This is a genomic window from Janthinobacterium sp. TPC_1 (assembly GCF_056037845.1).
Map to the genome: position 1 here is coordinate 2,168,912 of NZ_CP195157.1, position 228,045 is coordinate 2,396,956.

General features: G+C 62.3%; 181 protein-coding genes, 6 tRNA genes, 7 rRNA genes and 30 pseudogenes (2 of these 224 only partly in view). 123 read left to right on the top strand and 101 right to left on the bottom strand.

Features of this window, described 5'->3' with window-relative positions:
• The 8 genes from ACQVLG_RS10625 to ACQVLG_RS10660 all read left to right on the top strand — a co-directional run.
• A protein-coding gene (locus ACQVLG_RS10625; RefSeq protein WP_474294409.1) for a DUF3108 domain-containing protein crosses the window boundary here: on the top strand, positions 1-719 show its 3' portion. It extends 403 nt beyond the left edge of the window; 719 of the gene's 1,122 nt are visible here — the last part of the coding sequence; its start codon lies off the left edge, out of view; it ends in the stop codon at positions 717-719.
• Positions 720-1,484: a DUF3108 domain-containing protein gene (locus ACQVLG_RS10630; RefSeq protein ID WP_474294411.1), complete on the top strand. Its 765-nt coding sequence runs from the start codon at positions 720-722 to the stop codon at positions 1,482-1,484.
• Between the two features lie 223 nt (positions 1,485-1,707).
• Positions 1,708-3,078, top strand: coding sequence for a hypothetical protein (locus tag ACQVLG_RS10635; RefSeq protein ID WP_152284932.1), 1,371 nt, complete (start codon positions 1,708-1,710; stop codon positions 3,076-3,078).
• On the top strand, positions 3,071-3,805 hold the full coding sequence (locus tag ACQVLG_RS10640; protein ID WP_230541351.1) for a hypothetical protein: 735 nt from the start codon (positions 3,071-3,073) through the stop codon (positions 3,803-3,805). Before ACQVLG_RS10635 ends, ACQVLG_RS10640 begins: the two co-directional genes overlap by 8 nt.
• A gap of 8 nt (positions 3,806-3,813) precedes the next feature.
• Entirely contained in the window at positions 3,814-6,645 is a 2,832-nt protein-coding gene (locus ACQVLG_RS10645) for an ATP-binding protein (protein WP_474294413.1), read from the top strand.
• Complete coding sequence (locus ACQVLG_RS10650) at positions 6,642-7,649, top strand: DUF4424 family protein (protein ID WP_474294415.1); 1,008 nt, start codon at positions 6,642-6,644, stop codon at positions 7,647-7,649. The genes ACQVLG_RS10645 and ACQVLG_RS10650 overlap by 4 nt, the downstream gene beginning before the upstream one ends.
• 2 nt (positions 7,650-7,651) lie before the next feature.
• Positions 7,652-8,248 (top strand): nucleotidyltransferase family protein, encoded by a 597-nt coding sequence (locus ACQVLG_RS10655; protein ID WP_474294417.1) that lies wholly within the window; start codon positions 7,652-7,654, stop codon positions 8,246-8,248.
• A 72-nt stretch (positions 8,249-8,320) separates the two neighbouring features.
• Positions 8,321-9,130 (top strand): hypothetical protein, encoded by an 810-nt coding sequence (locus ACQVLG_RS10660; RefSeq protein ID WP_474294419.1) that lies wholly within the window; start codon positions 8,321-8,323, stop codon positions 9,128-9,130.
• Here the strand turns inward: ACQVLG_RS10660 and ACQVLG_RS10665 are convergent.
• On the bottom strand, positions 9,124-9,660 hold the full coding sequence (locus tag ACQVLG_RS10665) for a CcdC protein domain-containing protein (RefSeq protein ID WP_474294421.1): 537 nt from the start codon (positions 9,658-9,660) through the stop codon (positions 9,124-9,126). The genes ACQVLG_RS10660 and ACQVLG_RS10665 overlap by 7 nt on opposite strands.
• 214 nt (positions 9,661-9,874) lie before the next feature.
• On the opposite strand from ACQVLG_RS10665, the gene ACQVLG_RS10670 reads away from it, so the two are divergent.
• Positions 9,875-10,027, top strand: a complete 153-nt coding sequence (locus ACQVLG_RS10670; RefSeq protein ID WP_168208500.1) for a hypothetical protein — start codon at positions 9,875-9,877, stop codon at positions 10,025-10,027.
• A 24-nt stretch (positions 10,028-10,051) separates the two neighbouring features.
• A complete protein-coding gene (locus tag ACQVLG_RS10675; RefSeq protein WP_034753464.1) occupies positions 10,052-10,291 on the top strand; it encodes a hypothetical protein in 240 nt (79 codons plus the stop codon).
• Positions 10,292-10,541: 250 nt separating this feature from the next.
• Here ACQVLG_RS10675 and ACQVLG_RS10680 read toward each other — a convergent pair whose 3' ends face one another.
• Positions 10,542-10,826, bottom strand: coding sequence for a DUF6289 family protein (locus ACQVLG_RS10680; RefSeq protein WP_474294423.1), 285 nt, complete (start codon positions 10,824-10,826; stop codon positions 10,542-10,544).
• 241 nt (positions 10,827-11,067) lie between these two features.
• Positions 11,068-12,603: a translocation/assembly module TamB domain-containing protein gene (locus ACQVLG_RS10685; RefSeq protein WP_474294425.1), complete on the bottom strand. Its 1,536-nt coding sequence runs from the start codon at positions 12,601-12,603 to the stop codon at positions 11,068-11,070.
• A gap of 146 nt (positions 12,604-12,749) precedes the next feature.
• Here ACQVLG_RS10685 and ACQVLG_RS10690 point away from each other — a divergent pair, with 146 nt between their 5' ends.
• Positions 12,750-12,887 (top strand): hypothetical protein, encoded by a 138-nt coding sequence (locus ACQVLG_RS10690; protein WP_474294427.1) that lies wholly within the window; start codon positions 12,750-12,752, stop codon positions 12,885-12,887.
• Positions 12,888-12,974: 87 nt separating this feature from the next.
• On the opposite strand, the gene ACQVLG_RS10695 is transcribed toward ACQVLG_RS10690, so the two are convergent.
• Both ACQVLG_RS10695 and ACQVLG_RS10700 read right to left on the bottom strand, forming a co-directional pair.
• On the bottom strand, positions 12,975-15,416 hold the full coding sequence (locus ACQVLG_RS10695; RefSeq protein ID WP_474294429.1) for an AsmA family protein: 2,442 nt from the start codon (positions 15,414-15,416) through the stop codon (positions 12,975-12,977).
• 81 nt (positions 15,417-15,497) lie between these two features.
• Positions 15,498-17,414, bottom strand: a complete 1,917-nt coding sequence (locus tag ACQVLG_RS10700; RefSeq protein WP_474294431.1) for an autotransporter assembly complex protein TamA — start codon at positions 17,412-17,414, stop codon at positions 15,498-15,500.
• Between the two features lie 223 nt (positions 17,415-17,637).
• Here ACQVLG_RS10700 and queC point away from each other — a divergent pair, with 223 nt between their 5' ends.
• Together queC and ACQVLG_RS10710 are read left to right on the top strand one after the other, a co-directional pair.
• On the top strand, positions 17,638-18,351 hold the full coding sequence (gene queC, locus ACQVLG_RS10705) for a 7-cyano-7-deazaguanine synthase QueC (protein ID WP_230506544.1): 714 nt from the start codon (positions 17,638-17,640) through the stop codon (positions 18,349-18,351).
• Positions 18,352-18,430: 79 nt separating this feature from the next.
• A complete protein-coding gene (locus ACQVLG_RS10710; RefSeq protein WP_474294433.1) occupies positions 18,431-19,327 on the top strand; it encodes a sterol desaturase family protein in 897 nt (298 codons plus the stop codon).
• A 4-nt stretch (positions 19,328-19,331) separates the two neighbouring features.
• On the opposite strand, the gene ACQVLG_RS10715 is transcribed toward ACQVLG_RS10710, so the two are convergent.
• The gene (locus ACQVLG_RS10715) at positions 19,332-20,015 is read right to left on the bottom strand and encodes a helix-turn-helix domain-containing protein (protein WP_474294435.1); all 684 of its coding nucleotides are present in this window, start codon (positions 20,013-20,015) and stop codon (positions 19,332-19,334) included.
• Between the two features lie 226 nt (positions 20,016-20,241).
• Between ACQVLG_RS10715 and ACQVLG_RS10720 the strand changes: the two genes are divergently transcribed.
• The gene (locus tag ACQVLG_RS10720; RefSeq protein ID WP_474294437.1) at positions 20,242-23,286 is read left to right on the top strand and encodes a sensor domain-containing diguanylate cyclase; all 3,045 of its coding nucleotides are present in this window, start codon (positions 20,242-20,244) and stop codon (positions 23,284-23,286) included.
• Here ACQVLG_RS10720 and ACQVLG_RS10725 read toward each other — a convergent pair whose 3' ends face one another.
• Positions 23,287-23,628, bottom strand: a complete 342-nt coding sequence (locus ACQVLG_RS10725) for a hypothetical protein (protein ID WP_474294439.1) — start codon at positions 23,626-23,628, stop codon at positions 23,287-23,289.
• A gap of 245 nt (positions 23,629-23,873) precedes the next feature.
• On the opposite strand from ACQVLG_RS10725, the gene ACQVLG_RS10730 reads away from it, so the two are divergent.
• On the top strand, positions 23,874-24,110 hold the full coding sequence (locus tag ACQVLG_RS10730; protein WP_230541365.1) for a hypothetical protein: 237 nt from the start codon (positions 23,874-23,876) through the stop codon (positions 24,108-24,110).
• A 90-nt stretch (positions 24,111-24,200) separates the two neighbouring features.
• Here the strand turns inward: ACQVLG_RS10730 and ACQVLG_RS10735 are convergent, their stop codons facing one another.
• Positions 24,201-24,836, bottom strand: coding sequence for an Npun_F0296 family exosortase-dependent surface protein (locus tag ACQVLG_RS10735; RefSeq protein WP_230541366.1), 636 nt, complete (start codon positions 24,834-24,836; stop codon positions 24,201-24,203).
• Positions 24,837-25,201: 365 nt separating this feature from the next.
• Between ACQVLG_RS10735 and ACQVLG_RS10740 the strand changes: the two genes are divergently transcribed.
• Entirely contained in the window at positions 25,202-25,711 is a 510-nt protein-coding gene (locus tag ACQVLG_RS10740; RefSeq protein WP_474294441.1) for a hypothetical protein, read from the top strand.
• Positions 25,712-25,729: 18 nt separating this feature from the next.
• Here the strand turns inward: ACQVLG_RS10740 and ACQVLG_RS10745 are convergent.
• The 7 genes and pseudogenes from ACQVLG_RS10745 to ACQVLG_RS10775 all read right to left on the bottom strand — a co-directional run bounded on the left by ACQVLG_RS10745 (position 25,730) and on the right by ACQVLG_RS10775 (position 33,436).
• Positions 25,730-28,914: pseudogene (locus ACQVLG_RS10745) on the bottom strand (efflux RND transporter permease subunit).
• A gap of 25 nt (positions 28,915-28,939) precedes the next feature.
• On the bottom strand, positions 28,940-30,145 hold the full coding sequence (locus tag ACQVLG_RS10750) for an efflux RND transporter periplasmic adaptor subunit (protein ID WP_474295609.1): 1,206 nt from the start codon (positions 30,143-30,145) through the stop codon (positions 28,940-28,942).
• 13 nt (positions 30,146-30,158) lie between these two features.
• A complete protein-coding gene (locus ACQVLG_RS10755; RefSeq protein WP_474294443.1) occupies positions 30,159-30,632 on the bottom strand; it encodes a TolC family protein in 474 nt (157 codons plus the stop codon).
• Positions 30,575-31,393 carry a TolC family protein gene (locus ACQVLG_RS10760; RefSeq protein WP_474294445.1) on the bottom strand — a complete coding sequence of 273 codons (819 nt, stop codon included), beginning with the start codon at positions 31,391-31,393 and terminating at the stop codon, positions 30,575-30,577. The genes ACQVLG_RS10755 and ACQVLG_RS10760 overlap by 58 nt, the downstream gene beginning before the upstream one ends.
• Positions 31,394-31,498: 105 nt before the next feature.
• Positions 31,499-31,861: a cation efflux protein, CzcI family gene (czcI, locus tag ACQVLG_RS10765; RefSeq protein ID WP_230541370.1), complete on the bottom strand. Its 363-nt coding sequence runs from the start codon at positions 31,859-31,861 to the stop codon at positions 31,499-31,501.
• 29 nt (positions 31,862-31,890) lie between these two features.
• Entirely contained in the window at positions 31,891-33,129 is a 1,239-nt protein-coding gene (locus ACQVLG_RS10770) for a C13 family peptidase (RefSeq protein WP_474295611.1), read from the bottom strand.
• Entirely contained in the window at positions 33,011-33,436 is a 426-nt protein-coding gene (locus tag ACQVLG_RS10775; RefSeq protein ID WP_474294448.1) for a hypothetical protein, read from the bottom strand. Before ACQVLG_RS10775 ends, ACQVLG_RS10770 begins: the two co-directional genes overlap by 119 nt.
• A gap of 185 nt (positions 33,437-33,621) precedes the next feature.
• On the opposite strand from ACQVLG_RS10775, the gene ACQVLG_RS10780 reads away from it, so the two are divergent.
• Together ACQVLG_RS10780 and ACQVLG_RS10785 are read left to right on the top strand one after the other, a co-directional pair.
• Positions 33,622-34,776, top strand: coding sequence for a GAF domain-containing protein (locus ACQVLG_RS10780; protein WP_474294450.1), 1,155 nt, complete (start codon positions 33,622-33,624; stop codon positions 34,774-34,776).
• Entirely contained in the window at positions 34,668-35,567 is a 900-nt protein-coding gene (locus ACQVLG_RS10785) for a sensor histidine kinase (protein WP_474294452.1), read from the top strand. Before ACQVLG_RS10780 ends, ACQVLG_RS10785 begins: the two co-directional genes overlap by 109 nt.
• A 255-nt stretch (positions 35,568-35,822) precedes the next feature.
• On the opposite strand, the gene ACQVLG_RS10790 is transcribed toward ACQVLG_RS10785, so the two are convergent.
• The 3 genes and pseudogenes from ACQVLG_RS10790 to ACQVLG_RS10800 all read right to left on the bottom strand — a co-directional run bounded on the left by ACQVLG_RS10790 (position 35,823) and on the right by ACQVLG_RS10800 (position 37,338).
• Positions 35,823-36,332 (bottom strand): HD-GYP domain-containing protein, encoded by a 510-nt coding sequence (locus ACQVLG_RS10790; RefSeq protein ID WP_474295613.1) that lies wholly within the window; start codon positions 36,330-36,332, stop codon positions 35,823-35,825.
• A 144-nt stretch (positions 36,333-36,476) separates the two neighbouring features.
• Positions 36,477-37,117: pseudogene (locus ACQVLG_RS10795) on the bottom strand (DUF3369 domain-containing protein); the annotation flags it as partial.
• Positions 37,117-37,338, bottom strand: a complete 222-nt coding sequence (locus tag ACQVLG_RS10800) for a response regulator (RefSeq protein ID WP_474294454.1) — start codon at positions 37,336-37,338, stop codon at positions 37,117-37,119. The gene ACQVLG_RS10800 and the pseudogene ACQVLG_RS10795, both read right to left, overlap by 1 nt.
• Positions 37,339-37,774: 436 nt before the next feature.
• On the opposite strand from ACQVLG_RS10800, the gene ACQVLG_RS10805 reads away from it, so the two are divergent.
• Positions 37,775-38,278 (top strand): DUF3016 domain-containing protein, encoded by a 504-nt coding sequence (locus ACQVLG_RS10805; protein ID WP_474294456.1) that lies wholly within the window; start codon positions 37,775-37,777, stop codon positions 38,276-38,278.
• A gap of 104 nt (positions 38,279-38,382) precedes the next feature.
• On the opposite strand, the gene ACQVLG_RS10810 is transcribed toward ACQVLG_RS10805, so the two are convergent.
• The 3 genes from ACQVLG_RS10810 to ACQVLG_RS10820 all read right to left on the bottom strand — a co-directional run bounded on the left by ACQVLG_RS10810 (position 38,383) and on the right by ACQVLG_RS10820 (position 41,246).
• Complete coding sequence (locus ACQVLG_RS10810; RefSeq protein ID WP_474294458.1) at positions 38,383-39,168, bottom strand: substrate-binding periplasmic protein; 786 nt, start codon at positions 39,166-39,168, stop codon at positions 38,383-38,385.
• A gap of 70 nt (positions 39,169-39,238) precedes the next feature.
• Positions 39,239-39,682, bottom strand: coding sequence for a thioesterase family protein (locus ACQVLG_RS10815; protein ID WP_034784316.1), 444 nt, complete (start codon positions 39,680-39,682; stop codon positions 39,239-39,241).
• A 115-nt stretch (positions 39,683-39,797) separates the two neighbouring features.
• On the bottom strand, positions 39,798-41,246 hold the full coding sequence (locus tag ACQVLG_RS10820) for a PQQ-dependent sugar dehydrogenase (RefSeq protein WP_474294461.1): 1,449 nt from the start codon (positions 41,244-41,246) through the stop codon (positions 39,798-39,800).
• 216 nt (positions 41,247-41,462) lie between these two features.
• Between ACQVLG_RS10820 and ACQVLG_RS10825 the strand changes: the two genes are divergently transcribed.
• Together ACQVLG_RS10825 and ACQVLG_RS10830 are read left to right on the top strand one after the other, a co-directional pair.
• Positions 41,463-42,569 carry an S-(hydroxymethyl)glutathione dehydrogenase/class III alcohol dehydrogenase gene (locus ACQVLG_RS10825; RefSeq protein WP_230541377.1) on the top strand — a complete coding sequence of 369 codons (1,107 nt, stop codon included), beginning with the start codon at positions 41,463-41,465 and terminating at the stop codon, positions 42,567-42,569.
• 116 nt (positions 42,570-42,685) lie between these two features.
• The gene (locus ACQVLG_RS10830) at positions 42,686-42,919 is read left to right on the top strand and encodes a hypothetical protein (RefSeq protein ID WP_230541378.1); all 234 of its coding nucleotides are present in this window, start codon (positions 42,686-42,688) and stop codon (positions 42,917-42,919) included.
• A gap of 22 nt (positions 42,920-42,941) precedes the next feature.
• Here the strand turns inward: ACQVLG_RS10830 and ACQVLG_RS10835 are convergent, their stop codons facing one another.
• On the bottom strand, positions 42,942-43,946 hold the full coding sequence (locus ACQVLG_RS10835; protein WP_230541379.1) for a GlxA family transcriptional regulator: 1,005 nt from the start codon (positions 43,944-43,946) through the stop codon (positions 42,942-42,944).
• A 147-nt stretch (positions 43,947-44,093) separates the two neighbouring features.
• Between ACQVLG_RS10835 and ACQVLG_RS10840 the strand changes: the two genes are divergently transcribed.
• From ACQVLG_RS10840 to ACQVLG_RS10850, 3 genes are all read left to right on the top strand, one after another.
• Positions 44,094-47,015, top strand: coding sequence for a DUF6701 domain-containing protein (locus ACQVLG_RS10840; RefSeq protein WP_474294464.1), 2,922 nt, complete (start codon positions 44,094-44,096; stop codon positions 47,013-47,015).
• Between the two features lie 88 nt (positions 47,016-47,103).
• Positions 47,104-47,805: a dienelactone hydrolase family protein gene (locus ACQVLG_RS10845; RefSeq protein WP_474294466.1), complete on the top strand. Its 702-nt coding sequence runs from the start codon at positions 47,104-47,106 to the stop codon at positions 47,803-47,805.
• A 140-nt stretch (positions 47,806-47,945) separates the two neighbouring features.
• Positions 47,946-48,362: an SRPBCC family protein gene (locus ACQVLG_RS10850; RefSeq protein WP_474294468.1), complete on the top strand. Its 417-nt coding sequence runs from the start codon at positions 47,946-47,948 to the stop codon at positions 48,360-48,362.
• A 90-nt stretch (positions 48,363-48,452) separates the two neighbouring features.
• Here ACQVLG_RS10850 and ACQVLG_RS10855 read toward each other — a convergent pair whose 3' ends face one another.
• A complete protein-coding gene (locus ACQVLG_RS10855; RefSeq protein ID WP_474294470.1) occupies positions 48,453-50,069 on the bottom strand; it encodes a M28 family peptidase in 1,617 nt (538 codons plus the stop codon).
• 134 nt (positions 50,070-50,203) lie between these two features.
• Between ACQVLG_RS10855 and ACQVLG_RS10860 the strand changes: the two genes are divergently transcribed.
• The 3 genes from ACQVLG_RS10860 (at position 50,204) to ACQVLG_RS10870 (ending at position 55,523) form a co-directional block, all read left to right on the top strand.
• Positions 50,204-51,085: an alpha/beta fold hydrolase gene (locus ACQVLG_RS10860; protein WP_474294472.1), complete on the top strand. Its 882-nt coding sequence runs from the start codon at positions 50,204-50,206 to the stop codon at positions 51,083-51,085.
• A 203-nt stretch (positions 51,086-51,288) separates the two neighbouring features.
• A complete protein-coding gene (locus ACQVLG_RS10865; protein ID WP_474294474.1) occupies positions 51,289-53,424 on the top strand; it encodes a DEAD/DEAH box helicase in 2,136 nt (711 codons plus the stop codon).
• A gap of 443 nt (positions 53,425-53,867) precedes the next feature.
• Positions 53,868-55,523 (top strand): methyl-accepting chemotaxis protein, encoded by a 1,656-nt coding sequence (locus tag ACQVLG_RS10870; RefSeq protein WP_474294476.1) that lies wholly within the window; start codon positions 53,868-53,870, stop codon positions 55,521-55,523.
• Between the two features lie 34 nt (positions 55,524-55,557).
• On the opposite strand, the gene ACQVLG_RS10875 is transcribed toward ACQVLG_RS10870, so the two are convergent.
• Genes ACQVLG_RS10875 through ACQVLG_RS10895 form a run of 5 tightly spaced genes read right to left on the bottom strand, consistent with a single transcriptional unit; the run spans position 55,558 to position 58,991 of the window.
• Positions 55,558-55,866, bottom strand: coding sequence for a hypothetical protein (locus ACQVLG_RS10875; RefSeq protein ID WP_474294478.1), 309 nt, complete (start codon positions 55,864-55,866; stop codon positions 55,558-55,560).
• A complete protein-coding gene (locus ACQVLG_RS10880) occupies positions 55,863-56,651 on the bottom strand; it encodes a hypothetical protein (RefSeq protein ID WP_474294480.1) in 789 nt (262 codons plus the stop codon). The genes ACQVLG_RS10875 and ACQVLG_RS10880 overlap by 4 nt, the downstream gene beginning before the upstream one ends.
• Positions 56,652-56,700: 49 nt before the next feature.
• On the bottom strand, positions 56,701-57,060 hold the full coding sequence (locus tag ACQVLG_RS10885; protein WP_474294482.1) for a nucleotide pyrophosphohydrolase: 360 nt from the start codon (positions 57,058-57,060) through the stop codon (positions 56,701-56,703).
• Positions 57,057-57,518, bottom strand: coding sequence for a GNAT family N-acetyltransferase (locus tag ACQVLG_RS10890; RefSeq protein ID WP_474294484.1), 462 nt, complete (start codon positions 57,516-57,518; stop codon positions 57,057-57,059). The genes ACQVLG_RS10885 and ACQVLG_RS10890 overlap by 4 nt, the downstream gene beginning before the upstream one ends.
• 36 nt (positions 57,519-57,554) lie before the next feature.
• The gene (locus ACQVLG_RS10895; protein ID WP_474294486.1) at positions 57,555-58,991 is read right to left on the bottom strand and encodes a cytochrome P450; all 1,437 of its coding nucleotides are present in this window, start codon (positions 58,989-58,991) and stop codon (positions 57,555-57,557) included.
• 113 nt (positions 58,992-59,104) lie between these two features.
• Between ACQVLG_RS10895 and ACQVLG_RS10900 the strand changes: the two genes are divergently transcribed.
• A complete protein-coding gene (locus ACQVLG_RS10900) occupies positions 59,105-59,965 on the top strand; it encodes a helix-turn-helix domain-containing protein (RefSeq protein ID WP_474294488.1) in 861 nt (286 codons plus the stop codon).
• 141 nt (positions 59,966-60,106) lie between these two features.
• Here the strand turns inward: ACQVLG_RS10900 and ilvB are convergent.
• A pseudogene (gene ilvB / locus ACQVLG_RS10905) lies at positions 60,107-61,859 on the bottom strand (biosynthetic-type acetolactate synthase large subunit).
• A 99-nt stretch (positions 61,860-61,958) separates the two neighbouring features.
• On the opposite strand from ilvB, the gene ACQVLG_RS10910 reads away from it, so the two are divergent.
• Positions 61,959-62,420 carry an Lrp/AsnC family transcriptional regulator gene (locus ACQVLG_RS10910; protein WP_102299220.1) on the top strand — a complete coding sequence of 154 codons (462 nt, stop codon included), beginning with the start codon at positions 61,959-61,961 and terminating at the stop codon, positions 62,418-62,420.
• A 74-nt stretch (positions 62,421-62,494) separates the two neighbouring features.
• Here the strand turns inward: ACQVLG_RS10910 and ACQVLG_RS10915 are convergent, their stop codons facing one another.
• On the bottom strand, positions 62,495-62,638 hold the full coding sequence (locus ACQVLG_RS10915) for a hypothetical protein (protein ID WP_474294491.1): 144 nt from the start codon (positions 62,636-62,638) through the stop codon (positions 62,495-62,497).
• Between the two features lie 12 nt (positions 62,639-62,650).
• On the opposite strand from ACQVLG_RS10915, the gene ACQVLG_RS10920 reads away from it, so the two are divergent.
• Both ACQVLG_RS10920 and ACQVLG_RS10925 read left to right on the top strand, forming a co-directional pair.
• Positions 62,651-64,657, top strand: a complete 2,007-nt coding sequence (locus tag ACQVLG_RS10920) for a TonB-dependent receptor (protein WP_474294493.1) — start codon at positions 62,651-62,653, stop codon at positions 64,655-64,657.
• The gene (locus tag ACQVLG_RS10925) at positions 64,654-65,001 is read left to right on the top strand and encodes a hypothetical protein (protein ID WP_474294495.1); all 348 of its coding nucleotides are present in this window, start codon (positions 64,654-64,656) and stop codon (positions 64,999-65,001) included. The genes ACQVLG_RS10920 and ACQVLG_RS10925 overlap by 4 nt, the downstream gene beginning before the upstream one ends.
• On the opposite strand, the gene ACQVLG_RS10930 is transcribed toward ACQVLG_RS10925, so the two are convergent.
• From ACQVLG_RS10930 to ACQVLG_RS10940, 3 genes are read right to left on the bottom strand one after another with little or no spacing between them, the layout of a single operon-like run.
• Complete coding sequence (locus ACQVLG_RS10930) at positions 64,998-65,657, bottom strand: response regulator (protein WP_474294497.1); 660 nt, start codon at positions 65,655-65,657, stop codon at positions 64,998-65,000. The genes ACQVLG_RS10925 and ACQVLG_RS10930 overlap by 4 nt on opposite strands.
• Positions 65,654-66,064 carry a sensor histidine kinase gene (locus ACQVLG_RS10935; protein ID WP_474295614.1) on the bottom strand — a complete coding sequence of 137 codons (411 nt, stop codon included), beginning with the start codon at positions 66,062-66,064 and terminating at the stop codon, positions 65,654-65,656. The genes ACQVLG_RS10930 and ACQVLG_RS10935 overlap by 4 nt, the downstream gene beginning before the upstream one ends.
• The gene (locus tag ACQVLG_RS10940; RefSeq protein WP_474294499.1) at positions 65,952-66,575 is read right to left on the bottom strand and encodes a histidine kinase; all 624 of its coding nucleotides are present in this window, start codon (positions 66,573-66,575) and stop codon (positions 65,952-65,954) included. The genes ACQVLG_RS10935 and ACQVLG_RS10940 overlap by 113 nt, the downstream gene beginning before the upstream one ends.
• A gap of 440 nt (positions 66,576-67,015) precedes the next feature.
• On the opposite strand from ACQVLG_RS10940, the gene ACQVLG_RS10945 reads away from it, so the two are divergent.
• From ACQVLG_RS10945 to ACQVLG_RS10970, 6 genes and pseudogenes are all read left to right on the top strand, one after another.
• Entirely contained in the window at positions 67,016-67,831 is an 816-nt protein-coding gene (locus ACQVLG_RS10945; RefSeq protein ID WP_474294501.1) for an NF038120 family PEP-CTERM protein, read from the top strand.
• A gap of 1 nt (position 67,832) precedes the next feature.
• Positions 67,833-71,000 (top strand): S8 family serine peptidase, encoded by a 3,168-nt coding sequence (locus ACQVLG_RS10950; protein WP_474294503.1) that lies wholly within the window; start codon positions 67,833-67,835, stop codon positions 70,998-71,000.
• A gap of 156 nt (positions 71,001-71,156) precedes the next feature.
• Positions 71,157-71,774 carry an AIM24 family protein gene (locus ACQVLG_RS10955; protein WP_230541398.1) on the top strand — a complete coding sequence of 206 codons (618 nt, stop codon included), beginning with the start codon at positions 71,157-71,159 and terminating at the stop codon, positions 71,772-71,774.
• A 17-nt stretch (positions 71,775-71,791) separates the two neighbouring features.
• Entirely contained in the window at positions 71,792-72,433 is a 642-nt protein-coding gene (locus tag ACQVLG_RS10960; protein WP_230541399.1) for an AIM24 family protein, read from the top strand.
• 3 nt (positions 72,434-72,436) lie between these two features.
• A complete protein-coding gene (locus ACQVLG_RS10965) occupies positions 72,437-72,685 on the top strand; it encodes a hypothetical protein (RefSeq protein ID WP_474294505.1) in 249 nt (82 codons plus the stop codon).
• Positions 72,618-72,989, top strand: a pseudogene (locus ACQVLG_RS10970) (AIM24 family protein); the annotation flags it as partial. The gene ACQVLG_RS10965 and the pseudogene ACQVLG_RS10970, both read left to right, overlap by 68 nt.
• 191 nt (positions 72,990-73,180) lie before the next feature.
• Here the strand turns inward: ACQVLG_RS10970 and ACQVLG_RS10975 are convergent.
• The 3 genes from ACQVLG_RS10975 to ACQVLG_RS10985 are packed head-to-tail and all read right to left on the bottom strand — an operon-like array spanning position 73,181 to position 74,654.
• Positions 73,181-73,981 (bottom strand): enoyl-CoA hydratase, encoded by an 801-nt coding sequence (locus ACQVLG_RS10975; protein ID WP_474294507.1) that lies wholly within the window; start codon positions 73,979-73,981, stop codon positions 73,181-73,183.
• Positions 73,982-74,022: 41 nt separating this feature from the next.
• Positions 74,023-74,145 (bottom strand): hypothetical protein, encoded by a 123-nt coding sequence (locus ACQVLG_RS10980; RefSeq protein ID WP_474294509.1) that lies wholly within the window; start codon positions 74,143-74,145, stop codon positions 74,023-74,025.
• The gene (locus ACQVLG_RS10985; RefSeq protein ID WP_474294511.1) at positions 74,124-74,654 is read right to left on the bottom strand and encodes a GIN domain-containing protein; all 531 of its coding nucleotides are present in this window, start codon (positions 74,652-74,654) and stop codon (positions 74,124-74,126) included. Before ACQVLG_RS10985 ends, ACQVLG_RS10980 begins: the two co-directional genes overlap by 22 nt.
• A 175-nt stretch (positions 74,655-74,829) precedes the next feature.
• On the opposite strand from ACQVLG_RS10985, the gene ACQVLG_RS10990 reads away from it, so the two are divergent.
• Positions 74,830-75,387, top strand: coding sequence for a flavin reductase family protein (locus ACQVLG_RS10990; RefSeq protein ID WP_474294513.1), 558 nt, complete (start codon positions 74,830-74,832; stop codon positions 75,385-75,387).
• A 42-nt stretch (positions 75,388-75,429) separates the two neighbouring features.
• Here ACQVLG_RS10990 and gdhA read toward each other — a convergent pair whose 3' ends face one another.
• Positions 75,430-76,773 (bottom strand): NADP-specific glutamate dehydrogenase, encoded by a 1,344-nt coding sequence (gene gdhA / locus ACQVLG_RS10995; protein ID WP_474294515.1) that lies wholly within the window; start codon positions 76,771-76,773, stop codon positions 75,430-75,432.
• Between the two features lie 9 nt (positions 76,774-76,782).
• Here gdhA and ACQVLG_RS11000 point away from each other — a divergent pair, with 9 nt between their 5' ends.
• Together ACQVLG_RS11000 and ACQVLG_RS11005 are read left to right on the top strand one after the other, a co-directional pair.
• Positions 76,783-77,103, top strand: coding sequence for a hypothetical protein (locus tag ACQVLG_RS11000; RefSeq protein ID WP_474294517.1), 321 nt, complete (start codon positions 76,783-76,785; stop codon positions 77,101-77,103).
• A gap of 74 nt (positions 77,104-77,177) precedes the next feature.
• Positions 77,178-77,774, top strand: a complete 597-nt coding sequence (locus ACQVLG_RS11005; protein WP_474294519.1) for a hypothetical protein — start codon at positions 77,178-77,180, stop codon at positions 77,772-77,774.
• A gap of 85 nt (positions 77,775-77,859) precedes the next feature.
• Here ACQVLG_RS11005 and ACQVLG_RS11010 read toward each other — a convergent pair whose 3' ends face one another.
• From ACQVLG_RS11010 to ACQVLG_RS11030, 5 genes and pseudogenes are all read right to left on the bottom strand, one after another.
• Positions 77,860-79,107 carry a DUF819 family protein gene (locus tag ACQVLG_RS11010; RefSeq protein ID WP_474294521.1) on the bottom strand — a complete coding sequence of 416 codons (1,248 nt, stop codon included), beginning with the start codon at positions 79,105-79,107 and terminating at the stop codon, positions 77,860-77,862.
• A gap of 183 nt (positions 79,108-79,290) precedes the next feature.
• A complete protein-coding gene (gene trhP, locus ACQVLG_RS11015; protein ID WP_474295616.1) occupies positions 79,291-80,652 on the bottom strand; it encodes a prephenate-dependent tRNA uridine(34) hydroxylase TrhP in 1,362 nt (453 codons plus the stop codon).
• 309 nt (positions 80,653-80,961) lie between these two features.
• Positions 80,962-81,212, bottom strand: a pseudogene (locus ACQVLG_RS11020) (DUF1059 domain-containing protein).
• A gap of 66 nt (positions 81,213-81,278) precedes the next feature.
• A pseudogene (locus ACQVLG_RS11025) lies at positions 81,279-83,573 on the bottom strand (acyl-CoA dehydrogenase); the annotation flags it as partial.
• A gap of 188 nt (positions 83,574-83,761) precedes the next feature.
• On the bottom strand, positions 83,762-84,094 hold the full coding sequence (locus ACQVLG_RS11030; RefSeq protein ID WP_099411717.1) for a hypothetical protein: 333 nt from the start codon (positions 84,092-84,094) through the stop codon (positions 83,762-83,764).
• A gap of 291 nt (positions 84,095-84,385) precedes the next feature.
• Between ACQVLG_RS11030 and ACQVLG_RS11035 the strand changes: the two genes are divergently transcribed.
• On the top strand, positions 84,386-85,822 hold the full coding sequence (locus tag ACQVLG_RS11035) for an SEL1-like repeat protein (RefSeq protein WP_474294523.1): 1,437 nt from the start codon (positions 84,386-84,388) through the stop codon (positions 85,820-85,822).
• A 188-nt stretch (positions 85,823-86,010) separates the two neighbouring features.
• Here ACQVLG_RS11035 and ACQVLG_RS11040 read toward each other — a convergent pair.
• Positions 86,011-86,086: transfer RNA gene (locus ACQVLG_RS11040), tRNA-Phe, on the bottom strand.
• A 119-nt stretch (positions 86,087-86,205) separates the two neighbouring features.
• Here ACQVLG_RS11040 and ACQVLG_RS11045 point away from each other — a divergent pair.
• The gene (locus ACQVLG_RS11045) at positions 86,206-86,976 is read left to right on the top strand and encodes a hypothetical protein (protein ID WP_474294525.1); all 771 of its coding nucleotides are present in this window, start codon (positions 86,206-86,208) and stop codon (positions 86,974-86,976) included.
• On the opposite strand, the gene ACQVLG_RS11050 is transcribed toward ACQVLG_RS11045, so the two are convergent.
• Positions 86,951-87,457 carry a hypothetical protein gene (locus ACQVLG_RS11050; RefSeq protein ID WP_474294527.1) on the bottom strand — a complete coding sequence of 169 codons (507 nt, stop codon included), beginning with the start codon at positions 87,455-87,457 and terminating at the stop codon, positions 86,951-86,953. The genes ACQVLG_RS11045 and ACQVLG_RS11050 overlap by 26 nt on opposite strands.
• 207 nt (positions 87,458-87,664) lie before the next feature.
• On the opposite strand from ACQVLG_RS11050, the gene ACQVLG_RS11055 reads away from it, so the two are divergent.
• The gene (locus ACQVLG_RS11055) at positions 87,665-88,666 is read left to right on the top strand and encodes a cytochrome-c peroxidase (protein ID WP_474294529.1); all 1,002 of its coding nucleotides are present in this window, start codon (positions 87,665-87,667) and stop codon (positions 88,664-88,666) included.
• Positions 88,667-88,704: 38 nt separating this feature from the next.
• Here ACQVLG_RS11055 and ACQVLG_RS11060 read toward each other — a convergent pair whose 3' ends face one another.
• The 6 genes and pseudogenes from ACQVLG_RS11060 to ACQVLG_RS11085 all read right to left on the bottom strand — a co-directional run bounded on the left by ACQVLG_RS11060 (position 88,705) and on the right by ACQVLG_RS11085 (position 93,970).
• Entirely contained in the window at positions 88,705-89,124 is a 420-nt protein-coding gene (locus ACQVLG_RS11060; protein WP_474294531.1) for an alpha/beta hydrolase family protein, read from the bottom strand.
• A gap of 79 nt (positions 89,125-89,203) precedes the next feature.
• Positions 89,204-89,578, bottom strand: a pseudogene (locus ACQVLG_RS11065) (alpha/beta hydrolase family protein); the annotation flags it as partial.
• Positions 89,524-91,110: a DPP IV N-terminal domain-containing protein gene (locus ACQVLG_RS11070; RefSeq protein ID WP_474295618.1), complete on the bottom strand. Its 1,587-nt coding sequence runs from the start codon at positions 91,108-91,110 to the stop codon at positions 89,524-89,526. The gene ACQVLG_RS11070 and the pseudogene ACQVLG_RS11065, both read right to left, overlap by 55 nt.
• Before the next feature lie 92 nt (positions 91,111-91,202).
• Positions 91,203-91,646 carry an EAL domain-containing protein gene (locus ACQVLG_RS11075; RefSeq protein WP_474295620.1) on the bottom strand — a complete coding sequence of 148 codons (444 nt, stop codon included), beginning with the start codon at positions 91,644-91,646 and terminating at the stop codon, positions 91,203-91,205.
• Between the two features lie 64 nt (positions 91,647-91,710).
• Positions 91,711-93,471, bottom strand: a pseudogene (locus ACQVLG_RS11080) (putative bifunctional diguanylate cyclase/phosphodiesterase); the annotation flags it as partial.
• Positions 93,472-93,664: 193 nt separating this feature from the next.
• The gene (locus ACQVLG_RS11085; protein ID WP_071079602.1) at positions 93,665-93,970 is read right to left on the bottom strand and encodes a PsiF family protein; all 306 of its coding nucleotides are present in this window, start codon (positions 93,968-93,970) and stop codon (positions 93,665-93,667) included.
• Between the two features lie 265 nt (positions 93,971-94,235).
• Here ACQVLG_RS11085 and ACQVLG_RS11090 point away from each other — a divergent pair, with 265 nt between their 5' ends.
• Positions 94,236-94,775: a DUF2058 domain-containing protein gene (locus ACQVLG_RS11090; protein WP_474294533.1), complete on the top strand. Its 540-nt coding sequence runs from the start codon at positions 94,236-94,238 to the stop codon at positions 94,773-94,775.
• 85 nt (positions 94,776-94,860) lie between these two features.
• On the opposite strand, the gene ACQVLG_RS11095 is transcribed toward ACQVLG_RS11090, so the two are convergent.
• The 3 genes from ACQVLG_RS11095 to ACQVLG_RS11105 form a co-directional block, all read right to left on the bottom strand.
• A complete protein-coding gene (locus ACQVLG_RS11095; protein WP_474294535.1) occupies positions 94,861-95,109 on the bottom strand; it encodes a hypothetical protein in 249 nt (82 codons plus the stop codon).
• 2 nt (positions 95,110-95,111) lie between these two features.
• On the bottom strand, positions 95,112-95,831 hold the full coding sequence (locus ACQVLG_RS11100; protein ID WP_474294537.1) for a hypothetical protein: 720 nt from the start codon (positions 95,829-95,831) through the stop codon (positions 95,112-95,114).
• A 188-nt stretch (positions 95,832-96,019) separates the two neighbouring features.
• Positions 96,020-96,095: transfer RNA gene (locus tag ACQVLG_RS11105), tRNA-Phe, on the bottom strand.
• Between the two features lie 186 nt (positions 96,096-96,281).
• Between ACQVLG_RS11105 and dkgB the strand changes: the two genes are divergently transcribed.
• The 9 genes and pseudogenes from dkgB to ACQVLG_RS11150 all read left to right on the top strand — a co-directional run bounded on the left by dkgB (position 96,282) and on the right by ACQVLG_RS11150 (position 106,942).
• Positions 96,282-97,106 (top strand): 2,5-didehydrogluconate reductase DkgB, encoded by an 825-nt coding sequence (gene dkgB, locus ACQVLG_RS11110; protein ID WP_474294539.1) that lies wholly within the window; start codon positions 96,282-96,284, stop codon positions 97,104-97,106.
• Position 97,107: 1 nt separating this feature from the next.
• Complete coding sequence (locus ACQVLG_RS11115; protein WP_474294541.1) at positions 97,108-98,037, top strand: TIGR03571 family LLM class oxidoreductase; 930 nt, start codon at positions 97,108-97,110, stop codon at positions 98,035-98,037.
• A gap of 66 nt (positions 98,038-98,103) precedes the next feature.
• Positions 98,104-99,336, top strand: coding sequence for an FAD-dependent monooxygenase (locus ACQVLG_RS11120; protein WP_474294543.1), 1,233 nt, complete (start codon positions 98,104-98,106; stop codon positions 99,334-99,336).
• 161 nt (positions 99,337-99,497) lie between these two features.
• A complete protein-coding gene (locus tag ACQVLG_RS11125; protein WP_230541417.1) occupies positions 99,498-100,214 on the top strand; it encodes a DsbC family protein in 717 nt (238 codons plus the stop codon).
• A gap of 132 nt (positions 100,215-100,346) precedes the next feature.
• Complete coding sequence (locus ACQVLG_RS11130; RefSeq protein ID WP_070292451.1) at positions 100,347-100,805, top strand: (2Fe-2S)-binding protein; 459 nt, start codon at positions 100,347-100,349, stop codon at positions 100,803-100,805.
• A 10-nt stretch (positions 100,806-100,815) separates the two neighbouring features.
• Positions 100,816-103,080 carry a xanthine dehydrogenase family protein molybdopterin-binding subunit gene (locus ACQVLG_RS11135; RefSeq protein ID WP_474294545.1) on the top strand — a complete coding sequence of 755 codons (2,265 nt, stop codon included), beginning with the start codon at positions 100,816-100,818 and terminating at the stop codon, positions 103,078-103,080.
• 13 nt (positions 103,081-103,093) lie between these two features.
• Positions 103,094-103,672, top strand: a complete 579-nt coding sequence (locus ACQVLG_RS11140; RefSeq protein ID WP_474294547.1) for a nucleotidyltransferase family protein — start codon at positions 103,094-103,096, stop codon at positions 103,670-103,672.
• 48 nt (positions 103,673-103,720) lie between these two features.
• Positions 103,721-105,552, top strand: a pseudogene (locus tag ACQVLG_RS11145) (M61 family metallopeptidase).
• A 178-nt stretch (positions 105,553-105,730) separates the two neighbouring features.
• The gene (locus ACQVLG_RS11150) at positions 105,731-106,942 is read left to right on the top strand and encodes a GGDEF domain-containing protein (protein WP_474294548.1); all 1,212 of its coding nucleotides are present in this window, start codon (positions 105,731-105,733) and stop codon (positions 106,940-106,942) included.
• Here ACQVLG_RS11150 and ACQVLG_RS11155 read toward each other — a convergent pair.
• From ACQVLG_RS11155 to rpe, 7 genes and pseudogenes are all read right to left on the bottom strand, one after another.
• On the bottom strand, positions 106,893-107,357 hold the full coding sequence (locus ACQVLG_RS11155; protein ID WP_474294550.1) for a hypothetical protein: 465 nt from the start codon (positions 107,355-107,357) through the stop codon (positions 106,893-106,895). The genes ACQVLG_RS11150 and ACQVLG_RS11155 overlap by 50 nt on opposite strands.
• Before the next feature lie 20 nt (positions 107,358-107,377).
• Positions 107,378-108,178: an indole-3-glycerol phosphate synthase TrpC gene (trpC, locus tag ACQVLG_RS11160; RefSeq protein WP_474294552.1), complete on the bottom strand. Its 801-nt coding sequence runs from the start codon at positions 108,176-108,178 to the stop codon at positions 107,378-107,380.
• Between the two features lie 34 nt (positions 108,179-108,212).
• Positions 108,213-109,255, bottom strand: a pseudogene (gene trpD, locus ACQVLG_RS11165) (anthranilate phosphoribosyltransferase).
• 65 nt (positions 109,256-109,320) lie between these two features.
• On the bottom strand, positions 109,321-109,884 hold the full coding sequence (locus tag ACQVLG_RS11170; RefSeq protein WP_086145601.1) for an aminodeoxychorismate/anthranilate synthase component II: 564 nt from the start codon (positions 109,882-109,884) through the stop codon (positions 109,321-109,323).
• A 1-nt stretch (position 109,885) separates the two neighbouring features.
• Positions 109,886-111,382, bottom strand: a complete 1,497-nt coding sequence (trpE, locus tag ACQVLG_RS11175; protein ID WP_077399327.1) for an anthranilate synthase component I — start codon at positions 111,380-111,382, stop codon at positions 109,886-109,888.
• 269 nt (positions 111,383-111,651) lie between these two features.
• Entirely contained in the window at positions 111,652-112,356 is a 705-nt protein-coding gene (locus tag ACQVLG_RS11180; RefSeq protein WP_474294555.1) for a phosphoglycolate phosphatase, read from the bottom strand.
• Entirely contained in the window at positions 112,356-113,030 is a 675-nt protein-coding gene (rpe, locus tag ACQVLG_RS11185) for a ribulose-phosphate 3-epimerase (RefSeq protein WP_034753544.1), read from the bottom strand. The genes ACQVLG_RS11180 and rpe overlap by 1 nt, the downstream gene beginning before the upstream one ends.
• 145 nt (positions 113,031-113,175) lie before the next feature.
• Between rpe and apaG the strand changes: the two genes are divergently transcribed.
• Positions 113,176-113,550, top strand: coding sequence for a Co2+/Mg2+ efflux protein ApaG (gene apaG / locus ACQVLG_RS11190; protein ID WP_474294557.1), 375 nt, complete (start codon positions 113,176-113,178; stop codon positions 113,548-113,550).
• Between the two features lie 25 nt (positions 113,551-113,575).
• Here apaG and ACQVLG_RS11195 read toward each other — a convergent pair whose 3' ends face one another.
• The gene (locus ACQVLG_RS11195) at positions 113,576-113,896 is read right to left on the bottom strand and encodes a hypothetical protein (RefSeq protein WP_474295933.1); all 321 of its coding nucleotides are present in this window, start codon (positions 113,894-113,896) and stop codon (positions 113,576-113,578) included.
• On the opposite strand from ACQVLG_RS11195, the pseudogene mltA reads away from it, so the two are divergent.
• Positions 113,799-114,997, top strand: a pseudogene (gene mltA, locus ACQVLG_RS11200) (murein transglycosylase A). The gene ACQVLG_RS11195 and the pseudogene mltA sit on opposite strands and share 98 nt — an antisense overlap.
• 37 nt (positions 114,998-115,034) lie before the next feature.
• Here the strand turns inward: mltA and ACQVLG_RS11205 are convergent.
• The 3 genes from ACQVLG_RS11205 to ACQVLG_RS11215 form a co-directional block, all read right to left on the bottom strand.
• Positions 115,035-115,136, bottom strand: coding sequence for a universal stress protein (locus tag ACQVLG_RS11205; protein WP_474294559.1), 102 nt, complete (start codon positions 115,134-115,136; stop codon positions 115,035-115,037).
• The gene (locus ACQVLG_RS11210; protein WP_474294561.1) at positions 115,136-115,471 is read right to left on the bottom strand and encodes a universal stress protein; all 336 of its coding nucleotides are present in this window, start codon (positions 115,469-115,471) and stop codon (positions 115,136-115,138) included. The genes ACQVLG_RS11205 and ACQVLG_RS11210 overlap by 1 nt, the downstream gene beginning before the upstream one ends.
• A 150-nt stretch (positions 115,472-115,621) precedes the next feature.
• A complete protein-coding gene (locus tag ACQVLG_RS11215; protein WP_474294563.1) occupies positions 115,622-116,911 on the bottom strand; it encodes an MFS transporter in 1,290 nt (429 codons plus the stop codon).
• A gap of 76 nt (positions 116,912-116,987) precedes the next feature.
• On the opposite strand from ACQVLG_RS11215, the gene ACQVLG_RS11220 reads away from it, so the two are divergent.
• From ACQVLG_RS11220 to rrf (ACQVLG_RS11245), 6 genes are all read left to right on the top strand, one after another.
• Positions 116,988-117,764: an enoyl-CoA hydratase gene (locus tag ACQVLG_RS11220; protein ID WP_474294565.1), complete on the top strand. Its 777-nt coding sequence runs from the start codon at positions 116,988-116,990 to the stop codon at positions 117,762-117,764.
• A 392-nt stretch (positions 117,765-118,156) separates the two neighbouring features.
• Positions 118,157-119,687: ribosomal RNA gene (locus tag ACQVLG_RS11225) — 16S ribosomal RNA — on the top strand.
• 100 nt (positions 119,688-119,787) lie between these two features.
• A tRNA-Ile gene (locus ACQVLG_RS11230) sits at positions 119,788-119,864 on the top strand.
• Positions 119,865-119,883: 19 nt separating this feature from the next.
• Positions 119,884-119,959: transfer RNA gene (locus ACQVLG_RS11235), tRNA-Ala, on the top strand.
• Between the two features lie 247 nt (positions 119,960-120,206).
• Positions 120,207-123,082: ribosomal RNA gene (locus ACQVLG_RS11240) — 23S ribosomal RNA — on the top strand.
• A gap of 165 nt (positions 123,083-123,247) precedes the next feature.
• Positions 123,248-123,360, top strand: a 5S ribosomal RNA gene (rrf, locus tag ACQVLG_RS11245).
• Together the 16S, 23S and 5S rRNA genes with 2 tRNA genes alongside form the textbook arrangement of a ribosomal RNA operon.
• Before the next feature lie 170 nt (positions 123,361-123,530).
• On the opposite strand, the gene ACQVLG_RS11250 is transcribed toward rrf (ACQVLG_RS11245), so the two are convergent.
• A complete protein-coding gene (locus ACQVLG_RS11250; RefSeq protein ID WP_474294567.1) occupies positions 123,531-124,283 on the bottom strand; it encodes a nucleotidyltransferase domain-containing protein in 753 nt (250 codons plus the stop codon).
• Positions 124,284-124,289: 6 nt separating this feature from the next.
• Positions 124,290-125,903, bottom strand: a complete 1,614-nt coding sequence (gene rtcR / locus ACQVLG_RS11255; protein WP_474294569.1) for an RNA repair transcriptional activator RtcR — start codon at positions 125,901-125,903, stop codon at positions 124,290-124,292.
• A gap of 1,220 nt (positions 125,904-127,123) precedes the next feature.
• Between rtcR and ACQVLG_RS11260 the strand changes: the two genes are divergently transcribed.
• The 5 genes from ACQVLG_RS11260 (at position 127,124) to ACQVLG_RS11280 (ending at position 131,636) form a co-directional block, all read left to right on the top strand.
• Positions 127,124-127,684 carry a hypothetical protein gene (locus ACQVLG_RS11260; RefSeq protein ID WP_474294572.1) on the top strand — a complete coding sequence of 187 codons (561 nt, stop codon included), beginning with the start codon at positions 127,124-127,126 and terminating at the stop codon, positions 127,682-127,684.
• 202 nt (positions 127,685-127,886) lie between these two features.
• Positions 127,887-129,122, top strand: a complete 1,236-nt coding sequence (locus tag ACQVLG_RS11265) for an RtcB family protein (RefSeq protein ID WP_474294574.1) — start codon at positions 127,887-127,889, stop codon at positions 129,120-129,122.
• A gap of 16 nt (positions 129,123-129,138) precedes the next feature.
• On the top strand, positions 129,139-130,203 hold the full coding sequence (rtcA, locus tag ACQVLG_RS11270; RefSeq protein WP_474294576.1) for an RNA 3'-terminal phosphate cyclase: 1,065 nt from the start codon (positions 129,139-129,141) through the stop codon (positions 130,201-130,203).
• Positions 130,204-130,291: 88 nt separating this feature from the next.
• On the top strand, positions 130,292-130,777 hold the full coding sequence (gene pedF, locus ACQVLG_RS11275) for a cytochrome c-550 PedF (RefSeq protein WP_076573049.1): 486 nt from the start codon (positions 130,292-130,294) through the stop codon (positions 130,775-130,777).
• 25 nt (positions 130,778-130,802) lie between these two features.
• The gene (locus ACQVLG_RS11280) at positions 130,803-131,636 is read left to right on the top strand and encodes a substrate-binding periplasmic protein (RefSeq protein ID WP_474294578.1); all 834 of its coding nucleotides are present in this window, start codon (positions 130,803-130,805) and stop codon (positions 131,634-131,636) included.
• A gap of 161 nt (positions 131,637-131,797) precedes the next feature.
• Here the strand turns inward: ACQVLG_RS11280 and ACQVLG_RS11285 are convergent, their stop codons facing one another.
• Positions 131,798-133,570 (bottom strand): TonB-dependent receptor family protein, encoded by a 1,773-nt coding sequence (locus tag ACQVLG_RS11285; RefSeq protein ID WP_474294580.1) that lies wholly within the window; start codon positions 133,568-133,570, stop codon positions 131,798-131,800.
• 23 nt (positions 133,571-133,593) lie between these two features.
• Complete coding sequence (locus ACQVLG_RS11290) at positions 133,594-133,959, bottom strand: TonB-dependent receptor plug domain-containing protein (protein WP_474294582.1); 366 nt, start codon at positions 133,957-133,959, stop codon at positions 133,594-133,596.
• Between the two features lie 204 nt (positions 133,960-134,163).
• On the opposite strand from ACQVLG_RS11290, the gene ACQVLG_RS11295 reads away from it, so the two are divergent.
• The 9 genes and pseudogenes from ACQVLG_RS11295 to ACQVLG_RS11335 all read left to right on the top strand — a co-directional run bounded on the left by ACQVLG_RS11295 (position 134,164) and on the right by ACQVLG_RS11335 (position 143,733).
• Positions 134,164-135,120 carry a beta-propeller fold lactonase family protein gene (locus ACQVLG_RS11295; protein ID WP_474294584.1) on the top strand — a complete coding sequence of 319 codons (957 nt, stop codon included), beginning with the start codon at positions 134,164-134,166 and terminating at the stop codon, positions 135,118-135,120.
• A gap of 252 nt (positions 135,121-135,372) precedes the next feature.
• A complete protein-coding gene (adh, locus tag ACQVLG_RS11300) occupies positions 135,373-136,893 on the top strand; it encodes an aldehyde dehydrogenase (protein ID WP_474294586.1) in 1,521 nt (506 codons plus the stop codon).
• Between the two features lie 55 nt (positions 136,894-136,948).
• Positions 136,949-137,338 carry a DUF779 domain-containing protein gene (locus tag ACQVLG_RS11305; protein ID WP_474294588.1) on the top strand — a complete coding sequence of 130 codons (390 nt, stop codon included), beginning with the start codon at positions 136,949-136,951 and terminating at the stop codon, positions 137,336-137,338.
• Positions 137,339-137,387: 49 nt separating this feature from the next.
• Entirely contained in the window at positions 137,388-139,124 is a 1,737-nt protein-coding gene (locus ACQVLG_RS11310) for a PQQ-dependent methanol/ethanol family dehydrogenase (protein WP_474295622.1), read from the top strand.
• Between the two features lie 287 nt (positions 139,125-139,411).
• Entirely contained in the window at positions 139,412-139,693 is a 282-nt protein-coding gene (locus ACQVLG_RS11315; protein ID WP_474294590.1) for a hypothetical protein, read from the top strand.
• On the top strand, positions 139,641-140,570 hold the full coding sequence (locus ACQVLG_RS11320) for a porin (RefSeq protein WP_474294593.1): 930 nt from the start codon (positions 139,641-139,643) through the stop codon (positions 140,568-140,570). The genes ACQVLG_RS11315 and ACQVLG_RS11320 overlap by 53 nt, the downstream gene beginning before the upstream one ends.
• A gap of 44 nt (positions 140,571-140,614) precedes the next feature.
• Positions 140,615-141,058 (top strand): annotated as a pseudogene (locus ACQVLG_RS11325) (hypothetical protein); the annotation flags it as partial.
• Between the two features lie 1,084 nt (positions 141,059-142,142).
• A complete protein-coding gene (locus tag ACQVLG_RS11330; protein ID WP_474295623.1) occupies positions 142,143-142,730 on the top strand; it encodes a 4Fe-4S binding protein in 588 nt (195 codons plus the stop codon).
• Positions 142,720-143,733, top strand: coding sequence for an FAD:protein FMN transferase (locus ACQVLG_RS11335; RefSeq protein WP_474294595.1), 1,014 nt, complete (start codon positions 142,720-142,722; stop codon positions 143,731-143,733). Before ACQVLG_RS11330 ends, ACQVLG_RS11335 begins: the two co-directional genes overlap by 11 nt.
• 1 nt (position 143,734) lies before the next feature.
• Here ACQVLG_RS11335 and ACQVLG_RS11340 read toward each other — a convergent pair.
• Positions 143,735-145,728: pseudogene (locus ACQVLG_RS11340) on the bottom strand (sigma-54-dependent Fis family transcriptional regulator).
• 622 nt (positions 145,729-146,350) lie between these two features.
• Here ACQVLG_RS11340 and ACQVLG_RS11345 point away from each other — a divergent pair.
• The 6 genes from ACQVLG_RS11345 to rrf (ACQVLG_RS11370) all read left to right on the top strand — a co-directional run bounded on the left by ACQVLG_RS11345 (position 146,351) and on the right by rrf (ACQVLG_RS11370) (position 151,865).
• Positions 146,351-147,880: ribosomal RNA gene (locus ACQVLG_RS11345) — 16S ribosomal RNA — on the top strand.
• A 100-nt stretch (positions 147,881-147,980) separates the two neighbouring features.
• Positions 147,981-148,057 (top strand) — tRNA-Ile (locus ACQVLG_RS11350).
• A 19-nt stretch (positions 148,058-148,076) separates the two neighbouring features.
• Positions 148,077-148,156, top strand: a tRNA-Ala gene (locus ACQVLG_RS11355).
• Positions 148,157-148,401: 245 nt separating this feature from the next.
• A 23S ribosomal RNA gene (locus ACQVLG_RS11360) occupies positions 148,402-151,297 on the top strand.
• 140 nt (positions 151,298-151,437) lie between these two features.
• Positions 151,438-151,550, top strand: a 5S ribosomal RNA gene (gene rrf, locus ACQVLG_RS11365).
• Between the two features lie 202 nt (positions 151,551-151,752).
• Positions 151,753-151,865: ribosomal RNA gene (rrf, locus tag ACQVLG_RS11370) — 5S ribosomal RNA — on the top strand.
• Between the two features lie 60 nt (positions 151,866-151,925).
• On the opposite strand, the gene ACQVLG_RS11375 is transcribed toward rrf (ACQVLG_RS11370), so the two are convergent.
• The 4 genes and pseudogenes from ACQVLG_RS11375 to ACQVLG_RS11390 all read right to left on the bottom strand — a co-directional run bounded on the left by ACQVLG_RS11375 (position 151,926) and on the right by ACQVLG_RS11390 (position 154,944).
• Entirely contained in the window at positions 151,926-152,270 is a 345-nt protein-coding gene (locus ACQVLG_RS11375) for a DUF1840 domain-containing protein (RefSeq protein WP_071325465.1), read from the bottom strand.
• Between the two features lie 180 nt (positions 152,271-152,450).
• Entirely contained in the window at positions 152,451-152,996 is a 546-nt protein-coding gene (locus tag ACQVLG_RS11380; RefSeq protein ID WP_474294598.1) for a hypothetical protein, read from the bottom strand.
• A 64-nt stretch (positions 152,997-153,060) separates the two neighbouring features.
• Positions 153,061-154,585: pseudogene (locus ACQVLG_RS11385) on the bottom strand (YifB family Mg chelatase-like AAA ATPase).
• 110 nt (positions 154,586-154,695) lie between these two features.
• Positions 154,696-154,944 carry an accessory factor UbiK family protein gene (locus tag ACQVLG_RS11390; protein ID WP_035824443.1) on the bottom strand — a complete coding sequence of 83 codons (249 nt, stop codon included), beginning with the start codon at positions 154,942-154,944 and terminating at the stop codon, positions 154,696-154,698.
• Between the two features lie 270 nt (positions 154,945-155,214).
• On the opposite strand from ACQVLG_RS11390, the gene ACQVLG_RS11395 reads away from it, so the two are divergent.
• The 13 genes and pseudogenes from ACQVLG_RS11395 to ACQVLG_RS11455 all read left to right on the top strand — a co-directional run bounded on the left by ACQVLG_RS11395 (position 155,215) and on the right by ACQVLG_RS11455 (position 168,007).
• Positions 155,215-155,982 carry a TorF family putative porin gene (locus tag ACQVLG_RS11395; protein WP_474294600.1) on the top strand — a complete coding sequence of 256 codons (768 nt, stop codon included), beginning with the start codon at positions 155,215-155,217 and terminating at the stop codon, positions 155,980-155,982.
• A gap of 11 nt (positions 155,983-155,993) precedes the next feature.
• Positions 155,994-156,332 carry a P-II family nitrogen regulator gene (locus ACQVLG_RS11400; protein WP_010393464.1) on the top strand — a complete coding sequence of 113 codons (339 nt, stop codon included), beginning with the start codon at positions 155,994-155,996 and terminating at the stop codon, positions 156,330-156,332.
• A gap of 11 nt (positions 156,333-156,343) precedes the next feature.
• A pseudogene (locus ACQVLG_RS11405) lies at positions 156,344-157,887 on the top strand (ammonium transporter).
• A gap of 204 nt (positions 157,888-158,091) precedes the next feature.
• Positions 158,092-159,390 (top strand): glutamate--cysteine ligase, encoded by a 1,299-nt coding sequence (gene gshA, locus ACQVLG_RS11410; protein ID WP_230541636.1) that lies wholly within the window; start codon positions 158,092-158,094, stop codon positions 159,388-159,390.
• Between the two features lie 97 nt (positions 159,391-159,487).
• A complete protein-coding gene (gshB, locus tag ACQVLG_RS11415; protein WP_474294602.1) occupies positions 159,488-160,453 on the top strand; it encodes a glutathione synthase in 966 nt (321 codons plus the stop codon).
• Between the two features lie 14 nt (positions 160,454-160,467).
• Positions 160,468-160,872 carry a PTS sugar transporter subunit IIA gene (locus ACQVLG_RS11420; RefSeq protein ID WP_029496035.1) on the top strand — a complete coding sequence of 135 codons (405 nt, stop codon included), beginning with the start codon at positions 160,468-160,470 and terminating at the stop codon, positions 160,870-160,872.
• A gap of 92 nt (positions 160,873-160,964) precedes the next feature.
• Entirely contained in the window at positions 160,965-161,234 is a 270-nt protein-coding gene (locus tag ACQVLG_RS11425; RefSeq protein ID WP_010393142.1) for an HPr family phosphocarrier protein, read from the top strand.
• A gap of 44 nt (positions 161,235-161,278) precedes the next feature.
• Positions 161,279-163,022, top strand: a pseudogene (gene ptsP / locus ACQVLG_RS11430) (phosphoenolpyruvate--protein phosphotransferase).
• Positions 163,023-163,155: 133 nt separating this feature from the next.
• Entirely contained in the window at positions 163,156-164,355 is a 1,200-nt protein-coding gene (gene metX, locus ACQVLG_RS11435; RefSeq protein WP_474294604.1) for a homoserine O-succinyltransferase MetX, read from the top strand.
• A pseudogene (metW, locus tag ACQVLG_RS11440) lies at positions 164,352-164,964 on the top strand (methionine biosynthesis protein MetW). Before metX ends, metW begins: the two are co-directional and overlap by 4 nt.
• Positions 164,964-166,223, top strand: a complete 1,260-nt coding sequence (locus ACQVLG_RS11445; RefSeq protein ID WP_230541632.1) for an AmpG family muropeptide MFS transporter — start codon at positions 164,964-164,966, stop codon at positions 166,221-166,223. The pseudogene metW and the gene ACQVLG_RS11445 overlap by 1 nt, the downstream one beginning before the upstream one ends.
• Positions 166,204-167,106, top strand: coding sequence for a M48 family metallopeptidase (locus ACQVLG_RS11450; protein ID WP_230541631.1), 903 nt, complete (start codon positions 166,204-166,206; stop codon positions 167,104-167,106). The genes ACQVLG_RS11445 and ACQVLG_RS11450 overlap by 20 nt, the downstream gene beginning before the upstream one ends.
• Position 167,107: 1 nt before the next feature.
• Positions 167,108-168,007, top strand: a complete 900-nt coding sequence (locus ACQVLG_RS11455; protein ID WP_474294607.1) for an RluA family pseudouridine synthase — start codon at positions 167,108-167,110, stop codon at positions 168,005-168,007.
• A gap of 6 nt (positions 168,008-168,013) precedes the next feature.
• Here ACQVLG_RS11455 and ACQVLG_RS11460 read toward each other — a convergent pair whose 3' ends face one another.
• Entirely contained in the window at positions 168,014-168,790 is a 777-nt protein-coding gene (locus ACQVLG_RS11460) for an exodeoxyribonuclease III (RefSeq protein ID WP_474294609.1), read from the bottom strand.
• Between the two features lie 120 nt (positions 168,791-168,910).
• On the opposite strand from ACQVLG_RS11460, the gene pyrE reads away from it, so the two are divergent.
• Positions 168,911-169,573 (top strand): orotate phosphoribosyltransferase, encoded by a 663-nt coding sequence (gene pyrE / locus ACQVLG_RS11465; protein WP_077399379.1) that lies wholly within the window; start codon positions 168,911-168,913, stop codon positions 169,571-169,573.
• Here the strand turns inward: pyrE and ACQVLG_RS11470 are convergent.
• Together ACQVLG_RS11470 and ACQVLG_RS11475 are read right to left on the bottom strand one after the other, a co-directional pair.
• Positions 169,455-169,916 carry a GNAT family N-acetyltransferase gene (locus ACQVLG_RS11470; RefSeq protein WP_474294611.1) on the bottom strand — a complete coding sequence of 154 codons (462 nt, stop codon included), beginning with the start codon at positions 169,914-169,916 and terminating at the stop codon, positions 169,455-169,457. The two genes, pyrE and ACQVLG_RS11470, sit on opposite strands and share 119 nt — an antisense overlap.
• Positions 169,814-170,557: a sulfite exporter TauE/SafE family protein gene (locus ACQVLG_RS11475; RefSeq protein ID WP_474294613.1), complete on the bottom strand. Its 744-nt coding sequence runs from the start codon at positions 170,555-170,557 to the stop codon at positions 169,814-169,816. Before ACQVLG_RS11475 ends, ACQVLG_RS11470 begins: the two co-directional genes overlap by 103 nt.
• Positions 170,558-170,683: 126 nt before the next feature.
• Between ACQVLG_RS11475 and ACQVLG_RS11480 the strand changes: the two genes are divergently transcribed.
• The 5 genes from ACQVLG_RS11480 (at position 170,684) to ACQVLG_RS11500 (ending at position 173,287) form a co-directional block, all read left to right on the top strand.
• Entirely contained in the window at positions 170,684-171,577 is an 894-nt protein-coding gene (locus tag ACQVLG_RS11480) for a LysR substrate-binding domain-containing protein (RefSeq protein WP_077399388.1), read from the top strand.
• A gap of 21 nt (positions 171,578-171,598) precedes the next feature.
• Entirely contained in the window at positions 171,599-172,222 is a 624-nt protein-coding gene (locus ACQVLG_RS11485; RefSeq protein ID WP_474294615.1) for an alpha/beta fold hydrolase, read from the top strand.
• Positions 172,180-172,476 (top strand): serine aminopeptidase domain-containing protein, encoded by a 297-nt coding sequence (locus tag ACQVLG_RS11490; protein WP_474295625.1) that lies wholly within the window; start codon positions 172,180-172,182, stop codon positions 172,474-172,476. The genes ACQVLG_RS11485 and ACQVLG_RS11490 overlap by 43 nt, the downstream gene beginning before the upstream one ends.
• A 95-nt stretch (positions 172,477-172,571) precedes the next feature.
• Positions 172,572-172,763, top strand: a complete 192-nt coding sequence (locus ACQVLG_RS11495) for a YqaE/Pmp3 family membrane protein (RefSeq protein ID WP_230541626.1) — start codon at positions 172,572-172,574, stop codon at positions 172,761-172,763.
• Positions 172,764-172,822: 59 nt separating this feature from the next.
• On the top strand, positions 172,823-173,287 hold the full coding sequence (locus ACQVLG_RS11500; RefSeq protein WP_474294617.1) for a carboxypeptidase regulatory-like domain-containing protein: 465 nt from the start codon (positions 172,823-172,825) through the stop codon (positions 173,285-173,287).
• A 19-nt stretch (positions 173,288-173,306) separates the two neighbouring features.
• Here ACQVLG_RS11500 and ACQVLG_RS11505 read toward each other — a convergent pair whose 3' ends face one another.
• The 6 genes and pseudogenes from ACQVLG_RS11505 to gatC form a co-directional block, all read right to left on the bottom strand.
• Entirely contained in the window at positions 173,307-174,344 is a 1,038-nt protein-coding gene (locus ACQVLG_RS11505; RefSeq protein WP_474294619.1) for an oxidoreductase, read from the bottom strand.
• 84 nt (positions 174,345-174,428) lie between these two features.
• On the bottom strand, positions 174,429-175,580 hold the full coding sequence (locus ACQVLG_RS11510; protein ID WP_474294621.1) for a M56 family metallopeptidase: 1,152 nt from the start codon (positions 175,578-175,580) through the stop codon (positions 174,429-174,431).
• Between the two features lie 94 nt (positions 175,581-175,674).
• Positions 175,675-176,058 carry a BlaI/MecI/CopY family transcriptional regulator gene (locus tag ACQVLG_RS11515; RefSeq protein WP_474294623.1) on the bottom strand — a complete coding sequence of 128 codons (384 nt, stop codon included), beginning with the start codon at positions 176,056-176,058 and terminating at the stop codon, positions 175,675-175,677.
• Positions 176,059-176,248: 190 nt separating this feature from the next.
• Positions 176,249-177,713 (bottom strand): annotated as a pseudogene (gene gatB / locus ACQVLG_RS11520) (Asp-tRNA(Asn)/Glu-tRNA(Gln) amidotransferase subunit GatB).
• Positions 177,714-177,762: 49 nt separating this feature from the next.
• Positions 177,763-179,259, bottom strand: a complete 1,497-nt coding sequence (gatA, locus tag ACQVLG_RS11525; protein ID WP_474294625.1) for an Asp-tRNA(Asn)/Glu-tRNA(Gln) amidotransferase subunit GatA — start codon at positions 179,257-179,259, stop codon at positions 177,763-177,765.
• A 53-nt stretch (positions 179,260-179,312) separates the two neighbouring features.
• Positions 179,313-179,615 (bottom strand): Asp-tRNA(Asn)/Glu-tRNA(Gln) amidotransferase subunit GatC, encoded by a 303-nt coding sequence (gene gatC / locus ACQVLG_RS11530; RefSeq protein ID WP_076568266.1) that lies wholly within the window; start codon positions 179,613-179,615, stop codon positions 179,313-179,315.
• A 351-nt stretch (positions 179,616-179,966) separates the two neighbouring features.
• On the opposite strand from gatC, the gene ACQVLG_RS11535 reads away from it, so the two are divergent.
• The 6 genes and pseudogenes from ACQVLG_RS11535 to ACQVLG_RS11560 all read left to right on the top strand — a co-directional run bounded on the left by ACQVLG_RS11535 (position 179,967) and on the right by ACQVLG_RS11560 (position 186,825).
• Positions 179,967-181,010 carry a rod shape-determining protein gene (locus ACQVLG_RS11535; protein WP_010393186.1) on the top strand — a complete coding sequence of 348 codons (1,044 nt, stop codon included), beginning with the start codon at positions 179,967-179,969 and terminating at the stop codon, positions 181,008-181,010.
• Positions 181,011-181,118: 108 nt separating this feature from the next.
• Positions 181,119-182,165 (top strand): rod shape-determining protein MreC, encoded by a 1,047-nt coding sequence (gene mreC, locus ACQVLG_RS11540; protein WP_474294628.1) that lies wholly within the window; start codon positions 181,119-181,121, stop codon positions 182,163-182,165.
• Positions 182,162-182,674, top strand: coding sequence for a rod shape-determining protein MreD (mreD, locus tag ACQVLG_RS11545; RefSeq protein WP_035824494.1), 513 nt, complete (start codon positions 182,162-182,164; stop codon positions 182,672-182,674). The genes mreC and mreD overlap by 4 nt, the downstream gene beginning before the upstream one ends.
• 12 nt (positions 182,675-182,686) lie before the next feature.
• Positions 182,687-184,658 (top strand): annotated as a pseudogene (mrdA, locus tag ACQVLG_RS11550) (penicillin-binding protein 2).
• A gap of 8 nt (positions 184,659-184,666) precedes the next feature.
• On the top strand, positions 184,667-185,782 hold the full coding sequence (rodA, locus tag ACQVLG_RS11555) for a rod shape-determining protein RodA (protein WP_046683484.1): 1,116 nt from the start codon (positions 184,667-184,669) through the stop codon (positions 185,780-185,782).
• Positions 185,782-186,825, top strand: a complete 1,044-nt coding sequence (locus ACQVLG_RS11560) for a septal ring lytic transglycosylase RlpA family protein (RefSeq protein WP_474294631.1) — start codon at positions 185,782-185,784, stop codon at positions 186,823-186,825. The genes rodA and ACQVLG_RS11560 overlap by 1 nt, the downstream gene beginning before the upstream one ends.
• Here ACQVLG_RS11560 and ACQVLG_RS11565 read toward each other — a convergent pair whose 3' ends face one another.
• From ACQVLG_RS11565 to argS, 7 genes and pseudogenes are all read right to left on the bottom strand, one after another.
• Positions 186,826-187,524, bottom strand: coding sequence for an SPOR domain-containing protein (locus ACQVLG_RS11565; protein WP_474294633.1), 699 nt, complete (start codon positions 187,522-187,524; stop codon positions 186,826-186,828). It abuts the gene before it with no gap.
• Positions 187,518-188,278, bottom strand: a pseudogene (locus tag ACQVLG_RS11570) (type III pantothenate kinase). The gene ACQVLG_RS11565 and the pseudogene ACQVLG_RS11570 overlap by 7 nt, the downstream one beginning before the upstream one ends.
• 4 nt (positions 188,279-188,282) lie before the next feature.
• Positions 188,283-189,086: a biotin--[acetyl-CoA-carboxylase] ligase gene (locus ACQVLG_RS11575; RefSeq protein WP_474294635.1), complete on the bottom strand. Its 804-nt coding sequence runs from the start codon at positions 189,084-189,086 to the stop codon at positions 188,283-188,285.
• A 10-nt stretch (positions 189,087-189,096) separates the two neighbouring features.
• Entirely contained in the window at positions 189,097-189,858 is a 762-nt protein-coding gene (locus tag ACQVLG_RS11580) for an SDR family oxidoreductase (RefSeq protein WP_474294637.1), read from the bottom strand.
• A 37-nt stretch (positions 189,859-189,895) separates the two neighbouring features.
• Positions 189,896-190,567: a thiol:disulfide interchange protein DsbA/DsbL gene (locus ACQVLG_RS11585; protein ID WP_230541611.1), complete on the bottom strand. Its 672-nt coding sequence runs from the start codon at positions 190,565-190,567 to the stop codon at positions 189,896-189,898.
• Positions 190,568-190,576: 9 nt separating this feature from the next.
• Positions 190,577-191,294, bottom strand: a pseudogene (locus ACQVLG_RS11590) (SPOR domain-containing protein).
• Between the two features lie 20 nt (positions 191,295-191,314).
• Positions 191,315-193,026: pseudogene (gene argS, locus ACQVLG_RS11595) on the bottom strand (arginine--tRNA ligase).
• A 376-nt stretch (positions 193,027-193,402) separates the two neighbouring features.
• Here argS and rsmB point away from each other — a divergent pair.
• The 8 genes and pseudogenes from rsmB to ACQVLG_RS11635 all read left to right on the top strand — a co-directional run bounded on the left by rsmB (position 193,403) and on the right by ACQVLG_RS11635 (position 201,645).
• Positions 193,403-194,829 (top strand): annotated as a pseudogene (rsmB, locus tag ACQVLG_RS11600) (16S rRNA (cytosine(967)-C(5))-methyltransferase RsmB).
• Between the two features lie 97 nt (positions 194,830-194,926).
• Complete coding sequence (locus ACQVLG_RS11605; protein ID WP_226939765.1) at positions 194,927-195,433, top strand: DUF4390 domain-containing protein; 507 nt, start codon at positions 194,927-194,929, stop codon at positions 195,431-195,433.
• A complete protein-coding gene (locus ACQVLG_RS11610; RefSeq protein ID WP_474294640.1) occupies positions 195,433-197,730 on the top strand; it encodes a sensor histidine kinase in 2,298 nt (765 codons plus the stop codon). The genes ACQVLG_RS11605 and ACQVLG_RS11610 overlap by 1 nt, the downstream gene beginning before the upstream one ends.
• Before the next feature lie 97 nt (positions 197,731-197,827).
• Positions 197,828-198,546 (top strand): annotated as a pseudogene (locus tag ACQVLG_RS11615) (response regulator).
• Complete coding sequence (locus ACQVLG_RS11620; RefSeq protein ID WP_474294642.1) at positions 198,543-198,944, top strand: GTPase; 402 nt, start codon at positions 198,543-198,545, stop codon at positions 198,942-198,944. Before ACQVLG_RS11615 ends, ACQVLG_RS11620 begins: the two are co-directional and overlap by 4 nt.
• Positions 198,945-199,097: 153 nt before the next feature.
• Complete coding sequence (locus tag ACQVLG_RS11625) at positions 199,098-199,355, top strand: BTH_I0359 family protein (protein WP_100875523.1); 258 nt, start codon at positions 199,098-199,100, stop codon at positions 199,353-199,355.
• An 86-nt stretch (positions 199,356-199,441) separates the two neighbouring features.
• Positions 199,442-200,225: pseudogene (locus ACQVLG_RS11630) on the top strand (class II glutamine amidotransferase).
• 137 nt (positions 200,226-200,362) lie between these two features.
• Positions 200,363-201,645: pseudogene (locus tag ACQVLG_RS11635) on the top strand (EAL and HDOD domain-containing protein).
• 202 nt (positions 201,646-201,847) lie between these two features.
• Here the strand turns inward: ACQVLG_RS11635 and ACQVLG_RS11640 are convergent.
• Both ACQVLG_RS11640 and metH read right to left on the bottom strand, forming a co-directional pair.
• Positions 201,848-202,219 carry an SPW repeat protein gene (locus ACQVLG_RS11640; RefSeq protein WP_474294644.1) on the bottom strand — a complete coding sequence of 124 codons (372 nt, stop codon included), beginning with the start codon at positions 202,217-202,219 and terminating at the stop codon, positions 201,848-201,850.
• A gap of 112 nt (positions 202,220-202,331) precedes the next feature.
• Positions 202,332-206,107: pseudogene (metH, locus tag ACQVLG_RS11645) on the bottom strand (methionine synthase).
• A 677-nt stretch (positions 206,108-206,784) separates the two neighbouring features.
• Between metH and ACQVLG_RS11650 the strand changes: the two are divergent.
• Positions 206,785-207,921, top strand: coding sequence for an IPT/TIG domain-containing protein (locus tag ACQVLG_RS11650; RefSeq protein WP_474294646.1), 1,137 nt, complete (start codon positions 206,785-206,787; stop codon positions 207,919-207,921).
• A 1,393-nt stretch (positions 207,922-209,314) separates the two neighbouring features.
• Here ACQVLG_RS11650 and fmt read toward each other — a convergent pair.
• Positions 209,315-210,271, bottom strand: coding sequence for a methionyl-tRNA formyltransferase (gene fmt, locus ACQVLG_RS11655; RefSeq protein WP_474294648.1), 957 nt, complete (start codon positions 210,269-210,271; stop codon positions 209,315-209,317).
• Positions 210,272-210,489: 218 nt separating this feature from the next.
• The gene (def, locus tag ACQVLG_RS11660) at positions 210,490-211,032 is read right to left on the bottom strand and encodes a peptide deformylase (RefSeq protein ID WP_076568288.1); all 543 of its coding nucleotides are present in this window, start codon (positions 211,030-211,032) and stop codon (positions 210,490-210,492) included.
• Here def and ACQVLG_RS11665 point away from each other — a divergent pair.
• The 4 genes and pseudogenes from ACQVLG_RS11665 (at position 211,025) to ACQVLG_RS11680 (ending at position 215,949) form a co-directional block, all read left to right on the top strand.
• Complete coding sequence (locus tag ACQVLG_RS11665; protein WP_474294650.1) at positions 211,025-211,306, top strand: hypothetical protein; 282 nt, start codon at positions 211,025-211,027, stop codon at positions 211,304-211,306. The two genes, def and ACQVLG_RS11665, sit on opposite strands and share 8 nt — an antisense overlap.
• 32 nt (positions 211,307-211,338) lie before the next feature.
• Positions 211,339-212,449 (top strand): annotated as a pseudogene (dprA, locus tag ACQVLG_RS11670) (DNA-processing protein DprA).
• A 94-nt stretch (positions 212,450-212,543) separates the two neighbouring features.
• Positions 212,544-213,008, top strand: coding sequence for a Smg family protein (locus ACQVLG_RS11675; protein WP_070222738.1), 465 nt, complete (start codon positions 212,544-212,546; stop codon positions 213,006-213,008).
• A 273-nt stretch (positions 213,009-213,281) separates the two neighbouring features.
• Positions 213,282-215,949 (top strand): annotated as a pseudogene (locus tag ACQVLG_RS11680) (DNA topoisomerase III).
• A gap of 71 nt (positions 215,950-216,020) precedes the next feature.
• Here the strand turns inward: ACQVLG_RS11680 and pcaC are convergent.
• From pcaC to ACQVLG_RS11700, 4 genes are all read right to left on the bottom strand, one after another.
• Positions 216,021-216,419, bottom strand: coding sequence for a 4-carboxymuconolactone decarboxylase (gene pcaC, locus ACQVLG_RS11685; protein ID WP_474294653.1), 399 nt, complete (start codon positions 216,417-216,419; stop codon positions 216,021-216,023).
• A 61-nt stretch (positions 216,420-216,480) separates the two neighbouring features.
• Positions 216,481-217,191, bottom strand: a complete 711-nt coding sequence (locus ACQVLG_RS11690; protein WP_474294655.1) for a hypothetical protein — start codon at positions 217,189-217,191, stop codon at positions 216,481-216,483.
• Positions 217,192-217,267: 76 nt separating this feature from the next.
• Complete coding sequence (locus tag ACQVLG_RS11695; protein ID WP_230541594.1) at positions 217,268-218,677, bottom strand: alkaline phosphatase; 1,410 nt, start codon at positions 218,675-218,677, stop codon at positions 217,268-217,270.
• A 28-nt stretch (positions 218,678-218,705) separates the two neighbouring features.
• Positions 218,706-220,157 carry an alkaline phosphatase gene (locus tag ACQVLG_RS11700; protein ID WP_442908087.1) on the bottom strand — a complete coding sequence of 484 codons (1,452 nt, stop codon included), beginning with the start codon at positions 220,155-220,157 and terminating at the stop codon, positions 218,706-218,708.
• 223 nt (positions 220,158-220,380) lie between these two features.
• Between ACQVLG_RS11700 and ACQVLG_RS11705 the strand changes: the two genes are divergently transcribed.
• The 4 genes and pseudogenes from ACQVLG_RS11705 to ACQVLG_RS11720 all read left to right on the top strand — a co-directional run bounded on the left by ACQVLG_RS11705 (position 220,381) and on the right by ACQVLG_RS11720 (position 224,045).
• Complete coding sequence (locus ACQVLG_RS11705; RefSeq protein WP_474294658.1) at positions 220,381-221,250, top strand: MBL fold metallo-hydrolase; 870 nt, start codon at positions 220,381-220,383, stop codon at positions 221,248-221,250.
• Between the two features lie 14 nt (positions 221,251-221,264).
• On the top strand, positions 221,265-221,921 hold the full coding sequence (locus ACQVLG_RS11710) for a DsbA family protein (RefSeq protein ID WP_474294660.1): 657 nt from the start codon (positions 221,265-221,267) through the stop codon (positions 221,919-221,921).
• 93 nt (positions 221,922-222,014) lie between these two features.
• Positions 222,015-223,480, top strand: a pseudogene (locus ACQVLG_RS11715) (catalase).
• Positions 223,481-223,658: 178 nt separating this feature from the next.
• Positions 223,659-224,045: a hypothetical protein gene (locus ACQVLG_RS11720; RefSeq protein WP_230541590.1), complete on the top strand. Its 387-nt coding sequence runs from the start codon at positions 223,659-223,661 to the stop codon at positions 224,043-224,045.
• A gap of 57 nt (positions 224,046-224,102) precedes the next feature.
• On the opposite strand, the gene ACQVLG_RS11725 is transcribed toward ACQVLG_RS11720, so the two are convergent.
• The 4 genes in view from ACQVLG_RS11725 to ACQVLG_RS11740 are tightly spaced (at most 10 nt apart) and all read right to left on the bottom strand, a layout consistent with a single transcriptional unit that may run on beyond the window.
• Positions 224,103-224,609 carry a hypothetical protein gene (locus tag ACQVLG_RS11725; protein ID WP_474294662.1) on the bottom strand — a complete coding sequence of 169 codons (507 nt, stop codon included), beginning with the start codon at positions 224,607-224,609 and terminating at the stop codon, positions 224,103-224,105.
• Positions 224,588-225,643 carry a hypothetical protein gene (locus ACQVLG_RS11730; RefSeq protein WP_474294664.1) on the bottom strand — a complete coding sequence of 352 codons (1,056 nt, stop codon included), beginning with the start codon at positions 225,641-225,643 and terminating at the stop codon, positions 224,588-224,590. The genes ACQVLG_RS11725 and ACQVLG_RS11730 overlap by 22 nt, the downstream gene beginning before the upstream one ends.
• Positions 225,624-227,672, bottom strand: a complete 2,049-nt coding sequence (locus tag ACQVLG_RS11735) for an ABC transporter permease (protein ID WP_474294666.1) — start codon at positions 227,670-227,672, stop codon at positions 225,624-225,626. The genes ACQVLG_RS11730 and ACQVLG_RS11735 overlap by 20 nt, the downstream gene beginning before the upstream one ends.
• 10 nt (positions 227,673-227,682) lie before the next feature.
• Positions 227,683-228,045 carry the end of an ABC transporter ATP-binding protein gene (locus ACQVLG_RS11740; RefSeq protein WP_035824559.1) on the bottom strand. It continues 531 nt past the right edge of the window, so the window shows 363 of its 894 coding nt (coding positions 532-894); its start codon lies beyond the right edge, outside the window; it ends in the stop codon at positions 227,683-227,685.

A 228,045-nucleotide genomic window follows, 5' to 3' on the forward strand; every position in this document is an offset into this window, starting at 1 on the left:
CTGCCGCGCCGCCGCCACCGCCCGTGGAGCAGGCCCGGCATTACAAGACGAACGCGCCTGCCTCGGCCCAGTTCGACCTGCACGTGGACCGGCGCGATGCGGACGGCACCAAGTGGCAGGGCGTGGCCGCCATGGCGTGGGAAAACCGGGGCGACACGTATCAGCTGAAGCTGGAAGTGGGCTTGAGCATGCTGATCACCCGCATCAATTTGCTGGTGCTGACCAGCGAGGGCTTGATCGATGGCAGCGGCATCGTGCCCGTCACGGCCACGGAAAAACGCAAGGGCCGCGCGCAAACGGCCACGCATTTCAAGCGCGACGCCAGGGCCATCACGTTTTCGGCCACGACGGCGACGGTGCCATGGCAGGAGGGGGCGCAGGACAAGGCGACCGTGCCGTTCCAGTTGGCGGCCATCGGCCGCGCCGACGTCAACCAGCTGGCGGGCAATATCGACATCCTCGTCGGCGAGGAAAAGGAAGCGACCGTGTTCCGCTTCCAGCTGGTGGGCGAGGAAGAACTGGAGACCAAAATGGGCCGCCTGGTGACCTGGCATGTGCGCCGGCCACCGAAGCCCGGCACGTATTCGTCGCAGCTCGATATCTGGCTGGCGCCGTCCATGCAATGGTATCCGGTACAAATACGCAATACCGAAGCGAACGGGGCGCTGACTACGCAAACCGTGACCCAAATTCGCGTCAATGACGCTACAGGAAAATAAATGATTACTTTGACTACTTTAAAACGCGTTGTGTTCGCCAGCCTGCTGGCCGCCACCCTGACTCCAGCCATGGCCGACGCGCCTGTGGAGCATCCCGTCATCAAGCGCCCGTACAAGCTGGCGCCATCGGCAGACCTCGTCTACTCGATCAAGGCCAGGCAGCGCGGCATTGCGCTGTCGGGCGAATCCGTCAGCAACTGGCGCGCCGGCGACGGCAAGTACTCGCTGCTGGCCGAAACCAAGGCTGCCCTGTTCGGCAAGATCCTCGAGCAGCGCAGCGAAGGTGCGGTCGACGATTACGGCCTGGCGCCGGTCCAGTTCGTGGAAAAACGCTTCCGCAAGGAAGCGGCCACCACCACCTTCAAGCGCGACAGCAAGACCATCGTCTTCAGCGAAGGCGATGACAGCTATCCGCTGAAAGGCGGCGAGCAGCAGGACCGCAACAGCACCGTCTGGCAACTGGTCAGCGTGGCGCGCGCCGCACCCGAGAAATTCACGCCCGGCTCGGAATGGAGCTTCTTCGTTGCCGGCCGCCACGACGCCGAGCCGTGGACCTTCAAGGTCGTCAAGGAGGACAAGGTCGCCACCGGCCTGGGCGAAGTGGCCGCCATCCACCTGGTCAAGGCGCCGCCGCCGGACAAGAAGGGCCAGCAAGTGGATCTGTGGCTGGCGCCGTCGCTGGAATGGTATCCCGTGAAGGTGACGTTTGCCGATGAAGACGGCGATTACGTCGAACAAACCTTGCAGAAGATCAATAAAAAGTAAGTGCTCACCAGTGTGCGGGGCCAGGCAGGCAGGGTTTGCTTCGCTGTTTGGCCATTCTAGCCCGGCACGGTGCTGCGGCTGTGTTGCGCCGTGTCCGCACCTCCCCCTCCCATGCGCTAAATTGCATGTCAGAACTGATATACTGACGCCCCCGCCCCGCAGCGCCGCGTTAGTCCGCAGCGCCGCCCGCTGAACACTCATCCGGAAAAGAATGATTGATATAATGGCAAGTGCAGCCGTGGCAACGGATGCAAATCAGACAGAGCAAGAGCATCACGATTCCTTGCAGGCGCATTTCCAGCCCAATATTTCGGCCGACGAGATCGAGCAAGTCTTTCACTTGAAGCGGGCGCAACCCTTGCTGCAAGTGTTTACGGCCCTGTTCCATGGCGGTTTCGATGGCGTGCTGGTGCGTCTGCTGGTGTTGCGCGAGCTGGCGTCCGATGCGGCCACGTCCGCCTATACGCGCGCCGATATCAACACGAAACTGGCCTATCTGTTGCCGGAAAGCCTGGAAACGGTCTTGCTGCGCCTGCGCTCGAACCAGCTGCTGGCCTGGGATGCGCAGCAGGGCGTGTACCGCGTCACGCCCATGGCGCGCAATGTGCTGTCCGCCATCGACAGCCTGCTGGGCCTGGGCCAGACGGAAGACGAGGCCGAAATGGGCTTTTTGCTGTCGCAGGTGGCCGGCGCGCAAGCCGTCGGCGGCGTGTCCGTGGAACAATTGCAACATCTGCTGGGGCGCCTGGTCGACTTGACGGAGGAATTCTCCGACGCGATTGCCTCCGGTTCGGAATTCCGGCTGCGCACGGCGCAGGCGAAGTGGAACATGGCTTGCGACTGGGTCGAGAAGGGCTCCGAGATTCTCGTGGCCATCACCTCCGATGAAAACGCGGACAGCGCCACGCACAAGGCGGCGCAGGCGATTGGCCGCGCGCAAAGTAAATTGCTGAACATGCAAGGCATGTTTTCGCGCGCCCTGAACCAGATCGAGCGCCAGCGCGTGCACCTGGGCCAGTCGGGCTTGTCGACCACCGACATCAAGCGCTGGCTGCTGCTGCACGACGACCTGGCCAGCCTGGCCGAAGGCGCCATCGACCAGCCCGTCGTCCCCTTGTTCTCCACGCCGGCCGAAATGATCGACGTGGCCGAAACGGAACTGCTGTCCGAACGGGCGGCAGGCGTCACCAACACGGGCCTGCCCAGCGGAGAGGACGCGCCCACCACCATCAGCGACGGTCCCGCCATGCAGCTTGAACTCGATGATTTGCTCGAACGCCTGTCGAACTTTGCCAGCCTGGGTAATTTCCCCAGCATCGGCGAAGAGGGCCCGAAGAGCGTACCGGTGCAGGATTCGCTGCTGCCGGCCAGCTTTGCCGTGGCCTCGTACCGCGCCTCCATGCTGCCGCTGCTCGGCGACGTATCCGAAGCGAGCTTGCAAGGCTCGACGGCCGAACTGGCCCGCTTGCCGATTACCTTTACACCGACCGACGAGATGGTCCAACTGACCGACCCCCACGTGGCGGCCATGTCGATCGCCTCGCTTTCACTGAATGTTTCACTTGATTTAGATAGCGGCACCGCCGATGAATGACGATTCCCAAATCCTGATTGCGCGCCTGCTCACGCATCAAACCCTGCGCCGCGACGACAAGCTCGTCAAGCGCGTGCTGTCCGACGAGCTGTTCCGCGCCGAAATCGATGCGCGCCTGCTGGCCTGCGGCTTGAAACTGCTCGACAACGTGTACGCCGACCATGTGACGCTGGCCCTGACGCGCACCATCGAACCGAAGATCTTCGGCGCGCGCGACGTGTGGCAAAACAACAATTTTGGTTTGGCGCGCGATGGCGTGGCCTTGCTGGTGGTGCTGTGGGCGCAGATTATCCTGCCCAAGCGTGAACGCCAGGAAACGCACCAGCACGCCGATGATGATCAAAATGACATGTTTGGCACGGAAAAGCCCTTGCCACGCGCGGAAGACGCGTCGATCGGCATTTCCTACAAGGCGCTGCTGTCCGACTTCGGAGACAAGCTGGGCAAGAAGACGCGCATGGACATGAATCTGGGCACCCTGGCCAAGCTGGGCTTCATCGAGCGGCGCGGCGACTTCATCCTGGAAGGTCCGCTGCTCGACCTGATGATGGATACCGATGTCTTGAAAGAGCGCATCATCAACGGCGCCCTGGCCGACGTGTTCAAGCGGGCGCCGGCGCGCCTGGTGGCCGTCGACCCGGATGCCGACCTGACAGACGACCTGTCCGCCGATATCGGCGACTTGCCAGACGCGGGCGACGAGCCTGCGTCCGACCTCCCTCACTGAAAGCGCCCATGTTTCATATCAAATCACTTGAACTGGTGCACTGGGATTACTGGCAGCGCATCAAGAATATTCCGCTCGACGCGAAGATCATCACCATCGCGGGGCAGAACGGCTCCGGCAAGACCACCTTGCTCGACGCCTTGCGCACCCTGTTCGGCCTCGATTGCTCGATGGGCCGCACCTATAAACACTATGCGCGCCATTCGGGCCAGCAGACGGCCTGGCTGCGCGCCGTGGTCGACAACAAGAACGTGGGCAAGCAGCTGTCGAACCGCCCGTTCCGCAGTTCCGGCTTCTTCAGCGACGATGAAGTGACCCTGTTTTGCCAGATCCAGAAGAACGGCGGCGACTGGAAGCGCCAGTATTTGATGCGCCCGGGCAATGTGCAGATCGAGGACATCACGGACGCCAACGACTGGCTCGGCGTGGAAAACTACCGCAAGCGCCTGGCCAATGCGGGCCTGTCGCCCGCCATGTCGAAAGTGCTGGCGCTGGAGCAGGGCGAGACGGACAAATTGTGCGAATACGCGCCACGCCAGCTGCTCGACCTGGTGTTCCAGGTGTTCGGCGACAAGGAAGTGCTGGACGCCTACGATGAAGCCAAACGCCACCAGCGCGATACGGAAGTGGAGCTGAAACGCTTCGAAACGGAACTGGAAGCGTCAAAGACCAACCTGGAAGGCTTGCGCTTGCGCGTGGCCAATTACCACCAGTGGGAAGGTTTACATAAGGAACGGCGCAACTTGCTGGAAGAAGTATTGCCCAGCCTGCAATACCACGAGGCGCGCGAAAAGGCGGCCATTGCCAGCCGGCAATTGCGCGATGCGCGTAAACCAATGGCGCAGGCCGACCAGCAGCTGACGGATAAACGCAATGCGCTGGCCGCGCAGGCGAAGGCCCTGTCCGACGCGCAGATGAATGAAACCCTGCTGGAGCAGGAGTCGATCGGCTTGCAGAGCCGTTTGTCCTTGATCAATGCCAAACTGAAACCGCTGGACAGCCTGCTGGAACAGAAGGACCGTTTGCACAAGCTGGCGGCCGATTCGGGCAGCGACATCGCCGAAGTGGCGGCCCAGCTGGAACAGAAGGAAGCGCAATTGCTGCAGCAGCGCCAGCAGCGCGACGCCCTGTCGGCGCGTATCGCGGGCGAGCAGGCAACGATTGCCGCGCTGCAAGGCAAGACGGCCATGCCGGAGCCGGACAATGTACGCGGCATGCGCCGCGCGCTGCGCGACGCGGGCATTGCCCACGCCATGCTGTCCGATATCGTCGAAGTGACGGACAGCCGCTGGCAGGGCGCCGTCGAAGGCGTACTGGGCGGTTACGCCTCGGTGGTGCTGCTCGACAAGGCCAAGGATGCGGCCGCTGCCTATCGCCTGGCCGAGAAGGAGCGCTACCGCCACTTCATCGTGCCCGAGCTGGTCACGGCGCCGGTGGCGAAAGACGAGAGCCTGCTGGCGGTGGTGAAATTTTCCGCGCCCGTGCCCAGCTGGCTGATCGAGCAGCTGTCGCGCATTGCCCGCGTCGATTCCGTCGAAGCAGGCTTTAAATTGGGCAATCACGAGGAATGGATCACGCCCGAGGCGTATCACCGTGAACGCCGCGGCGGACGCTCGCTGTTCGTGGAAGCGTCGCGCTACCGCTTCGGCCAGGCTGGCCGCAGCGGCCGCCTGGAAGCGCTGCTGCGCTCGCTGCCGGGCCTGGAAGGCCAGGAAGACACCTTGACCCTGGCGATTTCGAAGCTGGCGGCGGAAGTGGGTGCGTTAAAAGCGCGCATCGCCGGCGTCGATGCCGCCAAGGAACTCAGTGCGCGCCAGGAAGAATTCGCCGAAGCGCTGCGCAATTCGAAGCCGCTCAAGGAAGAGCGCCTGGAAGTGGGCGGGCGCCTGGGCGAGCTGCAGAATCTGACGAAGAACGCCACCGTGGCGCGCACGCGTGCCGATACCGTGTGGCAAAACGCGCGCCTGGCCCTGTCCGAAGCGGAAGCCGGTGCGCGCCTCGGTTACAAGAAGCAGATCGAACAGCGCGCCGAGCATGCGCGCGCCTTGCTGGCCCTGCGCCATGCGTGGCGCCACTTGCCGAAGAGCTGGCGCCGTCCCGCACGCCGCGCGGCCCTCGTGGCCGAGCACCAGAATGCGCACCAGGTCGACTTGCGCGTGGCCAGCCTGCAAAACAGCCTGGCGCGCGACGACTGGGAACTCGACGCCACCGTCATCGACCAGCACCACCGCCTGTCGGATCAATTGCATGGCCGCCAGTCGGAAACGGACGAGCGCCGCTACCAGAACAACCGCGCCATCGAAGCGACGGGCAATGCGCGCGGCGCCTACATGGAGCGCTTGCGCTACACCATCAAGACCTACAGCAAGAACATCAAGGAGCTGGGCGAGCTGGCCGGCATTGAAGTGCATGCCGACCCCGTGCGCCTGGAAAACGACGACGTGCAGCTGTCGCAGGCGGGCTTGCACGTGCGCTTCAAATTCGACGGCAAGGGCGTCATCGGCATGAACGATGGCGAAGCGTCGGGCGGCCAGCAGGTGATGAAGTCGCTGGTGCTGCTGATTGGCTTGCTGAAGTCGGAAGACGGTTCCGGCGGCTTCGTCTTCATCGACGAACCGTTTGCCCACCTCGATATCCGCAACATTCAGCTGGTCGGCGAATTCCTGAAAAATACGGAAGCGCAATACCTGATGACGACGCCGTTGACGCACAACACGGATGTCTACGATCCCTCGGAGCTGACCTTGATCACGAGCAAGAAAAAGAAGGATACCCAATGGGCGCAACCGATTTTCGTGCTGCAGCGCCGGATCGACCCCGCACCGGGCAAGGCCGCATGATGGCCGTGCGCAAGCTGGTTCTGGCTGCGGCCCTGGCGCTGGCGTGTTCGGCGCCGGCCGTGGCCAACGACGGCATCGGTTCCGTCAGCGCGGGCGGCATCCTGTTCGGCAAGACGGACGCCGTGGCCATGAAAAAGGAAGTGCTCAGCGTGAGCACGGACTTGATCAAGGTCGAGTACGAATTTCTCAATGAATCGGCCAGGGACGTGGAAGAAACGATCTTTTTCCCGCTGCCCGAATACTCTGCCGGCTACCACGGTTCGCCCACGTATTATGGCCAGCCGCAGCAGTTTACCGTCGACGTGGATGGCAAGCGCAAGGACTATAAGACCACGTTTGTCGCCAAGCTCGACGCCGAGGACGTGACGGCCCGCTTGCGCCAGCTGGGTCTGTCGGACGCGCAAATTGCCTATTTCCCGTCGCACACGCCGTTCGACAAGAAGGTGGCGCCGTTGACGGCCGCGCAGAGCAAGATCATGATCAAGGAGGGTTTGCTGGCCCAGCTGTACGACGAGGAATGGGTGCCGGCCTGGACCGTGAAAGTCATCTACCTGTGGCAGCAGAAATTCCCCGCCGGTAAAGTCGTGCGCGTGCGCCATCAATATGCGCCATTCGTCGCGGCCGGCCCCGGCGCTTCTTACCTGGGCGATGGCAACGAGTTCGAAAAGAAATACTGCGGCGACAAGGCGTTCTACAAGACGTGGAACCGCCTGGCGGCCCAGCAGGGCGAAAGCGGCTTCGTCAACGCCGTGTGGGTGTCGTACATTTTGACGACGGGCAACACCTGGAAGAATGGCATCGAGGATTTCACCTTGAACTTGATCAAGGGCAAACCGGACGAGCTGATCAGCCTGTGCTTCCCCGGCACGTTCACCAAGATCAACCCCACCACCTTGCAAGTCAAGCTGCGCAACTTCCATCCGAAGCAGGATTTGGACGTGTATTTCGGCAATGTCGAAGGCACGGTGAGCAACGACGGCGTGGCGCCGCAGATACGGCCATAGGAATGAGCACGCAGGAAGCGCTGGCCGCGCGCCTGCGCGCCATCGCCCGCGCCACGCCGTGGTGCATGCAGGCCCTGCACGCCGTGGCGCAGCTGGGCTTGCCCCACTGCTGCATCGGCGCCGGCGCCGTGCGCAACCTCGTGTGGGATGCCTTGCACGGCTACGCGCAACCGTCGGCATTGAGCGACATCGACGTGGCGTATTTCGATGCGCACGATGTGCTTGCGGAGAGCGAGGTGCAGCTGCGCCAGCGCCTGGAAGCTGTGCTGCCAGGCCTGCCATGGGAAGTATGCAACCAGGCCCGGGTGCACCTGTGGTTCGAAGCTGAGTTTGGCTACGCCGTGCCGCCCCTGCTGTCGCTCGACGACGCCATCGCTACCTGGCCCGAATTTGCCACCTCGGTTGGCATCTGGCTGCAGCCCGACGGCGAGATTGGCATCATCGTCGCGCCGCATGGCCTCGATGACCTGTTCAATATGGTGGTGCGGCGCAACCCGGCGCGCATCAGCCTGGACGGCTATGCGCAGCGCCTGGCCGGCAAGGACTATGCGGCGCGCTGGCCGCGCGTCACCATCATCGCCCAGGTAAGTGTGGTGTAAAACACAATTAAATGCACTGTGGATACAAATTGCCTATAATTGCCAATTTTCCAATAGTGTTTTCCTGATCCCATGTCCCTGTCAATTTCCATGCCGCTGCGCCGCCTCGGCCGCCTGTTCTGCCTTTCCTCCGCCCTCGTGGCGCCCGCCGCCTGGGCCGACAGCTATACCGATTTCCAGCAAGCCAGCGGCCAGCTGGAAGCGCTGATGGCCAAGGCAACGATGCAGAGCGGCTTGCCGCGCCTGGGCGATCCTGGCGTGGCAGCGTTGTTTGAGCGGATTACCGATGCGCCGCGCCTGTTCCAGGCGCCCGTCGCCGCGCTGCAGGACCTGAACCAGAGCGTGGCCCTGTGCGAGCGGGCAACCAACATCGGCAAGGCGTATTACACGTTCGGCAGCGAGCGGCCGCTGCCGCTGTCCGGGGCCGAATTGCAGCAGGCGCGCACGGACCAGGTAACGCAGAACCTGGCCAATTATGGCGATGAAATGAGTACCTTTTTTGCCTTTGGCATGCATTGTCATGCGCACTTGATTGGCTTGATGGAGCAGGAATTCAGTGCCCAGCCGGCGGATGCGGTGAGCGGACCCGAGCGCATGCGCGCGCGCGCCTTCAGCAAGGGGTCGACCACCATGTATGTTGGCGTGGTGCAGTTCGTGCAAGTGCCGTTCTGGAGCGTGGCGCAAAAGAAGCGGATGCTGGAAGCGGCGGCGCAGCACGCCACGGCCAATGTGGCGCTGATGGCGCCGCCGTTGCGCGAGCGTTTGCTGGGCAGTCTTGCGCAGGCGGACCAGGATATCGATCCGGCCCTGGCGCCGGCGCTGGCGACGATACGCCAGGCGCTGTCGGTGACGACGTGTACCGGCCTGTGCCAGTACTACTGAGTTACTCGGCAGCCTGAAGGGGGCTGGTTGCGCTGGCGCCAGCGCACCAGGCCCCACGCGTACACGGCGTAGTAGCCGATGACGAGGCCATAGGCGGCCATCGTCAGCGGGCTCTGGCCGAATGGCGGCGGCGGCACGGGCACGTCGAGGCGCGAGTTCAGGTAGATTTCCATGCCGCGGTACAGCAATCGGGCGATGAACAGCATCGTGATGGCCAGGCCCAGGTAGCGGTGCTGGGTAAAGAAGAAATCCTTGCCGACCTGCTCGAAGCGCGTCAGCTTCAGGCCCAGCACGCCCAGCCAGCCGCCGGCCAGCGCCGCCGCGCCCAGGCTGGACAGGGGCAGGACGTCGAATTTCGTCGTCGTCGCGAGGAACAGCAGCAGCGCGGGAAACGCGACCGCCACCGTCCAGTGCCGCCACAGCTGCGACTTCTGGCGCGCCACCAGTTTCTTCAGGCGCGAATAAATGCGCCAGACCAGCAGCGGGACCAGTAACAGCAGGGCAAGGGTAGTGGTTTTCCATGTAGGCATTCGGGTACAGTAAAACAGCGATTGTAAGCCAGATGGGGGCGGGCGGCGATGCTTGTCAAACGGTAAAAGTTGCTTGTTGACATTTACATGGCATGCAAGCACTATGCCCTGTCGCGCCATGCCGCCGTTCGCGGACGCCAGGCCGGCAGGCAAATATGGACAGGTGGCGGGCATCTCGTGGTATGGTCTTCTTTTGTCTGCAGGGAGGCCAGCCATGTCAGTCATCCATGCCCACCGCGCGCCCGACCCGGCGCCCGTCGATGAACCCATGCCGGCGCCGGAGCCGCAAGAAGCGCCCGGGCACCATCCGGGGCCTGTGCACCCGGTGCCGCAGGACGATCCCGTGCCGCACCCGCATCCCAGTTAATCTCGTCAAGAAAGGCTGTTTTAGATGGCAATTGTCAAGGAAGTCTACACACGCAAAGTCAGCGGAGAATCGTTCGACTATGAACTCGATTACACCCAGGGCGCGGACGTGGCCTGGATTGCGCGCGTGTACCACGACGGCGTGCTGAAAGGCTCGCCGCACGGCGCGCTGACGGCCAACGTGCTGTCCGGCCCCGCGCTGGAACAATATCTGCGCGCGTATGTCGAAGGCATGATCGAGCGGGGACTCGACGTGGCCGAGTAAGCCGTTGGCGTCCTTTGCCGCAAGAGTGCGGCGGGTTCCTGCCCCATCATTCCTTCCGATATGGGGGCGAAAATCCGGCCGTCATCGCGGCCCTGGAATGCATTTTTAAAAGTCCTGGAAAGATAAAGCCCGCGTAGCGGGCTTTTTTTACGGAACAACATGTCATTTTCCGGGTTCGGTGCTCATGTTTTTAAAAGTGCAATATTCATACATGCCAAATGTATGCTGTCCCGTGCTTCACGATATTCTATTATTTCTGCGTAAATATTTTATGGGTAGCCGTGGCCAGTTCCGGGCAATTCCGGTCCGGTGGAGGAGCATGGCATTTGCATGTCTTCCGTGCGGTACGGTGTTTGTCGCCCCAATAAATCATCCTGCCCGAGCAGGTGAACTCTGCGCCGCCTACGTAGTCCGAGTACGATGCATCGGAATAGTAAGTGTAGCTAATGGAATACATCGGCCGGGCGTAAGCCGCGGCGGCAACCAGCAATGTTGCAAGCGTAGCGGCAAAAGCAATTTTCTTTTTGGTTTTCATCTATTTTCCTTGATTATAAAATTCAAAAAAATATATCCCCATAAATTTGCTGCGAATTGATTGTATCTTAATAATTTATTTTTTTGGCATGATTCTCGGGAATTCTTGGTTGCGCCAATTTCGCCATTCTTTGTTTTTACGCCTATGCGTTTCGTGATCAGCCATCGATAAAAAAATGCCGCTCAGTCTGCACTGAGCGGCATTGATTACCGGCTGTCCGTATTGTCGAGCGGTCGGACGGTCAATCGAACGCCCACGTGTACAACACGTCGAGCGCATTGTTCGTGCCCGTCTGGAACTGTAAAGTGATGCGGCGGTTCAGCTTATAGCGCAGTTTCACCAGGCTCGTCGCCGTGCTCGTGCCTTGCTCGAACGTCAGGTAGGCGCGCGAGGACAGGCGCTTGCCGACGGTGACGACCGTGCTTTCCAGCCCTTGCGCCTGCGACAGGCCCACTTCGTCCAGGCCCAGCGAATTGGCCAGCTTGCCCTGCAAGCCGCCGCCGGAGCCGCCGAAGAGGGCGCCTGCGGCCGTCGTCAGCAAGGCCATTTCATCGCCGGCAGCCGTTTCCGCGCCGTGGCCGAGGATCAGCCAGGCCAGCTTGTCGCTGTCCGACACGCTCGGCGTGGACACCAGCTTGGCCGTCGGCGCCTGGGCCGTGCCGCGCACTTCCACGCCCGCTTCCACATTCGTTTCCGACAGGGCTTCGCCTTCGGGACGCTTGCGCACGGCCAGGATGTTCAGCGACGGGTTGTCGTAGGCGCCCGTGAAGGCGATCAAGCCCCGCTCGATCGACAGTTTCTGGCCGTAGGCCGCGTATTGACCTGTGACAACCTTGATGCTGCCCGTCACGCGCGGCGCGGCGCGGTTGATGACCCTGGCGCGCACATTGCCGGCCAGATCCGCATCGAGCCCCATGCCGCGCAGGTGGAAGGCGTTGCCCAGGTCAAATTCCAGGTCGATATTCAGGGGCAGCGAAGGCGCTTCCTTGCCACCCTTGGCTTCCTTGCCCAGCACCACCACGTCATTGCTTTGCGTCGGGGTATCCTGCGGCGCCAGTTCGATCAGCGCGCGGTTGGCCTTGAACTTGCCCTCGAAGCTGAAGCGCTTGTCGTTGCGTACCAGGGTGCTGTTGCCCGACAGGATCAAGGTGCGGTCAGGGCGCGACAGCGCCTGCAGGCGGTCGGCCATCAGCTTCAGTTCCAGGCTCGCTTCGCCATTTGCAAAGCGTACCCAGCCATCTGCCTGCACCTTGCCATCGCCGCCGTCAAAGCTCAAACGCTGCAATTGCAATTGATCGCCGGCCAGCTTGGCTTGCAGCACGCCATTGCGCAATTTCAAGCCCTGGTCGGCCCAGTTCACCAGCAGCTTGCTGCCGTTGATGTCGCCATTCAGTTGCGGCGCGCCGATGGTGCCGCTGCCGGCCAGCGCCACTTTCAGGGCGCCGCCCAGCTCCAGGCCAGGCTGGCCCGTCAGCGGCGCCAGCCAGGCCAGCGAATCGATGCTGGTGGTGCCCGTCAGGGACAGGGCGCTGTCGTTGCTGATGCGTCCGTTCAGCATTTGCACAGTGGCATTGATATCGCTCTGGCCGGCGCGCGCGCCATCCAGTTTCACGGCCAGGCGCAGCTGCTGGTTGGCGACATCCACGCGGGCATCGAAGGTGCGCAAGCCCAGTGCCAGCGGCTGTTCCACGCCCACCGTCACGTCGCCTTTTTCGCGGTAGACGTGCAGCATGCCGGCCAAAGACGGGTCTTTCTGCTTGGCCGTCGGCACCTGCATGTCGAGCGACCATTGCGCGCCCAGGGTTAGGTCGCTGCGCGCATTGGCTTTGCAGCGAGGGAATGACCTGCGCCAGATAGGTCAGGGCCACGCCAGCCGCCTGGCCGGAACTGGTCCAGCGGGGGCCGTTCTTGACCAGGCTTTGCATGGTGATGCTGCCTGCCGGTAATTTGATGACGGTGTTGCCCACGCTGATCTGTTCCGGCTGGCCCAGGCCCGCCACGCCGCCGCCGGCCGGTCCCGCCACTTTCACGGGCACGGGCGCCTGCAGCACGAGCGCATAGCGGCCCTTGTTTTGCAGGCTGTCGATCGTGCCAGTCCAGGCGGCGCCGCTCTGGCTGCCCTTGACTTGCACGGTGGCATCGAAATCGTCATTGCGCGCCGTCAAACTCACCGTATGGCTGCCGCGCGTGCCCGTCGTGCCCAGGCGGGCGCTGGCCAGCTTGAAGGTGGGCGTGGCATAGCCCGTGATCTCCAGGCTGCTGACCATGGGGTCGAGCGCGCCTTGGCCGGCGCCCACGCTGGCGCTGCCTTTGACGGCTTTCAATTGCTGGTCGCCAAAGAAGGTCAGATCCTTGCCATCGAGCGTCAGCTGCGCGGCGGGCGCGTCCATCTTGCCCGAGACGGAACCGGCCGCATGCAGCACGCCGGCAAAGCGGGGACCCAGGGTCGACAGTTGCGGCGCATCGAGTTTCCACGTCAGCTGGTCCGTGGCGCCGCCCAGCGCGCCCTTGGCCAGCAGGCTGTTCGGCCCCAGGCGCAATTCCGTATCCACGCTGTCGATGCGTTTCGCGTTGGCCGACAGCTTGGCGTAGCCGGCCAGCGGGGCGTTTTGCAGGGTCGATTCGCGCAGGGCCAGGTTGAGGGCCACTTGCCAGTCGCTGGTCAGGCGGCCGCTGCCGTTGAAATCCGCATTGACGTTGCCGTTGGGCAGGGATGCGCCAAATGCGGCCGGGTTGATCTTTTGCAAGGAACCCGTCATTTTCAATTCCGCCTGCTGCTTCGGCCCCGTCAAGCCCACTTCGCCGCTGGCGTGGATGGCGCTGTCCCGCTGCCGGGCGCTTGCCGCTCGTTAAACCCAGTCCTTTCGCATCGGCCACAAAGCTCGTGCGCGGCTGCTGCACGGTGCCTTGCACCACGCCGCTGGCCTGCACGGCGCCCAGCAAGTCGCTTTTCAGGGCGGAAAGCTGGCGCGCATCGACGTTCCAGTTGAGTTTTTCGCCGGCGCCGCCAAAGTTGCCTTTCGCCGTGACGTTATTCTTGCCCAGAGCCAATTGCACGTCGATGCCGCTGAAATGGGCCGCATCCGCCGTCAGCTTGCCCTTGCCGGACAGGGGCTGATCGAGCAGCTTGCTGGGGCGTACGGTGAAGTCCGCATTCGCCAGCCACTTGGGGGCCACGTGGCCGTTGGCGCGCACGTCGAGGTTCAGGTCGGCCACGGGGAAGGCGCCGAAATCGGCGGGATTGAGGCGGCTGGTGCTGGCCACGGCCTTGAAGGGCTGCTCGTCCTTGAGGCTGATCTGGCCCGTCGCATTCACGCTGCTTTTGCCTGCCTGCAAGGTGGCCTTGCGCAGTTGCACCAGAGAGTCGGCCAGCGTCGCTTCCACGTCCAGGCGTAGCTTGGCTTCGCCCAGTTTGGCGCGCAGGGTTTGCGTCTTGCCGTCGCTGTCGAGCACGATATCGCCGACGATCTTCGTGCTGTTGATGCTGCTGTAGATGTGCTGCAAGTCGATCTTGTCCGTGTGCAAGGTCAATTGCGCATTGCCGATGGGGCCATCGACGGCGTCTCGGTTGAGCTTGCCGCTGCCCGTGAACTTGCCCGCGTTGCCGAAATCGATGATGGCCGATTCCAGCGTCGTGGCCGTCAGGGTGCCGCCCAGGCGCGCTTCGAACTGGCGCAGCGGCAGCTTTTGCTGGTCGATGGGGCCCGGCGTGGCGTGGTTGAGGATGGCCAGCTTGCCCGACACGGTTTGCCTGGCCGGCCGGGTGTCGATGGCGGCATCGAGTTCCAGGCTCAGGTCCGCCTGCGGCAAGGTGGCGTCGAACTTGCCCGGATTGATGTTGCGGCCCTGAATGCTGGCCGAGCGCAGGATGATGACGGGGTCGAACGGCGCCAGCGCCAGCCGGGCGTCGGCCGTGGCCGCGCCCGCGCTGCCCTTGGCCGTCACGTTGAGCAGGTTCAGGTCGCCGCCCAGCTGCAGCGCCAGGGCGGCCGGTTTTTCGCCGGCGGCGGCATTGAGCTGCGTCAAACCGGCCTTGCCCAACAGCTTGAACGGCTGCGTGGCGGCAATCGTCGCGCTGGCCGTGGCCTGGCCGAACGGCGTCAGGGCCGAGGCGTCTTCCAGCTGCCATTGCGACTTGTCGCCCGACAAGGTGAAGTGGATCTTTTCAAACACCGTATTGCCGCCCGCGCTGACGAGGGTCACCTTGTCCAGGCGCGCGTCGGCAATGCCGATTTTAAAAGGCGCGGCCAGGCTGGCGGGCATGGTCGACGGTTCCTCGGACGGCGCCGTGCTTTCCACGGCCAGGCTGGCCACGTGCAGTTCGCTGATGGCGATGCCTTCCGAAAAGAACTGGAACGGCGACCAGTTGATGTCGATGTTGTCGGCCGTGATGTGCTGCGTCTTGCTGCGGTAGCTGACGTGGCCCAGGTGCATGCGGTTGTACAGCGAGCCGGACACGCCCGACACTTCAATGTCGCCGCCGCTGGCGCTGGCCACTTTTTGCACCAGCATCTGCAGGGTCGATTCGCGGCCCAGGAACCAGAAGCCGGCGCCCAGCAGCACGGCCAGGCTGGCGACGGCGATCAGCACGTAGCGGGGCCAGCGGCGCGGTTTTTTTCGCCGGCGGTGGCGGCGCGGCGCCGTTGGGGGACTCGGTAGAAATATCGGACATCAGAAAGTGAATCCCAGAGAAAAGTGCAAACGGTAGGCGTGGACGGCGTGGCCATATGCCACGTCGACATTGATGGGACCGACGGGGCTCTTGTAGCGCCCGCCCAGGCCATAGCCCGATTTCGGCGTCAGCGCCTTGACGGTATCGGCCGCGTTGCCGGCGTCGTAGAAGGCGGCGACGGCCCATTTCGGCTTGAACCAGTACTGGTATTCGGCGCTGGCGGTGGCCATGTAGCGCCCGCCGACGGTGGCGTCGCCTTCCTTGACGCCCAGTTCCTGGTAGGCATAGCCGCGCACCGACTGGTCGCCGCCCGCGCGGAACAGGTAGACGGCCGGCACGCCGCGTTTTTCCTTCGAGCCCAGCGCGCCCATTTCGCCGCGCACGATCAGCTCGCCTTTTTCGCCGAGCGGACGGTAATACACGGCCTTGCCGGCCACGCGCACGAAGCGCTCGTCCGTCAGCACGGGCAGCAGGGCGCCGCCCACCTGGGCATTGATGACATAGCCCTTGGTGGGGAACAGCAGGCTGTCGAGGCTGCGCTTGGTGATGGCATAGGTCAGCGGCAAGCTCTTGCTGCGCGTCTGTTCCAGGCCCACGACGGTCTTGTCTTCGCTGAGGAACTCGAACGTCAGGCTGCGTTCGAGGTTGGTGCCGCCCCAGTTGCGCTTGGCCGAGATGGTCGTGACGGCCGTGATTTCGTTGGAAATGTCGCTGCGCTCGAACGAGGCGCCCGCGCTGTCGTTGTAGCCGCGCTCGGTCGTCGGAAAGTAAAAATTGGCGTGCGCCGCCTGTTTCTTCGTTTCCATCGTGAGCGCGCTCTTGAAGCGCGTGCCCCACACGTTCAGGTTGTCGTAGTTGAGCTGGGCGCGATTACCCGTATTCGTACTGAAACCGAGACCGGCGCTGACGTTCTGCTGCTTGTTTTCCGTCACGCGCACGACCAGCGGCAGCAGCGGCGCGGGGCCGCGGTTGGCGGGCTTGGTTTCGGCGGCGGCCCCGGCGCTGGCACCTTCGGCCTCGGCTTGCTGGCTTTCCTGGCCCGCCTCGATCTGTTCGCCCAGGATGCTGCTCATGTCGGCGCTCACTTCCACGCTGGCAAAGTAGCCCGTGTCCTGCAGGCGTGCCTGGAACGATTGCAGCGCCGATTCGCTGTAATAGTCGCCCGGGCGTATCTTGTCGAGGTTGCGGATGATGCTGGCATCGTAGCGCTTCAAGCCTTCGATGCGCAGCTCGCCGAAGCGCAGCTCGGGGCCGCTGTCGAGCAACACCAGCAAGGACACCTTGTGCGTTTCCGGGTCGACCACGGCTTGCGTATCGACCAGCTGGGCGCGCGGGTAGCGCGTCTGCACCACTTCGCGCAGCAGCGCGCGCTTGGCGGACTCCCATTCCGCCTGGCGGAACACGCTGCCCGATTTCAGCGACCAGCTGCGCTTCAGGGCTTCCGTATCGAAGGGCTCGGAAGCGGCCAGCGGCGGCGTGGGGTCGAAACCGCGCAATTCCAGCTCGACCTTGTCGACGGTCACGGGCTGGCCCGGGTCGACGTCGACGATGACGACGGGTTTGGCGCCCGTCGTATCGACGCGCACCGTGACGACGGGCGTGTAGTAGCCGGCCGTGGCGATGAGGTTCCTGGCTTGCTCGGGCGTATCGCGCACGAGGCGCTGCAATTGCTCGCGGTCCATGCGCGGGTTGCCGCGGAAGCGTTCCAGGTCCAGGTTTTTTTCCAGCAACTCATCGAGGTCGCCGGGTGCGTTCACCTTGACCTCGTACTGCAGCGGGGCGGGCGCCGCTTCCGTGGCGGGGCTGTCCGCAACGGCGTCTTGCGTGCGTTCCTGCGTACCCTCCTGCGCGCCGGCATGGGCGATGGGAAACAGCGAGATGACACTGCCGGCGGCCGCCAGTGTCAGTTGACCCATTGCTTTTGTCACTACTTGTGCCAAAATTCGTGGTCGTATCGCCTTGCCGGCAGCTGTATGCCGTATGGGTCGTGCAGAAAACATGGTGCTCCAGATGAGTAAATGCTGACTGCATGTTACCGGAATAGGTAAACTGATGGCGGACGAATAAGTATTTTTTGCGCAGGGAATCACGTTTCCCCGCGCACGATTGCAACAGAGTAAAACTGAAAAGAAAGAAATTATGCTAGCAACTGACTCCGCACTGGTGCTCTTTAGCGGTGGGCAAGATTCCACCACCTGCCTGGCCTGGGCCCTCAAGCACTATAGCCGAGTGGAAACCATCGGTTTTGACTATGGACAGCGCCATGCGATCGAGCTGACCGTGCGTCCCGGCGTGCTGGAACAGATGCGCCGGCAGTCGCCCGAGTGGGACAGCCGCCTGGGCCAGGACCACATGATCGACCTGTCGCTGATTTCCGCCATTTCCGATACGGCCATGACGCAGAACGTCGAGATCGTCATGCAGGAAAACGGCTTGCCGAATACCTTCGTGCCTGGACGCAACTTGCTGTTCATGACGGTGGCCGCCACCGTGGCCTACCGCCGCGGCTTGACAGTGCTGGTGGGCGGCATGTGCGAGACGGATTTCTCCGGCTACCCGGATTGCCGTGACGACACGATGAAGGCGCTGCAAGTGGCTCTGAACCTGGGCATGAACACGCGATTGAAGCTGGAAACGCCGCTGATGTGGCTGGACAAGGCGCAAAGCTGGGACCTGGCGGAAGACCTGGGCGGCCAGCCGCTGGTCGATCTGATCCGCAGCGGCACGCATACGTGCTACCTGGGCGAGCGGGGCCAGCTGCACGACTGGGGCTATGGCTGCGGCACGTGCCCGGCCTGCGCCCTGCGCGCGAACGGCTACCAGCAATACGCTGCGCGCAAGGCCGCCAAGTAAGTGGTGTTGCGCCGTTTCTTCAAGCGGCGCGGCAGGGGGACAAGCCATGCTGTGGTTTTTGCCACAGGAGCATCTTGTTATGACATCCCTCTTTGCCGCGCTGTACGGCCCCGTTTTCTGGGCCGGCTTCATCGGCGCCGCCAGTTATTTGATTGCTGTTAGCCAACATTCCCTCTGGGTCTTGCCGCCCTTGCTGCTGCTGGCCCTGCTCACCTCGTTCCTTGCCGAACGGTATCTGCCATACGATGGCGCGTGGAACCACGCCCAAGGCGATGGCTGGCGCGACGCCGTGCACGCGCTCGTCAACGAGGCGCTGTACCTGATGGGCCTGGCGGCCTTCCCCCTGCTGGCGGGGCACCTGGCGCTGGGGCCGTTCTGGCCGGGTCAGCTGCCGTTCTGGGCGCAGCTGCTGCTGGCGATTGTCATTGCCGACTGCGGCATCACGCTCGTGCATTACCTGAGTCACCGTTATTACTTTCTGTGGAAACTGCATGCCGTGCACCACAGCGTGCAGCGCCTGTATGGTTTCAATGGCTGGATGAAACACCCCTTGCACCTGCTGCTGGAAGCGGCGGGCGGCATGCTGCCCTTGCTGCTGCTGGGCATCCCGGAGCGTGTCATGGCCGTGCTGGCGTTTGCCGTGGCGATCCAGCTGCTGCTGCAGCACGCGAATGTGGACATGCGCATGGGGCCGCTGCGCCACGTATTTGCCTGGGCGCCGCTGCACCGTTTCCACCACATGAAATACGGCACGGCGGGCGACGTGAATTTCGGCCTGTTTTTTACCTGCTGGGACCGCCTGCTGGGCACCCGTTTCGACGCACCGGATTACCGCATGCGGGGCGAGGACCTGGGCATCGGCAGCCGTCCCGATTATCCCGTGGCCTACCTGCCGCAATTGCTCGAACCGTTCCGCGCGGAAGAGGGCGTGCGCGCGCCCGAGCTGCCGGACGGTTTGAAGCAGGCGCTGAAGTGAACACTCAATCGAGCAGCTTGACCTTGAGCTGGCGCAAGCTGCGGTCGGCGCGCACGCCGAACAGGCTGCGCATGGTGCGCGAAAAATGCGCGGCATCGGCAAAGCCGGCACCGTGGGCCGCCTCCGTCAAGGTACTGCCGAGCACAATGAAACGGATGGCCAGGCGCAAGCGGCGCCACAGCACCAGCCGCCGCACGGGCAAGCCCAGCTGAGCGCTGAACAGCCGCTCCAGCTGGCTCAGCGACAAGTGTGCCGCTTCGGCCACGGCGGCCGCACTGACCTTGCCCGACAGCAGCGCATCGACCTGGTCCAGCGCCCGCTGCAGGCGCGCGTCGGCCAGGATCTGGCGCGGCTGTGCCTGCAGCGCGGCGGCAATGCCGTCCAGGGTGGGTGCGCCTGCGCCGCCGGCGGCTGCCAGCAGGGCCGCACCGCCCAGCCGTTGCGGTTCCGCATAGATGGTCAGCATGGGCGCCGGCGCGGCCAGGATGGCGTGCGGGCGCAGGCTGTCGACCAGCAAGTGCCGCGCCGTGTGGACGATGCCGTCGAGCTCGGCCGTGAAGGGCGCTCCCGTGCTCAGCATCAGCTGGTGCGCATAATGGGCGTGGCTGGCCGTGGCGCCCGCTGCGCCATGCAGGATGGCAAAGTCAGGCGCCAGCCATAGTGTTCCCTGCCAGCTATCTTGCTGCAAACGCGACTCCTGCGTGATGGTTTCTACGGCATCGAATTTTCCCGAACTACACATTATTGCATTTACGAAATTTGTGATTTTTTTCATACAATATTCAGCATTGCAAGGCTGCCCGCTGTAACGTACTATCATTCTCATCGACTACCGATGGTAATCGTGCAGCCCGCTGCCAGCCATGTTGCTGGCCGTGTAGCGGTTGGATACCCGTTCTGCTTGTCAGCCTGCCATGCCTACACGCGCGTCTTCGTCGTGGTTTGCCCGGCCAGTGTCGCACTGGGTGGGACCGCGCGTATTGGCCACGCTGGTGCTGGCGCTGTGCCTGGGATTGACGTATGGCGCCTGGCGCAATGCCCGCGACGCCAGCGAACAGCAGGTGCAGGCCGATTTCGACTTCCGCGTGCGCGAACTGGTGAACAACATCGTCGGCCGCATGCAGACCTACATCCAGGTGCTGCACGGGGTGCAAGGGCTGTATGCCAGTTCGCAGGAAGTCACGCGCCGCGAATTCCATGCCTACCTGGCGGTGCAGCAGGTGGACCGCCACTTTCCCGGCATCCACGGCATCGGCTACCTGCCGCTGTTGCCCGGCGCCGCCCTGGCGCGGCACGAGGCCAGCGTGCGCGCGGAAGGCTATCCCGGCTATGCCGTGCGTCCGCAGGGGCAGCGGGCCTGGCACGCGCCCATCACCTATCTGGAACCTTTGAGCGAGAGCAACCTGCTGGCGTTCGGCTATGACATCTGGTCCGAACCCGTGCGCCGCGCCGCGCTCGAGCAGGCGCGCGACACGGGCCAGGCCGCCATGACGGGCAAGATCCAACTGGTGCAGGATGGCGGCAGCGCCCAGGCGCATGGCTTCCTCGTCGTGCTGCCCGTGTATGACAATGGCTTGCTGCATGCCAGCGTGGCGCAGCGGCGCGCCGCCTTGCGCGCCTGGGTCTTTGCGCCGTTCCGCATGGGCGACCTGATGGCGGGCGTGGGCGGCGAGGGGGCGCGCCAGCTGGACCTGGAAATCTATGATGGCGCGCAACTGGCCGAGACGGCCCTGATGTATGACAGCTTGCCGGGCCCGCTATCGTTTGCCGCCTCGGACAGCCTGGTGTCGCAGCAGGAGATCAGCATCGCCGGCCATGCCCGGACCTTGCGCGTGCGCGCCCTGCCGGGCTTCGATGGCGAGCTGCTGGCGCGGCCCCGCCTGGTGGCCTTGACCGGCTTGCTGGCCAGCATCGTGCTGGCGCTGGCCGCCTGGCTGCTGGCGGCGGGCCGCGCCCGCGCGCAGGCGGCACTGGCGCGCTCGAGCGAGCTGACGGGCCAGCTGGAGCAGGGCCAGGCGAGCGTGCTGGCGATGGCCGAGGCGGCGCAGCGCAGCCAGGCCATGTTGCGCAGCATCCTCGATTCGACCATCGACGGCATTCTGGTCGACAACATCGATGGCCGCATCTTCACCTCGAACCGGCGCTTCCGCGACCTGTGGCAAGTGCCCGACGCGCTCGACTGGCAAGCCGATGGCACGGCCCTGGTGCGCCACGTGGAAAGCCAGCTGGAGCAGGCGGCGCCTTTTCTGGGCGCCCGCGCCCATGCGCCGCACGGCCACCGCGAGCGGCGCGACGTGCTGCACCTGCGCGATGGACGGGTGGTCGAGCAATATGTGCGCAGCATGCAGCTGGGCAATGAGCAGGCACGCTTGTGGACCTTCCGCGACATCAGCGAGCGCAGCCAGATGGAACGGCGCGAGCATACGCGGCGGCAAGTGCTGGAAATGCTGGCCACGGGCGCGCCGCTGGAACGCGTGCTGGAAAGCGTGGTGCTCAGCGTGCAAGCCGACCATCCCGCCATGCTGTGCAGCATCTTGCTGCTCGATGAAAGCCGCCATCGCCTGGTACTGGGCGCCGCGCCGGGCTTGCCCGCGTTTTTCAACCTGTCCAGCCATGGCCATGGCCTCGACACCCTGCAAGGCGTGCATGGCATCGCCGTGCAAGCGCTGCGCGACGGCCAGCGCGTGATCGTCGGCGACCTGCATGCCGCCGCCGATACGCAGGAAACGATGGAACTGGCGTGGCGGGCCCAGCTGCAATCGTGCTGGGCCGAGCCCGTGCGTGGCGGCTCGGGCAAGCTGCTGGGCGTGCTGATGGCGTATCACCGCCAGCCCACCTTGCCGGGCGCGGCGCATCTGGCGCGGCTCAGCGAGGCGGCGCACCTGGCCGGCATGGCCATCGAACAGGCGCAGGTGGCGCTGGCCCTGCGCGCCGGCGAAGCGCGCTTCCGCAGCCTGTATGACCATGCGCCCGTGGCCTTGTGGGAACAGGACTGGTCGGCCGTGCGCGCCGCGCTTGATACGCTTGAGCAAGGGGGCGTGCGCGACCTGGGGGCGTACTTCCAGGCCAATCCTGCTGCGCTGCAGCAACTGGCGGGACTGGTGCGCATCATCGACGCGAACGGCGCCGCGCTGGCGCAGGTGCGCGCCAACGAGGACGACCAGCGCCGCGGCGCGCTGAGCCTGGCGCAGAATTTTGACGACAGCGCCTTGCCCCGTTTCGGCGATGCCCTGCTGGCGCTGGCTGGCGGCGCCCACCTGTACGAGTGCGAAAGCAGCTTCGTGCGCCTCGATGGCGCGGCGCGGCAAAATGAGTTGAGCTTGCTGGTGATGCCCGGCCATGCGGACAGCCTGGACTTCATCATGGTTTCCTCGCTCGATATCACCGAGCGCAAGCGCATGAATGCGGAACTGCTGCAACTGGCCACCACCGATTTCCTCACCGGCTTGCCGAACCGCCGTCACTTCATGGCGGCGCTGGAAAACGAGCATGCCCGGCTGCAGCGCGAACTGGCCAGCTGCGCCAGCGTGCTGATGCTCGACATCGATCACTTCAAGCGCGTCAACGACGAGTACGGCCACGCCGTGGGTGATGCCGTGCTGCGCCACCTGGGCGCGCTGATGTGCCAGGCGCTGCGCAAGGTCGACGTGCCGGGCCGCGTGGGCGGCGAGGAATTCGCCATCTTGCTGCCGGGCACGGATCTGCCGGCGGCGGCCGTGTTTGCCGAACGGCTGCGCCGGCGCGTGGCGGAAAGTTCCTTGACCACCGATGGCGGCATCCTGATCACCATCACGGTGAGCATCGGCATGGCCGCCATGGCCGGCACGGATGCCGATTGCGACGCCGTGCTGGCGCGCGCCGACGAAGCGCTGTACCGGGCCAAGCGTGGCGGGCGCAACCGCATCGAGCAGAATGACGGCGGCAGCGACGGCGTGCTCAGCAAGTTCATGGCGCAGTGATTACAGGCTGTGCTGACGCGCTTGCGCCTGCTTGCGGTTGCGGCTGACGATCAGCCAGACGATGGCGACGGGTATCAGCAGCGGCAGCAGCACGGGCGTGCTCAAGGCCAGCGCCAGCACCACGCACAAGGCCACCACGGCCACCAGCACCACGCCCACGCCGGCCAGCACGACGCCCGTGACGACGGCGGCGCACACCAGCGCGATGGCGGCGATCAGCAGGCCGCCGCCGGCAAACACCAGACCGAACAGCCATTCCAGCGGACCGTCGATATCGTCGCCGTGGAACTGCATGTGCATGTCGCTGCCGGCTATCTTGTCGAGGAACAGGCAGGCGAGCATGACGATGAGTACGAAGTGTGAGCAATTTTTTCATGATGGGCCTTTGTGTGTGGGTGATCGGGTGTTGCATGCTCACACTGTAGGGGCGTGCCCCGCCGGCCGCCAGCGGCGTGCGACAGGCGGTCATTTTCACGGTATGGAAGGTCTGCACGGGCAGGAAACACTGATCTGCAACAAGATTTCTTTTCTTGTAATACGCGCAAGCCGTCCTATACTGAACACCTCAGTCTCGCAAGGAGGGCAACATGCTTTGGTTTGCAGATACCGGGGATCAATCGCTATCCCTTTCCCACCATCGAAGCACGCGCCAGCGTAGCGCCCCGCAGTCCTGTGCCGAGCCCGTCGGCGCGCCATCGGCGATACCGCCGATCATCATCAACCCATTCAATTACCATGCGCCGCTGCCGGCCATCGATCCGCGCTGGGTACCGCCCGGCCCGCCGCTGACCTGGCCCAACCGGCCTGCCATGTCCATGTGCTGAAGCCCGCGCCGTCGCTGTGCGATGGTTGCCGTAAAAAAAGCCCGCGTTGCGGGCTTTGGCTTGATCACGGCATGTCTTGGACGACGCTTGTTACGACGCTTTGCGGCGCAGCATGAAACCCAGCAAGCCCAGGCCCGCCAGCAGCATGGCATAGGTTTCCGGTTCCGGCACGGCGGCGATGAAGGCGTGGTTGTCCGTCTCGAAGGCATTCGAGCTGGAGTGGAAGGCCACCGAGGTGATTTTTTCCCCCTCGCCGGCGAAGGCGTTTACGTACATGCCCACCGATTGATTGCCATCGGGCAAGTTGCCGGCCAGGCTGGCCAGTTCCGTGCCCGTCAGGGTGGTGCTGCTCTGGTCGGCAAAGGTGTAGGTCACGCTGTTGTAGCCGTCTGGCGAACCCATGTAGAAGCCGAAATAGCTGAGGCCGCTGGCGAAACTGGCCGTCACGAGCGGGTGCTGGTCGGACGAAATGCCCACGGACAAATACATGCTCGTGTCGCCGGGAGGGGCGGCATGGTTGCCGTCCGTGCCCGTGAACAGGGCGCCGTCGATGTAGTTGGCTGGCAAGATCCCGCTGTTGAAATCGATCGTAGTGGCGCCTGCAACCGACGTCACCAGGCCTTCACCGGCCAGTGCCGTGCCGCCGGCCGTGAAGGTGGGTAGGGCGCTGGCGCTGCCGGCGGCCGCAGCGAGCGTCGCCAAGGCCAGAGTGGACAAGATTTTCATGGTGGTTCCCTCGAATGTATATGGTGTGCACAGCTATTTTTATCAGGAAAGACGAAAGTGCCCGGCGTGACGAAGCAGTGCGGCGTGCAGGGGCGAGGGACGTCGCATGGTCAAGGAGTGACTTGAGGCCAAGCATTACTACGTGCAATATTTAAATACAAAAAACACAATTCAGATTGCAAAATAATAATAGTCTTGCTTGAGAAATATCAAAGCCCAATTGCTAGAATAAAGCTACTAAATTGATAGCTTGTCTTCTTGCCGGGATCGACTACGGCGGGCCGCGTCTTACCTTGCGGCAAGGCGGCACGGGTGGGCATTTTCGACTATCATGCTAGCCCCGACCTTCCATCACGAGCACCGCCATGAGTACCGATTTTCCCGATTTTTCCGATGAATCCGCCGAGCCGGACAATGACGCCCCGATCCAGGAGCCGCGCCTGTGGGTAGGCAATGGCTGGACGGCGCGCGTGATCAAGAATGAGGAAGATGAGGGCTGGGCCGTGGCCATGATCAAGGATGGCGAGCCGGAGCCGGCCCTCGTGGGCCCGTGGACCATGGGCCGCGACAAGAAAAACCCGAAGCCGCTCGACGTCAACGCCTTCAATACCCTGGTCAAGACGGCGTCCGAGGTGCTGCGCCGCCACGAGCAGCAGCTGCATGCGCAACTGCACAAGAATGTGTTCGTCGCCACCGAGGAGGGGCAGATCAAGGTGATGTTCGACATCGTGCCCGACGAAGACCACCCGTACGCGGAATTGAGCGCCTACGACGCCGACGGCGAACAGATCGCCAAGGTGCGCACCTCGGCCGCCTTCAAGTTCAACGCGACGTCCGCCGCGAACTGGATCGAAGGCGGCTACCGCCGGCCGTAAGCTGCACAAAGTGTCGGATTACGCGTGTCCTTCGGCCACGCCAATCCGACCTGCTGCATCCTCCTCCACCTTTTCTTGCCTGCGGTAAGCCAGCCGGTACAGCAGCGGCAGCACCAGCAGGGTCAAGGCCGTCGACGATAAAATGCCGCCGATCACCACGGTGGCCAGCGGACGCTGCACTTCGGCGCCCGTGCCCGTGGCAATGGCCATCGGCACGAAACCGAGCGACGCCACCAGCGCCGTCATCAGGACGGGCCGCAGACGCGTGATCGCTCCCTCGCGTATCGCCTCCTGCAAGGGCATGCCCTGTTCCCGCAACTGGCGGATGTAGGCGATCATCACCAGACCGTTCAGCACGGCCACGCCGGACAGGGCGATGAAGCCCACGGCCGCCGAGATCGACATGGGAATGTCGCGCAGCCACAGGGCGACGATGCCGCCCGTCAAGGCGAACGGGATGCCGCTGAAGACCAATAAGCCATCCTTGACGTTGCCGAACATGGCGAACAGCAACACAAACACGAGGGCCAGCGCCACGGGCACGACCAGTTCCAGGCGTTTCGTGGCCGACTGCAGCTGCTCGAACTGGCCGCCCCAGCTGGTCCAGTAGCCGGCCGGAATGGCCACCTGCGCCTGCAGCTGCTGCGTGGCGTCGGCCACGAACGAGCCGATATCGCGCCCGCGCACGTTGGCGCTGATGACGATGCGGCGCTTGCCGTCTTCGCGGCTGATCTGGTTCGGCCCCGGCGCCACTTGCAGGCTGGCCACTTCGCCGAGCGGGATGAAGCGCGCGCGGCCTTCCGCCGCCGCGCCCAGGGGCAGGGCGATGGGCAGGCGTTTCAACTGCTCCAGGTCGCTGCGCAGGCTGTCGGGCAGGCGCACGACGATGTCGAAGCGGCGGTCGCCCTGGAACAGGGTGCCCGCCTCTTGCCCGCCGATGGCCGTGGCAATCGCCGCTTGCACGTCGGCAATGTTGAGGCCATAGCGGGCCGTCTGCTCGCGGTCGATCTGCACCGTCAGCATGGGCAGCCCCGTCGTCTGCTCGACTTTTACCTCTGTCGCGCCCGGTATCTTGCCCAGCACGCCGGCGATCTTCGCCGCCGTGCTGTCGAGGACGGCCATGTCATCGCCGAACAGTTTCACGGCCACGTCGCTGCGCACGCCGGAAATCAGTTCATTGAAGCGCAGCTGGATCGGTTGCGAAAACTCGTAGTTGTTGCCCGGCAAACTGGTGGCCGTCGCTTCGATTTCCGCCAGCAATTGCTCGCGCGACTTCTTCGGTTCTGGCCACTCGCTGCGGGGTTTCAGCATGATGTAACCATCGGAAATATTCGGCGGCATGGGGTCAGAGGCGATCTCGGCCGTTCCCGTGCGGGCGAAGACGCGCGCGATTTCCTTGTGGTTTGCCATCAGCTTGCTTTCCAGCTGCTGCTGCATGGCCAGCGATTGCGTCAAGCTGGTGCCGGGGATGCGCAAGGCCTGGATGGCGATGTCGCCCTCGTTCAGGCTGGGCACGAATTCGCTGCCCGTGCGCGTGGCCAGCAAGCCCGACAGTACGACGGCCACCGCCGCGCCCGTCAGCACGACGGGCGTGTTGCGCATCACTTTACCGAGCAGCGGCGCGTACCAGCGCTTGGCGGCGCGCATGATGGCGTTTTCCTTCTCCGCTACCTTGTCGCCGATAAACAGCGCCACGGCGGCCGGGATGAAGGTGATCGACAGCAGCATGGCACCGAGCAAGGCAATCACTACCGTCAGGGCCATCGGCGTAAACATGCGGCCTTCCACGCCCGTCAGCGCGAAGATGGGCAGGTACACGACCATGATGATCAGTTGACCATACAGCAAGGGCCGGCGCGCTTCTTGCGATGCCGCAAACACTTCGTGAAAACGCTCTTGCAAGGTCAAGGGTCGCCCGAGTTTCTGCTGCGCATGGGCCAGGCGCGGCGCACGCAGTTTTCCACGATCACCACGGCGCCATCGATGATGATGCCGAAGTCCAGCGCTCCCAGACTCATCAGGTTGGCGCTCACATGGTATTGCACCATGCCCGTAAACGTGAACAGCATGGCCAGCGGTATCACCATGGCCGTGATGACGGCCGCGCGGATATTGCCGAGGAACAGAAACAGGATGGCGATCACCAGCACCGCGCCTTCCAGCAGGTTTTTCTTCACCGTATTAATCGCCTTGTCGACCAGCACCGTGCGGTCATATACGGTGACGGCGTGCACGCCTTTCGGCAGGCTGCGGTTGATTTCGATCATCTTTTTATCGACGGCTTGCGACACGGCGCGGCTGTTTTGTCCGATCAGCATGAAGACGGTGCCGAGCACCACTTCGCGGCCGTTTTCCGTGGCCGCGCCCGTGCGCAGCTCGCGCCCCAGCACCACGTCGGCCACGTCGCGGATGCGGATGGCCACGCCCTGCACATTGGCGACGACGATGTTGCCGATGTCATCCTTGGACGCCACCTGGCCCGGCGCGCGTATCAGCAGTTGCTCGCCCTGCCGTTCGATGTAGCCGGCGCCCACGTTGCTGTTGTTGCGCTCGAGCGCCGTCACCACGTCTTGCAGGCTGATGCCGTAGGCGGCCAGTTTTTCCGGATACGGCGCCACCTGGTATTGCTTGGCGTAACCGCCGATGGCATTGATTTCCGTGACACCCGTGACATTGCGCAACTGCGGCTTGATGATCCAGTCCTGGATTTCGCGCAAGTCCGTCGGCGTGTACGGCGTGCCGTCAGGCTTTTTCGCACCGTCCTGCGTTTCCACCGTCCACAAATAGATTTCACCGAGTCCCGTGGAGACGGGCCCCATCTTCGGCGTGATGCCGGCCGGCAAGCTTTCCTTCGCTTCCTGCAGGCGCTCGTTGATCATCTGGCGCGCAAAATAGATGTCCGTGCCATCCTTGAAGATCACGGTCACTTGCGACAGGCCATAGCGCGACAGCGAACGCGTCTGTTCCAGGTTGGGCAAGCCGGCCATGGCCGTTTCGATGGGGAACGTCACGCGCTGCTCGGTTTCCAGCGGCGAATAGCCGGCGGACTGGGTATTGATTTGCACCTGCACGTTGGTGATGTCGGGCACGGCGTCGATGGGCAGCTTTTGATAACTGTAGATGCCCAGGCCGGCCATCGCGGCCACGGCCAGCATCACCAGCCAGCGCTGGTCGATGGCGAAGCGGATCAAGCGTTCAAACATGATGGTTTCCTTAGCTTTGACGTGATCAATGTTCGTGGCCGGCGGAGTCTTTGCCCAGCTCGGACTTCAGGACAAAACTGCCTTGCGCCGCGTACGGCGTGCCGGCGGCCAGGCCCTGCTTGATGTGCGTCAATGTGCCATCGCTGCGCCCCAGCACCACGGGCGTGGCCTGGTAGCCATCCTTGATTTGCACGAAGACGACGGGCTTGTCTTCCACCGTCTGGATGGCCGTGCTGTGCACGGTGACGGGCGCGTCCGCTTCGCCGGACACCACTTCCACCGTGACGAACAGGCCCGGGCGCCAGGCCATGTCGGGATTCTGCAAGCTGATGCGAGCTTTCGCCGTGCGTGTCTGCTCGCCCAGCAGCGCGCCCACATAGGTGATCGTGCCTTGCGCGCTGGCGTCAAACGCGCTGGCTTTGACTTCCGCCTTGCCTCCCATGCGCACGGTGGCCAGGTCTTTCGCCGGCACGGCGATTTCCGCCCATACGGTCGACAGGTCGGAAATGACGAAGATGTTCGCGTCTTCCTTGACGGCTTCGCCCAGGGTGATGTGTTTTTCCAGCACCATGCCGTCGAACGGCGCGCGGATGTCGTAGCGGTTCAGCGGCCCCTTGGCAGCGCCGCTGGCGCCCAGCGCGCTGAGCTTTTGCTGGGCATTCTGCACGGCGATTTCCGCCTCGCGCCACGCTTGCTGGGCCTGCAGGTAATCTTGCTCCGCCGAAATTTTCTCGCGCCACAGCTTTTCTTCGCGCTCATACGTGGAGCGGGCCAGCGATAGCCGCCGCTGCGCCGACAGCAGTGCGCTGCGCTGTTCCGACAGTTCCGTGCTGGCGATGACGGCCAGTACTTGCCCCTTTTTCACCAGCTGGCCCAGGTCGGCGTGCACGGCTTCCACCACGCCAGCCAGGCGGGGCACGACGTGGGCCGTGCGGTCTTCGTTGAAACGGATTTCGCCGGGCAGGGCGACCGTCGTCTTGATGCGCCCGGGCGCGGCCGTGGCGATGACGACGCCGGCTGCCTTGCCTTGCGCAGCCGTCAATTCCAGCCGGCCTTCCACTTCCTCGTGGCCGTGTTCGTCTTTCTTTTCAGCATGGGCTTCCACCTTGGCGGCGGCGGGCGGCGCGGTCTTGGAATTGCCCGTGCCGAGGATGAGGGTAGCGAGCACGATGCCGGCGGCCGCGATGGCGGCGATGGCGATCGCCTGTTTCTTGTCGAGTTTGATATTCATTGTCATGGATTCCTTACAGGGGAGCGGGGGCGCCCAGCAGGCGCTCGATCTCGGCGGCGGCGTGCTGCGCTTCGGTCAGCGCGCGCAGGTATTGGTTTTTGGCTTGCAGCAAGGTGCGCTGGGCATCGAGCACGTCGAGGAAGGCGAACTTGCCGAACTCAAAGCCCTTGCTGGCTGCGTCATAGGCGCTCTGGGCGCCAGGCAAGATGTCCTGGCGCAAGCTTTCCACGTCGAGCCGGGCCGTGGCCAGCCGTTCGCTGGCGGCGGCGACAGCCGTCTGCACGGCGATGCGGGCGGCGGCCAGCTCGTCGCTGGCCTTGTCGCTGCGGCGCAAGGCGTCGAGCTTGTTGCCCGCGTTGCGGTCGAACAAAGGCAGCGGCAGGGCCAGGCCGATGATGGCCTGGTTGCGGCCCAGCTCTTCCGAGCGCTTCATGCCGATGCTGAGCGTGACGTCGGGCGTGGCGCGCCGCTGTTCCACATCCAGCATGGCTTGCCGCTGGGCAAGCGCGCGCTGCGGGCCTGGCGCACGGCCGGGGCTTGCTCCAGCCGTGCCGCCAGTTCGCTGCCTGGCGGCAACTGCGGCAAGGTTTCCAGGCGTCCCTCTGCCAGGGTGAAGCGGGGCGCGGCATTGCCCCACAGGGCGGCCAGACGCTTGCGGGCGCCAGCCAGCGTGCTGCGGGCCAGGTTCAGCTCCAGCCGCACGCTCGCTTCGGCGACCCTGGCGCGGGTTTCCTCGACGGGGGACGCCTTGCCGGCCGTCACCCGGCGCGCCGTGATGTCGCTGGCGCGCGCGGCCAGCGCTTGCGCGCTGTCAGCCAGGCGCAAGCCTTCCTGCGCCGCCAGCACGTCGACAAAGGCGGACGTGACGGCGGCGCGCGTATCGGCTTGCTGCAGCGCAAGGCCGGCTTGCGCCAGTTCCTGGCCCTGCTGCGCGACGGCCGCGCGCGCGCCCCGTTTGCCGCCCAGCTCGATCAACTGGTTCAGCTGCACGGTGGTGCTGCGCGTGGCGCGCCGCGTGTCTTCCAGCACCGTTTGCAGTTCCGGATTGGGCAGGGCGCGCGCCTGCTGCAGGGCGCCGCCCTGAGCCGCCAGTTCATGGCGGGCGGCCGACAGGGTGGCGTTGCCGCTTTCGGCCAGCAGCAGGGCGGCAGGCAGGGTCAGGGGCGCGGCGGGTTCTTCAGGTGTTTGCGCGTGCGCAAAGTTGCCGGCCAGCAGGCCAGCGGAAAATAACAAGATGATTCGGTACATCGAATTCTCCAGGGAATGGAAAAAGAATTCGACGGGACGCGCAGGCTGGCGCCTGCTTTAGTCAGGCCCGCATATTGCGATCAGTGAAAGTAACGTCCCGTCGGCCTAGGTGGCCGACGACCAGTCAGGGCGCTTGGGAGCGTCCGGGATGTGGGAAGCGTAAAAGAAGGGGGACGTGTCCGCATTGACGGAAGTCATGTCGCCGACGGGCAGGCTGGAGCCGGCCGGCAGCCATGCGTGGCCGATGCCATGGCAGACGTTGCAATCGCTGTGCGGCTGGCCTTTTTTCTGCTGCTCAGCTTTATCGCCGGCGGGTTTTTTGTCCGCATCGGCCTTGTGCTGGTGGCTGTGGTGGCCCAGGTGCTGGGCCGCCTTGCCTTCCTCGTGCAGGCAATACGCGCTCGCCGCGGCCCAGGACATCTGGAGCGGAAGCACGAACAGCAGCAAAATGAGGAAGAATTTACGCATGGTGATGGCTATTGTACAGAAAGTAGCGCTTAGCGTGGCTGGGCGCGCCACGCCTTCAACTGCGCGGCAATCGCCTTGCCCTGGAACAGCTGCGGCTCGGAATGCTCTTCCGCCTCCATGCCGCCTTCGAGGAAATCGGCCTCCTCGCGCGCCTGCACCAGCACCTTGGCCTTGTCGAAGGCTTCGGCAAAGCCGGTACTCTTGGGCAAGGCTTCCTTGAAATACGCTTCGCTGAAATACGTAAAATCGTTCTGGTCGTCGCAGCCGAACGAGGTGCGGTCGCTGCGCGCGGCCGTGATGATGAGGGTATTGTCATCTTTTAAAGGCGCAATGAAGCCGCCCGCATAGCAGGCCGAGATCACGATGACCTTCCAGCGGATGCCGCTGTGCTTGAGCATGGTGGCCAGCTCTTGCGCGGGCAGGCTGTGCAAGTCCATGCCGTTTTGCGCCAGCGCCAGTTCGTGCTCGGGTGAGCCGTGGCTGGTGAGAAATAAAAACAGGATGTCGTTCTGCTTGTCCATCTTTGTACCGAGGCTGTCGAGGCTGGCGCGCAGGCTGGTCAAGGTCGCCATCGGCTGCTGCGTCACCGTGTTGCGGCTATTGACCAGCATCAAGGAGCGGCCCACGGTGCCGTAATCGCGGTCGAACTGGCGCTGCACGAAGGCCGTTTCGCGGTGAAATACTTCCTGTGCGCCGTCGCCTGCCACGCCCAGCAGGTACAGATTGATCTTTTTCGTTGCATCGCGCGGCGCGATGCGGGCCAGGGCGCCGTCGAGCAGGGTGCGCTGGTTGTACAGGGCCAGTTCGATATTGTCGCGCGTGAGCTTGTCTGCGGCCGGGTCGTCCAGCTGGCCTTCCGTCCAGTTGCCGCTGTCTTCGCGCCGGCCGTCCGCCTGCGCCACGGCGTAGCGCAGCACGCCCTTGCCGTCGAACTGGCCATTCTTGAAGCCGCCCCGGTATTCGTCGCCGTCGGCCGTGCGCAGCACGCCTTCGCCTTCGAATTTCCAGTCTTTCAGTTCGCCTTCGTAGTGGATGCCGTCGCTGGTGGTGACTTTCGCCTTGCCCTGCACCTGGCCCTGGACGAAGTCGCCTTCGAAGACGGTGCCGTCCGTGTCGGTCAGCTTGCCGGCGCCGTGCGGGCGCCAGTGTTTAAAGTGGCCTTCGAAGGTGGCGCCGTCGGCGCCCTGGAAGCGGCCTTGCCCCTCGAAGCTGCCGTTGACGAAGCTGCCCGTGTAAATCTCGCCCTTGGGCGAGGTGTAGCGGCCGATGCCGTCGAAGGCCCTGGCGGAAGGCGCCCGTGTATTCGACGCCGGACGCCTGGCGCAGCTTGCCCTGGCCGGAAAACACGCCGCGCGCGAAGCCCCCTTCGTAAAACGCGCCGCTCGCGTATTCGAGCCGGCCCTGGCCATGCATCTTGCCCGCGACGAGGGGGCCGAAATAGCGTCCGCCATCGGCCGTTTCCGCCGCTGGCGCCTTGGCTGGCGCGGCGCACAGGGGCGGCATGCCCAGCGCGGCAAAGGCCAGCAGGCCGGCGAGGGTGTAGGGGCGAAGCGAGGCGCGTAGCGTGGCGGTCATGAGGACGGTCTGGTCTGTAGGAAGGGGCCTAGTCTGCCACTGTATCGCCAAGGTGGCAAATGCGCGCGTGGCGTGTGTTGCTCTGCCTCAAGGCAAGATTCTGCGTTTTATGCCGTGCCAAGGCGGGACTGAACTGATAATATTGATTTTCAGAACATATACTTGCACAAGGCACATAGTCACCCATGGAAAGCCGTCTCAGCCGCCTGGAAGCCGTCCAGACCGTGTTGCTGGAAATCGGGCAGCGCTCGAGCACCTGCAGCGATATCAGCGAATTCCTGCAGGCGGTGCATGCGGCGCTGGGGCGCATCATGTATGCGGCCAACTTTTACGTGGCGCTCAGCGACCGCGACGACGGCCTCGTGCGCTTTCCGTATTTTGTCGACGAATTCGACGCCGCGCCCGACCCGGACGAGGGCGTGCGCCTGGCCAGCGCCGCGCAGTCGCCCACGGCCTGGGTCATCGTCAACCGCAAGCAACTGGTGATGACGGCCGACGACGACGCCATGCGCGCCATCGGCGGCGGCGCCTGGGGTGGCGGCACGGCGGCCGAGCACTGGATCGGCTGTCCGCTGCTGGACCAGCAGCACCAGGTGCTCGGCGCCATCGTCATCCAGAGCTACGACGCGCAGCACCGCTTCAGCCTGGAAGACCAGGCCCTGTTCGCGCTGATCGCCACGCACGTGTCGAGCGCCCTGCAGGGCATGCAAAGCATGGACCGGCTGGAAAAGGCGGTGCAGGAGCGCACGGCCCTGCTGGCGCACGAGGTGGCCGAGCGCCGCCGGGCGGAAAACCTGCAGCATGCGCTGTATGAAATCGCCAACCTGTCGGCGCAGGCGGCCGACGCCACCACTCTGTATGCGCGCCTGCACGCCATCATCAGCGAGCTGGTGACGGCAAAGAATTTCCTGATCGCCCTGTACCACCCGGACAACAAGGACATCACGATCCCGTATTTCGTCGATGAAAAGGATGCGCAGGCGCCCGTAAAACGCTTTCATTACGGCATCGGCATGAGTTCCTATGTGCTGGCGCGCCGGCAAGCGTGTCTGCTCGATGCCGGCAGCTATGCGGCGCTGGTGGCCAGCGGCGAAATGGAAGAGCCGCTGGGCAATACCAGCATCGCCAGCTGGATGGGCGCGCCCATGCTGCTGGGCGACCGCAAATATGGCGTGATCATCGTGCAAAGCTATGACACGTCCGTCGTGTGTATGGCCAGGCGGAACTGGACGTGCTGGCCTTCATGGCCAGCCACGTGGCCGTGGCGATGGCACGCATCCAGGCCGACAGCGCCATGCGCCGGGCCAAGGAAGCGCTGGAAGAGCAGAATGCGGCCCTGAACAGCGCCCTGAACGCCTTGCAGGAAGCGCAGTCGGAACTGGTGCGCCAGGAAAAGCTGGCCTCGCTGGGCCGGCTGGTGGCGGGTGTGGCGCATGAAATCAATACGCCGCTGGGCATTTGCGTGACGGCCACCAGCCACCTGGTGCAGGAATTGAAGCTCACGCGCGAAGACCTGGAAGGCGGCCAGCTCGACGAAGATGGCTTGCGGCAATTCTTCGACATCATCGACCAGACCCTGCGCATCATGACGACGAACACGCAGCGCGCCGCGGCGCTGGTGCGCAGCTTCAAGCAGGTGGCCGTCGACCAGTCTTCGGACGAATTGCGCAGTTTTAACTTGCGCAAATACCTCGATGAAATATTGCTTTCATTGCAACCAAAGCTCAAGGGCAAGCCGATCAAGGTGGAGATCGATTGCGCGCCCGAGGTGCAGCTGCGCAGCTATCCGGGCGCCGTTTCGCAGATCGTCACGAACATGGTGGTCAATTCACTCGTGCACGGCTTTGCCGAAGGCGAGCCGGGCAAGATCAAGATCAGCGTGCGGACGGCAGGCGACATGCTGGAACTTGACTACAGCGACGACGGCATGGGCATGGATAGCGCCACCCTGGGCCAGCTGTTCGACCCCTTCTTCACGACCAAGCGCGGTTCCGGCGGCAGCGGCCTGGGGGCGCATATCCTGTATAACCTGGTGACGGGGCCGCTGGGTGGGACGGTGAAGGTGGTCAGTGCGCCGGGGATGGGGTTGCATTACAAGATACGCTTTCCGCTGGAGCCGAAGAGTGCTTGAAATTTGAAGCTTGAAAACGGCGGGCCGGAGACGCGGGCCTGAGAAAATGCCGATGGCGGCGTTGCGGCTCCTTGCCGTACATGCGTACTGTCTGCGTCGCCGCGCCTTGCCCTCGACATTTTTCAGGTCCGCTTGGCCCGGAATGCCCAAGTTGGGGTCTTGGGCCGCAGCGTGGTTTGCCGGTGTGCGTATCGCTTAGGGGGGCAGACCCTCAGGGTCTGACCCCGGTATTTGTTCTTGGGTTAAATCTGGAGCCTAATCCGGAAAACGTTGATTTAACGCAAGCGCTGCATCGAGGTTCGCAATCAGCAACTCCACATATTGCGGATCGAGGTGGCTGCCGCTCACTTCGCGCAGGTAGCTGACCACGCGCTCCAGGGGCCAGGCGTCCTTGTAGCAGCGTTTGTGCATGAGGGCGTCGAAGACGTCGGCCACGGCGGCGATGCGCGCGTATTTGTGGATGTTTTCGCCGACCAGGCCTTGCGGATAGCCGCTGCCGTCGTATTTTTCATGGTGCTGGTGGGCGATCACGGCGGCCGCCTTCAAGAGCGGGCGCTGCGAGCCGTCGAGGATGGACATGCCCACCGTCGGATGCTGCTTCATGATTTCCCATTCGGCCGCGTCGAGCTTGCCGGGTTTCAGCAGCACGGCGTCGGGCGTGGAAATCTTGCCGATGTCGTGCATGGGCGCAGCATGGCGCAGCACCATGGTTTCTTCTTCCGACATGCCCGACGCCTGCGCCAGCAGCTGGCACACTTCGGCCATGCGGCGCACGTGGTTGCCCCCTTCGTGCGAGCGCGATTCGACCACGTCGCCCAGGCGCAGGATCAGCTCGGCCTGGGTATCGGTGATTTCCTGCGTCAGCAGGATGTTGTCGAAGGCGATGGCCACGCCCGAGCAGAACACTTCCAGCAATTGCGCGTCGAGGTCGGAAATCTCTTCCACGCCCTTCAATACCAGCAAGGACGCCTTGCCGCTGCTGTTCGGGAAATAGCCGACATAGGTGTCGCCATGCAGGCGAGAAATCTTGTTGCTCTTGGCGTGATCCAGCTGCGACAGCAGGGAAGGGCTGAGCATGCCGCCGTCGGCGTCCAGGTCGCCGATCTGCGCGAGGATTTCATAGTCCTGCTCGCCCGTGATGGCGCTGGCGCCGCGCAGGCGCAGCAGCATGCTTGTTTCCAGCGCAGCAGGGCGACGACTTGTTGCAGCAGGCCGCTGGCAAAGTCGCGCAGGTTGCGCTGCTTGAAAATGTGCGCCGAGGCGGCGATGACGCGCTCCAGGCCTTCGCGGTAGTGGAGCTGGGCCTGGCGCGCCTCTTCCACCTTCATGATGTCGCGGTAGGCGCGCAGGGCGGCAAAGGTGGTGGTGAACAGCTTGGTGCGGTCCAGTTCCGTCTTTTCCTTGTAGTCGTTGATGTCGTAGTTGACGATCACGCGCTCTTCCGGCGCCTGGCCCGGCTGGCCCGTGCGCAGCACGATGCGCGTAAACTGGTTGCCCAGGTCTTCGCGCATCCAGCGCGCCACTTCCAGGCCGCTGTCTTCGCGTTCCATCACCACGTCGAGAAACACCAGCGCGATGCGATGCCATCTTCGCGCGCCAGCACCTGCTTGGCCTCGGCGCCGCTATACGCGTGCACAAAGCTCAGGGCGCGGCCTTCGAGGCGGAAACGGCTCAGCGTCAGTTTGGTGATGTCGTGGATGTCGGGTTCATCATCGACGAGCAGGACTTTCCAGGGAGGTAACTTGGGCGATGCTGAAGACAAAAATGACATAGGGGCGAGTTCCGCTAAAAGGCATAACTGACGCAATGCTGAAACGCCCGCGCCAGGAATTCCTGTGCGCCACTACCGGCGTTGCGCGTTTTTCGGGCGCATTTTGTCGATTGTAGACCGACAGCTAAGTATTAACAATAAGCAAGAACAATTGACTAAAATCATGCAACATAAATGTCAAAAAGATATTTTAAATTTATGTTGGCAACATCATCCATACTTTATCGCTTAGGCAACTATATTTTCAAGACAATACTTTGTTTTAATTAATATTGCCAATGAATCTGTAAAAAAGTCTGTGTGCGAACCCCCTGTTCGTTACGCGGTGCAAGAAAAGTAACAATGTATTAGTTTCCCTTTAGAATGAAACGCATCGCGCTATATTAGAACGTAAAAAGTGGCCCGAGCGCCATCAACATTCTTGAAAGGACTCATCATGAAAACGAAAACGACGCGTACCTTCATTGCTGGTCTGGCCTTGTTGGCGAGCAGTGCCGCCTGGGCGGGCACGGAAGTCCATTTCACCAAGTCGGAACAATTCACGGACTTGTCTTTCGATCAGACGGAGCGTGACAAGGTGCTCAAGGACCTGGCTGCGCATTTCGAGAAATTGGGCGAGTCGCTCAAGCCTGGACTGAACCTGAAGATCGACGTGACGGACCTGGACATGGCTGGCCGTGAAAATCCCGCCATGCGCTCCCTGCAGGATTTCCGCGTGATGACCGGCCAGGCCGATTGGCCGCGCATGCGCCTGCATTATGTGCTGGAGCAGGATGGCAAGGTCATCGGCAGCGCCGACGCTGCCCTGTCCGATATGTCCTATCTGACGCGCATCAACCGTTATTCCAGCGGCGACAAGCTGCGTTACGAGAAACAGATGATCGATGACTGGTTCTCGGGCACGTTCGCCACGCAAGTGAAGCGTCCGGCACGCAAATAAGCATGCCGGCCGGGAGGGCGGCCGGCGATCCCGGCCCATTCCGGGCGCGGCAAGTCCGCCATGACCTTGCCGCCGCGCGAAGTGCAGGTAAGCAAAGCAGGTAATCAGCGCAAATAAGCCTGTTCGATGCGCGCCAGCTGGCCGTTCTGGCGCAGCGCCAGAATGGCGGCATTCATCTTCTCGATGAAATCGGCCTTGTAGGCGGGCGTATTGCGCGCGCTGTAGGCGATATAGGTGGCTTCGGACGACAGTTCCAGCACTTCGTGCAATTCAAAGCCGTAGCTGTCCAGTTCGCCTTGCAGCTGGCGCGCCGTGTGGCGTGCCGCCCCGCGGTCGCTGGCGTAGCAATCGATGCGCCGCAAGGCCAGTTTTTTCAGATTGGCTTCATTGCCCTTGGCCGCTTCCAGGCGCAGCAGTCCTTCGCGGGCCGGCGCCATCAATTTTTCCGACAGTAAAAAACCCGTGTTGACGCCGATGGTCAGGCCGGCAAAGTCGGCGGGAAAGCGCGTGCGCGGCGTGCGCATGACGGCGTCATGGCAAAACAGCACCACCGATTCGCGGTGCAGCATGGCCGAGTACGGTTGCACGTACGGCCGTTCCGTTTTGCGTCCGGGTGGAAACAGGCCGAAAACCTGGCCCTTTTCCAGCGCATCGAGCCCCCGTTTCCAGGGGCGCGGCTGCAATTCCAGCCGGTAACCGGGCATCGAACTGGCCGCCAGGCGCAGGATATCGATGTACATGCCCTTGAAGACGCCGTTTTCCACATAGCTGTACGGCGCATAGTCGTCGTCGCCGTACAGGATGACGGTTTGCGGCGCGGCCAGGACGGCCTGCCACACGCCCAGCAACGCCAGGGCCAGGCACAGTCTTGCCGTTTTCGCTGATTGCATGCCGCTCCAGGTTTAATGTCTTCCTGGCAAGCATACAGCATGGCGGCAAGCGACCCGCTTAATTTCCCCTTTAATCGATCCAGTTCACCTGGGGGAACTTGCTGCCGAAATCTTCCGCCATGGGCACGACCTGGCTGAGCTTATAGTTGAAAAACACAAAACCGGACTTGGCCATGGCGATCAGGGTGTTGTCGCGGGGGCGCGTGATGCGGAAGGTGATGTCGCCGCCATACTTGTTGAAATCCATGACGCCCACTTCGAACAGCAGCTGGTCGCGCGCATGGGCTTCGGCGCGGTAGGTGGTGGCCAGGTCGGTGACGATGATGCCGGTACCGTCCGCTTCGATGTCGCGCACGCCATATTCGAACAGGAAGCGGGCGCGCGCCTCGGAAATCATGGAAATCATGGAATCGTTGCCGAGATGGTTGCCGGCGTTGATGTCCGTCGTGCGTACCGTCAGTTGCGAGGAATAGCAGTACTGGTCTTCAGGAAATTCAAGTTTCAAACGGGCCATGGTGTTCTCTTGGGCTGGGGCGCAGGGGCGCGGCGAAAATTCAATTCTAGCCGGTTCCCCGCGACCCGTCGAAAAACGCTCCCAGCCGTGCGCCGTCATGCCTGCTTGCGCACGCTTATTTGCGTGCAATCCGGTACACCTTGCCCGTGCCGCTCAGCATGTACAGCTCGTTTTGCGCATCCTGGCCGAACGACAGGATATTGCCCACGTTGCTGATGCCCCAGTCCGTCACGGCCGAGGCCGTGCCATTGCTGTAGCTGAAACTTTTCAGCCAGCCGCTGCAGTAGTCGGAATACAGGTACTGTCCCGCCAGTTCCGGCAGGGCCGTGCCCCGGTACACATAGCCGCCCGTGATCGAGCAGCCGCCGGCCGCATCGTGGCCATATTCGATGGCGGGCAAAACCAGCCCCGCCTGGTTGCAGCTGGCGCTGTTGTAGCAATGCAATCCTTCCATGATGTTCCAGCCATAATTGTTGCCCGCCTGGCCCACGGGACGCACGTCGACCTCTTCCCAATTGGCCTGGCCCACGTCGGCGATATACAGCAGCTGGGCCGGCACGTCGAAGGCGTAGCGCCACGGGTTGCGCAAGCCGTAGGCCCAGATTTCAGGGCGCCCCCCTGCCGTGGCAAATGGATTGCCGGGTGGAATGGCGTACGGCTGGGCTACCGTGCTGGCGTTGACGTCCAGGCGCAGCAGCTTGCCCAGCAGCACCTGCGTGTTTTGCGCATTGCCGGGCGGATCGCCCGCGCTGCCGCCGTCGCCCGTGCCTGCATACAGGTAGCCGTCCGGGCCAAAGCTGAGCAAGCCGCCATAGTGGTTGCTGAACGTGGGGTGGGCAATCGTGAGGATGGTCAGGGCGGACAGGGGATCGGCCACGTTGGCGTTGCCGGCCGACACTTGCCGGCGCTCGATGACGATATCGCCGGCCAGGTTGGTGTAATAAATGAAGAAATAGCCATTGCTCGCGTATTGCGGATGGAAGGCCAGCGACAGCAAGCCCCGTTCGCCGCTGGTGGTGGTGAGGGGGCTGATGTCGAGGAAGGGCGTGGCCAGCAGGCTGCCGTTCTGCACCACGCGGATGCGCCCGGGGCGCTCGACAATGAAAAGGCGGCTGTCGCCGGGCGGCGCCGTGAGGAAGATGGGCGTGCTCAAGCCGCTGGCCACCTCTTGCAGGGCCAGGGCCAGCGGTGCCGTGGCTGCATAGCTGACGCTGGCGCTGGCCGTCGCCCCCGCATTCACCTGCACCTGCTGCGTGACGGGCGTGGGCGCCAGGCTTCCCGTGCCCTGCGCCACGCTGGCGGCATTGATGGCGTAGGCGCCGGGCGTCAGGCCGGTGAGCGTGGTGGTGGCCGTCAGCGTCTTGCTGTACGACGCGGGTCCCGTGACGGTGACGGCGCCCGCCACGCCGGCCGGCAAGCCGCCGATGGTGACCGTCAGGTTGCCCGTGGTGGCACCGGGTGCCGGGTGGTGATGGCCGCCGCCACAGGAGGACAGCAGGGCCAGGCAGCAGGCCAGCAGCAGGGCCAGCCAGGGCAGGGGAAAGCGGGAAAGGTAATGGCGCATGTCAGTCTCCTGCGGAAACGCGGCAATCGCTGCTCAATAGTGCTGTGGTGCGTGCCAAGAATGCGCCTCTTGAAGGGGCGAAGATTGAGCTGGCGCAAACGTGCGGCGGCATCGGACAAATGCGCCGCGTTTTCAGACAAGCGCCGCGCCAGCCGCGCCGTCACGTCCGTTGCTGTCAGATAATGGCGCATCTGAAACCGAGCAGGAAGACACCCCATGAAAACCAAAGCCGCGATTGCCTGGAAGGCGGGCGCCCCGCTGACCATCGAAGAAGTCGACCTGGCCGGCCCGCGCGCCGGCGAAGTGTTGGTCGAACTGAAAGCCACCGGGATTTGCCATACCGATTACTACACCTTGTCCGGCGCCGATCCGGAAGGCCTCTTCCCCGCCATCCTCGGCCATGAAGGCGCCGGCGTCGTCGTCGACGTGGGCCCGGGCGTGACGACCCTGAAAAAGGATGACCACGTCATTCCCCTGTACACGCCGGAATGCCGCCAGTGCAAGTTCTGCCTGTCGCAAAAGACGAATCTGTGCCAGGCCATCCGCTCCACGCAGGGCCGCGGCCTGATGCCGGACGCCACCAGCCGCTTTTCGCTGAACGGCCAGCCGCTGTTCCACTACATGGGCACGTCCACCTTTTCCAATTACATCGTCGTGCCGGAAATCGCCCTGGCCAAGATCCGTGAAGACGCACCGTTCGATAAAGTTTGCTACATCGGCTGCGGCGTGACGACGGGCGTGGGCGCCGTGCTGTTCTCGGCCAAGGTCGAGGCGGGCGCCAACGTGGCCGTGTTCGGCCTGGGCGGCATCGGCCTGAACGTGATCCAGGCGGCCAAGATGGTCGGCGCCGATAAAATCATCGGCATCGACATCAACCCGGCGCGCCAGGCCATCGCGCGCAAGTTCGGCATGACGCATTTTATCAACCCGAACGAGGTGGAAAACGTCGTCGATGCCATCGTGCAGCTGACGGACGGCGGCGCCGACTACAGTTTCGAATGCGTCGGCAACACCAACTTGATGCGCCAGGCGCTCGAATGCACGCACAAGGGCTGGGGCAAATCGTTCATCATCGGCGTGGCGGCGGCGGGCCAGGAAATTTCCACCCGTCCATTCCAGCTGGTGACGGGACGCGAATGGCGCGGTTCGGCCTTCGGCGGCGCGCGCGGGCGCACGGATGTGCCGAAGATCGTCGACTGGTATATGGAAGGCAAGCTCAACATTGACGATCTGATCACGCACCGCCTGCCGCTCGAACGCATCAACGAAGGTTTCGACCTGATGAAGAGCGGCGAATCGATCCGTTCCGTCGTGTTGTACTAATTTTATCGGATGTACTCATTGCGCAACACTTGACGGACGGGGCAGGGCGGCAGGCTGTACTTCGCTGCCTGCCCCTGCTAGTGTGAAGACATACCGCCTTGCTTTGGGAGCCGTTCATGTTTGCCACTGCCTACCTCGCGACCCTGCGCCGCATGTTGCCCGTCTTCCTCGGCGCGGCCCTGTCTTCCCTGCTGGCCTTGTGGTGGAGCAATGCCGCCAGCCTCGCCACGCCCGCCATCTGGCTGGCGCTGCTGGCCACCTATCTGCTGTGCGCACTGATGTTTACGCCGCTGGCCCGGCAGAGCCGCCAACTGGCCACGCGCCACGTGCGTCACGGCAAGTTGCGCTGAGTCTCGCGGACCTTCGCTGCGCCTAGCGCGCCGTGCTGGAAAAGCGCTCGCGGTAGTCGCGCGGCGTGATGGCGAGCTTCTTTTGAAACAGGCGGCGCAGCCTTTCCTCGCTGTGCAAGCCCGCCTGCACGGCCACCTGTTTTAAGGAAGATACATTGTCTTCCAGCAAACGGCGCGCCACTTCGAAGCGGGCCGTTTCGATGAATTCCGTGGGGCTGGCGCCCGTTTCGCGCTGGAACACGCGCGTAAAATTGCGCTCGCTCATGGCCAGCCTGGCCGCCAGCAGCGGCACCGTAAGCTCGTCGGCCAGGTGTTCCATGATCCAGCCCTGCAACTGACGGATGGTGGGATGCGTCGTCATCTGGCTCGACAGGTGCACGGAGAACTGCGACTGGCCGCCCGGCCGCTTCAGATACACGACCAGGTCGCGCGCCACTTCCAGCGCGATATCGCGGCTGAAATCGTCTTCCACCAGGGCCAGCGCCAGGTCGATGCCGGCCGTGACGCCGGCCGACGTCCAGAACTTCCCTTCCCGCACGAAAATCGCATCGGCATTGACCTGTATCAAAGGATAGCGCTGGCGCAGGCTGTCCACGGCGCTCCAGTGCGTGGCGGCGCTCTTGCCGTCGAGCACACCGGCCTCGGCCAGGAAGAAGCAGCCCGTGCACAGGGCCGCCAGCGTATCGATGCGCGGCGCCGCCTCGGCCACCCAGGCGGCGAGGGCGGGAATGTCTTGCAAGACTTGCTCGACGTGGTGGCAGCCGACGATGACGGCCAGGTCGGGCAGGCGGTGCGCATCGAGCGCCTTGCTGGCGTGCAGCGACATCAGCGTGTCCGACTCGACCGGGCCGATGGCCGTCGATACGATGCGCACGTCGTAGCCGCCGGGCAGATTGCGCAGGCGCAAATGGGTGTTGGCGTAGTCAAACACTTTCATGGCGCCGATGGCTTCGAGCGCCTTGAAGCCGGGATAGACGATGATGTCGACGGTGCGCAGGGGGAATTCTTTGGGACTTTGCTTGATCATGCGATATGCGCGAGGGGGATAAATACTGCCATAATGCAACAACAGCGGGGACGTAGATTAGCATGGAAATATCCACGCGCCGGCTGGCTTCCCACACATCAGACCCCAGGACATCGTGCGCCTATTCCATTTTCTTGTTGCCCTGACATGCTTGCTGGGCACATCCCTTGCCCATGCGGCCACGCTCAATTTTTTAATGGCGGCAATGTTGCCGGCTGTACCATCAATGGCGCGCAATACACGTGCGCCTCGCTGGCGCTGGGCTCTACCGACGTCATCGTCATCGGCAGCGCGTATGCCGTGACGGTCAACAGTTCCCTGGCGATGAGCTACAACCAGGGCTTGACGATGAGCGGCAATGCCGCGCTGACGATCAAGGGCAATCTCGACATCAAGGACATCAAGCCATCGAACCTGAATGTGACGGGCGGGAACTTGACGGCCGAGGGCGGCACTTTCCTCATGGGCGCGCAGGAACAGACGATTACGGCGAATATTTCCGCCACGACCATCAAGATGGGCTCGAACAACGTCACGGTGACGGGCAAGATCAGCGCCAAGGGCCCGGTGGAAATCGCCTCGGGTTCCGTCATCAACGGTCCGATCAGCGGCACCGTCGTCACTATCCTGCCCGCCAGTACCCGCATCCAGGGCGATATCACGGCGACCACCTCGCTGACCATCGGTTCCGGCAGCAGCCAGGTGACGGGCAACCTGAAATCGCCGACGATCGACTTGAAGGCATCGGGCCTGCTCGTTACGGGCGACGTGGAGGCCAGCAATTCTTTGTCGATCGCTTCCGGCAATGGCATCAAGGGCAATGTCGATGCCGGCGAAGTCACGCTCGACTCGTCCAACGCCTACATCACGGGCAACGCCAAGGTTGACCACATCACCCTGGGCTGGCAGGGCCGGGTGCAGCAAACCATCACTTGCGAGGCGTATACGCCGTCGAACCCGTGCAGCTGCGTGACGAACAACAGCGGCTGGGCTTTCAATGAGCCGATGGGGCCGAAGTGCGGACCCAGTACGCCGAGCGGACTGCACCATTTCCAGATAGACCACCCGCTGACGGCGCTTACTTGCCAGGTACCCACGGTGAAAGTGACGGCCTGCGCCGATGCCAGCTGCAGCGCGGTCTACAAGGGTAGTCCCAGCCCCAGCGTCACCGTCAGCCCGGGCGGCGTGCCGCCGACGCAGATTGATACCAGCGGCGTCAACGCCAATGTCGCGGTGCGCCAGACCACGGTGGGCATCGCCACGCTGAGCCTGGTCAGCACGCCCGCCACGACGGGGGCGCTGGTGTGCAAGAGCGGCGGCAATACGAGCAATTGCCAGATCAGCTTTCTCTCCAGCGGCTTCCAGGTGAGCGGCATTCCGCGCTACGCGGAAGAAGCGGGCGAACTGGAAATCAGCGCCTTGCAGACCTCGTCCGGCAATCGGGACGTTTGCGTGCCCATGTTCGGCGGCCAGAAGAAGGACTTGACCCTCAGTTGCGCGTACAGCAATCCGGATAAGGGGACATTGCCAGCGCGCATCTTTGACAGCGCCACAAATAGCTATGTCGCCCTGGCGGCCAACGACCAGAGCAGCTGCGCCGGGTCGAGCACCAAGGTGACGGTAACCTTCGGCGCCAATGGCGTGGCCAAGCCGAACATGCTGTATGCCGATGCGGGAGCGCTGATCCTGACGGCTGCCTACAATCCGAAAAGCGGCAGCGATAGCGGCCTGGACATGAGCGGCAGCGGCACGGTCATCGTGGCGCCAGCGAAATTTCTGTTCACGCGGCTGGCGCCGACGCAGCGCGCGGGCCTGCCCGCCGCACCCTTGACGCCCGGTGCGACCATCACGCTGTCGGCCGTCAACGCGCTCGGTGCCGTGACTAAGAACTTTGGCAACGAAAGCGGTGTCGCCGTGCAAAAAGTCGTGCTCAATCGTATCCTGCTGGCGCCGCTCTATACAGGCGTAGCCAATCCGGAAGTTGGCGGCGATCTCGATTTTGTGAAAAAAGGGGGCGTCATCACGGCGCCGCCGCTGGTCTGGCCCGAAGTGGGCAAGATCAACTTCACGGCTGCGCTGCAAAACGGTTATCTGGGCAGCAGCCTGACGTCGCCGGGCGCCAGCGACCCCGTGCTCTTTTACCCGCATCATTTCGTGACGGAACTGGTCATCAAGCAAGTGGATCTCCCGGGGGGGGCGAAGACGGAGTTTCCTTTCCCGTGCAGCGCGCCGCTCGCCTGCTCCGGCAACCGCGCCGTGTATTCGCGCCAGCCCTTCGATCTGACCATCCGCGCCCAGAACTCGGGCGGCGTGGATACCAAGAATTTCGACGCCAGGAATGACGACATCAACAAAACGCAAGTGACGTTGCTACCGTATGACGCGGCTACGGGAAAGAACAGTTATCCGCCCACGGCGCCATCGGGCAGCACGCTGACGGATGGGGCAAAAGCACCTGCGGCCGTGACTGGCGTCCCCGTCACCAGTTTCAGCAATGGCGTCGCCACGCGCCCCATCGCCTACAGCTTCCCCGCCGCCTACGCCGTGCCCAAGGAGACGAAAGCACTGGCCTCGCCGACGGGTCTGCTGTTGCGCACGACGTATGCCTATCCTGCTGCCGGGAATGTGAGCTCGGCGCCGGCCGATGGCCAGGAAGCGCAATTGACCGTGCTCACGGGCCGCCTGATGGTGCCGCATGACTACGGTTCCGAGCGCTATCCCGTGCGGCTGGCCGTGCAGACGCAGTACTGGGACGGCAAGACCTGGGTTACCAGCCTGCTGGACAGCATCAGTGCGTTCGACAACACGCTGGTGGTGTTTGCCAATTGCAAGAAAACCCTGGTGTGCAAGGACTTTGCATTCCCCGCTGGCACTACTATTACTTATACGGTCGACAAGGGCGTCTTGCCGCCGAATAAACGCCTGACCCTGGCGGCACCCGGCGGGGGCAAGACGGGCAGCGTCGATGTTTCCGTGCCCGGCATTGCGTACTTGCCCAGCACCGTGGGCACCGTCGTCTTCGGCGTCTTCAAATCGGGTCCCGTGATTTACCTGCGCGAGATGTATTGAGCCAGAACAAAGGGCGGGCGCAGAAAGAGGGAAAAACCAGTAACATGCCTGGCTGTGGCATTTCCCCCAACCTCAGACTGGAGTTTCTATGAGCACAACTTCGCAGTGGATCGATATCGCCGGCCCGGACGGCAGCTTCCAGGCTTACCTGGCCGTGCCGCACGTGGGCAAGGGTCCCGCCATCATCCTGTTGCAGGAAATTTTCGGCGTCAACGAGCACATCCGCGCCGTGGCCGACCAGTACGCGGCCGATGGCTACGTGGTGCTGGTGCCCGACCTGTTCTGGCGCGCCGGCGCGCACATCGAACTGGGCTATGACGCGGATGGCTGGAAGCGCGCCGTCGAACTGATGCAGGCCACCGATAACGAGCATGCCTTGAGCGATATCAAGGCCACCGTCGCCGTCCTGCGCGCGCGTCCGGAAGTGACGGGCAAGCTGGCCTCGGTCGGCTACTGCTTCGGCGGCCGCTTGTCGTTCCAGACGGCCGCGGCTGGCCTGGCCGACGCCGCCATCGCCTATTACGGCGGCGGCATCCAGAACAAGCTGGACCTGGCCGACAAGATCCAGGTGCCGCTGCTCATGCATTTCGGCGGCCAGGACAGCCATATTTCGCCGCAAGCCGTGCAAAAGATCGCCGCCGAGCGCTTCGAAGACCGGCAAGACGTGGAAATCCATATCTACCCGGGCGCGGAGCACGGTTTCAACTGCACCCACCGCGACAGCTACCAGCAGCGCGCCGCCGCCCACGCGCACGGCAATTCCCTGATTTTCTTGGCGGAAAATCTGTAAGAGAGCCAGCCCAGGCTGGCCGGTTGCCATGGTTTGTTCAGCAGCAAAGCCGCATGGGCGCTAAAATAGCGGCTGTGCCGGGCAACTCCGGCCGGCCGGGCGCGGCGCCCGGCAAACCTGGATGAGGAACCGAATTAAAGATGGCCCAAGTAATTGTTTCTGTAACATTGGCGGCAAGCGCCGAACGCGTGTGGGATTTTATCGGCGGCTTCCAGTCGCTGAATGAATGGTCGAGCTCCATCAAGACCAGCCTGTCCGAACACGGCGGCCGCGTGCGCCGCCTGAAAACCACGGACGGCGCCATCATCGCCGAACGCCTGCAAAGCTACAGCGAAGCGGACAAGAGCTACAGCTACACCATCGTCTCGGGCCCGATCCCCGTCAAGAACTACCGTTCCACCCTGCGCGTCACGGGTGAACCGGGCGGCGCTTCCTGCGTGGCGGAATGGTCGAGCGAGTTCGACGCGGCCGAAGGCGTGGAAGAAGTCATGATCGGTGCGTTCCAGCACCTGTATGAGACGGCATTCGTCGACCTGAAACGCATCATGGCCATTTGAATCACCAAACCCCATAGCAAATACCGGGGTCGGACCCTGAGGGTCCGACCCCAGCCTTTCTGCTTTGCGGGTTAAAACGTTGTTACCCTCCTAGCGTTTGACTTTGCCAAACGCCTCGCCCTTGTTCCACACAGGCAAGTTCTTGTCGTTCGCCACTTCGTAACCGAGGTTCAGGGTGAACTGCGCCTGCTGCAGCATGCCCGACAAGTCCCACGACGGGTGGTATTCATCGGTGACCTGGTGGTAATCCTTTTTAAAGGCCACCAGGCGCTCGCCCGACGCTTTCGGCTCCTTGACGAAGTCAAACGAGCCGTCGCCGGAAAACACGGCCGAGCCCACGTTGAAGGCGGGCACGCCCGCCTTGGCAAATGCAAAATGGTCGGCCCGGTAAAACGCGCCGGACAGGTCGGGAATGGTGGGCGCCAGGCGCAGGCCCATGCGTTTGGCGACTTTGGCGGCGCTCGCGTACAGGCTGCTGCGCTCGGCGCCGGCCACGCCGATGTCGCGCGTCTTGCCGACGAAATTCATGCTGTCGAGATTCAGGTCGGCGGCCGTTTTCGCCAGCGGCCACAGGGGCGCGCGCGTGTAGGCCGTGCTGCCCAGCATGCCCGTTTCCTCGCCGGCCGGCCACAGGAAGATCTGCGTGCGGCGCGCCGGCTGTTTTACGGCCACTTGCGCCATGGCCAGCAGGGCCGCCGCGCCCGAGGCATTGTCGATGGCGCCGTTGTAGATATGGTCGCTTTGCCCTGCGCGGGCGCTGCCTTCGTCATCCTTGCCCAGGTGGTCCCAGTGGGCCGAGTAAATGACGGCTTCGTCCTTGAGCTTCGGGTCCGTGCCGGGCACGATGCCGGCCACGTTGAATTGCTCGATGCTGCGGATCTGGCTGTTCAATGCCACCTTGACCGTGGCGTTCAGGGCCACGGGGCGGAAGTCGCGCGTTTCCGCCTGCGCGCGCAAGGCGTCCAGGTCTTGCCCCGCTTGCTGGAACAGGGCGCGCGCCATGTCTTCCTGCAGCCAGCCTTCCATCGCATTGCCCGTGCCGGCCAGGCTGAAGCGCTCGTGGCCGAAACCGTTGGCCGGTACCGACCATGGGTACGAGGCGGACTCGGTCGTGTGGATCAGCAGCACCCCGGCCGCGCCCTGGCGCAGCGCTTCCTCGTACTTGTAGACCCAGCGGCCGTAATACGTGAGCGACTTGCCGGCAAAGCGCTGCGGCTCGGCGGCGGTCGGCTGCGGGTCGTTGACCATCATGATGACCAGTTTCCCTTTTAAATCAACGCCCTTGAAATCGTCCCACTGCTCTTCGGGCGCGCGGATGCCGTAGCCGGCAAACACCACGGGGGCGTCGAACGCCACTGTCTGCTGGCCATTCGCCGCGCCAAAGACGATGTCCTTGCCGAAGGCGGGAGACAAGGTCTTGCCGCCCGCGCTGAACGTTACCGTGCTCGATGGCAAGGCCTTGCTGCCGACGATGGTCAGCGCCTGGCGGTAGCTGCCGTCCGGCAACGGTTGCAGGCCGGCCACGGCCGCCTGCGTTTCCAGGTAGCGCACGGCAAGGTCGCCGCCGCGCTGGCCCGTGCCGCGTCCTTCCAGCAAGTCGTCGGCCAGGAAGGACAGATGGGCGCGCAAGGGCGCTTCGGCGACGAGTGGTTGGGCGAGGGCAGCCGTGCCGAACAGGCTGGCGGCGAGGACGAGGGGAAAACGCATGACAACTCCAAAAGTGAATACGGGAAAGCAAAGCAGCGGCAATCTTACTCTACCGCAATGCTCCAGCGTAGCGCGCGGCGCGCGCGCGCCGTTGCGGCCACAATGGCCGCTGGTCCACCGACAAGGAGCGTTCCATGACTAGCCCTGACTTGCAATCGAACAATACCCTGCGTACCGCCGACGGCACCTTGATCTACTACAAGGACTGGGGCAGCGGCCCGCCCGTCGTCTTCAGCCACGGCTGGCCTTTGTCGTCCGACGCCTGGGAAGACCAGATGTTTTATCTTGCCGCGCGCGGCTACCGCGTCATCGCGCACGACCGGCGCGGCCATGGCCGTTCCAGCCAGCCCTTCGAGGGCAACGACATGGATACCTATGCCGACGACCTGGCTACCCTGATCGACGCGCTGGACCTGGCGGGCGCTACCCTGGTGGGTCACTCGACGGGCGGCGGCGAAGTGGCGCGCTACATCGGCCGCCATGGCACGCAGCGCCTGGCCGGCGCCGTGCTGGTGGGCGCCGTGCCGCCGCTGATGCTGCAAACGGCCGAGAACCCGCTGGGCTTGCCGCTATCCGCATTCGACGCCATCCGCGCCGGCGTGCAGGCCGACCGCAGCGCCTTCTTCCGCGACTTGAGCGAGGCCTTCTATGGCTACAACCGGCCCGGCGCCACGCCGTCGCAGGGCGTGCGCGAGCATTTCTGGCTGCAAGGCATGCAGGCGGGCATGCCGGCATCGTATTTGTGCATCAAGCAATTTTCCGAGACGGATTTCACCAGCGACCTGGCCAAATTCGACGTGCCGACCCTGGTGATCCATGGCGACGACGACCAGATCGTGCCGATTGCCGCCTCGGCGCGGCGCACTGCCGAGCTCATCATCGGCAGCAAATTGCTCGTGTATGCGGGCGCGCCGCATGGCCTGGCGACGACGCACAAGGACAGGCTGAACGAGGACTTGCTGGAGTTCTTGCGCCACTCGGTCGATGCGGCAAGCAATATCGAGGCGCACCTGTAAAACGGGCATATCTATTGCAAAACACATAATATTGCTTGGTTTTTGCACCAATTGCGTGCGGATCGCCGCCGATTTTTCTGCGTTTTAGGATGCAAAAAATGGCGTTCTGCCGCCTCGTTCCACCCGGTACGGTCCAGTAAAGAGTAAACTAGCAGATACACTCTTTCGCATTGGGCGATTCGAGCGAACTTGTGAGTGATTTCATGTCTGATACACCAATTTCCTTATTTTCCGACCTTAACCTGAGCGAGCCGCTGATTCGCGCGCTCAAGGATGTCGGTTACGAAACACCGTCGCCTATCCAGGCGGCCACGATTCCATTATTGCTCGCTAACCGCGACGTGCTGGGCCAGGCGCAAACAGGCACGGGTAAGACCGCCGCCTTCGCCTTGCCTATCCTGTCGCGCATTGATCTGAAACAAAGCTCACCCCAAGCCCTGGTCCTGGCACCGACGCGCGAACTGGCCATCCAGGTCGCCGAAGCGTTCCAGGTGTACGCCGCCCACATTCCCGGCTTCCACGTGCTGCCGATCTACGGCGGCCAAAGCTACGGCCCGCAGCTGTCGGCCCTGCGCCGCGGCGTGCACGTCATCGTCGGCACCCCGGGCCGCGTCATCGATCACCTGGACAAGGGTTCGCTCGACCTGTCCAAGCTGAAAACCCTGGTGCTGGACGAAGCCGATGAAATGCTGCGCATGGGCTTTATCGACGACGTTGAACGTATCTTGAAAGAAACCCCGGAAGGCCATCAAACGGCGCTGTTCTCGGCCACCATGCCTTCCGTCATCAAGCGCATCGCCACCACCTACCTGGTGAACCCGGCCGAAGTGACGGTTGCCGCCAAGACGGGCACGGCCGACAACATCCGCCAGCGCTACTGGCTGGTGTCGGGCATGCACAAGCTCGACGCCTTGACCCGCATCCTGGAAGCGGAAGCGTTTGACGGCATGATCATCTTCGCCCGCACCAAGCTGGGCACGGAAGAGCTGGCCAGCAAGCTGCAGGCACGCGGTTTCTCGGCGGCCGCCATCAATGGCGACATCCAGCAAGCGCAGCGCGAGCGCACGATCCAGCAGTTGAAAGACGGCAAGATCGACATCCTCGTGGCAACCGACGTGGCCGCCCGCGGCCTGGACGTCGAGCGCATCAGCCACGTCGTCAACTACGACGTGCCGCACGATCCGGAAAGCTATACCCACCGCATCGGCCGCACGGGCCGCGCCGGCCGCAGCGGCGAAGCGATCCTGTTCATCACCCCGCGTGAAAAGAACTTGTTGAAAGCCATCGAACGCTCGACCCGCCAGCCGATCGGCATGCTGGAACTGCCGACGATCCAGGCCGTCAACGACGTGCGCATCGCCAAGTTCAAGGAACAGATCAGCGAAACCCTGGCCCTGGGCGAACTGGAGCAGTTCCAGTCGCTGATCGAGGATTTCGAGCGCGAACAGAACATTCCCGCCATCGAAATCGCCGCCGCCCTGGCGAAGATGGCGCGTGGCAATGTGCCTTTGTTGCTGGACAAGAACAAGGCGCGCGAGCAAGCCACGTGGCAAGACGACCGTCCAGTGCGCCAGGATCGTTTCGAACGCAACGACCGTCCGGAACGCGGCGACCGCTTCGACCGCAACGAGCGCAGCGAACGCCCGGCCTTCCCGAAAAAAGAGCGCATCCAGCGTCCGGCCGACGCCGGCATGCAGACCTTCCGTATTGAGGTAGGTCATCAACATGGCGTAAAACCGGGCAATATCGTGGGCGCCATCGCCAACGAAGCGGGCATCGATTCGAAAAACATCGGCCGCATCGAAATCTATGACGACTACAGCGTCCTGGACTTGCCAGACAGCATGCCGAAAGAATTGCTGGACCAGCTGAAAACCGTGTGGGTAGCGGGCCAGCAGCTGCGCATCAGCCGCGACGGCGACGCGCCGGACCTGGCGCCGCCAGCCGCGCCGCGCAAGCCGTTCGCCGCCAAGTCCGCGCCAGCGGATGCGGGCGAGGCAGCACCTGCGCCGCGTGCGCCGAAGAAGGAACGTCCACGCCCGGGCGTGACGGCGTACCGCATCGAAGTGGGCCGTGAGCACGCCGTAACGCCAAGTAACATCGTGGGCGCCATCGCCAACGAAGCGAACCTGGAAGCCAAGCATATCGGCCGCATCGATATCTTTGACAACTACAGCGTGCTGGACTTGCCGGAAGGCATGCCGCCGGAAATCCTCGACCACCTGAAATCGGTCGTGGTCTCGGGCCAGAAGCTGCGCATCAGCCTCGACGACGGCACGACGGAGCGCAAGCCGGCGCCACCGCGTCCGAAATCGCCGCCGCGTAAATCATTCAAGTAAGCCATCCCGACGCAGGCGCCTCTCCGGCGCCTGTGTCGCGGATTGGAGACACATCCCCCACTGGCGCGTTCGCGCCAGTTTTTATTTTCCCTCAAGAAATGAACATTGTTGCCGCGTTATGGTTGGCGGCAGGCGTAGCCATGCACCGGCCGTTATTGCAACCGCCCGCTGTCTTTTTATCGGCACAAGTACCGTGTTTATTGCTTGCCGCATCGATACATAATTTTTTATTAATTATTGTATATGCACCCAATTCGAATTTTGCATTTCAATAAAATCAACCAAGTTGAGTCAAAGTAAATTCTAAAACATAAATGAATTATCTTTTATTAAATTGTTTGACTGGCGTCACTGTCGCCGGAGCGATATATCATGGGTGCTTGATGTGGTATATTGTTTTTATGTTTTTGTTATGCTAGTTGAAAAAAAATAGAGGAGCGACGATGCGGGTCAATACGCCTATCACGCAAAATGAATACGTATTAAATGAAGGCATGACGATTGTTTCCACGACGGATTTACAGGGAAACATCAATTACGCCAATCAGTATTTCATTGAAGTCAGCGGCTTTTCAGAAATGGAACTGCTGGGTGCGCCACAGAATATTTTGCGTCATCCCGATATGCCGGCCGAAGCGTTCGCCGACCTGTGGGACACCATCAAGACGGGCATGCCCTGGACGGGCATGGTCAAGAACCGCTGCAAGAATGGCGACTTTTATTGGGTCTTCGCCAATATCACGCCCGTCATCGAAAACGGCCGCCCGATCGGCTATATGTCCGTGCGCACCAAGCCCACGCGCGAGCAGATCAACGAGGCGTCGGCCCTGTATAAAAGTTTTAAAGACGGCAATAGCGCCAATCTGGCGATCCGCAACGGCCGCGTCGTGCGCCAGGGCTGGGCCGCCAGGCTGGCCGAGTGGCGCAAATTGACCCTGTCGCAAGACCTGGCCCTGCATTGCATCGTCTTTGGCGTGGTGCTGGCCATCCTCGGCTGCGCCGTGTGGAATATCGACGGCGACACGAGCACGGCCACGCGCAGCTGGCTCAGCGGCGCTGCCGCCGCCGCCGTCGCGCTGATGCTGTATTTCTGGGCCCATCTGCACAATTCCCTCGTCGCGCCGCTGGGCGACGCCATCACCGTGGCGCGCAAGATGGCCGGCGGCGACTTGACGGGCGTCATCGACAAGGTGCGCGATGATGATATGGGTCAATTGATGGCGGCCTTGCGCCAGACCAATATCAACTTGCACAGCATCATCGGCGACGTGCGCGCCAACTTCGAGGATATCCGCATCACCACGGCGGAAATCGCCACGGGCAATATGGATCTGTCCAGCCGCACGGAATCGCAGGCGTCCAGCCTGGAGCAGACGGCGGCCAGCATGGAAGAACTGACGTCCACCGTGCAAAACAGCGCCGACCACGTGTCCACGGCCAACGACCTGGCGGTGCAGGCGTCCACCATCGCTGCCAAGGGCGGCACCATCGTCAGCGAAGTGGTCACCACGATGGATGAGATCAGCAGCTCGTCGCGCAAGATTCTCGACATCATCGGCCTGATCGACGGCATCGCCTTCCAGACGAATATCCTGGCCTTGAACGCGGCCGTGGAAGCGGCCCGCGCGGGCGAGCACGGCCGCGGCTTTGCCGTCGTGGCCGGCGAAGTGCGCAGCCTGGCGCAGCGCTCGGCCACCGCGGCGAAAGAGGTGAAAAACCTGATCGACCATTCGATCGCCACCGTGAACGCGGGCAGCGTGCTGACCAGCAATGCGGGCGCCACCATGGCGGAAGTGATCGCTTCGGTGGCCCGCGTGACGGAAATGATGGACGAGATTTCCTCGACCACGCGCGAGCAGAACCAGGGCATCGGGCAAGTCAACCAGGCCGTCATTCACATGGATGGCATCACGCAGCAGAACGCGGCGCTGGTGGAGCAGGCCGCCGCGGCCGCCACCAACCTGGCGCAGCGCACCGAGAGCGTGGCCCAGTCGATCGGCATCTTCAAACTGAAGGCCTCGCCCAAGCGCAAGGCTACCGGCGTGGGGCGCAGCGTGGGCGCTGGCGTCGCGTCGCGGGCCTTGCTGAAGGCACGCTAAGACGATCATCCCGCCAGTGCAACGCTGGCGGGAGCTACTTCGGTACCCGGTACACCTCGCCGCTGCGCACCTTCTTCACCACCCCATCCCCGCCAAACAGCATCACATATTCGCCCTGCGCGCCCGAGGCGGCAGGGTAGCTGTACATCCACACTTCATTGCCGCTGTCGAAACGGATCGAGGTGCTGTCGCCCAGCGCGGCGCGCACCTGTTCGCGCGTGCTGCTACCCACGTGCACCGTCTGTTCCAGTGTTGCGTACGGGACATTCTTGCTTGCTTGCAAGGCGCGCGTGCCGGAACAGGCGGCCAGCAATGCCAGCACGGGAAATACCAGCCACTTCATGGCGCCACCTCGTCCATATAGTCAAATTCCAGCAGGGTGTCGTCGGGCCAGCTGGCATCCCACAGGGGCGCGTAATACGTGCGGTCGAGCAAGACCTGGCAATCGCAATAGGGCAGCGAGGCGGGCGTTTGCTCGCCGCCCGCGTACAGCATGGTGAACGGTAGCGCAACCCTGCGCTCGCCATGCACGAGGGTGACGCCGAACAGGGGCCGCTCCGTGAAGAACAGATAGTTGCCGTCCGGCTCGGAACACACTTTATCAGTGCTGTAGAGCATGCTGGACAGCCAGGCGATGATTTGCGGGTCGTTCGAGATCAGGCCGGAATCCATGCCGGCGCGGCATTCCAGGCGCAGGTCGCCCAGGCGCCGCGTGCCGGGCGGCAAGCCGGGCGTGATCACCTGCGCGCGCCAGCTCATGGTGGTCGCCTTGCGGTTGGCGATCAGCACGGCGTCTTCGCGCGCCGCTTGCGCGTTGCGCACGGGGGCAAAGCTGTGGTCCTCTGCCAATGGTAACGGGATGCTGACGGTGTCGCCGGCGATGCGCAGCTGCACGCCCTGCATGTCCACGCCGGGCTGGCGCGGCAGCAAACGAAAGCGCAGCACGGCCTGCGGCGCCAGCGCATGGTCGCGCTCGAAGCGGTCCACGCCCTGCAGCATCTTGCGATACGATTTATCGACGGGGTCGCGCGTGGCGTCCACTTTCACTTGTGGCACGGGCGCGGTTTGCGCCAGCGCAACAGCGCCATGGAGCAGCAGAACCAGCAGCAGGGAGGGATGAATGCGCATGGCCTGATGCTACGCTTTTTTGCGCGGCGGCCACGCACGGGTGGGTCTATCAGTATTCGCTATATTTGCGCGCGTCGCCGCGCACCTGCTGCGCCGGATACTTCTGCGCGTTCAGCTCCATTTTCTCCAGCACGGCCGCGTGCAGGTCGACGCCGCTCTTGTCGGCCAGCCGTACCAGGTACATCAGCACGTCGGCCAGCTCGTGGCGGATGCCCGCGCGCCTGGCATCGTCCAGCTCGGCGTCCGCGCCCGTCGGCAGCCACTGGTAGTGCTCGGCCAGTTCCGCCACTTCCACGGACAGGGCCATGGCCAGGTTTTTCGGCGTGTGGAACTGGTCCCAGTCGCGCTCGTCGGCAAAGGCGCGCAGGCGCGCGCGGATATCGAGCAGGCTGTCGCTGGGCGCGCTCATGCGGCCGCCTGCAGCGGTTTTTCCATGAAGACACTGAATGGATCGTCGCGATAGCCGCCGTACGGTCCGCGCCGCTGGTAGCCGTGGCGCGCGTACAGGGCGATGGCTTCCGGCTGGTGGATGCCCGTTTCCAGGGTCAGCAGGCGGCAGCCGCGCGCCAGCGCCTGCTCTTCCAGCAGGGCCAGCAGGCGCTTGGCCAGGCCCAGGCCGCGGCTGTCCGGGTGCACGTACATGCGCTTGAGCTCGCCGAATGCGGGCGTGACGACGATGGCGCCGCAGGCGCGCGCCGCGCCCGCCGCATCGCGGGCGACGGCAAACAGCAGCGTGTCCGGCGGCACGGAGGCCAGATCCAGTGAATAGACGCACTCGGCCGGATACAGCGTTTGTTGATATGCATCAAGCTCGGCGATCAGGGTCTGCACGTCCGCTTGCTGCGGCGATTCCAGGTGAATTTGCATGGAGGAAAGCACGTTGACTGAGATTCCCCCATGGTATCACTGCGGCGGCGCCAGGCGCATGGTCAGGCCGATGGGCGACATCACAAAACCCATCAGTTCCTGCGCCTCGCCGCCATCGGGCGTATCGACGCCGGCGATGTCGAAGCTGCCAAGCAGCATGGCCATGGCGATCTTGATTTCCAACAAGGCCAGGTAGCGGCCCGGGCACGTGCGCAAGCCGGCGCCAAACGGCATGGCGGCGCGCTTGTCGCTGGCTTCCGCATTGCCGGCCAGCCAGCGCTCGGGCTTGAACGCTTGCGCGTCGGGAAAGTGCGTATCGGACACACTGTCGTGGCGCATCACGCACCACAGCATGCTGCCGGCGGGCACGGCCACGTCGCCCACCACCGTGTCGCGCAGCGCTTCGAGCGGGATGTAGGGCGCCACCGGTTTCAGACGCATGGCTTCGCTGGCGCAGGCGCCCAGGTAGTCGAGGCTGTCCATCTGCGCCAGGGTGAACTGCGCCGCGTCGGGTGCCAGGCGCCGCACTTCCTCGCGCGCCTTCGCCAGGGTATGCGGATTGCTTTGCAGCAAATAAATCATCCAGGACAGCGTATTGGCCGTCGTGTCTTCGCCCGCCAGCAGCATGGTCAGCACATTGCCGGCCACGGCGCGGTCGTCCACGCCGCTGCCGGCTTCGTCGGCGGCGGCGATCATGGCTTCGAGCAGGTTGGGCGGCCGCACGCGCCGGGCGGGATCGCGTTCCAGGCGGGTGCGCGCCTGCCGCACCAGGTCGGCCACGGCCACGTCCAGCGCCGCCACGTCGCGGTCCAGCCGGCGGTCGACGGGCAGCTTGAAGTAGCGCCAGTACGGCACCATCGACAGGCTGCGCCGCGCCACGGCGGGCAGGATCGCGTCGAGGTGGCGCTGGATCACGTCTTCGCCCGATTCCAGCGTGTTGACTGCAGTGCCGAAGGCCAGGCCGGCGATGATGTCGACCGTGTAGCGTTTCAGGTCGCCGTCCAGGTCGATCGCCTTGCCTTGCGTGGCGGCAAGATGCCAGCGCCGCTGCAGTCGCTGCGCCACCGTCACCAGCGCGGGGAAATACGCCTTGATGGCGCCCGGCGCCATGCCGGCCATCACCATGCGGCGCTGGTTGCGCCACTCGCCGCCCTCGGCCAGGAACAGGCCGGGGATGCCGCCCATTTCCACGGAAATCGTGTAGCTCGACAGCGGACGCCGGAAGCCGTCCGGGCGGTCGCGCAGCACGGCCGACACCGTCTCGCTGTCGGCCACCACCAGCACCAGCGTGCGGCCGAACCAGGCGCGCATGAGGGGGCCGTAGCGCCGTACCCAGCCTTCCACGTCGCGGTGGATACGCGGCAGTCTTACTTGCAGCGCGTTGCCGATGATGGGCAGCGCGAACGGCCCCGGCAACTGGCGGATCTGGCGCAGGGCGGTGGCGGGGGCGGCGGCGTGGTCGAGCGGTGGCATGGCGTACTCCTGGTGGATGGCGACAATGACATCACTGTAGCGCGCTTGCCGGCGAGCGTCTTGAACGAATACGACATCGCGCGGCGCCCGGCTTTGCCGGTACAATCGTCGCCATGCCTGCCGCCCCTATGCCCCTGACCCGTCTGATCGCGCCGCGCACCGCGCTCGCTTCCTGCGTGCGCGCCTTCCTCGTGCGCGACACCACGCGCAGCGCGCCATTGCCGCCCGCGCAGCGCCTGAACCGCTTTCCCGCCACGCCCATGTGCTGCCTGCTGTGGACCGTCGCGGGCGAGGTCGAGGCGGCGGCGCCCGGCCCCGATTTGCTGCATGTGCGCATGCCGCCCGCCCTGTTCAGCGGCCCGCGCGGCTATCCGCTGGTCAGCTACAACCCCGGCCCCGTGCACTCGTTCATGGTGATGCTGTATCCGGCCGCCCTGCATGCGCTGACGGGCATCGACATGGCCGTCCTGTTCGACCAGGTGCGCCCGCTCGAACCCCTGTTCGACGCCGACTGGCTGGCGCTGTCCGATGCCGTGCTGGCCGCGCCCGACGATGCCGCCCGCGTCAGGCTGGTGGAGGATTTTCTCGCGCCGCGCTGGGCGGTGGCGCGCAAGAACGGCGACCATCCGGCCGGCGCCGTGCAGGACTGGGTGCGCCGCCTGCTGGGCGTGCAGGCCGCATCGACGGGCCTGGCCAGCGGCGTGCGCAATATCGAGCGCCGCATCAAGGCCTGGGCCGGCCAGCCCATGCGCACCCTGCGCCGTATGCACCGCGCGGAACAGTCGTTTCTCGACGCGCGCGAGGCCATGCTGCAAGGCAATGCCGCATGGAGCGATATCGCCGCCGATGGCGGTTACGCCGACCAGGCCCACCTGTGCCGCGAGGTGCGCGCCATCACGGGCTTGAGTCCCACCGAACTGGCGCGCGCCAGCCGCGACGACGAGAGTTACTGGGTCTATCGGATATGGGCTTGATGCCTGACCAAACCTACTGCGCGTCGGTATAGGCGGCCTGCGATGCTCACCGTACTAGAGTACGGTTGCGCTTCTTAGCCACCTCTCCCTTCCGCTCGCTACGGTTTTGTCAGGCATCGGGACGCTGCGGGCGGATAGGTTTTACGTAGCGGGTTCCTGGAATACCACGCCTTTTGCCAAAGTGACTTCATGCTGCCCTGCGCCGGGCGCCAGCATGGGGAAGCAGTTTTCCGCGCCGTGCACGCGCACGTCGAGGAAATACGGGCCCTCGGACGCCAGGCATGTCGTCAATGCCGCGTCGAGTTCCTCGCGCCGGCTCACCGTGTGCGCCTGCCAGCCGAAGGCGCGCGCCAGGGCGACGAAGTCGGGCAGCGCTTCCGTGTAGCTGTGGCTGTAGCGCCCGCCGTGTATCAGTTCCTGCCACTGGCGCACCATGCCCATGTAGCCATTGTTCGACAACACCACCTTCACGGGCAGGCGGTGCTGCACGGCCGTGGCCAGTTCCTGGATATTCATCAGGATCGACGCGTCGCCGCTGACGCACACGACGCAGGCATCCGGGTGGGCGATCTGCGCGCCGATGGCGGCCGGCAAGCCATAACCCATGGTGCCGGCGCCGCCCGAGGTCAGCCAGCGCCGGGGCTGCTCGAAGCGCAAATGCTGCGCCGCCCACATCTGGTGTTGGCCCACGTCGGTCGAGACGATGGCGTCGCCGCCATCCATTCTGTCGAGCGCCGCCTGCAGCCGCCGCATCAGCGCCTGCGGCGCGATCACGCCGGGCGTGTCGTCGAACGCCAGCGAATCCTGTGCGCGCCAGCCGTCGATGCGCTGCCACCACGGCTGGCGGTCCGCCAGCAATCGCCCGCGCAGCTGCGCCAGCAGGGCAGTGAGCACGGGCGCGCAGTCGCCGCGCAGGGCTACGTCGGCGCGCACCACCTTGCCAATCGAGGCCGGATCGATGTCGACGTGGATGACCTTTGCGCCAGGACAAAAGGCGTCCAGCCTGCCCGTCACGCGGTCGTCGAAGCGGGCTCCCACGCAAATCACCAGGTCGGCATGGTGCATGGCCAGGTTCGCTTCCAGCGTGCCGTGCATGCCCAGCATGCCCAGGAAGGCCGGGTGCGAGGCGGGAAAGGCGCCCAGGCCCAGCAGGGTCAAAGTGCAAGGCGCGGCCGCCAGTTTCACTAATTGTTGAAACGCGGCGCAGGCATCCGGGCCGGAATTGACGAGGCCCCCGCCGCCATAGAACACGGGCTGGCGCGCGGAGGCGATCAGGCTGGCGGCCCGTTCGAGATCGGCGGCGGCCGGCGGCGGCAGCGGGGCCGGCGTGGCAGGGGCAAGCACCGTCGTTGCCTGCACCGGCGCCAGCTGCAGATCCTTGGGAAAATCGACCAGCACGGGGCCGGGCCGGCCCTGCGTGGCTTGCGCATACGCTTGCTGCACGACGGCGGCCGTCTCGTCGGCCGTGCGGATTTGCCGGTTCCACTTGGTGACGGGGCGCGAAATGCCCAGCGCGTCGCATTCCTGGAAGGCGTCCGTGCCGATGCTGGTGGTGGCCACCTGGCCGCTGATGCAGATGACGGGGATCGAATCGCACAGGGCGTCGAGCAAGCCCGTGGTGGTATTGCTCATGCCGGGGCCGGACGTGACGAAGACGACGCCGGGCCGGCCCGTGCTGCGTGCGTACTTCGGCCGCGTGCACGGCTGCCTGTTCGTGGCGCACCAGCACGTGGCGCAGCCGGGGCTGGGCGTGCAGCGCGTCGTACAGGGGCAGTACGGCGCCGCCCGGGTAGCCGAAGACGGTGTCGACGCCCAGCGCCAGCAGGGTGTCGATCAGGGTACTGGCGCCGTTATGGGCGGCGCGCGCGAGGAGGGGAGCGGGATCGGGTTTCATGGCCTTATTTTCTGCCTGATGCGGCAGAAAAGGCTGCTGGTTTTCTCGTATAAAATGCATTATTCAGCAAAGTTTGCTGCAAAATAGTGAAAGAACAGAATGAAGCTCGACAAATTCGACCTCGCCATCCTGACGGCCCTGCAGCAGGATGCCCGCATCAGCCTGCACGACCTGAGCGCCAAGGTGGGCCTGACCTCGTCGCCATGCTGGGCGCGCATCAAGCGCATGGAAGACGATGGCGTCATCGAGGGCTACACGGTGAACGTCAACGCGGCCAAGGTGGGGCTGGCCGACACCGTCATCGTGCAAGTCACCTTGGACGACCATTCCGACCAGGCCCTGTTCGAATTCGGCCACGCGCTGGCCATGATCCCGGAAGTGCTGGAAGCGTTTCTCGTTTCTGGCGACTACGATTACTACCTGCGCATCGCCGTCAGCGACACGCGCGACTACGAACGCCTGTTGCGCGAGCGCCTGTATAAAATTCCCGGCATCCGCCACAGCAAATCGAGCTTTGTGTTGCGCCAGCTCAAGCATAGCTACTTGCCCCTGCAACGGTGAACCTGTACACGGCGGGAGTTTTTCCCTAGCCCATCCCCCGGTGGCTGTCCGATACTGGACAGTAATAAAAATCACTATAAAACGGGGATACGCATGAGACTGACTTTATTGGCCGCCGCCGCCATGGCGCTGTGCCAGGCGCAGGCCGCCGAACCGACGATGGCCGCCAGCCTGGCCACCTCGGGCGACTTGCCCACCGTTATCATCACGGGCAGCATGCCGCTGCCACCGTGGAGCAGCCGCGCGATGCCTTGGCCGCGCCCGTGCAGACGGCCGGCGCGCAGCAGATCGCCGATAGTGGCGCGCTCGACATTTCCGCCTTCCTGCGCCGCAACCTGGGCAGCGTCTATGTGAACGAGGTGCAGAACAACCCGTTCCAGCCCGACGTCAGCTACCGCGGCTACACGGCCTCGCCCCTGCTGGGCACGCCGCAAGGGCTGTCCGTCTATCTGGACGGCATGCGGCTGAACCAGCCGTTTGGCGACGTCGTCAGCTGGGACTTGATCCCGCGCATGGCGATCGCCTCGCTGACCTTGATGCCCGGCTCGAACCCGCTGTTTGGCCTGAACACCCTGGGCGGCGCGCTGGCCCTGCAAACCAAGGATGGCAAGAGCAATCCCGGCACGGCCGTCGAAGCGCGCCTGGGTTCCGGCAAGCGGCGCGGCGTCGAGGCCGAGCATGGCGGCAGCCATGCCAGCGGCTGGCACTGGTACGTGACGGGCAACCGCTACAAGGAAGATGGCTGGCGCGACGATTCCCCGTCCGACGTGCGCCAGCTGTTTGGCAAGCTGGGCTGGAGCGATGCGCGCACGGACATTGCCGCCACCGTGGCCCACGCCGACAATGCGCTGACGGGCAACGGCTTGCAGGAGCAGCGCATGCTGGCGCGCGATTACCGCAGCGTCTACACCAAGCCGGATTTGACGCAGAACAAGTCGACTCTGTTGAACCTGACGGGCAAGCACCAGGCCGGCGCTGGCTTGCTCTTGTCCGGCAATGTGTACTACCGCAAGATCGACACGCACACCTTCAACGGCGACCTGAACGACGAGTCGCTCGACCAGTCCGTCTACCAGCCCGGCGCGGCCGAACGGGCGGCGCTGACGGCGGCCGGCTACACGGGCTATCCCGCCAGCGGGGCGAATGCGTCGAATACGCCATTTCCGAAGTGGCGCTGCATCGGCAACGTGCTGCTGAACGATGAGCCAGCCGAAAAATGCAACGGCATGCTCAACCGCAGCCATACCGAGCAGGAAAACTATGGTTTGTCGGGCCAGTTCACGGCGCTGGCCGACCTGGCCGGCGCGCGCCATGCCGTCACGGCCGGCGCCGCCTTCGATGCCAGCCACGCCACGTTTCGCCAGAGCAGCCAGTTCGGCTATCTGAACCCGGACCGCAGCATCACGCCCGTCGACTTCTTTGCCGACGGCACGCAGATCGACGACGATGGCACGCCCGTCGACAACCGGGTCGACTTGAGCGGGCGCATGCGCACGTGGAGCGTGTATGCGAGCGACAGCATTGCGCTGAATCAAGCATTGACGGTTACCGTCTCCGGCCGCTACAACCGCAGCACCGTGCACAACCGCGACGCCATCACGCCGGACGGCGGCAGCGGCTCGCTCGATGGCGACCACCATTTCAGCCGCTTCAATCCCGCCATCGGCCTGGCCTATGCGCCGGCCGCGGGCGTGAGCGCCTACCTCGGCTACAACGAAGGCAGCCGCACGCCAACGGCCATCGAACTCGGTTGCGCCGACCCGGAAAACCCCTGCCGCCTGCCCAACGCCATGGCCGGCGACCCGCCCTTGAAACAGGTGGTCACGAAGACGTGGGAAGCGGGCCTGCGCGGCAAATTCGCCGACGTGGCGCGCTGGAGCGCGGGCGTGTTCCGCGCGGAAAACCACGACGATATCCTGTTCGTGGCCGATAACCAGGCCGGTTTCGGCTATTTTAAAAATTTCGGCAAGACGCGCCACCAGGGCGTCGAGCTGGCGCTGGACGGCAAGGCCGGCGCGCTGGACTTCGGCGTCAACTACACGTGGCTGCAGGCAACGTACCAAAGCCGGGAGCTCGTCAACGGCAGCGCCAACAGCAGCAGCGATGCGGATGCGCCTGGCCTGGAAGGCAATATCGTCATCACGCCCGGCAACCGGATACCGCTGACACCGAGCCACATTTTCAAGGCGCACATGGACTATCAAGGCGGACGCGACTGGACGGTGGGCTGGCCATGACGGCCGTGTCGAGTTCCTATGCGCGCGGCAATGAAAACAACCGGCACCAGGCGGGCGGGGCGTCGTACCTGGGATCGGGCAAGAGCGGCGGCTACGCCGTGGTGGAGCTGAACGGCAAGGTCCAGCTGACGCCCAAGCTCAGCGTGTTCGCCCAGGTGAATAATCTGTTCGACCGCAAATATGCGACGGCGGCCCAGCTGGGCGCCACGGGCTTCGACGCCAACGGCAATTTCGCCGCCCGGCCATTGCCCGCCGTGGGAGGCGAGTATCCGATGGTCAACGCGACCTTTTATGCGGCCGGCGCGCCGCGCAGCGTGAATGCGGGCTTGCGCTATGTATTTTAAGGGTGGCTGCTTTCAATAATGCCATTGCGCAGCGCCAGGTGCACGAGGGCGGCGGGACCGGGCACGTCGAGTTTTTCCTTGATGCAGGTCTGGTGGTTGGCCACCGTCTTGCTGCTCAGGTGCAGCAGGCGGGCGCAGTCGGCGGCGCTGCGGCCTTCGGCCAGCAGGCGGAAGATTTCGAATTCGCGCTGGCTCAGGCTGCTCAAGCGCTGTGCTTCCGCACTGGCCGTGCCTTGCAGCATGCCGGGCGCGCTGTGCGGATCGAGGTAGCGCCGGCCCGCGTGGGCCGCGCGCACGGCGTCGACCAGGTGTTCCGGGTCGGCTTGCTTGCTGACGAAGCCGCACGCGCCGCCATCGAGCGCGCGCGCGATCAGCTGCGGCGTGTCGTGCATGGTAAATACCAGCACGCGCGCGCCGGCATCGCGCGCGAGCAGCTTGCGCAGCAATTCCAGGCCGCCGATGCCGGGCATGGACAAATCCGTCACGCAGACGTCGGGCGCGTGCTCCTGGTACAAGGCATACGCCGTTTCGCCATTGCCCGCCTCGGCCACGACGGCGATGTCGCCGCCCTGTTCCAGCAGGCGGCGGTAACCGGAGCGCACCACCGGATGGTCGTCCACCAGCATCACGCGGACCGGGGTCAGCGCCGCGTTCATGCCGCACCGGCCGTCAGCGGCATCGCCACTTCGATGCGCAAGCCCTTGCCCAGCCCGCTGATCCAGCGGATATGGCCGCGCAAGCCGGCCACGCGCTCGCGCATGCCCAGCATGCCGAAACCGCCTTCTTCCGTTTTGTCCTGGCGCAAACCCCGGCCATTGTCTTCGATGGCCAGGTGCAACATGCCGTGCGCATCGGCGCGCAATTCCACCGTGGCATGGCCGGCGCCCGCGTGGCGCGCCACGTTCGTCAAGCCTTCCTGCACCAGGCGGTAGATGGCGGTGGCGGTGCCGTCATCGAGGCCGGCGGGGATGGCCTGCGGCGCGAAATGCGCGAAATGGCAGGCGATGCCGTGTTGCTGGGCCCAGCTGTCGCACAGCGCCTGCAGGGCCGGCGCCAGGCCCAGGCTGTCGAGCACGGGCGGGCGCAGCCGCCGCAGCATGCTGCGCACCATCGCGTGCAGCGCTTTCCGACGAGCGGGCGATGCTGGCGGCGCAAGCCTGCACGTTCGCCTGGTCGCCTTCGCGCGCGCGCAGGATGTAGCTGGCGGCGGCGCGGATGGCCGTGCAGTCCTGGCCCACTTCATCGTGCAGCTCGCGCGCCAGCGCGCAGCGCTCTTCTTCCTGCGCGCGCAGCAGGCGTTGCGTGAGGGCGCGGTTTTGCGCCAGCAACAGCGCTACCTGGCGCCCGCGCCGCACGGCAAAGCCGGCCAGCGCCAGCACCAGCAACAGCAGGCTCAGGGCCAGTTCATCGAGCTGCCAGTGCTCCTGGCGCCCGAGCGCGCGCGTCAGCCGTTCGGCCAGGTCCAGCCTGGCGGCCAGCAGGAAAAAAGCCAGCGCCAGCGCGCCGCACAGCAGGACGGTCCGGCGTGGCCGGGAGCGCGCGCCTGCCTGGGCGCCAAGTTGATGGTGTTCCATGATGCGGCTCCCTGAGCACGGTCGATCCCCTTGTTGTGCAAGCTTCATGCCATCGCTGCAAGAGCCACGGTGGGCGCGTCATGCGGGGCAGGGGGATGGATGACTGTTCCAGGATGGAACAGGTGTCCCGCGATGTGACGGTCGGGTTGGCCGTGACGGGAGGCGCGGTTTTCGAGCTTATCCGAAGTTCTGCCCGCACGCTGGCGCACACGCCAGCCGTGCGATGAATTGTTGTTCAAATGTAACGTTGAGGTTACTCAAACTCTCATAGATAAAACAAAACAAAGTTTCGCAGGCTTAGATAAAAAATAAATAAATGATATTAAAAATATGATATTTGTTTTATGCGATTTGCTATATTTGTTGGCACTTTTGTGAAAAAGCTGAAAGCGGGCGACAGACCTGCCGACCTATCTATCCACAACAATCAAGGGAATAGAATGAATCGTTTATCACCTGCGCGGGTATCGCCCGCCACCGTCTATCCGCCCGCTACCCGCGGTCGCGCCACCGTCCTTGCCGCGCTGGCCACCTTGTCCGTGCTGGCTTCGGCGCCGGCCATGGCCGATGTCCTGAGCTTCGATAATTTGCGTCCCGACGTGTATGAAAGCGGCCAGACGCTCAATACGTCGAGCTACAACCTGCTGTTCCTGGCCGACCCGACGACGGCGGCCGGCGGCGGCGTCAGCGGCGTGGGCGCTATCCTCGACGGCCGCGTGGGCTCGTCGTGCGATATCGCCGCCTGCCCGCAGGGTGCCAGCGGCAATTACCTGGCCATCCTCAACGATGGCGGCGTGAACTTTGCGCGCGCCGACCACCAGGCATTCACCCTGGCCGGTTTCGACTATTCCTTTATCGCGCCCGTGTCCGGCTTGCCGAACATGCAGTGGGGCGAATTGCAGCTGAGCGGCACCCTCGGCAATGGCCAGGTGGTCAGCACCTCGCTGGCGTTTCCCGGCCAGGGCAGCGATGGCAACTACTATTTCCATAGCGCTTCCCTGTTGGGCGGCTTCAGCAACTACGCCTTCACGGGCCTGACCTTCAACGCCTGCATTTTCAATGACACGGGCGCGTGCAGCAATTCCATCGATTTCCCCGCCTTTAACCAGGGCCAGTTTGCGCTCGACAACATCAATATCAGCGCCGTGCCGGAGCCGTCGACCTACATGCTGATGCTGGCCGGCCTGGGCGCCATCGGCATGCTGTCGCGCCGCCGCAGCGGCAAGTTCGCCGCGTCCACCGTGCAAGGAGCGTGAGATGAAATTACGTCCCGTTTCACTCGCCATCCTCCTGCTGGCCGCCAGCCTGGCGCAAGCGGCGCAGGCGCAGGAACGCCGCTCCTACATCGTGCAACTGGTCGACAAGCCGGCCGCCACCTACACAGGCCAGGTCGACGGCCTGGCCGCCACCAGGCCGGCGCCGGGCGCGCGCATCAACGTGGGCGCGGCCGACGTGCAGGCCTATCTGAATTACCTCGACACCAGGCAGGCCGCCGTGGCCGGCACCGTCAGCGCGGCGGAAGTCACGCACCGGTACAGCGTCGTCTTCAACGGCTTTTCCGCCTTGCTGACGGATGATGAAGTGCGGGCCCTGAAGAAAAACAGCGGCGTGGCCAGCATCAGCGCCGACTCCATCCTGCAGCTCGACACCAGCTACACGCCCAGCTTCCTGGGCCTGGACAAGCCGGGCGGCATCTGGGAGCAGCTGGGCGGCAAGGCGCACGCGGGCGAAGACATCATCATCGGCATCGTCGACAGCGGCATCTGGCCCGAGAACACGGCCTTTGCCGACCGCCTCGACGAGAATGGCGTGCCCAGCCACAGCGGCAACAACGTCGTGTATGGCGCGCCGCCGGCCAGCTGGCAGGGCACTTGCCAGACGGGCGAAGGTTTCTCCGCCGAGAATTGCAACAATAAGCTGATCGGCGCGCGCTACTACCGCGCCGCCACCTCGGCGCTGCACTGGACGGAATTCCTGTCGCCGCGCGATTCCGTCGCCGCCGGCCTGACGGGGCACGGCGGCCATGGCACGCACACGGCCTCCACGGCCGGCGGCAACAATGGCGCCCTGGCCACCTCGAACGGCGTATCGCTGGGCAAGGCGTCGGGCATGGCGCCGCGCGCCCGCATCGCCGCCTATAAAGTGTGCTGGACGGCCGCCTCGACGGGCCGCAACGGCTGCGCCACGGCCGACAGCGTGGCCGCCATCGACCAGGCCGTGAAGGATGGCGTCAACGTCATCAACTTCTCCATCGGCCCGAACGCGGGCGGCGGCGCTTTCGACGAACCGACGGAAGTGGCCTTCCTCGGCGCGGCGGCGGCCGGCGTGTTCGTCGCCACGTCGGGCGGCAATTCCGGCCCGGCCACGCCCGCGCCCGACGTGCCGGCGCCCGTCTCGCACATCAGCCCATGGCTGGCGACGGTGGCCAATTCCACCCACAACCGGCTGTACGCGGCCAACGTCATCCTCAGCAATGGCACGAAGCTGGAGGGCGCGTCGAGCAATGCGAACACGCCGGCGCTGCCGCTGATCCAGTCGCGCGACGCGGGCCTGGCCGGCGTGCCGCCGACGGACCTCAATTTGCTGCGCTGCTTCGGCGCGGCCGATGCCGTGTCCGCCTATCTGGATCCGGCGAAAGTGGCGGGCAAGATACTCGTGTGCGACCGCGGCGGCAACGTGCTGGTCAACAAGAGCGCGAACGCGAAGACGGCGGGCGCGGCGGGCGTGATCATCGCCAACGTGGCCGGCGGCGCCAACACCATCATCAACCAGGCGCACGTGCTGTCGACCGTGCACCTGGCGCAGGCGCAGGGCGACGCGCTGAAGGCCTTCATGGCGGCGACGCCCGACGGCACGGCGGCGCTGGGCGAAGTGCATACGATCCCCGACACCACGGTGCAGGCGCCCATCGTCAGCGACCGTTCCTCGCGCGGGCCGAACGTGGCCAATGCGAACATCCTGAAACCGGACCTGTCGGCGCCCGGCACCAACGTGCTGGCCGGCGTGACGGCCGACCTGACGCAGGCGCAGCGCGATGCCGTGGCGGTCGGCGGCGCGGCGCCCGTGGCCGAGTGGGATTTCTATTCCGGCACCTCGATGGCCAGCCCGCACGTGGCGGGCGTGGCGGCAATGCTCAAGCAGCAGCATCCGGACTGGTCGCCCGCGGCCATCAAGTCGGCGCTGATGACGACGGCCTTCAGCACGTATTCCGATGGCTTGAACGGTTCCGTGTCGTGGGATGCCACGGCGAAGACTGCGGGCCAGCTGCCGTGGGGCCAGGGCGCCGGCCACATCGCGCCGAACAGCGCGGCCGATCCCGGCCTCGTGTACGACATGTCGGAAATCGACTATGCGCGCTTCTTGTGCGGCCTGAACCTGAAGGTCTACAGCGCCGCCACGTGCCAGGCCATCGGTGGCATCGCTGCCTACAACCTGAACCTGGCGTCGCTGACGGCGGCCAACGTGCTGGGCACGCAGACACTGACGCGCACGGTGACCAACGTGGGCGCCAGCAGCGCCGTCTACAACGTCTCGGCCAGCCTGCCCGGCTACACGGTGGCGGTGACGCCAACGAGCCTGAGCCTGGCGCCCGGCGCCAAGGCGCAGTACCAGGTCAAGCTGACGCGCACCACGGCGCCGGCCAATACCTGGACCTATGGCGCCCTGAGCTGGACGGATGGCACGCACACGGTGCGCAGCCCGCTGACGGCGCGCGGCACCTCGCTGGCCGCCATTCCGCTGGTCAGCAGCGAAGCGGCCACGGGCAGCAAGGTGCTGACCCTGGGCACGGGCTTCACGGGCGCGCTGGTGGGCGTCAAGTCGGGCCTGGTCGAAGCCGTGCGCGAGACGCGCACGATCGGCCAGGCGGCGACGGGCGCCGCTGCCTCGGCCGCCTGCAAGGCGGGCGGCGCCACGGGCGTGAACGTGCACAACGTGGTGATCCCGGCCGGCACCCTGGCGGCGCGCTTCGCCACCTACGATGCGGAAACGACGGGCGGGGCGAATACCGACATGGACATGGAGGTCTACAACGCCGCCAATGTGCTGGTCGGCAGCAGCGGCAACGAAAGTTCCAATGAGCAAGTGGAACTGCGCCTGCCCGCCGCCGGCACGTACAAGGTGTGCGTGATCGGTTTTGCGCCGCAAAACGGCCAGGCCGACTACACCCTGTCGTCGTGGGTGCTGGCGCCCGGCTTGAACAACGGCAACTTCAAGGCGCTGATGCCGGGCACGGCCTACACGGGCGGCACCGCGACGGTCTCGCTGAGCTGGTCCAACCTGGCCGAAGGCAAGCGCCACCTGGGCGCCGTCGGCTACCAGGTGGCTGGCGTGGTACAGGGCGTCACGGTGGTCGAGGTCAATACCAATGATCCCGTGCCGCTGTTCCAGAACGCGCGCGGCGCCAGGCCGGTGCTGGCTGAGTAAACCGTTCTTTGCGTGAACGCAAGGCGTGCCCCCGGGCACGCCTTTTTTTATGCACGCCCCCCCGTTCGGGAGGAATAGCACTTGCATGACGGTAACGCCCCCGGTATCTTGTCGGATAGCCATGGCTTTGTGCCCTGGCATCTTGGGGAGTCGCGCGTGACCAGTTTCCGCACCAATACCGACCGCCTGCTGGAAGTGCGCCTGCAGGATGAAAAAGTGCTGGCGATTGCCGGCGCCATGGTCGCCTATACGGGCAGCATCAAATTTGAAAAATCCCTGCTCGGTGGCGAGGGCATCTTCGGCGCGCTCAAGCGCAAGGTGACGAACGAAGGCATGCAGCTGATGCAGGCCGGCGGCACGGGCACAGTGTTTTTCGCGCAGAATGCGGCCGAAATCACCGTCATGGCGCTGGCCGGCGAAAAGCTGACCATCGAAAGCAGCAGCCTGCTGGCCTACGACACGGGCCTGAAGACGGGCACCAGCTTTGCGGGCTTGCGCGGCGCCAGCTCGGGCCAGGGCCTGTTTTCCACCACCGTCGAAGGCCACGGCAACCTGGCCGTCATTTCGCGCGGCAACCTGATCATGCTGGAAGTGACGCCTTCCCACCCGCTGCGCGTGGACCCGGACGCCTTCGTCGGCTTCAAGGGCGATATCCGCCAGGAATTCGTTTTTGATGTCAACTGGCGCACCATGATCGGCCAGAGCTCGGGCGAATCGTACCAGCATAAATTCACAGGCCAGGGCGTGGTGTTCATCCAGCCCGCCGAACGTTAAGTCAGCGAGGACCCGCGATGCCTGTCTATCAGCAAATCAATGAAAAGATGCTCGAGGTTAAACTCGGCAATGAAGAAGTGTTCGCCCGCAAGGGCGCCATGGTGTCGTACCAGGGCGACGTGGCGTTCAGCCGCTCCTTCCTGGCCGGCCAGGGTGTGCAAAGCCTGGCCATGCGCGCCGTCACGAACGAGGGGTATGCCCTGATGTCGGCGCGCGGCACGGGCAGCGTGTTTTACGCGCAGGGCGGCCTGTTCGTCACCATCGTCCCCGTGCGCGGCGAAACGTTTTATGTGGAAAGCGACTCCCTGCTGGCCTTCGATGCGCGCCTGACGGCCGGCACCATGTTCCTGGGCAACCAGGGCGGCGTGCAGGGCGTGGTACGGGGCATGGCCTCGGGCCAGGGCTTGTTTACCACCACCTTGCAAGGCACGGGCGAAGTGGCGATTTTGTCCGACGGCAATGCCATCGGCTTGCCCGTCACGCCGGACGTGCCCGTGTTTGTCGACCCGCAAGCGTATATCGGCCACACGGGCCAGCTGAGCTCGGCCATCGTCACGGACTTGAACTGGAAAACCTTCGTCGGCCAGGCGTCCGGCGAATCCTACCAGGTGAAGTTCACGGGCCAGGGCACGGTCTACATCCAAGCGAGCGAAAGGTAAGCCATGACGATTTACAACCCCGATACCTTGCCGAAGAACGATAACCTGAACCGCTTTTCGTATGTCATCGACGTCAAGGAACAGATCTTCATTCGCAAGGGCAAGATGATCGCCTTCTATGGCGAGCTGCGCTTCGAATCCATGGGCAGCAGCGTGCTCGACTTGATCGTGCGCAATGCCTTCAATGCGCCGAAATACGTACACCATTTTTGTCGTGGCGCAAGGGCAGGGCCAGTTGATCCTGGGCGATAACGGCAACGACCTGGCGTGCTACGACCTGGACAACGCCAACATGACCATCCGCGCGAAAAACCTGCTGGGGTTTACGAAGGACGTGATTTGCCAGGAATCGACCTTGCCCGGCTTTTTGACCATGATAGGCACCGGTAAAGTCATCGCCTCGTCGAACGGCCCCGTGCATTTCCTGGAATTGCCGTGCCGCGTGGACGAGCAGGCCGTGCTGGGCTGGGCCGATTGCCCCAGCCCCTCCTACCACTACGATTACGCCCACGTGCAGGGCTGGGCCTCGGCCGCCGGCGCGCTCACGGGTTTTACCCTGTCGGGCGAGGAAAAGCAGATCGACTTCACGGGCGCCGGCACGGTGCTGGTGCAGTCGTCCGAGCTGGACGTGACGGGCAGTTCCGCCCTGATGCAGTTGCTGGCGCAATTGCCGCTGCTGGGCAAGGAAGACCTCGGTACCTTGAGTCTTTCCGTCCGTGCAGCAGCAGATGAAGGAACAGCGTTAAGCTACCTGACGGCTGCCCAATTGGGCGGCCGCTTCTCTAAAAAGGCGGTGACGCCCTCGTCCGCATCCTCTTCCATCATGTTGCGCGCCATCACGTCGCCTGCATACGCATATGCTTCGTCCAGCGGCAGCTGGCGCTGTTTGTAAAATATTTGTTTGCCGTAGCGGATGGCCGTCGGGCTTTTCGCCATGATCTGCTGCGCCAGGCGGGCCACGGCCTCGTCGAGCGCCGCGTCGGCCACCGTTTCATTGATCAGGCCCCAGTCGGCGGCCGTGTCGGCGTCGATGAAGCGGCCCGTCACCAGCATGTCGAAGGCCCGCTTGGGCGATACGTTGCGCGACAGGGCGACGGAGGGCGTGGCGCAGAACAGGCCCACGTTGATGCCGGACACGGCAAAGCGGGCCGACGCGCCCGCCACGGCCAGGTCGCAGCTGGCGACCAGCTGGCAGCCGGCCGCCGTGGCGATGCCGTGCACGCGGGCAATCACGGGCACGGGCAAGGTTTGAATGGCTTGCATCACGCGCGAGCATTGCGCGAACAGGGTTTGATAATACGCAAGCTGGCGCGTGGCCTGCATCTGGCGCAAATCGTGGCCCGCGCAAAAGGCCTTGCCTTCGGCGGCCAGCACCACGCAGCGCACGTGCGGCTGCTGCGCGATCGTTTCGAACGCTTCCTGCAGCGCGGCCAGCATGGCTTCCGACAGGGCATTGAATTGCAGGGGACGGTTCAGGCGCAGGGTGACGAGGCCACCCTCGTCCTCGCGCAGCAGCAGCGGCGCATCGTTATCTTGTGAAGCGGTCATGCGGTCTCCAGTGGCCTGATGGCCTGTTTTTATGGAAAAGCTTACTTGGCGGCATTCACGCTGCCGATGCCGGCGATCGACTTGTGCACGATCTTCGGCTTGCCGTAATAAATCAGTTCGCCCATGCCGCGCACGACGGCGTTCAGTTCGCCCGAGGAATACACACCTTGACGGAGCCGATGCCGTCGAAATTCACGTCGACGTTTTTCGCCAGCAAGGCTTTCGTATCGACTTCGCCCACGCCTTGCGCTTTCAGGCGCAGCCAGTCGACCTGGCCATCGGCGGCCAGGCGGCCCGCGCCCTTGTAGCTGATGTCGACTCTTGGGCCATTGAGCTTGGTCAATATCTTCTCGCCCGCGCCTTCCGCGATCAGCTTGCGCAAGGTGGGCATGGTGATGATGACGCGCGGGTCGCCCTCGGTTTTCTTGATATCTTTATCCTTCATGGAAATTTTCAGCTCGCCATCGACCACCTCCGTGATCACGCCGCTGAGGAATTTCGTGTCGCCGCGCAGCAGCAGGCTTTGCTCCTTGCCCGATTCCACTTCGATGCTGATGGGGCCGCGGATGTCGATGGCGTTGAAGGCGGCTACCGTGCGGGTTTGCTCGTCGGCATGCGCGAGGGTGGACAGGCAGGCGAGGGACAGGACGGACAACAGGAACAGAGGGCGCATGGCGGTTTCCTTGAGTAGTTGATCTGTGTATTCTATGTTGCAACATCTTCAACGGGGAGAAATTTGCGATGAACTGCACAAATCGCGGCGCGGATGACACGCCGCCATCGGCCAGCCGCGCGCCCGGCGCGGCGCCGTTGGGCTATGCTATGGGGTACCGCGTCCTGGAGACCAGATGAAAAATTACCACAAAGAAGACTATCCCGTCGCCGATATCCGGCGCTTTCTCGAACCGGGGCCGGTGGTGCTCGTCAGTTCAACGTGGAAGGGCGAAAGCGACGTCATGACCATGGCCTGGCACATGCTGATGGAATTCACGCCATCGTTGCTGGGCTGCTTCATTTCCGACGCAAACCACAGCTATGAAATGATCAAGCGCAGCATGGAATGCGTGATCAACCTGCCTACGGCCGACATGGTCGACCAGGTGGTCGCCATCGGCAATTGCAGCGGCGAAGACACGGACAAGTTTACGGCCTTTGGCCTGACGCCGCAGCCGGCCGAGCAGGTGGGCGCACCGCTGATCGCCGAGTGCTACGCCAACTTCGAATGCAAGCTGGCCCAGGTGGCGGGCAACCCGAAGGGCGGCTTCTTCATCTTCGAGTGCGTGAAAGCCCACGTGGCCACCTCGCCCAAGCTGCCCGAAACCCTGCACTACCGGGGCAACGGCGAGTTCATGGTGTCGGGCCGCACGATCAGCCGCAAGAGTTTAATGAAACCTGAAATGTCGTAGGTCGGATTAGCGCGGCAACGCCGCGCCTAATCCGACCTACGGTCAGATCACTCCCTGCGCCAGCATCGCATCGGCGACTTTGACGAAGCCGGCGATATTGGCGCCATCCACATAGCTGACGGAACCATCGGCGCGCGTGCCATACTGCTTGCACGCCGCGTGGATGCCTTGCATGATCTGCAGCAAACGCGCGTCGACTTCCTCGCGCGGCCAGGAAATCCGGGCCGCGTTCTGGCTCATTTCCAGGCCGGAAGTCGCCACGCCGCCCGCATTACTGGCCTTGCCCGGCGCATACAGCACGCCGGCCGCCTCGAAGGCCTTGGCCGCTTCGATGGTGGTGGGCATGTTGGCGCCCTCGGCCACGCATTGCACGCCATTGGCGATGAGCGTGCGCGCATCGGCGATATCGAGTTCATTTTGCGTGGCGCAGGGCAAGGCGATGTCGACCGGCACATGCCATGGCGACACGCCCGCTTCGAAGCGCACGCCCGTGCGCGCGGCGTAATCGCTCACGCGGCCATACAGATGGTTCTTGACCTCCATCAAGATGGCCAGCTTTTCCGGCGTAAAGCCGTCTTCGTCGATGACGGTGCCGCTGGAATCGGAGACGGTGATGACTTTCGCGCCCATGGCCATGGCTTTTTCCACCGCGTATTGCGCCACGTTGCCCGAGCCGGAAACGGACACGCGCATGCCTTCGAACGAGCGGCCCCGCGTCTTCAGCATTTCTTCGGCGAAATACACGGTGCCGTAGCCCGTCGCTTCCGGACGCATCAGCGAGCCGCCGAAGCTGGCACCCTTGCCCGTGAACACGCAGTCGGCGCGGTTGCTGAGCTTTTTCATCATGCCGGCCATATAGCCCACTTCGCGCCCGCCCACGCCGATGTCGCCGGCCGGCACGTCCGTGTCCGAGCCCACGTGGCGGAACAGTTCACTCACGAAAGCCTGGCAGAAGCGCATCACTTCGCCCGGGCTCTTGCCCTTTGGATCGAAATCGGCGCCGCCCTTGCCGCCGCCCATCGGTAACGTGGTCAGCGCATTCTTGAACGTTTGTTCGAAGGCGAGGAATTTCAGCACGGACAGCGTGACGGACGGGTGAAAGCGGATGCCGCCCTTGTACGGCCCGATGGCCATGCTGTGCTGGATGCGGTAGCCGCGATTGACTTGCACTTGTCCATGGTCATCGACCCATGACACGCGGAACATCACCACGCGCTCCGGCTCGATCAAGCGTTCCAGCAAGCCTTGTTCCGCGTATTTCGGGTGCTGTTCCAGGAACGGCCACAAGCTCTCCATGACTTCGGTGACGGCTTGCAGAAACTCGGGCTGACCTGGATTGCGTGCGGCGACATGCTGGACATACTCGTGAGCAGATGCGTATTTCATCAGAATTCCATGGAGGTAATCGGTTATTTGGGCAACTATCATCGCAGATTTCGCACAAAAATGGTGCGAAAATTTGGTTTTGAGGGGTTTCTGCTACATTATGGCGCGCATTTGCCGGCTGGCCGGCGCGGAAAAACAGGCAGTGGTCTGGTGAGAATATCGACTGAGAAGCAGGCGCTGCGTAATGACATGCATACACGGGTCGAGCGCTTTCGCGGTAAGGACTCTTTGCTCCGGGCAGCCTGGAATACAAATGCTTACTCGCCGCTCTTGGTCTTCCGCTTGCCAGAATGTATGTTTTTAAGAATTGCTTATTTATTGAAAGATTGACAGATCCCAATCGCCCCTATGGGGAGTCAGGCAAGAATGACTTCTGTTTGCCAACTTTGAATAGGGGAATCCTTATGTTCAAGTGTCTTGCCACTAAAAGCGCGCCTATCGTCATCGCCTTGCTTGGCGCGCACATGCTTTCTGGATGCGTAACAAAGACAGTGCCAGTGGTGGCATCGACCTCAAGCTATGAATGCAGGCCGACGCCAGTCGATGGCTTGCCCATGGCGGGGGAGGGTGCGTATGGCTGCCATTTTCAACTGCTCGATACGGAAACGAAAGCAATTCTCGTCAATACACCGTATTCACTCGACATCTATGCACCGTCAAAATCGGCAGCCGCAGAAACACCATTTCTCACTACACTGAAAGGTGTGACAGATGCGCATGGGCGATCCGGATTCATACGCGCGTCATTCCCCATCACACCCGAGCGCATGCGATTTGTGCGGGTGGTGGGAAGCGGGCCATATGGCCTCAGTCCTCAATTGTTGCGCCCGACGGACGGCTCGGGCGTGGCCGGCATGCATTATCACGTGACAGGTTGCGGATACGACCAAACAGGCATTACCGATGAGCAAGGTCTTGCGCCCCTGTTTCTCAGTGCATCCGAGTGCAAGCTGAAAGCGGCTTTTTACATGTGCCGTAATGGCAAGTGCCCGACCAAGTGACGTCTCCGTCGCCCTCCTTGCGCAGCCCACCAACGACAACGCCAGCCCGAAGGCTGGCGTTGTCGTCACTGTGCTGCCAGGAGCATCACCCCGCCATGTTGCGCAAGATCAAGCCCGTGATGTAGGCGCCATAGGTGCCCAGCGCGTAGCCGAGCACGGCCAGCAGGACGCCGACGGGGGCCAGGGCCGGGTGGAAGGCGCTGGCGATGACGGGGGCGGAAGCGGCGCCGCCGATGTTCGCCTGCGAGCCGACGGCCATGAAGAACAGCGGTGCGCGGATCAGCTTGGCGACGAGCAACATCAGGCCGCCGTGCACGGCGATCCAGATCATGCCCAGCAGGAACAAAAACGGCTTGTCGAGCAGGGCTTTCAAGTCCATGTGCATGCCGATGGTGGCCACCAGCACGTACAGCATGGCCGAGCCGATGGTCGAGGCGCCCGCGCCTTCCAGGCTGCGCGCCCGGGTAAAGCTCAGCAGCAGGCCGAAGGTGGTGGCCAGCACGACGATCCAGAAGAAGTTCGACGTCAGGCTGTAATCCTGCAGGCGCCATTCTGCCGGCAGGGTGTTGATCCAGTTGATGATGGGGCCGGCCAGGAAGTGCGACAGGCCCGTCACGCCCAGGCCCACGCCGAGGATGATCATGATGTCGGTCAGGCTGGCCACGCGCGCGTGCTGGGCCCGGTAACTTTCGATGCTGTCCTTGAGCGCATTGATGGCGGTCAAATCGGCGCCCGTCCAGCGGTCGAAGGCGCCCGCGCGGCCGGCCAGGAACAGCAGCACGGCCGTCCAGACGTTGGCCACCAGCACGTCGACGGCGACGAACTGGCCGAACAGGGTGGCGTCCACTTCAAACACTTCCTTCATGGCCGCCTGGTTGGCGCCGCCGCCTATCCACGAGCCGGCGACAGTCGTCATGCCGCGCCAGGTGTCGCCCGCCACCGTTTCCGGGTGGATCAAACGCAAGGCTTCGAACGAGACGAGGGCACCCAGCATGACGCCAAGTGTTCCTGTGAGAAACATGATGATGGCTTTCGGGCCGAGGCGGAGGATGCCGCCGAAATCGATGGCCACGCACAGCAGCACCAGCGCGCTGGGCAGCAGGTAATCGCGCGCCACGGCGTACAGGCCGGAAGCGTTGCCGTCGATGATGCCGAAGGTGTTGAGCAGCGCCGGGATCAGGTAGCACATCAGCAGCGACGGGATATACGTATAGAACTTTTTCCAGAAGCCGTTGGCGCGGGAGGCGGTCCAGAAGACGCCCCCCAGGGTCATGGCGAGCAGGCCGAGGACGACGGCGTCATTGGTGATCAGGGCAGAGGTGGCAGGTGGCATCGGGGATTCCGGTGAACGTGTCAGGGACGCACCGGATGCCGATCAGGCCCCCGGGCGCAGGGTGGCCGTATCGTATAGCAATGTTGAAGCCTAAACAAATTATTTAGGTGGTGTCAGCTGGAATTTTTCTTGTCAAATCAAACACTTGGAAACTGCTCGCCACCCGATGCAGCAGACTGGCGGTTACAAATAGCGCGCCAGCAAGGCTTTATTCAGCGCCCCGTCGAGTTCGATGCGCACGAAGTGGCCGCTGCCGGGCGCCACCTGGATCTCGCTGCCATCGTCGGCCAGCATGCGCGCAATCGTGAAGTCGCGGTTGCCGCCCGGATGCAGGGCTTCGATGCGGTCGCCCACGGCGAAGCGGTTTTTCACTTCCACCCTGGCCCAGCCGTCCGCCACGCTCAGCACGTCGCCCACGTACTGGCTGCGGTCAGCCTCGGATGCGCCGCGCATGTAGTTCTGGTGCGTCTGCGTGTGGTGGCGTTGATAAAAGCCGTCCGTGTAGCCGCGGTTGGCCAGGCCTTGCAGCTGGCCCAAGAGACCAATATCGAAGGGGCGGCCCGCCACGGCGTCATCGATGGCCTGGCGGTAGACTTGCGCCGTGCGCGCCGCGTAGTACAGCGACTTGGTGCGGCCCTCGACCTTCAGCGAATCGACGCCGATCTTGACCAGGCGCTCGATGTGCTCGACGGCGCGCAAGTCCTTCGAATTCATGATGTAGGTGCCGTGCTCGTCTTCGAGGATCGGCATCAGCTGGCCCGGGCGCTGGGCTTCTTCAATGAAGTATGGCTGGTCGGCCAGCGGGTGGCGCGGCTGCTGGTGCAGGGCGGAAAACGCGTTATTGTCGGCTTCGGCCAGCGCCTGGTGAAATTCCAGCGGCACCACTTGCATGCCGCCCAGGTCGCCGCTGGCGTCTTCCTCGGCATTCTTCACCTTGTAATCCCAGCGGCAGGAATTCGTGCAGGTGCCCTGGTTCGGGTCGCGATGGTTGAAATAGCCGGACAGCAGGCAGCGGCCCGAATAGGCGATGCACAGGGCGCCGTGCACGAACACTTCCAGCTCCATTTCCGGGCAGCGCTGGCGGATTTCCTCGATCTCGTCGAGCGACAGTTCGCGCGACAGGATCACGCGCGTCAGGCCCATGCGGTGCCAGAACTTCACGTCGGCCCAGTTGACGGCATTCGCCTGCACCGATAAGTGCACGGGAATCTCCGGCCATTTGTCGCGCACCATCATGATCAGGCCCGGATCGGCCATGATCAGGGCGTCGGGGCGCATGGCGATCACCGGTTCCATGTCGCGCAAATACGTTTTCAGCTTGGCGTTGTGGGCGAAGATGTTGCTGGCGACAAAGAACAGCTTGCCGCGCGCATGCGCACCGTCAATGCCTTCCTGCAAGGCTTGCAAGGTCGAAAAATCGTTATTGCGCACGCGCAAGCTGTAGCGCGGCTGGCCCGCGTAGACGGCGTCGGCGCCATAGTCGAAGGCGGCATGCATCTTGGCCAGGGAGCCGGCAGGCAGGAGGAGTTCGGGAGCGTGGCGCATGGGCGAGGGGCAAAGCCGGCGATTGTAGGCGGGCTGGCGCCAGATTGCCTTGCCTTGGGTCAAGGGATTGACATGTGGTGCCAGCGCCGGTGCCCAGCAGCAGGCTGGCCGCCAGGTGGCCCAGGGACTCGTATGTATCGGTCCCGTGCGGCGCGGCGCGCCGGCCCTGCAAGACTGGCCCGGCGCCGTCTGACTGCCGGTGATCGTCGTGTATGCGGCGCTGGTGCCGCTCGTGTCGGGCCTGGGCATCAGGGCGCCTGCCCGCAAGCTGGCGTCCTGAACTGTCAATCCCGCGTGACCGGCACGGGCTTAATGCGTGTGCGCGGCGCCGCTGGCGCTGCTGCCGGCTTGTCCTGTCATGGGCAAGTGTTCGGGCGGCATGCCGTCCTTGAACAATTGACGCAACTGCTGGCGCAGTTCCGGTGTGTCGTGGTGATGGTGTACCGAGACTGCGTGTTCCACAGCAATGCCCAATAGCTCTTCTTCGCTGCGGCCGAGATCGCAACCGAGCAATGCGTGTCACTTGGGAACTCCCGGCAATCGATGAATTTGCGCGTCATGATCAACTCCTTTCTGCCAAGAGCGGGCACCGTGCCCGCTCCATTCAGTATAGGTCGCAATCTGGCTCAGGCTGCACGGCTGCTGGTATCGGCCCTGTGCACAGGCAAGTGTTTTGGCTGTGCCGCATCGGTGGGAAAATCGTTGACCTGTATCAAGCCGTCGACCAGGCGCGCATATTCCAGCAAGGTATTGTGCTCCTGGCAGCTGATGGTGTTTGCCGCCTTGGCCGCAGCCAGCCACGGCTGCATGGCGGACAGGCTTTGCGGCAGGTGCCGCAGGGCCGCGCCTGCGGGCGTGTCTTTCAGGCGTTTTTCGATGGACAGCACCTCCGGCAGCAGTGCCAGCGCCCGCTCGGCGCAAGCCACGGGGTCTGCCGCGTCGCTGGCGACATGGCCGTCGGCCAGCAGGCGTTCGCGGTCGGCGCCCGGCGTTTGCAGGGCCAGCGCCACTTCGCTGCCCAGCTCGTCGGACGGCGGACGGTGGGGCAGGCCGAACGGAAACAGCAAGGTGCGCAGCAGGACGGCCAGCACGCGCGCGGGGAAATTGTCGAGCACGCCCGTCAAGCCCTGCTGCGCCTTGACCAGCGCGTCTTGCAGCGACCAGTGCACATACGGCAGGTCGGCCTCGGGCCGGCCATCGTCCTCGTAGCGCTTCAGCACGGACGAAGCCAGGTACAGCTGCGCCAGCACGTCGCCCAGGCGGGCGGACAGCCGTTCGCGGCGCTTGAGTTCGCCACCGAGCACGAACATCGACATATCCGTCATGACGGCAAACGCCGTCGACAGCCGCGTCAGGGCGCGGTAGTAGGGCGCCAGTGCGTGCGCGCCGGCGTTGGGCACGGCCGCCAGACGGGCGCCGCCGAGGCCGTACCACAGTCCCCTGGCCAGGTTGCCCAGCACAAAGCCCACATGGCCGAAGAAGGCCGCATCGAAATCGCGCAAGGCCTTGCGGCCATCGCTTTCGTTGACGGCGGCCATTTCCCTGAGCACATACGGATGCGCGCGGATGGCGCCCTGGCCGAAGATGATCAGGCTGCGCGTGAGGATATTGGCGCCTTCGACCGTGATCGCGATGGGGATTTGCTGGTAGGCGCTGGCGAGGAAATTGTTCGGGCCCACGCAGATGCCCTTGCCGCCAAGAATGTCCATACCGTCGTTGACGAGCGCGCGGCCCCGTTCCGTGACGTGATATTTGACGATGGCGGAAATGACGGCCGGCTTCTCGCCCAGGTCGACGGCGTGCGCGGCCAGGGTGCGGGCCGCGTCCATCAGGTACAGGTTGGCGCCCATGCGGGCCAGCGCTTCCTGCACCCCCTCGAACTTGCCGATGGGCATGTTGAACTGGCGCCGCACTGCCGCGTAAGCGCCGGTGCCGCGCACGGCCATCTTGCCCATGCCCACACTGGACGAGGGCAGCGAGATGGCGCGTCCCGCCGCCGCCAGGCATTCCATCAGCATGCGCCAGCCTTTGCCCACTTGCGCCTGGCCGCCGATGACCCAGTCGATGGGGATGAAGACATCGTTGCCGGACGTGGGGCCGTTCTGGAACGCGGCGTTCAAGGGATGGTGGCGGCGGCCGATCACCACGCCGTCGTGGCTGGCGGGGATCAGGGCGCAAGTGATGCCCGGTGCGTCGTAGTCGGAGAGCAAGTGGTCGGGATCGCTGGTCTGGAATGCCAGGCCCAGCAAGGTCGCGATGGGCGCCAGCGTGATGTAGCGCTTGTTCCAGCTGAGGCGGAAACCGACAGTGGCGCGCCCCTCATGCATGCCCATGCACACGACGCCCAGGTCGGGGATGGCGGCCGCGTCGGAGCCCGCGTACGGGCTGGTCAGGGCAAAGCAGGGAATTTCGGTGCCAGCAGCCAGGCGCGGCAGGTAGTAATCTTTTTGTTCTTCGGTGCCGTAGTGCAGCAGCAACTCGGCCGGTCCCAGCGAATTGGGCACCATCACGGTCACGGCCAGTGCCGAGCAGCGGCTCGACAGTTTCATCACCACTTGCGAGTGCATGTAGGCGGAGAACTGTTTGCCGCCATATTGCTTGGGAATGATCATGCCGAGGAAACCCTGGCTTTTCATGTAGGCCCAGGCTTGCGGTGGCAAGTCCTGCGCCTGTTGGGTTTCCCAGTCGTTGACCAGTTCGCACAAGCGCTCGACGTCGTGGTCAAGGAAATGGCGCTCTTCGGCCGTGAGCGTGGCGCGGCCATACGCCAGCAATTTTGTCCAGTCGGGCCGGCCGGAAAACAGGTCCGCATCCCACCACGTGGTGCCCGCCTCGAGCGCGTCGCGTTCCGTGTCGGACATGCTCGGCAGGATGCGCTTGAACAAGGCCAGCAAGTGTGGGGTAATCAGGGCGCGGCGCACGGGGCCGGGCGCGAAACAGCAAAACCAGGCCCAGCAGGGCCACCATCAGTATGATCGTCAGCATGCGATATCTCCCTGTGTAGTAAGTACAGGGTAGGCCGATGCGGCCGATGTTACTGTGCGGTACTGCGCATACGGAGCAACGCCAACCGCAGGGGTTGGCGTTGTGGTGTCTGGCGTGAGGCGTATTAGCGTTGCGGAACGACAATTACTGTGTCGCCCGTTTTGCCCTTGGCACCGTCGTCGCCCTTGGCGCCATCGTTGCCTTGTGCACCGGTAGCGCCCTTGGCGCCATCGTATCCGGCGGCACCGCTGTCGCCCGTCTGGCCCGTGGCGCCGGTGGCACCGGTCGCGCCGGCAGGCGCTTCAGCGCCCGTGGCGCCCGTGGCGCCGGCAGGACCAGGCGCGCCGGCAGGGCCGGGAACGACTTGGACGACGGTCGGCGCAGGTGGCGCTTCGCGCTGGCAAGCGGTCAGGGCGAGGGTAGAGGCGAGCGCGAGCAATATCAGGGTAGGTTTCATGATGCATCCTTTGGCAGTGAGCCGTAATGTACGGAACGGCTCGACGGCGTCGGGCGCGAGTTTCGCATGGCGGTGTGGCGGGGAAAGCTGACCAGGCGACCCATCTGCCGTGTCGCGCGGGGCGCTGGCGGCGGGAGGGGAAGTGATGGTCTGCCTGCAGCATGGGCTCTTGGACGGCTGCAGTCCGTTCGTTTGCGTACACAGCGGCGCGATGAAAGGTTTTTGCTATGTGCTGCTGAATTCTTGGTGCCCGGGGGTATCGAACCACCGATGCAAGGATTTTCAATTTCGATGCCGGGCGATATTAAACAAATTACATTTTTATTTATATTCGAGATAATTCCTGGAAATCAACATAGTGCGATCAATCTGGCATCCCGGAGTACGGTGCGCGCACATCAAACCATAGTTGATCAAGGGCAACGATCTCTCATTTTGGTCATTGGCTGCCGCATAAAAGGTAGACACTATCCGCTGACCAATCCGAGTGCCTGTTCGAAACGAACGTCGGCCGAACGCTTCGGCCCGCATTCCAATGTAGCGACTTTCCGTCGAAATGGTTTGGAAGAAATTTTTTCTGATAAAGGTCATTCAACCATGAAATTCTATTTTGTGACATGTCTGTTGACACTCGCACTTGCTGCCGAAGCGGCTATGTCGTCCCCGACATTAGACGAAGTCAACACGGCATATGAGGCGAAAGATTACCCTGCGTCTTTAACGGGCTACGCGAAACTCGCTGCGGATGGTAATGCAGTGGCGCAGAACAAGTTGGGCGAGATGTATGCCAACGGCGTGGGTACTTCAAAAGATGAGCAACGGGCGGTTTCATGGTATCGAAAAGCTGCGGAGCAGGGCTTGGCCGATGCGCAGCAGAACCTGGCGGTAATGTACGGCAAAGGAAAGGGAGTCCCCCAGGATTGGCAACAGGCTCTGGCTTGGCATCACAAGGCGGCAGAGCAGGGCTACGCTCTCGCACAGTTTTTCATGGGAGGGATGTACGAATTCGGACATGGGGTTTCCAAGGATCCAGTGCAAGCTATCAGTTGGTATCGCAGAGCCGCCGATGATGGGTTTGCTCGTGCGCAATATCGTATGGGAACGGCAGCGGCAGACGGGTGGGGCATGCCTGAGGACGGACAGCAGGCGGTGACCTGGTATCGCAAGGCTGCTGAACAAGGGCATGCCAACGCACAGCTTGAATTGGGCTTGGCGTTCGCCAGTGGGGATGGTGTCCCGAAAGACGAGCAGCAAGCGGTGAACTGGTATCGAAAAGCGGCGGCGCAGGGGAGTTCGCGTGGACAGTTCAGTTTGGCATTGGCTTATGTCAACGGTACAGGCGTCCCGCATGACGAAGAGGAAGCTTCGACCTGGTATCGGAAGGCTGCGGAGCAAGGCTACGTCGACGCACAATACAATCTGGGTGTGCTGTATGCCAGCAGTCGCGGGCCTATCAAGGATGAGAAGCAAGCGGTTAAATGGTATCGCCGAGCGGCGGATCAAGGCGATGCTGGTGCGCAGTACAATTTGAGCTTGATGTACCTTTACGGCAGAGGCGTCCCGCAGGATATTCAGCAAGCTTATTTCTGGTGCCTGTTATCTAGCTTCAGAGGCCATAAAGCCGCAACCCTATCCAGGCTACTTGCTTCCTTTGACAGCAATGAGACAGACGCGGCGCATGAAAAAATGTTTGCAAAGGTTAAGGCATGGGTGCCAAGAACTGAATAGGCCTACGCCCTGATCTCAGGCGGTCGTGCTCGGCATGGTGGAGTATATTAACGCTGAGCAACAAGCGGAGCCGCCCGAAGTACGGCGGCCGACCAGGCATCATAGATGGGCCGGGACACAGATTTTTTGAGCCTGTAAGCAAAAAGCCAACCCGAAGGTTGGCTTTTTGCTATGTGCTGCTGAATTCTTGGTGGCCCGGGGCGGAATCGAACCACCGACACAAGGATTTTCAATCCTCTGCTCTACCGACTGAGCTACCAGGCCAAGGCGGCGAATTATAGCAGAAAGACTTTCCACCTGACCAGAGCTAGCTGTGTTCAAATGCAACAGATGGCCAAAGCATGGTGTTTTGGCATCCTTGTATGAGCTGAAGGGATGTGGCGATGCAGCGACGTATTGGAGTGCAGGGCCTGGCGGCTGCGGGCTTGTTCAGTTTGTTTTGCGGTACGGCGCGGGCCGATGGCTTGGCCGATCTGAATGCGGCGCTGGCGCGCTTGCAGGGGCAGTTGCCCATCAAGGCGCAGGTGGAGTCGAAAACCTGGCGCCGCGAGGGTGAGGGCAAGGCGGCGGAAGAGGATAGCGGCCAGGCCACGGTGGCTGTCGAAGGCGGACCTGCGGGCTTGCAAGTGCTCTACGGCAAGGACTTGCTGGCGAAAGTGGAAGCCGAGCAGCGCGCCAGGGTGAAAGATCCGAAGGTCAAGACGCCGATCGGCTTTGCGCTGGGGGAAATGAAGGCGGCGGAGTTGCGTTCCATGGTGTCGGCGGCCGATTCCCTGTCGCGCGAGATCGAGGAAGCCGTGTTCAGCGGCGAAAAGATCGATAGTTACAAGGGCAAGCCGGCGCGCCTGCTCAGTTTTACCTTGTCGCTCGACAAGGTACCTGAGAAAGACCGCAAGTATGTGAAGAAGTTCGACGGCGGCATCGATGTGTGGATCGCCGCCGACGGCACGCCGCTGGCCAGCCATTTTCACTTCGATGTGAGCGGGCGCGCCTTTGTCGTCATCAGCTTTACGCAAAAGACGGACGAGACGCGCCTGTATGGCGTCAGCGGCGACCGCTTATTGCTGCTGCGCAAGGAGAGCAAGAATGCCACCTCGGGTGCGGGCGAGAAAGTGGAAAGCAAAATCATCAAGACCTTGCAGCTGCAATCCTGAAATGTTGCAAAACCTCACAAGCCGCTGATCCAGCGGCTTTTTTTACATCGCCGAACTGCCGCCCAGGCCGCTCTTTTGCAGCACGCAGCGTCCCGCTTCGCAGGTGGCGCCCGGGTCCGTGACGATGGAGCAGGTCGACATCATGCCGTCCGCCTGCTGCTGCTTTGCGGCTGGCCTCGGCGTGCGCCTGGGCCAGCGCCTTGAGTTTCTTGCCGTCATTGCTTTTGCTGGACCAGGCCAGGTAGCGCTCGGGGCCGCCGCAAGCCTTGGCGCCGATGGCGATGGTCTGGCATTGCTGGGTGGAATCGCAGGCGGCGGCGCCCACTTCCGCCTGGATTTGCGCCAGCAAGCCGGCATTGCCGGGTGCGGGCGGGGCATCTTGTGCGGGGGCGCTGCCGCAGGCACTGGCGCCCAGCAGCAGGAAGCTGGCGCATGCGGCGCGCAGCAGGGGCAACAGGGCGGAGTAGGTTGGCGTTTGCATGCCCTCATCATGTGCCACGCTTGCCCAAATGGCAAGCGCGATTCGCATTGGCCAGAACCTTGATCCCCGTCATTTTCATTGTCAAGCAGTCAAAGTTAATATAAATCAACATCCAATCTGCGATGTACGGGTGGCAACCGGGCCGGTGCGCTGCATTCCCGCGCCGGCGCGTGCCGCCGATTCGGGAATGTTTCCAGGAGTTAGACTATGCGCCGCACCCTCTCACCCTTCCTCTTCATCACCAGCCTGGCCTTCGGCGGCGTCCTGCATGCCGCGGAAAAGGAGCCGATCCAGCCGATCAAGGCCGCCAAGGTGGCCAATCCGGCCATGGTCGAGCTGGGCAAGAAACTGTTTTTTGACCCGCGCCTGTCGCGCTCCGGCTTTATTTCCTGCAACAGCTGCCATAACCTGAGCATGGGTGGCACGGACAATATCAAGACTTCGATCGGCCACAACTGGCAGCGCGGGCCGATCAACTCACCCACGGTGCTCAATGCCAGCATGAACGTGGCGCAGATGTGGGATGGCCGCGCCAAGGATTTGCAGGAGCAGGCGGGCGGCCCCATCGCCAATCCCGGCGAAATGGCTTTTACGCACGAGCTGGCCATCGACGTGCTGGCCTCGATTCCCGCCTACCGCAAGGAATTCAAGCAGGTGTTTGGCCAGGATAAATTGACCATCGAGCAAGTCACGCGCGCCATCGCCGCCTTCGAGGAAGTGCTGGTGACGCCTGGTTCGCGCTTCGACCAATGGCTGATGGGCAAGAAAAGCGCGCTGACGAAAGACGAGCTGGCCGGCTACCAGTTATTTAAATCCAGCGGCTGCATCGCCTGCCATAACGGCCCCGCCGTGGGCGGCAATACTTTCCAGAAGATGGGCGTGGTGGAACCGTATAAAACGGCGATGACGGCCGAAGGGCGCTCGGCCGTGACGGGCAAGGATGCGGACCGCTTCAACTTCAAGGTGCCGACCCTGCGCAACGTGGAATTGACGTACCCGTACTTTCACGATGGCGAAGCGGCGACCCTGACGCAAGCCGTCGACGTGATGGGCCGCTTGCAGCTGGGCCGCACGTTTACGCCCGATGAAAACGCGAAACTGGTGGCCTTCCTGAAAACCCTGACGGGCAAGCAGCCGCACCTCGTGCTGCCGATCCTGCCGCCATCGAGCGACACGACGCCGCGCGGCCCGTGCCGTTTGACTGAATGAGTCTATGAAAAATGCCCGCATCAAGCGGGCATCGGGGTTTATTTCAATGTTCTCTGGAACAACTGATAGATACGGCGGTACTCGTCATACCACGCTTCCGGCTGCACGAAACCGTGGCGCTCCATCGGGTAGCTGGCCATTTCCCAGTTATCCTTCTTGAGCTCGATCAAGCGCTGCGACAGGCGCACGGAGTCCTGGTAAAACACGTTGTCGTCGATCATGCCGTGGGCGATCAGGAGGTTGCCCGTCAGTTTATCGGCGTATTCGATCGGCGACGAGATTTTATACGCCTGCGGGTCGACCTCCGGCGTGTTCAGGATATTTGCCGTGTACTCGTGGTTGTAGGTGGTCCAGTCCGTCACGGGACGCAAGGCGGCGCCGGACTTGAAGGTGTCCGGCGCGCGCATCAGGGCCATCAGGCTCATGAAGCCGCCATAGCTGCCGCCATAGATGCCCACGTTCTTGATGTCGCCCTGGGTGCCGCGCTGCCAGCCAGTGGGCGCCGTCGATGAAATCTTCCAGTTCCGGGTGGCCCATCTGGCGGTAGATGGCCGTGCGCCAGGCGCTGCCGTAGCCGAGCGAGGCGCGGTAGTCGACGTCGAGCACGATATAGCCTTGCTGCACCAGCAGGTTGTGGAACATCTGCTCGCGGAAATACACGGGGTAACGCTCGGTGACGTTTTGCAGGTAGCCGGCGCCATGCGCGAACATGACGATCGGATACTGTTTGCCTGCTTCCAGCGTTGCGGGGCGGTACAGCTTGGCCCAGATCGGCGCCGCGCCATGCGTGGATGGCACTTGCACCAGTTCCGGCATGACCCAGTTGCGCGCCTTGAAGGCCTCGCTGCGCGTATCCGTCAGGATGGTCGCCTTGCCGCCTGCAACGGGAATGGTCGCCAGCTGGGCCGGCATATAGCTGGTCGAGTAGCGCAGCAACAGCTTGCCGTTGTCGGGCGACAGGCCGAAGTTTTCCACGCTTTCAGATTCGTCACTTCGCGCGCGCCGCCATCGCTGGCCGTGCTGGCGCACACTTCATAGGTGCCAGGCGCCTGCCGGTTGCACATAAAATAGGCATTCTTGCCGTCGCGGCTCCACTCGACGGCGCTTACTTCCCACTGGCCTTGCGTCAATGCGCGCGCCGGGGCCGTACCCGTTTTCGCGTACAGGTGGGCGTAGCCGCTTTCCTCGGACAGATACCACAGGGTGGCGTTGTCGGGCAGCCAGCCGAATTCCTCGGCGCGGCGGTTGACCCAGGCCGTGTCGCTGATGCGGTGCGCTGGCACCAGGGCGGCGTTGGCCAGGTCGACGGTGGCGAGCCAGCCGTCCTTGTTGTCGATGGCGCGCACGCGCACGGCCACCTTGGAACCGTCGTCGCTCCAGGCGATGCCGTCGCGCTGGGCGTCGATGCGCACGGCACGGTTGCCTTTCAGCGGCGGCAGTTTTTGCTCGGCGCGCAGCGAGGCCAGCGGATCGACCGCGATGCCGGGCAGGCTGTCGAAACCGATGTCGCGCACCTGGCCCGTGCGCAGGTCGGCCAGCTTCAGGCTTTGCGCGATCGGCATGTTGCGGCCCACGCGCGTGCGCTCGTCGTCCGCTTCCGGGTAGCCCGTTTCCGTGACGTAGCGTGCCAGTTTGCCCAGCTTGCCCTTTTCGGCGGCCTTGTCTTGCGTGACGAACAGCAGCCAGCGGCCGTCCGGCGACAGGGCGCTGCCGGAAATCGTTACTTTGTCGCCCAGGTAGATCGGTTCCGGCGCGCGCGTGGCGTCCAGCCGGCGCTCTTCGTGGCGGCGCTCGCGGCTCGTGTCGCGGTCTTCCTTCTGGCGCGCCAGGTTGACGATCAGGCGCAGCTGCAGTTCGCGCAGGGCGTCCGCTTCCGGCTTGGCGTCCGGGTCCTTGGCCGCGCGCAGCAGGGCGACGGGGGCGCTCAGGCGGTCAGCGCGGCTCCAGCTGAACCAGTCGCTGCCGCTGCGGTATTGCACGGCGCCGCCGTCGGCGGAATACTGCGGGTCGCTGATGGCGGAGACGCCCCGTGTGATCTGGATCAAGGCGCCGTTTTTCAGGTCGCGCTCGAACAAGTCGCCGTTGCGCAGCAGGATGGCGCGTGTGCCGGCCCGGTTGACGATCATCTGCTGGCCATCGAGGTTGGCCAGTTGCGCATCGTCAACCTTCTTGCCGCTGTTTAATTTGTCATGCGCGCCGGATACTTGAAAAGTGTCGCGCAAGGGCGAGCCGAGGCGCTTTTGCTTGTAGTAGAGCTGGCCATTCCAGCCCCACCATGCCGCTTCGACGGGTGTGCCGATCCAGTCGGGATCGGCCATGGCCTGGTCCAGCGTGATCGGCGTGGGGGCCGCGGCGGTGGAGGGGGCCGCATGGGCGGCGGGCAGGGCGGCGGCCAGCAGGGACAGCAGCAAGGGACGGAGCAACAGGGGAAGAACCAGACGCATCGGGGATCGCTTTAATAAAAGGGGATGGTGAAGGTGCAGGCTATGAGGCCGGTATTCTAGCGGAGGAGTTTCATGCAGGAAATATCGGAAAGCTAAGTCCGGGGCAGGGCCAGCCAGGCGAGAAAGTCGTCGAGCGGCATCGGCCGCGCATACAGGTAGCCCTGCAAGCCGTCGCAATCGTGGGCGATCAGGAAGTCGGCCTGCTCCTGCGTTTCCACGCCTTCGGCCACGGCGCGCAAGCCCAGGTGGCGCGCCATGGCCAGGATCGCCTGCACGATGGCCGTGCCGCGCGCATCGCGCGGCGTGTCGTCGATGAAGCGTTTGTCGATTTTCAGTTCGTACAGCGGCATCGAGGTCAGGTAGGCGAGGCTGGAGTAGCCGGTGCCGAAATCGTCGATGGAAAAGCGGATGCCCAGGGCCGCCAAGTCGCGCATGCGCGCCAGCGAGGCGTCGCGCTGGTCGATCAGCAAGCCTTCCGTCAGTTCCAGGATCAGGGCGCCGGCCGGCGTGCCGTGTTCGGCCAGCGCCGCCTGCACGCGGGCGGGCGGCGAAATCGGGCTGGCGGAACTGGGCCGGACTGACGTTGACGGACAGAGGGACGGGCCGGCCAGCCTGCGCCAGCACCCTGGCGGCGCGGCACGCTTCGCGCAGGGCCCAGTGCCCGAGCCTGACGATCAGTCCCGATTCCTCGGCGATGGGGATGAAGATGCCGGGCGCGATAAAGCTGCCGTCCGCCTGCGGCCAGCGCATCAGCAATTCGGCGCCCGTCACCCGGCCATGGCGGTCGACCTGCGGCTGCACGTGCATGCGCAATTGCCCCAGGTCGAGGGCGCGCGCCAGCGCCCGTTCCAGGGTCAGGCGCCGCTCCACGCCTGCCTGCATGGCCGCTTCAAAGAAGGCGATGCCGTTGCGCCCTTCCGCCTTGGCGCGGTACATGGCGATGTCCGCTTCGCGCAGCAGGTCGTGCGCCTGCTGGCCCGCTTTCGGCAGCAGGGTCACGCCGATGCTGGCGCTGCAATGATAGGACTGCCCGTCGATATCGAAGTCGCGGGCGATGGCGGCGCGGATCTTCTCGGCCACCTGGGCCGCCGCGCGGGCGGCGCTGTCCAGGTCACCGGCCAGGTGCGCCAGCAGGACGACGAATTCGTCGCCGCCGATGCGCGCCACCGTGTCGGCCTTGCGCATCAGCTGCGCCAGCCGTTCGCCCGCCAGGCGCAGCAGCGCGTCGCCCGTGGCGTGGCCGCGCGCGTCGTTGATGTGCTTGAAGTGGTCGAGGTCGATGAACATCAGCGCGCTGATGGCAGGGGCGCGCGGCGCGGCGGCCAGCAGGTGGCCGATGCGGTCCATCAGCAGGCGCCGGTTGGGCAAGCCCGTCAGCACGTCGTAGAAGGCCAGGCGGTGGATGTCCGCTTCCGATTTCTTGCGCTCGTCGATTTCGCGCTCGACGGCCACCCAGTGCGTCTGCTTGCCGTCCGCATCCGTGAACGGCACCAGTTCCGCCTCGACCCAGTACGCCTTGCCGGCCTTGTTGTAGTTTAGCAATTCCGCCCTGGCCGGCTGGGCGCGGGCCATGGCGGCGGCGATGCGCGCCAGTTCGCCCGTATCGGTGGCGGGGCCCTGCTGGAACAGCAGGCTGCGGCCCAGCACCTCGGCGCGCGCATAGCCGCTGCTGCGCTCGAAGGCGTCGTTGACGAAGATGATGCGCGTGGCCGATACCGTGCCGGCGCCGGGCGGGGCATCGACCACGTCGGCGATCATCACCATGTCGTTCAGGCGGGCCAGTGCCGTGGCCGTCAAGCCCAGTTCGGCGTTGAGCTGCGACAAGGCCTGGCTGCTGTCTTCCTGGTGGCGCAGCAGGAAGGCGCAGGACAGGGTCAGCACGGCGGCGATGAACAGGAAGTTCAGGGCCACGATCAGCGCGCGCAGGATGGGAGAATCGGGCGTGCCCGGCAGGTGCAGGGCGACGTCGGGATGCAGGCCGAGAAAAAAGATGGTCAGCGAGGTCAGGACCAGGGTCGACAGGGCTGGCCGCATGCCCAGCAGCAGGGCCGCCAGCACGGGCATGAGCATCATGTAGATCTGGCTGACGGGGCCGATTTTCAGCAGCAGGCCCACGCCCACCAGGTAGGCGACGATGAGGAATTGCCACACGCGCCAGCGGTAGGGCATGGCGCGCCAATGCCAGATGACGCCGATCCAGCCGATGGCCAGCAAGTCGAGGGCGACGATGGACCAGATGGCTTCGCTTGCGGCCAGCAGCGCGCTGGGAATGGCCGTGATGAAGCCAAGCAGCAGCACCACCTGCAGCAGGCGGTCAAAGACCTGGCCGCGCCAGTGCGCGAGATCGTTCGACGCCGCCACGCTGCCGTCCTTTCTCCAGAATGCCGTGTAACCGTACTGAGCAGTAGGTTGATTAAATACTACGCGTTATCTTTCTCCATGTCATCTTGATCATTAAGCATGGTTGCCTGCCGGGCGGCGTGTTGCTGGCGCAAAAAAAAGCCAGCCTGTCGGCTGGCGCTGTGCAGCGCGCACTGGCGCTTCGAAGCGGTGTTTATTTCTTGGGCGCGCTCAGGCATTCTTTCATGAACGCCTTGCGGGCGTCGCCCTTCATGTCCTTGGCGTCGGCATTGCACGTTTTCATCTTGTTTTGCTGCGTCATGGCCGGCGCCGGCTTGGCGCTCAGACATTCCTTCATGAAGGTTTTGCGCTCATCGCCTTTCTTGCCGGCGGCATCGGCATTGCAGGTGGTCATTTTCGACTGTTGCGCCGTCTTGGCGGCGGGCGCCGCTTCCGGTGCGGCGGCAAAGGCGGTGCTGGCAAACGCGGCGGCGATGCAGAGGGCGATTAATTGTTTCATGGCAAATCCTTGTAGACGCAGTCAGTGGAAGGGGACGTGCAACCGGCAGACAACTGCCGATATGCAAAACGTAACTAACTATATGACATTTATCAACAAAATTCCCACTCGAGTGTTTCTTTTTGTTACTGGCCGTTGTCAAGTGCCTGCCCGCTGGCCAAGGCAGCCATGTTGGCGGCAGCGGCCCCGTTTTTTGCTATGCTAGCGTCTTTCCACCGGCCGATGCCGCTGCCTTGGCCGGGCGCACCCTCAATACGGAGTAGTTATGGTCTCGTTGCAAGAGCAGTTTTTAAAGGCCGGCCTGGTCGACAAGAAGAAGGTCAAACTGGCCAACCAGGACAAGAGCAAGCAAAAAAAGGACGAGCGCAAGAGCGGCACGCAAAGCGTCGACGAAGTGCGCCTGGCCGCGCTCGAGACGCAGCGCAAGAACGCGGAACGCGCGCGCGAACTGAACGCCCAGCGCGACGCGGCCGCGAACCAGAAAGCCATCGTGGCGCAGATCGCGCAAATGGTGCAAAAGAACCGCCAGAGCAAGGGCAACAACGGCGAGGTGCCTTACAATTTCACTTTTAACAACAAGATCGAGCGCATCTACGTGACGGCCGCCGTGCAAGCCCACCTGGTGGCGGGCCGCCTGGTGATCGTCTGCCTGGGCGGCACCGTGGAACTGGTGCCGCGCATCATCGCCGACAAGATCGCCGAACGCGACCCGGCCATCGTCGTGCGCGTCAAACAGGCGAGCACGGAAGTGGACGAGGACGATCCGTATGCGGCGTTCCAGATTCCGGATGATTTGATGTGGTAAGAACCACGTGGCTGCCGCAGGCGGCCGCCTTGCGTGATTCAAAAACGCCAACCCGAGGGTTGGCGTTTTTTTTTTTTTTTTTGCGTTAATTCGGTGCGATAGGTAGGCCAAATCCGGCGGGTAGTCGCCCGAGGATTTCGCCAGTGATGCCGGAGTAAAAAATGATGCCGGCCATATTCCCGGCAAGGTAAATGCTCCGTATTGTTTTCATGTCCGTCCTGTCCGGGGTGAACTCGGACTGGTAGAAATCATAGACAAGGTAAGGCGACGCCACCTTCATCACGAGCAGCGCATTCAAGGCGGGCAGCTCTTTTTGCGCGACGGCATTTTCCATCGTCAACTGGATCGCAGGTATCTTGCTGGATTGGAATTGTCGCGCTTAGAATCCAGGAACGGGATGCGATTGACGGCAATTCCCAGTCTGGTCGTGTCGGTTTCTTCTATCGGGTATTTCGCGCGATAGCTGCCAGGTCCCTTATATGGATCCTTTGAGTTCAGTTTGGAACTCAACTCAAATTGATCCAGGCCGTTATATCGCAGTTTGTTGGCCTCATAGTCAGGCGCGCCGATGCCATTCAACTCAAAAGAGTAAGGCAAGACAAAGAGCTGTACTTTTCCCGTATCCGCATTGAAGTCGTAGCCGATGGCGTGTGAGGTTTGTCCGTTTCTTTTGACCGGCGCCGTAAACGCAAACCAGTCATTCATGCTTGAGTTGCCGACGATTTTTTCGTCCAGGGCCGCGGCCTTTCTGCGGTTGTAATCAGCCGTCGATTCGAATTCCCCTTTTTTGTCTGCCACGAACTTTTGTATTGCTGCTACGGCTATGCCAAGCGGCAAGCCAGGATAGTCGGGATCGATGCGGTCGCTTGCGAGCATCTGCATGGAAAATGTCGGCGCTGCCAGTCTTTTTTCCGATGGTATGAGCGGGATTGCGCTCCGGTGTTCTTGCTGTGCGGCATTCAAGGGCGAGGCCGCCTGTCCTGCCACTTGCGCAGGCTGCGCCAGGCCAGTATTGGCAAGGGCACTGGCGACCGTCATTAGTAACCATCGTTTCATGCTCATTTTCCTGAATGCGGATGTCAATATTGATTTAATAGTAACACACTTCCCGCAAGGAAAATTTGCCTGTCGAGGATGCTGGCGTCCTGCGCCATGGCGCGCGATGATGATCTGAAGACGATGTGATGGGGTGACAAACAAAAACGCCACCCGAAGGTGGCGTTTTTGAACGTATTGCGAATTCTTGGTGGCCCGGGGCGGAATCGAACCACCGACACAAGGATTTTCAATCCTCTGCTCTACCGACTGAGCTACCAGGCCAAGGTGGCGAATTATAGCAGACCAAAACGGGAATGCAAGAGCCGGCTGCGACTTTTCCTTGATTTACTGCATAGGTATCGCTTTAGTTGCTCACAGATCAAATATGATTTGAGATAAACGGTATTTTTCTCAACAAAAGATGGGCGCATAGTGTGGCCATCGACATTGCTTTGAGAGGATTACCGCATGCACGCCACCACCCATCACACCGCCATCCCCGCCATCGGTCTGGGCACCTTCCGCCTGCAGGGCCAGGTTGTCATCGATTCCGTCACCACGGGCCTGGACGTCGGCTACCGCCATATCGACACGGCGCAAATCTACGGCAATGAAGCCGACGTGGGGCAGGCGATCGCGGCCAGCGCCGTCCCGCGCGACGAGTTGTTCGTCACCACCAAGATCTGGATCGACAATCTGCAGCGCGACAAGCTGATTCCCAGTTTAAAAGACAGCCTGCACAAGCTGCAGTTGGAGCAGCTGGATTTGACGCTGATTCACTGGCCGTCGCCGCAAGATGCGATTTCCGTGGCCGAGTACATGGCGGCGCTGGCGCAGGCCAAGGCGCAGGGACTGACCAGGGCCATCGGCGTATCGAATTTCACCAACGCGCAGCTGCGGCAAGCCATCGATACGGTGGGCGCCGGGGAAATCGCCACGCAGCAGGTCGAAATCCACCCGTTTCTGCAAAACCGCACCGTCATCGAGTTTGCGCGCAGCCAGGGCATCCACGTCACGGCCTACATGCCGCTCGCGTATGGCAAGGTGGTCGTCGATCCGGTCATCATGGCGATTGCAGCCAGACACGGCGTGACGCCGGCGCAGGTGGCCCTGAGCTGGTCGCTGCAGCAGGGCTTTGCCGTGATCCCGTCGTCGACGAAGCGCGCCAACCTCGATGCGAACCTGCATTTCCAGCGCGTCACCCTGTCGCCGGACGAGATGGCGCAGATGGCCACCCTGGAACGGGGCGAGCGCCTGGCCAACCCGGACGGCCTGGCGCCGCAGTGGGATTGAGATGGGCGCCATGACGAAGCTGGGGCAGGGCGGTTTCAGTATCGGCCTGGAACTGCCGCTCGACAATGACTGGTCATCCACGGGGCGCCAGTCGAATGCGGCCTCCGGCCGCGTGCCGGGCGAGCCGGACCTGCAACAGCATGCGGCGCTGGCAAAGCTGGCCGACCGCCTGGGTTTCCGGGCCCTGTGGCTGCGCGACGTGCCCCTGTACGATCCCTCGTTCGGCGACGCGGCCCAGGTTTTCGAGGTATTTACGTATCTGGGCTATTTGGCCGGCATCACCGAGAACATCTTGCTGGGCACGGCCGCCGTGGTGCTGCCGCTGCGCGAACCCGTATTGACCCTGAAGGCGGCGGCCAGCGTCGACCAGTTGAGCGGCGGACGCCTGCTGCTGGGCGTGGCCAGCGGCGACCGGCCCGTCGAGTATCCCGTCTTCGGCCGCGATTTCGACCAGCGCGGCGCCGCCTTTCGCGAGCAGGTGGCCATGCTGCGCGACTGGGGCGAAACGCGCCTGCCGCCCGGCATCCGCCTGCTGCCCAAGCCTGCCGCACCGTTGCCGCTGCTGGTGGCGGGACTGGCGCAGCAAACGCCCGCGTGGATCGGGGCGCAGATGGATGGCTGGCTCGCCTATCCGGGCACGCCGGAAGACCACGCGCTGCGCGCGGCGCAATGGCGCGCCGTGGCCGGAGAGAGCAAGCCGTATGTCAGCTTCATCCACCTCGACCTGGATGACGATCCGACCTTGCCGCTGCAGCGCTTCCGCTTTGGCGCGCGCGCGGGGCGCGATGGACTGATCGCCGAGCTGCACGCCATGCGTGCGGCCGGCGTGACGCATATCGGCCTGCAGTTGCGGCAGAACCGCCGCCTGCTGGCCGAGACCTTGCAGGAGATCGGCGAATACGTGCTGCCCGTGTTTCATGGCGCCGCTTGATCTTGGGCATGCGTCCTGTACTTCCGGACTATCTGAAAAGCATGGTGCAAACGCTATAATGGTTCCATGAACAGTCCCACTTCCCCCACCATGCGGCGCTTCATGCATAGCCACAGCGACGTTTGCATCGTCGGCAACGGCGCCATCGCGAAAACCACGGCGCTGGCGTTTGCCCAGGCAGGACAAAGCGTCACCCTGTTATCCCCGGTGAGCCCTCCGGCATCTTCCGTCAAGCCGGTCGAAGCCAGCTGGGATGTGCGCGTGTATGCGCTCAATCACACGGCGCACCAGTTGCTGTCGTCGCTGAAGGTATGGGGCGCGCTCGACGCCGACAGGGTGGCACCCGTCGACGCCATGCTGGTCAACGGCGACGGCGCGCAGGCGGGCGGACTCGGTTTTGACGCCTACGGCGCCCATGTGGGCACGCTGGCGTGGATCATCGAAGACCGCAACCTGGGGCAGGCGCTGGACGCCGCCCTGAAATTCGCGCCGAACGTCAATGTGGTGCAGGGCCGCGCCAGCCGCCTGGAATGGACGAATGATTCTGCCATCGTGCACCTCGATGGCGGCGACACCATCACCTGCGCCCTCGTCGTGGGCGCGGACGGCGCCCAGTCGTGGGTGCGGGGCCAGTGCGACATCGGCCTCGATTACCGTTCGTATGGACAGCGCGGCGTGGTCAGCAACTTCGCCTGCGAAAAGCCGCACCATGGCGCGGCCCACCAGTGGTTTACGGGCAGCGAAGGCATCGTCGCGCTGCTGCCGCTGCCGGGCGACCGCGTTTCGCTGGTCTGGTCGGCGCCCGATGCGCTGGCCGACACCTTGATGGCCGAATCGGCCGACGCCCTGGCCGCGCGCCTGGCCGCGTACTGCCACGACAAACTGGGCAAACTGACGCCGTTGCAGCCGGAACTGGTGCGCGCGTTTCCGCTCACCCTGATGCGCCCGCACGCCATGGTGGCGCCGCGCGTGGCCCTGGTGGGCGACGCCGCCCACGTGGTCCACCCGATGGCCGGCCACGGCATGAACCTGGGCTTTGCCGACGTGGCGCAGCTGGTCAAGACGATCAGCGAGCGCGAAGCGCACCGCGGCATCGGCGACGAGCGCGTGCTGGCCCGCTATGCGCGCGCGCGCAAGGAAGACGTGCTGCTGATGCAGCTGGCCACCGATGGCCTGGCGAGGTTATTTGGCGCCGATCTGGAGCCGTTGCGCGTGGTTCGCAATTTGGGATTAAACTTGCTGGATAAATTACCTGCCCTGAAGCGAAAAATGATTGCGCACGCATTGGGACATCAGTAAATCTTAAGATAGCGCCGGATAATGGCAGCAGTGAAAATTCAAGGTCGCCGCAGCTGGTCTGCGGCGCTCGTTTTGTCAAAGAGATAACGATGCCGGGCCAGAGGCCAGTCCCGCCAGGCGTTTCAAGTGGAGAAGTGATAGTGATAACAATGAACAGAAGCATGAGCAAAATCGCCTTGCTGATGGCCTCGGGCCTGATGATGTCGTGCGCCGGCGCGGAAACGCCGACGGAAGCGAACATCAAAAAGCTGATCGAGCCGCGCCTGGGCGAAGGCGCCAAGGTCGATTCGGTCAAGGAAACCCCGTACGGCGGCCTGTACGAAGTGCGCACGGGCGGCGACATCCTGTACACGGACAAGGCCGCGCAATACCTGTTCGTCGGCCACGTGTTCGACGCCAAGACGTCGCAGGATCTGACCAAGGTGCGCCTGGACGAAGTCAACCGCATCAAGTTCTCCGACCTGCCGCTCGATTCGGCCATGAAAACCGTCAAGGGCAATGGCAAGCGCGTGATCGCCGTGTTCGAAGATCCGAACTGCGGCTACTGCAAGCGCTTCCGCCAGAACGCGCTGAAGGAGATCGACAACGTCACCGTCTACACCTTCATGTACAACATCCTGTCGCCCGATTCCATCGTCAAGTCGCGCAATGTGTGGTGCGCGCCGGACCGCAACAAGGCTTGGGATGACTGGATGTTGAACGGCAAGGCGCCAGCCACGGTGGCCGCCACTTGCGCCAACCCGCATGAAAAAATCCTGGCGTTGGGCCAGCAATTGCGCGTCTCGGGCACGCCGGCCATCTTCTTTGCCGACGGCAGCCGCATTCCGGGCGCAGTCGATGCGAAAACGCTGGAACAGAAATTCTCGACCATTAAGTAATCCGGGCTGTCGCCAGGAAGGCTGGACGGCGCGCCCTCGCAAGGCGCGCTTTTTTTTGCACTTTTTTCCGCTGTCGTATCATCAAGTGTTGTTTGTAGACGCCATAACAATCCAAAAAAGGGGAAGCAGCAGATGATTACCTTGAATATCAACGGACGCGACACGCAGGTCGATGCCGATCCTTCCACGCCCATCCTGTGGGCGCTGCGCGATAACCTGAACATGACGGGCACCAAGTTCGGCTGCGGCGCGGCCCTGTGCGGCGCCTGCACGGTGCACCTCGATGGCCAGCCCATCCGCTCGTGCATCACGCCGATTTCTTCCGTCGGCGCGCAAAAGATCACCACCATCGAAGCGATGGAAAACGACCAGGTGGGCAAGGCCGTGCAGGCGGCATGGGTGCGCCACGATGTGCCGCAATGCGGCTACTGTCAAAGCGGCCAGGTGATGAGCGCGACGGCGCTGCTGCGCACCAACAAGTCGCCCAGCGATGCCGACATCGATGGCGCCATGAGCGGCAATATCTGCCGCTGCGGTACCTATCAACGGATCCGCGCGGCCATCAAGGACGCGGCCAAGACCCTGGCCTGAGGAGAGCGACATGCGTATCGAATGGTTGAATCAGGAAGCATTGCAGCACGGTGGCGTGACTCTGGGCGCGGCGCTGGCATCGGCGCCGGTGGCGCTTGCCGATGGCGTCTCGCGGCGCGGTTTCATGAAGGCGGGCGCGGTGGCCGGCGGGGGCCTGATGCTGGGCTTTTTCCTGCCCGGTGCAGGCAAGCTGGCGCAGGCGGCCGATGCCGCTCCCGCCAAGCCCGTGTATGCGCCGAACGCCTTCTTGCACATCGCGCCCGATAACACGGTGACGGTGCAAGTGAACCGGCTGGAATTCGGCCAGGGCGTGCAAACGAGCTTGCCCATGCTGATTGCCGAGGAACTCGACGCCGACTGGAGCCTGGTGCACGGTGCGCTGGCGCCAGCCGGCGAGCAGTACAAGGATGCCGCCTACGGCATGCAGATGACGGGCGGCTCGGGCAGCATCGCCCATTCGTTCACGCAGTACCGCGAAATCGGCGCCAAGGCGCGCGCCATGCTGGTGGCCGCCGCCGCCGCGCAGTGGAAAGTCAATCCCGACCAGGTGCGTGCCGCCAAGGGCGTGCTGTATGGCCCCGGCGGACAAAAGGCGACGTATGGCGAGCTTGCCGACGCGGCCATGCGCCAGCCCGTCCCCGCCAGCGTCAAGCTGAAGGACCCGCGCGACTTTGCCATCATCGGCAAGCCCGTGAAACGCCTGGACGCGGCCGCCAAGTCCACGGGAAAACAGCAGTTCGGCATCGACTTCAAGCCGCCTGGCGCGAAAGTGGCCATGGTGGCGCGCCCGCCCGTGTTTGGCGCGAAGGTAGCGAAATTCGACGCCAGCAAGGCGAAAGCCATCAAGGGCGTGCTGGAGGTACTGGAAGTCAAAACCGACCGTGGCGGCAGCGGCGTGGCCGTCATCGCCGACGGCTACTGGCCGGCCAAACAGGGGCGCGATGCGCTGGTGATCGAGTGGGACAGCAGCGCCGTGGAAAAGGTCAGCAGCGACAAGCAGCTGGCGGCCTTCAAGGCGCTGGCCAGGACGCCGGGCACCGTTGCCAAGCCAGCCGACATGGGCAAGCTGGCCAAGGCGCCGAAAAAAATCGAAGCCGTCTACGAATTCCCCTACCTGGCGCACGCGCCGATGGAGCCGCTCAACTGCGTGGTCGACCTGCAGGCCGACAAATGCACGATGTGGGTCGGCTCGCAATTCCAGACGGGCGACCAGGCGGCCATCGCGGCTACTTCCGGCCTGAAACCCGAGCAGGTGACCCTGCACACGATGATGGCGGGCGGCGGCTTTGGCCGGCGCGCCGTGCCCTCGTCCGACTACGTGGTCGAAGCCGTCAACGTCGCCAAGGCGTACCGGGCGGCGGGCAAGAGCGGTCCGTTAAAGCTGATGTGGAGCCGCGAGGATGACATCAAGGGCGGCTACTACCGGCCGTCGCATGTGCACCGCGCGCAGATCGGCCTCGACGCCAAGGGCAAGATCCTCGCCTGGGACCACACCATCGTGGGCCAGTCCATCATGGCCGGCACGCCCTTTGAGGCCTTCATGGTGAAAAATGGCGTCGACGGCACCATGGTCGAAGGCATGGGCGAGCCGTACACCCTGCCGATGAAGCTGTCCGTGCATACGGCCAAGGCGAACGTGCCCGTGCTGTGGTGGCGCTCCGTCGGCTCGACGCATACGGCCTTTGTCATGGAAACCCTGATCGACGAAGCGGCGCACGTGGCGAAGATGGACCCCGTCGCCTACCGCAAGCAGCTGATCGACGCCAAGCACACGCGCCACATCGCCGCGCTGGACCTGGCCGTGGCCAAGTCCGGCTACGGCAGGAAGAAGCTGCCGAAAGGGCAGGCCTGGGGCGTGGCCATGCATGAATCGTTCAATTCTGTGGTCGCCTACGTGGTGACGGCCTCCGTGGTGGAGGGGGCGCCCAAGCTGCACCAGGTATGGGCGGGCGTGCATTGCAACCTGGCCGTCAACCCCTTGACGATCGAGGCGCAAGTGCAGGGCGCCGCGCTGATGGCGCTGGGCATGACCATCCCCGGCGCGGCCATCACGCTCAAGGATGGCGTGGTGGAGCAGCAGAACTTCGGCGACTATCCAGTGCCGCGCATGCCGGACATGCCGGTGATCGAGGTGCACCTGGTGCCGTCGGGCGACGCACCGACGGGCATGGGCGAGCCGGGCGTACCGCCGCTGGCGCCCGCATTCGCCAATGCGCTGTTCGCCCTGACGGGCAAGCGCCTGCGCAAGCTGCCGTTCGACCTGGCGGCCGCATGACGGCAGCGGTTTTTTGAGCACGGTCGGCATCTTGCTGGCAGCCGGAAGGGGACGCAGGTTCGACCCTTCCGGCGTACAGAACAAATTATTGCAGCCTTTGACGGAAGGTCCGCATGCGGGCTTGCCCGTGGTGGTGGCGGCGGCCAGGAACATGCTGGCGGCCCTGCCGCGCGTGCTGGCCGTGGTGCGCGCCGACGATACGCAGGTGGCGCGCGTGCTCGGCGCGCTGGGCTGCGAGGTACGCGTCTGCCATGACGCGGACACGGGCATGGCCGCGTCGCTGACCTGCGCCATCGATTACGTGCGCGGCGCGCCGGGCTGGCTGATCGCCCTGGGCGACATGCCTTTCGTGGAAGCGGCTACAATCGCCGCCTTGTCGCAAGCCGTCGGCGATGGTGCGCACATCGCCGTGCCCGTGTTCCAGGGACGGCGCGGCAATCCTGTCGCGTTCAGTACCTATCACTTGCCGCTGCTGCTGGCGCTCGATGGCGACCAAGGCGCGCGCAGCATCGTCAACAGCCATGCCGTGTGCGAAGTGACAGTGGACGACGGCGGCATCTTGCGCGATATTGATACACCTGACGATTTGTAAGGCGGGGCAGTGGCGCTCCCGGGAAGATAAGCCAGACACGAGGAAAACATGAAAAAAGCTCCAATTAAAAAAAGCATCGCCAAGGCGCCCGCCGCCGGCATCATCTACAGCATCGCCGCAGCCGACCTGGCCGGCCACATGTTCAAGGTAATGTTGACGGTCAAGTCGCCTGCCGCCATCGGCCAGGTGTTTGCCCTGCCGGCCTGGATTCCGGGCAGTTACATGATCCGCGAATTTTCGCGCAATATCGTCAGCATCCGCGCCGAGTCCGAGGGCAAGGCCGTGGCACTGACCAAATTGGACAAGCACTCGTGGCAAGCCGCCCCGTGCAAGGGCCCGTTGACCGTCGAATACGACGTCTACGCCTGGGACCTGTCCGTGCGCGCCGCCCACCTGGACCAGAACCATGGCTTCTTCAACGGCACCAGCGTGTTCCTGCGCGTGCTGGGCCAGGAATCCGATGCCCATGAAGTGCACATCGTGCAGCCGAAGGATGCGGCCTGCAAGAGCTGGAAAGTGGCCACCACCCTGCCTGAACTGAAAGCCAAGCGCTACGGCTTCGGCAGCTACCAGGCGGCCAACTACGATGAACTGATCGACCACCCGGTGGAAATGGGCGACTTCGCGCTGGCCACCTTCAAGGCGCACGGCGTGCCGCACGATATCGTCGTCACGGGCAAGGTGCCGAACCTGGACTTGCCGCGTTTGTGCCGCGACTTGAAAGCCATCTGCGAAACGCAGATCGCCTTCTTCGAGCCGAAGACAAAGAAAGCGCCGATGGAGCGCTATGTGTTCATGGCCATGGCCGTCGGCGACGGTTACGGCGGCCTCGAACACCGCGCCTCGACTGCGCTGATCTGTGCCCGCGCCGACCTGCCGACGACGGCCTCAAACAGCACCGAGATCGGCGACGGCTACCTGAAATTCCTCGGCCTGTGCAGCCACGAGTACTTCCATACCTGGAACGTCAAGCGCATCAAGCCTGCCGCCTTTGCGCCGTACAACCTGCAGGCGGAAAGCTATTCGCCGCTGCTGTGGCTGTTCGAGGGCTTCACCAGCTATTACGACGACCTGATGCTGGTGCGCGCCGGCCTGATCGACGAAGCGGCCTATTTCAAATTGCTGGGCAAGACCGTCAACAGCGTCTTGCGCGGCAGCGGCCGCACCAGGCAAAGCGTGGCCGATTCCAGCTTCGACGCCTGGGGCAAGTACTACCGCCAGGATGAAAACGCGCCGAACGCCATCGTCAGCTACTACACCAAGGGTTCGCTGATCGCGCTGGCTTTCGACCTGACGCTGCGCAGCAAGACGAATGGAGAGAAATCGCTGGACGACGTGATGCAGGCGCTGTGGCAGCGCTATGGCCGCGACTTCTACAAGGGCAAAGCGCGCGGCGTGACGCCGGCCGAAGTCGAAGCCCTGTTCGATGAGGTCTCCGGCACGCGCATGAAACCATTCTTCGAGCGCTACACATCCGCGGCACGGACGACGTGCCGCTGGCGCGCCTGCTGGCGCCGTTCGGCGTGAAATACAGCGATGCGCGCAAGGCGGAAAAATCCAGCCTGGACGTCAACCTGGGCCGCGACGGCAACGACGCCAAATTGGCGCAGGTGCACCAGGGCGGCGCCGCCCACGTGGCCGGCCTGTCGGCGGGCGACGTGCTGGTGGCCATCGATGGCTTGCGCGTAACGGGCACCAATCTGGACACCTTGCTGGGCCGCTACGCGGTCGGCGCCACGGTAGACATCCACGCCTTCCGCCGCGACGAGCTGATGACGTTTGCGGCCGTGCTGCAGGGCGACCGTGTGCCCGGTGTCAGCTTGACCCTGCTGCCGGCGCCCAAGAAGGCCACGGGGCCGAAGCGTCCTAGCGCGGCATGATGCTGTTTGTCATGCAGTAAGACAGAAAACCGGCCTCACTGGCCGGTTTTTCATTTCAAGGTGCAATTTCTCAAATGCAACTAAACCGCTGATATTGGTGCATTAGCGTCATATTTACTGCAAATGAACTAATTTTTCTTTAACTAAACTAAAATTGCCGAATTGCTTCTTTTAGATCGTGCCCAACGTGCAAACCCTCGATCCTCGAACGATTATGCTGATGACGACCCTGATGTGCGGGGCGATGAGCATCGTCATGTTCTCGGTGTATCGCAGTTTCCGGCGCGAGGTGCATGGCCTGGGACATTGGGCTGCCGGCTTGCTGCTGCTGGTGTGCGCGTCTCTGCTTTTCGGCACCCGCGAGGTGCTGCCGTCGGCATTGTCCATGATTGCGGCCAATGCGGCCCTGGTGGCCGGCATCGGCCTGTCGATGCTGGGCACGGAGAAATTCTTTGGCCTGGCGCCCAGTCGCCGCGCCTATCTGTTGATACTTGTCCTGGCCATCGCCGGCAATAGCTGGTGGCTGCTGGTGCGCCCCGATTTCTCCGCGCGCGTGGCGCTCTTCTCCCTGCTGGTCTTCCTGTTCTATGCGCGCCAGGTGCAACTGGTGTGGCGCCATGGCGAGCGCCATTTCTCGAGTTTTTTCTTTGGCGCGCTGATGCTGCTGCAAGCTGGCGTGGTGCTGGCGCGCGGCGTGTCGGCGTTGCTGCATGGTGGCGCCAGCGTGAACCTGGCGGTGGCCGCCACCCCGGCCGGCATCTATCTGGCGGTCGCCAATTTCATGGCGCTGCTGCTGACGGTGGGCTTCATGACGGTGGCGACGCGCCGCCTGCAGCAGATACTGGAGCGCCGCTCGACCCATGATCCGCTCACGCAGGTGCTGAACCGGCGCGGCTTTGGCGATGCCTATGCGCGCGAGATGGATAATCTGCGGCGCCGCCGTTTGCCGTTGACACTGCTCAGCATCGACCTCGATTACTTCAAATCGATCAATGACCGCTACGGTCACGCGGTGGGAGACCAGGTGCTGGCGCATGTGGCCACTGTTATCAAAGGCGCCTTGCGTGAATCGGATTGCGTGGCGCGTTTCGGCGGCGAGGAGTTCGTCGTGCTGATGCCGGATATGCCTGTGCATAATGCCTTGGGCGTGGCCGAACGCATCCGCGCCTTGCTGCGCGAGTCCAGTCATGCGGGACTGCCTTCGTGTACCGTCAGCATCGGCGTCGCTTGCCAGGCATCGGTGGTGGAGGGGCTGGAAGAATTGCTGTCGCGCGCCGATGCGGCCCTGTACCTGGCCAAGGAGCGGGGCCGCGACCGCATTGAGCTCGATGCTGCCGCGATTACTGCGGACCGGACAAGGTCCGCAGCTGGAATCGGTACTGCTCGTTGAAGAGGAAGGTTTCGGAAAAATCGAAAGTTTTGGCGTGGCGGCGCATCAGGTGTCCAGCCGGCGGAAAGAGGGTTTGCACGCGCCGCACGGCGGCCAGCGCCGCGGCCGATGCATCGCTGTCGCGCGAACGGTGGACATGCACGCTTTTCAGCTCGCCGTCCGGGCCCACGCTCAGGTCGAGCACGACGATGGCCGGCAGCATGGGCGGCAGGCGCCCGCTGAACGTGTATGCGCCATTGGCCGCCATGATCTGCTGCGCCACCAGTGCCTTGTAGGCGTCGATGTTGGCCGCGAGCTGTAGCGCGGCCGGCGTGCGAGGGGCCGCGGCCGTGCTCGTGGGCGCCGCTGGCGGGGACGCAGTCTGGCAAGCCGACAGCAGGACGGCGGCAGCAAGGACGGTGATTGCTTGTCTCATGGCTGCCAGCCTACCATGGTTTAACTGAACAGGCGTTCCAGCTCCACGCCGGGGTCGGGCGCGCGCATGAACGCTTCGCCCACGAGGAAGCTGTGGATGTGCGCCTCGCGCATGCGTTGCACATCGGCCGTGCTGTGGATGCCCGATTCCGTGATGATCAATTTGTCCTGCGGGATGCGCGGCAACAGGTTGATGGTCGTGTCGAGCGAGGTTTCGAAGGTGCGCAGGTTGCGGTTGTTGATGCCGATCAACGCGCTCTTGAGTTTCAATGCCGCCGTCAGTTCTTCGCCGTCGTGGCTTTCGATCAGCACGCCCATGCCCAGTTCGTGGGCGCACGCTTCCATCTCCGCCATCAGGCCATGGTCGAGCGCCGCGACGATCAGCAGGATGCAGTCGGCGCCCATGGCGCGCGCTTCGTAGATCTGGTACATGTCGACCATGAAATCCTTGCGCAGCACGGGGATGGCGCAGGCGGCGCGCGCCTGCTGCAGGTACTCCACGGATCCCTGGAAGAACTGCTCGTCCGTCAGCACGGACAGGCAGGCCGCGCCATGCGCCGCATAGCTGGCGGCGATGTCAGCCGGGCGGAAGTCGGCGCGGATCACGCCTTTCGACGGCGACGCCTTTTTCACTTCGGCGATGATGCCGGGCTTGCCGGCGGCGATGTGCTGGCGCAGGCTCGCTTCAAAGCCGCGCAGGCCGGCGCGCAGGGCGCTGTCGCTTTCCACGTCGCCGCGCAGGCTGGCCAGGCTGCGGCGGGCTTTGGCCTTGGCCACTTCATCGGCTTTCACGGCCAGGATTTTATCGAGTATGTCGGACATGATGGTCGCTATTCTATAAAGGAGGGCAGGGCGTTTACGCTTGCGCCGGGGTGCCCAGCTGCTGCGTGACCTGCACGAATTGAGCGAGTTTCGCCAGCGCGGCGCCCGAGCTGACGGCGGTGCGCGCGCGCGCCAGGCCATCTTCGATCGAGCTTGCCACGCCGGCCGCGTACAGCGCCGTGCCCGCGTTCAGGGCCACGATGTCGGCGGCCGCACCGGGTTCGCCGCGCAGCGCTTCCATCATCTTGGCCTTCGATTCGACGGAATCGGCCACCTTCAGGTTGCGGCTGGCGATCATCGACATGCCGAAATCTTCGGGATGGATTTCATATTCGCGGATCTCGCCGTTGATCAATTCACCGACCATGGTGGCCGCGCCCAGCGATACTTCATCCATATTATCGCGGCCATACACGACGATGGCATGCTGCGCGCCCAGGCGCTGCAGCACGCGCACCTGATGCCGACCAGGTCGGCGTGGAATACGCCCATCAGGATGTTCGGCGCGCCGGCGGGATTGGTCAGCGGACCGAGGATATTGAAGATCGTGCGCACGCCCAGCTCCTTGCGGACGGGCGCCGCATGCTTCATGGCCGCATGGTGGTTGGGCGCGTACATGAAGCCGATGCCCGTTTGCGCGATCGACTGGGCGATCTGCTCGGGCTGCAGGTTGATGTTGACGCCCAGGGAGTCCAGCACGTCGGCGCTGCCGGACGAGGACGAGACGCTGCGCCCGCCATGCTTGGCCACGCGCGCGCCGGCGGCCGCCGCCACGAACATCGAGGCGGTGGAAATATTGAACGTGTGCGCGCCGTCGCCGCCCGTGCCGACGATGTCGAGCAGGTTGGTGGTGTCGGCCATGGGCACCTTGGTGGAAAACTCGCGCATCACTTGCGCGGCGGCGGCGATTTCGCCGATGGTTTCCTTTTTCACGCGCAAGCCCATGGTGAGGGCCGCGATCATGGTGGGGGACATTTCGCCGGACATGATCTGGCGGAACAGGTACAGCATTTCGTCGTGAAAAATCTCGCGGTGTTCGATGCAGCGCAGCAGGGCTTCTTGTGGGGTGATCGGCATGATGCTTCCTTCTTCAATGATGGCGCAGGAGGACACTGATGGCACGCCGGGGCGTGCGCATGGGATCAGCGCTCGAGGAAATTCTTCAGCAGGGCGTGGCCGTGTTCCGAGAGGATCGATTCGGGGTGGAACTGCACCCCCTCGATATCGTATTCCCGGTGGCGCACGCCCATGATTTCGCCGTCGTCCGTCCACGCCGTCACTTCCAGACAGGAAGGCAGCGAGGCGCGTTCGATCGCCAAAGAGTGGTAGCGGATCACTGTGAAGGGGCTGGGGATGTCCTTGAAGACGCCCACGCCCGTATGCGCGATGAGGGAAGTTTTGCCATGCATGACCTGCTTGGCGCGGATGACCTTGCCGCCAAACGCATCGCCGATGGCCTGGTGGCCCAGGCATACGCCGAGGATAGGCTTCTTGCCGGCGAAGTGTTTCAGTACTTCCACCGAAATGCCCGCCTGTGCCGGTGCTTTCGGGCCAGGCGAGATGCAGATGCGGTCCGGGTTCAGCGCCTCGATCTGTTCGATCGTGATTTCATCGTTGCGGTAGACCCGCACGTCTTCGCCCAGTTCACCGAAATACTGCACGATGTTGTAGGTGAAGGAGTCGTAGTTGTCGATCATCAGCAGCATCTTAAAACCCTCCATCCAGGCCATCTTGCACTTGTTCGGCGGCGCGCAGCACGGCGCGCGCCTTGTTTTCCGTTTCCTGCCATTCCATTTCGGGGATGGAGTCGGCCACGATGCCGGCCGCGGCCTGCACGTACAGCATGCCGTCCTTGACCACGCCCGTGCGGATGGCGATCGCCACATCCATTTCGCCGCCAAACGACAGGTAGCCGCAGGCGCCGCCATAGATGCCGCGCTTGGTGATTTCCAGTTCGTCGATCACTTCCATGGCGCGCACTTTCGGCGCGCCCGTCAGGGTGCCGGCGGGGAAGGTCGCGCGCAGCACGTCCAGGTTCGACAGGCCCTCCTTGAGGGTGCCTTCCACGTTCGAGACGATGTGCTGTACATGCGAATACTTTTCGATGACCATGCGGTCGGTGACTTGCACGCTGCCCGTTTCCGCAATGCGGCCGATGTCGTTGCGCGCCAGGTCGATCAGCATCACGTGCTCGGCGATCTCTTTCGGATCGGCCAGCAGCTCGGCCGACAGTTCGGCGTCGCGCTCGGGCGTGGCGCCGCGCGGACGCGTGCCGGCAATCGGACGCAAGGTGACTTTCTTGCCGCCGTCCGCCGTCTTCTCGTTGCGCACCAGGATTTCCGGCGAGGCGCCGATGATCTGCATGTCACCGAAATTATAGAAGTACATATACGGCGACGGATTGAGCGAACGCAAGGCGCGGTACAGGGTCAGCGGCGAATCGACATACGGCTTGCGGATGCGCTGGCCGATCTGCACCTGCATCAGGTCGCCCGCCATCACGTATTCATGCGCCTTGGCGACTGCCTTCAGGTAGTCTTCCTTGGAAAAGTCGCGGATGGTTTCCGTGCGCACGGAAGCGCTGGTGACGGGCGCATCGACGCCGCGGCGCAGCATCATGCGCAAGTCCTTCAGACGCTGCTGCGCTTTCGAAAACGATTCGGGCTGCGTGGTGTCGGCGTAGACGATCAGGTAGAGCTTGCCGGACAGGTTGTCGATGACGGCCAGTTCTTCCGTCACCATCAGCTGGATGTCGGGCAGCTTCAAGTCATCTTTCGGCGCGCCGCCGGCCAGCTTTTTCTCGATGTGGCGCACGGTGTCGTAGCCGAAGTAGCCGGCCAGGCCGCCGCAGAAGCGCGGCATGCCGGGGCGCAGGGCCACCTTGAAGCGCGACTGGAATTGTTCGATGAAGTCGAGCGGATTGCCTTCGTGCTCTTCGATCACGCTGCCGTTCTTGACGATTTCGGTGCGTTTGCCATAGCTGCGCAACACGGTCGTGGCGGGCAAGCCGATGAAGGAATAGCGGCCGAAGCGTTCGCCGCCGACGACGGATTCGAGCAGGAAGGTGTTCTTGCCACCTTGTTGGGCCTGTGCCAGTTTCAGGTACAGGGTGAGCGGGGTTTCCAGATCGGCGAACGCTTCCGCGATCAGGGGGATGCGGTTGTAGCCTTGCTGGCCCAGCGATTTGAATTCGAGTTCGGTCATGTTTCTCTCCATGCCGTCAGGGTATGAGTGTGCATAGTGCACAAACCCTGCGGTGGGTTATCAAAAAACTTGCCGGGACACGCAACGTGCGCAACATGCGCAAACGACGTGTGTACAACCGGCAGCAATCGTAACGGCTCGGCCCTTAGGCCTGCCAGGATTGCCAGCGTCGCCAAAGCCAGGCCTCAATCGAGCCGGTTTGGGTGACATTGTGTTTTTTGATGAGAAACGTGTTCACGATATGGTGTTGGGTTTGGTCAGTATGCCGCTTAGTTTTGCATGCCAATAAAACGGGCTGCTTCGAGCAGTGTCTTTACTATACCATCGGAATCGGTATCGTGTATAGAGTGTCCGTGATTGTAGCCATACGGTACCGTCAGTACGGGGCAAGCCGCAGCCCTGGCCGCTTGCGCGTCATTCGACGAGTCGCCGATGGCCACCACTTTGGCGGGGGGCAGGCCGAAGTCCGCACACACTTTCAGCAGCGGCATGGGGTGCGGTTTTTTCTGCGGCAGCGAATCGCCGCCGTAGACGATCTCGAAATAGCCATCGAGTTTTTTCTGCTGCAGCAGGGGCAGGGCGAAGGCGATCGGCTTGTTGGTGACGCAGGCCAGGCGCAAGCCCGCCGCCTTCATCGCCGCCAGCCCCGCTTCCACGTCCGGGTACAGGGTGCTGTACTGGCCATTGATGGCCAGGTAGTGGCGCTGATAGCCCTCCATCGCCTGTTCGAAACGCTGTTCCACGCCAGCCGCATCGAAGTCGAGCGCCAGCACGGTGCGGATCAGGTTTTCCGAGCCTTTGCCCACCATCAGCTTGATGGCGTCGGCGCTGATTGGGGGCAAGTCCAGTTCGGCGCGCATGCCATTGATGGCGACATGGAAATCGGGCACGGTGTCGAGCATCGTGCCATCGAGGTCGATGATGGCGGCGCGCACGCCGGCCAGTACGTGGTCTTTCACCGTGCCCGCTTGCATCAGGCGCCCTTTACCGCTGCCAGCTCGGCGCGCATGGCGTCGATGACGGCCTTGTAGTCCGGCTTGCCGAAGATGGCCGAGCCGGCGACAAAGGTGTCGGCGCCGGCGGCGGCAGCGGCGGCGATGTTGTCGATCTTGATGCCGCCATCGACTTCCAGCATGATGTCACGGCCCGATTCGTCGATCATGCGGCGCGCTTCGGCGATTTTCTTCAGCGCCTGCGGAATGAAGGACTGGCCGCCGAAGCCCGGATTGACCGACATGATCAGGATGATGTCGATCTTGTCCATCACGTGTTCCAGGTAGTGCAGCGGCGTGCCCGGGTTGAATACCAGGCCCGATTTGCAGCCGTTGTCGCGGATCAGCTGCAGCGAACGGTCGACGTGATCCGACGCTTCCGGGTGGAAGGTGATGATGTTCGCGCCAGCCTTGGCGAAATCCGGGATAATGCGATCGACAGGCTTGACCATCAGATGCACATCGATCGGTACTTGCACGTGCGGACGGATCGCTTCGCACACCAGCGGTCCGATGGTCAGGTTCGGCACATAATGGTTATCCATCACGTCGAAGTGGATGATGTCGGCGCCGGCGGTAACGACGTTGCGCACTTCCTCGCCCAGGCGGGCAAAGTCGGCTGACAGGATGCTGGGAGCGATACGGAATGTTGTCATGGTGGCTAAAGGCTCAGAGTAGAAAATGCGAAGATGCGCTATTTTACGCTTGACGCCGTTACCATGCTTTATTGAAATACAGAATATGCGCCGCGCAGTGGCCGCTGAGCCACGCGCGACATTCATGACTACTGAAGGGATGACGATGTCGACTTATGAATTTACGGTAACGGTCAAGACGCAGTACCTGCCCGAGCAATCGGCACCCGACCAGGGGCGGCACGTGTTCAGCTACACGATTCGCGTGGTCAACAGTGGCACTGTTGGCGCGCAACTGATTTCGCGCCACTGGGTCATCACCGATGCGGACAACAAGGTGGAAGAGGTACGCGGCCTGGGCGCCGTTGGCCACCAGCCGCTGCTGCAGCCGGGCGAACAGTTCGAATACACGAGCGGCACCATGCTGGCCACGCCGCAAGGCTCGATGCACGGCGAGTACTTTTGCGTGGCCGAAGATGGCCATCAGTTCGACGCGCCGATTCCCGAGTTCGTGCTGTCGGTGCCGCGTACCTTGCATTAAGGAAACGCCGGGGGGGCTTGCCCCCTTACTTCAGTTTTTCGGTGGCGTCCTCTTCTTCACTGAGCTGCTTGCGTGCCGGCGGTGCGGGCTTTTTGCCCGAATACATGGTCCACCAGACTATAAATGCCAGCAAGAAGAACGCCACCAGCGCCTCTATCATCAAGATCCACATACGCACCCCTATGTTATTTACCCGCAGCTTAGTATTTACCCGCCGTCTGTTGACACGCGGTAGTCTACCCGTTTCAATCGGCGCCGTCGCGCTTGCACTTTCCGCCTGTACCACGCCGCCTGCGCCGCCCGCTGCCAGCGGCAAGGCGCCGCCCATCGCGCCGACCGTCGTCAAGCCGGTGCCGGCCAAGCCCGCCGATGCCAAGGATGCCACGGATGTGGCGGCGCCCACCTTCGTGCCCGCCAAGTTTGCCGCCTTGCCCGGCTGGGCGCGCGACGACATGCGCGCCGCCTGGCCCGCCTTCATGGCTTCGTGCGGCGTGCTGGTGAAACGTCCGGACTGGAAGGAATCGTGCACGATTGCGCGTCAGGTGAATGCCGACAGCGACAAGGCCATCCGCCTGTTTTTCGAGACCTCTTTGTGCCAAATCAAGTCATTACCGCTGATGGCGCCAATACTGGATTGGTGACCGGCTACTATGAGCCGCTGCTGCACGGCGCGCGCAAGCGCGGTGGCCCATACCAGACACCGCTGTACAAGGTGCCTGACGACTTGGTCTCGGTGGACTTGTCCGGCGTGTATCCGGAATTGAAAAACATGCGCCTGCGGGGCAAGCTGGTCGGCAAGAAGGTGATCCCGTACGCCACGCGCGCCGACATCGAGCGCGCCACGTCCGTGACGGGCAAGGAATTGCTGTGGGTGGATGACGAAGTCGAGGCGTTCTTCCTGCAAGTGCAGGGTTCCGGGCGCGTGCAGCTGACTGATACGCAGGAAACCGTGCGCGTGGCGTATGCGGATCAAAACGGCCATCCGTATAAATCGATCGGCCGCTACCTGGTCGACAAGGGCGAACTGACCCTGAGCCAGGCGTCCGCGCAGGGCATCAAGGCGTGGATCGCCGGCCACCCGACGCGCAAGGATGAATTGTTCAATGCCAATCCCAGTTATGTCTTCTTCAAGGAGGAGCGCCTGCCCGACCCGAAAGTAGGTCCGAAGGGCGCGCTGGGCGTGCCGTTGACACCGCAGCGTTCGGTGGCCATCGATTCGCGCTTCCTGCCGTTGGGCGCGCCCGTGTTCCTGTCCACCACGCAAGCCAATAGCGAGATTCCCATGCAGCGCCTGGTGATGGCGCAAGATACGGGCGGCGCCATTCGCGGGCCTATCCGTGTCGATTACTTCTTTGGTTTTGGCGCGGAAGCGGCCGAGAATGCGGGCCGCATGAAGCAGAGCGGCGCCGTGTGGGTGTTGTTGCCGAAGCAGGCGCCGGCGCGCTGAGTTGCTGCACGCGACGCCGGGGTAGCTATGGTCTGGCTTAACGCAGAACCATGACGGGCAAGTGCGTATGCGCCAGCACTTTTTGCGTTTCGCTGCCCACGAACAGCTTGTTCAAGCCCTTGCGGCCATGCGAGGCCATTAGATGATGTCGCAATGATAGGTTTGCGCCGCGTTGACGATTTCTTCGTGCGGGCTCGGCGAGACTGCTACCACGCCTTCGAAGGGCACGCCGGCGGCGCGTGCCGCTTCGCCGATCTTGTCGATGGCGCGTTGCGAGGCTTCCTGCATTTGTTGTTCATACAGGCTGGCGTCGAGCACGATGCCGCCGTCGGCCATCGGCGAGAACGGGAAAGGCTGCACCACGCTGATGGCGATCAGCTTGGCCTTGTTCAATTGGGCGAAGGCGAGGGCGGTCTCGGCGGCTTTGTCGGACAGCGGCGAGCCGTCGGTGGGAAATAAGATGGCGTTAAACATGGCGTACTCCTCAAGTGATGTCAGACAGCTTATGGATTTACATCAATTAAAACCTTGATGTAAATCAAACCTCACAGGCTTTGGCAGAAATAGTGTCGCCAAAGCAATCTTTTGTCAGTGTATGCCCATTCATCGCTTCAGGTGCGCACGCTACGCAGCGGCGTGCCCCCACACCATGGCGGCCGTCAACAGGATACTGCCTGCCGCGATGCAGGCCAGACCATTGCGCACGCCAAAGTGTTCCGCCACCCAGCCGGCGGCCAGCGCACCCAGCGGCGCCGTCGCCACCGTCAGGAAGCGCATGGTCGACGTCATCCTGCCCAGCATGGGATCGGGCGTGACCTTCTGGCGCAAGCCCAGGTAGGGAATAAAGAACAGCATCACGCCGCAATCGAAAAAGAACATCAATATGGCATAAGCGACGGCGCTGGCGGCCGCGCTGCCGAACAGTGCGGCGGGAATCGTTGGCGTCAGGGCAAAGCACACGGAGGTGGATGCCAGGCCGATCAGGATGGTGCGGCCGGCGCCGTAGCGCTTCGTCAATGGCTTGACGATGAAGGCGCTGAGCAAGACGCCGGCACCGCCCAGCATCTGCGTCATGCCCAGTACGCCAGGGCTCATGCCCAGGTCGCGCGTGGCGAACAGCACCGTCAAGGCCATGCTGGCGTAAAACAGGAAGTGCCAGATACCGGCGCCCCAGGCCAGCGCGCGCAGCAGCGGTTCGCGCCAGACAAACAGCAAGCCGTCGGCGATGTCGCGCAAGGCGTGCTTGCTTGACGGCGCCGGGCGTGGGTCGCGCACGCTCATGGCGCGCAGATTGAAGACGGAAATCAGATAGCCGCAAGCCGTACACAGGATGGCGACGGGTGCGGACAGCACTTGCACCAGCACGCCGGCCAGGCCGGGACCGATCAGGCGCGAAGCCGATTCGGTGGCGGCAAATTTTGATTGCGCATCGATCAAGCCGTCGCGCCCCACCAAAAAGGTCAAAAAGACCTGTTCGGCGCCGCCGCCGACGACGAAGCCCGTGCCGATGACGAATCCCACAATATATAACCATGGCATCGACAGTACGCCGCACCAGTAAGCGACGGCCACGCTGGCCAGGGCCAGGCCGGACATGCTTTCGCTGAACAGCATGATCGGGTGCTTGCTGCGCCGGTCCAGCAGCACGCCGACGGGCAAGCCGAAGAGGGCAAACGGCAGCGCCTGCAGGGCGACCAGCACGCCCATCTGTTCCGGCGTCGCATGCAATAACAATACCGCGCACAGGGGCAGGGCCAGCGAGGTGATCTGGGCGCCGAAGCAATTGAGGCCGTTGCTGAACCACAGGCGGCGGAAATTGACGCTGGCTGCGCTACCGTCGCCGCGCAGGTGGTTTGCGCAGTACTGGAAGAGGGCGGAGAAAATACGCTGCTCGATAAAGGTGGCCGGGCTCACAATAATAGCAGCGCACCTGCCGCGCCGCTGCCGTTAGCCGCTACAATCGTCACACCGTTCATTGAGAGGAGACACTATGCAATATGAAGACCTGATCATCGACATCCAGGACAAAGTAGCACTGATACGCCTGAACCGCCCCAAGGCCTTGAACGCCTTGAACGACAACATGATGAGTGAGCTGGGCCACGCCTTGCTTAAATTCGATGCGGACGAGAATATCGGCTGTATCGTGCTCACGGGCAGCGAAAAAGCGTTTGCCGCCGGCGCCGATATCGCGGCCATGGCCGACTACACTTATCCCGATACCTTTACCCAGGGCTACATCAGCCGCAACTGGGAGTATATCTTGCGCGTGCGCAAACCCGTGGTGGGCGCGGTGGCCGGCTACGCACTCGGTGGCGGCTGCGAACTGGCCATGATGTGCGATTTCCTGATCGCCGCCGACAGCGCCAAATTTGGTCAGCCGGAAATCAAGGTCGGCGTCACGCCGGGCGCGGGCGGTACGCAGCGTCTGCCGCGTGCCATCGGCAAGGCCAAGGCCATGGATCTGCTGTTGACGGCGCGCACCATCGATGCCGCCGAGGCGGAGCGCATCGGCCTGGTGTCGCGCGTGGTGCCGGCCGATAAGTTGCTGGAAGAAACCCTGGCTGCCGCCAAGACCATCGCCGCCATGCCGACTTCGGTTGCCATGATGATCAAGGATTGCGTCAACCGCGCCTTTGAAACGACCCTGACCGATGGCGTCGCCTACGAGCGCCGTTTATTCCAGGCCGCCTTCGGTACGCCTGCACAAAAAGAAGGCATGCATGCTTTCCTGGAAAAGCGCTTGCCAAACTTCGACGGTCTTTGATATGATTCGCCTCCCCGATGAGACGCAGCGGTTTTAGCGAAACAGAGGGAGCCGGATGCAGTAGCAAACGGCAAAAAAGAAGGTTGACGAATTAGCCGAAACGCTTCATACTCTTCCTTCTTCGCAGCTGACAAACACAACGCTTTGTCGATAGCGCGAGAGTGGTAAATAAGCAGTACCGAATACAGTTCTTTAACAATTAACAGTCGATAAGTGTGGACATTTGATGTAGTGCAGCAGCGATCTTCGGATTGCTGTAATACTTAAAATATATCAAATGTTCACAAGAAATAATGAAATAGGATACTTCTTCGGAAGTAGCCTGTCAGTTTTTTGAGTGAGCGACCCGTCAGCAATGACGGTGCCTGTAAAAGGGCAAAGTAACAGAGATTAAACTGAAGAGTTTGATCCTGGCTCAGATTGAACGCTGGCGGCATGCCTTACACATGCAAGTCGAACGGCAGCACGGAGCTTGCTCTGGTGGCGAGTGGCGAACGGGTGAGTAATATATCGGAACGTACCCTGGAGTGGGGGATAACGTAGCGAAAGTTACGCTAATACCGCATACGATCTAAGGATGAAAGTGGGGGATCGCAAGACCTCATGCTCGTGGAGCGGCCGATATCTGATTAGCTAGTTGGTAGGGTAAAAGCCTACCAAGGCATCGATCAGTAGCTGGTCTGAGAGGACGACCAGCCACACTGGAACTGAGACACGGTCCAGACTCCTACGGGAGGCAGCAGTGGGGAATTTTGGACAATGGGCGAAAGCCTGATCCAGCAATGCCGCGTGAGTGAAGAAGGCCTTCGGGTTGTAAAGCTCTTTTGTCAGGGAAGAAACGGTGAAGGCTAATATCCTTTGCTAATGACGGTACCTGAAGAATAAGCACCGGCTAACTACGTGCCAGCAGCCGCGGTAATACGTAGGGTGCAAGCGTTAATCGGAATTACTGGGCGTAAAGCGTGCGCAGGCGGTTTTGTAAGTCTGATGTGAAATCCCCGGGCTCAACCTGGGAATTGCATTGGAGACTGCAAGGCTAGAATCTGGCAGAGGGGGGTAGAATTCCACGTGTAGCAGTGAAATGCGTAGATATGTGGAGGAACACCGATGGCGAAGGCAGCCCCCTGGGTCAAGATTGACGCTCATGCACGAAAGCGTGGGGAGCAAACAGGATTAGATACCCTGGTAGTCCACGCCCTAAACGATGTCTACTAGTTGTCGGGTCTTAATTGACTTGGTAACGCAGCTAACGCGTGAAGTAGACCGCCTGGGGAGTACGGTCGCAAGATTAAAACTCAAAGGAATTGACGGGGACCCGCACAAGCGGTGGATGATGTGGATTAATTCGATGCAACGCGAAAAACCTTACCTACCCTTGACATGGCTGGAATCCCCGAGAGATTGGGGAGTGCTCGAAAGAGAACCAGTACACAGGTGCTGCATGGCTGTCGTCAGCTCGTGTCGTGAGATGTTGGGTTAAGTCCCGCAACGAGCGCAACCCTTGTCATTAGTTGCTACGAAAGGGCACTCTAATGAGACTGCCGGTGACAAACCGGAGGAAGGTGGGGATGACGTCAAGTCCTCATGGCCCTTATGGGTAGGGCTTCACACGTCATACAATGGTACATACAGAACGCCGCCAACCCGCGAGGGGGAGCTAATCGCAGAAAGTGTATCGTAGTCCGGATTGTAGTCTGCAACTCGACTGCATGAAGTTGGAATCGCTAGTAATCGCGGATCAGCATGTCGCGGTGAATACGTTCCCGGGTCTTGTACACACCGCCCGTCACACCATGGGAGCGGGTTTTACCAGAAGTAGGTAGCTTAACCGTAAGGAGGGCGCTTACCACGGTAGGATTCGTGACTGGGGTGAAGTCGTAACAAGGTAGCCGTATCGGAAGGTGCGGCTGGATCACCTCCTTTCTAGAGTTTGCACGAATCAGGTAACTGGTTCACGCATCAAATGTTCACACTTATCGGCTGTTAGTAAGAGAAGAAACAGTAGTCGTAGTAGCACCGCGTTGGGGCTGTAGCTCAGCTGGTTAGAGCACCGTGTTGATAACGCGGGGGTCGTTGGTTCGAGTCCAACCAGCCCTACCAGCTAATTAGTAAAATCTCAGGGGGATTAGCTCAGCTGGGAGAGCACCTGCTTTGCAAGCAGGGGGTCGTCGGTTCGATCCCGTCATCCTCCACCACGTTTTACCGAAAGTGCAAATGTAAGCCAGTCAAATAGACCCGGTTTAGATTTGATCTTTTAGCGATCAAAGCTGTTTCGTTCTTTAACAATCTGGAAGAAGTAAAGATTATTTATTGATCGGTTTGCCGTAAAAAGCGAATCGATGGGTAATGATTGTATGTATCAACAAACAAGCAACAACGTTGTACTTTCTTATCCCTGTAGCGCTCTTTCATCATGTAAATGTTGAGAGGCTAACGTTATAGGGACAAGCGAATAAGTGCACATGGTGGATGCCTTGGCGATTACAGGCGATGAAGGACGTAGTAGCTTGCGATAAGCTGCGGGGAGTGAGCAAACACACTTTGATCCGCAGATTTCCGAATGGGGCAACCCACCCTTTTAGGGTATTGCATACTGAATACATAGGTATGCAAGGCGAACGCGGCGAACTGAAACATCTAAGTAGCTGCAGGAAAAGAAATCAACCGAGATTCCCAAAGTAGCGGCGAGCGAAATGGGAAGAGCCTGTACGTGATAGTCGGACCGATAACAGAATCCTCTGGAAATAGGAGCCATAGTGGGTGATAGCCCCGTATGTGAAATCGGACCGGTGGTACTAAGCGTACGACAAGTAGGGCGGGACACGTGACATCCTGTCTGAATATGGGGGGACCATCCTCCAAGGCTAAATACTCGTAATCGACCGATAGTGAACCAGTACCGTGAGGGAAAGGCGAAAAGAACCCCGGAAGGGGAGTGAAATAGATCCTGAAACCGTGTGCATACAAACAGTAGGAGCGGACTTGTTCCGTGACTGCGTACCTTTTGTATAATGGGTCAGCGACTTACATTCAGTGGCAAGGTTAACCATATAGGGAAGCCGTAGAGAAATCGAGTCCGAATAGGGCGATCAGTCGCTGGGTGTAGACCCGAAACCAAGTGATCTACTCATGGCCAGGATGAAGGTGCGGTAACACGCCCTGGAGGTCCGAACCCACTAATGTTGAAAAATTAGGGGATGAGCTGTGGGTAGGGGTGAAAGGCTAAACAAACTTGGAAATAGCTGGTTCTCTCCGAAAACTATTTAGGTAGTGCCTCAAGTATCACCATCGGGGGTAGAGCACTGTTATGGCTAGGGGGTCATTGCGACTTACCAAACCATTGCAAACTCCGAATACCGATGAGTGCGAGCTTGGGAGACAGACGTCGGGTGCTAACGTCCGGCGTCAAGAGGGAAACAACCCAGACCGCCAGCTAAGGTCCCAAAGATTGGCTAAGTGGAAAACGAAGTGGGAAGGCTAAAACAGTCAGGATGTTGGCTTAGAAGCAGCCATCATTTAAAGAAAGCGTAATAGCTCACTGATCGAGTCGTCCTGCGCGGAAGATGTAACGGGGCTAAGCCAGTCACCGAAGCTGCGGATATCCTTTATTGGATATGGTAGGAGAGCGTTCTGTAAGCCTGCGAAGGTGTCTTGTAAAGGATGCTGGAGGTATCAGAAGTGCGAATGCTGACATGAGTAGCGATAATGGGGGTGAAAAGCCTCCACGCCGTAAGCCCAAGGTTTCCTGTTCAACGTTCATCGGAGCAGGGTGAGTCGGCCCCTAAGGCGAGGCAGAGATGCGTAGCTGATGGAAAGCAGGTTAATATTCCTGCACCGTCGTATGATGCGATGGGGGGACGGATCGCGGAAGGTTGTCTGACTGTTGGAATAGTCAGTTTCTGTCTCATAGAAGGCGCTTAGGCAAATCCGGGCGCGGAATTCAAGGGGATGGGACGAGTGAACTTGTTCACGAAGCAATCGGAAGTGGTTCCAAGAAAAGCCTCTAAGCTTCAGTCATACGAGACCGTACCGCAAACCGACACAGGTGGGCGAGATGAGTATTCTAAGGCGCTTGAGAGAACTCGGGAGAAGGAACTCGGCAAATTGGTACCGTAACTTCGGGAAAAGGTACGCCCCGGTAGCTTGATTGGTTTACTCCATGAGGGTGAAAGGGTTGCAATAAACTGGTGGCTGCGACTGTTTAATAAAAACACAGCACTCTGCAAACACGAAAGTGGACGTATAGGGTGTGACGCCTGCCCGGTGCTGGAAGATTAAATGATGGGGTGCAAGCTCTTGATTGAAGTCCCAGTAAACGGCGGCCGTAACTATAACGGTCCTAAGGTAGCGAAATTCCTTGTCGGGTAAGTTCCGACCTGCACGAATGGCGTAACGATGGCCACACTGTCTCCTCCCGAGACTCAGCGAAGTTGAAATGTTTGTGATGATGCAATCTACCCGCGGCTAGACGGAAAGACCCCATGAACCTTTACTGTAGCTTTGCATTGGACTTTGAACCAATCTGTGTAGGATAGGTGGGAGGCTTTGAAGCGGGGACGCTAGTTCTCGTGGAGCCAACCTTGAAATACCACCCTGGTTTGTTTGAGGTTCTAACCTTGGTCCGTTATCCGGATCGGGGACAGTGCATGGTAGGCAGTTTGACTGGGGCGGTCTCCTCCTAAAGTGTAACGGAGGAGTTCGAAGGTACGCTAGATACGGTCGGACATCGTGTTGATAGTGCAATGGCATAAGCGTGCTTAACTGCGAGACTGACAAGTCGAGCAGGTACGAAAGTAGGACATAGTGATCCGGTGGTTCTGTATGGAAGGGCCATCGCTCAACGGATAAAAGGTACTCTGGGGATAACAGGCTGATTCCTCCCAAGAGTTCATATCGACGGGGGAGTTTGGCACCTCGATGTCGGCTCATCACATCCTGGGGCTGTAGCCGGTCCCAAGGGTATGGCTGTTCGCCATTTAAAGTGGTACGTGAGCTGGGTTTAAAACGTCGTGAGACAGTTTGGTCCCTATCTGCCGTGGGCGTTGGAAATTTGAAGGGGGCTGCTCCTAGTACGAGAGGACCGGAGTGGACGAACCTCTGGTGTACCGGTTGTCACGCCAGTGGCATTGCCGGGTAGCTAAGTTCGGAAGAGATAACCGCTGAAAGCATCTAAGCGGGAAACTTGCCTTGAGATGAGATTTCCCAGAGCCTTGAGCTCTTTGAAGGGTCGTTCGAGACCAGGACGTTGATAGGCTGGGTGTGGAAGTGCAGTAATGCATTAAGCTAACCAGTACTAATTGCCCGTACGGCTTGTCCCTATAACCTTAGCAGGTACAGAGGATGAGAAAGTACATGTTGCGTGAATGTTGATCGCAATCATTACCCCTTAGTGTTGTAACACTAATACCTCAATACATAATCCTACTTCTTCCAGATTCATGGCTTTGTCGTCCTACAGGAGACAAACGCCAGTACAAGTTATGCCTGATGACCATAGCAAGTTGGTCCCACCCCTTCCCATCCCGAACAGGACCGTGAAACAACTTTGCGCCGATGATAGTGCTGCAACCAGTGTGAAAGTAGGTTATCGTCAGGCTTGTTATTCGAAAAAACCCCCATCGGTGATCCGCTGGGGGTTTTTTTATGTCCGCTAATTTTATCTACGCCAGCGCTTGCACGGCGCACGGATGAAAAAAAGGCAGCGCTGCGCGCTGCCGTTGTCATTTTCAGATCAGATTTCTCGCAGTATCCGCTGGAATAGATGATTCAAATCCTGCATCCCGGCGGGTTTTTTTCTTTCTCCACGCTGAAATTTTCCAGTCTGGCCAATTCCGATTCGATAAATGCATTGAGCTTGTCGATGCGTGGGGCTAATTCCTTCTCCAGCGCGAGCTTTTTACGCTCGAGCAGCCTGTGAATTTCCTCCAGCAAGCCCTCTTCCTTTGGTAGCAGGTGCAGCAGGGCCGCAAATTCGATGGGCGGCGCCGTGCGATAAGTTTCTATCCAGCGCGTGGCCAGCAAGGGGCGCAATACATAAAAATATTTCTTCAAAGGCACCATCTCCGCCATCAGATAGCCGCGGTAATTGGTCTTGGCCATGCTGCGGTAATGGTAGATACCCTTTTCCAGCGTATAGATGGAATTGAGCAAGGCTTGGATGCCAGTCTTGAAATGGCCATTTTCGATATATTGTATCGGCGACTGTATCCATTCAATCACGGCGGGATTGGAGCGCCTGAATAGCTGGAGCGCCTTGCGCACATCCCATCCATTGAGGTCGATATCGTCGACGATGGGATATTCGATCACGTCGCGCTTGTCTTCCAGGTCGACGCTCAAGTACCAGTCTTCAGGCCGGGCATAGATGAAACGCACGTCGAAGTCGCTATTGGGCGACGCAAAGCCCCAGGCGCGGCTGCCGGACTCAATGGCCAGCAGTATCCGTACGCCTTCCTTTTCTTCCACGGCCGCCAGGCGGCGCATGATTTCTACTCGTATTTCTTCAGGAATCATTGTCATTATGTATTAGTTGCTTGCAGACACTTTATCCCAATCAAGGGCAAAGCGGGCGAGGTATTTCTTGAGCCGGTCGGCATCGTTCGGCCTGGCTTTCGCCGCGCGCGATGCCGCATACAGTGTGCGGCCCGCGTCGGACAGGCTGTTCGCCTGCCGGCACACCTTGATGACTGCCTGCAGCTGCAGCGCATCGAACAGGTCCAGCTGCGCGGCGGCCGTTTCTCCCATGATCTGCGCCAGTGCCACCTCGTTTCCATCAGGCCGTTCGCCATGATGCCGCCACAGGCGGCGTAGGCGCGCCGTTTCCTCGTCCACCACCTGGTCCGTGATGCGCCCCGCTTCCGACAAGGTGGCCAGACGCGTGACGGCGGCGGACAAATCGCGGAAATTGCCGTGCCAGGCGGCCGATGGCGATGCGGCGAAGCGCATGAAGCGTTCGCGCGCCTCCTTGTTGAAGCGCACTCGCTCTCCCGTCTCCGCGCCGTACTGCGCCAGCAGGTAGTCGAGGTTTGGCTCGATGTCTTCCGGCCGCTGTGCCAGGCCGGGCAATGCATAGGTCCACAAGTTAATGCGCGCATACAGGTCTTCGCGAAAGCGGCCGGCCGCCACCTCCTTGCCCAGGTCGCGGTTGGTGCCGGCGATCAGCTGGAAGTCGCTTTGCACCTCCGTATCGGCGCCGACGGGAAAGAAGCGCTTTTCCTCGATCGCTTTCAGCAGCATCGCCTGTTCATCGAGTCCCAGTTCGCCGATTTCATCGAGAAACAGCAAGCCCTTGTGCGCGCTGCGCAGCAAGCCTGGCCTATCCGAACCCGCACCTGTAAATGAACCCTTGATATGGCCGAACAGGGTGGAAGCGGCGCCGTCGCCATGCAAGGTGGCGCAATTGAGGTCGATGAATTTGCCGTCGATCTGGTGGCGCGATTTTTTCAGTTCATACACGCGGCGCGCGAGGAAGGATTTGCCGGCACCGGTAGGTCCCATCAGCAGCATGGGGGCCTTCGATTTGATGGCGACGCGCTCGATTTCCTCGATCATGCCATTGAACTTCGCATTACGCGTGGCGATGCCGGACTTCAGGAAGGCGACGCCTTCTGCCTGCTCGCGCGTAAAACGCTGCGCGATCTGGTCGTAACGCGACAGATCGAGGTCGATCAGCGCGTAACTGCCGGGATTGCCAATGGCCTGGCGTTTCGGCGGCGACGTCTGCACGAGGCGGCCCGGGAAATAGCGCGCTTCCGTCATCAGGAACATGCAGATTTGCGCCACGTGGCTGCCGGTGGTGATGTGGATCCAGTACTCCTCATTGTCAGGATCGAAGGGATAGCTGTTGGCGAAATCATAGAGGGCGCCATACACGTCTTCAAAATCCCAGGCATCGCTGATCGGCAGATCGTGCGCGAGCAGTTGCGTTTCCGGCGAGACGCTGGCGATGTCCTGCGACACCTGGCGTACCAGATTATCGAACTGCCTGCCTGCATACAGCAGCTCGAAGCGGTCGATGATCCTGTCTTCATGCTGGGTCAGCGCGACGCTGGGCCGCCACTTTTCCCAGCGTGCCGTTCCCCTGCCATTGTCGAGCTGCGTGCCGAGAAAGCCGATGACGACGGTACGTTTTGCTTGCATAGTTGGGATAAATATTTATCTTAAAAGATAATTGTATTCCAAATTGCCGTGACAGGGATATTTTCAACGCATAGCTTGCGTGAAAATATTGTTTAATGAAATCAATGGCTTATGTAAATGTTTGAGGAAGTATTGAAAGCTGGCACAGCGCTTGCAATAGAGGAGATACCAACGAGATAAACGTAGAGAGCAGAGAGGAACGAAAAAATGGCCAATGCCCAGTTATTCCAGAGCGCGAAACAGAGTGCAACCTTGCCAGCGGCGCTGGCGCACAATGCCGAAGGCGCGCCAGCGTATGCGCTGACCCCACGCCATCAGCTGGCCCAGTATGCGGCCACGGGCTGCCTGAACACGACGTTTTATGCGAGCGCCGACGCGCAGCTGGCGATGGTACTGGAACTGTGCAAGGCGGTCGAACCGGCCTTCATCGCGCAAACGGCCGTGTACTGCCGCGAGCGGGGCTATATGAAGGATATGCCGGCCTTGCTGGTGGCCGTGCTGGCGGGGCAGGGCGCTGCAGAATTTACGCAGGCCTTCCAGCGCGTGATTAACAACGGCAAGATGCTGCGCAATTTCGTGCAAATCGTGCGTTCGGGTGTCATCGGCCGCAAATCGCTGGGATCGCGTCCGAAAAAGCTCGTGCAGGCATGGCTGAACGGCGCGTCGGAACAGGCCTTGCTGGCTGCCGCCGTGGGCAACGCGCCATCGCTGGCCGACGTGGTCAAGATGGTGCATCCGAAACCGCAGGAAGCGTGGCGCGCCGCCTTCTTCGCCTGGCTGATCGGCAAGCCCTACGATGCCGCGGAACTGCCGCCCGTGCTGGCCGCGTTCGAGGCTTACAAGCTTGATCCAGCGCAAGCGATTCCGGCAGTGCCGTTCCAGATGCTGACGGCGCTGCCCTTGAACGCACAGGCGTGGGCGCAGATCGCCCGCCAGGGCGGCTGGCAGATGGTGCGCATGAATTTGAACACCTTCGCCCGCCATGGCGTGTACGACATCGCCGGCATGCCGGAACTGATCGCCGCCAGGCTGCGCGATCCCGAGGCGATCGCCAGCTCGCGCGTGTTCCCGTACCAGCTGATGTCGGCGTACCTGGCCGCCGGCGACAAGGTACCGCGCATCGTGCACGCGGCGCTGGAGCAGGCGCTGGAAATATCGCTGGCGAACGTGCCGCGGATCGCCGGCAAGGTGGTGGTGTGTCCCCCGACGTTTCCGGCTCGATGGCCTCGCCCGTCAGCGGCTTTCGCGGCAGCGCCACCTCGAGCGTGCGCTGCATCGACGTGGCGGCTCTGGTGGCGGCGGCCATGCTGCGCAAGAATCCGGACGCGATGGTGCTGCCGTTCGAGCACAGCGTGGTGCAGTGCGCACTTGGCGCCGATGACAGCGTGATGGAGAATGCAGCCAGACTGGCGGCCATCGGCGGTGGCGGCACCAATTGCAGCGCGCCCCTGCTGCGCATGAACAGCAGGAAGGAGCTGGCCGACCTGGTGATTTATGTGTCCGATAACGAATCGTGGATAGACGCGAAGCGCAGCGGCGCCACGGCGACCATGGGACAGTGGCAGGTCTTCAAACAGCGCAATCCGCAGGCAAAGCTGGTGTGCATCGATATTGCGCCGCACGCCACCACGCAGGCGATGGAGCGCGAGGATATCCTGAACATCGGCGGCTTTTCCGATGACGTATTCAGGATCATCGCCGCCTTTGCCGCCGGCCAGCTTGACCCCGCCCACTGGGTGGGAGAAATTGCCGCCATCGATATCGCGGCACCAGCTTGTTGAAGTAAAGCGCATGAATGCGGACAAGACTACATAACAGACGTCTTGTCCAACCTTGTCATGCGCCGCAGTGCCCCGAATGCCGACAGGATTACATCGATCAGCCGCGTCAAACCGGCCTGGCAGGCGCAGTCAGCCTGGCAGAAAATCCTGTCCCCACCTTGTCGGGTTGTCCTACTGATTAAAATAGAAGATGAGAGAAGCGATGAAGAAAGAAGAATACGAAGTCCTGCATACCGAAGGCAGCCGTCCCGTCAAAATGTGGACGCGTGGCGTGCCTGTCGAAGAAGCGGCCAAAAAACAATTGCGCAACACGGCGACCCTGCCGTTCATCTACAAGCATATCGCCGTCATGCCCGACGTCCACCTGGGTAAAGGGTCGACCATCGGCAGCGTGATCCCTACCCTGGGTGCCGTGATTCCGGCGGCAGTGGGCGTCGATATCGGTTGCGGCATGATGGCGGCGAAAACCACGCTGACGGCGAATGATCTGCCCGATAACCTAGGGCCGCTGCGCAGCGCCATCGAGCGCGCCATTCCGCACGGGATGTCGCCGAAGACGCGCGGCCAGCGCGGCCGTGACGAGGGTTCCTGGCATACGCCGCCCTCGGTGGTCGATGCCGCGTGGCTGCAGCTGAAGGATGAATTCGACGCCATCTGCCTGAAAACGCCCAAGCTGAAGAACACGAACAATTATCGTCACCTGGGAACCCTGGGCAGCGGTAACCACTTCATCGAAGTGTGCCTCGATGAACAGGGTTCCGTGTGGTTCATGCTGCATTCCGGTTCGCGCGGCGTGGGTAACGCCATCGGCACGCATTTCATCGAACTGGCCAAGCAGGACATGCGCACCCACTTCATCAATCTGCCCGACCAGGACCTGGCCTATCTGGCTGAAGGCACGCAGCATTATGAAGATTACGTGGAGGCGGTGGGCTGGGCGCAGCGGTTTGCGCGCAACAACCGCGAAGTGATGATGCAGAATCTGATCGCGGCCGTGCGCACGGTCATTCATAAACCGTTCCAGACGCACGTGGAAGCCGTCAACTGCCACCATAACTATGTGCAGAAGGAGCACCACTTCGGCAAGGACGTGTTGATCACGCGCAAGGGCGCTGTCTCGGCCCGCGCCGGAGAATTGGGCATCATTCCCGGCTCCATGGGCGCGAAGAGCTTTATCGTGCGCGGCAAGGGCAATGCGGACAGTTTTCATAGCTGCAGCCACGGCGCGGGCCGCACGATGAGCCGCACGGAAGCGAAGCGGCGCTTCAGCCTGGACGACCAGATCCGCGCCACCGAGGGCGTGGAATGCCGCAAGGATGCAAACGTGATCGATGAAATTCCGATGGCCTACAAGGATATCGATGCGGTGATGCTGGCGCAGCGCGAACTGGTCGATGTCGTGCATATCCTGAAGCAGGTCGTCTGCGTCAAAGGTTAACAGAGAGAAAGAAGAGATGATAGAAATTGATGGAGCGCAAGGTGAAGGCGGCGGACAGATTTTGCGCTCGGCGCTGAGCCTGTCGATGATCACGGGGCAACCGTTTCGGCTGATTAACATTCGCGCGGGGCGGGAAAAGCCCGGCTTGCTGCGCCAGCATTTGCTGGCCGTGCAGGCGGCGGCCGCCATTTGCGGGGCGCGCACGACGCCGGTGGCGCTGCGCGCAACCAGCCTGGAATTCGTGCCTGGCCCCATACGCGGCGGCGATTACCGCTTTGCCATCGGCAGCGCCGGCAGTTGCACCCTGGTATTGCAAACCCTGTTGCCAGCCCTGCTGCATGCGGATGGGCCGTCCACCGTGCGCATCAGCGGCGGCACGCACAATGCCATGGCGCCGCCCGTGCATTTTTTGCAGCGCGCGTATGGCCGCATCCTGGAACAGATGGGCGCCGAGGTAGAGATTGCGCAGCAGCGCTATGGCTTTCATCCCGCAGGCGGTGGCGAGGTGCTGGCCACCGTGCAGCCGTGCCCGCGCTTGCGGCCCATCGTATTGCTGCAGCGCGGCGAACGGAAGGCCGGGTATGCGGAAAGCGTGGTGGCGGGCGTGCATGTGAACGTGGCGCAGCGCGAGCTCGAGCGTGTCGCCAGCGGCATGGGCTGGAGCGGCAAGCAGCTGCGCATCGTCGGCTTGCCGGCGGAGCAGGGCCCGGGCAACGTCTTGCTGCTGACATTGGAGCATGAACACGTCACGGAAGTATTTACGTCGTTCGACGAAAAGTCCCTGCTGGCCGAATCCGTGGCCAAGCGCCTGTTGAACGAGGTGCGCGGCTATCTCAAAACGGACGCGGCCGTGGGCGAGCACCTGGCCGACCAGCTCCTGCTGCCCATGGCGCTGGCCGGTGGAGGTACTTTCAGCTGCAACAAGGTGTCGCAGCACGCGCTGACGAATGCCGAGGTGATTTCCCGCTTCTTGCCCGTGCGTATCACTTTCGAGCAGCAGGAGCGGGCCAGCAATCTGTACGGTGGCCGCCGTCTGACGTACGCGGTGACACAAATACCTGTTGCAGCTGTTCCAAATTGATACATGGGCAGCCAGATGTGGGGTACGCAAGCATGGCATGGCATTTGCTCTTCTTTGGATATTCACTAAAAAAACCAAGGAGACCAGCATGACCTATTCCATCCGCACCCTGCTCGGCGTAGCCGCCGCCGGCGCCGTTGCCCTCACTTCCCTGCTGACCTTGCCGCAAGCTTATGCGCATGGCAATGTCACGCCGCAAGGTGTCGACACCACGGGTTTACCCAAGGTGGGCGACAAGTGGCTCGAGCAAAACCCGTATCGGGGCAACAAACTGGCCCTGACGGTGGGGACATCCGCCTACAACCAGAATTGCGCCCGCTGCCACGGCATTGAAGCCATCTCCGGCGGCATCGCGCCGGACTTGCGCCAGCTGGACCGCGATTGTTTCGGTATCAAGAATGAGACAAAGAAACAGGCTTGCTATAAGGAAACGGACAATTATTTCCTGGCGACTATCCGCCACGGTAAAGTACGCAATGGCGCCGTGTACATGCCGCCGTTCGAAGGCGTGTTCAACCAGGAAGCCATGTGGGCCATCAAGACCTACCTGGAAACCCGCCGCGAATCCAATTAAGCCGAATTGATCACGAAGGAGTCCCATGCGTTCATTTCAATTCCGGGGCACGCGCGCGATGCTCTCGCTCGCTTGCCTGGCGCTGTGCGCAGCCGCGCCGGCGCGCGCCGACTGGCAGAAAGTGCAGCAGTCGGGCAGCCTGAAAGTGGCGGTGTACAACGAGTTCGCGCCGTTTTCCGACAAGGGCACGGGCATCGATATCGACATTGCCGAAGCGCTGGCGAAAAAGCTGGGCTTGAAACTGAGCTTGCTGCCATTTCCCGCCGGCGAAAACCTCAACGATGATTTGCGCAATATGGTGTGGAAGGGGCATTACCTCGGTTATGGCCCCGCCGACGTGATGCTGCACGTGCCGGTCGACAAGAAATTGATGGCGGACAACGACAAGGTCGAGATCTTCGCGCCGTACTACGTGGAAACCGTGCGCCTGGCGCGCAGTGCGCATGCCGTGCCGCAATTCGATGGCGTCGCCTCGCTGGCTGGCAAGCGCATCGGCGTGGAAAAGGTCTCGATCGCCGCCATGCTGATGCTGGGCGAGGACAATGGCAAGTATCGCGACGACGTGCACATCTTCGACACGGCCGCCGAAGCCTTGCAGCAATTGCAAGCAGGCAAGCTCGACGCCGTGCTGGCCAACCGTTCGGAAATCGAGTCGGTGCTGAAAAGCGATCCCGCTTTCCCCTTGAGCGAAGTGGCGTTCGCCCGCTTGCCGCGTGCCGGCTGGGCCGTGGGCCTGGCCGTCAGCAAGCAACAGCTCGATGTAGCCCAGTTACTGCAGGCTGCCATGAACGAGATGGCGGCCAGCGGCGAATTGAAAACCATCTTTGAGAAATATGGCGTGAAGGAAGCGCGACCATAACAGGCCATGTTGAATGACAATAAAGCCCGCGCATCGGAAGAGGCGCGGGCTTTTTCATGAGAACGCCTGAAAAATGTTCAGGGCAAGGCGCATTGCCGCAGGCAGTACGAATAGTACGACAAGGCAATGCAACGCGGCCATGGACTTTTTCTCAGGTGTTCTTAAAACGCGTATTGGGCGCTGACGCCTAACAACCAATTGCGCCCCGGCGCCGCCTCATAGTAGCGCTTGTTGCTGTCGCCGACGATGACGGAGCCCACGTAGGTCTTGTCGAAAAGATTGTTCAGGCGGGCAAATTCCTTGAAGCGCCAATTCCCTACGTTTTGTTTGGCGTTGAAGCGTGCATTGAACACCGTGTAGCCGGGTGCCGGTTTTTCGATGTTGCTGTCTTCCGCGTAGACCTGGTTGCTGGCCACGCTTTCCAGTGCCGCGCCGAAACGGTCGAGCGTGTCTTTCCAGGCCAGTTCCGCGAACAGGTTGGCGCTGGGCACGCCCGGCAAGCGGCTGCCTTCGCGCACGCTGCCAAACGCCTGGTCATACACGGCGTGCAGGCTGGTGATAGCCACTTTTGTCGTGAAGCCATACGGCAGGTTCGAGTCGAGCGACACTTCCATACCCTGGCGTAAGGTCTTGCCCCCATTGCGATAGCTGGTGCGCCCGCCGCTGGAACTGTCCACGACCAGTTCGTCGTTCGTCTTGATCTGGAACAAGGCTGCGTTCACATGCGTGTTGTGATTGATTCTGGCCTTGATGCCCGCTTCCAGGTTGGTGCTGGTGGCCGGTTTCAGCTGGTAATTGAAGCCGCCGCCCGTGCCCGAGTAAAACAGTTCGTTCAGGGTCGGCGCTTCGAAGCCGCGCGCGGCGCTGGCGTAGACGTTGACGTTCGGCGTCAGTTTGTACAGCAGGCCCAGCACCGGTGTCGTGTGGCTGAACTCGAGGCTGCCGCTGTCGTCGCCATTACCGAGGAAATGGTCGTCGACAGCCACTTTCATCTTGCTGTAGCGCAAACCTGCGCTGAGCAGCCATAGCCCGCTTTGCCATTCCGTCTGGATATACGGATCGAGGCTGGAGACGACATCCTGCTCATCGCGGCGCAGCTTGCCCTTCACGCCGAAGGTATTGCCAATGTAATTCTCATAGCCGGTGCGGTCGTCGCTGGAGCGGCCATAGTCGATGCCGATGGTGGTGCTCAGCTTGCCGCCCGCCAACTGGTTCACGTGCAGCCAGTTGGTGTCGATGCCATAGAACTGGCGCTGGAAGTCGACCACGCCGCCCGAATGTTTGAGTACTCCATTAACAGTTTGATTTTGCAGGAACTTGGAGAAGGCCTGGTACTGGATCACGTCGCGGTTGCCGCCATACACCATCACATGCAGGCGGTCCTCGCCGAATGATTGCTCGTAGGTGGCGCCGATTTGCTGGTGGTCGATGCTTTTGCGCGTGTTGTAGCGCTCGGCCAGGGTGCGTTTCGGGTTTTGCGTGTCGCTCGCATCGATTTCGCCGGCGCGCGGGTCGCGTGCAAACGTGGGCCAGGTGACGCCCAGCGGATCTTGCGTATTGCCCTGGTGCAGGCTGTTGGCGACGATGGTCAGCTTGCTGTCTACCGTCGGCTTGATGGTGATCTTGCCGAACGCCTGTTCGCGTGTGGCGGCGCTGTGGTCGCGGAAACCGTCCGTGCGGAAGCGCGAACCGTCGAGCACGTAGCCGATGCCGCCTGCCTGGCCTTGCGCCGACAGGTCCACCTTGCTGGTGCCGAAACTGCCGCCCGTTACGTTCAGTTCGACGGATGGTGGATTTTGCCCATCCCTGGAAAACAACTGGATCACGCCGCCCGAGTGGTTGCCATAGATGGCGGAGAACGGCCCGCGCAGCACTTCGATGCGCTCGGCCGTATCGAGGTTGAAGGTGGCGGCCTGGCCTTGGCCGTCAGGCATGCTGGCGGGAATGCCATCGCTGATCAGCTTGACGACGCGCGCACGCCGAAGGCCGAGCGGGCGCCGAAGCCGAAGCCGCGCGACGAGATTTGCAAGTCCTGCGCGTAGTTCTGGCGGTTCTGCACGACCAGGCCGGGCACGGCGGCCAGCGCTTCCGAGGCATTGACGCGGATTTGACCCTCCTGGATGCGGGCGCTGTCGACGACGTCGATGGAGGCCGGCACTTCCTGGCTGGGGTGGGCGATGCGGCTGCCGCTGATGACCACCGTATCCATGAGTTGCCCGGCGGCCAAGTCAGCGGACTCGGCGGCGAAAACGTGGGGGGCGAGGGTGGCGCTGCCGGCGACAAACAGGCTGGCGATGGTGTTCAGGCGGAAACGATGCTGCATGCGGATTCTCCAATGTGAATAAAAGCCTGCTTGGTCGCGTGCGCGGCGCAGGTCTGCATAGTTGTATCAAGCAATATGCCTGCCATGTCTCCATTGGTGGGCGGAAATTATACGCGTGTCAGTGGCACGGCGTTTGCATACAGCAATTATCAGAGGCGCCGCTAGCGCGCGCTTTTCCTGTGTTTTGCCATTGAAAAGGTGATTATGCCCAACTTCTTCTCGCGCTTGCGCCAGGTGTGCTGGCTGCTGCCCGCGCTCGCCAGCACCGCCGTCCAGGCCGCTCCATTTGCCTATGTCCCCAATGAAAAATCCGGCACCGTGAGCGTGATCGACACGGCGACCGACCAGGTCGTACGCCAGATCGCGGCGGGCAAGCGGCCGCGCGGCATCGCCGCCGACCCGACCGGACGGCAATTGTTTGTCACGGATGCCGCCAGCAGCGCCTTGTTGCTGATCGATAACGCGACCGGCGCGCCCGTGCGCAGCGTAGCGCTGGGCAAGTCGCCCGAAGGCGTCAGCGCTTCGCATGACGGCAGTTACGTGGCCGTGGCCGTCGAGGAAAACAATAGCGTGGCCTTGCTTGATGGCCAGACGGGCGTCTTGCTCGCCGACATCAAGGTGCAGGGACGCAATCCGGAACACGCCGTGTTCAGCCCCGATGGGCGCTGGCTGCTGGTCAGCGCGGAAGAGGCCGAGCAAGTCGACGTCATTGATGTGGCGCAACGCCGTCAGGTGGCGTCCATCGCCGTGGGACTGCGTCCGCGCGGCATCGGTTTCAGTCCGGACTCGGGCCGCGCCTATGTGGCGTGCGAACTGGTCAATGCCGTCTACGTGATCGATATGGCCGCGCGCAAGGCGATTGCCACCATTCCAGCGGGCAAGAATGCCAACGGTATCGCCGTTCAACCCAGCGGCAGGCAGGTGTATGTCTCGAACGGCATCGACGGCACGGTGATGGTGATCGACACGGCCAGCAATCAGGTGACGGCCACCATTCCCGTTGGCAAGCGCCCATGGAACATGGCCATCACGCCCGATGGCGCCAAGCTGTACGTGGCCAACGGGCGCTCGAATAGCGTTTCCGTCATCGACACGGCCAGCGCGCGCAAGGTGGCCGATATTGCCGTGGGCGAATTGCCATGGGGTGTGGTGATTCGGTAGTGGTACAGGGCAGGTGTTCCAGTCTGGTACACCTGTTCCATTGTGCAGCGGCGACGGGGCGCTACGGCAGCAATTGAACCCGCCGATATCGCCACCAGGCCCTTGCAACAGAGGTAAAACCCGCTAAGTTGGGTAGGGGGATGGCGAGCTGGCACGGCATTTGCGGAAGACTGCGTGTACTCACCCCATCTGTACCAGGACGTTTGATTTTAATTAAGTAATTTCATTCTAATTAACCCGATAGAGGACGACATGAATCTCGCAGACATCAGCAAACTGGGCGTAGCCAATCCCTTCAAACAACGCTATGACAATTACATCGGCGGCAAATTCGTTGCACCAGTAAAAGGTGAATACTTTCCCAACATCACGCCGATCACCGGCTTGCCGTTTTGCGAAATCGCCCGTTCCACGACGGAAGACGTCGAGCTGGCGCTGGATGCCGCGCATGCCGCCAAGGAGGCCTGGGGCAAGACTTCGCCTGCCGAGCGCGCCAATATCCTGAACCGCATCGCCGACCGCATTGAACAGAACCTGAGCCTGATCGCCACGGCGGAAACCATCGACAACGGCAAGCCGATCCGCGAAACGATGAATGCCGACATTCCGCTGGCCATTGACCATTTCCGCTACTTTGCCGGCTGCATCCGCGCGCAGGAAGGTTCCGTCGCGCAAATCGATGCGGAAACCTATGCCTACCACTACCATGAGCCGCTGGGCGTCGTGGGCCAGATCATTCCCTGGAATTTCCCGATCCTGATGGCCGTGTGGAAACTGGCGCCAGCGCTAGCCGCCGGCAATTGCGTCGTCCTGAAACCGGCCGAGCAGACCCCCGCCTCCATCATGGTGTTGATCGAGCTGATTGGCGACCTGTTGCCGCCGGGCGTGCTGAACATCATCAACGGTTTCGGCCTGGAAGCGGGCAAGCCGTTGGCGTCGAGCAAGCGCATCGCCAAGATCGCCTTCACGGGCGAAACGGGCACGGGCCGCCTGATCATGGGCTACGCCGCGCAAAACCTGATTCCCGTCACCCTGGAGCTGGGCGGCAAGTCGCCGAACATCTTCTTTGAAGACGTGATGGATGCCGATGATGATTATTTCGACAAGTGCCTGGAAGGTTTTGCCATGTTTGCGCTGAATCAAGGCGAGGTGTGCACCTGCCCATCGCGCGTGCTGATCCAGGAATCTATCTACGAGAAATTCATCGAACGTGCCTTGAAGCGCGTGGCCGCTATCAAGCAGGGCAATCCGCTCGACGCTTCCACCATGATCGGCGCCCAGGCGTCGCAGGAGCAGCTGGAAAAAATCCTGTCCTACCTCGACATCGGCCGCCAGGAAGGTGCCGAAGTGCTGGCCGGCGGCGAGCGCAACACGCAGGCGGGCGACCTGGAAGGCGGCTACTACGTGCGTCCGACCGTGTTCAAGGGCAACAACAAGATGCGCATCTTCCAGGAAGAAATTTTCGGGCCTGTCGTCTCCGTGACCACCTTCAAGGATGAGGCCGACGCGCTGGCGATTGCCAACGACACCCTGTACGGCCTGGGCGCCGGCCTGTGGACGCGCGATGGTTCGCGCGCCTTCCGCATGGGACGCGCCATCCAGGCGGGCCGCGTGTGGACCAATTGCTACCACCTGTACCCGGCCCACGCCGCGTTCGGCGGCTACAAGCAATCGGGTATCGGCCGCGAAAACCACAAGATGATGCTCGACCACTACCAGCAAACGAAGAACTTGCTGGTGAGCTATAGCCCGAAAGCGCTGGGCTTCTTCTAAACCGGCAACAGGCGCCGCCCCTGTTCCTCGGGTGCGGCGCGCAGAAAGGGATGCCATGAGTGCAGCAATTGCCCGGGTGGTCGCCACCGAAGCGGCGCTGGAAATGATGGACAAGTTGCGCCAGCGTCACGGCCCGCTGATGTTTTTCCAGTCGGGCGGCTGCTGCGACGGCAGCGCGCCCATGTGCTACGCGCTGGGCGAATTCGATGTCAGCGATACCGACATCTATCTCGGCAATTTGAATGGCACACCGTTCTACATGGGACTCGAGCAATTCGAGTACTGGGAGCATACCCAGTTGATTATCGATGTGGTCGATGGCAATGGTGGCATGTTTTCACTCGACAACGGCACGGGCAAGCGCTTCTTGACGCGCTCACGCCTGTTCACCGATGAAGAGTGCGCCTTGTTGCATGCGCAGCCGCACGACCACGGCAACACCTGATACATACACATACTAATAACAGAGGGAGATGATTGTGCAGAAAAACATCATGGGGATACTCATCGGTTTGGGCTTGGCATCGCTGGCCCAGGCGGCCGACGTAGGCAATGTCACCACCGCCATGCTCGACAGCACGGCGAAGAATCCGTCCAGCGTGCTGTCGTTCGGCATGGGCACGCAGGGCCAGCGCTATTCGCCGTTGACGCAGATCAATGACAAGACCGTGGCCAAGCTGGTGCCGGCCTGGTCGTTCTCGTTTGGCGGCGAAAAGCAGCGGGGCCAGGAATCGCAGCCCTTGATTCACAACGGCAAGATGTTCGTTACGGCATCGTATTCGCGCATCTTTGCCGTCGACCTGAAAACGGGCGCCAAGCTGTGGAAGTATGAGCATCGCTTGCCGGACGGCATCATGCCGTGCTGCGACGTGGTCAACCGCGGCGCGGCCCTGTACGGCAACCTGGTGATTTTCGGCACGCTGGACGCCTATCTCGTTGCGCTGGATCAAAACACGGGCAAGATCGTCTGGAAGGAAAAGGTCGACGACTACGCGGCCGGCTACTCGATGACGGCCGCGCCGCTGATCGCCGAAGGCTTGCTGCTGACGGGCGTGTCGGGCGGCGAATTCGGCATCGTCGGCCGGGTCGAGGCGCGCAACCCGATGACGGGCGACCTCGTGTGGAGCCGTCCGACCGTGGAAGGCCATATGGGCCACCGCTACGACAAGGATGGCAAGGCCATCGACAATGGCGTGTCCGGCACCGTGAACAAGACCTGGCCCGGCGACCTGTGGAAAACGGGCGGCGCCTCGACCTGGATGGGCGGCACCTACGATCCGCAGACCAAGCTCGCTTACTTTGGCACGGGCAACCCGGCGCCGTGGAACAGCCATTTGCGTCCCGGCGACAACCTGTACTCGTCGTCCACCGTGGCGCTGGACGTGAAAACGGGGCAGATCAAGTGGGCGTATCAGAATACGCCGAACGATGCCTGGGATTTCGATGGCGCCAACGAGTTCGTCACCTTCGACATGGATGGCAAGCGCTACGGCGGCAAGGCCGACCGCAACGGTTTCTTCTACGTCATCGATGCGGCCAACGGCAAGCTGCAGAACGCCTTTCCGTTCGTCAAGAAAATCACCTGGGCCAGCAGCATCGACCTGAAGACGGGCCGGCCGAACTACATCGCAGCCGGCCGCCCTGGCGACCCGACCAAAGGAGAAGAGGGCAAGAAGGGCACAACCGTGTTTGCCGCGCCCGCTTTCCTGGGGGCAAAAAACCAGATGCCGATGGCGTACTCGCCGCAAACCAAGCTGTTCTACGTTCCCGCGAATGAATGGGGCATGGATATCTGGAACGAGCCGATCAGCTACAAGAAGGGCGGCGCCTTCCTCGGCGCCGGTTTCACCATCAAGCCCTTGTTTGACGACTACATCGGCGCCATGCGCGCCATCGATCCGAAGACGGGCAAGATTGTCTGGGAAATCAAGAACAATGCGCCGCTGTGGGGCGGCGTGATGAGCACGGCCGGCAACCTCGTGTTCTACGGCACGCCGGAAGGCTTCCTGAAAGCCGTCGATGCGAAGACGGGCAAGGAGCTGTGGAAATTCCAGACGGGTTCCGGCGTCGTGGCGCCGCCCGTCACCTGGCAGGATGGCGACACGCAATACGTGGCCGTCGTTTCCGGCTGGGGCGGCGCCGTGCCGCTGTGGGGCGGCGAAGTGGCCAAGAAGGTCAACTTCCTGGAGCAGGGCGGTTCCGTGTGGGTCTTCAAGCTGGCGTCGAAATAACGGGGCGAAGCGCCCGGGCCACTCGGATGGGTGTCTCCCTGTCCGCCGGGCGTTTTCTTTTTGCTGACGGCCCAGGCCGTCAGTTTTTTGTTTACCTGTACGCCCGATCAGCCTACTTGCGGTCAAAAAATGAACACTATCAGTGGCGATTGATCCGCTGTTGCACATGTTAAATACATATTTTCTCTTTCTCCCTGTGAGCCGTTCTGGGCACGCTTATTGCCAAAGCTTGAGGTACATCAATCACTGGTGTGCACACTAAAAACAGAGAAGAAAGAGGAGAACAAATGAACACATTGATCAAGCTGGGGAGCCTCGGTGTCATGACGATCGCAGCGGTAGGGCAGGCGCACGCCGTCGATATCAAGGCCGGCGACTGGACCGTGTCAGTGGGCGGCATCGTCAACGCCTATTACACGCAAGTGTCGTGTTCGGGCGATGCGGTGGGCGGGCTGGCGCTGGGCGGCCAGGCGCTCGGTTGCGGCGGAGAGAAGGACCGCACGACGATCGAACGGCTTGCTGCCGAATGGCTTGATCACCTCGGCGTCGTCGCGCCTGGGCGAGTATGACGTGAAAGCCTTGATCGGCATCTACAACTCGACGGCCACGGACAGCGCCATCAGCCAGAACAGCGTGGTCGACGTGCGCCAGGCCTTCTTCACGTTTGGCAATGAGCAGATGGGCACTTTCAAGCTGGGGCGTGACTACGGCATCTTCGGCGCGAACGCGATTCTGTCCGACATGACCTTGTTGGGTTCGGGTGCACCTGTGCAGGCGACACAGCGGGGCCGGGTGACCCTGGGCCATATCGGCGCCGGCTATACGTATCTGGGCAACTATGGCCAGATCATGTACAGCACGCCGAAGTCGGGCGGCTTTGGTGCCGACGTGGCGCTGGTCAGCCCCGTCTCCGATACGCCCATCGTGGCAGGCTCGACTTATTCTTCGAAGTCCAGTCCGCAAGTGCAGGCGCAGCTGACGTATGCGCAGGAAGGCTTGAAAGCCTGGCTGGGCGTGAAGTCGCAAAAATTCACCTCGAAAACGCCTGGTGTCGATGACCTGACCATGCGCGGCGTGGAAGTGGGCGGCTCCTACCAGATGGGCCCGGCCGGCGTATTGGTGAACTTCCAGGGCGGCAAGGGGCTGGGCATCCTGTCCGATGCGGACCAGGGCGATACCAAATCGAAGAACTGGCTGCTGCAAGGCACGTATAAAACGACGGACAAGCTGAAGCTGGGCTTGTCCTATGGCATCAGCAAGAACGACGACAACACGGCCGGCACGGGCGGCTTGAAGTCGAACGCCAACCTGACCCTCGGTGCGTACTACTCGCTCAACAGTGCGATCACCCTGGTGGGCGAGCTGGGGCAGACGCGCTCGAAAGCCTTTGCGGGCGGCGAAGCGAAGATGAATGGCGTGTCTCTGGGCGGCATTATTTTCTTCTAACCAATGAATGCGGCGCCGGAAGCTGCGGCGCCGCGCGGAGCACTATGCATGCGGATACTGCGGTTTTCATCGGATGCTGGCTATTCCTGTTTATCCTGGGGCAGGCGTGGGCGGGCGTGCTCACCAGGGCCGAGCTGGCGCGGCGCTTCCCCGCGCCCCTCGTCGTGGGCGAGAAGGAAGCCGACTTGCCCGTCTGGCCCCTGTTTAAGCAAAACGCCACGGCAACGGAATTGGTCGGCTATGTCTTCGAGTCGGTGGACCTGGCGCCTATTCCCGGCTTTTCCGGCGTTCCCGTCAATTTATTGATCGCCATCAATCCACAGGGCAGTTTTCTCGACGTCGCCGTGCTGTCGCAGCACGAACCCGTATTTCTCGATGGCCTAGGGGAAGCGCCGCTGTTTCAATTCGTCAAACAGTATCAGGGGCTATCGCTGAAACAGAATATCGCCATCGGTGCCCAGAAGAAACGCGCGCCAGATGCGACCCACGCCGATATCGATGGCGTGTCAAAGGCGACGGCTTCCGTGCGCATCATCAACCAGAGCGTGCTGGCGTCGGCCTTGAAAGTGTCGCGCAAAAAACTGGGCTTCGCGCAAGGGCGCGACCCGGACCAGATTGCCCGCATCCGCATGGAGGTATTCGAGAAACGCAGCGTGGCGCAGATGCTTGAGCAGGGCTTGATCCAGCATATGCGCCTGAGCAACAAGGATGTGGAGAGCCTGTTTGCCGGCAGTCCCGGAGCCGGACTCGAACCGGAAGCCGCGCGCGATCCGGAAGGCGTGTTCATCGACCTGTACCTGGCCTATGTGTCCGTGCCCACGGTGGGACGCAATCTGTTGACGGAACGCAGCTGGAACAAATTGCGCAACCGGCTAGACGAAGGCGACCACGCCATCCTCGTCATGTCGCGCGGGCGCTACAGCGTGCTGGGCGACGATTTCGTGCGCGGCACGGTGCCCGAGCGCTTGCTGCTGAAGCAGGATGGCTTGCCCATCGACATGCGCGACCTGGACCTGGAATTAAGCGTGTCGGAGGCGGGACCGTTGCCGACTGAAAATATTGCCGTCTTCCGCGTCATCAGCCAGGCTGGACTCGATGCGGCCAGTCCGCTGGCGTTCACTATGCCGGTCACGCGCAGCAAGGGTATCGTGTATCCGGAGCGCATCGCCCGCAACGTCGATTTCAGCTACCGCCTGCCTGCCGATTTTTATAGCGCGCCGCAAGGTGACGATGCCGGCTGGCGCGGCACGTGGAAGGGGCGCAAGGCCGAACTGCTGATCTTGCTGGCCGGGCTGGCGCTGCTGGCCGGCGCGCTGGCCAGGCAGAAACGTCTGGTGCGTAATGGCCGGCAATTTGCATGGTTCCGCCGCCTGTTTTTGTTGTTTACCATCGGCTTCATCGGTTATTACGCGCAGGGGCAGTTGTCGATCGTCAATATCACAGGGGTGATCCAGGCGCTGCTGGCAGGGCGCGGCCTGGGCTTTTTCCTGTTCGATCCGATGACGGTGATCCTGTGGGCTTTCGTGCTGCTCAGCCTATTCATTTTGGGGGCGCGGCACGTTTTGCGGCTGGCTGTGTCCGTTTGGCGCCCTGCAGGAATTCACGGGCAAGCTGGGCCAGTGGCTGCGCTTGCCGCAGTGGAAAATCAAGCCGCGCCTCGATGGACGTTTGAAATGGATCAAATATGGCTTGCTGGCGGCCATATTCGGCAGCAGCGTGTTTTCCAGCCAGATCACGGACAAGCTGGTGGAGCTGGAACCGTTCAAGACGGCCATCACCCTGAACTTCGTGCGGGCATGGCCCTTCGTCGCGTATGCCGTGGGTTTATTACTGCTCAGCAGTGTTTCCTACAAATTCTTTTGCCGCTACCTGTGCCCGTTTGGCGCGGCGCTGGCGCTGCTGGGACGGTTTCGCCTGTTCAACTGGATTCCCCGCCGCAAGGAATGCGGCACACCGTGCCAGACTTGCAGCCACCGCTGCGAGTACCACGCCATTGCGCCGAGCGGGAAAGTCGATTACGGCGAGTGTTTTCAATGCATGGATTGCGTGGTGATTTACGCCAGCGATGAAAAATGCGCACCCTTGATGCTGGAAATCAAGCGTGCCCGTACCATCCCGATAGTCCGGGCCACGGCAGAGGAGAGCAGCAATGCAGCGTAGAACGTTTATTTCCGCAGCGATCGGCAGCGTGGCCGGCATGGCGGGCGTGATTTTGCCTGGCAGCATGGCGCGCGGCACGGTCACGGCGTCCGGCGTGCGCCCTTATCAAGGCGCCGCGCTGGCGTTTGGCACGACGATCGCCGTCACCGTGTTGCACCACGATCAACACCAGGCCGAACTGGCCATCGAAGACGCCCTCCATGCTGCGAGGAATATCGACCGCCTGATGAGCATTTACAGTCCCGCCAGCCAAGTCTTCCAGCTGAACCGCGATGGTCGCCTGGCCCGGCCGGACACGCACCTGCTGGCCGTGCTGGCGCAGGCGCGAGCCTTGTCGCAATGGAGCGATGGGGCGTTTGATGTCACGGTGCAACCTTTATGGCAGCTGTTTCGCGCGGCGGCGGCAGACCAGGCAAGCTTACCGGAGGAAGCATTGCGCCGCGCTGCGCAGGCGCGGGTAGGCTGGCGGCAACTGGCATGGGATCGCCGCGAAGTGCGTTTTCTTCAGCCCGGTATGGCGCTGACCTTGAATGGCCTGGCGCAAGGCTATGCGGCCGACGTGGCGCTGGCGGCCGTGCAGGCGCGCGGCGTGCGGCACGCTTTGCTCGACACGGGTGAGTTCGTCGCGCGCGGGCAGCGTGCCGTGCGCCGTCCGTGGACCTTGGGCATCCAGGATCCGCGCGACGCGGAGATACTGGCGGCCACTTTGAAAGTGGAGGGGCGCAGCGTGGCCACGTCCGGCGACTACGAATGCGCGTTCACGCCTGACTTCGCGCATCACCACATCTTCGACCCTGCTAAAGGCGATTCGCCACGCGAACTGGCTAGCGTGACCGTGCTGGCGCCCACGGGCTTGCTGGCCGATGGTTTGTCGACGACCTTCATGGTGACGGGGGCCGTGCGCGCGCATGCGATGGCCGCGCAGATGCAGGGCATCGACCTGATGACCATCGACAAGCAAGGGCGGCGCAAGATGTCGCCCGGCTTTCCCCGTCTACTCTAGGCTATTTCAGATGCGGCACCTTGCGATAGATCGTGTTGCGCGACACGCCCAAGGCACGCGCCGTGGCCGAAACGTTGCCGCCGTGGGCATCGAGCGACTTGAGGATTACGCTTTGCTCCATCTCTTCCAGGTTGGCGCCGGCGGCGATCATGCGGTCCGTGCTGGCGCTGGCGGCAGTCGCTTGCGTCATCTCAATATCGTCGAGGAAATCGTCGGGCATGTGGCGCAAACAGATTTCATGCTCGTCGCCCGCCATGACGATGGCTGTGCGCAACAGGTTCGTCAGCTGGCGGAAGTTGCCTGGCCACTTATGCTGGTGGAACAGGCGCAAGATGTCCGGCGCCACCGTGTAGCGCGTGTCGGGCGCTTCCGTTGCGAGGATTTTTTTCACGACCGTATCCAGGTCCAGGTCCGTGCGCTCGCGCAGCGGCGGCAGTTTCACCACCAGGCCATTCAGGCGGTAATACAAGTCTTCGCGAAACAGTCCCTTGGCCATGCGTTCGCGCAAGTTGTGATTCGTGGCGCAAATGAGTTCCACATTCACGGTGATCGACTTGCTGCTGCCCAGCGGCGTGACCATGCGTTCCTGCAACACGCGCAACAGCCGCGCCTGCAAGCCGAAAGGCATGTCGCCGATTTCATCGAGGAACAGGGTGCCGCCATTGGCTTGCAGGATTTTGCCGATCGCGCCTTTCTTGCGCGCGCCCGTAAAGGCGCCGTCTTCATAGCCGAACAGCTCGGACTCGATCAGGGTTTCCGGGATGGAAGCGCAGTTGACGGCAATAAACGGTCCCATGGCCCGCGGCGAATCGTTATGGATGGCTTGCGCCAGCAATTCCTTGCCGGTGCCTGTCTCTCCCATGACGAGGATGGGAATATCACGCCCCAGGACTTTATTGACCTTTTCGATCACCAATTCCAGTTGCGGATCGCCCGTGCGCAGGTAGCGCAAGCCGGACAGGCGGCGCGCCGCATTGGCCGCATGGCTGGCCGGTGCAGGGATCGCCGCCGGCACGGCGTTGATATCGCTATGGTCGGTGCTGGTGCTAAAGCCGTGCTGGAAGACGCTATTGGACAGGCGCAACTGCGCGCGTCCGTACACGCGCACGCCGCTGTGCATGCACAGGTTCAGCAAACGGGCGAGGCGGTACGGTAATGGTCGTACAGGGCGGAAACAGGCAAGCCGAACAGGGAACTGAAGGTGTGCGATTGCAGCGCGGCAAATGAGAGGCCCAGCTGGAACAAGCCATTCTTGTTGGCGGATAAAAACCGCCCGCCCGGCGTGAACGAGGCGATGCCTTCCATCAAGGTGCCGATGAATTCGGGCCGCGCGTGGAAGTGCACGGTGATGGCATCTTCGAAGGTGGCGGAAAACAGCTGATTTTCGATCATCAGCGCCGACATGCGCACGAGGGCCATCGTATGCTTGTGAAAACTGCGCTGGTCGCTCGAGACGTCCAGCACGCCGATGACATTGCCCCGGTGGTCGGTGATCGGCGCGGCAGAGCACGTCAGGAAATGATTTGCAGCAAGGTAATGCTGGTCCGCATGGACCAGGGTCGGTACTTTTTCCGTGATGGCCGTGCCGATGGCATTCGTGCCGCGGCTTTGTTCCGACCATGCCACGCCCGGCTGCAGGGCGACGCGGTTGGCTTTCTCCAGGAAATCATCGTCGCCCAGCGAATGCACGATCACGCCATTGGCATCCGTCAAGATCACCATATTATGCGTGTTGACGATTTGCTGGTACAGGGTTTCCATCGCGGGCAGCGCATGCGTGTGCAGCATGCGGTTTTGCTCGATCAGCAAGGACAGGTCGGATTTGCCAGCCGGAGTAAAGTCGGGCGTGGCCGTGGGCGACAGGCCAAACGCAACTGAGCGCTGATGGGACGTTTCGATGATGACGGGGACATTGTCCTGTCCTGCCGGCAAAGAGTTCGCGTCCGCGATGGACGAAAACGGTGCGCTACGGTAAGTAGCTGACGGTTGATACATGATCTCGTTGCCTCCGTTGGGCCCTGTACTGCGGCGCTCTTTTGAATATCGAGAGTGTTCCATAATGTAGCACCTGTCACAGATGGGAGCAAAGCAAAGCGAGCCGGGCTGTCCCCAGTGTTGCTGCCAGGCCCAGAGTTGCTCCCCCTCGTTGGTTGGTGCATGTGTTCATATAAGCAATTGCAGTGCCAGGCCTATCGCCTTTGATCTGGCGCAAAAAATAGCGCTTGCGGGGTGTGCTGGGCACGGCTATAATTCGCCCCCTCGCTGAACGGCGCATGCAAATGCAGCGTAAAGTGAGAAAAAAGAAGGAGTTGACGGATGTAGTGAAATGCTTCATACTCTTCCTTCTTCGCAGCTGACAAACACAACGCTTTGTCGATAGCGCGAGAGTGGTAAATAAGCAGTACCGAATACAGTTCTTTAACAATTAACAGTCGATAAGTGTGGATATTTGATGTAGTGCAGCAGCGATCTTCGGATTGCTGTAATACTTAAAATATATCAAATGTTCACAAGAAATAATGAAATAGGCGCTACGAAAGTAGTGGCCTGTCAGTTTTTTGAGTGAGCGACCCGTCAGCAATGACGGTGCCGGTAAAACGGCAAAGTAACAGAGATTAAACTGAAGAGTTTGATCCTGGCTCAGATTGAACGCTGGCGGCATGCCTTACACATGCAAGTCGAACGGCAGCACGGAGCTTGCTCTGGTGGCGAGTGGCGAACGGGTGAGTAATATATCGGAACGTACCCTAGAGTGGGGGATAACGTAGCGAAAGTTACGCTAATACCGCATACGATCTAAGGATGAAAGTGGGGGATCGCAAGACCTCATGCTCGTGGAGCGGCCGATATCTGATTAGCTAGTTGGTAGGGTAAAAGCCTACCAAGGCATCGATCAGTAGCGGTCTGAGAGGACGACCAGCCACACTGGAACTGAGACACGGTCCAGACTCCTACGGGAGGCAGCAGTGGGGAATTTTGGACAATGGGCGAAAGCCTGATCCAGCAATGCCGCGTGAGTGAAGAAGGCCTTCGGGTTGTAAAGCTCTTTTGTCAGGGAAGAAACGGTGAGAGCTAATATCTCTTGCTAATGACGGTACCTGAAGAATAAGCACCGGCTAACTACGTGCCAGCAGCCGCGGTAATACGTAGGGTGCAAGCGTTAATCGGAATTACTGGGCGTAAAGCGTGCGCAGGCGGTTTTGTAAGTCTGATGTGAAATCCCCGGGCTCAACCTGGGAATTGCATTGGAGACTGCAAGGCTAGAATCTGGCAGAGGGGGGTAGAATTCCACGTGTAGCAGTGAAATGCGTAGATATGTGGAGGAACACCGATGGCGAAGGCAGCCCCCTGGGTCAAGATTGACGCTCATGCACGAAAGCGTGGGGAGCAAACAGGATTAGATACCCTGGTAGTCCACGCCCTAAACGATGTCTACTAGTTGTCGGGTCTTAATTGACTTGGTAACGCAGCTAACGCGTGAAGTAGACCGCCTGGGGAGTACGGTCGCAAGATTAAAACTCAAAGGAATTGACGGGGACCCGCACAAGCGGTGGATGATGTGGATTAATTCGATGCAACGCGAAAAACCTTACCTACCCTTGACATGGCTGGAATCCCCGAGAGATTGGGGAGTGCTCGAAAGAGAACCAGTACACAGGTGCTGCATGGCTGTCGTCAGCTCGTGTCGTGAGATGTTGGGTTAAGTCCCGCAACGAGCGCAACCCTTGTCATTAGTTGCTACGAAAGGGCACTCTAATGAGACTGCCGGTGACAAACCGGAGGAAGGTGGGGATGACGTCAAGTCCTCATGGCCCTTATGGGTAGGGCTTCACACGTCATACAATGGTACATACAGAGCGCCGCCAACCCGCGAGGGGGAGCTAATCGCAGAAAGTGTATCGTAGTCCGGATTGTAGTCTGCAACTCGACTGCATGAAGTTGGAATCGCTAGTAATCGCGGATCAGCATGTCGCGGTGAATACGTTCCCGGGTCTTGTACACACCGCCCGTCACACCATGGGAGCGGGTTTTACCAGAAGTAGGTAGCTTAACCGCAAGGAGGGCGCTTACCACGGTAGGATTCGTGACTGGGGTGAAGTCGTAACAAGGTAGCCGTATCGGAAGGTGCGGCTGGATCACCTCCTTTCTAGAGTTTGCACGAATCATGTAAATGATTCACGCATCAAATGTTCACACTTATCGGCTGTTAGTAAGAGAAGAAACAGTAGTCGTAGTAGCACCGCGTTGGGGCTGTAGCTCAGCTGGTTAGAGCACCGTGTTGATAACGCGGGGGTCGTTGGTTCGAGTCCAACCAGCCCTACCAGCTAATTAGTAAAATCTCAGGGGGATTAGCTCAGCTGGGAGAGCACCTGCTTTGCAAGCAGGGGGTCGTCGTCGGTTCGATCCCCGTCATCCTCCACCAAGTACTTTGAAAGTGCAAACGTAAGCCGGTCAGTGACTCAGGTTTAGGTTTGATCTTTTAGCGATCAAAGCTGTTTCGTTCTTTAACAATCTGGAAGAAGTAAAGATTATTTATTGATCGGTTTGCCGTAAAACGCGAATCGATGGGTAATGATTGTATGTATCAACAAACAAGCAACAACGTTGTACTTTCTTATCCCTGTAGCGCTCTTTTCGTTTGAAAGAATGAAGAGGCTAACGTTATAGGGACAAGCGAATAAGTGCACATGGTGGATGCCTTGGCGATTACAGGCGATGAAGGACGTAGTAGCTTGCGATAAGCTGCGGGGAGTGAGCAAACACACTTTGATCCGCAGATTTCCGAATGGGGCAACCCACCCTTTTAGGGTATTGCATACTGAATACATAGGTATGCAAGGCGAACGCGGCGAACTGAAACATCTAAGTAGCTGCAGGAAAAGAAATCAACCGAGATTCCCAAAGTAGCGGCGAGCGAAATGGGAAGAGCCTGTACGTGATAGTCGGACCGATAACAGAATCCTCTGGAAATAGGAGCCATAGCGGGTGATAGCCCCGTATGTGAAATCGGACCGGTGGTACTAAGCGTACGACAAGTAGGGCGGGACACGTGACATCCTGTCTGAATATGGGGGGACCATCCTCCAAGGCTAAATACTCGTAATCGACCGATAGTGAACCAGTACCGTGAGGGAAAGGCGAAAAGAACCCCGGAAGGGGAGTGAAATAGATCCTGAAACCGTGTGCATACAAACAGTAGGAGCGGACTTGTTCCGTGACTGCGTACCTTTTGTATAATGGGTCAGCGACTTACATTCAGTGGCAAGGTTAACCGAATAGGGAAGCCGTAGAGAAATCGAGTCCGAATAGGGCGATCAGTCGCTGGGTGTAGACCCGAAACCAAGTGATCTACTCATGGCCAGGATGAAGGTGCGGTAACACGCCCTGGAGGTCCGAACCCACTAATGTTGAAAAATTAGGGGATGAGCTGTGGGTAGGGGTGAAAGGCTAAACAAACTTGGAAATAGCTGGTTCTCTCCGAAAACTATTTAGGTAGTGCCTCAAGTATCACCATCGGGGGTAGAGCACTGTTATGGCTAGGGGGTCATTGCGACTTACCAAACCATTGCAAACTCCGAATACCGATGAGTGCGAGCTTGGGAGACAGACGTCGGGTGCTAACGTCCGGCGTCAAGAGGGAAACAACCCAGACCGCCAGCTAAGGTCCCAAAGATTGGCTAAGTGGAAAACGAAGTGGGAAGGCTAAAACAGTCAGGATGTTGGCTTAGAAGCAGCCATCATTTAAAGAAAGCGTAATAGCTCACTGATCGAGTCGTCCTGCGCGGAAGATGTAACGGGGCTAAGCCAGTCACCGAAGCTGCGGATATTGTTCTGTGATTTATCACAGATATATATGGTAGGAGAGCGTTCTGTAAGCCTGCGAAGGTGTCTTGTAAAGGATGCTGGAGGAGGTATCAGAAGTGCGAATGCTGACATGAGTAGCGATAATGGGGGTGAAAAGCCTCCACGCCGTAAGCCCAAGGTTTCCTGTTCAACGTTCATCGGAGCAGGGTGAGTCGGCCCCTAAGGCGAGGCAGAGATGCGTAGCTGATGGGAAGCAGGTTAATATTCCTGCACCGTCGTATGATGCGATGGGGGGACGGATCGCGGAAGGTTGTCCAACTGTTGGAATAGTTGGTTTTTGGCTCATAGAAGGCACTTAGGCAAATCCGGGTGCGGAATTCAAGGGGTTGAGACGAGTGAACTTGTTCACGAAGCAATCGGAAGTGGTTCCAAGAAAAGCCTCTAAGCTTCAGTCATACGAGACCGTACCGCAAACCGACACAGGTGGGCGAGATGAGTATTCTAAGGCGCTTGAGAGAACTCGGGAGAAGGAACTCGGCAAATTGGTACCGTAACTTCGGGAAAAGGTACGCCCCGGTAGCTTGATTGGTTTACTCCATGAGGGTGAAAGGGTTGCAATAAACTGGTGGCTGCGACTGTTTAATAAAAACACAGCACTCTGCAAACACGAAAGTGGACGTATAGGGTGTGACGCCTGCCCGGTGCTGGAAGATTAAATGATGGGGTGCAAGCTCTTGATTGAAGTCCCAGTAAACGGCGGCCGTAACTATAACGGTCCTAAGGTAGCGAAATTCCTTGTCGGGTAAGTTCCGACCTGCACGAATGGCGTAACGATGGCCACACTGTCTCCTCCCGAGACTCAGCGAAGTTGAAATGTTTGTGATGATGCAATCTACCCGCGGCTAGACGGAAAGACCCCATGAACCTTTACTGTAGCTTTGCATTGGACTTTGAACCAATCTGTGTAGGATAGGTGGGAGGCTTTGAAGCGGGGACGCTAGTTCTCGTGGAGCCAACCTTGAAATACCACCCTGGTTTGTTTGAGGTTCTAACCTTGGTCCGTTATCCGGATCGGGGACAGTGCATGGTAGGCAGTTTGACTGGGCGGTCGGTCTCCTCCTAAAGTGTAACGGAGGAGTTCGAAGGTACGCTAGATACGGTCGGACATCGTGTTGATAGTGCAATGGCATAAGCGTGCTTAACTGCGAGACTGACAAGTCGAGCAGGTACGAAAGTAGGACATAGTGATCCGGTGGTTCTGTATGGAAGGGCCATCGCTCAACGGATAAAAGGTACTCTGGGGATAACAGGCTGATTCCTCCCAAGAGTTCATATCGACGGGGGAGTTTGGCACCTCGATGTCGGCTCATCACATCCTGGGGCTGTAGCCGGTCCCAAGGGTATGGCTGTTCGCCATTTAAAGTGGTACGTGAGCTGGGTTTAAAACGTCGTGAGACAGTTTGGTCCCTATCTGCCGTGGGCGTTGGAAATTTGAAGGGGGCTGCTCCTAGTACGAGAGGACCGGAGTGGACGAACCTCTGGTGTACCGGTTGTCACGCCAGTGGCATTGCCGGGTAGCTAAGTTCGGAAGAGATAACCGCTGAAAGCATCTAAGCGGGAAACTTGCCTTGAGATGAGATTTCCCAGAGCCTTGAGCTCTTTGAAGGGTCGTTCGAGACCAGGACGTTGATAGGCTGGGTGTGGAAGTGCAGTAATGCATTAAGCTAACCAGTACTAATTGCCCGTACGGCTTGTCCCTATAACCTTAGCAGGTACAGAGGATAAGACGGTACAACGTTGCGTGTGTGTTGATACACCAATTCATTACCCTTAATCTTTGCTTCTTCCAGATTCATGGCTTTGTCGCTCCACTGAGGACAAATGCCGGTACAAGTTATGCCTGATGACCATAGCAAGTTGGTCCCACCCCTTCCCATCCCGAACAGGACCGTGAAACAACTTTGCGCCGATGATAGTGCTGCAACCAGTGTGAAAGTAGGTTATCGTCAGGCTTGTTATTTGGTGAAACAGCCCCCGGCTGTTCCACCTAGAGAAAAACCCGATCAGCAATGGTCGGGTTTTTTTTCGTCTGGCGGTTTTTTGCCATAAAATCGCCATTTTTAGTCCCATCTTCAGGCAAATTCCTATATAATTCGCCTCCTCAGATCTAATGGTTTGCTGCCCCGTCGGGAGCAGGCTGTTGAAAAAGTTATGCCTGATGACCATAGCAAGTTGGTCCCACCCCTTCCCATCCCGAACAGGACCGTGAAACAACTTTGCGCCGATGATAGTGCTGCAACCAGTGTGAAAGTAGGTTATCGTCAGGCTTGTTATATAAAAAAACCCCGCATCAGCGGGGTTTTTTTTCGTCTGTGGCATTCATCGGACTAGATGCCCCAGGTGATGCTTTCGCCTTCCGCCTTGGCCGAGCGCAGCATCTCCATCAGAGGATAGGCGCGCTGCGAAAAATGCACTTTTTGCGCGCGCGCATGGGCACCCGTTTCACCATCTTCCAGGGTTTCCGGCGTATGCGCATCGTGTTCAATGTCATTTTCCGGATGTAACTTGCTTTCCGCGACTTCTTTTTCCAGCAGGGCCAGGGCATCGCCCGCTTCCGCTGGCGTGATGACGCCGCGCGTGGGGTTCTTGTGCAGGATGTCGAGGATGCGCTGGGCATGTTCCTGGTACATCAGCACTTCTGGGGAGGATTTGGATTTGAATGAGATCAACATAAGCGCTTTCTGAAACTTGTTGTTAGTGTCGAAACAATATCACGACTTGAAATGTCGCACAGGCCGTCCGATTGCCCGGATTGCACAATTGCAAGCCGGATAGAGTCATCTGTTGGACAACGCACGTATTTACAAGGGCTGGCTCACCGTGAAAGCAGCTATTTAAGCGATCATTAAGTCTCAATCCAGTTTCACCGAGTCCATGAAGGTGTCGATGGTTTCACGCGACAGTTTGTTTTCTTCACCGAGAATGATGATCTGGAAGATGCGTTTGTCCTGCGCCACAAAACGGCCGACCAGCAGGACAGGCTTGCCTTGCTGCGTCCCCGTCGCCTCGACGCTCAGCGAGCTGCGTTGATGGCTGCCGGCTGCCGTGCTGGTGGCAGCCGAGGCCAGCTTTTCGCTGCGCACGACGCCATTGATATTTTTCAGCAGCGCCGTCTTCATGGCGGGCAGGGCCGCTTGCGCCTGCTCCGTGCTGTCGAGTATGGCACTGCCGATGGCGAAGGTAGCGCCATCGACCTCGCTGGCCGTCATGGTCAGGCTGACTTTCTTGCCATCGAGATCGATTTCGCGCGTCAGCACGGCCGGCTTGCCTGGAAACAGGGCCGTGAACTGGGCGTCAGGGCTGCGATAGTCGCGCCAGTCGAATTTCGGACTGCAGGCGGACAGGATGCTGGCGGCCGCGAGCGTCGTCAGCAAGAGGGCAAGTGATGTTTTTTTCATCAGCAGATGGTAGCAGCGCCGCCAATCGCGCGCAATCGCGCACGTGTGGCGTTCACTGGCAGCCTTATATTTCACGCAGCACGCGGCGGTACTGGATCGCTTCGGCAATATGCGGCTGTGTGATGGCAGGGCTGCCCGCCAGGTCCGCGATGCTGCGCGCCACGCGCAGTACCCGGTGATAGGTGCGCGCCGACCAGTGCAGGCGCGTCATGGCGCCATGCAGCAACTGTTCGCCATGTGGCTCCAGGCGGCAATGCTGTTCGATTTCCGTGTTGCTCAGCCTCTGGTTCGCTTTACCCTGGCGTGCCAGTTGCAAGGCATAGGCTGCCGCTACCCGTGTGGCGATCCGCTGCGTGGATTCTCCGGCACCGGCTTGGCGGCCCAGCGCCGCCGGCGGCATGGCGGCCACTTCAATCTGCAGGTCGATACGGTCGAGTAGCGGGCCGGACAGGCGATTGTGATAACGGAGCACGGCGTCCGGCGTGCAGCGGCAACGGCCGGACGCGTGGCCCAGATAGCCGCACGGGCAGGGATTCATGGCAGCGATCAACTGAAAGCGGGCAGGAAACTCGGCCTGGCGGGCCGCGCGCGAAATGCTGATGACGCCCGATTCCATGGGCTGGCGCAGCACATCGAGCACCCGGCGCTGGAATTCGGCGATTTCGTCGAGAAACAGCACGCCACAGTGGGCCAGCGAGATTTCGCCAGGCCGCGGCACGTTGCCGCCGCCTACCAGGGCCACGCCCGATGCCGTCTGGTGCGGGGCGCGGTAGGGCCGCCGCTTCCACTGTTCCACCTTGAAGTGGCCGCCCAGGGAATGCACGGCGGCCGATTCCAGTGCCTCTTCATCGCTCATGGGTGGCAATACGCCAGGAAAACGGCTGGCCAGCATGGTCTTGCCTGCGCCCGGCGGCCCCACCATCAGGACGTTATGGCCGCCCGCTGCCGCCACTTCCAGCGCCCGCCGCGCCTGTTGCTGCCCTTGTACGTCGGCAAAGTCGGGATACGGGAAAGCGGGGACAGTCAGCATGGGCTGGTGGCGCTGCAGGGCTGTCTGGCTGGCATGCGCGGCAAAGTGCGCGCAGACCTCGAGCAGGCTGTGGGCGGGATAGATGCAGGCATCGCTGACCAGCGCCGCCTCGTCCGCGCGTTCGCTGCTGCGGCAGGATGAAGGCGCGCGGTACGCCGCTCTTGCCGCGTTGCATGGCAAAGGTCATGGCCAGGGCGCCGCGGATCGGGCGCAGCTGGCCCGACAGCGACAGTTCGCCGGCAAATTCGTAGTGGTGTAATTGGTCGCCCGGTAACTGGCCGGAGGCGGCCAGGATGCCCAGCGCGATGGGCAAGTCGAAGCGGCCCGATTCCTTGGGCAAGTCTGCCGGCGCCAGATTGGCCGTAATGCGCCGCGCCGGCATCTCGAAGCCGCAGTTTTGCAGCGCGGCCCGCACGCGGTCGCGCGATTCTTTCACTTCCGTATCGGGCAGGCCGACGATGGTAAAAGAAGGCAAGCCATTGGCGAGGTGGACTTCGACATTCACCTCGGGCGCCTCCATGCCGGCCAGGGCGCGGCTTTTCAGGACTGCCAGACTCATCAGACCCCCTGCACCGCGAACGCGGGCAGTATCAGTCTAGCCCTTGCAACAGTCTGAAGCTTGATGTGTGCCAGCAAGGCTGCCGATTGCGGTGCCTTGCCTGCCCTGCATTAAGCCTTCGGGTCGTTCAGGCGTGTTTCCAGTTCGATCAGGCGCAATTCCAGTGCATCGAGCTTGGCGCGCGTCTTGGCCAGCACTTGTGCCTGGATATCGAATTCTTCGCGCGTGACGAGGTCCAGGCGGGCGAAACCCTGGGTCATCATCGATTTCACGTTTTTCTCGATATCCTTGGCCGGCGAGTTCTCGATGGCTTGGTGGATCTTGCCTTGCAAGTCGTTAAAGAAGGTATTCATGTCCATGGTCAGTCCTTTTATGGTGCGGCATGTGCATCGCACCATTGCGGTGCACAGCAGTGTTAATCTGGTGCGAAAATAGGCAAATCCACAACGCTCCAGCAGCGTATTCCCGCATGCCCAGCGGCTTGCAGGGTATGTATGGACGGAAATGCACCTATCAAGGTAGCAATATAGCTGGCACGTATTCTGCTAAAGAAGGTATGAACGCTTTGTGATCTCCAGCCAAGATTTTAAACCTCAACCGCTTTAAAAGTTCAATAAAAGGGAATCGCCATGAAGAATCTGTCCAAGAACATGACTTTAGCAGCCGCATTGACGTTGGCCATGACCGCCCTGAGCGGTAGCGCCATGGCCCAGGATGCAGTGGCGGCGCCTGCTGCGGCCGAAGCCGTTCCTGATAACGTGGTGAGCTACAACGTGGCGCTGACCAGCGACTACCGTTACCGCGGCATCTCGCAAAGCCGCCTGAACCCGGCCATCAGCGGCGGTGCCGACTATACCCATAACCCGACGGGCCTGTACGTGGGCACCTGGCTGTCGAGCATCAAATGGATCAAGGACGGCGGCGGCGATACGAATCTGGAATGGGATATCTATGCCGGCAAGCGGGGCGAGATCAGCAAGGATTTCACCTATGACGTGGGCGGCCTGTATTACTTCTATCCATCGAATGGCTTGAGCACGAATGCGAACACCTTCGAGCTGTACGGCCAACTGGGCTACGGCCCGATGTATATCAAATACTCGCATTCGACCACGAATCTGTTCGGTGTCGCCGACAGCAAGAACAGCGGCTACCTCGACGTGGGCGCCAACGTCGAGGTGCATGATGGCTACATGCTGAACCTGCATGTGGGGCGCCAGAAAGTCGAGCACAACGATGCCCTCAGCTATAACGATTACAAGATCGGCGTGACCAAGGACTTCGGCATGGCGACCGTTTCCCTGGCGGCCGTCAAAGCCAACATCACGTCGCTGGCACCGAATGGCAAGAATCTGGCGAAATCCGGTCTCGTGCTGACCGTGTCCAAAACCTTTTAAGCGAGACTGCCATGAAAATGATTACCGCAATCATTAAACCGTTCAAACTGGACGAAGTACGCGAAGCTTTGTCGGCTATCAATGTGCAAGGCATTACCGTCACCGAAGTCAAAGGCTTCGGCCGCCAGAAAGGCCACACGGAACTCTACCGTGGTGCTGAGTATGTCGTCGATTTCTTGCCAAAAACCAAGATTGAAGCGGCCGTCGATGACGCCATTGTCGACCAGGCCATCGAGGCGATCGAAGGTGCCGCGCGTACCGGTAAGATCGGCGATGGCAAGATTTTCGTCTACAACCTGGAACAGGTCATCCGCATCCGTACCGGTGAAACCGGCAACGAAGCGCTCTAAGGGGAATATCGATGCGTAAAAATATAACAAAATTGCTAGCTGGGTTTGCCTGTCTGTGTGCGTTTGGCGTCGCCACGCCGAGCTTTGCCGATGCTCCCGCCAAGACGGAGGCCGCCACGACGTCGGCCGTCGCCGCCCCCGCCGTCACGCCCGCGGCTGACGCAACAGCGCCGGCTGCCGCCGCTCCGGCCCCGGCCGCTGCCGCGCCAGCCGCCGCGCCCGTTGCCAACAAGGGCGATACCAGTTTCATGATGATTTCCACCTTGCTGGTGATTTTGATGACCATCCCCGGCCTGGCCCTGTTCTACGGCGGCCTGGTGCGCTCGAAAAACATGCTGTCGGTGCTGATGCAAGTGTTCATGGTGTTCGCGCTGGTGATCGTGCTGTGGTGCATTTATGGCTACTCGATCGCTTTCACGGAAAAAACCGCCTTCTTCGGTGGCTTCGACCGCCTGTTCCTGAACGGTATCTGGGACCCGGCCAAGGGCACGTTTGCCGCCGCCGCCACCTTCAGCAAGGGCGTCGTCATTCCCGAGTTCGTCTTCGTGGCCTTCCAGGGCACGTTTGCCGCCATCACTTGCGCACTGATCGTCGGCGCCTTTGCCGAGCGCGCCAAGTTTGCCGCCGTGCTGGCCTTCGTCGTGCTGTGGTTCACGTTTGCCTACCTGCCGGCCGCCCACATGGTCTGGTTCTGGACCGGTCCTGACCTGATCACCAACGCCGCCACCTCGGCCAGCGAAGCCCTGAAAGCGGGCTGGATCTGGCAAAAAGGCGCGCTGGACTTCGCCGGCGGCACCGTGGTGCACATCAATGCCGCCGCCGTCGCCGGCCTGGTGGGCGCCATCATGATCGGCAAACGCGTCGGCTACGGCCGCGAATCGATGGCGCCGCACTCGCTGACGATGACCATGATCGGTGCGTCGCTGCTGTGGGTGGGCTGGTTCGGCTTCAATGCGGGTTCGTCGCTGGAAGCGGGCGACGTGGCGGCATTGGCTTTCGTCAACACCTTGCTGGCCACTGCTGCCGCCACCCTGTCGTGGGTACTTGGCGAATGGATCAGCAAAGGCAAGCCTTCCATGCTCGGCGGCGCATCGGGCGCCGTGGCCGGCCTGGTGGCGATCACCCCGGCGGCCGGCTTTGTCGGCCCGATGGGCGGCCTGGTCATCGGCTTGCTGGCCGGTATCGTCTGCCTGTGGGGCGTGAATGGCCTGAAACGCCTGATCGGCGCCGACGATTCGCTCGACGTGTTCGGCGTGCATGGCGTGGGCGGTATCCTCGGCGCCTTGCTGACGGGCGTGTTTGCGGCACCGCAACTGGGGGCGGCCAGGGCATCTTCGACTACGTCACCAACAAGATGTCGGCCGACCCGTATTCGATCGCTCATCAGGTGTGGGTGCAGGCGCAAGCGGTCGGTACCACCATCCTGTGGTCGGCGCTGGTCTCCATCGTCGCCTATAAGCTGGTCGACATCGTCATCGGCTTGCGCGTACCGGAAGAAGAAGAGCGCGAAGGCCTCGACATCACCAGCCATGGCGAGCAAGCATATCATGGCTAAATAGCAATGTTCTGGCATGCCCGCGCCCCGGCGCGGCATGTCCGGCTGGAAAAGGCGCCTCATTGAGGTGCCTTTTTTTCGTTGTGGGAATGGAAAAGGTCTTTAAAACAAGGCTTTTGCCCCGATTTGGGGTACTTACACGGTAATATAGTCGGCAGTTCTGTGTGCTTTTTTGAATACTGCACATAATTTAAGGATGTAACTATGGTTCCCCATCTCGTCACGGCCCTGACCGGACCGCTGCTCGACCTCGAAAAAAAGATTCTGGCCGCGACGCCGGCCATTGAGCGCTGGTTCCGCATGGAGTGGCAAGAACACACGCCGCCCTTCTATTGCTCGGTAGACTTGCGCAATGCCGGCTACAAACTGGCGCCCGTCGATACCAATCTGTTCCCTGGCGGTTTTCATAACCTGGCCACGGAAATGCTGCCCCTGTCCGTGCAGGCGGCCATGGCCGCCATCGACAAGTATTGCCCGGACGCCCGCAACCTGCTGATCGTGCCGGAATTGCACAACACCACGCCGCAATACCTGCAGAACGTGGCGCGCCTGATGCAGATCTTCCGCCAGACGGGGCTGCACGTGCGCTTCGGTTCGTGGTCGCCCGAGATTACCCAGCCGACACCCTTGGCGTTGCCAGATGGCAACATGCTCGTCATCGAGCCCCTCGTGCGCCTGAACAATGGCCGCCGCCTGGGCTTGAAGGATTTCGACCCGTGCACGATCTTGCTGAATAACGACTTGTCAGACGGCATCCCCGATATCTTGCAAAACATCCATGAACAAAGCTTGCTGCCGCCCTTGCATGCGGGCTGGGCCTTGCGCCGCAAGAGCAACCACTACACGGCTTACGATGAAGTGGTGAAAAAATTCGGCAAGATGATCGATGTCGATCCGTGGATGCTCAATCCCTTCCACGCCAAGTGCAGCGACGTCAACTTCCAGGAAGGCGAGGGCGAAGACGCGCTGGCTGCCAGCGTGGACGTGCTGCTGGCCAAGATACGCAAGAAATACAAGGAATATGGCATCAAGGAAAAGCCCTTCGTCATTGTCAAGCCCGATGCGGGCACGTATGGCACGGGCATCATGACGGTGCGCGACGCGAGCGAAGTGCGCGACCTGTCGCGCAAGCAGCGCGACAGGATGTCCATCGTCAAGGACGGCAAGGTCGTCACGGACGTGATCATCCAGGAAGGCGTGCCCACGTTTGAAAGCATCAAGGATGCCGTGGCCGAGCCAGTCGTCTACATGATCGATCGCTATGTGGTGGGCGGTTTCTACCGCGTGCACGCGGAGAAGGGCGTGGACCAGAACCTGAATGCGCCCGGCTCGCAGTACGTGCCGCTGGCGTTTGCCCAGCAGCATGCCGTGCCGGACTTGAAGGCCAAGCCGGGCACGGCCGCGCCGAACCGCTTCTATGTGTATGGCGTGGTGGCGCGCCTGGCCTTGCTGGCCGCGTCGCTGGAAATGGAGCGCACGGACCCGAATCCCGAGGTGTATTGATCCCGCCCTGCGGCTCGCCGGGCGCAGTGACCACTGCGCCCGGCGATCTCGGCTAGAATCAAGCATTCCTTATCCAGGCTCCCCGATTGGACGCACCATGAAAATTGCATTCCTTGCCGACCCGCTGGCAGGCTTCAAGACTTACAAAGATTCCACCTTCGCCATGATGCGCGAGGCGGCCAAACGCGGCCACGCCGTGTACGCCTTCGAGCAGAAGGACATGGCGCTGGAAGAAGGCATCGTCACGGCACGGGTCACGGCACGAAAACACATCGCGCTGACGGGCGACGAACACGACTGGTACAAGGTCGTTTCCACCGAGGAAGTGCGCCTGTCGGCCCTGGACGCCATCATCGAGCGCAAGGACCCGCCGTTCGACATGGAATATGTGTACGGCACGTATTTGCTGGAACTGGCGGAAAAGCAGGGCGCGCACGTCTTCAACAAGCCGTCCGCCATCCGCGACAACAATGAAAAGCTGGCCATTGCCCAGTTTTCCGAATTCACCTCGCCGACCCTGGTGACGTCGGATGAAGCGCGCCTGCGCGCCTTCCACGCCAAGCACCAGGACGTCATCTTCAAGCCCCTCGACGGCATGGGCGGCACGGGCATCTTCCGCGTCAAGGCCGATGGCCTGAACCTGGGCGCCATCATCGAGACCTTGAGCGAGAACGGCGCGCAGACCATCATGGCGCAGCGTTTCATCGCCGACATCGTCAAGGGTGACAAGCGCATCCTCGTCATCGGCGGCAAGCCGGTGCCGTTTTCGCTGGCGCGCATCCCGCAGGCGGGCGAAGTGCGGGGCAACCTGGCGGCCGGCGGCACGGGCGTGGCGCAGCCATTGACGGCGCGCGACCTGGAAATCGCAGAAAAGCTGGGCCCGATCCTGGCCGCGCGGGGCCTGATGCTGGTAGGATTGGACGTGATCGGCGACTATCTGACGGAAGTCAATGTCACCAGCCCGACTTGCTTCCAGGAAATCATGCAGCAGACAGGTTTTGACGTGGCTGCCATGTTTGTCGATGCCGTCGAGCATGGCGTTGCGCAAGCGCAGCAGCGCTAGAAGGTGAAATGACTATGGTAGGGATTTTGCTCATGACACACGCACCGCTGGGACAGGCCTTCATCGCCGCCTGCGCGCATGTGTTTCGCGGGCCAACGGAACGTTTTGAAGCCATCGACGTCGTCGCCGACCAGGACCTGGCGGAAGTGCAAAAGCTGGCCTCCGAAGCCATCTGCCGCCTCGATGACGGCTCCGGCGTGCTGGTGATTACCGACGTGAAGGGCGGCACGCCGTCGAACTGCTGCAACAAGCTGGCCGATGCGGGCCGCGTGGAAGTCATCGCCGGCATCAGTCTGCCGATGTTGCTGCGCGCCATCACGTATCGCCGCGACACGCTCGACGTGGTGGTGGAGATGGCGCTGGCCGGTGCGCAAAGCGGCGCCGTGCGCGTCGATAACCGCATCCGCGTGGGCGAATAAGGAAATGCATGGCCGCCGCCCTGAAGGCGGCGGGTTTTATAGGCCAAGATTGTCATCAGCGTAGCGCATTCAGGGATAGAGACCATACAAAAATGATTCAAAAAGAACTCGAAATCATCAACAAGCTGGGACTGCACGCACGCGCCTCCGCCAAATTTACCCAGCTCGCCGCCAAGTTCAAGAGCGACGTCTGGCTGACCCGCAACGCGCGCCGCATCAACGCCAAGTCCATCATGGGCGTGATGATGCTGGCCGCCGGCAAGGGCGCGAAAGTGACCCTGGAAGCCGAGGGCGATGATGAGCAGGCATGTGTCGATGCGCTCACCGCCCTGATTAATGACAGGTTTGGCGAAGGCGAGTAATGCCCGCCGAACGCAGCCGCAGCCGCATTCCGACAGGTCACCCCATGGCATCTTTCACGCTCCACGGCATCCCGGTTTCCCGCGGCATCGCCATTGGCCGCGCGCATCTGCTGGCGCCGGCCGCCCTTGACGTCAAACACTACCTGGTCGCCCAGGAACAGATCGAAGCCGAAGTCCAGCGTTTGCAAAACGCCATCGCCACCGTCCACAAGGAGCTGCAAACCCTGTGGAACGAGCTGCCCAAGGATGCCCCCACGGAACTGGGCGCGTTCATCGACGTGCATGCGCTGATCCTGTCCGACCCGATGATCGCCGAAGCGCCGCTCGACATCATCCGTTCGCGCCATTACAACGCCGAATGGGCGCTGTTGACGCAAATTGATGAATTATCGGCGCAGTTCGACGAAATCGAAGACCCGTATTTGCGCGAACGCAAGGCCGACATCCAGCAAGTGGCGGAGCGCGTGCTGAAGGTCTTGCTGGGCACGGAACAGCTGCTGCCGAAGGCGGCCACCGCGGATGAGTTGGTGGCGCAGATGATCGTCGTCGCGCACGACATCTCTCCGGCCGACATGCTGCAGTTCCGCGACCGCTCCTTCATCGGCTTCATCACCGACGTGGGCGGGCAAAACTCGCACACGGCCATCGTCGCGCGCAGCCTCGATATACCCGCCGCCGTCGGCATGTCGCAGGCGTCGATGCTAATTGAGCAGGACGACTGGCTGATCATCGATGGCGACGCCGGCGTGGTCATCGCCAACCCCAGCGCGCTGGTGCTGGAGCAGTACCGCGAGCGCCAGGTGGCCATGCAGCGCGCGCGCAAGAAGCTGGGCAAGCTGAAAAAGACGCCGGCCGTGACCAAATGCGGCACGCCCGTCACCCTGCTGGCGAATATCGAATTGCCCGAGGATTGCGCGTTTTGCGCTGGAGTCGGGCGCCAGCGGCGTGGGCCTGTTCCGCTCCGAATTCCTGTTCATGGGCCGCGCCCACAAGATTCCCACCGAGGACGAGCAGTTCGAGGCCTACCGCAATACGGTGCAGTCGATGAAGGGCCGTGTCGTGACGATCCGCACGCTCGACATCGGCGCCGACAAGCCGCTCGACCAGTCCGACCATACGGCCTTGAATCCCGCCCTGGGCTTGCGCGCCATCCGCTATTGCCTGGCCGAGCCGCAACTGTTCCTGACGCAGCTGCGCGCGATTTTGCGCGCTTCCGCCTTTGGCAAGGTGCGCATCCTGATCCCGATGTTGGCACATGCCTTCGAGATCGACCAGTCGCTGGCCATGATCGCGCAAGCGAAGGCCAGCCTGCGCGAGGAAGGCGTCAAGTTCGACGATGCCGTGGAAGTGGGCGCCATGATCGAGATTCCAGCCGCCGCGCTGGCGCTGCCGATGTTCGTCAAGCGCATGGATTTCCTGTCGATCGGCACGAATGACCTGATCCAGTACACCCTGGCCATCGACCGGGTCGACTACGAAGTGGCGCATTTGTACAATCCGCTGCATCCGGCCGTGCTGCAACTGATCTCCATGACGATCGCGGCCGGCCACAAGGCGGGCATCGACGTGGCCGTCTGCGGCGAGATGGCGGGCGACGTGAAGCTCACGCGCTTGCTGCTGGGCATGGGTTTGCGCGAGTTTTCCATGCATCCGGCACAACTGTTGGCGGTCAAGCAAGAGATCCTCAACAGCGACCTGGGCCTGATCGCACCACAAATGCGCAAAATTATGCGTTCGATGGAACCAAATGTGATCGCGGAAGCCGTACAACAGTTGCAGCTCATGTAAACTGTCACCTTAAGCATCAGGACACCTCGCGCGCGGCAAGAGGTGTCCTGATGTTAAAGTTGCAGCACCTATCATCGCGGTGCTGCATCGACCATGGCCCGTGGGGCCGCCTCCCTTTTATAAACCGACACACATGTCATCCATTGGAATCGTTTCGCCGCAAACTATGTATTTTGCGCAACCCCTGCAGCTGCAAAGCGGCGCATCGCTGCGGGACTATATGTTGATGTATGAAACCTACGGCACCCTGAACGCCGACAAATCGAACGCGGTGCTGGTCTGCCACGCCCTGAACGCCTCGCACCACGTGGCGGGCGTCTACGCGGACGAGCCGAAAAGCACGGGCTGGTGGGACAATATGGTCGGTCCCGGCAAGCCGCTCGACACGGACAAATTCTTCGTCATCGGCGTCAACAACCTTGGCTCCTGCTTCGGCTCGACGGGCCCCATGCACACCAATCCCGCTACCGGCAAGCCGTATGGCGCCAGCTTTCCTGTCGTGACGGTGGAAGACTGGGTCAGCGCGCAGGCGCGCCTGGCCGATGAACTGGGCATCGCCCAGTTCGCCGCCGTGATGGGGGGGTCTTTGGGCGGCATGCAGGCGCTGGCGTGGAGCATCATGTTCCCAGAACGGCTGCGCCACTGCGTGGTGATCGCCTCGACGGCCAAGCTGTCGGCGCAAAACATCGCCTTCAACGACGTGGCGCGCCAGGCCATCCTGTCCGACCCCGATTATCGTGGCGGCGACTTTTATGCGCACGGCGTGGTGCCGAAGAACGGTTTGCGCGTGGCGCGCATGGTGGGCCACATCACGTATCTGTCGAATGACGACATGGCCGAAAAATTCGGCCGCAAGCTGCGCGACGCGGCGCAGACGGGCGACTACAAATTCGGCTTCGGCATCGATTTCGAGATCGAATCGTATTTGCGCTACCAGGGCGACAAGTTCTCCGAATACTTCGACGCGAATACCTATCTGCTCATTACCAAGGCGCTCGATTATTTTGACCCAGCGCGCGCGCATGGCGGCGACCTGGCCAAGGCCCTGTCGGGCACCAAGGCCAAATTCTTCCTCGCCTCGTTTTCCACCGACTGGCGCTTCTCGCCCGAGCGCAGCCGGGAGATTGTCGAGGCGCTCGTATGCAACCGCCGCCAGGTCACGTATGCCGAAATCGACGCGCCGCACGGCCACGACGCCTTCCTGCTGGAAGATGCGCGCTACATGAACATGGTGCGCGCCTATTATGGCCAGGTATGGAATGACATCAACGTGGGCGCGCCCGCAGTAGCCAAGAACACCGCCGTCCGCCAGGGCGCCAAGGAGACCGCATGACTTTTGACGAATTGAGCGCGCTGCGCCCCGACCTGGCCTTCATCGCCCACTGGGTGCCGAACAACGCGCATGTGCTGGACGTGGGCTGCGGCGAAGGCGTGATGCTGCAGTACCTGCAAAGCGACAAGGAATGCAGCGGCTATGGCATCGAGATCGCCGACGACAAGGTATTGGCCAGTACTTTGCGCGGCGTCAATGTGATCCAGCAGGACATGGAAAAGGGCCTGGCCATCTTTGGCGACAACAGTTTCGATACGGTGTTGTGCCTGTCGTCGCTGCAGATGATGAAGCAGGTGAGAGCCGCTGCTGCGCGACATCGTGCGCGTGGGCGCCGAGGCCATCGTCTCGTTCCCCAACTTCGCCTACTGGCCGCACCGCGTGGCATTGCTGAAAGGCCGCATGCCCGTGTCGAAGTCGCTGCCTTACCAGTGGTACGACACGCCCAACGTGCGCTGCGCCACCATCAACGATTTCCGCGAACTGGCCGAAGAATGCGGCCTGGAAGTGATCGACTGCGTGGCCCTGGCCGAAGGCAAGATGGTCTCCGTGCTGCCGAACCTGCGCGGCGACCTGGCCGTCTTCCGCCTGCGTAAAAAAGCGGTGCATTGATGACCACAAGCCCGGCGCCTGGCTGGCGTTCCTATGCCAATGGCCGCATGCTGGCCGTGCTGGTGCTGGGCTTCAGTTCCGGCCTGCCCCTGTTCATTCTGCTGTACCTGCTGCAGGCATGGCTGGCCAAGTCGGGCTTGAACGTCAAGGCGCTGGGGCTGTTCGCCCTGGTGCAGTTCCCCTACATCTGGAAATTCCTGTGGGCGCCCCTGATGGACCGCTACCGCATCCTGGGACTGGGGCGCCGGCGCGGCTGGATGGCGGCCACGCAAGTGGCGCTGTTCTTTTCCATCGGCGGCATGGGCATGCTGGACCCGCTCACGCAGATCGGCCTGATCGCGGCCGCTGCCGGCGGGGTCGCCTTTCTGTCGGCCAGCCAGGACATCGTCATCGACGCCTACCGGCGCGAAATCCTGTCCGATAACGAGCAGGGCCTGGGCGCCGCCGTCATCGTCAACGCGTATAAAGTGGCGGGCATGGTGCCGGGCGCGCTGTCGCTGATCCTGGCCGACCGCATGCCGTGGCAGCCCGTCTTCTGGATCACGGCCGCCTTCATGCTGCCGGGCCTCGTGTGCACTTTGCTTATCAAGGAACCCACCGTGTACGGCTCGCCGCCGAAGACCATGCGCGAAGCGATTATTTTGCCGTTCCAGGAATTCATCGCGCGCGATGGTTGGCGTAACGCAATGTGGATACTCGCTTTCGTATTACTCTACAAGATAGGCGACAGCATGGCGACGGCGCTGGCGACGAAGTTTTATCTGGACCTGGGTTTTTCCATGACGCAGATCGGCCTGGCCGCCAATACCACGGGTTTCTGGGCCAGCCTGGCCGGCGGCGTGGTGGGTGGCGTGTGGATGCTCAAGCTGGGCATCAACCGGGGCCTGTGGGTATTCGGCGCGCTGCAGGCGATCGCCATTCTCGGTTTCGCCTGGCTGGCGCAGGTGGGGCCGAACACCATGCTCCTCAGCGCCGTGATCGGTTTTGAAGCGTTCGCCAGCCTGGGCCTGGGCGCGGCCGCCTTTGTCGCGTTCCTGTCGCGCAGCACGGACCCGCGCTACACGGCCACGCAATATGCCCTGTTTTCCAGCCTGAGCGCCGTGCCGCGCACCCTGATCAATGCCTCGGTGGGTTTTCTGGTCGCGGAATTGGGCTGGTTCTCGTTTTTCATCGTGTGCTTCTTCCTGGCCTTCCCGGCCATGATGATGCTGCCTAAAATCGCTCCATGGAGGTCTGCCAATGGCACCAATATCCCTTAAACGTTACACCATCCTGGCCAGCCTGTGCGCGGCCACCGCGCTGGCGCCCCTGTCCGTCCACGCCCAGCAGGCGACGGTACAGGATGGCATCGAGGTGCGTCCCTTGTCGACTTCGCGCATCTTTGCCGGCGGCGCCGATTTCAATGCACAGTCGAAGCAGCAATATACGCAGCTGGTCAACGAGGCGAAGGAAAAAAATGCGCTGGTGCCCGACAGAGATCCGCAGGTCAAACGCCTGCGCGCCATCGCCCAGCGCATCATCCCGTTTGCGACGCGCTGGAACGAGGCGGCGGCCAGCTGGAACTGGCAGGTCAACCTGCTCAACTCGGACGAGGTCAACGCCTTTTGCATGCCGGGCGGGCAGATCGCTTTTTACAGCGGCATCATCACCAAGCTGAATCTGACGGACGACGAAGTCGCCATCGTCATGGGCCATGAAATTTCGCACGCCTTGCGCGAACACTCGCAGGCGCAGGCCGGCAAGGGCAACCTGGCCGCCGTCGGCGCCAAGCTGGCCGGCGCGGGCCTGTCGGCCTGGCTCGGCGTCGATCCGAATCTGACCAGCACCGCCACGAATATGGCGGCCAAGGGCGTGATGCTGAAGTTTTCGCGCGATGATGAACGCGAGGCGGACCTGATCGGCATGGACCTGGCCGCGCGCGCCGGTTTCGACCCGCGCGCCGGCGTGGTGCTGTGGCAGAAAATGGCGGCAGTAAGCGCGGGCGCGCCGCCCGAATTCCTCTCGACGCACCCATCGGGCAAGGACCGCATCTCGCAGATGAACAGCCACATGGCGCAAGTGCTGCCCTTGTACGCGCGCAGCAAGGGCGTCAGCGTCGACGCCTTGCCGCCGTACCGCAGCAACGCCATCGCGCAGCGCTAGGATGTCGTCCCGTCACGCCGCCGCACCGTTGCCCATGCGCGACGGCGTGGCGCCCAGCTATCTGTGGTTGCCGGAGGGGCAGTGGCCGGACATGCTCACCTTCCTGATCGAACGCTATCCGCAGATCAGTGCCGCGCAATGGCGGGACCGCATGGCGCGCGGTGAGGTGGTCGATGGCGACGGCGCCGTGCTGGCGCCCGATAGCGCATACCGGCGCGGCATGCGCATTTTTTACTACCGCGAGCTGGAGCGCGAGACGCCGATCCCCTTCCAGGAAGATATCCTGTTCCAGGATGAGCATCTGGTCGTGGTCGACAAGCCGCATTTCCTGCCCATGACGCCGGGCGGGCGCTTCGTGCAGGAGACCTTGCTGACGCGTCTGAAGAAACGGCTCGATAACGCCGACCTCACGCCGATCCACCGCCTTGACCGCGAGACGGCCGGCGTGGTGATTTTTTCGCGCCAGATAGCCAGCCGGGGCGCGTATCAAACGCTGTTCCAGCGCCGCGAAGTGCGCAAGACGTACGAGGCGCTGGCGCCCGTGCTGGCGGGCCGCGATTTCCCGTTTACCTACCGCAGCCGCATGGTCGAAGGCGAGCAGTTTTTCCTCATGCGCGAGGAGGCGGGCGAGCCGAATTCGGAAACCGTCATCGACGTGATCGAAGAGCGCGGTGATGTGGTCTTGTACCGGCTGCAGCCGCACACGGGCCGCAAGCACCAGCTGCGTGTGCACCTGGCCTCGCTGGGCATCCCCATCGTCAACGATGCGTTTTACCCGGTGGCGCTGCCGTGCAAGGAAGACGACATGTCGCAGCCCTTGCAGCTGCTGGCGCGCGCCATCGATTTCACGGATCCATTGACGGGCGAGCCGCGCCACTTTGAAAGCCGGCGCAGCCTGTAGCGGTGCTTATGCCTTGATCGTGTAATCGATGATCAAAGGCGCGTGATCGGAAAAACGCTCGTCCTTGTAGACGCTGACCGTATGCGCCTGTGCCGCAATGCCTGGCGTGGCGACGTGGTAATCGATGCGCCAGCCCACGTTCTTCGCGTAGGCTTGTCCGCGGTTGCTCCACCAGGTGTACTGGTCTTCGCGCTTGTCCAGGCCGCGGTGCACGTCGACGAAGCCCACTTCATCGAAGACGCGCGTCAGCCATGCGCGTTCCTCTGGCAGGAAGCCGGAATTCTTCTTGTTGCCCTTCCAGTTTTTCAGGTCGATTTCGTGGTGGGCGATGTTCCAGTCGCCGCAGATGACCACTTCGCGGCCCAGCGCCTTCAATTCCAGCAAGTGCGGCAGGAACAGCTCCATGAAGCGGAACTTGGCTTCCTGGCGCTCCGGGCCGGACGAACCGGAGGGGCAGTACACGGAAATGATGGAAAGGTTGCCAAAATCACACCGCACATAGCGTCCTTCGGCATCGAATTCAGGGCTGCCGAAGCCGATATGCACGGCGTCCGGTTCGACCTTGCTGTACACGCCCGTGCCGGAATAGCCTTTTTTCTCGGCATAGTGGAAATGGCCATGGTAGCCGTGCGGGTTGAGGAATTCCGGCGTCATGTCGGGCAGTTGCGCCTTCAATTCCTGCACGCAGATAAAATCGGCCGTTTGCGTACCCATCCAGTTGAAAAAGCCTTTTTTGGCGGCGGAGCGGATGCCGTTCAGGTTGGCGGAGATAATTTTTGGCATAGATCGAGAGTCAATGGTGAGCGCCAGCGGTGCTGGACGGGGCCGGCGGGCGCGGCATGGCGATTGTCTCGCCGCTGCGCGCGGATTAAAATACAGGCACTTTTAAAAAATGAGGCTAATGTGAATAATTTACGCCAGCAGTTTATCGCGTTTTCAGTATCCAAGGGAGTCTTGCGGTTTGGCGAGTTCACCACCAAGGCCGGACGCCAGTCGCCGTACTTCTTCAATGCGGGCCTGTTCCATGACGGCGCCACTCTGGCCGAGCTGGCGCAGTTCTACGCGCAGACCCTGCTCGACTCGGGCGTCGAATTCGACATGCTGTTCGGGCCCGCCTACAAGGGCATCACCCTGGCGTCGGCCACCGCCGTGGCGCTGGCCGGCAAGGGCCGCAACACCTCGTTCGCCTTCAACCGCAAGGAAGCCAAGGACCATGGCGAAGGCGGCACCATCGTCGGCGCCAAGCTGCATGGCAAAGTCGTCATCATTGACGATGTGATCTCGGCCGGCACTTCGGTGCGCGAATCGGTGGACATGATCCGCGCCGCCGGTGCCGAGCCATGCGCCGTGCTGATCGCCCTGGACCGCATGGAGCGTTCCGGCCCGGACGGCCAGCTGTCGCCAAGTTCGGCCGTGCAGGAAGTGTCGAAACAGTACGGCATCCCCGTCATCTCGATCGGCAACCTGGACGACTTGTTCGGCTACCTGAATGGCGCTGGCGCCGATCCGGAACTGCTCCAATATAAGGATGCCGTTTCCGCGTACCGCACGCGCTACGGTATTTAAGTCGTCCTTTCCAGCAGCGCCCGCAGCCGCGGGTCGCTGCAGGCGGCGCCGGCTTGCGGATGGCATTGCAGCAGCCGCCGCGCAGCAGCGCGCCGCCGATGCCGCGCCGCCGGAATGGCGGTTTCACGAACAGCATGTTCACCGTCACCCCGTCCGCGCACTTGCTGATGTCGAGCATGGCCACCTGCTGGCCGTCGATCCACGCGCACAGCGCGCTGTCCCCTTGCCAGCCTATCCGCATCACGCCAGCCATGGCTTGAGCGCCGCATGCAGGCCCAGGGCAAACAGCCCGGCAAAAAAACACCGTTTGAATACCTGCTGCGCGATGCGTCCGCGCAGCCATTGACCGGCCAGCATGCCGGCCAGCGCCGGCAGCAGCGCATACGCCGATGCGCCGGCCGCACCGAGGCTGAAGTCGCCGTGCAGGGCCAGGCTGGCCGCCAGCGCCACGGTCGATGCCGTAAACGCCAGGCCCAGGGCCTGCACCAGCGCATCGCGCGCCAGCCCCAGTCCCTGCAGATACGGCACGGCGGGGATCACGAACACGCCCGTGGCGGCCGTCACCAGGCCCGTCACCGCGCCCGCCATGGGCCCCAGCCACGCTTCATGCCGCGCCGGCACGCGCAACTGCAGCGAGAACAGGCCCGCCAGCGCATACAGCATCAGCGCCACGCCCAGCGCGACGACGGCCAAGGTCCCGCTGTCGGCCGGCAGCAGGGCGCCGCCCGCCACGGTGCCGGCCATGACGGCCGCCAGCATGGGCCACAGGCGGTGCAGCAGCGCGTGCAGGCCGGGGCCGGCCGCCAGTTGCCAGACATTCGTCACCATCGACGGCACGATCAGCAGGGCTGCCGCCTGCACGGGCGGCATGACGAGGCTGAGCGTGCCCATGGCCACCGTCGGCAAGCCCAATCCGACTACGCCCTTGACGAAGCCAGCGACGAGGAAACTGGCGCCGACGGCCAGCAGGAATGACGTCTCCATCTTTTTTATCCAGAGTGATTTTGCGTGGATTTTGCGCGCGCTGGGCGGTTTCGCCAAGGCGGATTATTTTGAGTCAGCCTCAGTAAAATACGAAGGCTGGTAAGATGGCGAAAAAGGAGGGCTGTCATGCGTTTTGATCTGGTCGACTTGCAGCTGTTCGTCAACGTGGTGGAAGCGGGCAGCCTGACGGCGGGCGCCGCGCGCAGCCATCTCGCCTTGGCGTCGAGCAGCGCGCGCGTGCGCGGCATGGAAGAGATGCTGGGCATGCCCTTGCTGCTGCGCGGGCGGCGCGGCGTGGAGCCGACGCCCGTGGGCCAGACCTTGCTGCATCACGCGCGCCTGGTATTGCTGCAAATGGAGAAAATGCGCGGCGAGCTCGGTGAATTTGCGCGGGGCTTGAAAGGGCAGTTGCGGCTGCTGTGCAATACGGCCGCGCTCAGCGAATTTTTGCCCGAAGCGCTGGGCGCTTTTCTCGACCGTCATCCGAACCTGACCATCGACCTGGAAGAGCGCCTCAGTTACGATATCGTCAAGGCCGTCTCGGAAGGGCTGGCCGACATGGGCATCGTGTCCGATTCGGTCGACATGCGCGGCTTGCAGACGTTTTTGTTTCGCCCCGACCGCCTGGTGGTCATCGCGGCGGCCGACGGCGTGCACCACCGCGCGCTGGGCCGGGATGGTGTCGTCGCGTTCTCCACGCTGCTGGATCACGATTTCATCGGCCTGGCCGACGACAGCGCGATGCAGCAGTACCTGGGCATGCATGCGGCGCGCCTGGGGCGCCCATTGAGGGTGCGCGTGCGCCTGCGCAGTTTTGATGCCGTCTGCCGCATGGTGGCCAGCGGCGTGGGCATCAGTGTGGTGCCGTTGGCGGCGGCCAGCCGCTGCCAGCAGACGATGGCGCTGCGCTGCCTGGAATTATCCGATCCCTGGTCGGTACGCAATCTGACGATTTGCGTGCGCCAGTTCAGTGAATTACCCCTGTATGCGCGCCAGTTGATCGATCACCTGAAGGCGTGACAGGGCATGACAGGAGCAGCGATGCGTTTTTCAGAAGACAAGATGGCCAGCCTGCGGTGCAGCGACCAGGTCGAGCGGCCCATCCACATCTGGCAGCCGCCAGGGCCACAACAGCCACGTGCCGTGATCCTGGCCATCCACGGCGGCATGGCGCATGCGGGCGATTACGTCACGCCAGCGCTGTATTTTCGCCAGCACGGCATCGCCACCGTCAGCTTCGACATGGTGGGCCACGACGGCAAGCGCAAGGTCGATATCCCCTCGTTCGAGGCCTTCCTCGACGATGAAGAACTGTTCCTCGCCTGGGTCAAGCAGGCGTATCCGGGCGTGCCGGTTTTCGTCATGGGTCATTCCATGGGCGGCCTGATCGCCACCCATCTGGGCCTGCGGCGCTTTGCGGGCGATCCGGCCATCAAGGGCTTCATCATTTCGTCGCCGTACTATGTGAATGCGATACCCGTGCCGAAGGTGCTGCAGATGTTGTCCGGCTGGCTGGCGCAGCGCTTCCCCACCATGAAAGTGCCATTGGGCAACTTGACCATGCTGCTCACGCACGATCAAACCATCACCGCGCGCGCCACTTCCAGGACGAGCGCGACGGCATACGCGCCAGTGCCGCATCGGTGCGCTTCGCCCATGCGCTGACGTCGGCGCAAAAGGCGCTGGCGGGCGGCTTGTCGGACTGGCGTTTCCCCTTGTTCGCCGTGGTGGCGGGCGACGACAAGCTGGCCGATAGCCGCGCCACGGAAAGCCTGCTGCGCAGCGTGCCCGATGGCTTGCTCGACTACCATTTTTACCCGGCCAACTATCACGAGAACTTCAATGAAGTGAACCGCGAGGCGATCTTTGCCGCCATCCTGGCGTGGATGGAAAAACTGCTCGCACCCGTGCAGGCTTGAGGGCCAGGTATCGCTATAATCGGATTCACTGAATTTACCGTCGGCGCATGCCGGCCCGGTCCCCGCGGCACAGGGGTTTACTCAAGGAACGAACGATGCGCTTGCTGATTGCCCTGTTACTGCCGTGGCTGACCTTTTTTACCATCGGCCGCCCCATTGCCGGCATCATTTGCCTGATACTGCAGATTACCTTGATCGGCTGGCTGCCAGCGACGATCTGGGCCGTGTATTCGCTGAGCCAGTTCAAGACGGACCAGAAGATCGCCGAGGCCATGCGCCGGCGCTAACCTAAGGCTGGCCTAAGCTGCGCTTCCTATCTTGATTCAACCAACACGAGGAGAGTGAGATGGCACCAGACAGACGCGGTACCTTGACCCTGGCGGCGGCAATGCTGGCTGCCGGGCTGTTGCTGGGAAGTGCGGCGCAGGCGCAAACCGACAGCGCCTTGCCGCCTGTGCAGAAGAGCGGGGCGGTGGAATACCTGAGCGGCGGCATCGGCCTCGAGGAGTCGACCGCCATCAAGAGCGCCAGCCGGCATTGGCCCTTGAGTCTGGTGTTTTCCGTGCAAGCGGCGGGCAAGGCGGAATTTGCCTCCGACGTGAAGCTGGACATACGCGACGCCAAGGGCGCTACGGTGCTGGAAATGACGGCCAGCGGACCGTTCCTGCTGGCGAAACTGCCGCCGGGCAGCTACGGCCTGCGTGCCACCCTGGCCGGCAAGACGCTGGAACGCAAGGTGCAGGTCAAGGCGGGCAGTTCCGCACGCGTGGAGCTGGTCTGGCCGGCGGGAACGAACCAGGGCCGGCCTTGATGCTGCGACGGCAGCCCGATCAGCTGACCGCGAGCACGCGCCCTTCGGCAGCGCTTTGCAGCGCCAGTTCGATCAGGCGTATCGTCGCTGCCGCATCCTCGGCCGCCACGGGCGCCGCTGCGCCATGGCGGATGGCGTCGGCCATGCCCTGGTAAAAGTCCTGGTAGCGGCCCGCCTGCATGTCGAGGTGTTCGCAATGACCGTCCGGCTGCGTGCCCAGGTGCAGCGCGCCGCGCACGGGGTCCACGCCCCAGCCGGGCTGGCCCGGCCTGCCGCCCGCCTTCAGGGCATCTTCCTGCGGATCGAGGCCGAATTTCACGAAGCTGCCCCGGTCTCCATGCACGGCGAAGCGCGCCGTCGGCGCCTTCACCAGGCAGCCGGCTTGCAGCACCACGCGCAGCCGGTCGTAGTACAAAACGATGTGCATGTAGTCGACGGCTTGCGCGCCATCGCGCTGCAGGGCGATATCGGCGGACAGTTTTTCCGGCTGGCCGAACAGCTGCATGGCCTGGTCCAGCATGTGCGGACCCAGGTCGTACAGCAAGCCGCCGCCCGGCGCGCCGGATTCGCGCCAGCGCTGGCGGATCTCGGGGCGGAAACGGTCGAAGTGCGATTCGACGCTGGCGATGCGCCCCAGGGTGCCTTGTGCCAGCAGCGCTTTCAGGGTCAGGAAGTCGCCATCCCAGCGCCGGTTGTGATACACGCTGAGCACCAGCTTGCGCTCTTTCGCCAGCGCGATCAGGCTCTGTGCTTCAAAGCTGGAAATGGTGAAGGGCTTGTCGACCACCACGTGTTTGCCCGCCTGCAGGGCCGCTTGTGCCAGGCTGAAGTGCGCCTCGTTGGGGGCGGCGATGACGACCAGTTCGATCGAGGCATCGGCAAACAGCTGCGCCGCATCCGCATACACGGTCGCGTGCGGCCAATCCTTGTGCACGAGCTCCGGCTTGCTGGAGGCGACGGCCGCCAGTTCCAGGGCATCGATGGCGGACAGGACGGGAGCGTGGAAGGTGGAGCCGGCAAAGCCGTAGCCGACGAGGCCGGTTTTGATCTTGTTCATGGCGGGTTCACAGGTGCGTGGAAGAATCCATGATCATACCCGCAAGCGGCGGCGGCAGCGCTGCTGCCTGCCGCCGCGCAGACATTAGTTCAGGCGCCAGACGTATTGCACCTTGACGCTGGCGCTGACAGGCTTGCCGCCAGCGAGGGCCGGCTTGAACGTGCACTTGGCGATGCCAGTGCGCGCCGCTTCGTCGAGGGCCGGATGGCCGCTGCTCTTGACCACGCTCGACCCTTGGACCTTGCCGGTGGCGTCGACATCAAAGGACATGTCGACCGTGCCCGTTTCCTTCGCCTGCAGCGATGCGGCCGGGTAGACCGGTTTGCCGCACACGCCAAAGTCGATGACGGGGCGGCGCTCCAGCACGGGTGCGCTGTCGGCGGCGACGGCCTGGCCGTAGATGCCGAGGCAGGCGCCGGCCAGTGCCAGCAGCGGCACCGCCGCCTTCCAGTTCAGGGCTTGTGGTGCGGGGCGCAGCAATCGTTTGATACGTGACATGAGATCTCCTCCGTTGGCCGCCTGGGCCAGGTGGTGGGTTGAGAACTGGAGACGTTCCAGTTCCGAGAGTGCAAGAGCCAGACGCCGCGGTTCGCCCAGTTGTCTTGCTGCGAAATCGTCTGCAATATGTTCGCGTTCGAGGCGCACGCCGCGTGAAATCCACCAGACGGCAGGGTGGAAGAACAGCAGCGCCTCGATGGCGTTTTGCAGCAGGTTGAGCAGATAATCGTGGCGCCGGATATGCGCCAGTTCATGCGCCAGCAGCGCATCGAGCAGGTGCGGCGGCATGCCGGTGAGCAGCGCCGCGGGCACCAGCACCATGGGGCGCCAGATGCCGGCCGTGAGCGGACTGGCGATGTTGTCGAGCACGTGCAGCCGCACGGGCCGCGCCACGCCGGCATCGTGCGCCATGCGCGACAGCCTTGTCTGCAGTTTTCCATGCGCGGTGCCCGTGTTCCTGACGCTGCGCGCTATCCACAGCATGCCCAGTGCCATGCGCACAGCCAGCACGGCGGCGCACAAGGCCCATGCACCGACGACGGCGCGCAGCAGCAGGTCCAGGTCGGGCAGGCTGTCGGGCGCCAGCAGGGCGGCGGGCAGCAAGGCGCTGGAGAACAGGGCGCCCGTGGCATCGGCCCCGGCCAGGCGCAGATACAAGCCCGCCGCCGGCCATGCCAGGCAGGCCAGCAGGGCGCCGCAACCGACGGCGTAGCGCGCCTCCGGACGCGCATTGCGCAAGGCCGCCCACGCCAGCGCCGTGGCGCAGCCGATCAGCAGCCCTTGCCACAGGAAGTGCAGCAGGGTCCAGCCCAGCGCGCCGGCACGAAGCCGCTCATGACAGATCGTCCTTGAGAATTTTTTTGATTTCCTCGCGTTCGGCGCGCGACACGCCCGTGCGCAGCGCCGCCAGCACCAGCGCCTTGGCCGAACCGGCAAAGGCTTTCTGCATCAATTCCTTGAGCAAATTCGTCTGCAGGCTGTCCTGCGCCTGCGCCGGCGCATACACGTGCGAGCGCTGGCTTTCGTCGCGGATCAGCAAGCCCTTGCCGTGCATGATCTGCATCAGGCGCAGCACCGTGCCATACGTGATGGCCGGCTTGGCCAGCGCCATCGCCTCGTGCACCTGCTTGGCCGTGGCCGCACCCAGCGGCCACAGCGCCTGCAGCAGATCGAGTTCGGCTGCCGTCGGTTTCGGGATGTCGTGCGTCTTGGCCATGCTGTTTTCCTCTTGCCTAAAATTCAATAGGGCTAGATTAAACCTTGTAGACAAAAATGTATACTTTAATTTTCAGTGGCGTATAAACGCCTTTCAGGCAAGGGATAAAAGCTAGACAAACTTGTTTATGCGCGGATCGTTCAGACGAAAAAAAAGACGCCGCAGCGTCTTTTTTTGGGGCGAGTGAAAATTATCCCGCCAGCTTGGCCTTCAGCAGTTCCGTCAGCTGGGCCGGGTTGGCCTTGCCCTTGGACGCTTTCATGGCCTGGCCGATCAGCGCATTGATGGCCGCTTCCTTGCCGGCGCGGTACTGCTCCACCGACTTGGCGTTCGCCGCCAGTACTTCATCGACGATGGCTTCCAGGGCGCCCGAGTCCGAGATCTGCTTCAAGCCCTTGGCGTCGATGATGGCGTCGACCAGGTGCTCGTCGCTGGACTTCGCTTCCCACATGCCGGCGAAGACTTCTTTTGCCGCCTTGTTCGAGATCGTGCCGTCGGCGATGCGCTTGAGCATGGCCGCCAGCTGCGCGGCGGAGACAGGCGCCTCGTCCAGGTCCACGCCTTCGCGGTTCAGGGTCGACGATACGTCGCCCATCAGCCAGTTGGCGGCGGCCTTGGCGTTTTCCTTGCCGGCCTTGTCGACCACGGCGACGAAATAGGTGGCCATGGCTTTCGACTGCGTCAGCACCAGCGCATCGTAGTCCGGCAGCGCGTATTCGCTGATGAAACGGGCGCGCATGGCGGCCGGCAGTTCCGGCATCGAGGCCTTGACCGTGGCGATCCACTCGGGCGAAATGACCAGCGGCGGCAGGTCAGGGTCCGGGAAGTAGCGGTAATCCTGGGCGTCTTCCTTGCTGCGCATTTCGCGCGTTTCCTTGCGGTCCGGGTCGTACAAACGCGTTGCCTGCACGACCTTGCCGCCGTCTTCGATCAGCTCGATCTGGCGGCGCACTTCGACGTGCACGGCTTCCTCGATGAAGCGGAAGGAGTTCAGATTCTTGATCTCGCAGCGGGTGCCGAATTCCTTCTGGCCGACGGGGCGCACGGAGACGTTGACGTCGCAGCGGAACGAGCCTTCCTGCATGTTGCCGTCGCAGACGCCCGCCCAGCCACATGACCAGCGAGTGCAGGGCCTTGGCGTAGGCCACGGCTTCGGCGGCGCTGCGGATTTCCGGCTCCGAGACGATTTCCAGCAGCGGCGTGCCGGCGCGGTTCAAGTCGATGCCGCTCATGCCCGCGTAGTCTTCGTGCAGCGATTTGCCGGCGTCTTCCTCCAGGTGGGCGCGTGTCAGGTTCACCGTCTTGGTGACGAATTCGCCATCCTTTTCATAGCCGAAGGTCAGGGCGCCGCCGATGACGACGGGGTCCTCGAACTGGCTGATCTGGTAGCCCTTGGGCGAATCGGGATAAAAATAGTTTTTACGCGCGAAGACCGAGTGCGGCGCCACGGTGGCGCCCACGGCCAGGCCGAAGCGGATGGCGCGGTCGACGGCTTGCTTGTTCATCACCGGCAGCACGCCGGGCAGCGCCAGATCGACGGGGCTGGCCTGCGTGTTGGCTTCGGCGCCGTACTTGATCGGCGAACCGCTGAAAATTTTGGATTCGGTCGTGAGCTGCACGTGGTTCTCAAGACCGATGACGACTTCCCATTGCATAGTGTTCTCGCTTAATTTGGTGGCGCCGCCAGTGGCGGCGCGTTTGTTCTTAGATGCCGGCCGTTGCGTTGCCTGGAGCACGCGTATGCCAGTCCGTCACTTGCTGGAATTGGTGGGCCACGTTCAGCAGCTTCGCTTCGCCAAAGTAGTTGCCGATGATTTGCAGGCCGACAGGGCGCTTGCCATTCTTTTCTCCTGCGCCGAAACCACATGGTATCGACATGCCGGGCAGGCCGGCCAGGCTGGTCGACAGGGTGTAGATGTCGGCCAGGTAGTTCGCTACCGGGTCGTCCGTCTTGTCGCCCAGGTCCCACGCGACGGTCGGCGCGACGGGGCCCATGATGACGTCGCAGACGGCGTTCGGGCCATTCAGCACGGCCTCGAAATCCTGCGCGATCAGGCGGCGGATTTTTTGCGCCTTCAGGTAGTAGGCGTCGTAGTAGCCGTGGCACAGCACATAGGTGCCGACCATGATGCGGCGCTGTACTTCCGGGCCGAAGCCCTGCGCGCGCGACTTCTTGTACATATCCTGCAAGTCCTTGTACTCGGTGGCGCGGTGGCCGTAGCGTACGCCGTCGTAGCGCGACAGGTTCGACGACGCTTCGGCTGGCGCGATCATGTAGTAGGCGGGAATCGACAGGGCCGTGTTCGGCAGCGAGATGTCGACCAGGGTGGCGCCCAGCTTTTCATACTGCGCCAGCGCGCCGCGCACGGCTGCTTCCACGTCCTTGGCCAGGCCCTCGCCGAAGTACTCGCGCGGCACGCCGATGCGCAAGCCAGTCAGGGGTTGCTCCAGGTCGCGCGAAAAATCTTCCGCCACGCCGCCCTGTTCCGGCGACAGGCTGGTCGAGTCGCGCTCGTCGAAGCCGGCCATGGCGGTGAGCAGCAGGGCGCAGTCTTCGGCCGAGCGGGCCATCGGGCCGCCCTGGTCCAGCGACGAGGCAAAGGCGATCATGCCGAAGCGCGACACGCGGCCGTAGGTTGGCTTGATGCCGGTGATGCCGCAGAAGGCGGCCGGCTGGCGGATCGAGCCGCCCGTATCGGTGCCGGTGGCCGCTGGCGTCAGGCCGGCCGCGACGGCGGCGGCCGAGCCGCCCGAGGAGCCGCCCGGCACGGCCGTCTTGTCCCACGGATTGCGCACGGCGCCGAAGGCCGAGTTCTCGTTGCCGGAACCCATGGCGAATTCATCGCAGTTGACCTTGCCCAGGGTGACCATGCCGGCCGCCTGGAATTTTTCCACCACGGTGGCGTCAAACGGGCTGGCGTAGTTGGCCAGCATTTTCGAGCCGGCCGTCGTGCGCCAGCCTTTCGTGACGAACAAGTCCTTGTGCGCGATCGGCACGCCCGTCAATGGCGTGGCCGTGCCGGCGGCGATGCGCGCGTCGGCGTCAGCTGCTTGCGCCAGGGTCTGCGCACGGTCGACGTGCAAAAAGGCGTTCGAGTTGTCCGCTGCGATGCGGTCGAGGAAATGCGTCGCCAGCGCAACGGCGGAAATTTCCTTGTTCTGCAAGAGCGTGGACAGCTGTTTGATGGATTTTGTATGCATGGCGTTTCTATTTTGATATTCGGCAAGAAGGCGGGAACGGCGCAACGGCGTGTTTATTCGATAACCTTGGGCACGAGATACAGGCCATCTTGTACCTTCGGTGCCACGGCCTGGTAGGCGTCGCGGCGATTCGTTTCCGTGGCGACGTCCTCGCGCAGGCGCAGGGCGATATTGTCCATGTGGGCGGCCAGCGGGTGGCTCAGGGGCGCCACGCCATCGGTATTGACGGCTTGCATTTGCTCGGCCAGTGCAAAAATCTTGTTCAATTGGGCCAAAGACGTGACGGCCTGGTCGTCGGCCATTTCAAGTTGGGCCAGGTGGGCGATGCGTTTTACGTCGGAGAGTGTCAGGGACATGGCGAATGGCGCGGAGTGCCGCGCATTAGTATTAAGTTGGCGTTTTGATAAAACGCGGGTATTTACTGCTATTTTGCTCACAAAAATCGAGGAATGCCGCGTAACTCGCGGCTGCAAGAGTCGCACTTTTCCATGGTTTTTGAGCAAATCGCATTCAAATTATAAGGTAGAATGGCGGGTTAATGCGTTGCCGGCGCTGATGGACCGCTGCCGCAGCATAGAAAAGATTGCGCAAGCGCCAAGCGAAACCCGGAAAAATCGCCTTCATGGATTTTCAGGGTGCCTGAAAGCGCCCGCTTTGAAACTCCCCATAAACAGCTTTTGCGCAGCTCGATGCGCTACAGGACACTCATGTTTGGTTTTTTACGCAGGTATATCTCCACCGATCTGGCCATTGACTTGGGCACGGCCAACACCCTTATTTATGTGCGCGGCCTCGGTATCGTCCTGGACGAGCCATCCGTCGTCGCCATCCGCCAGGAAGGCGGTCCGAATGGCAAGAAGACCATTCAGGCAGTCGGCAAGGAAGCCAAGCAGATGCTGGGCAAGGTGCCGGGCAATATCGAAGCGATTCGTCCGATGAAAGATGGCGTGATCGCCGACTTCACCGTGACCGAGCAGATGCTCAAGCAATTCATCCGCATGGTGCACGACTCGAAATTCTTCCGTCCATCGCCGCGCATCATCATTTGCGTGCCGTGCGGTTCGACCCAGGTCGAGCGCCGCGCGATCCGCGAATCGGCCCTGGGCGCCGGCGCCTCGCAGGTGTACCTGATCGAGGAACCGATGGCAGCGGCCATCGGCGCGGGCTTGCCCGTGTCGGAAGCGACCGGCTCGATGGTGGTCGACATCGGCGGCGGCACCACCGAAGTGGGCATCATCTCGCTGGGCGGCATGGTCTACAAGGGTTCCGTGCGCGTCGGCGGCGACAAGTTCGATGAAGCCATCGTCAATTACATTCGCCGCAACTACGGCATGCTGATCGGCGAACAGACGGCCGAAGCCATCAAGAAGGCCATCGGTTCGGCCTTCCCTGGCTCGGAAGTGAAGGAAATGGAAGTCAAGGGCCGCAACCTGTCCGAAGGCATCCCCCGTTCGTTCACCATTTCCAGCAACGAGATCCTCGAAGCGCTGACCGACCCGCTGAACAACATCGTCTCGGCCGTGAAAAACGCGCTGGAACAGACGCCGCCGGAACTGGGCGCCGACATCGCCGAAAAAGGCATGATGCTGACGGGCGGCGGCGCACTGCTGCGCGACCTGGACCGCCTGCTGATGGAGGAAACGGGCCTGCCGGTGCTGGTGGCCGAGGACCCGCTCACCTGCGTGGTGCGCGGTTCCGGGATGGCACTGGAACGTATGGACAAGCTCGGCTCGATCTTCTCCTACGAATAATCTGACAGAAGGGCCGGAAACCATTCCGGCCTTTTTTTGGTTTTGGCGCCGGCGTCTGACCGGGGCCTGCACGTTGGCGCACTGCGCCTGGCCTGATTATTGGAAGTCATGGAATACAGTCCTCCGCCACTTTTCAAACAAGGCGCTTCCGCCCGCGTCAAGATGATGGTGTTCGCCGGCATTTCTATCGCCCTGTTGCTGGTCGATTCGCGCATGCACGCGCTGACGGCCGTGCGCCAGGCGGTCGGCACCGTGCTGTATCCGGTGCAGATGGCGGCCCTGGTGCCGCGCGACGTGGCGCTGGGCGTCGGCAATTATTTTTCATCGCTGTCCGCCCTGGAAAAACAGGTGCGCGACCTGAAGCACGAACAGATCGCCTCGGCGCAGATACTGCAGCAGGCGCAGCTCAATATCGTTGAAAACAACCACTTGCGCAAGCTGATGGAAGCGCGCGAGCGCGTGCCCGTCAAGACCATGATGGCCGAAGTGCTGTACGACACGCGCGATTCAGCCACGCGCAAGATCGTGCTCGATCGCGGCATCCAGCATGGCGTGGAACTGGGCCGCCCCGTGATCGACAACCTGGGTGTGGTGGGGCAGGTCACGCGCGTGTTCCCGTTCACCTCCGAAGTGACCTTGCTGACGGACGAAGAGCAGGCCATTCCCGTGCAGCTGCTGCGCAACGGCGTGCGCAGCGTGGCCATCGGACGCGGCAAGTCCGGCACCATGGAACTGCGCTTCACGGCCCCCAGCGCCGACATCCAGATCGGCGACATCGTCATTACCTCGGGCCTTGACGGCCTGTACCCGGCCGGCCTGGCCGTGGCGCGCGTGACCCTGGTCGAGCGCAATGCGCATGGCCCGTTCGGCCGCGTCGTGTGCCAGCCGCTGGCCGGCATCGAGCGCAACACCCAGCTGCTCATCCTGATGACGTCACCCGAGATTCCGCCGCGTCCACCGGCCGAAGAAGTCAAGACGGGCCGCAAGATCGCCGGCAAGATGGCGCCGATCAAGGATCCTGCCAAGGAGCCTGCGGCCGCCGCCGCAACAGCGCCGGCCGCGAAACCGCCCGCCACCCCTGCGCCGAAACCCGCGGCGCCTGCAGGGCCTGCACCAGCGCCTGCCGCCGTGCCACCGAAGGAAGCGACACGATGAACCGCCCGCATTACATCCTGCTGCCGGTCAGCCCCCTGTTCATCGGTTTTTCCCTGCTGTGCGCTTTTCTGCTGAACCTGCTGCCATGGGGGCAATTCGTCGGCGTGCCCGATTTCGTCGCCCTGGTGCTGGTCTTCTGGGGCATCCACCAGCCGCGCAAGGTCGGCATCGGCGTGGCGTTCTTCATGGGCCTGATGATGGACGTGCACGACTCGACCCTGCTGGGCGAGAATGCGCTGGCCTATACCTTGCTGTCGTATTTCGCCATCATGATGCACCGCCGCGTGCTGTGGTTCCCCATCCTGACGCAGGCGCTGCACGTACTGCCACTGCTGCTGCTGACGCAGGCGCTGCAATTGCTGACGCGGCTGATCGTCTCGGGCCGTTTCCCCGGCTGGCTCAATTTCATCGAGAGCTTCGTCGCCGTCGCCCTGTGGCCTTTCGTGACGTGGATCCTGCTGGCGCCGCAGCGCCGCGCCGTGGACCGCGACCATAACCGGCCGATCTGACGGGCGCCTGCCATGACCGAACTGAAAAATACCGAGCGCGAACTGCATTTTTTCCGCATGCGCCTGACCATCCTGGGGCGCGCTCGTCTTCGTCTGCTTTTCGCTGCTGCTGGCGCGCTTCATCTGGCTGCAGGTGATCAAGCACGAGGACTACGCTACCAAGGCCGAGGACAACCGCATCGCCGTGGTGCCCATCGTGCCCACGCGCGGCCTGATCCTCGACCGCAACGGCGTGGTTCTGGCGCGCAATTACTCGGCCTATACCCTGGAAATCACGCCGTCGAAATTGAGCGCCAGCCTCGATTCCGTGATCGACGAGCTGTCGACCCTGGTGCAGATCGACGTCAAGGACCGCCGCCGCTTCAAGAAGCTGCTGGAAGAATCGAAGAACTTCGTCAGCGTGCCGCTGCGCACGCGCCTGACGGACGAGGAAGTGGCGCGCTTCACGGCGCAGCGTTTCCGCTTCCCCGGCGTGGAAGTGCAGGCGCGCCTGTTCCGCCAGTATCCGATGGGCGAGGTGGCCTCGCACGTGGTGGGCTTCATCGGCCGCATCAACCGCAATGAGGCCAAGGCGCTGGAAGAGGGCGAGGACGCGGCCAACTACAACGGCACCGACCATATCGGCAAGGAAGGCCTGGAAAAAAGCTACGAAAAGCAGCTGCATGGCACCACCGGCTATGAAGAGGTGGAAGTGTCGGCGGGCGGGCGCGCCATGCGCACCCTGTCGCGCACGGCGGCCACCCCCGGCAACAACCTGATCCTGTCGATCGACATCGAACTGCAGAAGGTGGTCGAGGAAGCGTTCGGCGAATGGCGCGGCGCGGCCGTGGCCATCGACCCGGCCACGGGCGACATCCTCGCCTACGTCTCCAAGCCAGGCTACGACCCGAACCTGTTCGTCGACGGCATCGACCAGCAAAGCTGGAACGAACTCAATACCTCGCTGGACCGGCCGATGGTCAACCGCCCCCTGTCGGGCACCTACGCGCCCGGCTCGACCTTCAAGCCCTTCATGGCGCTGGCTGCGCTGGAACTGGGCAAGCGCACGCCGAGCCAGGCGATTTCCGATCCCGGCTTCTTCATCCTCGGCGGCCACACCTTCCGCGACGACAAGGTGGGCGGCCATGGCACGGTGGACATGCACAAGTCCATCGTCGTCTCGTGCAACACCTATTACTACCAGCTGGGCCGCGACATGGGCATCGATGCCATCCACGACTTCATGAAGCCGTTCGGCTTCGGCCAGCTGACGGGCATCGACCTGAATAATGAAAAGACGGGCGTGCTGCCGTCGACGGAATGGAAGCGCAACCGCTTCAAGACCCCGCAGCAGAAAAAATGGGTGGGCGGCGACACGATTTCGGTGAGTAACGGCTCCGGCTACAACTCGTATACGCCGCTGCAGATCGCCCACGCGACGGCCAATCTGGCCAATAACGGCGTGGTGATGAAACCGCATCTGGTGAAGATCATCGAGGACGCCAGCACGCGCGCGCGCACCCTGACGGTGCCCAAGGAAAGCTACCGCATCGCGCTCAAGCAGGAAAACATCGACATCATCAAGCGCGCCATGGTGGGCGTGACGAGCGAACAGGGTGGCACGGCCGCGCGCATTTTCACCGGTGTGCAGTACACGGTGGGCGGCAAGACGGGAACGGCGCAGGTGGTGGGCATCAAGAAAAACGAGAAGTACAACGCCAAGCTGCTGGCCGAACGCCTGCGCGACAATGCCCTGTTTACGGCTTTCGCGCCGGCCGACAAGCCGCGCATCGCCATTGCCATCGTGGTGGAAAACGCGGGCTTCGGCGCCGGCGTGGCCGCGCCGATCGCGCGCAAGGCGCTCGACTACTACCTGCTGGGCAAGCGCCCGAGCGACAAGGAAAAGGACACCACCAAGGTGCCCAAGGAAGATGTCGACGAAGTGCGCACCCTGGAAGAAATCACCGACGAGCAGGCCGCCCCGGCGCCGCCTGCCAGGCAATAAGGAAGCACATGCCCATTAACGAGAGGCGCTCGCTGTGGCGGCGCGCCAAACCCTACCTGGCGGTGTTCGATCCGCCGCTGATGATCATCATCCTGATGCTGCTGTGCACCAGCCTGCTGACCCTGTATTCGGCCAGCATCGGCATCCCCGGCAAGATCGAGGACCACTTGCGCAACATCCTGCTGTGCTTTTTCGTCATGTGGGTGGCGGCCAATATCACGCCGCAGATGATGATGCGCATCGCCGTGCCCGCGTATACGGTATCGGTGATCTTGCTGGTGGCCGTGGCGCTGTTCGGCACCATCAAGCTCGGCGCGCGGCGCTGGCTGCATATCGGCGTGATCGACATCCAGCCGTCCGAATTCCTGAAGATCGCCACGCCGCTGATGCTGGCCTGGTTCTTCCAGCACAATGCGGGCGCCCTGCGCTGGAAGTCGTTCCTGATGGCGGCCGTGCTGCTGCTGGTGCCCGTGTACCTGATCGCGCGCCAGCCCGACCTGGGCACGGCGCTGCTGGTGGTGGCGGCCGGCTTTACCGTCATCTTTCTGGCCGGCCTGTCGTGGAAGGTGCTGGCCGGCTTGCTGATCACCTTTGTCTCTTGCCTGCCGATCGCCTGGTCGCACTTGCATGATTACCAGCGCGACCGCGTGATGATGCTGATCGATCCGACCAAGGACCCGCTGGGCAAGGGCTTCCATATCATCCAGTCCATCATCGCCATCGGCTCCGGCGGCATGACGGGCAAGGGCTGGACGCACGGCACGCAGGCCCACCTGGAATTCGTCCCGGAGCGCACGACCGATTTTATTTTTGCCGTATATTCCGAGGAATTCGGACTGGTGGGTAACTTGATCCTGATGCTGATGTATTTGCTGCTGGTGGGACGGGGGATGATGATCGCCGCCAATGCCCCCAGTTTTTTCACTCGCCTGCTGGCAGGAGCGATAACAATGATTTTCTTTACGTATGCGTTTGTCAACATGGGCATGGTCAGCGGCATCGTGCCGGTGGTCGGCGTGCCCCTGCCATTCCTCAGCTATGGCGGCACCGCGCTGCTGACCCTGGGCGTGGCCACCGGCATCCTGATGAGCATTCAGCGCCACCGCAAGCTGGTGCAAACCTGATGCGCGCGCCTTTCGATACCTTCGCCATACGCGGGCTGAGCCTTGTCGCCTTGCTGACCCTGGCCGCCTGCGGCACCACGCCGCACAAGCCCGCATCGAACAACGTGCCGCTGCCGTCGGGCGGCAAGGTCAAGGTGCCGGTGCGCCAGGATCCCACCTTGCCGGTATTGCCGGCGGCCGGTTCCGGCCGTGGCGGCTACTACAAGGACGATGGCCCGGGAGACAATCCGCCGGCCAACCTGCGCGACGTACCCGACGCGGAAGTGCGCAACGAGCCGTATTCGACGCGCTCGAACCGTCCGTATGTCGTCTTTGGCAAGACGTACACGCCGATCACCGACAACGAACCGTTTACGCAGAAGGGCACGGGCACCTGGTATGGCAAGAAATTCCATGGCCAGCGCACCTCGTCGGGCGAAATCTACGATATGTACAAGATGACGGCGGCCCATCCGACCTTGCCGATCCCGTCGTATGCGCGCGTGACGAGCATCGACAGCGGCGAGCAGGTGATCGTGCGCATCAACGACCGCGGCCCGTTCCACGCCACGCGCGTCGTCGACGTGTCCTACACGGCGGCGCTGAAACTGGGCTTCCTCGGCAAGGGCAGCCACCAGGTGGTCGTCGAACGCCTGCTGCCGGCCGATATCGATGCCATTCTCGCGGCCCGTGCGGCGCCAAAGCCGGTGCCTTCCGTCGTCGCCATTTCCATCGACACGCCCGTGGAAACGGGTGCCGTGGTGCAGCCGGAAGTGTCGTCGCAGATGCTGCCCGTCGATGCGACGGTGGCCATGCCAGCGCCGGCAGCGCTGGCCAGCGGCTTCTATTTGCAGCTGGGCGCCTATTCGCGGGCCGACAATGCGGAATCGGGGCGTTCGCGCCTGGCGCCGTACGCGGCGGCCTTGGGTACCCTGGGCGTGGTGCAGGCCGGTAACCTGTTCCGCCTGTACGGCGGACCGTTCTCCAGCCGCGCCGAGGCGGCACGCGCGGCGGCGAATTTGCCGGAATCGACGGGCATCAAGCCCATCGTGATCCAAAGGTAGTTATTTACAATTGCGCAGGTCTTGTTCCGGGAACTGCGCCTTGATCCTCTCCAGGCGCGCGCGCGTGGCGGCGTCGAGGTCGCGGAACTGGTAGGCCAGCTGCTTGCTGGCGCTGTAGCGGGGGCCGATGCGCGCGCTGTGCACGCCCTGTTTGTTGAGCGATGCCAGCTGGCTTTGCGCACCGCTTTCCGACTTGAATACGCCCAGTGAAATGCCCCAGCGCAGCGGGCTGCTTTCGTTCATGATGAAGTAATTCGTCACGCCCAACTGCTTCAATTCGCCGGCCTTGCGGTCGGCGCCTTCCTTGCTGCCCTGCGGCGGGATGTACACCATGTAGCTGGAAATGTCCTGGCCGGCCACGTTGCGGCGCGACTGGCGGTCGCCCAGGTCCAGCGCGGCCACTTGCGCCTCGAAGCGGCGCCCGTCGGCCAGCAGGAAATTGCCCACTTCCGTGCAGGCATACGTCGTCGGCGGTGCCGGCACGGCCGCCACCGGCTTCTCCGCCTCTTCGGTGGCCGGCGGCGCGGCGGGCGCCGTGGCCTGCTCCTGCGTCAGCAAGGTGAGCTTGCCCGCCTGCAGCTGGTTTTTCAGGCGCGCCGGTTCGCGCGTCTCCGTGCGAAAACTGCCCAGATAACCCTGGCCGATGGCCAGCACCAGCAGGTTGACGCCGGCCAGCAGCCAGAAGACGAATTTCAGCATACGTGGTTTCCTTGTGTTCCTGGGGCTCCGGCGCGCGCGGCCGCTTGCAGGCCGAGCATGACGATATTGTCCACCAGGTGCAGCGGTACTGCCAGCGCCAGGGCCGGTGCAATGCGCGCTGCGGCGCCGCCCGACAGCAGGCAGGCGCTGGCGCCGTGCATGCGCACGGCCCTTTCGATGGCGCCCGCCTGCGCCGCCAGGCAGCCGGAGAGAATGGCGTCGTCCGTATTGTCGGCAAAGCCGGCCGGCAGCACGGCATCGCTGGCGATGTGCGGCAGCTGCGCCGTATTGCGCGCCAGCGAGCTGGCCATCAATCCCAGTCCCGGCAAGATCATCCCGCCGAGGAAAACGCCATCGGCCGTGATGGCGTCGATGGTGGTGGCGGTGCCGCAATTGGCGACGATGACGGCCTGGCCAGGCGCCAGCGCGTGCGCGCCGATGGCGGCGGCAAAGCGGTCGCAGCCCAGCTGCGATGGTACGCGATAGCCGTTCGTCAGTCCGGCCAGTTGCGGCAGCGAGGCAAAATCGCCGGGGGCCACCGGCAGCATGGCGCGCAGGCGCGTGCCGATGACGGCGCCCGCCACGTTCGACAGCAGCGCCTCTCTGATGGCAAGTGGCGCCCACTGCGCGCGGCCAGGGTATCGATCTGCGCATGCGTGACGGCGCCGCTGGCCAGCCAGCCGCCGGCGGCACTATCGGCGGCCACGAGCGCCCATTTGATGCGCGTATTGCCGGCGTCGATCAGCAGCAGCATGCGCTTACTCCCCGGCCAGGCGCAAGGACACGTCGCCGGACATGATTTCCTGCAGGCCGCCATCGGTACGCAGCAGCAAACGGCCCAGCTGATCCACGCCGGCCGCCACGCCTTGCTGCAGCAGCTGGCCGTTGTCGAGGATTTTCACGTGCTGGCCCTGCCATGCGTGCAGTGCGTTCCAGCGTTCCGTAAACGGCGCAAAGCCCGTGTCGTCGAATTCGGCCAGCACGCCGGCCAGGCGGCTGAGCAGGGCCGCCACCAGGGTATTGCGCTCCATCTGCGCCAGCCAGGGCACGGCCGAGACGCTGCGCCCGATCTGCCGTTCCAGCGCATCGGGCATCAAGAGATTGATGCCGCAGCCGATGACGGCCCACACGCCGCCGCCATCGTCGCCCTGCGCCTGCTGCGTCTCGACGAGGATGCCCGCCAGTTTGTGGCCATCCTTGAGCAGATCGTTCGGCCATTTCAGCTGCACCGGCACGCCCAGCGCCGTCATGCTTTCGGCCAGCGCCACGCCGACGGCCAGCGGTAAGCCGACCAGCCGGTGCAGCGGTCCCTTGAAGCGCCAGGCCAGCGAAAACATCAGGCTGGCGTCCGGCTGCGACACCCACGGCCGTCCGGCACGCCCGCGTCCGGCAGTCTGCTGGCCGGCGATGCGCAGGGTGGGGCCGGCAAGGGTGGCGCAGCGCGCCAGCAGGTCGGCGTTGGTCGATCCCGTTTCGTCGACCACTTCGATGGCAACGTGGGAAGCGCCCGTGGCGCAATGGGCGGCGATGGCCGCGCTGTTCAAGTCTGAGTGCTTCGTCATGGTGATCAGTTCAGTTGCGCGCCTTGTGCGGCGCATTCGCGAAGGCCCGGTCGTAGATGGCATTGGGTAGCGCGCGCAGCAGCTTGGCGACGACGCCCATCTGCCACGGGATCACGCGGTAGCTGTCGCCGTCGGCGATGGCGCGCGCGGCGCGTAGGGCGAATTTTTCGGCCGGCATCAGGAAGGGCATGCGATAGGCGTTATGGCGTGTCATCGGCGTGTCGATGTAGCCGGGCGTGATGGTGACGACCCTGATGCCCGCCGGTTTCAATTCCAGGCGCAGCGATTCGCAGTAGCTGATGACGGCCGCCTTCGAGGCGCTGTAGGCTTCGGCGCCGGGCAGGCCGCGGATGCCGGCCACGCTGCCGATGCCCACCAGGCGTCCGCTGCCCTGGCTTTTCATTGCGGCGATGAAAGGCGCGAAGGTGGCGACGGTGGCCGTGACGTTGATGGCCATCAAACGGGCGAAGGCGTCGAGGTCTTCCGCGTGTTCGCTCAGGGTGCCGTAGGACACGCCGGCGCTGGCGATGACGACGTCGATGCGGCCGGCGTGGGCGATGAAGTCACCTGCCGCGCTTTTCAGGGCGGCGTGGTCGCATACATCGACGGCGTAGGCGCGGTGGCGTTCAGGGTGGGGCAGGGAAGCGATCAGTTGCTGCAGGGTGTCGCCGCGGCGGGCCAGCAAGCCCAGTTGGGCGCCCTGGCGCGCGTACTGCAGCGCCAGGGCGGCACCCAGTCCGCTCGACGCGCCCGTGATGAAAACGCTGTGCATCAGGCGATGCCCGGGCGCGCCAGGGAAGTGGCCATGCTTATTTCTTTTCCGCTTTGGCTTTCGCGACCAGCACGTCCATCACGCTGAGCGCCTGGGCGTTCAGCTGCTCTTCGTTCTTGGCCGACTTGCTGCCCTGGTCGGCCTGCGAAGGCGAGGTGATGTAGCGGCCATCGATGGCGATCATGGGCCAGAACGTGACGTTATAGCCCTGCATCATGGCGTCCGCGCGGCGCACGCGGGCCGAGATACCCATCGAGCGGTAGGTGTCGATGAATTTCTGGCGGTCCACGCCCTGTTTGGCGACGAAGTCGAAGACGGCATCGTCGGTGGCCAGGCGGTTGCGTTCGACGTGCATGGCGTGGAAGACGCTGGTGTGCAGCTTGTCGACCAGGCCCATGGCTTGCAGGGTGAAGAACAGCCGCTGTTGCGGCGCCACGCTGTCATCGCGCGACACGTGCACGCGCTTGAAGACGATGTTGTCGCCCTGTTTCTTGACCCAGGCCGCCAGTTGCGGTTCGAGCACGTTGCAATGCGGGCAGTAATAGGCGAAGAATTCCGTCACTTCGATTTTCTTGCCCGATTCCGTCGCCTGAGGCGTGGCCAGGGTTTCGTATTCGACGCCATTCTTCGGCTCGGCCGGCGAGGCCGACGCGCCCATGGCGGCGCCGCACAGGGCGGCGGCCAACAACACCTTCTTCAGAAAACGCATGCTGGTTCCTTATTTTTGGTTGCGGACGACGGCGACATCGATACCGTTTTCAGACAGTTTGGTGCGCGCGCGGTTCATCGCTTCAAGCTGGTTGAACGGTCCGTCCGATGCGCACGCGGTGCAGCACGCCGGCATCGGTGCTGCGGTCGCTGATGGCCGCCTCGAAACCGAGCAGCGCCAGTTTGCCGCGCGTGCTTTCGGCGTCCGACATGTCATGGAAGGCGCCGGCCTGCAGATAATAAATCCATTTGTCGCTGGCTGCATCGGCCTTGGCTTCGGCTTTCACATCGGCCTTGGCTTGCGGCGCTGGCGCTGCTGCCGCCGGTGTTTTCGGCGCCGGCTTGTCCTTCAATGTGCCGATCAATTCCTGCAGCGCGTCCGGCGGCGGCGCCTTCGGCTGCTGCGCGGTGGTGGGCGCGGGTGCCGGCGCGGCAGGCTGCGCCGGCGTGACGATCTCGCGCGGCTCCTTGGAGAAGTCGCGCGCCGCTTCCTTGGCCGCTTCCTTGTTGCCGTACATTGGCTTGTTCGGATCGGCGATCTGGCCGGCCGTCGGTTCGGCCGACTTGCCGGCCTTGCCCGACTTGTCGGTGAAGGGCGAGGCGCCCTTGCTGATCACCAGGGCGACCACCACGGCGATGCCCAGGCCGATGACCAGGCCGATGATGATGCCGACCAGGGTATTGCCCTGCTGGCGCCGGGTCGAAGAGAAGCGGGAAGCATGATTCATTGACGATTAGACCTTCGCGATTACATTTTGTTTGGCGCGGACACGCCGATCAGTGCCAGGCCGTTGCGCAATACCTGGCGCGCGGCGATGACGAGGGCCAGGCGGGCCATCTTGATGGCTTCGTCCTCGACCAGCACTTTTTCGGCGAAGTAGAAGCTGTGCAGGTTGGCGGCCAGGTCGCGCAGGTAGAAGGCGACTTGATGCGGTCCCAGTTCGGCTTGCGCGCGTGCCAGCATTTCCGGGTAGGCGGCCAGGGTCGCCAGCAGGGTCGCTTCGGTCGGTGCCGTCAGCGGGGACAAATCCACGCCAGCGACCGTGCTTTCATCGCCGCCCCAGTTTTCCAGGATGCGGCAGATGCGCGCATGCGCGTACTGCACGTAATAGACCGGGTTTTCATCGGTGGTTTTCAGCGCCACGTCGACGTCGAAGACGAATTCCGTGTCGGCCTTGCGCGAGATCAGGAAGAAGCGCACGGCGTCGCGGCCCTTGGCGATGTCGCCGCCGCCCGACCATTCGATCAGGTCGCGCACGGTCACGTAGGAGCCGGCGCGCTTGGAAATCTTGACTTCTTCGCCATCCTTCATGACGGTGACCATCTTGTGCAGCACGTAGTCGGGGTAGCCTTGCGGGATGCCCATGTCGACCGCCTGCAGGCCGGCGCGCACGCGCGCGATGGTGCCGTGGTGGTCGCTGCCCTGGATATTGATGGCCTGCACGAAGCCGCGCTGCCATTTCATCAGGTGATACGCCACGTCTGGCACGAAATACGTGTAGGTACCGTCCGTCTTGCGCATGACGCGGTCCTTGTCGTCGCCGAAGTCGGTGGTGCGCAGCCACAGCGCGCCGTCCTGCTCGTACGTGTGGCCCGCCTTGATCAGGGTTTCCACGGCGCTGTTGACCTTGCCGTCCGCGTACAGCGACGATTCCAGGTAGTAATTGTCGAACTTCACGCCGAAGGCCTGCAAGTCGATGTCCTGCTCGTTGCGCAGGTAGGTGACGGCGAACGGGCGGATCGAATCGATGTCGTCGACGTTGCCATTGGCCGTGGCGGGCAAGCCATCGCTGGCCGAGACCGTCTTGCCGGCCTTGAAGTCGCTGGCGATGTCGGCGATGTAGTCGCCGTTGTAGGCCGACTCCGGCCATTCGGCGTCGCCCGGCTTGAAGCCGCGCGCGCGCGCCTGCACGGAATTGGCCAGGGTCTGGATCTGCACGCCTGCGTCGTTATAGTAAAACTCGCGCGTCACTTGATAGCCTTGCGCGTCGAACAGCGACGACAGGGCGTCGCCCAGGGCCGCCTGGCGGCCGTGGCCCACGTGCAGCGGGCCGGTCGGGTTGGCCGAGACGAATTCCAGGATGACTTGCTTGCCGGCGCGCCTGCCGTGCTGCGGCCGTAGCTGTCGGCCTCGCTCAAGATGGTTTTCACCACGGCCTGCTTGGCGGTGTTTGACACGCGCACGTTGATGAAGCCGGGACCGGCGATTTCCACTGCCTCGATCAATCCCTTGCCGGCCGGGTTGGCCAGCACGGCCGTGACGATGGTTTGCGCCAGTTCGCGCGGATTCTGTTTCAGCTGCTTGGCCAGTTGCATGGCGATGTTGCAGGCGACGTCGCCATGCGATGCATCGCGTGGTCGCTCGAGCACCACGGATGGCGTCAGCGAAGTGCCGGCCAGGACGGGAGCGAGGGCGGCCTGGAACAGGGCGATGATTTCTTGTTTCTGTTGGGCGAGCATGAGCAGGATGGCGGTGGAACCGCGTTAAGAATGAATAGAATGAATCAAAAAGCAAAACGGACGGCAAGTACCCAAGCCGCCCAGACTGCGTTAATTATACTGGTTTGCCGCCGGGAACAATACGCTTGCCGCCAAGCTTCCCGTGCCGGCGCATTTCACGATATTATCAGGACAGCATGCCCATGTTTGTGCACGAAAACATCAGCATGGCGCATTCTGCTTGTATATATGCAGTTTTTTGCCGCAATTTACAGGTATCGCTGCAATCGCTTGGGTCAGAGGGCGCCACAAACGCTACAATCGACCCTTTATTGATGACGCGCGGCCGCGACTTTGCCACCATGCAGCCCGCCGCGCGCAGCCACACCGGATAACTATGAACAAGCGCCCCACGCTGAAATTGAGAACCAAGCCGGCGCCAGGCCAGGCTTCTGCCCCTGCCGCACCGAAATTACGCCCCAGCTATCATCCTGACCTGAAACCGGTCTTGCAGCCAGGCTTCCAACCCGATTTGCGCACCGACTCGCTGGCGTTTTGCCTGCTGGGCGCCGCCAATGCCGTGGCGCAAGTGCGCACCGGCACGGCCCTGCCGCAGGCGCTGGCCAAGGTGTTTACGCAATCGAACGCCAGCCCGCAGCGCGCGGCGCCATCCAGGATATTTCCTATCGCACCATGCGCCAGCTGGGCCGCAGCGAAACCCTGGTCGGCCTGATGACGTCGAAGGCGCCCGAGCCGCCGATGCTGGCCGCGCTGCTGTGCTGCGCGCTGTCCTTGATGTCGGCCGAACCAGGCGAACAGCCGTACGAAGAATTCACCGTTGTCGACCAGGCTGTCACAGTGGCTACCTCGCACCCTGACCTGGCGCACGCCAAGGGCATGGTCAACGCCGTTTTGCGCCGTTTCTTGCGCGAGCGCAAGTCCTTGCTGGAAGCGGCCCTGCAGCAACCTTTGGCGCAATGGAATTATCCACAGTGGTGGATCGACTCGCTGCGCCTGGCTTACCCGCGCGACTGGCAAGCCATTTTGACGGCCGGCAACGCTGTGCCGCCACTGACCTTGCGCGTGAATCGCCGCAAGAGCACGGTCGAAGCGTATCTGGCCGTGCTGGCTGAGGCGGGCATTGCCGCGCGCCAGGTGGGGCCGTTTGCCGTACGCCTGGACAAGCCTATCGGCGTGGCGCTGATCCCCGGCTTCGAGCAGGGCGTCGTCTCCGTGCAGGATGCTGGCGCGCAACTGGCCGCACCGCTGCTGGATTTGCAAGACGGCATGCGCGTGCTGGACGCCTGCGCGGCGCCCGGCGGCAAGACATGCCATATCCTCGAACTGGCCGACGTGCAGGTGACGGCCATCGATGCGGACGCCAAGCGCCTGCCGCGCATCGCGGAAAATCTCGAGCGCCTGGGCCTGGAAGCCACCCTGAAGGCGCAAGATGCGCAATCGAGCGCCTGGTGGGACGGCCAGCAGTACGACCGCATCCTGGCCGACGTGCCATGTACGGCTTCGGGCATCGTGCGCCGCCATCCCGATATTCGCTGGTTGCGCCGCAAGGGAGATGCGTTCCAACTTGCAACACTTTCCTCCAAAATTCTGGACAACCTGTGGCAGATGCTGCGCCCCGATGGTAAATTGCTGTTCGTGACATGTTCATTGTGGCCGCAAGAGTCCGAGGCACAGGCGGCGGCATTTGCGGTGCGCAATAATGCGACCCGATTGACAGCGCCTGGCCAGCTGTTGCCGACTGGAAGCGCGGAGCAGGACCATGACGGTTTGTTCTATGCGCTATTCCAAAAAAATGCGGCTTGAGCGATTCCTCGAACCTTTTCCTACGGACTACACCGGCACACTTGTGACAACACGACTCTTCCGACTCCTGGCCCTGCTGCTGATGCTGGCATGTACCATGCCACGCGCGCATGCCGCCGATATGGTCGAGATCACGCGTGCTTACATCGAGGCTAGCGAAGAGGGCTACAAGCTGGCCGCCACGTATTCCTTCGAGCTCAATCACGACCTTGATGATGCCGTACAGCATGGCGTGCCGCTGTATTTCACGACGGAAATCGAACTGACCCGGCCCCGCTGGTACTGGTTCGATGAAAAAGCCATCGTGGCGCGCCAGACCAGCAAGCTGTCGTACAACGTGCTGACGCGCCAGTATCATGTGTCGGGCGGCGGCTTGCAGCAAAGCTTCCCCACCCTCGACGACGCGCTGTTCCTGATCCGCCGTCCCAGCCGCTGGCTGGTGGCGCGGCGCGGCGAACTGAAAGTGGGGCAGACGTATAACGTCACCTTGCGCATGGGCATGGACCGCGACTACCTGCCCAAGCCGATACAGGTCAACGCCTTCAATAACAGCGACTGGCGCCTGGCTTCGAACAAAAAAACCTTCTTGTATACGGCGGAGTAGTGAGTCAAGCATTACGCTATCTGCTGGTGGTGGGCGGCGGCATTGTCAGTATCCTGCTGTTCCTGCTGGCGTCGGCTTCCGACAATTCCGGCTTCTTCGACCGTTACTACACCTGGCTGCTGGGCCTGAACGCGGCCGTGGCCGTGTCCCTGCTGGCGCTGGTGGGCATTTCCCTGGCCCGCCTGTATGCGCGCTACAAGAGCGGCAAGTTCGGCTCCAAGCTGATGACGCGCCTGGTGATGCTGTTCGCCGCCGTCGGCATCCTGCCGGGCCTGGTGATTTTCCTTGTTTCAGTGCAATTCGTCTCCCACTCCATCGAGTCCTGGTTCAACGTCAAGATCGAAGCGGCGCTGGAATCGGGGATTGAGCTGGGGCGTGCCGGCCTCGATGCGGCCCTGGTCGAGCTCGACCATCGGGGCCACAAGGCGGTCGAGGAACTGGGTGCCGATCCCGTGGCCGGCCAGGCCGTGCTGACCAGCCTGCTGCGCGAAGAGGGCATGCAAAATGCCATGCTCGTCAGCGGCGACGGCGTGCTGCTGGCCAGCGCCGGGCCGCACAGCGCGGCCGACTTGCCGACGCCGGCCATGCTGGTGCAGGCGGCCTTGCCGGCCGGCTATGCCTCCGCCGAAGGGGGCCTGGAGTTGCACGACGATGGCACGGAGTCGGGCGGTGGCGGTTTCCGCTCGGGCTTGCCAGCGTCGCTGGAAACGGCGGCCAGCCTGCGCCTGCGGGTGCTGGTGGCCGTGCCGGGGCCTTCCGTCTCGCCCCGCTATTTGCAACTGCTGCAATCGGTGCCGCCGAAGCTGGCGACGAATGGCGAGGTGCTGCGCGCCGCCTACAGCGAATACAAGGAACGTTTCGTCGCGCGCGTGGGGCTGCGCAAGATGTACATGGAAATCCTCACCTTGACCTTGCTGCTGGCCATTTTTGGCGCCATCGGCAGCGCCTTCCTGATCGCGGGCAACCTGGCCCAGCCCTTGCTGCTGCTGGCCGAAGGCACGCGCGCCGTGGCCGAGGGTGACCTGTCGCCGCGCCCCATCGTGGCCACCAAGGATGAACTGGGTACCCTGACGCAGTCGTTCAACATCATGACGCGCCAGCTGCTCGATGCGCGCACGGCCGTGGAAAGCAACCGCGCCGCACTGCAAAACGCCAAGGCCCACCTGGAATCGGTGCTGGCGAACATGTCGGCCGGCGTGATGGTGCTCGATGGCGACTTCAAGCTGGTGACCTGCAATGAGTCGGTCGAGCGCATCCTGCAGCATTCGGGCATGAGCATGGTGGGCCAGCCGCTGGCGAATATTGCTGGAATGGAAGAGTTTGGCGGCGCCATCATCAGCGCCTTCACGGCGCAAAGCGCGCAATCGGCCTCGGGCCGCAACCAGCAGCGCCTGCACTGGCAGCGGCAGATCGAGATTCCGCGCCGCCTGGGCAGTAGTGCCGACGAGCATGACATCACCTTGCTGGCGCGCGGTTCGCGCCTGCCGCTGGAGTCCGGCAGCGGCTACATCGTCGTGTTCGATGATATTTCCGACGTGATTTCCGCGCAGCGCTCGATCGCCTGGGGCGAGGTGGCGCGCCGCCTGGCGCATGAAATCAAGAATCCGCTCACGCCCATCCAGTTGTCGGCCGAGCGCCTGCAGATGAAGCTCGAAGGCAAGCTGGAGCAGCCCGATGCCGACCTGCTCAGCCGTGCCACCACCACCATCGTCAAGCAGGTCGATGCGATGAAACGCATGGTCGACGACTTCCGCGACTATGCGCGCACGCCGCCGGCCGTGCTCGTGCCGCTGCGCCTGAACGAACTGATTGAGGAAATACTGAACCTGTACCTGCGCGGCGACGATGGCGACATCATCCATCCGCAGCTGGCGCCGAACCTGCCGATGGTGATGGGCGATCCGACCCAGTTGCGCCAGGTGATCCATAACCTGCTGCAGAACGCGCAGGACGCCATGGCCGACTTGCCGCCGGACTCGCCGCATCCGCGGATTGACGTAAGGACAGAAGCAATTCATTATCGCAGTGCGGACGGCGGCGTGAATATCGCCGTGCGGCTGGCCATCACCGACAATGGCCCTGGTTTCGCGCCAAAAATCCTGGCGCGGGCCTTCGAGCCCTATGTGACCTCGAAGGCGCGCGGCACGGGATTGGGCCTGGCGATGGTCAAGAAAATTATCGATGAACACGGCGGACGCATCGATATCGAGAACCGGGTCGACGGCAATGGCGCATCGGTGGTCATTTTGCTGTTAAAGTTAGCTCCCGACGCTCCTGCCCAGGAATTCCTGGCGTGAGGGTCTGGTTTAGTATTTAAAACACTAATAAAATCATAGTTGTCCGCGCGTGCATCTTGTGCGCGACGGCCGGCGAAATGAGGAAGGCAAGACACGAATGGCAAACATACTCGTAGTGGATGATGAAATGGGTATCCGTGAGTTGCTCTCGGAAATTCTGGGCGACGAAGGACATGCTATCCAGCTGGCCGAAAATGCGCAGCAGGCGCGTGAAGCGCGTGCCGCCGGTGCGCCGGATCTGGTATTGCTCGATATCTGGATGCCCGACACGGACGGCGTCACCTTGCTCAAGGAGTGGCAGCGCGATGGCTTGCTGACCATGCCGGTGATCATGATGTCGGGCCACGCCACCATCGATACGGCTGTCGAGGCGACGCGCATCGGTGCCATGAACTTCCTGGAAAAACCGATTGCCCTGCAAAAACTGCTGAAGCGGTCCAGCAAGGCTTGACGCGGGCACAGGAAACCGTGCGCGCGCCGAGCGTGGCGCCGCGTCCGGCGGCACCTGTGGTGGCCGAGGAAAGCAGTCATCCCGTGCCCAGCTTTGGCGGCAGCGCGCCGCAACAGCTGATGGTGCGCCCAGGTATCGCCGTGCCGGCGGCGGCCGAAGGCCATGGCTACAACCTGTCATTCGACTTGCCGCTGCGCGAGGCGCGCGACGCGTTCGAGCGCATGTATTTCGAACACCACCTGGGCCGCGAAGGCGGCAGCATGACGCGCGTGGCGGAGAAAACGGGCCTCGAGCGCACCCATTTGTACCGCAAGCTGAAACAGCTGGGCGTCGAACCGGGCAAGCTGGCCAAGAAAGGCCTGTGACGGCAGCCGTGCGGCGTCCGACGCCGCTGACCCTGGTCAGCGGTGGACGCGCCGCCGGGCGCGAGGCGGCCATTGCGCACGCTTTGGCGCCGGACGAGCCGGCCGCCGTGATCCTGGAAGGATTGGCTGACGGCAACGCCATCCTGGCCGACCTGGCCGAGCAAGCTTCCCCTTCTCCATCGTTTCCATTGCAACTGTTGCGCATCGCGCCCGGCTGCCTGTGCTGCAGCGGCAATCTCGTATTGCGTGTAACATTGAACCGTCTGCTGCGCCATCCACCTGCGCGCTTGTTCATCAGCCTGGCCGACGCCTCGCACATCGAACAATTGCGCACCTGGCTCACCGCCAGCCCCTACGATGCCTTGCTGGCGCTGCAAGCAGACGTCGTCGTTTCCTGACGATTTTTCGATCGACTTACCGCAGTCGCAGTTTGCATCTCGTTACAACTCTGTAGCCCGCAGGGTGGCCTGGCCGCTTGAAATGGCGGTGTGGGAACCCCACCTCTGTCCTGAAACCGCAGGAGCTTCTCCTGCTTGAGCGAAGGATGCAAAATGAACCTGATCTATAACAGCGAACAATACAGCGTCGTGGAATTCGGCGTCGACGGCGACCTGGAAGCCCTGCGCTTCGGCGGCTATGAAATTGTCGACAAGGGCGGCAAACGCGAGACTTTCATTGCGGGAGTCCTGGCCCAGCATTTCCGCCGCGACGTCACGGAACTGATCGCCAGCGAACCCAGCATGGAAGAGATCGATGAATTTTTGGGCAGCTATGATTCCCTCATGAGCCAGCCAGTCCTGTTGCACTGATAATGGCTGTCTGATGGCCATCGCCACCATACCAATCCGCATGGCGGCGTGGTATGGTGGCCGGGTTACTTCGCTGCAAACAGACCATGTGCCAACTTCTCGGAATGAATTGCAATGTCCCTACGGACATTGTCTTTAGTTTTACCGGCTTCGCCATGCGCGGCGGCCATACCGATACCCACCATGACGGCTGGGGCATCGCCTTTTTCGAGGGCGCCGGCGTGCGCCATTTCGTCGACCACCAGGCGGCCATCGCCTCGCCCGTGGCCGAACTGATCAAGCGTTATCCCATCAAGTCGCGCAATGTCATCGCGCGCACATCCGCAAGGCCACGCAGGGCCAGGTGGCGCTGGAAAACTGCCACCCCTTCGTGCGCGAACTGTGGGGCCGCTACTGGGTCTTTGCCCATAATGGCGATTTGAAGGAGTTCAACCCCGTGCTGACGGGCAGCTACCGCCCCGTCGGCTGCACCGACAGCGAACTGGCTTTCTGCTATCTGCTGCAGGAGCTGCATGCGCGCTTTGGCGATGCCCCGCCGACCTTGCCGCAGTTGCATGCGGCCCTGGCGGAGTTGTTGCCCGGCATCGCGGCCCACGGCACGTTCAACATGATGCTGTCGAGCGGCGCGGCGCTGTTTGCCCATTGCTCGACCAGCTTGCACTATCTGGTGCGACAACATCCGTTTCCAACTGCTAAACTCTCCGATGAAGACCTGAGCGTGGACTTTTCCCAGGTGACGACGCCCCAGGACCGCGTGGCCGTGATCGTTACCCAGCCGCGACGACGACGAATGAACAATGGACGGCGTTTGCGCCCGGCGAATTGAAATTATTTGTCGACGGGATGGTGCAAGAGACGCCAGTGGCCTAATTTGTTGACGACAATACGCTGGATTGCTGCCAAAATACCCACAGCGCGGGCGAAATTCAGCTAAAGTATTGTCAATAGTGAACCTTGATGCGGGCGCGGCGCGGCCGGTGTCACTCGACCTGATTGATGAAGAGTTAATGATCGATATTTCCAGCAACGACATCACCCCGAAACCCTTGCGCGTGCGCGAGTTCTATCTGGGGCGACAACCTATCCTTGACCGCAATCAAGCCCTGTTCGGCTATGAGTTGCTATTCCGCAACGCTCCGGTCGGCCCCGCCAACATTACCAGCGACCTGTCCGCCACGGCTTCCGTGATCGCCCACGCTTCCCAGCTGGGCATGGAAAAGGTCATCGGCGACGCGCTCGGTTTCGTCAACGTCGATGCCGACGTGATCATGAGCGACATCTTCGTCTTCCTGCCGCGTGAAAAAGTCGTGCTGGAAATCGTCGAATCGATGCCCGTCACGCCGGAAGTGCGCGCGCGCATCAGCGAACTGGTGGGCCACGGCTTCACTTTCGCGCTGGAAAACGTGGTGTCGGATACGGCGCAAGTGCAGGAATTGTTGCCGTTGGTGCAATATGTCAAGATGGACATGAGCAAGGTCGACCCGAAAGTGCTGGCAGCGCTGGCGCCCCGTTTCAAGCAGGAAAACAAGAAACTGGTGGCGGAAAAGGTCGAGACGCGCGAAGAATTCAAGTCGGGCCTGGACCTGGGCTTCGATTACTTCCAGGGGTATTACTTTGCCAAGCCCGCCATCATGACGGGCAAGAAATTGTCGCCATCGCAACTGGCCGTCATGGAGCTGATGACCCTGGTCACCTCCGACGCCGACAACATGGATATCGAGCGCGCCATCAAGCGCGACGTCTCGCTGGCCCTGAACCTTTTGCGTTTGGTCAATACGCCGGCCGTGGGCGCGCGCCAGCGCATCGATTCGCGCTGAGCCAGGCCGTGACCGTGCTGGGCCGCCGCCAATTGCAGCGCTGGCTGCAAATCATGCTGTACGCGGAGCCAAGCAAGCGCGGCCATAGCATGACGCCGCTGCTGATGCTGGCTACCACGCGCGGCCGCTTGCTCGAATTGCTCGCGCATAAGCTGCGCCCGAACCACGCCCATGCGGCCGATATCGCCTTTACGGTCGGCATCATGTCCCTGATGGATACCCTGTTCGGCGTGCCGATGTCGGAAATCCTCAGCCAGATCGAAGTGATCGACGAAGTGGCCGAAGCGCTGCTGTCGCGCGAGGGCTTCTACGGCGACCTGCTGCGCCTGGCCGAATGCATCGAGCGCATCGAAGACATGGAAGGCGAGATCGTGCCGACCCTGCGCGACCTGGCCATGTCGCCGGACGACCTGGTGGAGCTGGAAATGGCCGCCTACGAATGGAGCGATAACGTAGTCCGCTACGCTCTGTAGTTGGCACCTGACCAAACCTGCTGCGCGTCGGCATAGGCGGCTTGCGATGCTCACCGTACTAGAGTACGGCTCCGCTTCTCGGCCACCTCTTCCTTCCGCTCGCTACGGTTTTGTCAGGTGCTGAGACGTCGCGTATCTGCGGTGCTGTTCGTATTTTAAAAAGCCCTGCACGGCTTAGCCGTGGCAGGGCTTTTTTGCGCCGCTACGCGGCGGCGCCGGGCCAGTGCTTGTGCAGCTCGGGGTCGGTGCGCAGTTCCCACAGGGCCAGCACGACGACGGCGATGCCGACGATCAGCTCGTTCCACATGACGACGCGCTGATCGGCCAGCCGCAGGACCCATGGCGAGGCGGCGACCCAGACACCTACCAGCAGGTTGACGACGACGGCCCAAAAATAGGTCTTGTACAGGTCGAAGGCAGCCAGCACGGCGATTACCAGGCCCGAGACCAGGGCGTTGATCATCTGCGGCGAGCCTTCGGGATAGGAAAACGCCCAGGGCGAGACGACCAGCCACAGGCCCAGCAGCAGGATCACTTGATCTTGCCAGCGTTTCAGTTTGAAATTGGTTGCCATATTACCTCCTTAGCCAGTTAGGGAACGGGCCGGAGCGGGCATGCAGCATGCCGACCGGCATACTGCGTTAGTGCGCTGCGGCGCGCGATAAGTTCCGCGCGCCTTGTGCTTATCATGACAGGTTGGGCGCCAGCCAGCGTTCCACATCCTCGACCTTGGCGCCGCGGCGCTTGGCCATGTCTTCCACCTGGTCCATGCCGATCTTGCCGACGACGAAGTATTTCGACTCCGGATGGGCGAAATAGAAGCCGGAGACGGCCGCGCCGGGGAACATGGCATACGATTCCGTCAGCTGCATGCCGATTTCCTCGGCCTGCATGACCTCGAACATCTCTTTCTTGACCGTATGCTCGGGGCAGGCCGGGTAGCCGGGCGCGGGACGGATGCCGACATATTTCTCGGCGATCATGTCGTCGTTGCTCAAGTGCTCATCGGGCACGTAGCCCCACAAATCCTTGCGCACGCGCTCGTGCAGGTATTCGGCAAACGCCTCGGCCAGGCGGTCCGCCAGCGATTTCAGCATGATGGACGAGTAATCGTCGTGCGCGTCTTCGAAGCGCTTTTCATACTTTTCGATGCCCAGGCCGGACGTCACGGCAAACATGCCGATGTAATCCTTCACGCCAGATTCCTTCGGGGCAATGAAATCGGCCAGGCACTGGTTCGGCCGCTGCACGCCGTCGACCACGGGTTTTACGCCCTGCTGGCGCATGCCGTAATACGTGAACGCCACGCTACTGCGCGTATCGTCCGTGTACACCTCGATATCGTCGTCATTGACGCTGTTCGCCGGCAGCAGGGAGACGACGCCATTGGCCGTCAGCCAGCGTCCGTCGATGAGTTTTTTCAGCAAGGCCTGGCCTTCCGCGTACACCTTGGTGGCCGCGTCGCCCACCACTTCATCCGTCAGGATGGCGGGGAAGGGGCCCGCCAGGTCCCAGGTCTGGAAGAACGGGCCCCAGTCGATATAGTTGGCCAGGGTGGCCAGGTCGACATTTTTAAACACGCGGCGGCCGATGAACTTCGGTTTCACGGGCTTGCAGGCGCCATCGAAGGGCACGACCATCTTGTTGGCGCGCGCCTGCGCCAGCGGCAATATGGGCAGGGCCTTCTTGTTGGCGTGCTGCTCGCGGATGCGTGCATAGTCGAGTTCGATGTCTTCCACGTACTTGTCGCGCTGTTCCGGCGTCAGCAGCGATTGCGCCACGGACACGGAACGAGACGCGTCCGGCACGTAGATGACGGGACCTTCATAGTTGTGCGCGATTTTCACGGCCGTGTGGGCGCGGCTGGTGGTGGCGCCGCCGATCAGCAGGGGAATCTTGAGCATGCGGAAGTGTTCGTCGCGCTGCATTTCCTTGGCGACATACGCCATTTCTTCCAGCGACGGCGTGATCAGGCCCGACAGACCGATGATGTCGGCGTTTTCCACCTTGGCACGCGCGAGGATTTCCGAGCACGGCACCATCACGCCCATGTTCACCACTTCGAAGTTGTTGCATTGCAGAACGACGGTGACGATATTCTTGCCGATGTCATGCACGTCGCCTTTCACGGTCGCCATGATGATCTTGCCCTTCGGCTTGGCGACGATGCCCGTGCGTTTTTCTTCCAGCAGCTTTTCTTCCTCGATGAATGGAATCAGATGGGCCACGGCCTGCTTCATCACGCGCGCCGACTTCACCACTTGCGGCAGGAACATCTTGCCTTGGCCAAACAGGTCGCCGACCACGTCCATGCCGGCCATCAGCGGGCCCTCGATCACGTGGATGGGGCGCCCGCCATTGTGCAGCAGTTCCTGGCGTGCTTCTTCCGTGTCTTCCACGATGAATTGCGTGATGCCGTGCACCAGCGCGTGCGACAGGCGCTCCTGCACCGTGCCTTCGCGCCACGCCAGGGTTTGCGCCTCGGCCTTGCCGCCCGCCTTCAGCGTGCCGGCAAATTCGATCATGCGCTCGGTCGAGTCTTCGCGGCGGTTCAGCACCACGTCTTCCACGCGCTCGCGCAGTTCCGGGTCCAGGTTGTCGTACACGCCCACCATGCCGGCGTTGACGATGCCCATGGTCATGCCGGCCTTGATGGCGTGGTACAGGAAGACGGTATGGATGGCTTCGCGGGCGGGATCGTTGCCGCGGAAACTGAACGACACGTTCGACACGCCGCCCGAAATCTTCGCGTACGGCAAGTTTTCCTTGATCCAGCGCGTGGCGTTGATGAAGTCGACGGCGTAGTTGTTGTGCTCTTCGATGCCGGTGGCTACGGCAAAAATGTTCGGATCGAAAATGATGTCTTCCGGCGGGAAGTCCAGGGCATCGATCAATAAATGGTAGGCGCGGGCGCAAATCTCGATCTTGCGCTCGAAGGTGTCGGCTTGCCCTTTTTCATCGAAAGCCATGACGATCACGGCCGCGCCATAGCGGCGGCACAGTTTCGCCTGGCGCAGGATTCTTCTTCGCCTTCCTTCATGGAAATCGAGTTGACGATAGCCTTGCCCTGCACGCATTTCAAGCCCGCTTCGATGACCGACCATTTCGACGAGTCGACCATGATGGGCACGCGCGAAATATCGGGTTCCGAGGCGATCAGGTTCAAAAAGCGCGTCATGGCGGCCAGCGAGTCGAGCATCGCTTCATCCATGTTGATGTCGATCACTTGCGCGCCGTTTTCTACTTGCTGGCGGGCAACGGACAAGGCTTCGTCGTATTGCTCGTTGAGAATCATGCGCGCGAACGCCTTCGAGCCCGTGACGTTGGTGCGCTCGCCCACGTTGACGAACAGCGACTCGTCATTGACGACGAACGGTTCCAGGCCCGCCAGGCGCAAGTCGTGCGACAGGGCCGGCACGGTGCGCGGCGTATTTTTCGACAGCAACTCGCCGATGGCGGCGATGTGCTCGGGCGTGGTGCCGCAGCAGCCGCCCGCCATGTTCAAGAAGCCCGCGTCGGCAAATTCGCGCAGCAGGGCGGACGTATCGGCCGGCAATTCGTCGAAGCCCGTGTCGCTCATGGGGTTGGGCAAGCCCGCGTTCGGGTAGATGCAAACAAACGTGTCGGCGATCTTGGCCAGCTCTTCCGCGTACGGACGCATCAGGGCGGCGCCCAGCGCGCAGTTCAGGCCGATGGTCAGCGGTTTCGCGTGGCGCACGGAATTCCAGAAGGCGGGCACGGTCTGGCCCGACAAGATGCGCCCCGAGGCGTCCGTGACGGTGCCGGAAATCATCAAAGGCAGGCGCACGACGCCAGGGTTTTGCTCGTAGTACAGGTCGATGGCGAACAGGGCCGCCTTGCAGTTGAGGGTATCGAAAATGGTTTCCACCAGCAGCACATCGGCGCCGCCTTCCACCAGGCCCTGCGTCTGCTGCAGGTAGGCGGCCACCAGCTGGTCGAAGGTGACGTTGCGCGCGGCCGGGTCGTTCACGTCGGGCGAGATCGATGCCGTCTTCGGCGTCGGTCCCGGTCCCAGGGCGCCGGCGACGAAGCGCGGCTTGTCCGGGGTGGAATACTTGTCGCAGGCGGCGCGTGCCAGTTTTGCCGCTTGCACGTTCATTTCATAGGCCAGGTGGGCCATGTGGTAATCGTCTTGCGCGATCGTCGTGGCGCCGAAGGTATTCGTTTCGATCAGGTCGGCGCCAGCCGCCAGGTAGCGCTCGTGGATTTCCTGGATGATGTGCGGCTGCGTCAGGGTCAGCAGCTCATTGTTGCCTTTGACAAACAGTTCGCGCGCCCCGCTGTCGGCCGGCGCGGCGAAATCGATGAAGCGGCCGGCGGGGCCGCCACGGTAGGCTTCTTCGTCGAGCTTGTATTGCTGGATGATCGTGCCCATGGCGCCGTCGAGGATCATGATCCGCTGCGCCAGGATGGCGCGCAAGGTGGCTTCGGTCGGGGACATGGCGGGGATCACGGTATCGTTCATTTCATGCTTTCAATAGGCAAACGGGCGGCGGCGCGGCGACAAGACTTTACAAGGCGGTTGCGGGCCAGCAGGATCAGCTGACGGAGAGTTGCCGGCCGGGTAGGGCAGGCAGAAGGTGGCAATCGCCTGATTTCACCGGGTCTAAAATTATACGGCATCAGGCTGCTTTGGTTTTAAGCAAAAGCGGCCGTTCGCCCCACGGCAGGCCTTCTTGCAACACATCGCCTTGCGCCACGCCTGCTTCTGAAAATGACATTCCTGAAAATCTTACTCAAAACGTTAATTCTTCCAGCAAAGTTGCCGGGAAGATATGGCGTCTAGGCTGTGGAAAAATTTCCACATTATTTACGCCATGTCAGCATCTTTTTAATGAATCGAATGGCAATAGCTGCAAAGGAAAGTAATTTTGATTTCAGCCAATACAGAGTGAAGGGAATAATGCCCAGAATAAAGTTTGCCAAGCAGATATTTTAATTATTATCAAAACCAATTGAATCAAAAGCATTAATAGTTGTCTTTAGGAATCGAATTAACCCATAATATTGGTTCTTCGAAATTAAATTCTCACCAAAAGTCACCAATATGTCACATTTATTCCGTGTCCTCCCCGGCACCGCGCTGCACCAACATGGTTGCCAGCCATGAGAAACCATTTGCTAGTTGCATTGTTTGTCATGCTGGGCCTGTCCGCCTGCGGCGGCGGTGGCGGTGGTGGTGGCGACACGGTGGTGGCGACCACCTCGGGCACTCCCGCCCTGATTCCTGCCGTGACGAGCGTTTCGGCGGCGAATGTTGCCGTCGGCGGCAGTCTGGTGGTCACGGGCACGAATCTGAGCCGCGTGACGGCCTTCCAGCTGGGCGGCGTGACGCTTGCCACCAGCGCCGCCAGCGACACCAGCGTGACCCTGGCCATGCCGGGCGCGCCCGTGACGGGCGCCTTGAGTCTGGTCAGCGCCAGCGGCACGGCGGCCACCAGCTATAACGTCAATGTGTACCTGCCCTTGAGCGTGGGCAGTGTCGCGCCATTGACAGGCGGCGTCGGTTCCAGCGTGACGATCGCGGGCGGCGGCATGGGCGCCGTGACGGCGGTACAGTTCGGCAATGGCGCGGCGGCGGCGCCGCAAAGCCAGACGGCCAGCAGCGTGACCGTGGTGGTGCCTGCGGGCGCAGCGACAGGCGCGCTGACGGTGCGCGGGCCGTACAACGATGTGGCCAGCAGCGACCCGTACACGGTCCTGGCCAGCGTGGCGGTGACGTCGATCACGTCGGCCGTCAATGGCGCGACCTTGTCGGTGACGGTGCAGGGCAGCAATCTCGACCAGGTCAGCTCGGCGACGGTAGGCAATACGCCGGCCGTCATCGTCAGCGCCAGTGCCAGCCAGCTGCTGCTGTCTGCGCCAGCCTCGGCAACGGGTAACGTGATGCTGTCGGCCGCTGCGCGCATCGCCGTGAATGCGGGCACGGTGTCGACCTTTACCCTGGGCAACATTGAATTTGCGCAGGTCATGAATCTGAACGCCAGCAATATGGCCTTGCGCTTTGACGCGCAGCAAGCCGGCCGCCGTGCGCGTGTCCGTGCTGGCCGCGCAAGCAGGCCTGGCCAGCCCGGCAGTGACCTTGAATGCGACCGCCGCCAATGGCAGCAACCTGGGCAGCATCACGATGACGGGGCCGGCGCTCTTGCCGACGGCGAAAAGCGATTACAGTTTCAACGGCAATTTCAGTGCCGTCCTGCCTGCTGGCTGGATCTTGCCCGGCGTGCGCGTGCGCGTGACGGCCGTCGGCAATGACGGCGTGCAAGTGAGTCAGGAAGCGGCGCCCGTGGTGGCCAGCCTGGCCAGAATCCGTTTGGTACTCGTGCCCCTGAGCACCGATGATGGCGTGGCGCAACTGCCTGACGCCGAGGTGATCCGTGCTGCGTTGCTGCGCGTGTATCCGTATGCGACGGAAAACATCAGCATCACGACGCGTGCGGCCCTGAGCATTCCGGGCAGCAGCACGGCCGACAGCTGGTGGAGCGATGCCCTGGGCAAACTGGAAAGCAAGCGCGCGCTGGAAGACAGCGGCGCCTATTATTATGGTTTCGTGCCGAGAATGTCCGCCACCCGCGCCGCCGGCCTGGCCTATATCAACCAGCGCAGCAGCGGCAACGACTTCACGTCGGCCATCGGCCTGGATGCGCGGTTCAACAGCATCGCATCGGTCGATCCCTTCGGTAACCAATGGCCTGAATGGCTGACCACGCTCGTGCATGAGCTGGGCCACAACCACTCGCTGCAGCACGTTGCCTGCGGCGGCCCGGCCGGCGCCGCCGTCGACTACCCGTATGCGGATGGCAATCTGGGCCCGCAGCCTCTGTATAACAGCGACTATGCGGGCAGCATTGGCCAGCTGAGCAAGGCAGTGTATGGCGGCACGCCGATGAAGGATGTGATGAGCTATTGCAGCGGCGCCTGGTTCTCCGACTACAGCTATGCGCGGGTGCAGCAATTCCTGGACAAACGCAGCACGCAGATCACGGGCAGCAATGTGCTGGCCGCCAGCATGTCCGTGGCCGAGAATGGCTACCTGACCATTTCCGGCCGCATCACGCCGGCCGGCGTGGCCTTGCGCCCGGCCGTTGCCTCGTCCGCGCGCATCGGTGCGGCGGCCAGCGGCAGCGGCCAGGCATATACCCTGCGCGTGCTGACAGCGTCGGGACAGACTATCGACTTGCCTTTTGATGGCGTCTCCGTGGCTGACCATGGCGGCAACGCCATGAGCCATTTCCGCGTCAGCTTTGCCAATCCGGGCGACATCAGCGACGTGCAAGTATTGTCAAAAGGTAAGGCTTTAGCCAAGCTGGAGCGCCCGGCGCGCCGCAGCAGGGCCGCCGCCAACGATGCCACGTTCGATGCGATACAAAGCGGCGGCAAGCTGGCGCTGGCCTGGAATGCCGATGCGGAACCATACGCCGCCGTGCTGCACGTGGCCGCCGATGGCCGCAAGACGGTGGTCGCCAGTGACTTGACGGGTGGCAAAGCCAGCGTCGACGTCAGCGCCTTGCCGGCCGGCGGCCGTTTCGAGGTCAGCCTGTCGTCGTCCGTCGGCGCACGCCTGATGAAGGTGCAGCGCCGCTAAGCCAGCGGGCTGGATGTAAAAAGGGCTTGCCGCGGCAAGCCCTTTTTTTATGGCGCCAGGTTCTTAAACGAAACGCTTGCCTTCGAGCGGGAAGCCCTTGATGAACTCGGCTGCGGGCAAGCGCTTGCCGCCCGGTTTTTGCAGTTCCGTCAGGCGCAGCGAGCCATTGCCGCAAGCGACGACGATGCCGTGCTGGGCGTCGGCCGCCAGCACCTGGCCCGGCGCTTCCTTGCTGTCCGCTTCGAGCACGTCGGCGGCCCAGATCTTGACGGTCACGCCATCGACCTGGCCGCAGGCGCCGGGAAACGGATTGAAGGCGCGGATTTTCAGGCCCAGTTCCAGCGCCGGCTGGCTGAAATCGAGCGCCGCCTCGTCCTTGGCGATCTTTGCCGCATAGGTCACGCCCGCTTCCGGCTGCGGCACGGCTTCCAGCGGCTGCTGCTGCATCTTGCGCAGGGTCTCGACGATCATCTTGCCGCCCAGTCTGGCCAGCTTGTCGTGCAGGGTGGCGGTGGAGTCGCCCGCCTCGATGGGGACGCGTTCGATGGCCAGCATGGGGCCCGTATCGAGGCCTTCTTCCATCTGCATGATGGTCACGCCCGTTTCATCGTCACCCGCCTCGATGGCGCGGTGAATCGGTGCCGCACCGCGCCAGCGCGGCAGCAATGAACCGTGGATATTGATACAGGGTTTGATGTCGAGCGTGCTGCGCGGCAAGATCAAGCCGTACGCCGCCACCACCATCACGTCGTAATCCGTGGCCAGCAGGCGTTCGTGGGCCGCCTTTGCCTCGGCGGCGCGCTGCGGGTCCTTGCTGTCCATGCGCAGCGACAAGGGCTGCAGTACCTCGATGCCGTGCTGCAATGCATATTGCTTGACGGCCGAGGCGTGCATCTGCATGCCGCGTCCGGCTGGGCGGTCTGGCTGGGTCAGCACCAGCGGAATGTCAAAACCCGCTTCGTGCAAGTCTTTCAGGGCCGTGGCGGCAAATTCAGGCGTGCCTGCGAAGATCACTTTCATATGGTTCCTTGACGTGAGGTGCGCAGGCCCGCGCCGGAGGCGCCAGGCTGGCATGGTGTTACGGTCAGTCTATCAGCAGTGCTGCAAAAACTCCTTTAACACCTTACAAAACCGTAGCGAGCGGAAGCGAATTGTGGCTGAGAAGCGGAACTGTGCTTGAGCACAGTGAGCATCGCAAGCCGCAAGTCGCGACGCGCAGTAGGTTTGGTCAGGTGTTATCAGAAACGGCGGTTCTGCGCACGCAAGCTCGCTTCGCGCTCGAGACCACGGATTTCCTTGATCATCTTGGTCTTGATGCGGTTGCGCTTGAGCGGCGACAGGTATTCGACGAATACCTTGCCCAGCAGATGATCCATCTCATGCTGGATGCAGACAGCCAGCAAGCCATCGGCTTCCAGTTCGAACTGCTTGCCGTGGCGGTCCAGGGCGCGCACCTTGATGCGGGCCGGGCGCTCGACGCCATCGTAGACGCCAGGCACGGACAAACAACCTTCGTCGTAGACCTGCTTTTCTTCGCTGGCCCAGGTGATTTCCGGGTTGATGAACACTTGCAGCTGGTTTTTCTCTTCGGTGATGTCGATCACCATCATCTGGATATGCTCGTCCACTTGCGACGCGGCCAGGCCGACGCCGGGGGCGTCGTACATGGTTTCGGCCATGTCGTCGATCAGGGTTTGCAGGCGCGCGTCAAATTCGGTGACGGGCTTGGCGACCGTGTGCAGGCGAGGATCGGGGTAACGCAGGATATTTAATATGGACATACGGATTCGACTGGTTAAGGTGGGCGCCGGTGCGCCTGATTATTCATGCCTGGGCCATGCGGACGATGGCAGGGCTATTTTATTTTTGAGTACGCTATGGTCGGGCGCGTATGGCGCAACGGCGCGGCAGATGCGTTTGCCAGTGCGCTATTCGTTTGCTGCAAAGGGAAATTTTATCACAGACACCCATGGCCCTGTGGATGACGGGCCGTTTTGCGCCGCCATTGCACGCATCCTTGCGCGCGTCGGCATCGCGCGCCTGCCATGGCGCTAGCATGGAATGGCACAGTACACAGCGAGGTTGTCATGCATGCAATTGCAACAACGGCGGACACGGCCACGGAACTGGCGGGCTGGCTGCGCCTGCAGCATCTGCCCGGCGTGGGCCCGGTGGCGGCACGCGCCTTGCTGGCCCGCTTCGGCTTGCCGCCGGATATCTTTGCCGCGCCGTTCGAGGCCTTGCGCGAGGTGGTGCCGGCCGGCGTGGCGCGCGCCATCGTGCAGGCGCCCAAGCCGCTGGCCAACAGCCAGCTGGCGCTCACCCTGCAATGGCTGCAGCGGCCCGGCAATGCCGTGCTGACCCTGGCCGATGCCGCGTATCCGCCCCTGCTGCTGGAAATCGCCGATCCGCCGCTCTTGTTATATGTACGGGGGCGCGCGGAACTGCTGGCGCGCCCTGGCGTGGCCATCATCGGCAGCCGCAATGCCAGCGCGCAAGGCATGCAGAATGCGGCTGCGTTCGCCCAAGCGCTGAGCGCCGCGGGCCTGACCATCATTTCCGGGCTGGCGCTCGGTATCGACACGCATGCGCACGAGGGCGGCTTGCGCGGCGCGGGCGGCACGGTGGCCGTGATCGGCACGGGCGCCGATCTGGTGTACCCGCGACGTAACCTTGATCTGGCGCAAAGAATCGCCGAACAAGGCTGCATCGTCAGCGAGTACGCGCTGGGCTTGCCGGCCATGCCGGGAAACTTTCCGCGCCGCAACCGGCTGATCAGCGGCGGCCTGGCGCGCGGCGTGCTGGTGATCGAGGCGGCGGCGCAATCGGGTTCCCTGATCACGGCGCGCCTGGCCGGCGAGCAGGGGCGCGACGTGTATGCCTTGCCCGGCTCCATCCATGCGACTTTGGCCAAGGGTGCCATGCCATGCGCTCATCAAGCAGGGCGCCAAGCTGGTCGAGTCGGCCGATGACGTGCTGCAAGAGCTGCAGTGGCTGGGCGGCGTTCCTCCAGTGCGGCCAGCGGTGGCAGACGAACCGCCGCTCTTGGCCGCGCTGGGCCACGATCCCCTCGATGCCGATACGCTGGCCGCGCGCAGCGGCCTGGCCATGGGCGCGCTGATGGGCGAATTGCTGGCGCTGGAGCTGGCCGGCCTGGTGGAACGCTTGCCGGGAGGACTGTTTCAACGCTGCAAATGACAGCTTGTCACTTGTGTGGCGGCCTTGCCGCACGGGGGCGCTTTGTCGGTGTGCGCCCTTGTGTCTTAGCGAACTTAGCTGCTAGAGTAGAGCCATGTTCGATATCCTGGTGTACCTCTACGAGACTTACTATCGCCCCGATGCCTGCCCCGAGCCGGCAGTCCTGGCGCGCAAACTGTCGGCCGTCGGTTTCGACGACGTGGAGATTTCCGAAGCGCTCGTGTGGCTGACGGACTTGAACGCCATGGCCGGTGCCGAGCAAACCCTGACGGCCAGTTCCACCGGCACGCGCTTCTACGTGCAGCAGGAAAGCGACGTGCTGGGCACGGCCGCCATCGGCTTCATCCAGTTTCTGGAAAGCGCCAAGGTGCTTTCGCCGCTGCAGCGCGAAATCGTCATCGAACGGGCGCTGGCGCTCGACGAGGCGCCCGTGTCCCTGGGCAAGCTGAAAGTCATCGTGCTGATGCTGCTGTGGAGCCAGGGCAAGGAACCGGACGCCTTGATGTTCGACGACTTGTTTGTCGACGACGAAGATCTCCCGCCGCGCCTGCTGCACTAGTATACAAACACCCCTGGCCGCACCTGGCGCCGCTGCCGCGCCATCTCCCTTACTATATGCTGCGGCACCGCGCACGCCAGACCATTGTGTTTGCGCCTGCGCATTCTTGCTTGCAGATAACTTGCCGAATTCTTCAATAGGCGCTTATCATTGGCCGCTTGACAAGACCACAAGTCACAAGGCCTTGCGCAGACAAAAGCGTCGGCGCCTGGCAATGCACTGTATGATGCGCATGCTGAAACTATCCTAGAGCATTTTTCGAGACTAAAAAATATGACAAAAACCCTCATCATCGCCGAGAAGCCTTCTGTCGCGAACGATATCGCGAAGACGCTTGGCGGCTTCACCAAGCACGATGAGTACTTTGAATCGGATGAATACGTCCTGTCGTCGGCGGTCGGCCACTTGCTGGAGATCGCCGTGCCGGAAGAATTCGACGTGAAGCGCGGCAAATGGAGTTTCGCGCACTTGCCGATGATTCCACCGTATTTCGCGCTGAACCCGATCGCCAAGACGGAAGCGCGTCTCAAAGTATTAAACAAGCTGATCAAACGCAAAGACGTTACCACCCTCATCAACGCATGCGATGCGGGGCGCGAAGGCGAGCTGATTTTCCGCCTGATCGCGCAAAACGCCAAGGCCAAGCAACCGGTCAAGCGCCTGTGGCTGCAGCAGTCGATGACGCCGGGCGCCATCCGCGACGGTTTCTCGCACCTGCGCAGCGACGAAGAAATGCTGCCGCTGGCCGACGCGGCCCGCTGCCGTTCGGAAGCAGATTGGTTGATCGGCATCAATGGCACGCGTGCCATGACGGCGTTTAATTCGAAAGAAGGCGGTTTTTATCTGACCACCGTGGGCCGCGTGCAGACGCCGACCTTGTCCATCGTCGTCGAACGCGAAGATAAAATTAAAAAATTCGTGCCGCGCGACTTCTGGGAAGTGCGCGCCGAATTCGTCTGCGCGGCCGGCATCTATGAAGGCCGCTGGCTCGACACGAAGTTCAAGAAGGACGAGAACGACCCCGAGAAGCGCGCCGAGCGCCTGTGGAGCAAGACGGCTGCCGACTCGATCGCCACCGCTTGCCGCGGCCGCCAAGGCATCGTCACGGAAGAATCGAAACCGACCACCTCGATGGCGCCGGGCCTGTTCGACCTGACCAGCCTGCAGCGCGAAGCGAACTCGCGTTTCGGCTTCTCGGCCAAGAACACGCTGGGCCTGGCCCAGGCACTGTACGAAAAGCACAAGGTATTGACGTATCCGCGTACCGATTCGCGCCACCTGCCGGAAGACTACATGCCGACCGTGCTGCAGGCGCTGGAAACGGTCAAGGACAACAGCAACTACCACCAGTTCGCCAAGCAGATCATCGACAAGGGCTGGGTCAAGCCGAACAAGCGCATCTTTGACAACACGAAGATCTCGGATCACTTCGCGATCATCCCGACGACGATCGCGCCAAAGAATCTGTCCGAGCCGGAACAGAAATTGTACGACCTGGTCACACGCCGCTTCATGGCCGTGTTCTTCCCGCCTGCGGAATTCCAGGTCACCACGCGCTACACGGAAGTGTCCGGCCATCAGTTCAAGACTGAAGGCAAGGTCATGACCAATCCGGGCTGGCTGGCCATCTACGGCAAGGAAGCGCGTCGACGGACGCGGACAAGGAAAGCAATGGCAACGGCAACCTGGTGCCCGTCGCCAAAGGCGAGAAAGTGCAGACGGAAAGCGTCAACGCGAATGGCCTGGTGACCAAGCCGCCCGCGCGCTTCACGGAAGCGACCTTGCTGTCGGCCATGGAAGGCGCCGGCAAGCTGATCGACGACGACGAGCTGCGCGATGCGATGGCCGGCAAGGGGCTTGGCACGCCAGCGACGCGCGCGGCCACCATCGAGGGCTTGCTGACGGAACGCTACCTGATCCGCGAAGGCCGCGAACTGATTCCGACGGCCAAGGCGTCGCAGCTGATGACTTTGCTCAAAGGCCTGGGCGTCAATGAATTGACGGCGCCGGAGCTGACGGGCGAGTGGGAATACAAGCTGTCGCAGATGGAAAAAGGCAAGATTTCGCGCGAAGAATTCATGCGTGAAATCGCGCAGATGACGCAAATCATCGTCAAGCGCGCCAAGGAGTACGATAACGATACGATTCCCGGCGACTATGCAACCCTGGAAACGCCATGCCCGAATTGCGGCGGCGTGGTGAAGGAAAACTATCGCCGTTTCGCCTGCACCAAGTGCGAATTCTCGATGAGCAAGACACCGGGTTCGCGCCAGTTCGAAATCGCCGAAGTGGAGCAATTGCTGAAGGACCGTACCATCGGCCCGCTGCAAGGCTTCCGCTCGAAGATGGGCCGTCCGTTCGCCGCCATCCTGCGCATCGTGCGCGATGAAGAAATCAAGAATTTCAAGCTGGAATTCGATTTCGGCCAGAACGACGAGAGCGAAGATGGCGAAGGCGTCGATTTCACGGGCCAGACGCCCGTCGGACCTTGCCCCAAGTGCAATGCCGGCGTGTATGAAATGGGCCTGGCCTATGTGTGTGAACACAGCGTTGCCAAGCCGAAGACATGCGACTTCCGCAGCGGCCGCATCATCTTGCAGCAGGAAATCTTGCCGGAACAAATGGCGAAACTGCTCAACGATGGCAAGACGGACTTGCTGCGGGCTTTGTCTCGCAGCGCACGCGCCGTCCGTTCAAGGCTTTCCTCGTACGGGGCAAGGATGGCAAGGTGAGCTTCGAGTTTGAAGAGCGCAAGGCCAAGCCGGGCGCCAAAGCGAAGGCGGCAGCCGTTGAGGCCGACGGCGAAGAAGGCGCGGCGCCAGCGAAGAAGACGGCCGTCAAGAAGGCTGCCGTGAAGAAAGCGCCGGCGAAGAAGGCCACGGCCGTGAAAAAGCCGGCTGCCAAAAAGGCGCCGGCGAAGAAGGCGGCCGCGGCCGAGTAATCCGGCGCCAGCCAGAAAAAAGCCAGGGATTTCCCTGGCTTTTTTTACGTCCCGATTTGATGGAGCAATGGTCAGGCTGGCGGCGCGGCCGGCGCCACCAGACCCATTTCCCGCAGCACGTCATGCGCCGAGCGGAAGGCGTCGATGGCCAGCGGCATGCCGCAATACACGGCCGCGTGCAGCAGCACTTCCTGGATTTCCTGCATGGAAGCGCCATTGTTGACGGCGCCGCGCACGTGGCCGCGCAGCTCCTGGGCGCGGCCCAGGGCCGTCAGCATGGCGATCGTCGCCAGGCTGCGCGTCTTTAAATCCAGGCCATCGCGGCACCAGGTCGTGCCCCAGGCGTTGCGCGTGACGAAGTCCTGCAAGGGCGCCGTGAAGGCGTCGACCTGGGCAAAGGCGCGCTCGACAAAGGCGTCGCCCATCACTTGTTTGCGCATGCGCAAACCATTCTCGAATTGTTCATCCATGCCGCGCTCCCTGTGGAATACTCTGTTCAGATACTAGCGAGCGGGCATGGGGTGGTCAAGCTTAGTCCAGGTAGTCCGAGTATTCGCGCTGCGCGTAATGCTGCAAATTCGCCCACGGCTGCGCCTTGCTGACGGTCGGCTGCAGCTTGACGTCGACCCGGCGATAAAAAGTGTTGGCGCGGTCGCCGCTTTCGATGATCAGCGGAATCTGTTTTTGCTCATCCCACAGGATGCGCTGGAACACGCCATTCTTTTCCACTTCGCGCCAGCGCGCGCCCGTCACGTTCGATGCCTGCTTCGACAGGGGCATGGCGGCCACCAGTTTCGGGTCGAGCAGATAAAAACTGTTTTCCCAGGAACCGTCGAAATTGACGTTTTCGTATTCGGCCTTCGGAATCGAGACGACGATCTTGTCGTGCGCATCGATGTATTCCACGCGCACGGTGTTCTTTTCCAGCATCACGTGACGCGGTATCAGCACGGGATTGAAGTGCTTGTGGTCATGCTGCGTGGCTTTCAGGGCCACCTTGGTGTTTTCGCCATGCTTGTGCCCGGCATGCGCGTCCGTCGCCGGTGCCAGCACGCGCTCGACCCACACGTGGCCGGGGCGGCGCAGCATCTTTTCTTCGTAGCGGCTTTCGCGCGTCACGCCTTCCGGCGTCAGCACGCGGCTGTAGTAGGTGATGCCCAGGTCCAGGTCGGCAGGGGCGGCCGCTTGCGCGGTACCCGCGAAGCCGGCGGCGAGGAGGATGGCGATCAGGGTCGGTTTCATGGTGTTGCCTTTACGTGCAGAGGGGCGGAAGGCAAGATTGCCATCCGCCCCGGTGGGGTTACCGTGTTGATGTGGATCAGAAGCCGAAGGCCGCCTTCAGCAAGTCAAACACCTTGGTGTTGTCCAGGGTGCCCTTGAAAGCCTTGGCGCCGGCGCCCGTGGCCAGCAGCTTGACGTCGCCGCCGCCGTGGGTTTCGCTGGACAGGCGCACGCCTGTTTCTTGCAGGTAATTGTCTTTCAGGGCCGTGGCGCTGTCGACGTTGCTGCGCAGGGCAGGGCGGTTCGGGCCATTGCCGAACACCAGGGTGGTGTAGGTATTGCCGTCCGCATCCTTGCTTGGCTGGTTATCCTTGTAGCCGCGGTTGATGTCGAGGATATGGTTGCCGCGCTTGCCGTAGCCGTTGAACGCCAGGGTGTGGTCATGGTCGGCCGTGACGACGATCAGGGTATTTTCCAGCTTGGGATCGGTTTCCTTGATCTTGTCGATGGCGGCCTTGATGGCGTCGTCGAAGGCGATGGTATCCGTCAGCGCGCGCTTGGCATTGGTGCCATGCAAGGCGTGGTCGATGCGGCCGCCTTCGACCATCAGGAAGTAGCCGTTCGCGTTTTTCGACAGCAAGTCGATGGCTTTCAGCGTCATTTCCGACAGGCTAGGCTGGGTCGCGCCTTCGCCCAGCGGCGGCGTGGCCGTGCGGTCCAGTTCATATTCCAGGTGGCTGCGGGTGCTGTACAGGCCGATGAATTTCTTGCCGCTCTGCGCCGCCGCCATTTCCGCCTTGTTGGCGGCCACGGTGTAGCCCTTGGCGGCCAATTCCGTCAACAGGTTGCGGCCATCGGCGCGGCCATACTTGTTGCTGGCCGACCAAGGCGTAAAGTGGTTGCGGCCGCCACCCATCAGCACGTCGACGCCATCGCCCAAGGCCGCGTTGTAGCCCGTGCCGCCCGGTACCGTTTGTGCAGCGATCGCGTATTGCGCATTGCGGTTGCAGATGTGCGAGAACGTCGTCGCCGGCGTGGCGTGCGTCAGTTCCGTGGTGGTGATGGCGCCCACGGCCTTGCCCTTGGCTTTCGCCAGTTCCAGTATGGTCGGCACGCTCTTGTCGGTGGCCGGGCAGTTGTCCACGCCCAGGTTGCCGTTGGCGTCGCGGCCGGGCTCTTTGGCGATCGTGTCCTGCGCCATCGAGATGACTTCATTGTTCATCTTGACGCCGGTCATGTAGGCGGCCATCGATGGCGCGCTGTCCGTCGTTTGCGCATCGTGCGAGTACGTCTTGATGCGCGCCGTGCGTTCCAGCGTATCCATCGTCAGGCTGCCTTCTTCCTTGTACTGGTAGATGCGCGCCGCCGTCACGACGGACGGGCCCATGCCGTCGCCGAGGAAGAAGATGACGTTCTTGGCGTCGGCGGCGTAGGCGCTGGCAACGCTGGCGGCCACGAGCGTGGTCAGCAGGGAGAGTTTCAGGGCGGGTTTCAATGCGAGTTTCATGTGCTTGTCCAATTCTTGTCTCTTGGGATTACAGACCGCCGGCGGTCTTGACCAGGCCGAATACTTTGGTGTTGTCGATGGTGCCCAGGAAGGTTTCCGAACCCTTGCCGATGGCGCCCAGGAAGACGTCGGTGCCGCCGTGGGTTTCATTGCCGATCGCAGTGCGGATCACCGCTTCCTGATGGTACATATTGGCGCTGGTGACGGTTTCATCGAGGCTGGCCATGGCGGCGCGGCTCGATTGGGTGCGGTTTTCGCCATTGCCGAAGCCGATGATCGAGTACGGTGCGCCATCGAGGTCTTTCTCGACCGCGCCGGTGACGTAGTTTTTCACCACGCCCAGCACGCCAGGGTTGCCGGCAGCCGTCTTGCCCGTGCGCTTGGCGTAGCCGTTCAGCACCAGGGTGTGGTCATGGTCGGCCGTGACGACGATCAGGGTATTGGCCAGGGTCGGGTCGGTCAGCTTGGCTTTCTCGATGGCGGCCTTGATGGCGTTGTCGAAAGCGACCGTATCTTGCAGCGCTTTCTTGGCCGTCGTTTCGTGCAGCGCATGGTCGATGCGGCCGCCTTCGACCATCAGGAAGTAACCCTTCTTGTTCTTGGCCAGCACGTCCATGGCCTTGGTGGTCATTTCCGCCAGGCTCGGTTCCTTGCTTGCGTCGCGGTCCAGGTCGTAGCTCATGTGGCTGGACGTGAACACGCCGAACAAACGCTCCGTCTTGGCCGCATCGACGGCCTTGAAGTCGGCGCCCGTGTTGGCCACCGTGTAGCTCTTCGCTTTCAGTTCGGCGACCAGGTCGCGGCCGTCGGAACGCTTGCCGCCATCCTTGAACGGCTTGAAGAATTGCGCGCCGCCACCGAGGACCACTTCCAGGCCGGTGGTGCCCAGCGCGCTGTTGTAGCCCGTGCCGCCCGGTACCAGGGCGGCGGCGATATCATTTTCCAGGTCGCGGTGGCAGATGTGCGAATAGGTCGCGGCCGGCGTGGCGTGCGTCACGCGCGCCGTGCTGACGACGCCGGCGGCAAAGCCCTTGGCCTTGGCCAGTTCCAGCAGGGTGGTGGCGGGCGTGCCGTTGCCGGTGCCGCATTTGTTGACCAGCTTGTTGCCGTTCGCATCCGTGCCCGGGTCGATGGCGAGCGTGTTGGCCGACATCGAGATGACTTCATTGTTCATCTTGACACCGGTCATGTAGGCGGCCATCGATGGCGCGCTGTCCGTCACTTGCGCGTCGTTCGAGAACGTTTTCACGAAGGCCGTTTCCGGCAAGGTGTCCATGGTCAGCGCACCTTCTTCGCCCACCGAATAGATGCGCGCGGCCGTCATGGTGGTCAGGCCCATGCCATCGCCGAGGAAGAAGATGACGTTTTTCGGCGGCGCTTCAGCCACTACCTCTTCTTTTTTGGCATCGCTGCCGCAGGCGGCCAGCATCAGGGTGATGGCGACGCTGCAGCCAGCGACGGAAATTTTTCTGCGTGTCATGTGGTTCATCCGGCTAGGTTTGAAAGAGCTGGCAGGATAACAATGCAATGTGACACCATCATGACGCTGTGACACATTTGGCCACGCCGGTGCGCACGGCGGCGTGCTTGCCAGTGTCTTATTAAATCGAAATAAGCAACAAACAATTGCGTTTTAACGGGTTTTTCTACCGAATAAAGCAACGTAAGATGCCCTCATCCCAATCATCTTGTGAAGGCAGATCATGTTCTCCAAATCCATCAGCAGCGTTCTTGTTTCCACCCTGTTTGCCGCCGGCGCCGCCTCGGCCGCCGCCAGCGCTCCCCTGAGCCTGGAAGTATTCAACCCGGGCGAAGCGGCGATTTTCCCCGTCGCTTCCGTGCTGGTTGCGGGCAAGCATGACGCCGTGCTGATCGATGCGCAGTTTTCGCGCGCCGAAGCGCAAAAGCTGGTGGAAAAGATCCGCGCCAGCGGCAAGAAACTGACGACGGTCTATATCAGCCACAGCGATCCCGATTTTTACTTCGGCCTCGACGTGATCAAGGCAGCGTTCCCGCAGGCGAAAATCGTTGCCACGCCGGAAACCGTCGCGGAAATCCGCCGCAAGGCTGACGCCAAGGTCGCCTACTGGGGCCCGATTTTGAAGGACAATGCGCCGCACGCCATCGTCATCCCCGAAGCCTTGAAGGGCAAGCGCATCAGCCTGGAAGGCCAGTCGCTGGACATCGCCGGCCCGACGCCGGCGCGCACCTATGTGTGGATTCCATCGATCAAGGCCGTCGTCGGCGGCGTGGTGCTGTTTGGCAACTTGCACGTGTGGACGGCCGATACGCAAAGCCTGCAATCGCGCCAGGACTGGCTCAAGACGCTCGATGGCATCGCCGCCCTGAAACCTGTCACCGTCGTGCCCGGCCACTTCAAGGTGGGTTCGCCCCTGGCGCCCGACAGCATCGGCTTTACGCGCGACTACCTGGTGACGTTTGAAGGGGAAACGGCCAAGGCAGCCAATTCCGCCGCCCTGATCGAAGCGATGAAAACGCGCTATCCGCAGCTGGGCCTGGATGGTGCTTTGGAGACCAGCGCCAAAGTGGCAAAAGGCGAAATGAAATGGTAAGCGGCAAGGCCGGCATGCCCACACTGCACTACATTTTCGACCCGCTGTGCGGCTGGTGCTACGGCGCCGCGCCGCTGGTCGAGGCGGCGCGCGCCGTGCCCGGCCTGGCGGTGGCGTTCCACGGCGGCGGGATGATGACGGGCAGCAATCGCCGCCAGATCACGCCCGCCTGGCGCGGCTATGTGCTGCCGCATGACCGGCGCATCGAGCAATTGTCGGGCCAGCCCTTCGGCGACGCCTATATCAACGGCTTGCTGAACGACACTACGGCCATGATGGATTCCGAGCCGCCGATCACGGCCATCCTGGCGGCTGAATCGCTGGCCGGCAAGGGCCTGGACATGCTGCAGCGCGTGCAGCGCGCCCATTACGTGGACGGCTTGCGCATCGCCGACGTGCCAGTGCTGGTGACCTTGGCGCAAGAGCTGGGCATGGACGGGGCCGCATTCGGGGGGGAATATGCGCGGCAGGCGGGCGCCGCCACGCAGCGGCACATCGACGCCAGCCGCGCCTTGCTGGCGCAGGTGGGCGGCCAGGGCTTTCCCACGTTCGTGCTCGACGATGGCAGCGGCAAGCTGTCCGTGATCGATATCGGCGGCTTCCTGGGCCAGCCGGCGAAGTTGCAGGCACAGCTCGGTGGCGTGTGCGACGCCCACGGTTGCGTATTGTAAATAACTATCGGATCGATAAAATCAATTAGCTTTTCCTTTGTTGTTGACCTCGTTACACTGGTTTCATTAGTCAACAACGAAGGAAAAGCAGCCATGAGTCAACAGCCACCATTCAGTACCGCCTCGGGCATCCCCGTCGCCGACAACCAGAATTCCATCAGCGCCGGCCCCCGCGGCCCCCTGCTGTTGCAAGACTTCCACCTGATCGAAAAACTCCAGCATTTCAACCGCGAGCGCATCCCGAGCGCGTCGTGCACGCGAAAGGCTCGGGCGCCTACGGCACCTTTACCGTCACGCACGACATTTCGCGCTACACCAAGGCCAAATTGTTTGCCGAAGTGGGCAAGCAGACGGCCACCTTCGCCCGCTTCTCCACCGTCGGCGGCGAACGCGGCAGTGCCGACACGGAACGCGACCCGCGCGGCTTCGCCGTGCGCTTCTATACGGAAGAGGGCAACTGGGATCTGGTCGGCAACAACACGCCGATGTTCTTCATCAAGGATCCGATCAAGTTCCCCGATTTTGTCCACACGCAAAAGCGCGATCCGCAAAGCAATCTGAAATCGGCCGAGATGATGTTCGACTTCTGGAGCCATGCGCCGGAAAGCCTGCACCAGGTCACCATGCTGTTCTCGGACCGCGGCACGCCGGACGGCTACCGCCACATGGATGGCTTCGGCAGCCACACGTATAGCCTGATCAATGCCGACGGCCAGCGCGTGTACGTGAAATGGCACTTCAAGACGCGCCGCCAGGGCATCAAGAATTTACCTGCGGCGGAAGCGGGCCGCCTGGCCGGGGCCGATCCCGACTACGCCCAGCGCGACCTGTTCGGCGCCATCGCGCGCGGCGATTTCCCCCAGTGGGAAGTCAAGCTGCAGGTGGCGACGCAGGAGCAACTCGACGCATGGGAACAGCGCACGGGCTGGAATCCGTTCGACCTGACGAAAGTGTGGCCGCATGGGGACTTCCCGCTGTTGCCGGTCGGTATTTTTGAGCTGAACCGCAACCCGGACAATTACCACGCGGAAGTCGAGCAAGCCGCCTTTTCGCCGGCCAATGCCGTGCCCGGCATGGGGTACTCGCCGGACAAGATGCTGCAAGGCCGGCTGTTCGCCTACCACGACGCCCAGCTGTACCGCGTCGGCACGAACCACCAGCATCTGCCCGTGAATGCGGCCCGCTGCCCCTTCCACAACCAGCAGCGCGACGGCGGCATGGCCATCCACAATGGCAGTTCGGCGCAGAACTACGCGAACGTGGCGGCGGCAGGCAGCGCGCCGCAAGGGCTGGGCCATGGCGAGCCGGCGCTGGCGCTGGACGGCGGCGCGGCGCGCTACGATGGGCGCGGCGTGGAAGACGATTACACGCAGGCCGGCAATCTGTTCCGCCTGATGTCCGCCCAGGCGAAGCAAAACCTGTTCGACAACCTGGCAGGACCGTTGAGCCAGGTACGTGCGGAAACCTTGCAGCGTCAGCTCGGTCACTTCGACCAGGCCGACCCCGCCTACGGCGCCGGCGTGCGGACCGCCTTGCAGGCGCGCGGCGCGGCACTGTAATGGTGTGTGGCAGGCGGAACAAGCTTGTTCCGCCTGTTTGATGCAGCACAAATGAGCGTTTATTAGAGCTGGATGCCAAATATTGCCGTATGGACATATTTGCCTTCCATGCGTAGACTTGTCGGTCTGATGATCGCGCCGCCTCCCTGGCGGCGTCCTGACTAGAAAGTCTTGTAATATGAATATGGCGAAGCTGTCGGTGCATGGGGACGACCCCACGCTCAAATCCATCCTCGAAGTCTTGCCCACGGATCCGGAACGGCAATGGCGCAAGGGCGAGGCGAAGGGCGTGGCGGGCCGCGTGCATCTCGATTCCGGCTTCGAAGTACTCATCGCGCAAGCGCCCAAGTCGCAAGTGTTGCCCTCGCGCATACGCAGCTACCTGGCCGAATGCCGCTCGCGCGGCGTCAGCTTCACCATGCCGCGCATCGTTGCCGAGCTGCAACTGGAACTGAGCGGCGACGACACGGTCGACGCGCCGCTCGACCTCACCCTGGCCGACATGCAGCATCTGACGGAAATGGGCATCAGCCTGAGTCTGGTGACGCGCTGCGCCGCAGCCTGATTCCCGTGTGACACAAAAAAATGGCCACCTGTTCAGGGTGGCCATTTTTCGTCATGGTTAGTCGAGTTCGACGGTGACCATATTGTCGTCCGGCTTGCGGTCGATCAGCTTGTTGTCGGGATCGATGCCCGCCTTGCCGGGCCGGCTGCCGACGATGACGGTGTAGCTCGCTTCGCGTGCCGTCATGCGCTGGCGTTCGCGCAGCAGCGGATGGCCATTCGCGTCATCGACGCCGATCTCGATCCAGTCGTGCAGCGGAGCGTCGTGTTCCTCGCCCTGTTCGCCGGCCGTCAATTTGCTTGCCTGCACCTTGATGGTGACGGCGTACTTGCCGTCGCTGCGTTTGACGGCCGTGGCCGACAGGGCGCGGTTGTCGAACAGCACGATTTTCTCGAACAGGTCGTCGATCAGGTAAGCCTGCTCGGGCGGCGTGACCTGGCGCAAGCCGGTTATCAGCGCCGTCACGCTCGCATACGGCGGGCCTTTCTGGCCGTAGGTCTTGAGCAGCTCGCGCAGCACGCCGTTGACCTTGTCTTCGCCGATCATGTCCTGCAGCAAGTACATGGCCAGGCTGCCCTTGTTGTAATGGATGTAAGTCTGGTTTTCATTCTCGGCCAGCGCAGTTCCTTCTTGCGCTCTTCGCTGCGTCCCATCAGGTATTGATTCAGGTCATAGCGCAGGAAGCGGCGCATCTTGGCCGGCCCCGCGGTTTTCTTCATCACCATCAGGGCAGAGTATTCGGCCAGGGTTTCGCTGAGCACGGTGGCGCCCCGCGTATTGCCGCCCACCAATTGATGCGCCCACCACTGGTGCGCCACTTCATGCGCCGTGACGTAGAACGGATAATCGAGGTCTTTCGGATTCTTGTCGTCCACCCTGGCGATGAAGCCCAGGCCTTCCGAGTATGGAATCGTGTTCGGGAACGATTGCGCAAACGTGGCATAGCGGGGGAACTCGACGATGCGCAAGACCTTGTGCTGGTAGGGGCCGAAGTTCTTCGTGTAGTACTCGAGCGCTTCCTTGCTGCCGCGCACGAAACGATCGAGGTTGTATTCATGGCCCGGGTGGTAATACACGTCGATGGCCACGTCTTGCCAGCGCTCGTGCCTGACGGCGTAGCGGGCAGACTGGAACGAGTAGAAGTTCAGGATCGGCTGGTCCATCGTGTAATGGAAGTAATGGCGGCCCTTGGCGATCCAGTCGTTGTCCAGCATGCCCGGCGCGATGGCCGTCTGGCCGTCCACGGTGCTGACGGTGGCATCAAAACGGATGCGGTCGGCGTCGTTGCTGACGTAGTTGTCGGCCAGTCCCTTCGCATCGTCGCGCGGCAAGGCCCGTTCGCGCGCGGGCAAGCCGTGTTTCTTGCGGTCGCGCGGATCCGTCAGTTCCAGCTGCGGCTGGTAGCCGATGTGCGGCAGCACGGCATTCGTGAAGAAGGTGCCGTTGGCCACCACGGGCGTGTCCTGGCCCAGGCCGAAGATGCCGCGCGGCGCATAGCGGATGTCGAAATCGAGGCCCAGGGTGGCGCCCGGCGCCAGCGGCGCGGCCAGGCGGTAGCTATAGAAGCCCAGCTTGCCGTCATCGAGGCCGGGATGCACGCGCGCATCGAAACGCAGGCGTGGTCGCGGTCGGGTCTTGCTGCACAAAAATGTGGCTGATCGGCAGGCTGGTCTTGTTTTGCAGCATGTAGCGGCCCGTAACGATGAGCGTTCGCTGCGCCGGGTAGATGGCCACGTCGAGTTTCACGTCGGTGATGCGCGGCTGTGGCGTGGCGGCAAACTTGCGGTACTGGCGCTCGACACTGGCGCGGTCCGCGTCGCGCGCATAGTCGGACTTGTAGTCGTTGGCCACGTGGAAGACGTAGAACAGCACGGCACCGCTACTGACGAAGATCACAGCGCCGATGGCAAAGCTGGCCAGCACGCCCTGCGTCAGGCCGTGGCGCGCCAGGCGCAGGCGGATGCGCCAGCTGTCCTGCGCGCCGCGGGGCCAGAACAGCAGTGACAGCACCGTCAGCATGACGGCCGCGCCGCTCCAGTACAGCAAGTACCAGCGCTCGCGCAACACATAGTGGCCGGCGCCGTTCATGGCCGAATACACGAAGTCAGGCGTACTGCCGTACAGCAGCAGCGGGTCGCCCAGGCCCAGCGAAGCAAAGCTGACGCTGGCGATGTGGTACAAAATCATGGCGAAATACGCCAGGTACTTGTGATTGATCAATACCTGCAAGAAAATGGCCAGCACGGCGATCAGCGCATAGTAGGGCAGGTGCGACAGGAACAGCGATTCCACGTACAGGCCCGGATCGAGGCGGTAATAGCCCTTGAAGACCTGGATCGACATGCCGCACAGCATGATGATCAGGCTCAGCAAGGCTTGCAGGCCGATCAGGGCGAACAGTTTCGACAGCAGGGGCAGCCAGTTCGGCACGGGCAGGGCGTCGAGCATCAGATGCGTGCCCGCCTCGCGTTCGCGCCACACCAGTTCGCCCGCATAGAAGGTGGTAATGATCAGCATGAACAGGGCGAACGAGGCGCTGACCATGTCCAGCACCTTTTCCGTCACGGGATACGTATTCGTGCCGTAGATGGAGCCCATGTCCAGCGCGCCCGCATACATGGTCAGCACGCCGGCCAGCACGATGACGACAAAATAAATGTTCTTGATGGTTTCGCGCAGGTTCAGCCAGCTCATCTTGAGGAGCAGGGTAGCCAGGTTGCGCTGCGCGAAGTCCGGTGTTTCCTGCGTGGACAGCGAAGCGTTCGACAGGCGCTGCGGCGCCTCGCCGTCGCTGCGGCGCCGGGTGGCGCCCGCGTCCGTCGTCGCATGGAACTGGAAGCGCCAGTAGCCGAGCAGCAAGGCCACGAGGGCGAAGCCGGACCAGATGGCGCGGTTCAGCAGGTACACGCCTTCCAGCGTCACCAGGCGCGTGTTGCGCTCCGCGTTCGGCCAGTATTCCGTCAGGCGTATCAGCGCCGTCGTGCCGAACGGGTCGATCAGGGCGGCCAGGGTCTTGTAGTCGAGGTCGCGCGCCAGCGACGGCGCCACCAGGTAGCCGATCAGCATGACTACCGAGCTGATGTACACGGGCAGCATGCGCCGCGTCAGGGCCGCGATGACGAAGAAGATGGCGCCGAAGATGAACAGGTTCGGCAGCAGGGTAAAGACGTAGGGCATCAGGTAGGCCAGCGCCCGTTGCGGCCCCAGCCGTTCGGGATCGATGCCGGGCAGCCAGGCGCCCAGCCAGGCGCCGATGACGATGCTGGAAAACACCACGGCCAGCACCAGCCAGGCGCCGAGGAAGCGGCCGAACACGTACTGGTATTTCTTGATCGGCGCGCTGAAGAAGAAATGCTGCATGCCGTACTCGAAATCCTGCTGCACCGAGCGGCCCATCATGGCGGCCACCACCACGGCGCCGAAGCAGCCCAGCAGGCTGCATGTGAACGCCAGCGAGCGGGGCGCGTTGATCAGGAACTTGCCGCCGAAACTGATGCTCGCTTCCTTGAAGACGCCGCCGGCGGCCGCCATCCACAGCATGGCCAGCGCCAAAAACATGGCGAAATACACCCAGGTGGACAGCAGCTTGAGCCGCTGTCGCGCTTCAAAGCGGGCGATGGCAAACATGGCTGCCCCCTCAGTCGCACTGCGGGGCGACGCGGTGGCGCCCGGCAATGGTGGCGAAATACAGGTCTTCCAGGTCGCCGATGGCTTCCTCGAAGCCGTCGCCCGGGTCGTCGTCGCTGTAGACGTGGATCAGGGTGCGGCCCGACAGCAGGCGCGTGGAAATGACGGCGTGGCGCTGCTGGAAGCTGGCCAGTTCTTTCTTTTCGACAAAACGCGCCCAGATTTTGCAGCTGACTTCGTCGATCAGTTCCTGGGTCTTGCCGCACAGCAGCAAATGGCCCTTGTTGATGATGGCCATGTTGGCGCACAGGTCGGCCACGTCGGAGACGATATGGGTTGACAGGATCACCGTCTTGTCTTCGCCGATGTCGGA

Bases quoted from the DNA above. Each gene is read 5' to 3' on its own strand.
- ACQVLG_RS11535 (WP_010393186.1), top strand. From the start codon at position 179,967: ATGTTTGGTTTTTTACGCAGGTATATCTCCACCGATCTGGCCATTGAC.
- ACQVLG_RS11515 (WP_474294623.1), bottom strand. From the start codon at position 176,058: ATGGCCAAGACGCACGACATCCCGAAACCGACGGCAGCCGAACTCGAT.
- trpE (WP_077399327.1), bottom strand. From the start codon at position 111,382: ATGACCGAACTCGAATTCAAATCGCTGGGCCAGCAAGGCTACAACCGC.
- ACQVLG_RS11055 (WP_474294529.1), top strand. From the start codon at position 87,665: ATGCGCCGCACCCTCTCACCCTTCCTCTTCATCACCAGCCTGGCCTTC.
- ACQVLG_RS11500 (WP_474294617.1), top strand. From the start codon at position 172,823: ATGGCACCAGACAGACGCGGTACCTTGACCCTGGCGGCGGCAATGCTG.
- ACQVLG_RS10650 (WP_474294415.1), top strand. From the start codon at position 6,642: ATGATGGCCGTGCGCAAGCTGGTTCTGGCTGCGGCCCTGGCGCTGGCG.
- ACQVLG_RS10825 (WP_230541377.1), top strand. From the start codon at position 41,463: ATGAAAACCAAAGCCGCGATTGCCTGGAAGGCGGGCGCCCCGCTGACC.
- ACQVLG_RS10850 (WP_474294468.1), top strand. From the start codon at position 47,946: ATGGCCCAAGTAATTGTTTCTGTAACATTGGCGGCAAGCGCCGAACGC.
- ACQVLG_RS10870 (WP_474294476.1), top strand. From the start codon at position 53,868: ATGCGGGTCAATACGCCTATCACGCAAAATGAATACGTATTAAATGAA.
- ACQVLG_RS10665 (WP_474294421.1), bottom strand. From the start codon at position 9,660: ATGCCTACATGGAAAACCACTACCCTTGCCCTGCTGTTACTGGTCCCG.
- ACQVLG_RS11180 (WP_474294555.1), bottom strand. From the start codon at position 112,356: ATGCAAGCGGGCACGGTGAAAGACCACGTACTGGCCGGCGTGCGCGCC.
- ACQVLG_RS10925 (WP_474294495.1), top strand. From the start codon at position 64,654: ATGACGGCCGTGTCGAGTTCCTATGCGCGCGGCAATGAAAACAACCGG.
- ACQVLG_RS10895 (WP_474294486.1), bottom strand. From the start codon at position 58,991: ATGCCACCGCTCGACCACGCCGCCGCCCCCGCCACCGCCCTGCGCCAG.
- ACQVLG_RS11400 (WP_010393464.1), top strand. From the start codon at position 155,994: ATGAAAATGATTACCGCAATCATTAAACCGTTCAAACTGGACGAAGTA.
- ACQVLG_RS11450 (WP_230541631.1), top strand. From the start codon at position 166,204: ATGGCACCAATATCCCTTAAACGTTACACCATCCTGGCCAGCCTGTGC.
- pedF (WP_076573049.1), top strand. From the start codon at position 130,292: ATGACCTATTCCATCCGCACCCTGCTCGGCGTAGCCGCCGCCGGCGCC.
- ACQVLG_RS11375 (WP_071325465.1), bottom strand. From the start codon at position 152,270: ATGTTGATCTCATTCAAATCCAAATCCTCCCCAGAAGTGCTGATGTAC.
- ACQVLG_RS10820 (WP_474294461.1), bottom strand. From the start codon at position 41,246: ATGCGCCATTACCTTTCCCGCTTTCCCCTGCCCTGGCTGGCCCTGCTG.
- metX (WP_474294604.1), top strand. From the start codon at position 163,156: ATGTCATCCATTGGAATCGTTTCGCCGCAAACTATGTATTTTGCGCAA.
- mreD (WP_035824494.1), top strand. From the start codon at position 182,162: ATGAACCGCCCGCATTACATCCTGCTGCCGGTCAGCCCCCTGTTCATC.
- ACQVLG_RS11485 (WP_474294615.1), top strand. From the start codon at position 171,599: ATGCGTTTTTCAGAAGACAAGATGGCCAGCCTGCGGTGCAGCGACCAG.
- ACQVLG_RS10815 (WP_034784316.1), bottom strand. From the start codon at position 39,682: ATGGCCCGTTTGAAACTTGAATTTCCTGAAGACCAGTACTGCTATTCC.
- ACQVLG_RS11455 (WP_474294607.1), top strand. From the start codon at position 167,108: ATGTCGTCCCGTCACGCCGCCGCACCGTTGCCCATGCGCGACGGCGTG.
- ACQVLG_RS10945 (WP_474294501.1), top strand. From the start codon at position 67,016: ATGAATCGTTTATCACCTGCGCGGGTATCGCCCGCCACCGTCTATCCG.
- ACQVLG_RS10860 (WP_474294472.1), top strand. From the start codon at position 50,204: ATGACTAGCCCTGACTTGCAATCGAACAATACCCTGCGTACCGCCGAC.
- ACQVLG_RS11050 (WP_474294527.1), bottom strand. From the start codon at position 87,457: ATGCAAACGCCAACCTACTCCGCCCTGTTGCCCCTGCTGCGCGCCGCA.
- ACQVLG_RS10790 (WP_474295613.1), bottom strand. From the start codon at position 36,332: ATGGCCGAAGTGTGCCAGCTGCTGGCGCAGGCGTCGGGCATGTCGGAA.
- ACQVLG_RS11005 (WP_474294519.1), top strand. From the start codon at position 77,178: ATGTTCAAGTGTCTTGCCACTAAAAGCGCGCCTATCGTCATCGCCTTG.
- ACQVLG_RS11470 (WP_474294611.1), bottom strand. From the start codon at position 169,916: ATGGCTGCGCGGACGCATCGCGCAGCAGGTATTCAAACGGTGTTTTTT.
- ACQVLG_RS10670 (WP_168208500.1), top strand. From the start codon at position 9,875: ATGTCAGTCATCCATGCCCACCGCGCGCCCGACCCGGCGCCCGTCGAT.
- ACQVLG_RS11605 (WP_226939765.1), top strand. From the start codon at position 194,927: ATGCCACGCGCGCATGCCGCCGATATGGTCGAGATCACGCGTGCTTAC.
- ACQVLG_RS10800 (WP_474294454.1), bottom strand. From the start codon at position 37,338: ATGTCATTTTTGTCTTCAGCATCGCCCAAGTTACCTCCCTGGAAAGTC.
- ACQVLG_RS10780 (WP_474294450.1), top strand. From the start codon at position 33,622: ATGGAAAGCCGTCTCAGCCGCCTGGAAGCCGTCCAGACCGTGTTGCTG.
- ACQVLG_RS10700 (WP_474294431.1), bottom strand. From the start codon at position 17,414: ATGGGTCAACTGACACTGGCGGCCGCCGGCAGTGTCATCTCGCTGTTT.
- mreC (WP_474294628.1), top strand. From the start codon at position 181,119: ATGGAATACAGTCCTCCGCCACTTTTCAAACAAGGCGCTTCCGCCCGC.
- rtcA (WP_474294576.1), top strand. From the start codon at position 129,139: ATGATAGAAATTGATGGAGCGCAAGGTGAAGGCGGCGGACAGATTTTG.
- ACQVLG_RS10900 (WP_474294488.1), top strand. From the start codon at position 59,105: ATGCCTGCCGCCCCTATGCCCCTGACCCGTCTGATCGCGCCGCGCACC.
- ACQVLG_RS10950 (WP_474294503.1), top strand. From the start codon at position 67,833: ATGAAATTACGTCCCGTTTCACTCGCCATCCTCCTGCTGGCCGCCAGC.
- ACQVLG_RS10985 (WP_474294511.1), bottom strand. From the start codon at position 74,654: ATGCGCCCTCTGTTCCTGTTGTCCGTCCTGTCCCTCGCCTGCCTGTCC.
- gatA (WP_474294625.1), bottom strand. From the start codon at position 179,259: ATGCATACAAAATCCATCAAACAGCTGTCCACGCTCTTGCAGAACAAG.
- ACQVLG_RS11690 (WP_474294655.1), bottom strand. From the start codon at position 217,191: ATGAAACCGACCCTGATCGCCATCCTCCTCGCCGCCGGCTTCGCGGGT.
- ACQVLG_RS11700 (WP_442908087.1), bottom strand. From the start codon at position 220,157: ATGACACGCAGAAAAATTTCCGTCGCTGGCTGCAGCGTCGCCATCACC.
- ACQVLG_RS11090 (WP_474294533.1), top strand. From the start codon at position 94,236: ATGGTCTCGTTGCAAGAGCAGTTTTTAAAGGCCGGCCTGGTCGACAAG.
- ACQVLG_RS10865 (WP_474294474.1), top strand. From the start codon at position 51,289: ATGTCTGATACACCAATTTCCTTATTTTCCGACCTTAACCTGAGCGAG.
- ACQVLG_RS11460 (WP_474294609.1), bottom strand. From the start codon at position 168,790: ATGCCAAAAATTATCTCCGCCAACCTGAACGGCATCCGCTCCGCCGCC.
- ACQVLG_RS11720 (WP_230541590.1), top strand. From the start codon at position 223,659: ATGAATATGGCGAAGCTGTCGGTGCATGGGGACGACCCCACGCTCAAA.
- ACQVLG_RS11285 (WP_474294580.1), bottom strand. From the start codon at position 133,570: ATGCCTGACGGCCAAGGCCAGGCCGCCACCTTCAACCTCGATACGGCC.
- ACQVLG_RS11735 (WP_474294666.1), bottom strand. From the start codon at position 227,672: ATGTTTGCCATCGCCCGCTTTGAAGCGCGACAGCGGCTCAAGCTGCTG.
- ACQVLG_RS11505 (WP_474294619.1), bottom strand. From the start codon at position 174,344: ATGAACAAGATCAAAACCGGCCTCGTCGGCTACGGCTTTGCCGGCTCC.
- ACQVLG_RS11705 (WP_474294658.1), top strand. From the start codon at position 220,381: ATGTTCTCCAAATCCATCAGCAGCGTTCTTGTTTCCACCCTGTTTGCC.
- ACQVLG_RS10740 (WP_474294441.1), top strand. From the start codon at position 25,202: ATGAGTACCGATTTTCCCGATTTTTCCGATGAATCCGCCGAGCCGGAC.
- fmt (WP_474294648.1), bottom strand. From the start codon at position 210,271: ATGAAAGTGATCTTCGCAGGCACGCCTGAATTTGCCGCCACGGCCCTG.
- pcaC (WP_474294653.1), bottom strand. From the start codon at position 216,419: ATGGATGAACAATTCGAGAATGGTTTGCGCATGCGCAAACAAGTGATG.
- ACQVLG_RS11095 (WP_474294535.1), bottom strand. From the start codon at position 95,109: ATGGAAAATGCCGTCGCGCAAAAAGAGCTGCCCGCCTTGAATGCGCTG.
- ACQVLG_RS10840 (WP_474294464.1), top strand. From the start codon at position 44,094: ATGCTTGCTGGGCACATCCCTTGCCCATGCGGCCACGCTCAATTTTTT.
- ACQVLG_RS10975 (WP_474294507.1), bottom strand. From the start codon at position 73,981: ATGACCGCTTCACAAGATAACGATGCGCCGCTGCTGCTGCGCGAGGAC.
- dkgB (WP_474294539.1), top strand. From the start codon at position 96,282: ATGCACGCCACCACCCATCACACCGCCATCCCCGCCATCGGTCTGGGC.
- ACQVLG_RS10680 (WP_474294423.1), bottom strand. From the start codon at position 10,826: ATGAAAACCAAAAAGAAAATTGCTTTTGCCGCTACGCTTGCAACATTG.
- ACQVLG_RS11445 (WP_230541632.1), top strand. From the start codon at position 164,964: ATGACCACAAGCCCGGCGCCTGGCTGGCGTTCCTATGCCAATGGCCGC.
- ACQVLG_RS11725 (WP_474294662.1), bottom strand. From the start codon at position 224,609: ATGTACTTGCTGCAGGACATGATCGGCGAAGACAAGGTCAACGGCGTG.
- ACQVLG_RS11335 (WP_474294595.1), top strand. From the start codon at position 142,720: ATGCAGCGTAGAACGTTTATTTCCGCAGCGATCGGCAGCGTGGCCGGC.
- ACQVLG_RS11170 (WP_086145601.1), bottom strand. From the start codon at position 109,884: ATGCTGCTGATGATCGACAACTACGACTCCTTCACCTACAACATCGTG.
- ACQVLG_RS10960 (WP_230541399.1), top strand. From the start codon at position 71,792: ATGCCTGTCTATCAGCAAATCAATGAAAAGATGCTCGAGGTTAAACTC.
- ACQVLG_RS11640 (WP_474294644.1), bottom strand. From the start codon at position 202,219: ATGGCAACCAATTTCAAACTGAAACGCTGGCAAGATCAAGTGATCCTG.
- ACQVLG_RS10730 (WP_230541365.1), top strand. From the start codon at position 23,874: ATGCTTTGGTTTGCAGATACCGGGGATCAATCGCTATCCCTTTCCCAC.
- ACQVLG_RS11675 (WP_070222738.1), top strand. From the start codon at position 212,544: ATGTTCGATATCCTGGTGTACCTCTACGAGACTTACTATCGCCCCGAT.
- ACQVLG_RS11305 (WP_474294588.1), top strand. From the start codon at position 136,949: ATGAGTGCAGCAATTGCCCGGGTGGTCGCCACCGAAGCGGCGCTGGAA.
- ACQVLG_RS11045 (WP_474294525.1), top strand. From the start codon at position 86,206: ATGCAGCGACGTATTGGAGTGCAGGGCCTGGCGGCTGCGGGCTTGTTC.
- ACQVLG_RS11390 (WP_035824443.1), bottom strand. From the start codon at position 154,944: ATGGACATGAATACCTTCTTTAACGACTTGCAAGGCAAGATCCACCAA.
- ACQVLG_RS10830 (WP_230541378.1), top strand. From the start codon at position 42,686: ATGTTTGCCACTGCCTACCTCGCGACCCTGCGCCGCATGTTGCCCGTC.
- ACQVLG_RS10965 (WP_474294505.1), top strand. From the start codon at position 72,437: ATGACGATTTACAACCCCGATACCTTGCCGAAGAACGATAACCTGAAC.
- gshA (WP_230541636.1), top strand. From the start codon at position 158,092: ATGGTTCCCCATCTCGTCACGGCCCTGACCGGACCGCTGCTCGACCTC.
- def (WP_076568288.1), bottom strand. From the start codon at position 211,032: ATGTCCATATTAAATATCCTGCGTTACCCCGATCCTCGCCTGCACACG.
- ACQVLG_RS10725 (WP_474294439.1), bottom strand. From the start codon at position 23,628: ATGCTCGCCTGCCTGTTCCTCGACAAGATAGCCGGCAGCGACATGCAC.
- ACQVLG_RS10675 (WP_034753464.1), top strand. From the start codon at position 10,052: ATGGCAATTGTCAAGGAAGTCTACACACGCAAAGTCAGCGGAGAATCG.
- czcI (WP_230541370.1), bottom strand. From the start codon at position 31,861: ATGCGTAAATTCTTCCTCATTTTGCTGCTGTTCGTGCTTCCGCTCCAG.
- ACQVLG_RS10720 (WP_474294437.1), top strand. From the start codon at position 20,242: ATGCCTACACGCGCGTCTTCGTCGTGGTTTGCCCGGCCAGTGTCGCAC.
- ACQVLG_RS11560 (WP_474294631.1), top strand. From the start codon at position 185,782: ATGCGCGCGCCTTTCGATACCTTCGCCATACGCGGGCTGAGCCTTGTC.
- ACQVLG_RS10750 (WP_474295609.1), bottom strand. From the start codon at position 30,145: ATGAATATCAAACTCGACAAGAAACAGGCGATCGCCATCGCCGCCATC.
- ACQVLG_RS11280 (WP_474294578.1), top strand. From the start codon at position 130,803: ATGCGTTCATTTCAATTCCGGGGCACGCGCGCGATGCTCTCGCTCGCT.
- ACQVLG_RS10710 (WP_474294433.1), top strand. From the start codon at position 18,431: ATGACATCCCTCTTTGCCGCGCTGTACGGCCCCGTTTTCTGGGCCGGC.
- ACQVLG_RS11710 (WP_474294660.1), top strand. From the start codon at position 221,265: ATGCCCACACTGCACTACATTTTCGACCCGCTGTGCGGCTGGTGCTAC.
- ACQVLG_RS10630 (WP_474294411.1), top strand. From the start codon at position 720: ATGATTACTTTGACTACTTTAAAACGCGTTGTGTTCGCCAGCCTGCTG.
- ACQVLG_RS11125 (WP_230541417.1), top strand. From the start codon at position 99,498: ATGAGCAAAATCGCCTTGCTGATGGCCTCGGGCCTGATGATGTCGTGC.
- ACQVLG_RS11565 (WP_474294633.1), bottom strand. From the start codon at position 187,524: ATGCTGAAATTCGTCTTCTGGCTGCTGGCCGGCGTCAACCTGCTGGTG.
- ACQVLG_RS11210 (WP_474294561.1), bottom strand. From the start codon at position 115,471: ATGTTTAACGCCATCTTATTTCCCACCGACGGCTCGCCGCTGTCCGAC.
- ACQVLG_RS11220 (WP_474294565.1), top strand. From the start codon at position 116,988: ATGCAATATGAAGACCTGATCATCGACATCCAGGACAAAGTAGCACTG.
- ACQVLG_RS11665 (WP_474294650.1), top strand. From the start codon at position 211,025: ATGGACATACGGATTCGACTGGTTAAGGTGGGCGCCGGTGCGCCTGAT.
- ACQVLG_RS11395 (WP_474294600.1), top strand. From the start codon at position 155,215: ATGAAGAATCTGTCCAAGAACATGACTTTAGCAGCCGCATTGACGTTG.
- gatC (WP_076568266.1), bottom strand. From the start codon at position 179,615: ATGTCCCTGACACTCTCCGACGTAAAACGCATCGCCCACCTGGCCCAA.
- ACQVLG_RS11295 (WP_474294584.1), top strand. From the start codon at position 134,164: ATGCCCAACTTCTTCTCGCGCTTGCGCCAGGTGTGCTGGCTGCTGCCC.
- ACQVLG_RS11585 (WP_230541611.1), bottom strand. From the start codon at position 190,567: ATGCGTTTTCTGAAGAAGGTGTTGTTGGCCGCCGCCCTGTGCGGCGCC.
- ACQVLG_RS11100 (WP_474294537.1), bottom strand. From the start codon at position 95,831: ATGAAACGATGGTTACTAATGACGGTCGCCAGTGCCCTTGCCAATACT.
- ACQVLG_RS10640 (WP_230541351.1), top strand. From the start codon at position 3,071: ATGAATGACGATTCCCAAATCCTGATTGCGCGCCTGCTCACGCATCAA.
- ACQVLG_RS11085 (WP_071079602.1), bottom strand. From the start codon at position 93,970: ATGAAACAATTAATCGCCCTCTGCATCGCCGCCGCGTTTGCCAGCACC.
- ACQVLG_RS10655 (WP_474294417.1), top strand. From the start codon at position 7,652: ATGAGCACGCAGGAAGCGCTGGCCGCGCGCCTGCGCGCCATCGCCCGC.
- ACQVLG_RS11070 (WP_474295618.1), bottom strand. From the start codon at position 91,110: ATGCGTCTGGTTCTTCCCCTGTTGCTCCGTCCCTTGCTGCTGTCCCTG.
- ACQVLG_RS11035 (WP_474294523.1), top strand. From the start codon at position 84,386: ATGCCGGGCGATATTAAACAAATTACATTTTTATTTATATTCGAGATA.
- ACQVLG_RS10685 (WP_474294425.1), bottom strand. From the start codon at position 12,603: ATGCAGGTGCCGACGGCCAAGCAGAAAGACCCGTCTTTGGCCGGCATG.
- ACQVLG_RS11265 (WP_474294574.1), top strand. From the start codon at position 127,887: ATGAAGAAAGAAGAATACGAAGTCCTGCATACCGAAGGCAGCCGTCCC.
- ACQVLG_RS10810 (WP_474294458.1), bottom strand. From the start codon at position 39,168: ATGCAATCAGCGAAAACGGCAAGACTGTGCCTGGCCCTGGCGTTGCTG.
- ACQVLG_RS10940 (WP_474294499.1), bottom strand. From the start codon at position 66,575: ATGGAACACCATCAACTTGGCGCCCAGGCAGGCGCGCGCTCCCGGCCA.
- trhP (WP_474295616.1), bottom strand. From the start codon at position 80,652: ATGCGCCACGCTCCCGAACTCCTCCTGCCTGCCGGCTCCCTGGCCAAG.
- rodA (WP_046683484.1), top strand. From the start codon at position 184,667: ATGCCCATTAACGAGAGGCGCTCGCTGTGGCGGCGCGCCAAACCCTAC.
- ACQVLG_RS10635 (WP_152284932.1), top strand. From the start codon at position 1,708: ATGGCAAGTGCAGCCGTGGCAACGGATGCAAATCAGACAGAGCAAGAG.
- ACQVLG_RS11480 (WP_077399388.1), top strand. From the start codon at position 170,684: ATGCGTTTTGATCTGGTCGACTTGCAGCTGTTCGTCAACGTGGTGGAA.
- ACQVLG_RS10660 (WP_474294419.1), top strand. From the start codon at position 8,321: ATGTCCCTGTCAATTTCCATGCCGCTGCGCCGCCTCGGCCGCCTGTTC.
- ACQVLG_RS10930 (WP_474294497.1), bottom strand. From the start codon at position 65,657: ATGAACGCGGCGCTGACCCCGGTCCGCGTGATGCTGGTGGACGACCAT.
- ACQVLG_RS11380 (WP_474294598.1), bottom strand. From the start codon at position 152,996: ATGAAAAAAACATCACTTGCCCTCTTGCTGACGACGCTCGCGGCCGCC.
- ACQVLG_RS10890 (WP_474294484.1), bottom strand. From the start codon at position 57,518: ATGCAAATTCACCTGGAATCGCCGCAGCAAGCGGACGTGCAGACCCTG.
- ACQVLG_RS10805 (WP_474294456.1), top strand. From the start codon at position 37,775: ATGAAAACGAAAACGACGCGTACCTTCATTGCTGGTCTGGCCTTGTTG.
- ACQVLG_RS10990 (WP_474294513.1), top strand. From the start codon at position 74,830: ATGAAAAATTACCACAAAGAAGACTATCCCGTCGCCGATATCCGGCGC.
- adh (WP_474294586.1), top strand. From the start codon at position 135,373: ATGAATCTCGCAGACATCAGCAAACTGGGCGTAGCCAATCCCTTCAAA.
- ACQVLG_RS11030 (WP_099411717.1), bottom strand. From the start codon at position 84,094: ATGAAACCTACCCTGATATTGCTCGCGCTCGCCTCTACCCTCGCCCTG.
- ACQVLG_RS11310 (WP_474295622.1), top strand. From the start codon at position 137,388: ATGGGGATACTCATCGGTTTGGGCTTGGCATCGCTGGCCCAGGCGGCC.
- ACQVLG_RS11495 (WP_230541626.1), top strand. From the start codon at position 172,572: ATGCGCTTGCTGATTGCCCTGTTACTGCCGTGGCTGACCTTTTTTACC.
- ACQVLG_RS11130 (WP_070292451.1), top strand. From the start codon at position 100,347: ATGATTACCTTGAATATCAACGGACGCGACACGCAGGTCGATGCCGAT.
- ACQVLG_RS11000 (WP_474294517.1), top strand. From the start codon at position 76,783: ATGGAGGTAATCGGTTATTTGGGCAACTATCATCGCAGATTTCGCACA.
- ACQVLG_RS10885 (WP_474294482.1), bottom strand. From the start codon at position 57,060: ATGAGCGCGCCCAGCGACAGCCTGCTCGATATCCGCGCGCGCCTGCGC.
- ACQVLG_RS10845 (WP_474294466.1), top strand. From the start codon at position 47,104: ATGAGCACAACTTCGCAGTGGATCGATATCGCCGGCCCGGACGGCAGC.
- ACQVLG_RS11695 (WP_230541594.1), bottom strand. From the start codon at position 218,677: ATGAAACTCGCATTGAAACCCGCCCTGAAACTCTCCCTGCTGACCACG.
- rtcR (WP_474294569.1), bottom strand. From the start codon at position 125,903: ATGCAAGCAAAACGTACCGTCGTCATCGGCTTTCTCGGCACGCAGCTC.
- ACQVLG_RS10755 (WP_474294443.1), bottom strand. From the start codon at position 30,632: ATGCTGGATGTGGAACAGCGGCGCGCCACGCCCGACGTCACGCTCAGC.
- ACQVLG_RS11475 (WP_474294613.1), bottom strand. From the start codon at position 170,557: ATGGAGACGTCATTCCTGCTGGCCGTCGGCGCCAGTTTCCTCGTCGCT.
- ACQVLG_RS10645 (WP_474294413.1), top strand. From the start codon at position 3,814: ATGTTTCATATCAAATCACTTGAACTGGTGCACTGGGATTACTGGCAG.
- ACQVLG_RS11135 (WP_474294545.1), top strand. From the start codon at position 100,816: ATGCGTATCGAATGGTTGAATCAGGAAGCATTGCAGCACGGTGGCGTG.
- apaG (WP_474294557.1), top strand. From the start codon at position 113,176: ATGTCGACTTATGAATTTACGGTAACGGTCAAGACGCAGTACCTGCCC.
- rpe (WP_034753544.1), bottom strand. From the start codon at position 113,030: ATGACAACATTCCGTATCGCTCCCAGCATCCTGTCAGCCGACTTTGCC.
- ACQVLG_RS11115 (WP_474294541.1), top strand. From the start codon at position 97,108: ATGGGCGCCATGACGAAGCTGGGGCAGGGCGGTTTCAGTATCGGCCTG.
- gshB (WP_474294602.1), top strand. From the start codon at position 159,488: ATGAAAATTGCATTCCTTGCCGACCCGCTGGCAGGCTTCAAGACTTAC.
- ACQVLG_RS11625 (WP_100875523.1), top strand. From the start codon at position 199,098: ATGAACCTGATCTATAACAGCGAACAATACAGCGTCGTGGAATTCGGC.
- ACQVLG_RS11205 (WP_474294559.1), bottom strand. From the start codon at position 115,136: ATGGCCTCGCATGGCCGCAAGGGCTTGAACAAGCTGTTCGTGGGCAGC.
- ACQVLG_RS10835 (WP_230541379.1), bottom strand. From the start codon at position 43,946: ATGATCAAGCAAAGTCCCAAAGAATTCCCCCTGCGCACCGTCGACATC.
- ACQVLG_RS11315 (WP_474294590.1), top strand. From the start codon at position 139,412: ATGAACACATTGATCAAGCTGGGGAGCCTCGGTGTCATGACGATCGCA.
- ACQVLG_RS10910 (WP_102299220.1), top strand. From the start codon at position 61,959: ATGAAGCTCGACAAATTCGACCTCGCCATCCTGACGGCCCTGCAGCAG.
- queC (WP_230506544.1), top strand. From the start codon at position 17,638: ATGCTAGCAACTGACTCCGCACTGGTGCTCTTTAGCGGTGGGCAAGAT.
- ACQVLG_RS10775 (WP_474294448.1), bottom strand. From the start codon at position 33,436: ATGACCGCCACGCTACGCGCCTCGCTTCGCCCCTACACCCTCGCCGGC.
- ACQVLG_RS11425 (WP_010393142.1), top strand. From the start codon at position 160,965: ATGATTCAAAAAGAACTCGAAATCATCAACAAGCTGGGACTGCACGCA.
- ACQVLG_RS10875 (WP_474294478.1), bottom strand. From the start codon at position 55,866: ATGAAGTGGCTGGTATTTCCCGTGCTGGCATTGCTGGCCGCCTGTTCC.
- ACQVLG_RS11260 (WP_474294572.1), top strand. From the start codon at position 127,124: ATGGCCTCGCCCGTCAGCGGCTTTCGCGGCAGCGCCACCTCGAGCGTG.
- ACQVLG_RS10855 (WP_474294470.1), bottom strand. From the start codon at position 50,069: ATGCGTTTTCCCCTCGTCCTCGCCGCCAGCCTGTTCGGCACGGCTGCC.
- ACQVLG_RS11010 (WP_474294521.1), bottom strand. From the start codon at position 79,107: ATGCCACCTGCCACCTCTGCCCTGATCACCAATGACGCCGTCGTCCTC.
- ACQVLG_RS10915 (WP_474294491.1), bottom strand. From the start codon at position 62,638: ATGCTGCCCGTGATGATAACGGTGGGCAAGTCGCCCGAGGTGGCCAGG.
- ACQVLG_RS11575 (WP_474294635.1), bottom strand. From the start codon at position 189,086: ATGACGAAGCACTCAGACTTGAACAGCGCGGCCATCGCCGCCCATTGC.
- ACQVLG_RS10880 (WP_474294480.1), bottom strand. From the start codon at position 56,651: ATGCGCATTCATCCCTCCCTGCTGCTGGTTCTGCTGCTCCATGGCGCT.
- gdhA (WP_474294515.1), bottom strand. From the start codon at position 76,773: ATGAAATACGCATCTGCTCACGAGTATGTCCAGCATGTCGCCGCACGC.
- ACQVLG_RS11420 (WP_029496035.1), top strand. From the start codon at position 160,468: ATGGTAGGGATTTTGCTCATGACACACGCACCGCTGGGACAGGCCTTC.
- ACQVLG_RS11250 (WP_474294567.1), bottom strand. From the start codon at position 124,283: ATGACAATGATTCCTGAAGAAATACGAGTAGAAATCATGCGCCGCCTG.
- ACQVLG_RS11155 (WP_474294550.1), bottom strand. From the start codon at position 107,357: ATGAGACAAGCAATCACCGTCCTTGCTGCCGCCGTCCTGCTGTCGGCT.
- ACQVLG_RS11580 (WP_474294637.1), bottom strand. From the start codon at position 189,858: ATGCACAGCGTTTTCATCACGGGCGCGTCGAGCGGACTGGGTGCCGCC.
- trpC (WP_474294552.1), bottom strand. From the start codon at position 108,178: ATGTCCGACATACTCGATAAAATCCTGGCCGTGAAAGCCGATGAAGTG.
- ACQVLG_RS10690 (WP_474294427.1), top strand. From the start codon at position 12,750: ATGGTGATGCTGCCTGCCGGTAATTTGATGACGGTGTTGCCCACGCTG.
- ACQVLG_RS11120 (WP_474294543.1), top strand. From the start codon at position 98,104: ATGAACAGTCCCACTTCCCCCACCATGCGGCGCTTCATGCATAGCCAC.
- ACQVLG_RS10735 (WP_230541366.1), bottom strand. From the start codon at position 24,836: ATGAAAATCTTGTCCACTCTGGCCTTGGCGACGCTCGCTGCGGCCGCC.
- ACQVLG_RS10760 (WP_474294445.1), bottom strand. From the start codon at position 31,393: ATGTACCGAATCATCTTGTTATTTTCCGCTGGCCTGCTGGCCGGCAAC.
- ACQVLG_RS11290 (WP_474294582.1), bottom strand. From the start codon at position 133,959: ATGCAGCATCGTTTCCGCCTGAACACCATCGCCAGCCTGTTTGTCGCC.